The organism is Aliiroseovarius sp. PTFE2010 (assembly GCF_049943335.1).
Classification (GTDB): Bacteria; Pseudomonadota; Alphaproteobacteria; order Rhodobacterales; family Rhodobacteraceae; genus JBNFVY01.
The window spans coordinates 1-222,341 of sequence record NZ_JBNFVY010000004.1 but is presented as its reverse complement, the minus strand read 5'-3'; the positions used below and the strand labels follow the sequence as shown (position 1 = coordinate 222,341).

The 222,341-nt window shown below is 62.3% G+C and carries 213 protein-coding genes, 3 tRNA genes, 1 other RNA gene and 3 pseudogenes (1 of these 220 running past the window's edge); 97 read left to right on the top strand and 123 right to left on the bottom strand.

All coding sequences use genetic code 11. The annotated features are described in order from the left end of the window. The 6 genes from ACP2AV_RS09120 to pyrC all read right to left on the bottom strand — a co-directional run. On the bottom strand, positions 1–329 hold the 5' portion of the coding sequence (locus ACP2AV_RS09120) for an ABC transporter ATP-binding protein (protein ID WP_426372366.1). It extends 418 nt beyond the left edge of the window; the window shows 329 of its 747 coding nt (coding positions 1–329); it begins with the start codon at positions 327–329; the stop codon falls past the left edge of the window. Then, on the bottom strand, positions 326–1,108 hold the full coding sequence (locus ACP2AV_RS09115) for an MlaE family ABC transporter permease (protein ID WP_426372365.1): 783 nt from the start codon (positions 1,106–1,108) through the stop codon (positions 326–328). The genes ACP2AV_RS09120 and ACP2AV_RS09115 overlap by 4 nt, the downstream gene beginning before the upstream one ends. After that, positions 1,105–2,157, bottom strand: a complete 1,053-nt coding sequence (gene alr, locus ACP2AV_RS09110; RefSeq protein WP_426372364.1) for an alanine racemase — start codon at positions 2,155–2,157, stop codon at positions 1,105–1,107. Before alr ends, ACP2AV_RS09115 begins: the two co-directional genes overlap by 4 nt. 62 nt (positions 2,158–2,219) lie before the next feature. Continuing rightward, positions 2,220–3,716: a replicative DNA helicase gene (locus tag ACP2AV_RS09105; protein WP_426372363.1), complete on the bottom strand. Its 1,497-nt coding sequence runs from the start codon at positions 3,714–3,716 to the stop codon at positions 2,220–2,222. Between the two features lie 230 nt (positions 3,717–3,946). Next, positions 3,947–4,642: an orotate phosphoribosyltransferase gene (locus ACP2AV_RS09100; protein WP_426372362.1), complete on the bottom strand. Its 696-nt coding sequence runs from the start codon at positions 4,640–4,642 to the stop codon at positions 3,947–3,949. 79 nt (positions 4,643–4,721) lie between these two features. After that, positions 4,722–5,762 (bottom strand): dihydroorotase, encoded by a 1,041-nt coding sequence (gene pyrC, locus ACP2AV_RS09095; protein ID WP_426372361.1) that lies wholly within the window; start codon positions 5,760–5,762, stop codon positions 4,722–4,724. Positions 5,763–5,944: 182 nt separating this feature from the next. On the opposite strand from pyrC, the gene ACP2AV_RS09090 reads away from it, so the two are divergent. From ACP2AV_RS09090 to ureC, 5 genes are all read left to right on the top strand, one after another. Further along, a complete protein-coding gene (locus tag ACP2AV_RS09090) occupies positions 5,945–6,757 on the top strand; it encodes an urease accessory protein UreD (RefSeq protein ID WP_426372360.1) in 813 nt (270 codons plus the stop codon). A 10-nt stretch (positions 6,758–6,767) separates the two neighbouring features. Next, on the top strand, positions 6,768–7,070 hold the full coding sequence (locus ACP2AV_RS09085) for an urease subunit gamma (RefSeq protein WP_426372359.1): 303 nt from the start codon (positions 6,768–6,770) through the stop codon (positions 7,068–7,070). Between the two features lie 37 nt (positions 7,071–7,107). After that, complete coding sequence (locus tag ACP2AV_RS09080) at positions 7,108–7,416, top strand: urease subunit beta (protein WP_426372358.1); 309 nt, start codon at positions 7,108–7,110, stop codon at positions 7,414–7,416. Next, positions 7,413–7,727 (top strand): antifreeze protein, encoded by a 315-nt coding sequence (locus ACP2AV_RS09075; protein WP_426372357.1) that lies wholly within the window; start codon positions 7,413–7,415, stop codon positions 7,725–7,727. Before ACP2AV_RS09080 ends, ACP2AV_RS09075 begins: the two co-directional genes overlap by 4 nt. A gap of 210 nt (positions 7,728–7,937) precedes the next feature. After that, the gene (gene ureC / locus ACP2AV_RS09070; RefSeq protein WP_426372356.1) at positions 7,938–9,647 is read left to right on the top strand and encodes an urease subunit alpha; all 1,710 of its coding nucleotides are present in this window, start codon (positions 7,938–7,940) and stop codon (positions 9,645–9,647) included. Positions 9,648–9,661: 14 nt separating this feature from the next. Here ureC and ACP2AV_RS09065 read toward each other — a convergent pair whose 3' ends face one another. Next, on the bottom strand, positions 9,662–10,006 hold the full coding sequence (locus tag ACP2AV_RS09065) for a hypothetical protein (RefSeq protein ID WP_426372355.1): 345 nt from the start codon (positions 10,004–10,006) through the stop codon (positions 9,662–9,664). 74 nt (positions 10,007–10,080) lie between these two features. Here ACP2AV_RS09065 and ACP2AV_RS09060 point away from each other — a divergent pair, with 74 nt between their 5' ends. From ACP2AV_RS09060 to ureG, 3 genes are all read left to right on the top strand, one after another. Further along, complete coding sequence (locus tag ACP2AV_RS09060) at positions 10,081–10,623, top strand: urease accessory protein UreE (protein WP_426372354.1); 543 nt, start codon at positions 10,081–10,083, stop codon at positions 10,621–10,623. Beyond that, entirely contained in the window at positions 10,574–11,242 is a 669-nt protein-coding gene (locus tag ACP2AV_RS09055) for an urease accessory protein UreF (RefSeq protein ID WP_426372353.1), read from the top strand. The genes ACP2AV_RS09060 and ACP2AV_RS09055 overlap by 50 nt, the downstream gene beginning before the upstream one ends. A 193-nt stretch (positions 11,243–11,435) precedes the next feature. Beyond that, positions 11,436–12,050 carry an urease accessory protein UreG gene (gene ureG, locus ACP2AV_RS09050; RefSeq protein ID WP_426372352.1) on the top strand — a complete coding sequence of 205 codons (615 nt, stop codon included), beginning with the start codon at positions 11,436–11,438 and terminating at the stop codon, positions 12,048–12,050. Here ureG and ACP2AV_RS09045 read toward each other — a convergent pair. From ACP2AV_RS09045 to ACP2AV_RS09035, 3 genes are all read right to left on the bottom strand, one after another. Next, the gene (locus ACP2AV_RS09045; RefSeq protein ID WP_426372351.1) at positions 12,043–13,059 is read right to left on the bottom strand and encodes a phosphoadenosine phosphosulfate reductase; all 1,017 of its coding nucleotides are present in this window, start codon (positions 13,057–13,059) and stop codon (positions 12,043–12,045) included. The genes ureG and ACP2AV_RS09045 overlap by 8 nt on opposite strands. Before the next feature lie 111 nt (positions 13,060–13,170). Further along, positions 13,171–14,211, bottom strand: a complete 1,041-nt coding sequence (locus tag ACP2AV_RS09040; RefSeq protein WP_426372350.1) for a glycosyltransferase family 2 protein — start codon at positions 14,209–14,211, stop codon at positions 13,171–13,173. Positions 14,212–14,380: 169 nt separating this feature from the next. Further along, entirely contained in the window at positions 14,381–15,604 is a 1,224-nt protein-coding gene (locus ACP2AV_RS09035; protein ID WP_426372484.1) for an acyl-CoA dehydrogenase, read from the bottom strand. A gap of 220 nt (positions 15,605–15,824) precedes the next feature. Between ACP2AV_RS09035 and ACP2AV_RS09030 the strand changes: the two genes are divergently transcribed. From ACP2AV_RS09030 to ACP2AV_RS09000, 7 genes are all read left to right on the top strand, one after another. Beyond that, positions 15,825–16,733, top strand: a complete 909-nt coding sequence (locus ACP2AV_RS09030) for an AAA family ATPase (RefSeq protein WP_426372349.1) — start codon at positions 15,825–15,827, stop codon at positions 16,731–16,733. A gap of 92 nt (positions 16,734–16,825) precedes the next feature. Further along, positions 16,826–18,109 (top strand): vWA domain-containing protein, encoded by a 1,284-nt coding sequence (locus ACP2AV_RS09025; protein ID WP_426372348.1) that lies wholly within the window; start codon positions 16,826–16,828, stop codon positions 18,107–18,109. A gap of 310 nt (positions 18,110–18,419) precedes the next feature. Continuing rightward, positions 18,420–19,397, top strand: coding sequence for an XdhC family protein (locus tag ACP2AV_RS09020; protein ID WP_426372347.1), 978 nt, complete (start codon positions 18,420–18,422; stop codon positions 19,395–19,397). Further along, positions 19,394–20,380 (top strand): molybdopterin-binding protein, encoded by a 987-nt coding sequence (locus tag ACP2AV_RS09015; RefSeq protein WP_426372346.1) that lies wholly within the window; start codon positions 19,394–19,396, stop codon positions 20,378–20,380. Before ACP2AV_RS09020 ends, ACP2AV_RS09015 begins: the two co-directional genes overlap by 4 nt. 387 nt (positions 20,381–20,767) lie before the next feature. Beyond that, positions 20,768–21,250 (top strand): (2Fe-2S)-binding protein, encoded by a 483-nt coding sequence (locus ACP2AV_RS09010; protein WP_426372345.1) that lies wholly within the window; start codon positions 20,768–20,770, stop codon positions 21,248–21,250. A gap of 38 nt (positions 21,251–21,288) precedes the next feature. Next, positions 21,289–23,652, top strand: a complete 2,364-nt coding sequence (locus ACP2AV_RS09005) for a xanthine dehydrogenase family protein molybdopterin-binding subunit (protein WP_426372344.1) — start codon at positions 21,289–21,291, stop codon at positions 23,650–23,652. A gap of 13 nt (positions 23,653–23,665) precedes the next feature. Further along, positions 23,666–24,451 (top strand): FAD binding domain-containing protein, encoded by a 786-nt coding sequence (locus ACP2AV_RS09000; protein WP_426372343.1) that lies wholly within the window; start codon positions 23,666–23,668, stop codon positions 24,449–24,451. A gap of 117 nt (positions 24,452–24,568) precedes the next feature. Here the strand turns inward: ACP2AV_RS09000 and infC are convergent, their stop codons facing one another. After that, positions 24,569–25,126: a translation initiation factor IF-3 gene (infC, locus tag ACP2AV_RS08995; protein WP_426372342.1), complete on the bottom strand. Its 558-nt coding sequence runs from the start codon at positions 25,124–25,126 to the stop codon at positions 24,569–24,571. A gap of 179 nt (positions 25,127–25,305) precedes the next feature. On the opposite strand from infC, the gene ACP2AV_RS08990 reads away from it, so the two are divergent. Further along, a complete protein-coding gene (locus ACP2AV_RS08990; RefSeq protein WP_426372341.1) occupies positions 25,306–26,277 on the top strand; it encodes a hypothetical protein in 972 nt (323 codons plus the stop codon). A gap of 74 nt (positions 26,278–26,351) precedes the next feature. Here the strand turns inward: ACP2AV_RS08990 and ACP2AV_RS08985 are convergent, their stop codons facing one another. The 5 genes from ACP2AV_RS08985 to ACP2AV_RS08965 all read right to left on the bottom strand — a co-directional run bounded on the left by ACP2AV_RS08985 (position 26,352) and on the right by ACP2AV_RS08965 (position 30,425). After that, positions 26,352–27,188: a ferredoxin--NADP reductase gene (locus ACP2AV_RS08985; protein ID WP_426372340.1), complete on the bottom strand. Its 837-nt coding sequence runs from the start codon at positions 27,186–27,188 to the stop codon at positions 26,352–26,354. Positions 27,189–27,301: 113 nt separating this feature from the next. After that, positions 27,302–27,706, bottom strand: a complete 405-nt coding sequence (locus ACP2AV_RS08980) for a DUF934 domain-containing protein (RefSeq protein WP_426372339.1) — start codon at positions 27,704–27,706, stop codon at positions 27,302–27,304. Then, on the bottom strand, positions 27,703–28,467 hold the full coding sequence (locus tag ACP2AV_RS08975) for a phosphoadenylyl-sulfate reductase (RefSeq protein ID WP_426372338.1): 765 nt from the start codon (positions 28,465–28,467) through the stop codon (positions 27,703–27,705). Before ACP2AV_RS08975 ends, ACP2AV_RS08980 begins: the two co-directional genes overlap by 4 nt. After that, entirely contained in the window at positions 28,457–30,127 is a 1,671-nt protein-coding gene (locus ACP2AV_RS08970; protein WP_426372337.1) for a nitrite/sulfite reductase, read from the bottom strand. The genes ACP2AV_RS08975 and ACP2AV_RS08970 overlap by 11 nt, the downstream gene beginning before the upstream one ends. 1 nt (position 30,128) lies before the next feature. After that, on the bottom strand, positions 30,129–30,425 hold the full coding sequence (locus ACP2AV_RS08965; protein WP_426372336.1) for a DUF2849 domain-containing protein: 297 nt from the start codon (positions 30,423–30,425) through the stop codon (positions 30,129–30,131). Between the two features lie 138 nt (positions 30,426–30,563). Between ACP2AV_RS08965 and ACP2AV_RS08960 the strand changes: the two genes are divergently transcribed. After that, the gene (locus ACP2AV_RS08960; protein ID WP_426372335.1) at positions 30,564–31,028 is read left to right on the top strand and encodes an Lrp/AsnC family transcriptional regulator; all 465 of its coding nucleotides are present in this window, start codon (positions 30,564–30,566) and stop codon (positions 31,026–31,028) included. A 54-nt stretch (positions 31,029–31,082) separates the two neighbouring features. Here the strand turns inward: ACP2AV_RS08960 and ACP2AV_RS08955 are convergent, their stop codons facing one another. Continuing rightward, a complete protein-coding gene (locus ACP2AV_RS08955; RefSeq protein WP_426372334.1) occupies positions 31,083–32,261 on the bottom strand; it encodes a cytochrome P450 in 1,179 nt (392 codons plus the stop codon). Positions 32,262–32,352: 91 nt separating this feature from the next. Between ACP2AV_RS08955 and ACP2AV_RS08950 the strand changes: the two genes are divergently transcribed. The 5 genes and pseudogenes from ACP2AV_RS08950 to ACP2AV_RS08930 all read left to right on the top strand — a co-directional run bounded on the left by ACP2AV_RS08950 (position 32,353) and on the right by ACP2AV_RS08930 (position 38,942). Next, positions 32,353–34,110, top strand: coding sequence for a sensor histidine kinase (locus ACP2AV_RS08950; protein WP_426372333.1), 1,758 nt, complete (start codon positions 32,353–32,355; stop codon positions 34,108–34,110). After that, a pseudogene (locus ACP2AV_RS08945) lies at positions 34,107–35,341 on the top strand (sigma-54-dependent transcriptional regulator). The gene ACP2AV_RS08950 and the pseudogene ACP2AV_RS08945 overlap by 4 nt, the downstream one beginning before the upstream one ends. Positions 35,342–35,783: 442 nt before the next feature. Then, the gene (locus ACP2AV_RS08940; RefSeq protein ID WP_426372332.1) at positions 35,784–36,785 is read left to right on the top strand and encodes a DctP family TRAP transporter solute-binding subunit; all 1,002 of its coding nucleotides are present in this window, start codon (positions 35,784–35,786) and stop codon (positions 36,783–36,785) included. Positions 36,786–36,872: 87 nt separating this feature from the next. Beyond that, entirely contained in the window at positions 36,873–37,556 is a 684-nt protein-coding gene (locus ACP2AV_RS08935; protein ID WP_426372331.1) for a TRAP transporter small permease, read from the top strand. 6 nt (positions 37,557–37,562) lie between these two features. Then, on the top strand, positions 37,563–38,942 hold the full coding sequence (locus ACP2AV_RS08930; protein WP_426372330.1) for a TRAP transporter large permease: 1,380 nt from the start codon (positions 37,563–37,565) through the stop codon (positions 38,940–38,942). Between the two features lie 105 nt (positions 38,943–39,047). On the opposite strand, the gene ACP2AV_RS08925 is transcribed toward ACP2AV_RS08930, so the two are convergent. The 7 genes from ACP2AV_RS08925 to ACP2AV_RS08895 form a co-directional block, all read right to left on the bottom strand. Then, on the bottom strand, positions 39,048–39,263 hold the full coding sequence (locus ACP2AV_RS08925) for a YgaP family membrane protein (RefSeq protein WP_426372329.1): 216 nt from the start codon (positions 39,261–39,263) through the stop codon (positions 39,048–39,050). Positions 39,264–39,337: 74 nt separating this feature from the next. After that, positions 39,338–40,207 carry a 3-hydroxyisobutyrate dehydrogenase gene (gene mmsB / locus ACP2AV_RS08920; RefSeq protein WP_426372328.1) on the bottom strand — a complete coding sequence of 290 codons (870 nt, stop codon included), beginning with the start codon at positions 40,205–40,207 and terminating at the stop codon, positions 39,338–39,340. Positions 40,208–40,209: 2 nt separating this feature from the next. Next, positions 40,210–41,250, bottom strand: a complete 1,041-nt coding sequence (locus ACP2AV_RS08915) for an enoyl-CoA hydratase/isomerase family protein (protein ID WP_426372327.1) — start codon at positions 41,248–41,250, stop codon at positions 40,210–40,212. After that, positions 41,247–42,389 carry an acyl-CoA dehydrogenase family protein gene (locus ACP2AV_RS08910; RefSeq protein WP_426372483.1) on the bottom strand — a complete coding sequence of 381 codons (1,143 nt, stop codon included), beginning with the start codon at positions 42,387–42,389 and terminating at the stop codon, positions 41,247–41,249. Before ACP2AV_RS08910 ends, ACP2AV_RS08915 begins: the two co-directional genes overlap by 4 nt. 72 nt (positions 42,390–42,461) lie before the next feature. Then, on the bottom strand, positions 42,462–43,589 hold the full coding sequence (locus ACP2AV_RS08905) for a carboxylate-amine ligase (protein ID WP_426372326.1): 1,128 nt from the start codon (positions 43,587–43,589) through the stop codon (positions 42,462–42,464). A 134-nt stretch (positions 43,590–43,723) separates the two neighbouring features. Next, on the bottom strand, positions 43,724–44,350 hold the full coding sequence (locus tag ACP2AV_RS08900; RefSeq protein WP_426372325.1) for a VPLPA-CTERM sorting domain-containing protein: 627 nt from the start codon (positions 44,348–44,350) through the stop codon (positions 43,724–43,726). Between the two features lie 288 nt (positions 44,351–44,638). Beyond that, on the bottom strand, positions 44,639–46,138 hold the full coding sequence (locus ACP2AV_RS08895; protein WP_426372324.1) for a CoA-acylating methylmalonate-semialdehyde dehydrogenase: 1,500 nt from the start codon (positions 46,136–46,138) through the stop codon (positions 44,639–44,641). Between the two features lie 99 nt (positions 46,139–46,237). Between ACP2AV_RS08895 and ACP2AV_RS08890 the strand changes: the two genes are divergently transcribed. The 3 genes from ACP2AV_RS08890 (at position 46,238) to coaD (ending at position 48,227) form a co-directional block, all read left to right on the top strand. Beyond that, positions 46,238–47,131: a LysR family transcriptional regulator gene (locus tag ACP2AV_RS08890; RefSeq protein ID WP_426372323.1), complete on the top strand. Its 894-nt coding sequence runs from the start codon at positions 46,238–46,240 to the stop codon at positions 47,129–47,131. Positions 47,132–47,202: 71 nt separating this feature from the next. Further along, positions 47,203–47,637, top strand: coding sequence for a CBS domain-containing protein (locus ACP2AV_RS08885; protein WP_426372322.1), 435 nt, complete (start codon positions 47,203–47,205; stop codon positions 47,635–47,637). A 92-nt stretch (positions 47,638–47,729) separates the two neighbouring features. Then, the gene (gene coaD, locus ACP2AV_RS08880; RefSeq protein WP_426372482.1) at positions 47,730–48,227 is read left to right on the top strand and encodes a pantetheine-phosphate adenylyltransferase; all 498 of its coding nucleotides are present in this window, start codon (positions 47,730–47,732) and stop codon (positions 48,225–48,227) included. On the opposite strand, the gene ACP2AV_RS08875 is transcribed toward coaD, so the two are convergent. The 3 genes from ACP2AV_RS08875 to ACP2AV_RS08865 all read right to left on the bottom strand — a co-directional run bounded on the left by ACP2AV_RS08875 (position 48,224) and on the right by ACP2AV_RS08865 (position 50,516). Further along, the gene (locus ACP2AV_RS08875; protein WP_426372321.1) at positions 48,224–49,174 is read right to left on the bottom strand and encodes an alpha/beta fold hydrolase; all 951 of its coding nucleotides are present in this window, start codon (positions 49,172–49,174) and stop codon (positions 48,224–48,226) included. The genes coaD and ACP2AV_RS08875 overlap by 4 nt on opposite strands. Positions 49,175–49,252: 78 nt before the next feature. After that, a complete protein-coding gene (gene gap / locus ACP2AV_RS08870; RefSeq protein WP_426372320.1) occupies positions 49,253–50,254 on the bottom strand; it encodes a type I glyceraldehyde-3-phosphate dehydrogenase in 1,002 nt (333 codons plus the stop codon). A gap of 118 nt (positions 50,255–50,372) precedes the next feature. Further along, on the bottom strand, positions 50,373–50,516 hold the full coding sequence (locus ACP2AV_RS08865) for a glyceraldehyde-3-phosphate dehydrogenase (RefSeq protein ID WP_426372319.1): 144 nt from the start codon (positions 50,514–50,516) through the stop codon (positions 50,373–50,375). Positions 50,517–50,659: 143 nt separating this feature from the next. Between ACP2AV_RS08865 and ACP2AV_RS08860 the strand changes: the two genes are divergently transcribed. Beyond that, complete coding sequence (locus tag ACP2AV_RS08860; protein WP_426372318.1) at positions 50,660–51,052, top strand: BLUF domain-containing protein; 393 nt, start codon at positions 50,660–50,662, stop codon at positions 51,050–51,052. A gap of 36 nt (positions 51,053–51,088) precedes the next feature. Here ACP2AV_RS08860 and gap (ACP2AV_RS08855) read toward each other — a convergent pair whose 3' ends face one another. The 3 genes from gap (ACP2AV_RS08855) to tkt form a co-directional block, all read right to left on the bottom strand. After that, positions 51,089–52,090, bottom strand: a complete 1,002-nt coding sequence (gene gap / locus ACP2AV_RS08855) for a type I glyceraldehyde-3-phosphate dehydrogenase (protein ID WP_426372317.1) — start codon at positions 52,088–52,090, stop codon at positions 51,089–51,091. 171 nt (positions 52,091–52,261) lie between these two features. Further along, a complete protein-coding gene (locus tag ACP2AV_RS08850) occupies positions 52,262–53,350 on the bottom strand; it encodes a hypothetical protein (RefSeq protein ID WP_426372316.1) in 1,089 nt (362 codons plus the stop codon). A gap of 5 nt (positions 53,351–53,355) precedes the next feature. After that, on the bottom strand, positions 53,356–55,374 hold the full coding sequence (gene tkt, locus ACP2AV_RS08845) for a transketolase (protein WP_426372481.1): 2,019 nt from the start codon (positions 55,372–55,374) through the stop codon (positions 53,356–53,358). Between the two features lie 246 nt (positions 55,375–55,620). On the opposite strand from tkt, the gene ACP2AV_RS08840 reads away from it, so the two are divergent. Next, a complete protein-coding gene (locus ACP2AV_RS08840) occupies positions 55,621–56,112 on the top strand; it encodes a hypothetical protein (RefSeq protein WP_426372315.1) in 492 nt (163 codons plus the stop codon). Next, entirely contained in the window at positions 56,105–56,500 is a 396-nt protein-coding gene (locus ACP2AV_RS08835; protein WP_426372314.1) for a cell division protein ZapA, read from the top strand. Before ACP2AV_RS08840 ends, ACP2AV_RS08835 begins: the two co-directional genes overlap by 8 nt. A 111-nt stretch (positions 56,501–56,611) precedes the next feature. Here the strand turns inward: ACP2AV_RS08835 and grxD are convergent, their stop codons facing one another. From grxD to ACP2AV_RS08805, 6 genes are all read right to left on the bottom strand, one after another. After that, positions 56,612–56,974: a Grx4 family monothiol glutaredoxin gene (gene grxD / locus ACP2AV_RS08830; RefSeq protein WP_426372313.1), complete on the bottom strand. Its 363-nt coding sequence runs from the start codon at positions 56,972–56,974 to the stop codon at positions 56,612–56,614. A gap of 35 nt (positions 56,975–57,009) precedes the next feature. Continuing rightward, the gene (locus ACP2AV_RS08825; protein ID WP_426372312.1) at positions 57,010–57,246 is read right to left on the bottom strand and encodes a BolA/IbaG family iron-sulfur metabolism protein; all 237 of its coding nucleotides are present in this window, start codon (positions 57,244–57,246) and stop codon (positions 57,010–57,012) included. Positions 57,247–57,319: 73 nt separating this feature from the next. Continuing rightward, a complete protein-coding gene (locus tag ACP2AV_RS08820; protein WP_426372311.1) occupies positions 57,320–57,826 on the bottom strand; it encodes a hypothetical protein in 507 nt (168 codons plus the stop codon). 1 nt (position 57,827) lies between these two features. Continuing rightward, on the bottom strand, positions 57,828–59,987 hold the full coding sequence (purL, locus tag ACP2AV_RS08815) for a phosphoribosylformylglycinamidine synthase subunit PurL (protein ID WP_426372310.1): 2,160 nt from the start codon (positions 59,985–59,987) through the stop codon (positions 57,828–57,830). A gap of 145 nt (positions 59,988–60,132) precedes the next feature. Next, positions 60,133–60,663 carry a hypothetical protein gene (locus ACP2AV_RS08810; RefSeq protein WP_426372309.1) on the bottom strand — a complete coding sequence of 177 codons (531 nt, stop codon included), beginning with the start codon at positions 60,661–60,663 and terminating at the stop codon, positions 60,133–60,135. A gap of 412 nt (positions 60,664–61,075) precedes the next feature. Further along, positions 61,076–61,981, bottom strand: coding sequence for a LysR family transcriptional regulator (locus ACP2AV_RS08805; RefSeq protein WP_426372308.1), 906 nt, complete (start codon positions 61,979–61,981; stop codon positions 61,076–61,078). Positions 61,982–62,176: 195 nt separating this feature from the next. Here ACP2AV_RS08805 and ACP2AV_RS08800 point away from each other — a divergent pair, with 195 nt between their 5' ends. From ACP2AV_RS08800 to ACP2AV_RS08740, 13 genes are all read left to right on the top strand, one after another. Next, positions 62,177–65,587, top strand: coding sequence for an indolepyruvate ferredoxin oxidoreductase family protein (locus ACP2AV_RS08800; protein WP_426372307.1), 3,411 nt, complete (start codon positions 62,177–62,179; stop codon positions 65,585–65,587). 56 nt (positions 65,588–65,643) lie between these two features. Then, entirely contained in the window at positions 65,644–66,552 is a 909-nt protein-coding gene (locus ACP2AV_RS08795; protein ID WP_426372306.1) for a lysophospholipid acyltransferase family protein, read from the top strand. Next, positions 66,552–67,364 (top strand): glutamate racemase, encoded by an 813-nt coding sequence (gene murI, locus ACP2AV_RS08790; protein ID WP_426372305.1) that lies wholly within the window; start codon positions 66,552–66,554, stop codon positions 67,362–67,364. The genes ACP2AV_RS08795 and murI overlap by 1 nt, the downstream gene beginning before the upstream one ends. A gap of 68 nt (positions 67,365–67,432) precedes the next feature. Then, the gene (gene argC / locus ACP2AV_RS08785; RefSeq protein WP_426372304.1) at positions 67,433–68,461 is read left to right on the top strand and encodes an N-acetyl-gamma-glutamyl-phosphate reductase; all 1,029 of its coding nucleotides are present in this window, start codon (positions 67,433–67,435) and stop codon (positions 68,459–68,461) included. 7 nt (positions 68,462–68,468) lie between these two features. After that, positions 68,469–68,936, top strand: coding sequence for a cytochrome c maturation protein CcmE (ccmE, locus tag ACP2AV_RS08780; RefSeq protein WP_426372303.1), 468 nt, complete (start codon positions 68,469–68,471; stop codon positions 68,934–68,936). A gap of 51 nt (positions 68,937–68,987) precedes the next feature. Beyond that, the gene (locus ACP2AV_RS08775; protein WP_426372302.1) at positions 68,988–69,599 is read left to right on the top strand and encodes a holin-associated N-acetylmuramidase; all 612 of its coding nucleotides are present in this window, start codon (positions 68,988–68,990) and stop codon (positions 69,597–69,599) included. Further along, positions 69,590–70,168: a holin family protein gene (locus ACP2AV_RS08770; protein WP_426372301.1), complete on the top strand. Its 579-nt coding sequence runs from the start codon at positions 69,590–69,592 to the stop codon at positions 70,166–70,168. Before ACP2AV_RS08775 ends, ACP2AV_RS08770 begins: the two co-directional genes overlap by 10 nt. Then, positions 70,161–70,343: a hypothetical protein gene (locus ACP2AV_RS08765; protein ID WP_426372300.1), complete on the top strand. Its 183-nt coding sequence runs from the start codon at positions 70,161–70,163 to the stop codon at positions 70,341–70,343. The genes ACP2AV_RS08770 and ACP2AV_RS08765 overlap by 8 nt, the downstream gene beginning before the upstream one ends. Then, a complete protein-coding gene (locus ACP2AV_RS08760; protein WP_426372299.1) occupies positions 70,340–70,465 on the top strand; it encodes a hypothetical protein in 126 nt (41 codons plus the stop codon). Before ACP2AV_RS08765 ends, ACP2AV_RS08760 begins: the two co-directional genes overlap by 4 nt. Continuing rightward, on the top strand, positions 70,462–70,881 hold the full coding sequence (locus tag ACP2AV_RS08755; protein WP_426372298.1) for a hypothetical protein: 420 nt from the start codon (positions 70,462–70,464) through the stop codon (positions 70,879–70,881). The genes ACP2AV_RS08760 and ACP2AV_RS08755 overlap by 4 nt, the downstream gene beginning before the upstream one ends. A gap of 146 nt (positions 70,882–71,027) precedes the next feature. After that, the gene (locus ACP2AV_RS08750; protein WP_426372297.1) at positions 71,028–72,998 is read left to right on the top strand and encodes a heme lyase CcmF/NrfE family subunit; all 1,971 of its coding nucleotides are present in this window, start codon (positions 71,028–71,030) and stop codon (positions 72,996–72,998) included. A gap of 23 nt (positions 72,999–73,021) precedes the next feature. Next, positions 73,022–73,471 (top strand): cytochrome c-type biogenesis protein, encoded by a 450-nt coding sequence (locus ACP2AV_RS08745; RefSeq protein WP_426372480.1) that lies wholly within the window; start codon positions 73,022–73,024, stop codon positions 73,469–73,471. Positions 73,472–73,536: 65 nt separating this feature from the next. Beyond that, the gene (locus ACP2AV_RS08740; RefSeq protein ID WP_426372296.1) at positions 73,537–74,313 is read left to right on the top strand and encodes an enoyl-CoA hydratase-related protein; all 777 of its coding nucleotides are present in this window, start codon (positions 73,537–73,539) and stop codon (positions 74,311–74,313) included. Positions 74,314–74,774: 461 nt separating this feature from the next. Here the strand turns inward: ACP2AV_RS08740 and gltA are convergent, their stop codons facing one another. Together gltA and gltX are read right to left on the bottom strand one after the other, a co-directional pair. Beyond that, complete coding sequence (gene gltA / locus ACP2AV_RS08735; protein ID WP_426372295.1) at positions 74,775–76,070, bottom strand: citrate synthase; 1,296 nt, start codon at positions 76,068–76,070, stop codon at positions 74,775–74,777. 58 nt (positions 76,071–76,128) lie between these two features. Further along, complete coding sequence (gltX, locus tag ACP2AV_RS08730) at positions 76,129–77,532, bottom strand: glutamate--tRNA ligase (protein ID WP_426372294.1); 1,404 nt, start codon at positions 77,530–77,532, stop codon at positions 76,129–76,131. Between the two features lie 78 nt (positions 77,533–77,610). Here gltX and ACP2AV_RS08725 point away from each other — a divergent pair, with 78 nt between their 5' ends. Next, complete coding sequence (locus tag ACP2AV_RS08725) at positions 77,611–79,719, top strand: ComEC/Rec2 family competence protein (protein WP_426372293.1); 2,109 nt, start codon at positions 77,611–77,613, stop codon at positions 79,717–79,719. A 9-nt stretch (positions 79,720–79,728) separates the two neighbouring features. On the opposite strand, the gene lexA is transcribed toward ACP2AV_RS08725, so the two are convergent. The 4 genes from lexA to trpC form a co-directional block, all read right to left on the bottom strand. Further along, a complete protein-coding gene (gene lexA / locus ACP2AV_RS08720; RefSeq protein WP_426372479.1) occupies positions 79,729–80,424 on the bottom strand; it encodes a transcriptional repressor LexA in 696 nt (231 codons plus the stop codon). Between the two features lie 132 nt (positions 80,425–80,556). Next, positions 80,557–81,726, bottom strand: a complete 1,170-nt coding sequence (locus ACP2AV_RS08715; protein ID WP_426372292.1) for a molybdopterin molybdotransferase MoeA — start codon at positions 81,724–81,726, stop codon at positions 80,557–80,559. Then, positions 81,723–82,199 (bottom strand): cyclic pyranopterin monophosphate synthase MoaC, encoded by a 477-nt coding sequence (moaC, locus tag ACP2AV_RS08710; protein WP_426372291.1) that lies wholly within the window; start codon positions 82,197–82,199, stop codon positions 81,723–81,725. Before moaC ends, ACP2AV_RS08715 begins: the two co-directional genes overlap by 4 nt. Then, entirely contained in the window at positions 82,199–82,999 is an 801-nt protein-coding gene (trpC, locus tag ACP2AV_RS08705) for an indole-3-glycerol phosphate synthase TrpC (protein WP_426372290.1), read from the bottom strand. The genes moaC and trpC overlap by 1 nt, the downstream gene beginning before the upstream one ends. A gap of 192 nt (positions 83,000–83,191) precedes the next feature. Between trpC and ACP2AV_RS08700 the strand changes: the two genes are divergently transcribed. Further along, complete coding sequence (locus ACP2AV_RS08700; RefSeq protein ID WP_426372289.1) at positions 83,192–85,255, top strand: 3-hydroxyacyl-CoA dehydrogenase NAD-binding domain-containing protein; 2,064 nt, start codon at positions 83,192–83,194, stop codon at positions 85,253–85,255. On the opposite strand, the gene ACP2AV_RS08695 is transcribed toward ACP2AV_RS08700, so the two are convergent. Next, a complete protein-coding gene (locus ACP2AV_RS08695; RefSeq protein ID WP_426372288.1) occupies positions 85,256–85,471 on the bottom strand; it encodes a hypothetical protein in 216 nt (71 codons plus the stop codon). It abuts the gene before it with no gap. A 132-nt stretch (positions 85,472–85,603) separates the two neighbouring features. Here ACP2AV_RS08695 and ACP2AV_RS08690 point away from each other — a divergent pair, with 132 nt between their 5' ends. Beyond that, a complete protein-coding gene (locus ACP2AV_RS08690) occupies positions 85,604–85,861 on the top strand; it encodes a DUF2312 domain-containing protein (protein WP_426372287.1) in 258 nt (85 codons plus the stop codon). Between the two features lie 127 nt (positions 85,862–85,988). Beyond that, positions 85,989–86,453, top strand: a complete 465-nt coding sequence (locus tag ACP2AV_RS08685; protein WP_426372286.1) for a DUF302 domain-containing protein — start codon at positions 85,989–85,991, stop codon at positions 86,451–86,453. A gap of 29 nt (positions 86,454–86,482) precedes the next feature. Here ACP2AV_RS08685 and ACP2AV_RS08680 read toward each other — a convergent pair whose 3' ends face one another. Further along, a complete protein-coding gene (locus ACP2AV_RS08680; RefSeq protein WP_426372285.1) occupies positions 86,483–87,361 on the bottom strand; it encodes a hypothetical protein in 879 nt (292 codons plus the stop codon). 130 nt (positions 87,362–87,491) lie between these two features. Between ACP2AV_RS08680 and ACP2AV_RS08675 the strand changes: the two genes are divergently transcribed. The 3 genes from ACP2AV_RS08675 to ACP2AV_RS08665 all read left to right on the top strand — a co-directional run bounded on the left by ACP2AV_RS08675 (position 87,492) and on the right by ACP2AV_RS08665 (position 89,759). After that, positions 87,492–89,156 carry an ABC transporter permease gene (locus tag ACP2AV_RS08675; protein WP_426372478.1) on the top strand — a complete coding sequence of 555 codons (1,665 nt, stop codon included), beginning with the start codon at positions 87,492–87,494 and terminating at the stop codon, positions 89,154–89,156. Further along, positions 89,153–89,674 (top strand): gluconokinase, encoded by a 522-nt coding sequence (locus ACP2AV_RS08670; RefSeq protein ID WP_426372284.1) that lies wholly within the window; start codon positions 89,153–89,155, stop codon positions 89,672–89,674. Before ACP2AV_RS08675 ends, ACP2AV_RS08670 begins: the two co-directional genes overlap by 4 nt. A 9-nt stretch (positions 89,675–89,683) precedes the next feature. Continuing rightward, positions 89,684–89,759, top strand: a tRNA-Thr gene (locus tag ACP2AV_RS08665). Positions 89,760–90,025: 266 nt separating this feature from the next. Here ACP2AV_RS08665 and phoB read toward each other — a convergent pair. From phoB to ACP2AV_RS08635, 6 genes are all read right to left on the bottom strand, one after another. After that, positions 90,026–90,715: a phosphate regulon transcriptional regulator PhoB gene (gene phoB / locus ACP2AV_RS08660; RefSeq protein WP_426372283.1), complete on the bottom strand. Its 690-nt coding sequence runs from the start codon at positions 90,713–90,715 to the stop codon at positions 90,026–90,028. After that, positions 90,712–91,428, bottom strand: coding sequence for a phosphate signaling complex protein PhoU (phoU, locus tag ACP2AV_RS08655; RefSeq protein ID WP_426372282.1), 717 nt, complete (start codon positions 91,426–91,428; stop codon positions 90,712–90,714). The genes phoB and phoU overlap by 4 nt, the downstream gene beginning before the upstream one ends. 4 nt (positions 91,429–91,432) lie before the next feature. Then, positions 91,433–92,230, bottom strand: coding sequence for a phosphate ABC transporter ATP-binding protein PstB (pstB, locus tag ACP2AV_RS08650; protein ID WP_426372477.1), 798 nt, complete (start codon positions 92,228–92,230; stop codon positions 91,433–91,435). Positions 92,231–92,242: 12 nt separating this feature from the next. Then, positions 92,243–93,580 carry a phosphate ABC transporter permease PstA gene (pstA, locus tag ACP2AV_RS08645; RefSeq protein ID WP_426372281.1) on the bottom strand — a complete coding sequence of 446 codons (1,338 nt, stop codon included), beginning with the start codon at positions 93,578–93,580 and terminating at the stop codon, positions 92,243–92,245. Beyond that, on the bottom strand, positions 93,577–95,052 hold the full coding sequence (gene pstC, locus ACP2AV_RS08640) for a phosphate ABC transporter permease subunit PstC (protein WP_426372280.1): 1,476 nt from the start codon (positions 95,050–95,052) through the stop codon (positions 93,577–93,579). Before pstC ends, pstA begins: the two co-directional genes overlap by 4 nt. Positions 95,053–95,147: 95 nt before the next feature. Further along, positions 95,148–96,188, bottom strand: a complete 1,041-nt coding sequence (locus ACP2AV_RS08635; RefSeq protein ID WP_426372279.1) for a substrate-binding domain-containing protein — start codon at positions 96,186–96,188, stop codon at positions 95,148–95,150. A gap of 291 nt (positions 96,189–96,479) precedes the next feature. Here ACP2AV_RS08635 and mnmH point away from each other — a divergent pair, with 291 nt between their 5' ends. Then, entirely contained in the window at positions 96,480–97,529 is a 1,050-nt protein-coding gene (gene mnmH / locus ACP2AV_RS08630; RefSeq protein WP_426372278.1) for a tRNA 2-selenouridine(34) synthase MnmH, read from the top strand. On the opposite strand, the gene selD is transcribed toward mnmH, so the two are convergent. After that, positions 97,526–99,742 (bottom strand): selenide, water dikinase SelD, encoded by a 2,217-nt coding sequence (gene selD, locus ACP2AV_RS08625; protein ID WP_426372277.1) that lies wholly within the window; start codon positions 99,740–99,742, stop codon positions 97,526–97,528. The genes mnmH and selD overlap by 4 nt on opposite strands. Positions 99,743–99,759: 17 nt before the next feature. Further along, positions 99,760–100,467, bottom strand: coding sequence for a pyridoxamine 5'-phosphate oxidase family protein (locus ACP2AV_RS08620; RefSeq protein WP_426372276.1), 708 nt, complete (start codon positions 100,465–100,467; stop codon positions 99,760–99,762). A gap of 9 nt (positions 100,468–100,476) precedes the next feature. On the opposite strand from ACP2AV_RS08620, the gene ACP2AV_RS08615 reads away from it, so the two are divergent. Next, positions 100,477–101,766, top strand: a complete 1,290-nt coding sequence (locus ACP2AV_RS08615; protein ID WP_426372275.1) for a glycerate kinase type-2 family protein — start codon at positions 100,477–100,479, stop codon at positions 101,764–101,766. A gap of 24 nt (positions 101,767–101,790) precedes the next feature. Here the strand turns inward: ACP2AV_RS08615 and ACP2AV_RS08610 are convergent, their stop codons facing one another. Together ACP2AV_RS08610 and tyrS are read right to left on the bottom strand one after the other, a co-directional pair. Next, the gene (locus tag ACP2AV_RS08610) at positions 101,791–102,114 is read right to left on the bottom strand and encodes an ArsR/SmtB family transcription factor (protein ID WP_426372476.1); all 324 of its coding nucleotides are present in this window, start codon (positions 102,112–102,114) and stop codon (positions 101,791–101,793) included. A 289-nt stretch (positions 102,115–102,403) separates the two neighbouring features. Next, complete coding sequence (gene tyrS, locus ACP2AV_RS08605) at positions 102,404–103,657, bottom strand: tyrosine--tRNA ligase (RefSeq protein ID WP_426372274.1); 1,254 nt, start codon at positions 103,655–103,657, stop codon at positions 102,404–102,406. A gap of 67 nt (positions 103,658–103,724) precedes the next feature. On the opposite strand from tyrS, the gene ACP2AV_RS08600 reads away from it, so the two are divergent. Further along, positions 103,725–104,834, top strand: coding sequence for an anhydro-N-acetylmuramic acid kinase (locus ACP2AV_RS08600; protein ID WP_426372273.1), 1,110 nt, complete (start codon positions 103,725–103,727; stop codon positions 104,832–104,834). On the opposite strand, the gene ACP2AV_RS08595 is transcribed toward ACP2AV_RS08600, so the two are convergent. Next, positions 104,831–105,253: a cupin domain-containing protein gene (locus ACP2AV_RS08595; RefSeq protein ID WP_426372475.1), complete on the bottom strand. Its 423-nt coding sequence runs from the start codon at positions 105,251–105,253 to the stop codon at positions 104,831–104,833. The genes ACP2AV_RS08600 and ACP2AV_RS08595 overlap by 4 nt on opposite strands. Positions 105,254–105,593: 340 nt before the next feature. On the opposite strand from ACP2AV_RS08595, the gene ACP2AV_RS08590 reads away from it, so the two are divergent. After that, the gene (locus tag ACP2AV_RS08590) at positions 105,594–106,229 is read left to right on the top strand and encodes a hypothetical protein (protein ID WP_426372272.1); all 636 of its coding nucleotides are present in this window, start codon (positions 105,594–105,596) and stop codon (positions 106,227–106,229) included. A gap of 165 nt (positions 106,230–106,394) precedes the next feature. On the opposite strand, the gene eno is transcribed toward ACP2AV_RS08590, so the two are convergent. The 6 genes from eno to ACP2AV_RS08560 all read right to left on the bottom strand — a co-directional run bounded on the left by eno (position 106,395) and on the right by ACP2AV_RS08560 (position 113,177). After that, positions 106,395–107,669, bottom strand: a complete 1,275-nt coding sequence (gene eno / locus ACP2AV_RS08585) for a phosphopyruvate hydratase (RefSeq protein ID WP_426372271.1) — start codon at positions 107,667–107,669, stop codon at positions 106,395–106,397. Positions 107,670–107,869: 200 nt separating this feature from the next. Beyond that, complete coding sequence (locus ACP2AV_RS08580; RefSeq protein WP_426372270.1) at positions 107,870–108,784, bottom strand: DMT family transporter; 915 nt, start codon at positions 108,782–108,784, stop codon at positions 107,870–107,872. 302 nt (positions 108,785–109,086) lie between these two features. Next, the gene (locus tag ACP2AV_RS08575) at positions 109,087–109,491 is read right to left on the bottom strand and encodes a Fur family transcriptional regulator (protein ID WP_426372269.1); all 405 of its coding nucleotides are present in this window, start codon (positions 109,489–109,491) and stop codon (positions 109,087–109,089) included. Between the two features lie 170 nt (positions 109,492–109,661). After that, the gene (locus ACP2AV_RS08570) at positions 109,662–110,915 is read right to left on the bottom strand and encodes a hypothetical protein (protein WP_426372268.1); all 1,254 of its coding nucleotides are present in this window, start codon (positions 110,913–110,915) and stop codon (positions 109,662–109,664) included. Between the two features lie 61 nt (positions 110,916–110,976). Beyond that, the gene (locus ACP2AV_RS08565) at positions 110,977–111,918 is read right to left on the bottom strand and encodes a zinc transporter ZntB (protein WP_426372267.1); all 942 of its coding nucleotides are present in this window, start codon (positions 111,916–111,918) and stop codon (positions 110,977–110,979) included. Next, the gene (locus ACP2AV_RS08560; protein WP_426372266.1) at positions 111,915–113,177 is read right to left on the bottom strand and encodes a cation:proton antiporter; all 1,263 of its coding nucleotides are present in this window, start codon (positions 113,175–113,177) and stop codon (positions 111,915–111,917) included. The genes ACP2AV_RS08565 and ACP2AV_RS08560 overlap by 4 nt, the downstream gene beginning before the upstream one ends. Before the next feature lie 173 nt (positions 113,178–113,350). Between ACP2AV_RS08560 and ACP2AV_RS08555 the strand changes: the two genes are divergently transcribed. Continuing rightward, complete coding sequence (locus tag ACP2AV_RS08555; protein WP_426372265.1) at positions 113,351–114,259, top strand: DMT family transporter; 909 nt, start codon at positions 113,351–113,353, stop codon at positions 114,257–114,259. Here ACP2AV_RS08555 and ACP2AV_RS08550 read toward each other — a convergent pair. From ACP2AV_RS08550 to ACP2AV_RS08530, 5 genes are all read right to left on the bottom strand, one after another. Then, positions 114,238–115,647 carry a protein adenylyltransferase SelO gene (locus ACP2AV_RS08550; protein WP_426372264.1) on the bottom strand — a complete coding sequence of 470 codons (1,410 nt, stop codon included), beginning with the start codon at positions 115,645–115,647 and terminating at the stop codon, positions 114,238–114,240. The two genes, ACP2AV_RS08555 and ACP2AV_RS08550, sit on opposite strands and share 22 nt — an antisense overlap. A gap of 189 nt (positions 115,648–115,836) precedes the next feature. Further along, positions 115,837–116,772 carry a nucleoside hydrolase gene (locus ACP2AV_RS08545; protein WP_426372263.1) on the bottom strand — a complete coding sequence of 312 codons (936 nt, stop codon included), beginning with the start codon at positions 116,770–116,772 and terminating at the stop codon, positions 115,837–115,839. A 205-nt stretch (positions 116,773–116,977) separates the two neighbouring features. Then, positions 116,978–117,976: a Fe(3+) ABC transporter substrate-binding protein gene (locus ACP2AV_RS08540; RefSeq protein WP_426372262.1), complete on the bottom strand. Its 999-nt coding sequence runs from the start codon at positions 117,974–117,976 to the stop codon at positions 116,978–116,980. A gap of 392 nt (positions 117,977–118,368) precedes the next feature. Next, complete coding sequence (gene mazG / locus ACP2AV_RS08535; RefSeq protein ID WP_426372261.1) at positions 118,369–119,181, bottom strand: nucleoside triphosphate pyrophosphohydrolase; 813 nt, start codon at positions 119,179–119,181, stop codon at positions 118,369–118,371. Positions 119,182–119,242: 61 nt separating this feature from the next. Continuing rightward, a complete protein-coding gene (locus tag ACP2AV_RS08530; RefSeq protein ID WP_426372260.1) occupies positions 119,243–120,412 on the bottom strand; it encodes a pyridoxal phosphate-dependent aminotransferase in 1,170 nt (389 codons plus the stop codon). A 302-nt stretch (positions 120,413–120,714) separates the two neighbouring features. On the opposite strand from ACP2AV_RS08530, the gene cysS reads away from it, so the two are divergent. The 3 genes from cysS to ACP2AV_RS08515 all read left to right on the top strand — a co-directional run bounded on the left by cysS (position 120,715) and on the right by ACP2AV_RS08515 (position 124,873). After that, the gene (cysS, locus tag ACP2AV_RS08525; RefSeq protein WP_426372259.1) at positions 120,715–122,178 is read left to right on the top strand and encodes a cysteine--tRNA ligase; all 1,464 of its coding nucleotides are present in this window, start codon (positions 120,715–120,717) and stop codon (positions 122,176–122,178) included. Positions 122,179–122,314: 136 nt separating this feature from the next. Beyond that, complete coding sequence (gene cimA / locus ACP2AV_RS08520; protein ID WP_426372258.1) at positions 122,315–123,934, top strand: citramalate synthase; 1,620 nt, start codon at positions 122,315–122,317, stop codon at positions 123,932–123,934. 159 nt (positions 123,935–124,093) lie between these two features. Continuing rightward, complete coding sequence (locus tag ACP2AV_RS08515; RefSeq protein ID WP_426372257.1) at positions 124,094–124,873, top strand: squalene/phytoene synthase family protein; 780 nt, start codon at positions 124,094–124,096, stop codon at positions 124,871–124,873. 122 nt (positions 124,874–124,995) lie between these two features. Here the strand turns inward: ACP2AV_RS08515 and ACP2AV_RS08510 are convergent, their stop codons facing one another. The 7 genes from ACP2AV_RS08510 to ssrA form a co-directional block, all read right to left on the bottom strand. After that, the gene (locus tag ACP2AV_RS08510; protein ID WP_426372256.1) at positions 124,996–125,223 is read right to left on the bottom strand and encodes a ribbon-helix-helix domain-containing protein; all 228 of its coding nucleotides are present in this window, start codon (positions 125,221–125,223) and stop codon (positions 124,996–124,998) included. After that, a complete protein-coding gene (locus ACP2AV_RS08505) occupies positions 125,220–125,408 on the bottom strand; it encodes a DUF4169 family protein (protein ID WP_426372255.1) in 189 nt (62 codons plus the stop codon). The genes ACP2AV_RS08510 and ACP2AV_RS08505 overlap by 4 nt, the downstream gene beginning before the upstream one ends. Before the next feature lie 209 nt (positions 125,409–125,617). Continuing rightward, the gene (gene fumC / locus ACP2AV_RS08500) at positions 125,618–127,012 is read right to left on the bottom strand and encodes a class II fumarate hydratase (protein ID WP_426372254.1); all 1,395 of its coding nucleotides are present in this window, start codon (positions 127,010–127,012) and stop codon (positions 125,618–125,620) included. A gap of 159 nt (positions 127,013–127,171) precedes the next feature. Continuing rightward, positions 127,172–127,639 (bottom strand): SspB family protein, encoded by a 468-nt coding sequence (locus ACP2AV_RS08495; RefSeq protein WP_426372253.1) that lies wholly within the window; start codon positions 127,637–127,639, stop codon positions 127,172–127,174. Between the two features lie 70 nt (positions 127,640–127,709). Further along, the gene (chrA, locus tag ACP2AV_RS08490; RefSeq protein ID WP_426372252.1) at positions 127,710–128,963 is read right to left on the bottom strand and encodes a chromate efflux transporter; all 1,254 of its coding nucleotides are present in this window, start codon (positions 128,961–128,963) and stop codon (positions 127,710–127,712) included. Positions 128,964–129,570: 607 nt separating this feature from the next. After that, a complete protein-coding gene (locus ACP2AV_RS08485) occupies positions 129,571–129,993 on the bottom strand; it encodes an ester cyclase (protein WP_426372251.1) in 423 nt (140 codons plus the stop codon). 98 nt (positions 129,994–130,091) lie between these two features. Continuing rightward, positions 130,092–130,445, bottom strand: a transfer-messenger RNA (tmRNA) gene (gene ssrA / locus ACP2AV_RS08480). Positions 130,446–130,714: 269 nt separating this feature from the next. Between ssrA and ACP2AV_RS08475 the strand changes: the two genes are divergently transcribed. Then, on the top strand, positions 130,715–131,848 hold the full coding sequence (locus tag ACP2AV_RS08475; RefSeq protein ID WP_426372250.1) for a GGDEF domain-containing protein: 1,134 nt from the start codon (positions 130,715–130,717) through the stop codon (positions 131,846–131,848). Between the two features lie 53 nt (positions 131,849–131,901). On the opposite strand, the gene ACP2AV_RS08470 is transcribed toward ACP2AV_RS08475, so the two are convergent. Then, positions 131,902–132,942: an ABC transporter substrate-binding protein gene (locus ACP2AV_RS08470; protein ID WP_426372249.1), complete on the bottom strand. Its 1,041-nt coding sequence runs from the start codon at positions 132,940–132,942 to the stop codon at positions 131,902–131,904. 170 nt (positions 132,943–133,112) lie between these two features. Here ACP2AV_RS08470 and ACP2AV_RS08465 point away from each other — a divergent pair, with 170 nt between their 5' ends. After that, a complete protein-coding gene (locus ACP2AV_RS08465) occupies positions 133,113–134,099 on the top strand; it encodes an MDR family oxidoreductase (protein ID WP_426372248.1) in 987 nt (328 codons plus the stop codon). A gap of 238 nt (positions 134,100–134,337) precedes the next feature. Here ACP2AV_RS08465 and ACP2AV_RS08460 read toward each other — a convergent pair whose 3' ends face one another. Continuing rightward, on the bottom strand, positions 134,338–137,988 hold the full coding sequence (locus ACP2AV_RS08460; protein WP_426372247.1) for an efflux RND transporter permease subunit: 3,651 nt from the start codon (positions 137,986–137,988) through the stop codon (positions 134,338–134,340). After that, positions 137,985–139,181, bottom strand: a complete 1,197-nt coding sequence (locus ACP2AV_RS08455) for an efflux RND transporter periplasmic adaptor subunit (RefSeq protein ID WP_426372246.1) — start codon at positions 139,179–139,181, stop codon at positions 137,985–137,987. The genes ACP2AV_RS08460 and ACP2AV_RS08455 overlap by 4 nt, the downstream gene beginning before the upstream one ends. A 305-nt stretch (positions 139,182–139,486) precedes the next feature. Here ACP2AV_RS08455 and ACP2AV_RS08450 point away from each other — a divergent pair, with 305 nt between their 5' ends. The 3 genes from ACP2AV_RS08450 (at position 139,487) to der (ending at position 143,072) form a co-directional block, all read left to right on the top strand. Continuing rightward, positions 139,487–140,140: a hypothetical protein gene (locus ACP2AV_RS08450; protein WP_426372245.1), complete on the top strand. Its 654-nt coding sequence runs from the start codon at positions 139,487–139,489 to the stop codon at positions 140,138–140,140. Positions 140,141–140,177: 37 nt separating this feature from the next. Then, complete coding sequence (locus ACP2AV_RS08445; RefSeq protein WP_426372244.1) at positions 140,178–141,515, top strand: PQQ-binding-like beta-propeller repeat protein; 1,338 nt, start codon at positions 140,178–140,180, stop codon at positions 141,513–141,515. 99 nt (positions 141,516–141,614) lie between these two features. Then, positions 141,615–143,072, top strand: coding sequence for a ribosome biogenesis GTPase Der (der, locus tag ACP2AV_RS08440; protein ID WP_426372243.1), 1,458 nt, complete (start codon positions 141,615–141,617; stop codon positions 143,070–143,072). Between the two features lie 6 nt (positions 143,073–143,078). Here der and xth read toward each other — a convergent pair whose 3' ends face one another. Together xth and ACP2AV_RS08430 are read right to left on the bottom strand one after the other, a co-directional pair. Next, positions 143,079–143,888 carry an exodeoxyribonuclease III gene (gene xth, locus ACP2AV_RS08435; protein WP_426372242.1) on the bottom strand — a complete coding sequence of 270 codons (810 nt, stop codon included), beginning with the start codon at positions 143,886–143,888 and terminating at the stop codon, positions 143,079–143,081. A 114-nt stretch (positions 143,889–144,002) separates the two neighbouring features. Further along, a complete protein-coding gene (locus ACP2AV_RS08430; protein WP_426372474.1) occupies positions 144,003–145,184 on the bottom strand; it encodes an NAD(P)/FAD-dependent oxidoreductase in 1,182 nt (393 codons plus the stop codon). A gap of 133 nt (positions 145,185–145,317) precedes the next feature. Between ACP2AV_RS08430 and ACP2AV_RS08425 the strand changes: the two genes are divergently transcribed. Then, positions 145,318–146,334, top strand: coding sequence for a Hint domain-containing protein (locus tag ACP2AV_RS08425; RefSeq protein ID WP_426372241.1), 1,017 nt, complete (start codon positions 145,318–145,320; stop codon positions 146,332–146,334). Positions 146,335–146,347: 13 nt separating this feature from the next. Here the strand turns inward: ACP2AV_RS08425 and erpA are convergent, their stop codons facing one another. Then, entirely contained in the window at positions 146,348–146,677 is a 330-nt protein-coding gene (erpA, locus tag ACP2AV_RS08420) for an iron-sulfur cluster insertion protein ErpA (RefSeq protein ID WP_426372473.1), read from the bottom strand. A 120-nt stretch (positions 146,678–146,797) separates the two neighbouring features. On the opposite strand from erpA, the gene ACP2AV_RS08415 reads away from it, so the two are divergent. The 9 genes from ACP2AV_RS08415 (at position 146,798) to ACP2AV_RS08375 (ending at position 157,260) form a co-directional block, all read left to right on the top strand. Next, positions 146,798–147,994, top strand: coding sequence for a deoxyguanosinetriphosphate triphosphohydrolase (locus tag ACP2AV_RS08415; protein WP_426372240.1), 1,197 nt, complete (start codon positions 146,798–146,800; stop codon positions 147,992–147,994). Positions 147,995–148,065: 71 nt separating this feature from the next. Next, positions 148,066–149,982, top strand: coding sequence for a cation:proton antiporter (locus ACP2AV_RS08410; protein ID WP_426372472.1), 1,917 nt, complete (start codon positions 148,066–148,068; stop codon positions 149,980–149,982). Between the two features lie 72 nt (positions 149,983–150,054). Beyond that, positions 150,055–151,773: an arginine--tRNA ligase gene (argS, locus tag ACP2AV_RS08405; RefSeq protein ID WP_426372239.1), complete on the top strand. Its 1,719-nt coding sequence runs from the start codon at positions 150,055–150,057 to the stop codon at positions 151,771–151,773. An 84-nt stretch (positions 151,774–151,857) separates the two neighbouring features. Further along, positions 151,858–152,907: an SPOR domain-containing protein gene (locus ACP2AV_RS08400; protein ID WP_426372238.1), complete on the top strand. Its 1,050-nt coding sequence runs from the start codon at positions 151,858–151,860 to the stop codon at positions 152,905–152,907. Further along, positions 152,907–153,911, top strand: coding sequence for a beta-N-acetylhexosaminidase (nagZ, locus tag ACP2AV_RS08395; protein WP_426372471.1), 1,005 nt, complete (start codon positions 152,907–152,909; stop codon positions 153,909–153,911). Before ACP2AV_RS08400 ends, nagZ begins: the two co-directional genes overlap by 1 nt. Positions 153,912–153,917: 6 nt before the next feature. Then, positions 153,918–154,703, top strand: a complete 786-nt coding sequence (locus ACP2AV_RS08390; RefSeq protein ID WP_426372237.1) for a segregation and condensation protein A — start codon at positions 153,918–153,920, stop codon at positions 154,701–154,703. After that, positions 154,700–155,341 (top strand): SMC-Scp complex subunit ScpB, encoded by a 642-nt coding sequence (scpB, locus tag ACP2AV_RS08385; RefSeq protein WP_426372236.1) that lies wholly within the window; start codon positions 154,700–154,702, stop codon positions 155,339–155,341. Before ACP2AV_RS08390 ends, scpB begins: the two co-directional genes overlap by 4 nt. A gap of 86 nt (positions 155,342–155,427) precedes the next feature. Then, entirely contained in the window at positions 155,428–155,628 is a 201-nt protein-coding gene (locus ACP2AV_RS08380; protein WP_426372235.1) for a hypothetical protein, read from the top strand. Positions 155,629–155,799: 171 nt separating this feature from the next. Further along, complete coding sequence (locus tag ACP2AV_RS08375) at positions 155,800–157,260, top strand: GGDEF domain-containing protein (RefSeq protein ID WP_426372234.1); 1,461 nt, start codon at positions 155,800–155,802, stop codon at positions 157,258–157,260. A 7-nt stretch (positions 157,261–157,267) separates the two neighbouring features. Here ACP2AV_RS08375 and ACP2AV_RS08370 read toward each other — a convergent pair whose 3' ends face one another. The 8 genes from ACP2AV_RS08370 to ACP2AV_RS08335 form a co-directional block, all read right to left on the bottom strand. After that, complete coding sequence (locus ACP2AV_RS08370; protein ID WP_426372233.1) at positions 157,268–158,359, bottom strand: 2'-deoxycytidine 5'-triphosphate deaminase; 1,092 nt, start codon at positions 158,357–158,359, stop codon at positions 157,268–157,270. A gap of 74 nt (positions 158,360–158,433) precedes the next feature. Next, positions 158,434–158,510, bottom strand: a tRNA-Pro gene (locus ACP2AV_RS08365). 93 nt (positions 158,511–158,603) lie between these two features. After that, positions 158,604–159,842: a MerR family transcriptional regulator gene (locus ACP2AV_RS08360; protein ID WP_426372232.1), complete on the bottom strand. Its 1,239-nt coding sequence runs from the start codon at positions 159,840–159,842 to the stop codon at positions 158,604–158,606. 12 nt (positions 159,843–159,854) lie between these two features. Further along, positions 159,855–160,157, bottom strand: coding sequence for an integration host factor subunit alpha (gene ihfA, locus ACP2AV_RS08355; protein ID WP_426372231.1), 303 nt, complete (start codon positions 160,155–160,157; stop codon positions 159,855–159,857). A gap of 105 nt (positions 160,158–160,262) precedes the next feature. Further along, positions 160,263–161,237, bottom strand: a complete 975-nt coding sequence (locus ACP2AV_RS08350) for a beta-ketoacyl-ACP synthase III (RefSeq protein ID WP_426372230.1) — start codon at positions 161,235–161,237, stop codon at positions 160,263–160,265. Continuing rightward, positions 161,234–162,361 carry a phosphate acyltransferase PlsX gene (gene plsX, locus ACP2AV_RS08345; RefSeq protein WP_426372229.1) on the bottom strand — a complete coding sequence of 376 codons (1,128 nt, stop codon included), beginning with the start codon at positions 162,359–162,361 and terminating at the stop codon, positions 161,234–161,236. The genes ACP2AV_RS08350 and plsX overlap by 4 nt, the downstream gene beginning before the upstream one ends. A gap of 27 nt (positions 162,362–162,388) precedes the next feature. Continuing rightward, entirely contained in the window at positions 162,389–162,598 is a 210-nt protein-coding gene (gene rpmF / locus ACP2AV_RS08340) for a 50S ribosomal protein L32 (RefSeq protein WP_426372228.1), read from the bottom strand. A 216-nt stretch (positions 162,599–162,814) separates the two neighbouring features. Next, on the bottom strand, positions 162,815–163,381 hold the full coding sequence (locus ACP2AV_RS08335) for a YceD family protein (RefSeq protein ID WP_426372227.1): 567 nt from the start codon (positions 163,379–163,381) through the stop codon (positions 162,815–162,817). Between the two features lie 80 nt (positions 163,382–163,461). Between ACP2AV_RS08335 and ACP2AV_RS08330 the strand changes: the two genes are divergently transcribed. Further along, positions 163,462–163,935 carry an outer membrane protein assembly factor BamE gene (locus ACP2AV_RS08330; protein WP_426372226.1) on the top strand — a complete coding sequence of 158 codons (474 nt, stop codon included), beginning with the start codon at positions 163,462–163,464 and terminating at the stop codon, positions 163,933–163,935. Positions 163,936–163,973: 38 nt separating this feature from the next. Here the strand turns inward: ACP2AV_RS08330 and msrB are convergent, their stop codons facing one another. Continuing rightward, complete coding sequence (msrB, locus tag ACP2AV_RS08325; RefSeq protein ID WP_426372470.1) at positions 163,974–164,372, bottom strand: peptide-methionine (R)-S-oxide reductase MsrB; 399 nt, start codon at positions 164,370–164,372, stop codon at positions 163,974–163,976. Positions 164,373–164,499: 127 nt separating this feature from the next. Here msrB and ACP2AV_RS08320 point away from each other — a divergent pair, with 127 nt between their 5' ends. Beyond that, entirely contained in the window at positions 164,500–165,303 is an 804-nt protein-coding gene (locus ACP2AV_RS08320) for a GNAT family N-acetyltransferase (protein WP_426372225.1), read from the top strand. A gap of 47 nt (positions 165,304–165,350) precedes the next feature. Beyond that, positions 165,351–167,183 carry an ABC-F family ATP-binding cassette domain-containing protein gene (locus ACP2AV_RS08315; RefSeq protein WP_426372224.1) on the top strand — a complete coding sequence of 611 codons (1,833 nt, stop codon included), beginning with the start codon at positions 165,351–165,353 and terminating at the stop codon, positions 167,181–167,183. On the opposite strand, the gene ACP2AV_RS08310 is transcribed toward ACP2AV_RS08315, so the two are convergent. Continuing rightward, positions 167,169–168,017 (bottom strand): TPM domain-containing protein, encoded by an 849-nt coding sequence (locus ACP2AV_RS08310; RefSeq protein WP_426372223.1) that lies wholly within the window; start codon positions 168,015–168,017, stop codon positions 167,169–167,171. The genes ACP2AV_RS08315 and ACP2AV_RS08310 overlap by 15 nt on opposite strands. Positions 168,018–168,511: 494 nt before the next feature. Between ACP2AV_RS08310 and ACP2AV_RS08305 the strand changes: the two genes are divergently transcribed. From ACP2AV_RS08305 to ACP2AV_RS08290, 4 genes are all read left to right on the top strand, one after another. Continuing rightward, entirely contained in the window at positions 168,512–169,201 is a 690-nt protein-coding gene (locus tag ACP2AV_RS08305; RefSeq protein WP_426372222.1) for a D-lyxose/D-mannose family sugar isomerase, read from the top strand. Positions 169,202–169,661: 460 nt separating this feature from the next. Next, the gene (mgrA, locus tag ACP2AV_RS08300) at positions 169,662–170,723 is read left to right on the top strand and encodes an L-glyceraldehyde 3-phosphate reductase (RefSeq protein ID WP_426372221.1); all 1,062 of its coding nucleotides are present in this window, start codon (positions 169,662–169,664) and stop codon (positions 170,721–170,723) included. 210 nt (positions 170,724–170,933) lie between these two features. After that, positions 170,934–171,944, top strand: coding sequence for a glycosyl transferase family protein (locus tag ACP2AV_RS08295; RefSeq protein ID WP_426372220.1), 1,011 nt, complete (start codon positions 170,934–170,936; stop codon positions 171,942–171,944). Positions 171,945–171,948: 4 nt separating this feature from the next. After that, positions 171,949–172,899, top strand: a complete 951-nt coding sequence (locus ACP2AV_RS08290; protein ID WP_426372219.1) for an NAD(P)-dependent oxidoreductase — start codon at positions 171,949–171,951, stop codon at positions 172,897–172,899. 304 nt (positions 172,900–173,203) lie between these two features. Here ACP2AV_RS08290 and ACP2AV_RS08285 read toward each other — a convergent pair whose 3' ends face one another. Then, entirely contained in the window at positions 173,204–174,451 is a 1,248-nt protein-coding gene (locus tag ACP2AV_RS08285) for a choice-of-anchor F family protein (protein ID WP_426372218.1), read from the bottom strand. A 272-nt stretch (positions 174,452–174,723) separates the two neighbouring features. Here ACP2AV_RS08285 and ACP2AV_RS08280 point away from each other — a divergent pair. From ACP2AV_RS08280 to ACP2AV_RS08255, 6 genes are all read left to right on the top strand, one after another. Next, positions 174,724–174,797, top strand: a tRNA-Gly gene (locus ACP2AV_RS08280). A gap of 154 nt (positions 174,798–174,951) precedes the next feature. Beyond that, positions 174,952–176,745, top strand: a complete 1,794-nt coding sequence (locus ACP2AV_RS08275) for an ABC transporter transmembrane domain-containing protein (RefSeq protein WP_426372217.1) — start codon at positions 174,952–174,954, stop codon at positions 176,743–176,745. Positions 176,746–176,808: 63 nt separating this feature from the next. Continuing rightward, positions 176,809–177,240, top strand: a complete 432-nt coding sequence (gene lysM, locus ACP2AV_RS08270) for a peptidoglycan-binding protein LysM (protein WP_426372216.1) — start codon at positions 176,809–176,811, stop codon at positions 177,238–177,240. 172 nt (positions 177,241–177,412) lie between these two features. After that, positions 177,413–179,311, top strand: a complete 1,899-nt coding sequence (locus ACP2AV_RS08265; protein ID WP_426372215.1) for an acyl-CoA synthetase — start codon at positions 177,413–177,415, stop codon at positions 179,309–179,311. A gap of 110 nt (positions 179,312–179,421) precedes the next feature. Continuing rightward, on the top strand, positions 179,422–179,613 hold the full coding sequence (locus ACP2AV_RS08260) for a hypothetical protein (protein WP_426372214.1): 192 nt from the start codon (positions 179,422–179,424) through the stop codon (positions 179,611–179,613). 743 nt (positions 179,614–180,356) lie between these two features. Further along, positions 180,357–183,149, top strand: a complete 2,793-nt coding sequence (locus ACP2AV_RS08255) for a bifunctional aconitate hydratase 2/2-methylisocitrate dehydratase (RefSeq protein ID WP_426372213.1) — start codon at positions 180,357–180,359, stop codon at positions 183,147–183,149. 329 nt (positions 183,150–183,478) lie between these two features. Here ACP2AV_RS08255 and nqrF read toward each other — a convergent pair whose 3' ends face one another. Genes nqrF through ACP2AV_RS08225 form a run of 6 tightly spaced genes read right to left on the bottom strand, consistent with a single transcriptional unit; the run spans position 183,479 to position 189,435 of the window. Beyond that, entirely contained in the window at positions 183,479–184,702 is a 1,224-nt protein-coding gene (gene nqrF, locus ACP2AV_RS08250; protein ID WP_426372212.1) for an NADH:ubiquinone reductase (Na(+)-transporting) subunit F, read from the bottom strand. A 12-nt stretch (positions 184,703–184,714) separates the two neighbouring features. Beyond that, positions 184,715–185,323, bottom strand: coding sequence for an NADH:ubiquinone reductase (Na(+)-transporting) subunit E (gene nqrE / locus ACP2AV_RS08245; protein WP_426372211.1), 609 nt, complete (start codon positions 185,321–185,323; stop codon positions 184,715–184,717). Further along, positions 185,323–185,976 carry an NADH:ubiquinone reductase (Na(+)-transporting) subunit D gene (locus ACP2AV_RS08240; RefSeq protein ID WP_426372210.1) on the bottom strand — a complete coding sequence of 218 codons (654 nt, stop codon included), beginning with the start codon at positions 185,974–185,976 and terminating at the stop codon, positions 185,323–185,325. Before ACP2AV_RS08240 ends, nqrE begins: the two co-directional genes overlap by 1 nt. Next, complete coding sequence (locus ACP2AV_RS08235) at positions 185,976–186,818, bottom strand: Na(+)-translocating NADH-quinone reductase subunit C (RefSeq protein ID WP_426372469.1); 843 nt, start codon at positions 186,816–186,818, stop codon at positions 185,976–185,978. Before ACP2AV_RS08235 ends, ACP2AV_RS08240 begins: the two co-directional genes overlap by 1 nt. A gap of 55 nt (positions 186,819–186,873) precedes the next feature. Then, positions 186,874–188,073, bottom strand: coding sequence for an NADH:ubiquinone reductase (Na(+)-transporting) subunit B (locus ACP2AV_RS08230; RefSeq protein ID WP_426372209.1), 1,200 nt, complete (start codon positions 188,071–188,073; stop codon positions 186,874–186,876). Positions 188,074–188,076: 3 nt separating this feature from the next. Continuing rightward, positions 188,077–189,435 carry a Na(+)-translocating NADH-quinone reductase subunit A gene (locus ACP2AV_RS08225; protein WP_426372208.1) on the bottom strand — a complete coding sequence of 453 codons (1,359 nt, stop codon included), beginning with the start codon at positions 189,433–189,435 and terminating at the stop codon, positions 188,077–188,079. Positions 189,436–189,641: 206 nt separating this feature from the next. On the opposite strand from ACP2AV_RS08225, the gene ACP2AV_RS08220 reads away from it, so the two are divergent. Then, the gene (locus tag ACP2AV_RS08220) at positions 189,642–190,625 is read left to right on the top strand and encodes an FAD:protein FMN transferase (RefSeq protein ID WP_426372207.1); all 984 of its coding nucleotides are present in this window, start codon (positions 189,642–189,644) and stop codon (positions 190,623–190,625) included. 19 nt (positions 190,626–190,644) lie between these two features. Then, on the top strand, positions 190,645–190,881 hold the full coding sequence (gene nqrM / locus ACP2AV_RS08215) for a (Na+)-NQR maturation NqrM (RefSeq protein ID WP_426372206.1): 237 nt from the start codon (positions 190,645–190,647) through the stop codon (positions 190,879–190,881). Between the two features lie 8 nt (positions 190,882–190,889). On the opposite strand, the gene ACP2AV_RS08210 is transcribed toward nqrM, so the two are convergent. After that, positions 190,890–191,075, bottom strand: a complete 186-nt coding sequence (locus ACP2AV_RS08210) for a hypothetical protein (RefSeq protein WP_426372205.1) — start codon at positions 191,073–191,075, stop codon at positions 190,890–190,892. 95 nt (positions 191,076–191,170) lie between these two features. Between ACP2AV_RS08210 and ACP2AV_RS08205 the strand changes: the two genes are divergently transcribed. Further along, complete coding sequence (locus tag ACP2AV_RS08205; RefSeq protein ID WP_426372204.1) at positions 191,171–191,692, top strand: CBS domain-containing protein; 522 nt, start codon at positions 191,171–191,173, stop codon at positions 191,690–191,692. Between the two features lie 255 nt (positions 191,693–191,947). Here the strand turns inward: ACP2AV_RS08205 and ACP2AV_RS08200 are convergent, their stop codons facing one another. The 4 genes from ACP2AV_RS08200 to ACP2AV_RS08185 all read right to left on the bottom strand — a co-directional run bounded on the left by ACP2AV_RS08200 (position 191,948) and on the right by ACP2AV_RS08185 (position 195,389). Continuing rightward, on the bottom strand, positions 191,948–192,883 hold the full coding sequence (locus tag ACP2AV_RS08200; RefSeq protein WP_426372203.1) for a zinc metalloprotease HtpX: 936 nt from the start codon (positions 192,881–192,883) through the stop codon (positions 191,948–191,950). A gap of 225 nt (positions 192,884–193,108) precedes the next feature. Further along, positions 193,109–194,083, bottom strand: a complete 975-nt coding sequence (bioB, locus tag ACP2AV_RS08195) for a biotin synthase BioB (RefSeq protein ID WP_426372202.1) — start codon at positions 194,081–194,083, stop codon at positions 193,109–193,111. Beyond that, positions 194,080–194,637, bottom strand: coding sequence for a biotin transporter BioY (locus tag ACP2AV_RS08190; protein WP_426372201.1), 558 nt, complete (start codon positions 194,635–194,637; stop codon positions 194,080–194,082). Before ACP2AV_RS08190 ends, bioB begins: the two co-directional genes overlap by 4 nt. Before the next feature lie 83 nt (positions 194,638–194,720). Next, positions 194,721–195,389 (bottom strand): GntR family transcriptional regulator, encoded by a 669-nt coding sequence (locus tag ACP2AV_RS08185; RefSeq protein WP_426372200.1) that lies wholly within the window; start codon positions 195,387–195,389, stop codon positions 194,721–194,723. Positions 195,390–195,946: 557 nt separating this feature from the next. On the opposite strand from ACP2AV_RS08185, the gene ACP2AV_RS08180 reads away from it, so the two are divergent. After that, a complete protein-coding gene (locus ACP2AV_RS08180) occupies positions 195,947–196,075 on the top strand; it encodes a hypothetical protein (protein WP_426372487.1) in 129 nt (42 codons plus the stop codon). Positions 196,076–196,151: 76 nt separating this feature from the next. On the opposite strand, the pseudogene ACP2AV_RS08175 reads toward ACP2AV_RS08180, so the two are convergent. Further along, positions 196,152–196,325 (bottom strand): annotated as a pseudogene (locus tag ACP2AV_RS08175) (IS3 family transposase); the annotation flags it as partial. 251 nt (positions 196,326–196,576) lie between these two features. Between ACP2AV_RS08175 and ACP2AV_RS08170 the strand changes: the two are divergent. Both ACP2AV_RS08170 and ACP2AV_RS08165 read left to right on the top strand, forming a co-directional pair. After that, a complete protein-coding gene (locus ACP2AV_RS08170) occupies positions 196,577–197,149 on the top strand; it encodes a hypothetical protein (protein WP_426372199.1) in 573 nt (190 codons plus the stop codon). Further along, positions 197,127–197,456: a hypothetical protein gene (locus ACP2AV_RS08165; protein ID WP_299793814.1), complete on the top strand. Its 330-nt coding sequence runs from the start codon at positions 197,127–197,129 to the stop codon at positions 197,454–197,456. Before ACP2AV_RS08170 ends, ACP2AV_RS08165 begins: the two co-directional genes overlap by 23 nt. A gap of 86 nt (positions 197,457–197,542) precedes the next feature. Here ACP2AV_RS08165 and ACP2AV_RS08160 read toward each other — a convergent pair whose 3' ends face one another. From ACP2AV_RS08160 to ACP2AV_RS08145, 4 genes are all read right to left on the bottom strand, one after another. Next, complete coding sequence (locus ACP2AV_RS08160; RefSeq protein WP_426372198.1) at positions 197,543–198,682, bottom strand: extracellular catalytic domain type 1 short-chain-length polyhydroxyalkanoate depolymerase; 1,140 nt, start codon at positions 198,680–198,682, stop codon at positions 197,543–197,545. Between the two features lie 181 nt (positions 198,683–198,863). After that, positions 198,864–199,901 (bottom strand): fatty acid desaturase, encoded by a 1,038-nt coding sequence (locus ACP2AV_RS08155; protein ID WP_426372197.1) that lies wholly within the window; start codon positions 199,899–199,901, stop codon positions 198,864–198,866. A gap of 32 nt (positions 199,902–199,933) precedes the next feature. Further along, entirely contained in the window at positions 199,934–200,173 is a 240-nt protein-coding gene (locus ACP2AV_RS08150) for a hypothetical protein (protein ID WP_426372196.1), read from the bottom strand. Between the two features lie 115 nt (positions 200,174–200,288). Next, a complete protein-coding gene (locus tag ACP2AV_RS08145; protein ID WP_426372195.1) occupies positions 200,289–200,525 on the bottom strand; it encodes a hypothetical protein in 237 nt (78 codons plus the stop codon). Positions 200,526–200,720: 195 nt separating this feature from the next. Between ACP2AV_RS08145 and ACP2AV_RS08140 the strand changes: the two genes are divergently transcribed. Continuing rightward, entirely contained in the window at positions 200,721–201,452 is a 732-nt protein-coding gene (locus tag ACP2AV_RS08140) for a Crp/Fnr family transcriptional regulator (RefSeq protein WP_426372194.1), read from the top strand. A gap of 59 nt (positions 201,453–201,511) precedes the next feature. On the opposite strand, the gene ACP2AV_RS08135 is transcribed toward ACP2AV_RS08140, so the two are convergent. Further along, positions 201,512–201,706, bottom strand: coding sequence for a hypothetical protein (locus ACP2AV_RS08135; protein ID WP_165198384.1), 195 nt, complete (start codon positions 201,704–201,706; stop codon positions 201,512–201,514). Positions 201,707–202,150: 444 nt separating this feature from the next. Between ACP2AV_RS08135 and ACP2AV_RS08130 the strand changes: the two genes are divergently transcribed. Next, entirely contained in the window at positions 202,151–203,401 is a 1,251-nt protein-coding gene (locus tag ACP2AV_RS08130; protein ID WP_426372193.1) for a sensor histidine kinase, read from the top strand. Between the two features lie 11 nt (positions 203,402–203,412). Here ACP2AV_RS08130 and ACP2AV_RS08125 read toward each other — a convergent pair whose 3' ends face one another. From ACP2AV_RS08125 to ACP2AV_RS08115, 3 genes are all read right to left on the bottom strand, one after another. Continuing rightward, the gene (locus ACP2AV_RS08125) at positions 203,413–204,774 is read right to left on the bottom strand and encodes a DUF2254 domain-containing protein (protein ID WP_426372192.1); all 1,362 of its coding nucleotides are present in this window, start codon (positions 204,772–204,774) and stop codon (positions 203,413–203,415) included. 342 nt (positions 204,775–205,116) lie between these two features. Continuing rightward, entirely contained in the window at positions 205,117–206,061 is a 945-nt protein-coding gene (locus ACP2AV_RS08120) for an extracellular catalytic domain type 1 short-chain-length polyhydroxyalkanoate depolymerase (protein WP_426372191.1), read from the bottom strand. Between the two features lie 524 nt (positions 206,062–206,585). After that, the gene (locus ACP2AV_RS08115) at positions 206,586–207,026 is read right to left on the bottom strand and encodes a hypothetical protein (RefSeq protein WP_426372190.1); all 441 of its coding nucleotides are present in this window, start codon (positions 207,024–207,026) and stop codon (positions 206,586–206,588) included. A gap of 567 nt (positions 207,027–207,593) precedes the next feature. Here ACP2AV_RS08115 and ACP2AV_RS08110 point away from each other — a divergent pair. The 5 genes from ACP2AV_RS08110 (at position 207,594) to ACP2AV_RS08090 (ending at position 211,038) form a co-directional block, all read left to right on the top strand. Beyond that, entirely contained in the window at positions 207,594–207,797 is a 204-nt protein-coding gene (locus ACP2AV_RS08110) for a hypothetical protein (RefSeq protein ID WP_426372189.1), read from the top strand. 366 nt (positions 207,798–208,163) lie between these two features. Beyond that, the gene (locus ACP2AV_RS08105; RefSeq protein WP_426372188.1) at positions 208,164–208,970 is read left to right on the top strand and encodes a transglutaminase-like domain-containing protein; all 807 of its coding nucleotides are present in this window, start codon (positions 208,164–208,166) and stop codon (positions 208,968–208,970) included. Positions 208,971–209,102: 132 nt separating this feature from the next. Next, positions 209,103–209,240 carry a hypothetical protein gene (locus ACP2AV_RS08100; RefSeq protein ID WP_426372187.1) on the top strand — a complete coding sequence of 46 codons (138 nt, stop codon included), beginning with the start codon at positions 209,103–209,105 and terminating at the stop codon, positions 209,238–209,240. Positions 209,241–209,316: 76 nt separating this feature from the next. Then, positions 209,317–209,850: a hypothetical protein gene (locus ACP2AV_RS08095; protein WP_165198390.1), complete on the top strand. Its 534-nt coding sequence runs from the start codon at positions 209,317–209,319 to the stop codon at positions 209,848–209,850. Between the two features lie 261 nt (positions 209,851–210,111). Then, complete coding sequence (locus ACP2AV_RS08090) at positions 210,112–211,038, top strand: transglutaminase family protein (RefSeq protein WP_426372186.1); 927 nt, start codon at positions 210,112–210,114, stop codon at positions 211,036–211,038. 64 nt (positions 211,039–211,102) lie between these two features. Here ACP2AV_RS08090 and ACP2AV_RS08085 read toward each other — a convergent pair whose 3' ends face one another. The 13 genes and pseudogenes from ACP2AV_RS08085 to ACP2AV_RS08025 all read right to left on the bottom strand — a co-directional run. Next, entirely contained in the window at positions 211,103–211,375 is a 273-nt protein-coding gene (locus tag ACP2AV_RS08085; protein ID WP_087206660.1) for a DUF2274 domain-containing protein, read from the bottom strand. Further along, positions 211,372–212,481, bottom strand: coding sequence for a TrbI/VirB10 family protein (locus ACP2AV_RS08080; RefSeq protein WP_426372185.1), 1,110 nt, complete (start codon positions 212,479–212,481; stop codon positions 211,372–211,374). The genes ACP2AV_RS08085 and ACP2AV_RS08080 overlap by 4 nt, the downstream gene beginning before the upstream one ends. A gap of 86 nt (positions 212,482–212,567) precedes the next feature. Further along, complete coding sequence (trbG, locus tag ACP2AV_RS08075; protein WP_426372184.1) at positions 212,568–213,548, bottom strand: P-type conjugative transfer protein TrbG; 981 nt, start codon at positions 213,546–213,548, stop codon at positions 212,568–212,570. Beyond that, positions 213,545–214,228: a conjugal transfer protein TrbF gene (trbF, locus tag ACP2AV_RS08070; RefSeq protein ID WP_426372183.1), complete on the bottom strand. Its 684-nt coding sequence runs from the start codon at positions 214,226–214,228 to the stop codon at positions 213,545–213,547. Before trbF ends, trbG begins: the two co-directional genes overlap by 4 nt. Then, entirely contained in the window at positions 214,228–215,514 is a 1,287-nt protein-coding gene (gene trbL, locus ACP2AV_RS08065; protein WP_426372182.1) for a P-type conjugative transfer protein TrbL, read from the bottom strand. The genes trbF and trbL overlap by 1 nt, the downstream gene beginning before the upstream one ends. 4 nt (positions 215,515–215,518) lie before the next feature. Continuing rightward, the gene (gene trbK-alt, locus ACP2AV_RS08060; protein ID WP_426372181.1) at positions 215,519–215,788 is read right to left on the bottom strand and encodes a putative entry exclusion protein TrbK-alt; all 270 of its coding nucleotides are present in this window, start codon (positions 215,786–215,788) and stop codon (positions 215,519–215,521) included. A 4-nt stretch (positions 215,789–215,792) separates the two neighbouring features. After that, complete coding sequence (gene trbJ / locus ACP2AV_RS08055; protein ID WP_426372180.1) at positions 215,793–216,575, bottom strand: P-type conjugative transfer protein TrbJ; 783 nt, start codon at positions 216,573–216,575, stop codon at positions 215,793–215,795. After that, entirely contained in the window at positions 216,559–219,039 is a 2,481-nt protein-coding gene (trbE, locus tag ACP2AV_RS08050) for a conjugal transfer protein TrbE (protein ID WP_426372179.1), read from the bottom strand. Before trbE ends, trbJ begins: the two co-directional genes overlap by 17 nt. Before the next feature lie 4 nt (positions 219,040–219,043). Then, complete coding sequence (locus ACP2AV_RS08045; protein WP_161860992.1) at positions 219,044–219,313, bottom strand: VirB3 family type IV secretion system protein; 270 nt, start codon at positions 219,311–219,313, stop codon at positions 219,044–219,046. Then, entirely contained in the window at positions 219,313–219,639 is a 327-nt protein-coding gene (locus tag ACP2AV_RS08040) for a TrbC/VirB2 family protein (protein ID WP_076978334.1), read from the bottom strand. Before ACP2AV_RS08040 ends, ACP2AV_RS08045 begins: the two co-directional genes overlap by 1 nt. After that, positions 219,636–220,571 (bottom strand): P-type conjugative transfer ATPase TrbB, encoded by a 936-nt coding sequence (trbB, locus tag ACP2AV_RS08035; protein WP_426372468.1) that lies wholly within the window; start codon positions 220,569–220,571, stop codon positions 219,636–219,638. The genes ACP2AV_RS08040 and trbB overlap by 4 nt, the downstream gene beginning before the upstream one ends. 284 nt (positions 220,572–220,855) lie before the next feature. Beyond that, positions 220,856–222,148, bottom strand: a complete 1,293-nt coding sequence (locus ACP2AV_RS08030; protein WP_426372178.1) for an MBL fold metallo-hydrolase — start codon at positions 222,146–222,148, stop codon at positions 220,856–220,858. Next, positions 222,145–222,341 (bottom strand): annotated as a pseudogene (locus ACP2AV_RS08025) (restriction endonuclease subunit S); the annotation flags it as partial. The pseudogene ACP2AV_RS08025 and the gene ACP2AV_RS08030, both read right to left, overlap by 4 nt.

Below are 222,341 nucleotides of genomic sequence, written 5' to 3'. Positions count from 1 at the left end.
TTTATGGGGCGCTTGAGCGAGCCGCGCAGCAACCGAAAGGCGACGTTTTGCCAGACGGGCATGGAATCGAACAGCGCGCCACCCTGAAACAGCATGCCGAACCGGGCCAGGAAATTGTCACGGTCAACCTGGGTGACATCTTGCCCGCCCACTTCGATCCGCCCCTGATCGGGCGTCACAAGGCCCAGGACGCATTTCAGCAGCACCGACTTGCCGGTGCCCGAGCCGCCGATAATCACCGTGCTGGTGCCCTTGGGCACGTGCAGATCGACCCCGCGCAACACCTGCTTGGCGCCGAACGACTTATGTACGCCCTCGAGCCGGATCATGCGGAAAAGAACAGGTTGGTGAGCAGGAAGTTGGCCGCAAGGATCAGCATGGCGGCGGCTTCGACGCTGGTCTTGGTTGCGCGACCGACGCCTTGCGCCCCGCGGCCCGAGTTCATGCCGTGATAGCAGCCCATCAGCGTGGCGATTCCACCGAACACGCAGCCTTTGACCAGCGATGAGACGATGTCGATATTTTCAAGGAAATTCCATGTGTTGCGGATGTAGGTCGACGGGTTGAACCCCAGCTGGTGCACCGACACGATATAGCCCCCCATGATCCCGATCACATCGCCGATCCCCACCAGAATGGGCACCATGATCAGCCCGGCCAGAACGCGCGGCACGGTCAGGTATTTCATCGGATGGGTCGACAGGGTGACCAGCGCGTCGATCTGCTCGGTCACTTTCATGGTCGCGATTTCCGCGGCAATCGACGACGTCACCCGCGCGGCGATCATCAGGCCCACAAGCACGGGGCCAAGTTCGCGCACGACCCCGATGGCGACAATCTGGGGCACCACTGCTTCGACCGAAAAACGCGACCCGCCCGCATAGATCTGCAAGGCCAGCGCGCCGCCGGTGAAAAACGCGGTCAGCCCCACGACGGGCAGCGAAAAATAACCAATCGTCAAAAGCGATTGTGCGAATTCCCGGATGTAGAAAGGCGGGCGCAGCGCATGGGCAAATGTTTGCCCGGCAAAGATCGAAAACCGCCCGATACTGGCCAACAGGGCCAGCACGACCTGGCCCAGATGGCCCAGGGGCGCCAAGACGTTCATGCGCCCTGACCGGCGTAGTGCCGGGCATAGCGCGGACCCAGCTGGGTCAGGATTTCATAGCCGATGGTTCCGGCGATATCTGCCAGATCGTCCACACCTTGATCCGGCCCCAGCAGGTCCAGATACTGCACCGATTGCGCGCCCAGATGCGTGATGTCGACCGTCAGCAAATCCATCGACACCCGCCCGCGCAAAGGACAACGCGTGTCGCCGTGCCAAAGATCGACCTGGTTCGACAGGTGCCGGGTGATCCCGTCGGCATAGCCTGCGCTGAGCGTCGCGATGCGGGTGGGGGCCTGCGCGGTCCAGCTGTTGCCATAGCCTACGGTTTCGCCGGGTTGCAGATCGCGGATCTGGATGACCGGCAGCGACAGGCGCACGACCGGACGGGCGTCAGCAAAGGGCCGACCGCCGTACAGGCCGATTCCGGGGCGGGTCAGCGCAAAATGATAATCGGGCCCAAGCAGGATACCGCCCGTCGCCGACAGCGAGCGCGGCGCGCCGACCCCGTCGGTCATCTGGCGAAATGTCTTGAGCTGGCGCGCGTTCATCGGGTGGTCCGGCTCGTCCGCGCAGGCCAGGTGCGACATGACCAGTTCCGGGCCGGCGGGCAGGACGATGTCGCGCACCGCGGCCCATTCGGCCGGTTCCATGCCCAGGCGGTTCATGCCGGTGTCCAGTTGTACGCCAAAGGGGGCGCCGGGCAGGGCTTCGAAATGGCGGGTCAGCTGTTCGACCGAATTCAACATCGGCACCAGGCGCAGATTGCCGATCATGTCGCCATCCCCGGCCATGTGCCCGCCGAACACGTAAATCTCGGGGCCTTCGCCGATGGCCTGGCGCAGTTCGGCGCCTTCTTCGGCCTGGGCCACGAAAAAGCGCCGGGCGCCGGCGTCCAGCAGCGCGCGCGCGACCTTGACCGCGCCCAGCCCATAGGCGTCGGCCTTGACCACGGCGCCGGTCTGAACCGAAGCGCCCGAGGCCGCGTCCAGCGCGCGCCAGTTGGCGGTGATTGCGTCAAGGTCGATATGAAGGTCTGCGCGTGCCATGGGGCCGGTTGTGGCGGTCGCGCGCGCGGCGTGCAAGGGAAAACTTGGGCCGCGCGGCGCGATCAGTATCCGTCGTTGCCCTGGACCTGCTGATAGGGTTTGACCAGGTTGCCGAAACGGGTGAACTGGCCTTCGAAGCTCAGCTCGATCGTGCCGATGGGGCCGTGGCGCTGCTTGCCGATGATCACTTCGGCCTTGCCGTACAGGCGTTCCATTTCCTCTTGCCAGGCGACCATCTTGTCCAGTTCGTGATCGCCGGGTTTTTCGCGTTCCTTGTAGTATTCTTCGCGGAACACGAACATGACCACGTCGGCGTCCTGCTCGATCGAGCCTGATTCACGCAAGTCCGACAGTTGCGGGCGCTTGTCGTCGCGGCTTTCCACCTGACGCGACAGCTGCGACAGCGCGATCACGGGGATATCCAGTTCCTTGGCGATCGCCTTGAGCCCCATGGAAATTTCGGCGATTTCGTTGACGCGGTTGTCGTTGCGCCCCGTGCCGCGCACCAGTTGCAGATAGTCGACGATCAGCACATCCAGCCCGTGGCTGCGTTTCAGGCGGCGGGCGCGGGCGGCCAGCTGGCTGATCGGCAGGGCGGGGGTGTCATCGATGAACAGGGGGCAGGATTCCAGTTCCTTGGCGGCTTCGACAAAGCGCCGGAATTCGGCTTCGGTCATGTCGCCGCGGCGGATCTGTTCCGACGGCACTTCGGCCGCTTCGGACAGGATCCGGGCGGCCAGCTGTTCGCTGCTCATTTCCAGCGAATAAAAGCCCACGACACCGCCTTCGATGGTGCCTTCCGTGCCGTCGGGCTTTTTGCCCTTCTTGTAGGCCTTGGCGATGTTGTAGGCGATGTTGGTGGCCAGCGATGTTTTGCCCATCGACGGGCGCCCGGCAAGGATCAGCAGGTCTGACGGATGCAGCCCGCCCAGCTTTTTGTCCATGTCCACAAGGCCGGTCGAAATGCCCGATAACCCGCCATCGCGCTGATAGGCGGCATTGGCCACATTGACCGCATCGGTAACGGCCGACAGAAAGGACACAAAGCCGCTTTGTGTCTGGCCCTGTTCGGCCAGCCCGTAAAGCGCCTGTTCGGCCTGTACGATCTGGTCCACCGGATCGTTTTCGATATCGACCTTCTGCGCCTTGCCGGTGATTTCGTTGCCCAGTTCGATCAACTGGCGGCGCAGGGCGAAATCATAAATCATCTGCGCATAGTCGCGCACGGCGAATGACGAAATGGCGCTGCCGGCCAGGCGCACCAGATAGGCCGGCCCGCCCAGTTCCTTGAACCCGTCGTCTTCTTCGAACACGGCCTTGAGCGTGACGGGCGTGGCCAGCGTGTTCTTGGAGATCTTGAGCGCGCATGCCTCGTAGATGCGCCGATGCACCGGATCGTAGAAATGTTCGGCCTTCACGATCGATGCGATGCGATCATACAGATCGTTGTTCGTCAAAAGCGCGCCCAGCAGTTGCTGTTCGGCTTCGATGGAATGGGGCGCGGCAGGGATGTCCCCCTGATCCGCGCCTGACGGTGCGACTTTTGCGATTTCGTTCATTTTGCTCACCTGCCCCCCGGTGTTTGCCCGACTGGATACGGCAAGCGGGCCCGGGAATACTAGGCTGATAATTCTGTGGGTAACTGCCCGTAAGCCCTGTGGATCAAAAAGCGCGGGGCAGTCATTGCCTGTTCATCTTGTTGCGGGTGCAATCATACAATCCAGATGTTGATTCGAATACTCCGAATCGTGGGGCTTGTCCCCAGCCCATCCCCGCAGCTTATCCACAGCTATTTTTGTGACCCGCTTTGGGCCATCCGGGCCTCTTGCCAGGCACGCGGGGCCTTCAGGAAGCTTTCCACGTCGCTCAGGGTGGCGGCGCTGAAGGCGCCTTGGGCGCGCGCTTCGGCCAGTACATCCCACCACGTGCACAGGTGGTGCAACTGCACCCCGTGATCGCTCAGCGATTTCACCGTTTCGGGGAAGATGTCATAGTAGAAGATCACGGCCGTATGCCCGCAGGTCGCGCCGGTTTCGCGGATCGCGTCCACGAAGGACAGTTTCGATCCGCCGTCGGTGGTCAGATCCTCGACCAGCAGCACGCGCTGGCCTTCGCTCATCGCGCCTTCGATCCGCGCGTTGCGGCCATGGCCCTTGGGCTTTTTGCGCACATAGGTCATCGGCAGCGCCAGCCGTTCGGCCACCATGGCGGCAAAGGGAATGCCCGCGGTTTCCCCGCCCGCGATATTGTCAAAGGCTTCAAAGCCCGCATCGCGCATCACCGTCACGGCCATGAAATCCATCAGCGTCGCGCGGATGCGCGGAAAGCTGATCAGCTTGCGGCAATCGATATAGCTGGGCGACGGCAGGCCGCTGGCCAGCGTATAAGGTTCGTCCGTATTGAAATTGACCGCGCCGATTTCAAGCAGCATCCGCGCTGTGAGACGGGCGATTTCTTCCCTTGCGGGATAGGACGAAGGGATCATCGGCGGGCCTTTCTGATGCAGTTTTCTTGTGTTCCTAAATATCCCGCTCCGGGGCAAGGCCGATTTTCAGGCCTCATTTTCAGGCCTCAACGCGCCAGTGCAGCGCAAAGCCCGGATCGAACACCGTCAAAGGCCCCTCGGGCGTGTCGATCTTGGCGGGGTAGGGCACCGGGCTGCCCTTGGTCAGGGTGATCGTCGTTTCGTTGACCGGCAGGCCATAAAATGCCGGACCGTGGTGCGCGGTGAACCCTTCCAGCTTGTCCAGCGCGCCCTCCTGTTCGAACACTTCGGCCAGGATCGACATGGTGTTGGTCGCGGTGAAACAGCCCGCGCAGCCGCAGGCCGATTCCTTGTCCTTGTCCAGGTGCGGCGCGCTGTCGGTGCCAAGGAAAAACGTCGGATCGCCCGAGGTCGCGGCGGCGCGCAGGGCCAGCCGGTGCGTTTCGCGCTTGGCTAGGGGCAGGCAGTAGTAATGCGGCTTGATCCCGCCGACCAGAAGGTGGTTGCGGTTGATGACCAGATGATGCGTGGTGATCGTGGCGCCCACCGACGGGCCAGCGTCGCGGGCATAATCAACGCCGTCCTTGGTAGTGATATGTTCCATCACCACGCGCAGGCCGGGCGTGGCGCGGCGCAGCGGATCCAGCACGGTGTCGATGAACACCGCCTCGCGGTCGAAGATATCGACATCATCTCTGACCACTTCGCCGTGCACGCAAAGGGGCAGGCCGATCTGGGCCATTTTTTCCAGCACCGGACGCACCTTGTCGAAATCGTTCACGCCCGAGGCGCTGTTTGTGGTGGCCCCGGCGGGGTAAAGCTTGACCGCCTTGATCAGACCGCTGGCATGGGCTTCGGCCACATCCGCGGGATCGGTGTCTTCGGTCAGGTAGAGTGTCATCAGCGGCTCGAACAGCCCCACGCCGGGGGCGGCGGCCAGAATGCGTTCGCGGTAGGCCAGCGCCTGTGCGCCGGTCACGACCGGGGGCACAAGATTGGGCATGATGATCGCGCGGCCAAAATGGCGGACGGTTTCGGGAAGCACGGCTTTCAGCATCGCGCCATCGCGCAAATGCAGGTGCCAGTCATCGGGGCGGCAAATCGTCAGCGTGTCGGTCATGACGCATGGGTTAACATGCCTTTCAGGCGGGGACCACGGGCAAATCGCGCGCCGCGCGGTGTGCCTAATTCTTGGGCAACGCGGTGTGGGCATGCGCGTTTCTTTGGGGCGCCAGAGCGTCGGATATTGCGGCCCGGCGGGGCGGCAGTAGGTTAGAGCGGACGATCGGCGAAAGGACCCCGATGCTCGACCAGACATCGCCAGTGATGCAGCGCACCCGTGGGCGGGCTTTTGTGCGTGTGGGCGCGCGCGGGCTGCGCGATCTGCACCAGTCCGGGTCGGCCAAGGCGATGCTGCCGCGCATCCACGGGCCGGTGCCCGAGGTGGTGTTTCTGAACACCGCAGGCGGGCTGACGGGTGGAGACAGATTGTCCTACGAATTGCAGATTGAGTCGGGCGCGCATGTCGTGGGCACAACCCAGACGGCCGAGCGTGCCTATGCCAGCGCGGGCGGCGCGGCGCAGGTGGGCGTGGCCTTGTCGGTGGCGGCCGGGGCGCGGCTGGACTGGTTGCCGCAAGAAACGATCCTGTTCGAAGGGTCGAACCTGGCGCGCCAGACACGGGTCGATCTGGCTGGGGATGCGTCGGTATTGATGGTCGAAACGATCATCCTGGGCCGCAAGGCGATGGGCGAAACGATCGCCGCGCTGCATCTGGCTGACCGGCGCGAAGTCTGGCGTGACGGCGCCCCGGTGCTGATCGAACCGCTGGCGCTGGGCGCGCGCGCCCTTGCTCGGCGCGCATCCGGGGCCGTTCTGGGCGGGGCGCGGGCCGTGACAACGGTGGCGCTGGTTGCGCCCGGGGCGCAAGACGCTCTTGGCCCGGCCCGGCAGGTGCTGGACGGGTTGGACGGGGTCCAGGCGGCGGCCAGCGCATGGGACGGCAAGCTGGTGATCCGTGCGATGGCGGGCGACGGCTGGCCCTTGCGCCGGGCACTGGCGGCGATATTGACACAGCTGCGCGGCGCTGACCTGCCGCGCGTCTGGCAACTATGAGGAAGCGGGAATGAACCTGACACCTAGGGAAAAGGACAAGCTGCTGGTCAGCCTGGCGGCCATGGTGGCGCGCAACCGGCTGGAGCGGGGCGTCAAGCTGAACCACCCCGAAGCCATCGCGCTGATCACGGATTACGTGGTCGAAGGCGCGCGCGACGGGCGATCCGTGTCCGATCTGATGCAAGCAGGGGCAACCGTGGTGGCGCGCGAACAATGCATGGATGGCATCGCCGAGATGATCCACGAAGTGCAGGTCGAAGCAACATTTCCCGACGGCACCAAGTTGGTGACGGTCCACCATCCGATCCGCTGAGACGCGGGCAACGCAACGATACGAAGGAGCAACGCCGATGAACCCTGGGGAATATCTGGTCGCCGATGGCCAGATCGAATTGAACGCAGGGGCGGAGGTGACGGTCCTTGAGGTGTCCAATACCGGGGATCGTCCGGTGCAGGTGGGCAGCCACTATCATTTCGCCGAAACCAACAGCGCGCTGTCTTTCGACCGCGATGCAGCGCGCGGCCAGCGTCTGGACATCGCTGCGGGCACGGCGGTGCGGTTCGAACCGGGCCAGACCCGCGAGGTGTCTTTGATCCCCCTGTTGGGCAAGCGCACAGTCTATGGTTTCAACCAGGCTGTCATGGGGGCATTGGAATGAAACGTGCCGCTTCGCCTTTCGATCTGTGGACGCTTGGTCTGGACCTGACCTATCTTGCGGTTGAGGCGCAGACGGTTGTGGCGCTGCGGCTATGGGGGATGGCCGGGGTCTGGTCCGTCACGCCGAACGAACACACCCGCATGGTCACCGAAAAGACCCAGGCCTTCACCGAAAGCGCGTGGGGCGCGGCCAAGGTTGCGACAGGCGGGGGGCGCCCCGACCAGGTGGCCAGCGCCGCCATCCGACCGTTGCGCCGCAAGACCCGCGCCAATTCGCGCCGGCTGATCAAGCGGGGGCCGCGCGTCAAATGACCGCCGTGCCCCTGTTCCAACGCTTTGATGCGCCGCGCCCGGCGCTGACCGACACGTGCGCCGGCCCAGATAGTGCGGGCGTGCGCAGCCGGGTTGCGGCCAGTCTGCGCGCACGCTGTCGCCGCCGTTCCCCGATTCCGCTCGCACCGCTGAACGAACACGCGGCCCTGGCCGCACACTGAATGCCGCACACTGAACAAAGGGACTGTCATGCCTGCAAAAATCTCTCGCGCGACATATGCCGATATGTACGGGCCGACCACGGGCGACCGGGTGCGTCTGGCCGATACCGATCTGATCATCGAGGTCGAGCGCGACCTGACCACCTATGGCGAAGAGGTGAAGTTTGGTGGCGGCAAGGTGATCCGCGACGGGATGGGGCAATCTCAGGTGACGCGGGCGGGCGGCGCGGTGGACACGGTGATCACCAATGCGCTGATTGTCGATGTAACCGGCATCTACAAGGCGGACGTGGGCCTGAAGGACGGGCAGATCGTGGGTATCGGCAAGGCCGGCAACCCCGACACCCAGCCCAATGTCGACATCATCGTGGGCCCGGGCACCGAAGTCATCGCGGGCGAAGGGCGTATCCTGACCGCCGGCGGCTTTGACAGCCACATCCATTTCATCTGCCCGCAACAGATCGAAGACGCCCTGCATTCGGGCATCACCACGATGCTGGGCGGGGGCACCGGCCCCGCGCATGGCACGCTGGCCACCACCTGTACGCCGGGGCCGTGGCATATCGGGCGCATGTTGCAGGCGCTGGATGCCTTTCCGATGAACTTCGGCATTGCCGGCAAGGGCAACGCCAGCCAGCCGGACGCGCTGGTCGAAATGGTGCGCGGCGGGGCCTGCGCGCTAAAACTGCACGAAGACTGGGGCACCACCCCCGGCGCCATAGACTGCTGCCTGTCCGTGGCCGACGACATGGACGTGCAGGTGATGATCCACACCGACACGCTGAACGAAAGCGGCTTTGTGGAAAACACCGTCAACGCCATAAAGGGGCGCACGATCCACGCGTTTCATACCGAAGGGGCCGGAGGCGGACACGCGCCCGACATCATCAAGGTGGTGGGCGAAGACCACGTGCTGCCATCTTCGACGAACCCGACGCGGCCCTACACGGTCAACACGCTTGAAGAACACCTGGATATGCTGATGGTCTGTCACCATCTGGATAAATCCATCCCCGAAGATGTGGCCTTTGCCGAAAGCCGCATCCGCAAGGAAACCATCGCGGCCGAAGATATCCTGCACGACATGGGCGCGTTTTCGATCATCGCGTCGGACAGTCAGGCCATGGGCCGGGTGGGCGAGGTGCTGATCCGCACCTGGCAGACGGCGGACAAGATGAAAAAACAACGGGGTCGGCTGGCGGACGAAAATGGCGATAATGATAATGTCCGCGTAAAACGCTATATTGCCAAGTACACGATCAACCCCGCCATCGCGCACGGCATGTCCAGGCACATCGGCAGCATAGAGGTCGGCAAGCGCGCCGATCTGGTGCTGTGGTCGCCGGCATTCTTCGGGGTCAAACCGGAAATGTCGCTGATCGGCGGCACGATTGTCATGGCGCAAATGGGCGATCCGAATGCGTCGATCCCGACACCGCAACCGGTCTATTCGCGCCCGATGTTCGGCGCCTTTGGCCGGTCGGTCGAACGCAGCGCGGTCACGTTTGTCAGCCATGCGGCGAACTCTGACTGTATTGCCCAAACGTTGGGCTTGGCGAAATCGACGCTGGCGGTGGAAAACACGCGCGGCATCGGCAAATCGTCGATGGTGATGAACGATGCGACACCGCAGATCGATGTGAACCCCGAAACTTATGAGGTCCGCGCAGACGGCGAATTACTAACCTGTGCGCCGGCCCGCGAACTGCCGATGGCGCAGCGCTATTTCATGTTCTGATGCAGACCGGCGTGTCAGGCACGGCGCGGTTCGATGCCCTCGCCATCACTATCGATATTCCAGCTGCCGGTGCGCGACAGGTCCAGAAACGCCCCGGTTTTTGGTTCAGTGCGCACTTCGGTCACGAAACGGGTGCGATAGTACAGCGGGTTTTCAAGAATCTCGCCTGGAAGGCGCGTGATGTCGAAAACTTCTTGTTCGGTCCGTTGTACGACCACGTCATGGGCGAAGCCTTCGAATCGTCCGGTTTCGTTTCCTTCGATGAACGCGGCCTTGAGCGCGGCTTCACGCGCGCGCAATTCGGCGATCCGCGCGCGAATACGGGCCAGCTCATCCGCCGGGGATCGATCCATGAACATGTGCACACTCCTTCCAACCAGGTCAGATCCATGTTGAACTGGAATCGTTTAAAAACCTTCAAAGTGGGGCTGAAATGACAGATTTACCTGTGTGCCAGGAAATTGCCCACGGGGCCGGCGGGGCGGGCGATACGCTGACCCTCGATTATGACGCGCGCATGCTGCGCCGCAAGCGTCTGACCACCGATCAAGGCCGTTCTTTCCTTGTGGATTTGCCGCGCACCACCTCGCTGGATGATGGCGATGCGTTGGTGCTGCCTGGTGGCGGGCACATCACCGTACGCGCGGCGCCCGAGCCGCTGCTGGAAATCACTGGCGATCTGCCGCGGCTGGCCTGGCACATCGGCAATCGTCACACGCCGTGCGAAGTGAACGCCGGCGCCTTGCGTATCCGCCATGATCCGGTGCTACGGCGCATGTTGGAACACCTGGGCGCCCAGATCACCGAAATCACTGCACCCTTCCGCCCCGAAGGCGGGGCCTATGGGCACGGGCGGACCATGGGGCATGATCACGGGCCTTTGCACGATCATGGACATCATCACGGCCAGGGTCACGATCACACGCATGTTCACGGACACGCCCACAGCCACGATCCGTCGCATGAGCACGGCTGACCTGCTGACGCTGACCCAATGGCTGTCGCCTGCCTTTCCGTTGGGCGCCTTTGCCTATTCGCATGGGCTGGAACAGGCGGTGGCCGCGGGCGAGGTGCGCGATGCCGACGGGTTACAGGGCTGGCTTCTGGATATCGTGCAATTGGGGGCAGGGCGCAACGATGCGGTGTTATTGTCAATGACCCACCGGGGCGCGGACGCCGCCGAAATGGCCGCGCTGGCGCGCGCCCTTGCCCCCACGCGCGAGCGGTGGGAAGAAACCTCTGCCCAAGGGCGCGCCTTTGCCGATACCGTGACGGCCATGGGTCACAGCGTAGCGCCAGCCGCGCTGCCCGTCGCGGTTGGGCAAGCCGCGCGCAGACTGTCGCTGGATACGGCGCAGGTCACGGCGCTTTACCTGCATGGCTTTGCCGCCAACCTTGTCAGTGCCGGGGTGCGGTTCATCCCGTTGGGCCAGACTGAGGGGCAGGTGACCCTGGGGGGCCTACACGGCGCGATTGACGATCTGGCCGCTTGGGCCGCGACGGCCGGGCGCGACGATCTGGGTGGGGCCACGATCCGTGCGGATCTGGGCGCGGCCTTGCATGAAACGATGGATGTCAGGATATTCCGGTCATGATCGGTGCGCTGGGCAATCGGGGGCCCCGGTTCGGCAGGGTTTCGGGGCGGGCTGTGGGCCGGTTGGCGCCTGCCGGGTCGGACATGCGATCCAGCGCTGACGCGCCATTGTGGCGGATCGATAACTGCTTTTTTGCGCCGGTTTACCCGGTCAACCCCATGATTTTTCTGACAACAACCCTGAGAGAACACCCATGACGTCCCCAAATGGCCCGCTGCGCGTGGGCATCGGCGGCCCGGTCGGCGCCGGCAAGACATCCCTGACCGAACAACTGTGCCGCGCCATGGCGCCGGACTATTCGCTGGCCGTGATCACCAACGATATCTACACCAGCGAAGACGCCGAATACCTGATGCGGGCGCAAGCCCTGCCGATCGAACGGATACGCGGCGTGGAGACCGGCGGGTGCCCGCACACGGCGATCCGCGAAGATGCATCGATCAACCTTGCCGCCGTCAGCGATCTGATCGCCGCGTTTCCCGATCTGGACGTGATCTTTATCGAAAGCGGGGGGGATAACCTGGCCGCGACCTTTTCGCCGGAACTGGCAGACCTGTCGATTTATGTCATCGATACGGCCGCAGGGCAGGATATTCCCCGCAAGAAAGGGCCGGGGGTGACGCGGTCGGATCTGCTGGTGGTCAACAAGGTCGATCTGGCCCCCTATGTCGGCGTGGACCGCGAGCAGCTGGAGCGCGACACCCAAGCGGCGCGCGCAGGGCGCGCTTATGTCATGGCCGGGGTGCGCACCGGGCAGGGCGTGCCCGACATCGTGCGCTTCGTGATCGAGCAGGGCGGGCTCAGCTGACGGGGGTGTCCGTTTCGGCCGGTACAAGCTCCATCGTCACGCCGGATTTCGCCAGGTTGCGCACGGCGGCATCGCCTGCGCGTCGAAAGCGCGGCGCGTTATGGGACCGGATGACATGGCGGGCCAAGAGCACGATGGCGCGGTTTTTTTCCGTTTCGATCAGCCGGTGCAGGTATTGGCGCATGACGGGAAGATAGTCGCGCCGCTTGGGGCGGTACATTTTCCAAAAGCTTTGCGCGCTGAGCGTACCATCGGCCGCGGCCTGCAGGGTCGGGTCGAGTAGATCCATTTGGGCCATCGCCAGGTCCACTCGCTGGCCGACAAAGCGCAGCGGCAGACGGGTGACATGGGGCCGGCGGAACAGGGCAGCATGGCTGGCGTCCAGATCCTGTTCGGGATCATAAAGCACAAACACCTGTTCGGCAGCGTCGACCATATCGGGCGCATAGGCGTAGCGGTCGCCAAGAAACCGGCGCCGATCACTGCGGTAGCGGTCGTCCCAGGGCACATCTCGGGCGTCCAGCGTGGCCTGGGGTTGCAGCAGAACAACGGTCGAACCGGGCGCCGTGACGGAAAAGGCCGCCGCCCCATAGCCGCAATCGCCAGCCCCGAAGAAAACGACGCGGTCGAAATCTTCGAAAAACGCTTCATCCACGAGCCGGTCGAAGTAGCCGATGACATGGTGATCGCGGAACCACGTGCGTTCATCCGCGAGAATGCACAGTTGCGACCAGCCGTATTTATCGGCCAGGGACCAGCCATAGGGCAAACCGTCGCCGTCCGCCTCCATGATGCGGGTGGTGGTTTCGAACGTCACCAAAAGGGTTGAGCCGCGATCGGTAAAAAGGGCCGTGTGCTCGGACCCCAGCTTTTCGCAATAGCCACGTTCTTCGGCCATGTCTTCAAGCGCGGCGTGCCAGCCTTCGCGGGTTAATTCGACAACGTCGTGGCTCACGGTGTCTTGGTTCACGGTGAACTCGGTTCCATCAGGCATAATGACCTCGACCATGGCAGCGCCCCCGTGCGTTTGTGGTGACATAAACGTAGTTCGGCGCCCAGATAGCTGCAACGTAGCGACCGCAGGTTAATCGGAAGAAAACAGATTGTTTCGTAAACGTGGTCAATCCCGGGTTCTGGCGGCGTTCTGTGCCGCCTGAATGATCATTTTAACCACAGAGGCGGGAATTTCGCGTGCTGGCGGGGTCATTGCCAGGCGCCCGAACAGCTGGCGGTAGCGCTCTTGTTGCATCAGGGTATGGAATCGGTCCCGCCGCCAGCGCACGGCGCCTGCGTGCAGATCGGCCAGTTCGTTGTCTGCGGCAAGGCGTGCCCAGATCGGATCGCGCATCGGTGTGATGGCGGCAATTGAATGATCCTCGGCGCTGGACCAGTTTCGTTCGCACCAATAGTCCATGCCCACAGGTTCATCGGCGCGGTTGGCCCGTCCGCGATCCAGCTTGACAATGTAGCTTTCCATCGCGCCCAGCGGATAGTGGTTCAGCTGGGCCAGAGCGTAGTTGTCCTGACCCGGCTGGGAAAATGGCCGGCCCTCATACATGTCGGGGCCAAGTTCGCGGCCCGCCCCGTCAAACCAGCGGGGGGTGGCGCCGGTGGCCATGGCGCGCGGGCGGTGCACGCCCAGCTTGGCGTAACTGCCGTCCAGCTTGAACAAGGTTTTGAACATTGACGCCCGCCATGGCCAGAGAAGCCGCTTGGGCGCAGCGCGGGTAAAGGTTTCGGTCACCGGCTTGTCGGTAAAACTGACCACGCCGGCGTTGCCGAATACGCGCCAGGTCAGGGGGATGGCCGTGGCCTGGGGCAGGGCGTTCAGCAGGGCTGTCAGCGTGTGGTTGCCCACGTGTACGTTCACGAATTCGTCCACGTCCATGACCATGGCCCAATCGGCAGCGTGCAGCGCAGGATGATCCGCCGCCGTTTTGAGCGCATCCCACTGGGGACCACGTTTATGCGGGCCGGGGTTGGGCACGTGGGTGATTTCGCCCATCGCCGCAAGCCGATCCAGCATGGCATCGGTGCCATCTGCGCAGTCATTGGAAAAGATCAGGAAATCGGTAAAGCCGACCGCTTTGTGATGGGCCAGCCATTCCAGCAGAAAGGCCCCTTCGTTGCGGACAGTCAAAATGGCAAGAAAGCGCGTCATGGCACAGTCTTGGCAGGCGGGCTGGCCAAGGTCAACGGCGCCGGCATGGTTTTGGTTTGACTGTCTCGGGCAGACCGCCGGCCGTGGGCGCTATGGCGTTGCAACCGGTCTTTCTGTCGGGGGCTATTGGTTGCCTGCGCCGGTCAGACCAGCGCAGGCGATCGGCAGATCAGAAGAACGCCTGCAACCCGGTTTGCGCCCGCCCCAGGATGAGCGCGTGCACGTCATGCGTGCCCTCATAGGTGTTTACCGTTTCCAGATTCACCATGTGGCGCATCACCTGGAATTCCTGGCTGATGCCGTTGCCGCCGTGCATGTCGCGGGCCATGCGCGCAATGTCCAGCGACTTGCCACAGTTGTTGCGCTTGACGATGGAAATCATCTCGGGCGCGGCCTTGGCCGCGTCCAGCAGTCGCCCGACGCGCAAGGATGCCTGAAGGCCCAGGGTGATTTCGGTCTGCATGTCGGCCAGTTTCTTCTGGAACAGCTGTGTCTGCGCCAACGGACGATTGAATTGCTTGCGATCCAGCCCGTATTGCCGGGCAGCGTGCCAGCAGAATTCGGCCGCCCCCAAGGCGCCCCAGCTAATGCCGTAGCGCGCGCGGTTCAGGCAACCGAACGGGCCCTTCAGCCCTTCGACGAATGGCAGCAGCGCATCCTCGCCCACCTCGACATTCTCAAGCACGATTTCGCCGGTCACACTGGCGCGCAGGCTCAGCTTGCCTTCGATCTTGGGGGCGCTGAGCCCCTTGGTGCCCTTGTCCAGGACGAACCCACGGATCTTGCCGCCATGCGCGTCGGACTTGGCCCAAACCACAAACACGTCGGCAATCGGCGCGTTCGAGATCCACATCTTGGCGCCGTTCAGCACATAGCCGCCGTCCGTCTTGGTCGCGCGTGTCTTCATTGCGCCCGGATCGCTGCCCGCATCGGGTTCGGTCAGGCCAAAACAGCCGATCAATTCGCCCGAGGCCAGGCCGGGCAGGTATTTCTGCCGCTGCTCCTCAGAGCCGTAAGCATAGATCGGGTACATCACCAGCGATGACTGCACCGACATCATCGAACGATACCCACTGTCCACGCGCTCGACCTCGCGGGCGGCAAGGCCATATGTCACGTAGTTTGCGCCAAGCCCGCCGTATTGCTCGGGCACGGTGATGCCCAACAGGCCCGCTTGTCCCATTTCGCGAAAGATGCCTGGTTCGACGGTTTCGTTGGCATAAGCTTCGGTCACGCGCGGCTGCAAGGTCGATTGGGCGAAGTCGCGCACGGCATCACGCAGCATACGCTCGTCCTCGCTCAGCTGGTCATCCAGCAACAGCGCGTCATCCCACTGAAAGCTTTCCAGGTCGGGTTTGCTATGCGGGGCCAACTTGGGCTGTGGTGCGTTCATCATGTCCTTCCGTGAAACATTGTTCCGCAAAAATTGTTCGGCGTCTTCTAGCGCCGCAGGTGGTTGTTCACAATAGCCTGCGGGCCACTCTGGGACTGTGAGCGGACTTGGCGAGGACTGTGCGCAGACTGGGCGCAGACTGGACGCAGCGGGCGCACGACTTTGGGATCACTTGACCGCGCCCGCCCAAGGTGCAGCAATGCACCCCAAGGAGACCTGCATGCAAAACCCTACCTCCATCGATGCTGTCCAGGAAATGCTGGCCGCACAGAACTATGTCTGCGGCCGCGCGCTGGCCACCGTGACCTTTCTGGCGCTGAAACTGGGCCGGCCGCTGTTCCTGGAAGGCGAGGCCGGCACTGGCAAGACCGAAATTGCCAAATCGATCGCCGCCGCCCTGGGCCGCCGCTTGATCCGTCTGCAATGCTATGAAGGTTTGGATGCGGCAAGCGCGGTCTATGAATGGAACTTCGCCGAACAGATGGTGGCGATCCGCACGGCAGAAGCTGCGGGGGGCGCCGACCGCGATGTTCTGAAGACAGAGCTGTTCACCGAAGAATACCTGATCGAGCGCCCTTTGTTGCAGGCCATGCGTCCGCAAGCGGGCGGCGCGCCCGTGTTGTTGATCGATGAATTGGACCGGACGGACGAGCCGTTCGAAGCCTTCCTTCTAGAGGCCCTGTCGGATTTCCAGGTCACGATCCCCGAACTTGGCACCATCCGGGCGCCCGAACCGCCCATCGTGATTCTGACATCGAACCGTACCCGCGAAGTGCACGACGCGCTCAAGCGCCGTTGCCTTTATCACTGGGTCGATTACCCCACCTTCGCGCGCGAAATCGAAATCTTGCACGCCCGCGCGCCCGAAGCGACTGAGACCCTGTCGCGCGAGGTTGTCGCCTTTGTCCAGAAACTGCGCACCGAGGATCTGTTCAAGAACCCTGGCGTCGCGGAAACCATCGACTGGGCGAAATGCCTGTTGGCGCTCGACGTGATTTCCCTGTCACCCGATGTGATCGCGGATACACTGGGCGCGATCCTGAAATACCAGGACGATATCGCAAAAATCCAGGGGGCCGAGGCCACGCGCCTGCTTGAAGAAGTGCGCGCCGAATCCGTGCCGGTATGATGTTTCGTCTTTCGACAAATTTCCCGCGCGCCGCCGCCCTGACAAAGGCCGGTGGCGGGTGCACTATTGATCAGCAGGCGCGCGGCTGAGGCATGGAATTTGCCGATCTCGATATCCCCGAAGACGGCAAGCTGGCACATAATATCGTGCATTTTGCACGGGCGCTGCGCGTGGCCGGGGTGCCGGTGGGGCCGGGCCGCGTGATCGATGCCATCCGCGCCGTCGAGGCCGCAGGGTTCACTGAAAGGCGCGATTTTTTTTACACGCTGCAGGCTTGTTTTGTCAGCCGCCCCGAACAGCGCCGGGTTTATGCGCAGCTCTTTCGGCTCTTTTGGCGCGACCCGCGCTACATGGAGCATATGATGTCGATGATGTTGCCGTCGGTGCGCGGGGTGCAAGAGGAAAAGGCGGCCGAAGCTGCCGAAAAACGCGCCACAGAGGCGCTTGTGGACGGCGCCAAGCCCGAGATGCCCGAGCGCGAAGAGCAAGACGGCGACGAGATCGAAATCGACGCCAGCGCCACCGCATCGGGCGACGAGTTGTTGCGCACGTTGGATTTCGAGCAGATGTCGAATGCCGAAATGGCCGAGGCAAAGCGCGTTCTGGCCAAGTTGGAACTGCCCGTTCCACCGATCAAATCCCGCCGGATGGAGTCGCGCCAGATCGGCCGGATTGCGCAGCGCGCCACGATTCGCAGCTCGATGCGCAAGGGGGGCGAAATCGTGCGGCTGGAAAAACAGGATCGGCGCGTGCGTTGGCCGAACCTGGTGGTTCTGTGCGATATTTCGGGATCGATGGCCACCTATAGCCGGATCATCCTGCATTTCGTGCATGCCGTGGCCAACCAGCAGGGGGCGGGATGGGCCAAGGTCCATGCTTTCACGTTCGGCACGCAACTGACCAACATCACCCGGCACCTGGCCACACGCGATGTCGATGCGGCGCTGAAATCCGTCGGCCACGAGGCGCAGGATTGGGAGGGCGGCACGCGCATCGGCCAGTGCCTGCACCAATTCAACCGCGACTGGTCGCGCCGTGTTCTGGGCCAGGCGGCCGTGGTCTTGTTGGTTACCGACGGGCTGGACCGCGACGACCCGGCCAACCTGGCGCGCGCGGCGGAACGGTTGCACCTGTCCTCGCGCAAGCTGATCTGGTTGAATCCGCTGATGCGCTTTGATGGGTTTGCGCCCAAGGCGCAAGGGATCCGGGCGCTGATGCCCCATGTGGACAGTTTTCGCGCCGGCCACAATATCGCGTCGCTCAGCGCGCTGGCGGCGGCCCTGTCGCGCCCCGATGACCGGGGCGAGCGCGACCGGATGATGGCCATGCTGCGCGCGGATGGTCCCGGATCAAGTGGAACAAATTTCCGCGCTTGACCCAGATCAATGGGCGCGACGCCGACTCACCCCATGATCACAGATGTGGATGGCACATGGCTTTCCGGTCAAACGCGGGCACGACAACTTCCCTGGTGCTCCCGTGCCAGACATTTCCCAGCTCCGGCGCTTGTGCGTTGGCACCGGAGATATCTTGCGCCGCAGGCCTTTTTCTTGGCAGGCGGCGCTTTTTTTGCGCATTTTTGGGCACCGTCGATAACGGCGCTGATCGCGCCATTCCCCTTACGACCATTTCCCGATTTGCATCCCGCGCCCACCCGGATCATTCTGCCCATCAAGGAGGGGCCACATGATCGACGTTCAACATGATCGCATTCCCGAAATCGCGCTGGAATGGCATCGCGCGGGCACGGGCGCGGCCTTGGCCACGGTGATCGAAACCTGGGGCAGCGCGCCGCGCCCGGTGGGCAGCCAGCTGGCCATTTCCGGGGACGGCCAGATCGAAGGCTCGGTGTCGGGCGGGTGTGTGGAAGGCGCGGTGGTGGTCGAAGCGATCGACGCGCTACAGGGCAATGGCGACCGGCTGATGCTGGAATTCGGTGTCAGCGACGACGAGGCGTTCGCCGTGGGATTGGCCTGTGGCGGGCGGATCCGCGTGATGGTTGAACCCATCGGTACCGCTCTGCCCGAAGACATGTTGGCCTCGCTTTGTGACGCCCGCGCCAAGCGCAGCCAGGTGGCCTATGTTCTGAACACCGAAACGGGCGCGCAGGCGCTGGCCACGCCGCCTGAGCACGCGGCGCGTTTTCGGATCGACAAATCGGGGTTCGAAGAAGACGGCGTTACCTTTGTGGGCGTGCACAATCCGCCCCTGCGCATGGTGGTGGTCGGGGCGGTGCATATTGCCCAGCCGTTGATGAAGATGGCGCGGCTGGCGGGCTATGATGCGACCCTGATCGACCCGCGCGAAGCATTCGGCGCGCCGGCGCGCTTTCCAGGCGAAACCATCAGCAATGACTGGCCAGACGAAGCCATGCGTGCCCATGGTCTGGACCCGCGCGTGGCGGTGGTGACGCTGACGCATGATCCGAAAATCGACGATCCGGCGATCATCGAGGCGCTGAAATCTGATGTGTTCTATCTGGGCTCGCTCGGGTCGACCCGCACTCATGCCAAGCGCGTGGCCCGCCTGAAGGAACAGGGCTTTGAAGACGACGACATCGCGCGCATTCATGCGCCCGTGGGATTGGATATTGGCGGGCGCAGTCCGGCGGAAATCGCGATCTCGATCATGGCGGAAATTACACAGAGGCTGCGCAAGGGATGATCTTCGCCGATTGCCCGCTGGACCAGGCCGAAGGCGCGATCCTGGCCCATTCGATCCCGCTGTGGGACACCCGCCTGCGCAAGGGCCTGGTGCTGGGCCCGTCCGAGATCGAGGCGCTGCGCGAGGCCGGGCTGGATACGGTCACTGTCGCGCGCCTTGAGACCCACGACGTAGGCGAGAACGACGCGGCCACGCGCGTGGCGCGGGCCATGGTGCCCGATCCATCCGAAGCCTTCGTGCGCGTCGGGCGGGCCAGCACCGGCCGGGTGAACATCCATGCGATCGGGCCGGGGGTGGCGGCGTTCGACGCGCAGGCAATCGCGCGCGCCAACCTGATTGATCCGATGATCACCGTCGCCACGGTGCCGCAATTCGCGCGCGTGTGGGACCGGGCGCTTTTGGCGACGGTCAAGATCATTTCCTACGGCGTGCCGCGCACATCGCTGCGCGAGGTCGAAGCGATTTTGGCCGACGCCTTTCGTGTGCGCCCGGTGATCATGCGCAGCGCCACGCTGATCGAAACGGTGATCGGGGACGGCGGCCCGACAAAGGGGGAGGCGGCAATTCGGGCACGGCTGGAGCGTATGGGGATGGATCTGTGCGAGGTTGTCCACGTCCCGCACGAGGTCAATCCGCTGGCCGCCGCCATTGCCGAAGCGCAAGGGGACATCGTGCTGGTGCTGACAGCCTCGGCCACGTCAGACCTGCGTGACACTGCGCCCGAAGCGCTGCGCCAGGCGGGCGGGCAGGTGACACGCTTTGGCATGCCGGTCGATCCCGGCAACCTGTTGTTCACGGGCGGGCTTGGCGCGGTTCCTGTGATCGGACTGCCCGGCTGCGCGCGATCGCCGGCGCTGAACGGGGCGGACTGGGTGCTGGAGCGGGTGGTCTGCGGGATCGACGTGACCGACCGCGACATCGCCGCGATGGGCGTGGGGGGATTGCTCAAGGAAATTCCACAGCGCGGCCGCCCGCGCGAATGACCCCTTGCGGCCGCCCGCGCGAATGACCCCGTGCGGCCGCCCGAGCGAATGATCCCGGGCGCACCGCGCAGGCGAATGGCGAACCCCGATACTGCCAGCCCTCCGAATACTGCCAGCCCCCGAATTTTCCTGACACCGCGCGACCGACCTCAAGCGACTGCGCCCGCACGACTGACCTTTCGCGACCGTCCCGTTGCGAAGGGCGCGCTCCGCATTTTGCGGCGATTGCCGCAGGCCATGCGCCTCTGTTTCGTCCAAAATCAGACCAAAGGACTATTTGGGCTGGGCGTGCGCGCTCACTAGGGTGAAGGCGAACCGGGCGCGCATGGGTGATCGTGTCGTCATACGCGTGTCGTCATGCGCTCGGGAATTTCAGGGAGGATACCAATGGCACAAGTGACCATCAACGTGAACGGCCGCCAGGTCAGCGGCGAGGTCGAGGGGCGTACGTTGCTCGTCGATTTTCTGCGTGGCAAGGGTATGACCGGGACCCATGTCGGCTGTGATACCAGCCAATGCGGCGCCTGCACCGTGCATGTGAATGGCGAAGCGGTGAAGAGCTGCTCGATCTTTGCGATCGAGGCAAACGGTCAGGATGTCAGCACGATCGAAGGCCAGGAGGCCGAGGACGGATCGCTCAACACGATCCAGCAGGCGTTTCAGGATCACCACGGGCTTCAGTGCGGTTTCTGCACCCCCGGTATGGTGATGGCGGCGGCCGATCTGCTGAAAAACAACCCCAAGCCGACCGAAGCCGATGTGCGCCACCATCTTGAAGGGAACATCTGCCGCTGCACGGGCTACCACAACATCGTGAAAGCCATCATGGCGGCGTCCGGTCAGGATGTCAGCCAGATCGCAGCGGAATAAGCGCCCCGGCGCACTCAATTTCTCAGGGAGGATACCCAATGCCCAAAGATGGTGGCATCGGCGCCAGTACCAAACGGCGCGAAGACGTAAGGTTCCTGACCGGCAAAGGCCGGTATACGGACGACATCAACCTGACCGGCCAGGCCTATGTGGTCTTTGTGCGCAGCCAGATCGCACATGGCACACTGACGAATGTGGATACATCCGACGCGGCCTCTATGCCCGGGGTGGTGCGCATTTTCACCGGGGCGGATTTCGAAGGCGTGGGCGGCATCCCCTGCGGCTGGCAAGTGACCGACAAGCATGGCGAGCCGATGCAAGAGCCGGTCCACCCGGTGATTGCCCAGGGCAAGGTGCGACATGTCGGTGAAATCGTCGCCGCCGTTGTGGCCGAAACCGAAGTCCAGGCCCGCGACGCGGCCGAAGCGGTGGTTGTCGACATTGACGAGCTGCCCGCCGTGGTCGACATGAAGAAAGCGGTGCAAGAGGGCGCGCCCAAGATCCACGACGATCTGAAGAACAACCTGTGTTTCGACTGGGGCTTTGTCGAAGAAAACAAGGCGGCCGTGGATGAGGCCATCGCCAACGCGGCCCATGTCACTACGCTGGAACTGGTCAACAACCGCCTTATCGCCAATCCGATGGAACCGCGCGTGGCGGTGGGCGATTACGCCCAGCATTCCGATGAAAGCACGCTGTTCACCACGTCGCAGAACCCGCATGTGATCCGTCTTTTGATGGGCGCATTCGTGCTGGGCATCCCCGAACACAAGCTGCGCGTGGTCGCCCCCGATGTGGGCGGAGGCTTTGGCACCAAGATCTTCCACTACGCCGAAGAAGCCTTTTGCACCTTTGCGGCCAAGCAACTCCGTCGCCCGGTCAAATGGACGTCGACCCGCTCGGAAGCCTTCATGTCGGACGCGCATGGCCGCGACCACGTGACCCGGATCGACCTGGCGCTGGATGCGGATAACAACTTTACCGCGCTGCGCTCGGAAACTTACGCCAACATGGGGGCCTATCTGTCCACCTTCGCGCCGTCCGTGCCGACGTGGTTGCATGGCACATTGCTGGCGGGCAACTACAAGACCCCGCTGATCTATACCAACGTCAAGGGGGTGTTCACCACCACGGTGCCGGTCGATGCCTATCGCGGTGCGGGCCGCCCTGAAGCGACGTATCAGGTCGAACGGGTGGTGGATAAAGCCGCGCGCGAACTGGGGGTCGATCCGATCGCCCTGCGGCGCCAGAACTTTATCACCGAATTCCCCTATGCCACCCCGGTGGCGGTGGAATACGACACCGGCGATTACGTCGCGACAATGGACAAGCTAGAGCAAATCGCGGACATCGCTGGCTTTGACAAGCGTCTTGCCGAAAGCAAAAAGCGCGGCAAGCTGCGCGGTCTGGGCATCAACTGCTATATCGAAGCCTGCGGTATTGCGCCGTCAAACCTTGCCGGGCAACTGGGCGCGCGTGCGGGGCTGTATGAATCGGCCACGGTTCGCGTGAACGCGACAGGCGGTCTGGTCGTCATGACCGGCTCGCACAGCCACGGGCAAGGGCACGAGACGTCTTTCCCGCAGGTGATCGCCGAAATGATCGGGATCGACGCCGACCAGGTTGAAATCGTGCATGGCGATACCGCCAATACCCCGATGGGTATGGGCACCTATGGGTCGCGCTCGCTGGCGGTGGGGGGGTCGGCCATGGTTCGGGCGACCGAAAAGATCATCAACAAGGCCAAAAAGATCGCAGCTCACCTGTTGGAAGCTGCCGATGCGGATATCGAATTGAAAGATGGCGCGTTCAGCGTGGCCGGCACTGACAAGTCGGTGGCCTGGGGCGATGTGTGTATGGCCGCCTATGTACCGCACAACTATCCGCTGGAAGACATCGAACCGGGGCTGGAAGAAACGGCCTTTTACGATCCGTCCAACTTCACCTACCCGTCGGGCGCCTACTGCTGCGAGGTTGAATTGGACCCCGACACCGGCAAGGTGACCATCGAAAGCTTTGCCGCCGCCGATGACTTCGGCAACGTGGTGAACCCGATGATCGTATCGGGGCAGGTGCATGGCGGCATCGCGCAAGGCGTGGGTCAGGCCCTGCTGGAAGGCGCGGTCTATGACGAAAATGGCCAGCTTCTGACAGGGTCGTATATGGACTATGCCATGCCGCGCGCCAGCGATGTGCCGTTCTATCGGGTCGATCATTCGTGTCAGACGCCGTGCACGCACAACCCGCTGGGTGTGAAGGGCTGCGGCGAAGCCGGGGCCATCGGATCGCCGCCCGCTGTGGTCAACGCGGTGGTTGACGCCTTGCAACGCGCTGGCAAGGATATCACCCATATCGACATGCCGCTGTCGCCTTCGCGCGTCTGGCAAGCGATGAATTCCTGAGGAGGACCTGAAGATGTATAATTTCGACTTGGAACAACCCTCCTCTGTGGCGGGCGCAGTGGACGCCCTGAAAACCGAGGACGCCCAGGCCCTGGGCGGCGGGCAAACCCTGATCCCGACGCTGAAAGCGCGCCTGGCCAGCCCCAGCAAGCTGGTGTCGCTGAGCGCAATCGCCGACATCAAGGGCATTCGTCAGGATGGCGACACGCTGTCGATCGGCGGCGGCACGCGGCACGTGGATGTGGCCAAAGGGGCGGGGGCCTATCCGGCTCTGGCCGCGCTGGCGGGCAACATCGGCGATCCGGCGGTGCGCAATCGCGGCACGATCGGTGGCAGCCTGGCCAATAACGACCCATCGGCCTGTTACCCGTCGGCGGCGCTGGCCAGCGGCGCGACCATTGTGACCAACGCGCGGGAAATCGCGGCCGATGACTACTTCCAGGGCATGTTTACCACCGCTTTGGACGAAGGCGAGATCATCACCGCCGTCAAGTTTCCCATCCCGCAAAAGGCCAACTATCAAAAGTTTGAACAGCCCGCCTCGCGCTTTGCGCTGGTCGGGGTGTTCGTGGCCAAATACGCGGATGGAGTGCGCGTGGCGGTCACGGGCGCATCGAATGATGGCGTGTTTCGCTGGACCGAAGCCGAAGGTGCCCTGTCATCCGATTTCTCGGCCGATGCGATTTCGGGTCTGTCCGCGCCGGACGCGTCGGACATGATCGCCGACATGCACGGCACGGGCGAATACCGCGCCCATCTGGTCAAGGTGCTGACCGGTCGGGCTGTCGCGGCGGCCTGATGCGGGCGCCACGATAAAATGATGCCGCGGGGTGATACCCCGCGGCGGTTTAAGCGCTTTTGATGCATAAAAAAACGGGGCCCGCGGGGCCCCGTTTCATTTGTCTGTCCGGACCGGTCACTTGTTCGGAAGGGGACCGATCATCATGATCATCTGGCGGCCTTCCATCTTCGGCATGTTTTCGACCTTGCCGATTTCCTTGGTGTCCTCGGCTACGCGTTCCAGCAGCCGGCGGCCCAGATCCTGGTGGGCCATCTCGCGACCGCGAAAGCGCAAGGTCACCTTGACCTTGTCTCCGCCTTCCAAAAACTTGAACACGTTGCGCATCTTGACTTCATAGTCATGCTGATCCGTGTTCGGGCGGAATTTGACTTCCTTGATCTCGATGGTCTTCTGCTTTTTGCGCGCTTCGCTTTCGCGCTTTTGCTGTTCATACTTGAACTTGCCGAAGTCCATGATCTTGCAGACCGGCGGGGTCGCGTTGGGCGAGATTTCCACAAGGTCCAACCCGACCTCGTTCGCCATCTCCAACGCCCGTGCTGGGGTCACCACACCGGCATTTTCGCCATCGGCGCCGATCAGACGTATTTCAGGGGCCCTGATGCGATCATTGACACGAGGGCCGGTATCGCGGGTTGGCGGGGCATTGTGCGGTCTGCGGGCTATGGCGGGCATCCTTCGGTAATTGACTATTTGGCGCTGGAAAATAGGGCCGAACGGGCGGTGATTCAACCGGATAGTGGCGTGATACCGCAGAAAAACATATTCCCCGTAACTGGCTCTTTCATTCCACAGGTCTAAGTGACATGTAAACGCCGGGCCTGAAAGGCCGTTGAATTTACGAGGGAACTCTAATGAACAAGACATGGATCATCGTTTTGCTTCTGGTTGCTGCAGGTTTGGGCGGGGCATATTACGTCACCCAACAGAACCCGGACGCAGTGGCAGACATGACCGAAGCAGCTTCGGATGCGGCAAATTCGGTCGCCGACAGCGCTGAAAACGCCGCAACTGCGGCTGGCGATGCTGCGACTTCGGTGGCCGATGGCGCGGCGCAAGTGGCCACGGACGCCGTCGAGGCCGCACAAGACGCCGCCAATGCCGCGGCCGACACCGCCGCCGAGGCTGCCGATACGGCCGCCCAAGCAGCGTCAGATGCCGCCGACGCGGTTGTCGAAGGTGCAGCGGACGCTGCCGAAGCGGCCGCCGACACCGCCCAAGACGCCGCTGAAACCGCCGCCGAAGCGGCCACGGACGCCGCTGACGCTGCGGTTGACGCAGCCGGTGATGCGGCCGATGCCGCCACCGATATGGCAACCGACGCAGCCGAAGGGGCCGTTGACGCGGCCGAGGACGCTGTCGACGCTGCTGGCGACGCCGCAGACTCGGCGGCGGATGCGGCGTCTTCCGCGGCAGATGCTGCGATGGACACCGCCACGGATGCTGCCGATGCGGCTGGCGATACGGCTTCGGATGCGGTTGACGCGGCCGATGATGCCGTCGATGCCGCAACGCAGAGTGCCGCGGACGTCGCCGACGAGGTCGCCGAGGACGCTGCAGATGTGGGCGCCGAAGCGGCGTCGGAAGCTGCAGATGTCGCCGATGCCTCAGGCGATGCCGCCGCTGAAGCTGCGGCCGAGCTGGACCCGGCGACCCTTCTGACGGTCGAAAATTTCGATCTCGAGAAAGTGCGCCCGCTGGTCGAAGAGTCGTCGCTGGAAAGCAGCGAAAAAGAGACGATCCTGACGGCGCTGGACCGGGTCAAGGATAACCCAGACCTGTTGGGGCCTGTGCTGGACCGTCTTAAACTGCTGATGGGCATGTAAGCCTTCTGGCCATGACAAATGAAAGCGCCGCGTGATCCTGTCACGCGGCGCTTTTTTGTTCCGATCGCAGTTACTTAATCGACGAACGCTTTTTCGACCACGTATTCGCGCGGTTCGGAATTGGCGCCTTCGCGCAACCCGAAATCGTTCAGAATCGCCATGATATCCTTGTTGAAGCCCAGATTGCCGCACACCATGGCGCGATCATGTTCGGGATCGATCGGGTCGATGCCCAGATCCGTGAACACCTTGCCGGATTTCAGGTTGTCGGTCACGCGGCCCATGTGGTGGTACTCTTCGCGCGTGGTGGTCGGGTAATAGCGCAGCTTGCCGCCTTCGATTTCGCTCAGGATTTCGTCGGATTTGATGTGTTCGATCAACTGACGGCCATATTCCAGCTCGCCCACCTCGCGGCAGGTGTGCATCAGAATGACCTCGTCGAATTTTTCGTAAACCTCGGGATCGCGCATGAGCGAGGCAAAGGGCGCAATCCCTGTGCCGGTCGCGAACATCCACAGCCGTTTGCCGGGCAAAAGCGCATCGACCACCAGTGTGCCCACCGGCTTGGGGCGCAGGATGATCTGGTCACCGGGCTGAATATGCTGCAGCCGGCTGGTCAGCGGGCCGTCAGGCACCTTGATCGAATAGAACTCCAGCTCCTGGTCCCAGTTGGGCGAGGCGATGGAATAGGCCCGCAGCAGCGGTTTGACCTTGCCCGTCTTGGGGTCCGGATCGCCCATCAAGCCAATCATCACGAATTCTCCCGACCGAAAGCGCAAGCTTTGCGGACGTTCCACCCGGAAAGAAAACAGACGGTCTGTCCAATGTTTGACCGACAGAACGGTCGCGGCATCGGGCAGGGTGGGGACGGCTTTTACGGGCGCTTCGGTCACGGGTGCTTGCTCATTCATTGCGTGTTTCGGGCATTGCGTGTTTGGGCCATTGCTTGGTTAGGGCAGGGCGTGTTTCGGGCCGCGATGGGCCGCTACTGGGCATCACATGTAAAGAATAGAATGTATGGGGTCTAGCCGCGCATCCGCGACTGATAGTCATGGGCGCTGTGATCGGCCCGGAACAGCCATTGCTCTTGCGGTTGGCGGGCGGCCAGATCGTCGTCGATCTCGACCTCGTCAAAGCCGGCGCGCCGGGCCATGGTATATTGGTCAGCGATCACGTGGCCCCGGGCGCGCAGGCGCCCGGTGAAGCCTGCCAGCCGTAACAGGCGCGCCAGTGTGAAACCACGCCCGTCACTGAACGAGGGAAAAGAAATGGCGACAGCCTGCGCGCTGTTGGCGATTTCGGTCAACCGGTCATGCGGCGTGTCGGGCGCGAGCACCAGTGCCGGCGCATCAGGGGTGTCTTCGTAGGGCACAAAGGTGCCGTTGAAATCATCGGCGGCAAACCCGGTGTCGGTCACGATAACGCTCATGCGGCGTCTCCTTTCGGCAGCGGCCCGCGGACGATTTTTCCGTCGACGAAGTGAATGCCGCATTCTTCTTTTTGCGTTCCGCGCCAACGGCCTGCGCGTTCATCTTCACCCGGCTTGACGGGTGACGTGCACGGCGCACATCCGATCGACGGGTAGCCCTGGGCCACCAGCGGATGCCGCGGCAGGCGGTTGTTGGTCATGTAGTCCTGAACGTCCTGTTTTTCCCAGTGGGCCAGCGGGTTGACCTTGATGCGGATGTCGGCCTCGTTCTCGAAAAAATCCAGCGCCGTGCGCTGGCCGCCCTGAAAGCGTTTGCGCCCGGTGATCCAGCTGTGGAACGGTGTCAGCGCATCTTGCAAGGTTTCGGTCTTGCGCAGATCGCAGCATGCATCCTGATCCCGCTGATGCAAGGTGCCGTCGGGATCGACCGTGGCCAAGCGCGCCGCGTTCGGCGTGATCCGGCGAAGGTCTTTCAGATCCAGCTTTTCGGCCAGAGCCTGCTGATATTGCAGGGTTTCGGGAAACAGCATCTGTGTGTCGATGAACAGCACCGGCGTTTGCGGCGCCATGACCGCCACCATGTGCAGCAGCACCACGGATTCGGCCCCAAATGACGACACCAGCGCAATATCACCAACCTGTTCGTCGGCGAAGGCGCGTTCCAGAACCGAGGTCGCCGAATGGTGACGATACCGCGCGTTCAGCGCCGCCACACGTTCGTCCACGCTCTCGCCGCGGTATTGAACGGCTTCAAGCGGCATTGGCACGCTCCTCTTTTGGCGGGTAGAGAGCTTCTTTGAATGGATCCATCCCGACCCGGCGGTAGGTTTGCAAGAAGGTTTCTTCCGCATCCTCGCGCAGCTTCATGTAGGCCCCGATCAGACGTTCGATGGCCGGCACGATTTCATCATAAGCAAAGCCCGGCCCGGTGCGCGTGCCGATCACGGCGGTTTCGGTGCCATCACCGCCCAGCGTGATCTGGTAGTTTTCCACGCCCGCGCGGTCCAGACCCAGAATGCCGATATGGCCCACGTGGTGATGACCGCAGGCGTTGATGCAACCGGAAATCTTGATCTTCAGCTCGCCGATTTCATGTTCGAGTTTCAGTTCTTCAAACCGCTTGGCGATGCCTTGTGCAACGGGGATGGCGCGCGCCGTTGCCAGGGCGCAGTAGTCCATGCCGGGGCAAGCGATGATGTCGCTGACCAGCCCGATGTTGGCCGTGGCAAGGTCGGCGGCGCGCAGGGCGGCATAGACCGCCGGCAGATCGGACTTGTGCACATGGGGCAGGATCACGTTCTGCTCGTGGCTGATGCGCAGTTCGTCATGGCCGTATTTGCGGGCCAGTTCCGCCATCACGCGCATTTGCGCGGCCGTTGCGTCGCCCGGCGTTTCGCCCGGCTTTTTCAGCGAAATTGTCGCGATTGCGTACCCTTCGGCCTTGTGCACAGCCAGGTTCTGGTCGGCCCAGGCGCGGAACAGCGGATCGGTGCCGTAGGCCGCGTCGAAGGCGTCGGTCGGGCGATTGACCCAGGCGGGCGGGGCGAAGGCTTTGGTGATTTCGGCCAGATAGTCCTGGTCGATGCCGCTGAAGGTCGGCTTGATCGCGGCAAAGCGTTCATCAACAAGCCGGCGGTATTCGTCCAGACCGTTTTCGTGCACGGTGATCTTGACGCGGGCCTTGAACTTGTTGTCGCGCCGACCCAGCAGGTTCCACACCGACACAATGGCTTCGACGTAGGGCAGCAGATCGTCCAAAGGCACGAACTCTGAGATGGTTTTGCCGATCATGGGGGTTCGGCCCAGACCACCGCCGATGATAACTTCGGCGCCGGTCTGACCCGCTTGCTCTTTCAGGATCAGCCCGATGTCATGCGCCCGCGTCACGGCGCGGTCTGCCTGGGATGCGGTGACAGCGATCTTGAACTTGCGGGGCAGGAACTGGAATTCGGGGTGATCGGTCGACCATTGGCGCAGCAGTTCGGCCACCGGGCGGGGGTCCATCACCTCGTCCGGGGTGGCGCCTGCGAAATGGTCCGAGGTGACGTTGCGGATGGTGTTTCCGCTGGTCTGTGTGGCGTGCATTTCCACGTCGGCCAGATCGGACAGAATCTTGGGCACGTCGGCCAGTTTGGGCCAATTGTACTGGATGTTCTGGCGGGTGGTGAAATGGCCGTAACCCTTGTCGTAGGTTTCGGCGATATGGGCCAGCTGATCCATCTGGGTGCTGTTCAACGTGCCGTATGGGATAGCCACGCGCAACATATAAGCGTGAAGCTGCAGGTACAGGCCGTTCATCAGACGCAGGGGGCGGAATTCTTCTTCGGTCAGCGATCCGTCGATGCGGCGGGCGACCTGTTGGGAAAACTGCTCAACGCGCGTGCGGACAAAGGCTTCGTCGAAATCGTTATAGCGGTACATTTCAGACCTCTGCCTGTTTGCCGTGGAAATAGTTGGATGGGCCGGTGGCGCGGAATTCCTCGCGAAAATGCGTAGGTTCAGGGCCGTCTTCGCCCGGGGCGGCGTCCTTGAGTTCGGCGCCAACCACATGAAGATCGGCCATGGCCTGGGCCAGTTTGGCCTCGGCCTGGTCCTGATCGGCGAAAAGAGCGGCCTGGGCGTGGCTGCGGGTCCAGTCGCCATTGGCGTCCAGGTAAATCACGTCGCCCAGCAACAGATCGTTCGCTGTCACGACTTTGGGTGTAAATGCGCGTGCCATGGTGTTTCCCCGGGTGTGCGTTTCAGGGTTCAATATAGAACAATGTTCCGGTAAATCGGACCCGTGCCAGAGAATAAGGAACGTATGTTCTGCAGGGCCGTGGCGCGGGAACAGGGTTTCGGAAATGGGAATGAAACGATGACAAATGTCCAAATAGACGCGATCGACCGGAAAATCCTGCGCGAACTGCAGGCAGACGCCAGTCAGTCATTGGACGAAATTGCGCGCAAGGTCGGCTCGTCCAAGACGCCCGTGTGGAACCGAATCCGCAAAATGCGCGAGGCCGGAGTCGTTGGCGCGCAGACGGTAATGCTCGACGCCGAGGCCCTGGGGCTTGAGGCGTGTTTTTTCGTTCTGATCCGTACCTCTGAACACGAGGCCGACTGGCAGGATAGGTTCCTGCGCGCCTTGCGCGAACGTCCCGAGGTTCTGGAAGCCCATCGCTTGGCGGGCGAGATCGATTATATTCTGAAAGTCCGCGTTCAAAATGCGCGCGCCTATGACGATTTTTACCAGGCGCTGATCTCTGAGGTGAAGATCTTCAACGTCACTGCGCTGTTGTCGATGGAAGAGATCAAGAACACCGTCGCCCTACCAATCTGACGGATTCGCTCTGACGGGGTGGCCTTGATCGGGTCGATCTGTGCGCGCACGGCGCTAAAGCGACAGGCGCAGATCCGTCAGGCCATGGAAATGGTAGGTATCGGCAAAGCGCGGCAGTGACGCGATCTGCAGGTTCGGATGCGCCGTGAACAGCGTGCGCAGCCCCAGTGCCAATTCCATGCGCGCCAACGGCGCGGCAACGCAGAAATGGATGCCCGCGCCAAAGGTTGCATGGTTCCTGGGCGTGCGGTGCGGATCGAAAACGTCGGCATCCGGGCCAAAGGCGTCGTCGTCCCGGTTGGCCGAGGCAAGCAGCAGCCCGATCTGGTCGCCCCGCTGCAACGCAGCGCCATGAAACACCGTGTCTTCATAGACATAGCGCGTGAACAGGTGCATTGGCGGATCGTAACGCAAGGTTTCTTCGGTGGCGCGGACGGGATCGTTCAGCAGCGCCGCGACGCCCGCGTTTTGGACCAGCGTACGTATTGCGTTTCCCATGGCCTGCACCGTCGCTTCGTGGCCTGCGTTCAACAGAAGGATGCAGGTCGCCACCAGCTCGTCCGCGTTCAGTCTTTCGCCCTGAGCCTCGGCGGCGATCAGTTCGCTGATCAGATCATCGCCCGGGGTTGCGCGCCGCGCGTCGACATGGGCGCGCAGATAAGCGGCAAAGTCGCGCGCGGCTGCGTTTGCAGCAAGCTCGTCAGCATGGGTGCGCCCGGCCTGGTACATGCCCACCATATCATGCGACCAGCGCAGCAGACGGGGCGCATCGCGCCCGTCCACGCCCAAAAGGCGCGCGATCACGGTCACGGCCAGCGGGGCCGCCAGATCCGCGATCGCATCTGCGCCGTCCTGCAGGCCATCGACCAATTCGTCGCAAAGGGCCTGAACATGGGGCTGCAACGCCCTGAGCCTGCGCGAGGTGAACGCCCGCCCCACCAGCGCGCGCAGACGGGTATGCATGGGCGGCTCCAATTCAAGCATCGAAAGGGCGTCGACCGCGTAAAAATCGCGCAGGTGGTCCGGGATGGCAGGCGCGTCGATGGGCGCGCGGCCGAACCGGTTGTCGCGCAGCGCCATGTGCACCGCATCGTGGGTACTGGCCATCGGCATGGCGTAGTCGTCCCACCACACCACCGGCCCTGCCGCGCGCAGCCGGGTATAGAACCGATAGGGGTCCTGCACGAAATCAGGATCGGTGGGTGATTGGGAAAAGCGCGGCAGGTCTGTCATGGACGCAGGGTTGCGTGAAGCATCTGGCCAATGCAAGCAGCGCTTTCTAGAATGCAGTGCCAAACGTCGCCGCACATGGACCGCTCTTTGCATGAAACCGCCCATTTTCTCGCGCACCTTTGTCCTGCTGGGCGTGTTGCTGGTGACGCTGGCTGCGGGGCTGGTGGTCTGGACCTTGGCGTGGCGCGCGGCGGTGGACAGGGCGGCCGAAAGGGGGGAAGCTGATCTTGGTTTGGCCGCGGATCGGCTGACCGGACAACTGCGGCGTTACCGCGAATTGGCGGTGTTGTTGGCCGATCATCCGGTGCTGTTGGACCGGCTGAACGGCGCCGCGGGCCCGGACGTCGCGGCATTTCTGGTGCGCATGGCCGACAAGACCGGCTCGGTCGCGCTGCAACTGGTGGATGGGCGCGGGCAGGTTCTGGCCACGGGGGTCAGCGCCCCGACACCACCCGACACCGACGCGCCGCATTTGGCTGTCGATATACCGCAAGGCGCTCTCGCGGCGCTTGAGCGTGCGCTAGGCGGCGCGCTTGGCACGGCGCACTTCATCGATCCATCGGGGGCCCGCAGATTTGCCTTTGCCGCGCCCATCTTTTCGCCTCAGGGGCCGGCCTATGGGGCGATCGTCGTGCATGTGGACGTCGCTGCCATTGAATGGAACTGGCCGTCCGAAGCGTCGGCCGTTTTCTTTACCGACCCGCAGGGCGTAGTGTTCGTGACCAGCCGGTCGGACCTGATCCTGACCCGGCGCGGCGCGGATTTTCCCGGCCACAGCGCGGCCCGCGTTGGCCCGCATGAGGTGTGGCGACTGGATGGCGGGCCCTATCTGCCTGACCGGGCGTTGCACCTGCAACATGACCTGCCGGTCGTGGGGCTGCGGGCCGAATTGTTGCTGAACCTGCGCCCGGCCTGGACACTTGCGGCGTTGCAGGCCGCCTTCGCCAGCGCTCTGGCTTTGATGGTGGGGGCGTTTGTGGTCTTTGCGACCGAACGCCGGCGCACCCTGTCGCGGGCCAATGCCGAACTTGAAGCGCGTGTGACTGCCCGAACAGCCGATTTGCGCGCCACGAACGCCGAACTGACCCGCGAGATCGGCGAACGCAAAGAGGCCGAGGCCCGGTTGAAACGCGCCCAGGCCGATCTGGTTCAGGCGGGGAAACTGACCGCGCTCGGGCAAATGTCGGCCGGCATCAGTCACGAGTTGAACCAGCCGCTGATGGCCATCCGGTCATTCGCCGAAAACGCCGAGCAATTCCTGGATCGCGGCGCCCCCGAAAAAGCGGCCGACAACCTGGGCCGCATATCCGATCTGGCCCGCCGCATGGGGCGCATCATCCAGAACCTGCGCGCCTTTGCCCGCAATGAAAAGGAAACCATAGCGGATGTCGACCTTGTCGGCGTGGTCGACGCGGTGCTTGAAATGGCGCAAGGCACGCTGGCGGCGGCAGAGGTTTCGGTCGATTGGCAACGTCCCGCGGCCCCGGCCATGGTGCGCGGCGGGGACGTGCGCTTGCAGCAAGTGGTCATGAACCTTGTGTCAAACGCGATCGACGCCATGTCCGGCAGCGCGCGCAAACAGCTGGACCTCTGGATTGACCGCCACGGCGGCGCCACCGTTTTGCACGTTGCGGACACAGGGGCGGGAATATCTGACCCGGCCAAGGTGTTCGATCCGTTCTATTCCACCAAAGAGGTCGGCGCATCCGAAGGCATGGGGTTGGGCCTGTCAATTTCCTACGGGCTGGTGCAAAGCTTTGGCGGCGCGATCCGGGGCGGCAACCGGCCCGATGGCGGGGCCGAGTTCACGGTTGCGCTCAACCCGGCGCAGAGTTCGGAGGCCGCATGAGCGACCCGCGTCTTGTCCTGGTGGTCGACGATGATGCCGCAGTGCGCGACGCCCTGGGCCAGAGCCTTGAGCTGGCGGATTTGTCGCCCGTGTTGGCGGGCAGTTTCGTGGCCGCAAAAGACCGTATCACCCACGATTTTCCGGGCGTTGTCGTCAGCGACATCCGGATGCCGGGAAAGGACGGGTTCGCGTTGCTGGACTATGCCCACGGGATCGATCCCGAACTGCCCGTCATCTTGCTGACCGGCGAAGGCGACATTCCCATGGCCGTGCGGGGTATGGGGGCAGGGGCCTTTGATTTCCTTGAAAAACCTTGTGGTGGGCAAGAATTTTTGGGGGTGGTGCGCCGCGCCCTGAAGACCCGCGCGTTGGTGCTTGAGAACCGGGCGTTGCGCCGGCAGGTCGAAACCGGGGATGCCGCGTCACGCCTGCTGCGCGGAACGTCAGATCTGTCGCGCAAGATGCGCCGCGATGCACGGGCGGTGGCGCGCACCATGGCCGACGGAATGATCACCGGCGAACCCGGATCAGGCACCGCGAAAATGGCCGAGGTGGTGCACCTTTTGTCGGCTCAGGCGGGCGGCCCGTTCGTCAAGTTGACCGGCGCGGCCCAGACCCCCAAAGCCTGACCGCAGCGTTTCGCGATACAGCAGGTGGCACGATGTTCATCGACGAGGTCGGCGCGCTGCCGCACGCGGCACAATTCGCGCTGCTGGATCTGCTGGAAGAGGTGCGCGATCTGCGCGTCCTGGCAAGCACCTATGCCGATCTTCAGCGCGAGGCGGCCGAAGGGCGATTCCATCCCGACCTTTACTATCGGCTGGATGCGGCGCGTATTCACATCCCCCCCCTGCGCGAGCGGCGCGACGATATCCCGGTGCTCTTCACCCATTATGTGGCCATCGCATGTGAACAGGCCAACTTGCCGGTGCCCGACATCCCGCCCGATGTCACCAGCCGTCTGATGGCGCAAGACTGGCCGGGCAACGCCCGTGCGCTGATGAACGCGGCCATGCGCTTTGCGATGGGGCTGGGCGAAGATGACGTGTCGGACGAAGGCATGGGGCTGGCCGAGCAACTGGCGCAGGTCGAACGGTCATTGTTGGTCGATGCGCTGCGGCGGCACAAGGGCAACGCGACCGAAGCGGCCAAGGCGCTGAAACTGCCGCGCAAGACGTTTTACGACAAATTGGCCCGTCACGGTGTGCGCCCCGAAGGATACCGCGACTGAAGCCGCGGGGGGAAACCCGCTTCCAACTTGCTCAAGCCAGTGTTCGCTCGTGCAAACGCGATCGCAAAATGGCGCCCCCATTTCCGCGGCGCAGATCACCGATTGTCGCTTTGCCCCGCCCTTCGTTGCCGTCGGGCGCGTCATCGTCGCGAAAGCGCGTGGTCGTCGGGCGGGGATGGGGCATCGACTCGGGGTGGCATGACCTGTGCGGATTTCCGCACATCTGGGGGATATCTCTGTGCGGGCGACCGCTCACGCCGCCGTGAACGGAAATGGGGTTGCGACCACCATGATCTGTCTTGTGTTTGATATAAAACAATAAACTGATACGTCACTGGGTCTGGATAATCCCCGCTTGCACCGTGGCCCAGCGGGCAGATGATTACCCCCGATTGTCCCTGAAACTGGGACAACCAGAGGAACAATGTCTGGGAGGACAACCATGAAATTCCTTGTGACCGCTGCGGCGGCTCTGGCCCTGTCCGTGTCTGCATCGGCGACGATGGCGGCCTGTGATGATGGCGAAATGGTCATCAAGTTCAGCCATGTGACGAACACCGACAAGCACCCCAAGGGGATCGCTGCGAACCTGTTTGCCGAACGTGTGAACGAACAGATGAACGGCATCGCCTGTGTCGAAGTCTACCCCAGTTCGACGCTGTACAATGACGATCAGGTTCTGGAAGCCATGTTGCAGGGCGACGTGCAGATGGCGGCCCCGTCGCTGTCGAAATTCGAAACCTTCACCAAGGTGTTCCGTATCTTTGATTTGCCCTTCATGTTCAAAAACATGGACGCGGTCGAGGAATTCCAGAATTCACAAACCGGCGTGGCGATGAAGGAATCGATGGTGCGCCGCGGCCTTCTGGGCCTGGCGTTCTGGCACAATGGGCTGAAACAGTTTTCGGCCAACAAACCGTTGATCAATCCGTCCGATGCCGCTGGCCTGAAATTCCGCGTGCAGCCGTCTGATGTGCTGGTTGCCCAGATGGAAGCGCTTGACGCTTCGCCCCAGCCGATGGCGTTTTCCGAAGTGTACGGCGCGCTGCAGCAAGGCGTTGTAGACGGGCAGGAAAACACCTGGTCGAACATCTATGGACAGAAGTTCTTTGAAGTGCAGGACGGTGTGAGCGAAACCAACCACGGCCTGCTGGACTACATGGTCGTGACGTCGGTCGATTGGTGGGAAGGTCTGGATGAAGACGTGCGCAACCAACTGGCGAGCATCATGCAAGAGGTCACGACCGAACGCAACGCAGCCATTGCCGAGGTCGACGCGGACAACCGTCAGGCCGTTTTGGATGCTGGCGGCGTGATTCGCGAACTGACGCCCGAACAGCGCCAAGCCTGGGTCGATGTGATGAAACCGGTCTGGGAACAGTTTGAGGGCGACGTGGGGGCGGACAACATCGCCGCCGCACAAGCCATCAACGCCAAGCACTAAGCGTTTGGTCAATACTGGCCCGCGCCGCAGTCTGCGGGGCGGGCGCCGCGCCGCGCGGGCGGCCACATGCGGCAACTGGGGGCAACCATGTCACAACATTCCGCCAACGAAAGCCGCTGGGGGCGCTGGATCGACAGTCTCGAAGAGACGGTGATCGCGCTGATCCTCGGGTTGATGACGCTGGTGACCTTTGTCAACGTGGTGCTGCGCTACGTGTTCAATTCCTCGCTGATCTGGGGTCTTGAGGTGGTGCTGATCCTGTTCGCATGGCTGGTCCTTCTAGGCATATCGTATGGGTTCAAGAAAACCTCGCACCTTGGCGTGGACGCCGTCACCAACTTGCTGCCTCATACCGGTCAGCGCGTTCTGGCGTTGATCTCGGCTGCGGCGTGTCTGGCTTATGCGGCATTGCTGATGAAGGGGGCGTGGGACTATTGGGCGCCGTTCGCAGCGCTGCAACCGACCGACGGGCGCTGGTTCCCGATGGGTATGGCCGAAGGGGTGCGCGACCGTGCCTTTTACGTCACCGACCAGGTGCCGATGCTGGACATTTTTCGCTGGCTTGAGGATGCGATCAACTATGGCGAAAGTTACGACAAGCTTCCCCGTGTCATCCCCTATGCCATCCTGCCGTTCGGCTGCGCGCTGATCCTGTTGCGCGTCGTTCAGGCCAGCTGGCGCATCGTGACCGGGCAACAGTCCAGCCTGATCGTCAGCCACGAGGCCGAAGAAGACGTCGAGCGCATCGCGCACGGCGAATACGAGGAATAATTCCCCATGGACGTCGCACTCTTGTTCGTGATGATCATCGCGCTGCTGCTGATCGGCGTGCCGATCGCCGTGTCGCTGGGCCTGAGTTCGATCATCTTCCTGCTGGTGTTTTCCGACACGTCGCTGGCCTCGGTGGCTCAGTCACTGTACCAGGCGATGGCGGGGCACTATACGCTGCTGGCGATCCCGTTCTTTATCCTTGCGTCGTCCTTCATGTCGACAGGCGGGGTCGCGCAACGGATCATCCGATTTTCCATCGCCTGTGTGGGCCATACGCGCGGCGGGCTGGCGATTGCGGGTGTCTTTGCCTGCATGCTCTTCGCGGCGCTGTCCGGATCGTCGCCCGCGACTGTGGTGGCCATCGGGTCCATCGTGATCGCGGCGATGCAAAAGGCGGGCTATTCCAAAGACTTCGCCGCTGGCGTGATCTGCAACGCCGGGACGCTGGGCATTCTGATTCCGCCGTCGATCGTTATGGTGGTCTATGCATCGGCGACTGATGTGTCGGTCGGGCGGATGTTCCTTGCCGGGGTCATTCCGGGCCTGATGGCCGGTCTGATGTTGATGATCACGATCTACGTGATCGCGCGGGTGCGCGACTTGCCCAAGGGCGAATGGCAGGGCTGGGGCGAAATCTTTGCCAGCTTTCGGGATGCGTTCTGGGGCCTCATGCTGATTGTCATCATCATGGTCGGTATCTACGGCATCCCCGGCGTGACCGGCGCGATCTTTACGCCGACCGAAGCGGCTGCCGTGGCGTCGGTTTATGCCTTTCTTGTGGCGGTTTTCATTTACCGTGACATGGGGCCGCTCAAGGATGGGGGCAGCGTGCTGACCAAGCCTCAGGCGTTGGTGACAGCGTGGTTTCACCGCGACACGCGCCACACCCTGTTTGAAGGGGCCAAACTGACAATCATGCTGATGTTCATCATCGCCAACGCGCTGATCCTCAAGCATGTGCTGACCGACGAACAGATCCCGCAGAAAGTCGCTGAAGCGATGCTGTCGGCGGGTTTCGGCAAGATCATGTTTCTGATTGTGGTCAACATCATCCTGCTGATCGGCGGGCAGTTCATGGAACCGTCGGGCCTGATCGTGATCGTGGCGCCGCTGGTCTTTCCGATTGCAATCGAACTGGGCGTCGATCCGATCCATTTGGGCATTATCATGGTGGTGAACATGGAAATCGGGATGATCACACCGCCGGTGGGCCTGAACCTTTTTGTGACCTCGGGCGTGGCGGGAATGCCGATGATGAGAGTGGTGCGTGCAGCGGCGCCATTCCTGGCGGTGCTCTTCGTATTCCTGATCCTTGTCACCTACATCCCGTGGATCTCAACTGCACTGCCGACTTGGCGTATGGGCCCCGAGATCATCACCAACTAAGCGGAGCGCCGGGCCATCGGCCCGGCGCGCATGATGCGCAAAGGGCGGCCCGTTTGGGGCCGCCCTTTGTCGATTCCGTATTTCCATAAAGGTTGGAAAGCGGGTTTATGATTGGTTTTCTTTCATTTTACAGGTGTTGATGCCGAGCAGCGAATAGGGTGGGCAGGTCCCCAATGCCGCTGTGACCAGCAGCACCAGCCCGACAATCAGCGCCAGCCATTTCCAGACCCCGGCAGCGAGAGAGAAGAATACGATCAACAGCACCACGCCGATAATCGCGCGGATGATACGGTCGGTTCGACCTACGTTTTTGGTAAACATGTGAACCCCCTAGTTCAGATTTGTCATCTACATCATAGTAGACAACACATCATGAACTGGGAATATGATTTACATCAACTCCGCGTGCGCTTTTCGAACCGCGGGAGCATGGCAGAAAAGTCTTTTCCCTTTCCGTCTTCATGGTCGACGAAGGTTTCATACAGTGCGGCCGCAGTTTGGCCCATGGGGGTGTCGGCATCTGCGCTGACGGCGGCTTGCTGGGCCAGACGCAGGTCCTTGAGCATCAGTTCAGCGGCAAAGCCCGGTGTGTAACCGTTGTCGGCGGGGCTTTGGGGGCCGATGCCCGGGGCAGGGCAGTAGGCGTTCATGCTCCAGCTATACCCGGACGAGGTGCTGACCACGTCAAACATGGCCTGACGGTCCAAGCCCAGCTTGTCGGCCAGGGCAAAGGCTTCGCAGGTGGCGATCATGGTCACGCCGAGGATCATGTTGTTGCAGATCTTGGCCGCTTGCCCGTTGCCCGATGGGCCGCAGTGCACGGCTTTTTGGCCCATGATATCAAACAGCGGTTTGGCCGTGGCAAAGGCGTCCGCGTCGCCGCCGACCATAAAGGTCAGCGTGCCCGCTTGGGCCCCGCCGATCCCGCCCGACACGGGCGCGTCCAGGGCACCCAGCCCGGCGGCCTGCGCCTGTTCAGCCACGGCGCGGGCGCTATCCACGTCGACCGTCGAGCAATCCAGCAGCACCGCGCCCTTGGGCAGGGCGGGGATAACCTGATCAGCCACGGCGCGCAGGATGTCGCCGTTGGGCAGCATTGTAATGGCCACGTCGGCCCCATCGCAGGTCGCTTCTGCGCTGTCGGCCATTGTCAGGCCTTCGGGGCGGGCAGAGACATCATAGCCGGTGACATCATGGCCTGCAGCAACCAGGTTGGCGGCCATCGGCGCGCCCATGTTTCCAAGGCCAATAAAGGCGATCTTCATGGTCAGACTCCTTCTAGATTCAGCTCGTCCGCGCCCAAGGGGGCCAGCATGGCGTCAACCTCGGTGCCCGATACGGCGCCGGGGCCGTCATGTGCCCATTTTGGGTTGCGGTCCTTGTCGATGATCTGTGCGCGCACACCTTCCAGGAAATCGCCCTGGGCCAGCGCGCGGTGGGTATAGCGGTATTCCTGTGCCAGCGCAGCGGTGATGTCGTCGATGTCACGTCCCGCGCGCACCATCTGCAAGGTGCAGGCCATCGACAGCGGCGCGTTGCGGCTGATGGCTTTCAGGGCACCCTGGGCCAGATCGCTGTCATCGCCCGCCAAGCTCGCGGCAATGGCGCCGGGCGTGTCATGGGCGAAGTGTTGGTCGATCTGGGGCAGCGCATCGATCAGCGGCTGGGCGTCAGGCGTAGCGGCAAAACGCGCGATGGCCGCTGGATCGCCTGTGCGCTCAAGCTCGGCGATCAGCTCTGGCCACTGCTGTTCGGGCACAAGCGTATCGGCAAACCCGGCGCCAATTGCATCGCCCGGACCCATGCGCGCCGCCGTCAGCCCAAGGTATGCGCCAAGCGCCCCTGGGGCATGGCCCAGCAGGAATGTGCCGCCCACATCCGGGATCAGCCCGATGCCGCATTCTGGCATCGCGATCTGTACGCTATGGCCGACAATCCGGTGGCTGGCATGACAGCCCACCCCGACGCCGCCGCCCATGGTAAAGCCCTGCATCAGCGTTATCACCGGCTTGGGGTAATGGGCGATCTTGGCATTCATGCGGTATTCCTGTCGCCAGAAAGCCCGCGCGAAATCGTAGTCGCCTTCGATGCCGTGATGATAAATGTCGGCAATATCCCCGCCTGCGCAAAAGGCGCGCTCGCCGTCTGCGTCGATGACCACGACGGCCACGGCGTCGTCATCGCGCCAAGCATCCAGGGCCGCTTCGAGGTCCACAGACATCGGCGGCGACAGGGCGTTCAGCGCCTTGGGGCGGGTCAGGGTGATGCGGCCGGCGCGTCCGGCGATGCGCGTGGACAGATCGCTCATCTTGCTGCCAAGAGGTTGCGGGCAGTGATCATGCGCATGATCTCGTTCGTCCCTTCCAAAATCTGGTGCACGCGCAGGTCGCGCACAATCTTTTCAATCCCATAGTCGGCCAGATAGCCGTAACCACCGTGCAATTGCAGACATTGATCGGCCACGCGGCTGCCCGCTTCGGTCACGAATTTCTTGGCCATGGCGCAGAACTTGCCGGCGTCCGGCGCGCCGGTGTCCAGCTTCCATGCGGCCTGACGCAGAAAGGTGCGGGCCGCTTGCAGTTCTATTTCCATGTCGGCAAGCCGGAACTGCAGGGCCTGAAACTGGTCGATGCTTTGGCCAAAGGCCTTGCGTTCGCCCATATAGGCCAGCGTGGCGTTCAACGCGGCTTGCGCGCCGCCGAGCGAGCAGGCCGAAATGTTCAGCCGCCCGCCATCCAGCCCCGCCATCGCGTATTTGAACCCTTCGCCTTCCTGGCCCAGAAGGTTGTCGGCCGGCACCGCGCAATCGTCCATTTGTACTTGCCGGGTCGGCTGGCTTTTCCAGCCCATCTTGTCTTCCAGCCCGCCAAAGGACAGACCCGTGGCCCCATCTTCGACAATCAGCGACGAGATCCCGCGCGGGCCATCATCACCCGTACGCGCCATCACGATATAGGCATCCGAATACCCGCCGCCCGAGATGAATGTCTTGGTGCCGGTCAACCGATAGCCTTGATCGTCCTTGGTGGCGCGTGTCCTGAGCGCGGCGGCATCGCTGCCCGCGCCGGGTTCGGTCAGGCAATAGGACAACACTGTGGACATTTCGATCGCGCCGGGCAAAAAGCGCGCGCGCAGCTCGTCCGATCCGAACTTGTCGATCATGCCGGCGCACATGTTGTGGATCGAAAGAAAGCCCGCGACCGAGGCGCAGGACATCGACAATGCCTCGAATACCAACGTCGCGTCCAGACGGCTCAGCCCTGAGCCGCCCGAGCTTTCGCGCACATAGAGCCCGCCGAACCCCAGTTCGGCCAGCCGGGGCCAGAGGTCTTTGGGGATCGTGCCCTGACGTTCCCAATCGCGCGCATGCGGCGCGATATGCTCGGCGCCAAAGCTCTGCGCCATGTCAAAAATCGCCTGTTGTTCGTCGGACAGTCCGAAATCCATCAGATCCTCCCCTCTCATGAATTGAACGCTTGTTTAATTCTCATTTGTTGCAGGCGGTTTGCAACCCCACAATCAAAGATCGGCGTGAAATTCGTCGATTAGATGGCGCACCACGTCGCGCAGCGCCTCGTCCTGCGATTTGCCCTGTTGCAAAGCGTCGGTCAGAATGGTGCGCTGCTGTTGGGCCGATGTGCCGCGGGTCAAGATGCTTCGCGTCGCCTCGACCTCGGGCAAGCAACCCAGGGCCTCGGCATCTTCGGTGACCAGATCGATGATCTCGTCCAGAAGGACGGGAAAGGGCACGATCTGGCGCTGGCCAAAATCGATCAGACCTTCGGTTGTCCCATAGCGCTGCGCGCGCCAGCGGTTTTCAGACACAAGGAACGGGTCGTAGGTGCGCCAGCTTTGATTGCGGGCGGACAAGCGCCACAGCATTCGGGTCAGGCATTGGATCAGCGCGGCCAGCGACAGGGTGGTTTCCAGCCGGGGTGCGCCATCGCAAATCCTCGTTTCGATCGTGGGAAAACGCGACGAGGGGCGCAAATCCCACCAGATTTTCGACGCGTCCTCAATCAGGCCAAGGTCCGTCAGCAGGGTGACGGCGCGCTCGAACCGGCTCCAGGTCGTGATTTGCGGCGGCAACCCGGTGCGGGGCAGATTGTCGAACACGGTCAACCGATACGAGGCCAGCCCCGTATCAACCCCCTGCCAGAACGGCGACGAAGCCGACAGCGCCAGCAGATGCGGCAGGAAATAGCTGAGTTGGTTCATCAGATCGACGCGCTGGTCCTTGTCGTCGATGCCCACATGCACGTGCATCCCGCAGATCAACATGCGCCGCGCGACACCGGCCAGATCGTTTTCCAGATCGTTGTAGCGGTCTTTGTCGGTGTGGGGCTGATCCTTCCAATCGGCAAAAGGGTGGCAGGCAGCAGCGATAGGGGCCAGACCATGTTTGGCGGCCTGCTGCGCGACCACACTGCGCAGGTGGCGCAGGTCGTCGCGCGCGCCGCCGATCCCCGGATGCACGCGGCTGCCGATTTCGATCTGGCATTGCAGGAATTCGGGGCTGACCTGATCCTGCAGGGCGGTGCGGCAGGCGGCCATCAGGGCCTCGGGGGCGTCGGCCAATTGCAGGGTGTCGCGGTCTACCAGCAGGTATTCTTCTTCGATCCCGATGGTAAATGTCGGTGCCGTCATGGTGATCCCCTCAGTGCCCAAGAGGGCCTGAGAACATGAGAGCCGCAAATCCGGCGCGATGCAATGGGGGCGACGCGGGGCAGGGTACAAAAAAAGCGCCCCGAAGGGCGCCTTTTCAATGCTGTTTCAAGCGATCAGACCGTGCGTTTGCGCTTCAATGCGGCAAGCCCACCCAGACCCAAAAGAAGAAGTGGGGCGCCGGCAGGCAGGGGGACCGAAGACGGCCCGCAGTCGGTCAGACATTCGCCTGCGTTATACTTGGACGAACCGCCGTAGCCACCGATGTGCAGCCGGGACATCATGTCGTCAAAATCAAATTCGGCCAATGTGGTGCCAAGCAACATGAAGCTGGCTGTTTCGCCAACGTCCAGACGGCCAATGCCGGCTGCGTTGGTGAACTGGATGCCGAAGTTAAAGCTGCCGGCAGAGGGTCCACCGCCGTTCAGTCCGCCTGTGCCAAAGCCGGTGATGATGGCTTCGCTTGTGCCCACGACGCTGAGGCTGGTCGGAAAGCTGAGAGCCGTTCCGGAATATGTCAGACCCAATTGCTTGATATGTGCACCGGGCGCACCATCAACCGTGTTGGTCAGTTCGAACATGACACCCGCGGCCGTGTCCGTGGCGTCCAGGACAGCGACGGTCTGTGGACCGAGTGTGGAGCCGGTTATAAAATCGCTGTAATACACCGTCACGGCCTGCGCGCCTGTCGCGCAAAGAGCGAACGCTGCAGCGGCGATCAGCTTTGGAAGTTTAAATTTCATAATTATACCCCATTCAGTGAGTAACCCAGTCCAAGCGCGTTTTCCAAATCCAAGAAATGGGCGCTCATCGGTGTCAACAATAGGTAACTTATAGCACTTTTTAACGGATATGCCGAGGGGGCAATCACAGTTGCAACCTGGGCGTGTGGGCGGTAAGCCGTTGTGATTCCAAGACCTTCCAGTGCCTTGGGTTCGGGGCCCCCGTATTCGCATTTTGCGAATGACAAAGTGCCAAAAAAAGCCGGCACGAATCATCGCGCCGGCCTTTCCCCAGAAACCTGTGGGTGATCAGTCCATGGCCTTGAAGTTGAATTCGCCACCTTCCTTGATGCCCGAGAACCAGCGCGCCGTGACGGTCTTGGTTTTCGTGTAAAAACGGAAGGCATCGGGGCCGTATTGGTTCAAATCGCCAAAGGCCGATTTCTTCCACCCGCCAAAGGTATGATAGGCCAGCGGCACGGGAATAGGGAAGTTGATGCCAACCATGCCCACGTTGACCCTGTGGGCAAAATCACGCGCGGTGTCGCCATCTGCGGTGAAAATCGCCGTGCCGTTGCCATAGGGGTTGTCCATGACCAGGTTCAGCGCGTCTTCGTAGGTGTCGGCGCGCACCTGGCTCAGGACCGGGCCAAAGATTTCCTCTTTGTAGATGTCCATGTCGGGGGTGACGTTGTCGAACAGCGACGGGCCGACGAAAAAGCCGTTCTCGTAGCCTTGCATCGAAAAATCGCGCCCGTCGACCACCAAATTGGCCCCCTGATCGACGCCCGAGGTCACCAGCCCGTCCACGCGCTGTTTGGCGGCAGCGGTGATGACGGGGCCATAGTCCACGTCTTCGCCAGCGGTGTAGGGGCCGACCTTGAGCTTGTCGATGCGCGGCACCAGCCGTTCGATCAGCCCGTCAGCGGTTTCCTTGCCCACCGGCACGGCCACGGAAATGGCCATGCAGCGTTCGCCCGCCGCGCCGAAACCGGCGCCCACCAGCGCATCGGCTGCCTTGTCCAGATCGGCGTCGGGCATGATGATCATGTGGTTCTTGGCACCGCCGAAACACTGGGCGCGCTTGCCGTTGTTGGCCGCGCGGCCATAGATGTACTGGGCAATCGGGGTCGAGCCAACGAAGGCCACGGCCGCGACAGTGTCGTTATCCAGAATCGCATCGACGACATCCTTGTCGCCGTTGACGACCTGCAGCACGCCTTCTGGCAGACCTGCTTCCATGACCAGTTCGGCCAGACGCAATGCGGTCGATGGGCACCGTTCAGACGGTTTCAGGATCATCGCGTTGCCGCAAGCCAGGGCGGGGGCCATTTTCCACAGCGGGATCATGGCGGGGAAGTTGAACGGGGTGATCCCCGCGACCACGCCCAACGGTTGGCGCATCGAATAAAGGTCGATGCCCGGGCCGCCGTCGTCGGTGAATTCGCCCTTGAGCATTGCAGGCGCGCCCATGCAGACTTCGACCACTTCCAATCCGCGCTGCACGTCGCCGCGTGCGTCGGGCAGGGTCTTGCCGTGTTCGCGGCTGACCAGTTCGGCCAGTTCGTCCATGTGTTCGTTGATCAGTTGCCCGAATTTCATAATGACGCGGGCGCGGCGCTGCGGGTTGGTCGCGCCCCATTTTTTCTGCGCTTCGGCCGCGCGGGCAACGGCATCGTTCAGTTCGTCCACGGTGGCCAGCGGCACTTTGGCCTGAACCTCGCCGGTGGCGGGGTTGAAGACGTCGGTGAAACGGCCAGACGTGCCTTTGACATGTTTGCCGTCGATGAAATGGGTAAGTTCGATCATGGAATCCTCCTGCGTCGGTTGCTGGCACCATATACATCTATTATTGCATGTCGAACGGGTGAATAGCCAAAAGGGTATTGCAAAAATGCGGGTGCGGTAGTGGCGGATGCAAATTGGGATGATGTCCGGTTGTTTCTGGCCGTCTCGCGGGCGGAAAGCCTGTCGGGCGCCGGGCGGACTTTGCGGTTGGATCCGGCGACACTGGGGCGGCGGATTGCGCGGCTTGAGCAGGTGTTGGACACCGCCCTGTTCGTGAAATCGCCGCAAGGCTATGCGTTGACTGCCGAGGGTGAGCGATTTCTGACCCATGCGGAACAGGCCGAACGGTCCATCGCCGAGGCCAGCGAGCACCGGAAAGGCGATCAGTTGTCCGGCCAGATTCGGATCGGTGCGCCCGACGGATGCGCAAATTTCGTGCTGCCGCAGGTCTGCGCCGCGATTTCGGCGGAAAACCCCGGGCTCGAGATCCAGATCGTCGCCCTGCCGCGGGTTTTCAACCTGTCCAAACGCGAGGCCGACATGGCCGTTGGCGTCAGCCCGCCGCAAACAGGGCGCATGACCGTGCGCAAGATCACCGACTACCGGCTGCACCTGTGGGCCGCGCGCAGCTATCTGGACCGGGCCCCTCGGATCACGGCATTGCAGGACCTGCGGGATCACAGGATCGTCGGCTACATCCCGGACATGATCTTTGATAAGGAATTGGATTATATCGCGGATTTGGGGGCAGGCCGGTTGGATCTGGCGTCAAATTCGGTGTCGGTCCAATTCCATATGGTCAACCATGGGGCCGGACTGGGTGTGGTGCATGATTTCGCGATTCCGTTTGGACAGGATCTGGTCCGGGTTCTGCCGGACCAGCTTTCGCTGACCCGCGCCTTTTACCTGATCCGACCCGAAGATGATCGCAAGCTGGACCGGATGAACCGGCTGGCCGACGCCGTGCACAGCGGCATCCGGGCCGAGGTTGCGCGGCTGGAAGCGTTGGCCTGAAACCACGCTGCGCTTGACAGGTGCGCCCCGCACGCGCGACGCTTTCCTTATAATAAACAGGGAGGTGCTGGATGCTGGTGCATCAAATTCTCAAGGACAAGCCTGAAGGGGGGGTCGTAACCGTCCGCTCGGATCAGACCGTGAGCGATGTGGTCGATTTGCTTTCGGCGCGCAAATTCGGGGCTGTGATCGTGTCCGATGACACCAAGGTGCCGCTGGGCATCGTGTCGGAACGCGATATCGTGCGCGAGATCGGGCGCAACGGGATCGGGGTTCTGGACAAGACTGTGGCCGACATCATGACGCGCGATCTTGTCGTGTGCTCGCGCGAGGAAAACGCAGTCGATGTCCTGCAGACCATGACCAACGGTCGATTCCGCCATATGCCAGTGATGAATGGCAATGAAATGATCGGGCTGATTTCCATTGGGGATGTGGTCAAGGGCCGGCTGTCGGAACTGGCGATGGAAAAGGATGCGCTCGAGGGCATGATCATGGGTCACTAGGCAACATGAACCATTCTGTCGTCGCGATTCGAAAAACGCCTCTTGCATTCGCCGCGCAATAATGTTGCGTTGCGCCGATGACGGAGGGGAATATGCGCATCGGACTCTACCCTGGGACATTCGATCCCGTAACTTTGGGCCATCTTGATATCATAGAGCGCGGCTGCGCTTTGGTTGATCGCCTGGTCATTGGCGTGGCCATAAACCGCGATAAAGGCCCGCTGTTTTCGCTGGAAGAACGGGTAGAAATGCTCGAAGCGGAATGCGCCGATCTGGCCGGCAGGACCGGCTGCGAAATCATCGTGCATCCATTTGAAAACCTGTTGATAAACTGTGCCCATGACGTGGGCGCTCAGGTCATCGTGCGCGGTCTGCGCGCCGTGGCCGATTTCGAATATGAATATCAGATGGTCGGGATGAACCGTGCGCTGGATGACACGGTCGAAACCGTGTTTCTGATGGCCGAGGCCCGACATCAGGCAATCGCTTCGAAACTGGTCAAGGAAATCGCGCGTCTGGATGGCGAGGTGGCCAAATTCGTGACCCCCGCAGTCAAGGACCGTCTGATGACCAAGCTGGGCAAGGTTTAGCAGCGCGCTGCGACCTCGCGTATGAAGCTTTCGCATCGTTCGGGATAGGTGACGGGCAGCATGTGCCCCGCGCCGTCGATGTATTCAATCTGGAAATCAGGGAATTGTTGCACCAATTCGGTGCCCTGTTCGCGGTGATCCAGAATGCGGTCCTGTGTGCCGAAAAGGATACCGACGGGCATTTTCAACGCACCGTAGCGGTCTTGCTGATCCGCAATGCCAGCCGAGGCAACGTAATCGCGCGAGGCGTGAAAGAATGTCTTGGGCCGCAGAGAAAGCAGGCCGCCGCCCTTGACCGTGTAGGCCTCGGGCACGGGGTCGGGGCCAAAGACCTGATCGATGGTCTGCTGCTGATTACGGATACTGAGCGGGACGGCCAGCGTGTTTGCAATCAGGCGGCGCATCCAGTTGGTGCGGATTTCAAAGCCTTTGAACACCTCGGCGCCGCCATCCTGTTTCGCCCGTGTCAACGGGGCAAGCAGGGCAAGGGCCCGCACACGCCGGGGTGCGCGCAACGCCAGCGCCAGCGAAATCGCCCCGCCCAGCGAATGGCCCACGATCACCGCGTCTTCTATGCCCAGTTTATCCATCAGCTCAATGACGTACCCCGCCTGTGCGTCCAGCGACGCGGGTGCGTTGTCGGGGCGATTGGAATAGCCCATGCCGGGGCGATCCAGAACGATCACGCGATGATCGGCGGCCAGGCGTTCGGACAAGTCCATCGTGAAATGGCGCAACTGCCCGCCAAGCCCGTGGATCATGACAATAACCGCCCCGCTGCCTTGGTCGACGAAGTGCAGCCGTCCGGTTGATATGTCGACGAATTGGCCCAGCGGTGGCACGGCGGCCTCGGCCTGGGCGGAAAACCGCACGGTCTTGCGCGCGTTGACGGCCAGAAAAAGCAACAATGCCAGTACGGCAATCGCCAGGATGTACAGAAAGATCATGTCTTGCCCCCTTGGCGGGGATCATGAAGTGAGCCTTGTCAGGCGGCCCCCAAAAAACCCGCCTGATGCTGCGTCGTTTCAGATCAACTTGCCAATAGCGACCGCCGCGTCGGCCATACGGTTGGAAAAGCCCCATTCGTTATCATACCAGGTCAGGATGCGGCACAATGTGCCCTCCATCACCCTGGTCTGATCCAGCGCGAAGGTCGAGCTGTCGGGATTGTGGTTGAAGTCAATCGACACGTTCGGTGTGTCGGTAAAGCCCAGAATGCCTGAGAGCGGGCCGTTCGCCGCGTCGATGATGGTCTGGTTGATTTCCTCGATCGTGGTGGCGCGGCTGGCTTCGAACGTCAGGTCGATGACCGACACGTTCGGGGTCGGCACCCGGATGGCCATGCCGTCCAGTTTGCCGTCCAGTTCGGGCAGGACCAGACCCACGGCCTTGGCGGCGCCGGTACTGGTGGGGATCATGCTCATCGCGGCGGCGCGGGCGCGATAAAGATCCTTGTGCAATGTGTCCAGCGTCGGCTGATCGCCGGTGTAGCTGTGCACCGTGGTCATAAAGGCCTTGGTGATGCCGATCGCGTCGTTCAGCACCTTTGCCACGGGGGCCAGACAGTTGGTGGTGCATGACGCGTTCGAGACGACCAGTTGATCGCTGGTCAGGCTGTCGTGGTTTACGCCGTATACGATGGTGTTATCCGCGCCCGCCGACGGGGCCGACACCAGCACGCGCGATGCGCCATTTTCCAGGTGAATCGCGGCCTTGTCGCGGGCGGTAAAGATACCGGTGCATTCCAGAACCACGTCAATGTGGTTCCATGGCAGGTCCTTGGGGTCGCGGACGGCTGTCACCTGGATCGGGCCGCGACCGACGTCGATGGTGGTGTCGGTCGTGGTCACTTCGGCCGGGAACCGGCCGTGGACACTGTCAAACCGCAGCAAGTGCGCGTTGGTTTCCACCGGGCCCAGATCATTGATCGCCACCACTTCGATATCCGTGCGACCGCTTTCGATAATGGCGCGCAGCACGTTGCGTCCGATACGCCCGAATCCATTGATTGCAACTGTGACGGCCATTGGCCCCTCCTGATCGATATATGGTTAAGCATAGCACAAAACTGCGGATGTCCAGTTTTGCGTCCGTTATCGCTAACATCGTCATGGGCGGCGAAAGGTCAACCCAAACGCGGGCCGTTCAGCGCCAGAAGGCGAGGAATTTGACCAGTTCGCTCATCTTGCGCGCCAGAAACAAACTGCCTGCGCCATTTTGCAGCGCGAAATCGGCAATCAACAGGATAGCGATGAAAAGGCCCAGGCCGATGGCGATGCGGTTCGTCATGGGGCAGGAATAGCGCCGATGGTCGGGTATGGCAATTGCGCGCACATCCGGTTGTCCGGGCCTGAGTTAAACAATTGTTAACCAGCGCGACCCATACCTGCGGTCTCGATACAAGACGCGTCGTAACCGAGGGGGGAGCATAGGTGTCAAAATCGGAACAAACGGAATTTGTGATTTATCGGAGCGAGGTGATCCACCCGCAGGACCATCTATCGAACCTGGATATTCTGCGTGCCGCAGAAGCGCGAAACGGCATGTTAGAGCTGACCGGCTTTTTAAGCCGCGATCACAGACATTTCGTGCAGTTCCTGGAAGGGCAGACAGAGGACTTGACCAAAGTTATGTCGATGACCGAACGTGACCCGCGCCATCATTCCATGAAAATACTGGCTAGCGGGCGTCAAGACGCGCGGCAATTCGCGGATTGGGACATGGGATTTGCGCCTGTAACTGGCGATAAGCAACAGGCGCTCGGGTGTAGAAACGCGACAGAGATCCGTACGCAGTTGCAGAACGCGGCGCGGGGGGGCGGCTAGGCCGTCCTGCCCCATCGTCGGTCGCTGCAAAAAGGCTTAGTGCAGGAGGCGGCCCATGGCGCCGGCGACGTCGGCCATCCGCGCCGAAAAGCCCCATTCGTTATCGTACCAGGCCAGAACCCGCACGGTGCGCCCGATAACCTTGGTCTGATCGGGGGCGAAAATCGACGAATAGGTGGTGTGATTGAAGTCAATCGACACTTTGGGTTCCGGGTCATAGGACAGGACCGAGCCCATGCGGCCCGCTGCAGCCTCGCGTACGATTTCGTTGACGTCCTCTACGGTCACGTCCTTGCCTGCTTCAAAGGTCAGATCGACTGCCGACACATTGGGGGTGGGCACGCGCATTGCGGTCCCGTCCAGCTTGCCTTTGAGGTCGGGCAGCACTTCGCCGATGGCCTTGGCCGCCCCGGTGCTGGTGGGGATCATTGCCATGGCGGCTGCGCGCGCGCGATAGAGATCGTTGTGACGGCGGTCCAGTGTGGGCTGGTCGCCGGTGTAGCTGTGGATCGTGGTCATGATGCCGCGTTCGATGCCAATCGACTCGTTCAACACCTTGGCCAGCGGGGCCAGACAGTTGGTGGTGCATGAGCCGTTCGAAATCATGCGTTCATCTGCCAGCAGGTCGCGATGGTTTACGCCGTAGACCACTGTGCGATCCACGTTTGAGGCGGGGGCCGAAATCAGGACCTTCTTGGCCCCGCGTTCAAGATGCGCCGCCGATTTGATCCCGTCGTTGAATGCACCGGTACATTCCAGCACGACATCGACGCCGGACCAGTCGAGCTGGTCCATCTCGCGGGTCGACATGACTTCGATCGGGCCACGGCCCAGGTCCAGCGCGTTTCCCTTGACCTGCACATCACCGGGAAAGCGGCCGTGCACACTGTCATAGCGCAGAAGGTGGGCGTTGGTTTCGATCGGGCCGGTCGCATTGATCTTGACCACTTGCACGTCGTTGCGAGCGCTTTCGGCAATATGCGCCAATGTGCACCGTCCTATCCGGCCAAATCCGTTGATCCCTACCGTGACGGTCATGTCATGCGCTCCTGTCATTAAAATCGTTGCCCATTTTCCGATACTTGGGGCTATAGGGGGCAACGCAGGCGCAGAAAAGGATTTAGCGCCAACATGTTAGCGTAAACATTATGTGTTAGCGGTAACGTGTTTCCGGTCTGGAGATAATGCGCCCCCCGGCCATGGATTCCTTTATCCATCAGTCAGGTGACGGGCAAAGGCTGTTTGTGCGGCCGGGCAAGGCCGCGCGCCGTCCGGCGCACCCGAACGCGTCTTTTTCCAACTGGTCGATGTGGAATGGCAATGCCAGTAGTGCAGGGCCTTATTCCTGGTCAAAGGTGCGAATGGGCCGGCGGGGCGATGCACGGCCCAACTCAGCCGCGCGGCCCGTTTCCCCGGCACGGCGCACCACTTTGGATTGGTGCACACCCGGCCCGGCACATGCAAATCGTGGGCGCGCTGCGGCTGCGGGCCGTCCGGCGCGGCAAAAAGCCATGCGCCGGTGAAGGACACCAGCCCAAGCGGCGCGCGCGCTGCGATGTCAAACACCGTGCCTTCACCGACCGGCGCAAGCATTTCGTCCACGTCAAGGCTGAGCACCCCCGCCGCTTCGGGGAAAAACCGCAGCCGCGCAAGGTTGAGCATCGCCGTTTGCAGGTACTTGGCCGGGGCCACGAACCGCCCGCCCGCCGCATCGCCATAGGGGAACGGATCACGCACGACATGCGACACGGCCACGCCGGGAATGCTCTGCAAACCGGCTTGCACGTCGGCCGTGTCATGCAGGGTCGAGCCGTTGTCAAAGGCCAGAATGGCATCCACCCCATGGGCGCTGGCGTGATAGCGTGCCCAATCCACGATCCAGTCCAGCGGCGTGTCTTTGAACTGTGTAACCAGCGCACGCCGCCCGGCGTAGCGCGCCGCCTCGGACGGGTTGACCGATACGTGCAGGGCGGTGTCATCCAGCTCGATCGACACCTGCGCGGCGGCGTTTCCGGGTACGCGAAGTTCCTCGTAACGCAGGAATTTTTGCCGCCGGATGCGCGGGCGCACGCCGTTGACACGCAGACCATCGCGCAGGACCGGCCATAGATTCAGCAGGCGCGGACAGATCAGCACCAGCCCGTCGGCATCGGCAAAGCAATCGTAAATCAACGTGTGATGGTCAAACGCGTCGACATAGCGCTGCGTGCGCTTGGCCGCGGGCAGGGGCATGGACCGCGTCAGCCGCCCGCCTTGGGGAAGGCGAACGGCCGACAGGGTGATCTGGTCCTGGGCCATACGGCTCAGAGCATCGCCTTGACCTTCGCCACGACCGCCTCGGCGGTAATGCCGAATTTTTCGAACAGGGTGCCGGCCGGCGCCGAGGCACCGAAGCTGTCCATGCCGACGAAATCGGCCTTGGCTTCGCGGCCGCGCTCGCCGAGCAGCCAGCGGTCCCAACCGCCGTCGCGCATAGCCGCTTCAATGCCCACGCGCACGGGGCCTGCGGGCAGCACGCGCTTGCGATAGCTTTCCTCTTGCTGGGCGAACAGCTCGAAGCTGGGCATCGACACGACGCGGGTGCCGATGCCGTCTTTGTGCAGCAAGTCGCGCGCTTGCATGGCAAGGGAGACTTCCGATCCGGTGGCCATCAGGATCGCCTGTCGCTTGCCTTCGGCATCGGCCAGAACATAGGCGCCTTGTGCGGTCAGGTTTTTGGTCTTGTGCTCGGTGCGCACCGTCGGCAGACCTTGGCGCGTCAGCACCAGAACGGACGGCGTGGATTTCTGGGTCAGCGCCAGTTCCCAAGCTTCGGCGGTTTCCACCGTGTCGGCGGGGCGGAGGACCAGCGTGTTCGGGGTTGCGCGACAGATTGCCAGATGCTCGACCGGCTGATGCGTCGGGCCGTCTTCGCCCAGCCCGATGCTGTCGTGGGTCATGACATAGGTGACAGGCACCCCCATCAGGGCCGACAGGCGCATCGACGGGCGCGCATAGTCGGTAAAGCAGAAGAACGTCCCGCCATAGGGCCGGATCCCGCCGTGCAGCGCCATGCCGTTCATCGCGGCGGCCATGGCGTGTTCCCGGATGCCGTAATAGATGTAGCGGCCCTTGCGGCTGCCCACATCAAACGTCCCCAGGTCAGCCGTCAGCGTGTTGTTCGAACCGGTCAGGTCGGCCGACCCGCCGAGCGTTTCGCGCATCACCGGATTGACCACTTCCAGCACCATTTCCGACGATTTGCGCGTGGCCACTTTGGGCTGGCTTTCGGTGATCTGCTTTTTCAGCGCCCGGATTACGGCGGGCAGCTTCTTGGGCGCGTCGCCGTCGAACACACGATTGAATTCGCGTTGCCGCTGGTCGGATTGCTCGTCGAAGCGGGCCTGCCAGTCCATACGGGCGGCATTGCCGCGTCGGCCGATGTCTTCCCAGGCGTCCTTGATGTCGCTGGGGATCTCGAAGGGGGCAGCCGTCCAGCCGTAGGCCTTCTTGGTGTCGGCGATCAGGTCGGCGCCGGTCAGCGCGCCGTGGCCTTTCGACGTGTCCTGCGCCGACGAGCCAAGGGCGATATGTGTCTTGCAGGCGATCATCGACGGTTTGGCCGATTTCTTGGCGGCCTGGATGGCGGCGTCGATCTGTTCCGGATCATGGCCGTCGATTTCCTGCACATGCCACCCCGACGCCTTGAAGCGCTGCACCTGATTGGTGCGATCCGCGATGTCGACCGTGCCGTCGATGGTGATGTTGTTATTGTCCCAGAAGACCACCAGCTTGCCCAGCTTTTGCCGCCCGGCCAGCGCGATGGCTTCCTGGCTGACGCCTTCCATCAGGCAGCCGTCCCCGGCGATTACATAAGTGTGGTGGTCGATCAGCTTTTTGCCGAAGCGCGCGCGCAGCGCCTCTTCTGCGATAGCGAATCCGACGGAATTGGCGATGCCTTGACCCAGCGGGCCAGTGGTGGTTTCGATCCCCTTGGCATGCCCGTATTCAGGGTGCCCGGCGGTGATCGCGCCCCACTGGCGGAAGTTCTTGATCTGCTCCAGGGTCATATCTTCGTAGCCGGTCAGGTACAGCAGCGAATAGAGCAACATTGATCCGTGCCCCGCCGACAGGATGAACCGATCGCGGTCGGCCCAGTCGGGGGACTTGGCATCGAACCTCAGGTGCTTTTCGAACAGTACGGTCGCAACATCGGCCATGCCCATCGGCATGCCAGAGTGGCCCGAATTGGCCTCGGCGACGGCGTCGAGAGTCAGGGTGCGGATGGCCGCAGCCTTCATCCAGTGATCGGGGTGTGCTTTGCGCAGGGCGTCGATGTCCACGGGTCGCAGCCTTTCGTTCGAAGGAAACATGTGCGCGCGGTGATATCAGCCCCGGGGCGAAAGGCAAGGTGAAGCGCGGTGTCGGGGCCATGGAATCGGACCAAAGGGCGGCAAATTGCGTGGATTGCCGTCTGGATGTTGGTCCCCCTGCCGCATTAGGCTAGGCTGCGATTCGAGAGCGCGCCGGAAAAATGGCGCAACGCGGTCTGTGCTTTGGGCAGGGCCGCAGGACTTGGGGCGAAGAGAATGAGTGACATCACCGAACTGGAACGCCGGATTACCGCCGCGCTGGACCGTATCGGCACGGGGCTGGACAAGCTGGGCCAGGCCGGTCCGGCGGGTGCAGATGCCGATGAGACTGCGCGGCTGCAAGAAGAGTTGGCCGCCGAGCGCGATGCCAACCAGCAACTGGAAGAACGCGTGCGCGTCATTCGCGAGCGGCAGGAAACCATCGTGGCCGGGCTGGAGGCCGAAGTCGCCAAGCTGCGTGAAGAACTGGCCGGGCACAGCGCCGAACTTGGGCGCATTCGCCGCGTCAACGCGCAGTTGCGCGAAAACAACCAGGCCCTGCGCGAGGCGAACGCCGCTGGGCTGGCCGATGCCCATCTGATCAACAAATCCATGATGGCCGAATTGGATGCGCTGCGCTGCACACGCGATGCAGACCGGGCCGAGCTGGACGCCATTCTGGCCGAGCTTGAGCCACATGTGATCAACGGAGGAAAAAGCCATGCCTGAGGTGATCGTCACCATCGGAGGCCGCGACTTCGAAGTGGCTTGTCAGGACGGCGAGCAACATTTTCTGCGCTCGGCCGCAGCGCTGCTGGACGGCGAGGCCAGCGTGCTGTCCTCGCAGATCGGGCGGCTGCCCGAAAGCCGGATGCTGTTGATGGCTGGTCTGATGTTGGCCGACAAGACGGCCGGGCTGGAAGAGCAGTTGCGCGGGCTGGAAGACAAGGTGGCCGCGCAGGATGCCCTGTTGGAAGAAATGCGCGCCCAGCCAAAGCCCGAACCGGAACGCGTTGAGGTCGCTGTCATTCCCCAGATCGTAACCGACACGATGGCCGAACTGGCCGCGCGCGCCGAAGCGATGGCCGAACAGGTTGAAGATCGCGCAGGCGCCTGACGCAACCACCTGATACAAAATGGAAAAAGCCCGCCATATGGCGGGCTTTTGCGCAGTCAGCGGCCCATATGGGCCGCGAGATTTGGCAGTGCGATTTGGCCGTGCGATCAATCAGGCGTTGGCTTCGCGGATCTTGTCTGCGGCCTCTTTGTCAAAAGTGACGCCTTCTTTCGCAAACAGCTGGTCCAGTTCGCCAGACAGGGTCATTTCGGTGATGATGTCGCAGCCGCCGACGAATTCGCCTTTGACATACAGCTGCGGAATGGTCGGCCAGTCAGAGAAATCCTTGATGCCCTGGCGGATGTCTTCATCGGCCAGCACGTTCACATCGGTGAATTCGACGCCCATGAAATTCAGCACCCCCGCCACGCGCGATGAAAACCCGCATTGCGGCATCATCTTGGTGCCTTTCATGTAAAGCACAACATCGTTGTTGGTGATGGTGTCCTTGATCGTATCGTGTGCGTTGCTCATGTCTTGGTCCTTTCGGCAGGCAAGTGCTGCGGTCTTTATTCGGGGGCGCGGGTGGTCAGGGCCAGCGCGTGCAGCTCGCCCGCGGGGCCGTCCATCTTGCCTTTGAGCGCGCCATAGACGGCGCGTTGCTGTTGCACCCGGTTCATGTCCTTGAAGCTGGGGTCCTCGACCATGGCGGCGAAATGCGCGCCGTCGTCGCCCTGAACCTCAACCCTGGCGTCCGGAAACGCCTCGCGGATCATGCGTTCGATGTCGGCGGCGGTGATGGCCATGGTTCGTCAGCTCCCTTTGTTGGTCTGATGCAAGATGTAAGCGCCCACCGTTGCGGGGGCAAGGGGCTGCGGGTCAGACCAGATCGCGCAGTTCGCGCAGGAACGGCAGTGCGCCGTCAAGCGCGGCGTCCACGGCCGTGCTGGCAAAGCTTTCGGGGGTGAACCCGCCGTCCGGGGCCAGGGCGGCGACCATCGACTGCCGGCGCGCCTCGTAACTGTCGGGCAGGTCCAGTTTGGCGGACGCATCCAGCAGTTCCAGCATTTTCTGAACCTCGCGCATGCGGGCGAAGGCGTCGATCATGGGTTCGGCCAGTTCCGGTTCATCGCGCCAGCTTTGATTGGCGAACAGTTCCTGGGACACACGCTGACCCGCGCCCAGGCAGTCATATCGCGCGCAGCCCGCGAACCCTTCGGACTTGAGCGCGCCGAAAATGCCGCACATGTGGCCATTGAGGTTTGGGCAGGGCAGGCCGGCAGGTTTGTCGAACCCAAAGTCCTCGCCTTCGTCAAACGCCAGTGCCATGCAGCACAGTGCCACGCAGTTCGCGCAGTCGGGTTGGAAGGCGGGCAAGTCGGTCATGTCAGGCAAAGACGTCTGCAAAGGCGCTATCGTTCAGCGCGGTCAATTCGGACAGCGGCGCCGACGCACTGCCGAAGCTGACGGTGTCGCCGCCAAATTTGCCGACCGTCGTGATCGGCACGCCCGCCTGACCCGCGGCCACCACCAGCGCTTCGGCGGCATCGAAGCTGCAGGCGATCAGGTAACGCGCCTGGTCTTCGCCAAACAGGGTTGCGGTGTCTTCGCTGTCCAGCGTCACACCGACGCCGCCCGCCGCAGCCATCTCGAATGCGGCCAAAGCCAGCCCGCCGTCAGACAGATCGGTGCAGGCAGTGATCCAGCCGGCATTGGCGCGGATGAAATTGCCGTTTCGCTTTTCGGCGTCCAGATCGACGGCGGGGGCATCGCCTTCTTCGCGTCCGAACACTTCGGCCAGCAGGGCCGATTGGCCCAGGTGCCCGTCGGTGTCACCGACCAGCAGCGCCACGTTGCCAGCTTCCGCCCGCCCGCCGATGTGGTCATCCTCTGAGGCGATCAGCCCCACCGCGCCGATGGTTGGCGTGGGCAGGATACCCTTGCCATCGGTTTCATTATAGAGCGATACGTTGCCCGACACGATGGGCATGTCCAGTGCTGCCACCGCCGCGCCGATGCCTTTGATGGCGCCGACGAACTGGCCCATGATTTCGGGTTTTTCGGGGTTGCCGAAGTTCAGATTGTCCGTGGTGGCCAGCGGCTGCGCGCCGACGGCGATCAGGTTGCGATAGGCCTCGGCGACGGCCTGCTTGCCGCCTTCCACAGGATTGGCGCGCACGTAGCGTGGCGTCACATCGGACGTAAAGGCGAGCATCTTTTCCGATCCGTGCACCCGCAGAACGCCCGCGCCATAGCCGGGCCCGGCCACGGTGTCGCCCATGACCTGGCTGTCATATTGTTCATAAACCCAACGTTTGGACGCGTAATTGGGCGAACGCAGGAGCGCGCGCAGACCGTCGATCGCGTCGATGCCCGGAACTTCCGTCAAAGGCGCGGGGGCCGGGGTTTCAACCCAGGGGCGGTCATATTCCGGCGCGGTGGACGACAGCTTTGACAGCGGCAGGTCGGCCTTGCATTCGTTGTGATGCATGATCAAAAAGCGATCTTCTGCGATGGTTTCGCCGACAATGGCAAAATCCAGATCCCATTTGTCGAATACCGCCTTGGCTTCGGCCTCAAGTTCGGGCTTGAGCACCATCAGCATCCGCTCCTGGCTTTCGGACAGCATCATTTCGTAGGCGGTCATGGCCTCTTCGCGCGTGGGGACCTTTTCCAGATCCAGCCGGACGCCCAGCCCCCCCTTGTCGCCCATTTCGACCGCCGAACAGGTCAACCCGGCCGCGCCCATATCCTGGATCGATATGACAGCGCCGGTCGCCATCAGTTCCATGCAGGCTTCCATCAGGCGTTTTTCGGTGAACGGGTCGCCGACCTGGACGGTGGGGCGCTTTTCTTCGATCGTGTCGTCAAATTCGGCGCTGGCCATTGTGGCGCCGCCCACGCCGTCGCGGCCTGTTTTGGCCCCCAGATAGACCACCGGCATGCCGACGCCCGAGGCGGCCGAATAGAAAATCTTGTTCGCGTCGGCCAGTCCGGCAGCAAACGCGTTCACAAGGCAATTGCCGTTATAGGCGGGGTGAAAGCGCACTTCGCCGCCCACAGTGGGTACGCCGAAACAATTGCCATACCCGCCCACGCCTTCCACGACGCCGTGAACCAACTGGCGCGTTTTCCAGTGATCCGGCGCGCCAAAGGACAAAGAATTCATCGCCGCGATGGGGCGCGCGCCCATGGTGAACACGTCGCGCAGGATGCCGCCCACCCCGGTGGCCGCGCCTTGATAGGGTTCGATGTAGCTGGGGTGGTTGTGGCTTTCCATCTTGAACACCACCGCTTGGCCGTCGCCGATATCCACGACGCCCGCATTTTCACCGGGCCCGCATATGACCTGTGGGCCCTCGGTCGGCAGGGTGCGCAACCATTTTTTCGAGGATTTGTACGAACAATGTTCGTTCCACATGGCCGAAAAGATGCCCAGTTCAGTGAACGTCGGCTCGCGGCCGATGATGTCCAGAATGCTCTGGTATTCGTCGGCGCTCAGCCCGTGGGCGGAAATGATCTCATCGGTGATCTGTGGCTCGGTCATGTTTTTCCCCGCAGCAGCGTTTCGCCTGTCTCATAGGACAAGCTGTGCGCAGGGAAAAGAGTGCGACAAAGAAAAAGCCCGCCCCCAAGGTTCGGGGGCGGGTTGAAACCGGGTGCGGGCAAGAGTGCGCCCGGCGATGCGTTTCTTACGACTTGTCCAGCATCTCTTTGAATTCCATCGCGGTCAGGTCCAGCGTCATCGGGCCGTCTTCACCCTGGATGCTGGTCGGGCGGATGATCACCTCGCTACCGTCGTCCATGGTGGCCAGGAACATCATGTCACCTTTTTCGGTTTCCCAAACCTGGGTGATGGTGCCCAGCGGCTGGCCGTCGGTCGTTTTGATTTCGTCACCGATATAGGCACTGTTGGAATGCTGTTTTGCACCTTCCATGGCGTTCACGCCCATGGTGTAGCTCTTGTCGCCTTTTTCGGCGTAGGTGCTGTCGCTTTCGAACACCGACACGGTGCGGACGTCAGCGGCGTTCAGGGTTGCGCTCTTGTCGCCTTTATCGGCGTAGTCGGATTTCACGACAACCTGCGTTCCCGAAACTTGTGATTTTCCAGGTTCAAGATCGGTGCCCAGTGTGTCGCCCCGGTCGTCGCCTGCAGCAAAGGCCGAGCCTGCAGCGATAGCAAGGGCAGCGGTTGCGGCGAAAGTTTTCTTGGCAAAGGTCATCGTATTCTCCTCTTTTGGTTTCCGCGGTCATGCGGTTCTGGGGGGTCAATGACGAGCAGGGCGGTTCGTTCCGGAAATTTCGGGATGAAATCGACACGAAATTGTCAGTGGAATGTCAGCAATTTACCGGGAACTTTTGGGGGCAATCCGCGTTTGTGGGCGATGGCGCGCGCGCCGCATACACGCCCCCACGCGCGCCACTGACAAAAGCACATTCGCAAGGCTGCGCCGCCAGCAGGCGCCAAAAAAAAGGCCGAGCATAAGCTCGGCCGTAGTCCAACAGGGAGGTGAAGCCGGGGCATATGCCCACGTCGGCTTCAAGATTCGATGTAGGCACCGGGTCGGCGCAAAACAAGCAATTATTGCCTCAACGCGCCGCAATGCCGCCATGCAGAATATGCATAGCTGGGGTTCAGTCGGCCCCGGGCGATGCGGCTTTGCGTCGGTGGGCGATGATTTCCTCGGTCACGAAATCGCGGAAAGCGCCGATGCGCTGCGATTGGCGCAGTTCTTCGGGATAGGCAAGAAAGACCGGGACTTCGGTGCTCAAGATCTCGGGCAGAACATGGACCAGGTCGGGGAAGTCCTGCGTCAGATAGTCGGGCAGGATGCCGATACCCAAATCGGAACGCACCGCCTGCAACACGCCGTAGTAGTTGTTGACCGTCAGCCTTGATTGGATGTCATAGGTCATCAGCTCTTGGACCAGCCGCGCGCCCGATGAAACTTGTGGTGCGCCCGGGTTCAGGCAGATCAGGCGGCGCGTCGCAATATCTTCGATCCGTTCCAACGGTCCTGTATCGCGCAGGTAGTTGGAGCTGGCATAAAGCCGCATGCGGATGTTCATCAGCCGTTTGCGGATAAGATCGGCCTGGCTGGGTTCTTTCATGCGGATGGCCACGTCCGCCTCGCGCATGGGCAGGTCCAGCACGCGTTCTTCAAGCATCAGGTCGATATTCAGACCCGGGTATTTCGCGTAAAGCGCGGGCAGGCGGGGGGCCAGCCACAGCGTGCCAAAGCCGGTCGTTGTGGTGACACGCAGTTCGCCGAATACCTCTTCTTCGCTGTCGCGGATACGGGCCGACGCGGTTTCCAGGCGCTTGTTCATTGCCGCGGTCGCGTCGAACAGAAGTTCCCCTTGCTCGGTTAGAATCAGGCCCCGGGCATGGCGGTGGAACAGGGTGGTGTTCAGGCTCTCTTCCAATGCCCGGATCTGCCGAGACACGGCCGATTGCGACAAATGCAGCGCTTCGCCCGCGTGGGTCAGAGACCCCGCGTCCGCCACTGCGTGAAATATTCTGAGCTTATCCCAATCCATGTTCTTCCGTTCATTACCCCACGAAGGTTACCAACCACCAATTATTTCTCGTCCGGTGGTTGTCGGCATCTCTGATAAAACATGAGACGATGTAAACCACACTGATCCGAAAATCTTGATGTGAAGGTCAGCTTTTTTGACTTATAATGAGAATGGTGCAGATAAAACAGGATCATCGCGCAGGGGAGGTGTCGAATGAGCCAACAGGATGTCACGCTTCACGACAAATATGACCTGACCAAAGATCAGGTGTTGCTTAACGGCACACAGGCTTTGGTGCGATTGATGTTGATGCAAAAACAGCGCGACCGCGCCGCGGGCCTGCACACGGCGGGGCTGGTCACGGGGTATCGCGGCTCGCCGGTGGGCGCGGTCGACATGCAGATGGAGCGGGCCAAAACCGATCTGGATGCCGCCGACGTGGTGTTTCAGCCTGCGTTGAACGAAGATCTGGCCGCGACTGCGCTGTGGGGCGCGCAACAGGCGGAATTGCGCGGCGAAGGCAAGTTTGATGGCGTCTTTGGCCTTTGGTACGGCAAGGGGCCAGGGGTGGACCGGTCTGGTGACGTGATGCGCCACGCCAACATGGCCGGAACGTCGCCATACGGCGGCGTATTGATGTGCATGGGCGACGATCACACCGGCGAATCCTCGACCACTTTGCACCAATCGGACTGGGCTATGGTCGATGCCTACATGCCGGTGCTGTCACCAGCGGGCGTACAGGAAATCCTGGATTACGGTATCTACGGGTACGCCCTGTCGCGATACGCTGGCGTATGGGCGGGGCTGAAACTGGTGAAGGACACGGTGGAATCCACCGCTGTCGTTGATGCCCGCCCCGACCGGATGAATCTGGTGATGCCAGAGCGTACGCTGCCGGATGGTGGGCTGAACATTCGCCTTGTTGACACGCCGACGCTGCAAGAAGCGCGCATGATCGACCATAAACGCCATGCCGCCGAGGCTTTTGCGCGTGCCAACCGGATCGACAAACGGGTCTGGGGCAAGCCCGGGGCCAAGATCGGCTTTGTGGCGGCGGGCAAGAACTGGCTCGATCTGGTTCATGCCCTGGGGCTGCTGGGGCTCGAAGCGGCCGAGGCCGAACGGCTGGGTCTCACGACCTACAAGGTGGGGCAGACCTGGCCGCTGGACATGGTCAGCTTTCACGAATGGGCCGAAGGGTTGGACCTGATCATTGTAGTCGAGGAAAAGCGCAAGCTGATCGAAGTGCAGGTCAAGGAAGCGATTTTCGATGATCGGCACGGACGGCGCATCTATGGCGGGCACAAGGGCGACAGTTGGGAAAACGGCCAGCAGTTGGAACTGTTCCACACCCGCGGCGCGCTTGATCCGATGTTCATCGCGGAAAAGATTGGCGGCATCCTTGAAGAAGAAGGTTGCGTGACGGATCGAATGAAAAACGGCCTGCAAGCCGTTGTTGATGCAAAGAAATCAGACAATATGCCCGAGGTGGCGACGCGCGTTCCCTATTTCTGTTCGGGCTGTCCGCACAATACCTCGACCAAAGTGCCGGACGGCAGCCGCGCCTATGCCGGGATCGGCTGTCACTACATGGTGCAATGGATGGACCGCGACACGTTGGGTTTCACCCATATGGGCGGCGAAGGGGCCAACTGGATCGGCGAGGCGCCGTTTTCCAAACGCGACCACGTGTTCCAGAACCTGGGCGATGGCACCTATAATCATTCGGGCATCCAAGCCATCCGTGCCGCCTTGGCGGCGGGCACGAATATCACCTACAAGATCCTGTTTAATGACGCGGTCGCCATGACGGGCGGGCAAACGAACGAAGGGGGGCTGACGGCCGATCATATCGCGCACGAGCTGGTGGCGATGGGGGTCGATCCGGTTGCTTTCGTCTATGATGACAAAGAAGATTATGACCTGTCGAAACTGCCCCGCGGCGTGCAGAGTTTCCCGCGCGAAGATCTCAATGAAGTTCAGGAAAAATGGCGTGAACACAAAGGTGTATCGGCCATAGTTTATGCACAGACTTGCGCGGCGGAAAAACGCCGGCGGCGCAAACGCGGCACCTTCCCCGACATTGACAAGCGCGTGTTCATCAACACCGATATCTGCGAGGGCTGCGGCGATTGCGGGGTCCAGTCAAACTGTGTGTCGATCGTGCCAGTCGACACCGAATTTGGCCGAAAACGGGCCATTGATCAGTCCTCATGCAACAAGGATTTTTCCTGTTTGAACGGCTTTTGCCCGTCCTTTGTCACGGTGTCGGGCGCGACGCCGAAAAAAGCGGCCACCGTAGACATCGACGTGGGTAATCTGCCCCAGCCGGATCTGCCGGTGATCGATGGCACCCATAACAGTGTCATCACCGGCGTGGGCGGTACCGGCGTGGTCACCATCGGCGCGATCATGGCCATGGCCGCCCATCTGGAAGGCAAAGGGGCCGGCATGATGGAAATGGCGGGTCTGGCCCAGAAGGGCGGCGCGGTCGCCATACACTGCCGTATTGCCGAGCGACCTGCGGATATCAGCGCGATCCGTGTCGCCTTGGGCGAAGCGGATGCGCTGATCGGCGGTGATCTGGTCGTCAGCGCGGGCTCGGCGACCTTGGGGCTGACGGCGCAGGGGCGCACCGGCGCTGTTGTGAACAGCCACGAAATCATAACCGGGGACTTTACGCGCAACGCTGATTTTACATTGCCCGGCGACGCATTGCGCCTAAGTCTTGAGGCCCGCTTGCGCGAGCGTGTGACCCTGTTCGACGCAACCCGGCTGGCGCGCATGGCCATGGGGGATTCGATATATTCCAACATGATGGTTTTCGGTGCGGCCTGGCAGCAGGGGCTGATCCCATTGGCCCATGATGCCATTACCCGGTCGATCGAACTGAATGGCACCGCAGCCGAGCGCAACAAGCGCGCGTTCGAGTTGGGCCGTTGGGCCGCACTGAACCCCGAACATGCGGCGTCGATTGCGGAACCCAATGTGGTGGACAAGCCCAAAACACTGGACGAAAAGATCGCCCTGCGGGCTGCGCATCTGGTGGAATATCAAGGCCCCGCGCTGGCCGACCGGTATCGCAACCTGGTCCATACGGTACCGGATGGTCCGCTGCGCGCGGCGGTGGCCGAGGCCTATCACAAGCTGCTGTCTTACAAGGATGAATACGAGGTCGCGCGCCTGATGCGTCAGACCCAGGCCAAGGCCCGCGCGGAATTCGATGGCGATCTTGCCTTTACCTACCACTTGGCGCCGCCCGTATTGTCGGGCAAGGGCCACGACGGGCGCCCGAAGAAGCGCACGTTTGGCGCCATACCGGCCCGTATGGTCATGGCGCTGGCGCGCTTCAAGGGGCTCCGCGGCACACCGTTCGACCCGTTTGGCTATAGCGCCGAGCGCCGCATGGAGCGCGCCCTGATCGCCGCATACGAGGCAGATATCGCCCAGCTGCTCGAAGGCTATGCTGATCGCCCCGAGGCGGTCGAACTGGCGCGTTTGCCTTTGTCGATCAAGGGCTTTGGGCCGGTCAAACAAGCAGCCGCCGAGAGGGCCGAAAAAACCCGCGCCGCGCTGTGGGCCGCGTTGAAAAGCCCACCGGCCAGCATGGCTGCAGAATAGGGTTTGCCGTACGTCTCAGATATCCTAAGCCTGCGCGTGTAACAGGCAGAGATCCGATGGCAGAGCGCACATCAAGACGCCAGCGCCGGGACGTGGTGCGCGATATCTCTTATGCGTCGTCGGCCGCCAGTCGCGGCGGGCAGCGGTTCATTCGGGGGCTGGAATCGCTGACGGGCCGAGGTACGCTGGTGCGACGCGCCGATGGATATGACGCCGAAGTCGCCGCCGGCGCGGATTTCTGGCAAGTCATGCCCCGGCGCATGGGCGTATCGCTGGACGTGATTTCGGGATCGCTGGACAACGTGCCTGCCGCTGGACCGCTGATCGTGGTTTCGAACCATCCGTTCGGCATTCTGGACGGGCTGATCATGGCGCATATCCTGTCGATCCGGCGCGGCGGTGACTTTCGCATTCTGGCGAACCAGGTCTTCCGCAAGGCCGAAGACGTCAATCGCGTGATCCTGCCAATCAGTTTCGATGCCACGCGTGAAGCGCAGGCACTGAATATCGCAACCCGGGCCGAGGCGCTGCGGTATCTGGGGGCAGGGGGCGCGATCGGCATTTTTCCGGGCGGCACTGTCAGCACCGCGGCCACGCCTTTCGGGCGTGCGCTGGATCCGCGCTGGCGCAGCTTCACCGCCAAAATGATCGCCCGCAGCGACGCCGCAGTCGTGCCGATCTGGTTTGACGGCAGCAATTCACGCCTGTTCCAGATCGTCAGCCATCTGCACACGACCCTGCGCCTGGGCCTGTTGATCCGCGAATTCAGGGCCCGCATCGACCAGCCGGTGCGCGTGGCGATTGGCCAACCACTGGACCGTGCCGCATTGGCACAGTTCCGCGGTGAGCCGAAAAGGATGATGGATTTCCTGCGCGAAGCCACTTATGCACTGGCGCGACCCTCCTTGTCGCCAACCACTTACGGCAAGGAATTCGACGAGCGGTACAAGCAAGAGGCGCGGTAATGGCGGTTGGGATTTTCGATAGCGGGCTGGGCGGGCTGACCGTTTACGATGCCGTGACCAAACAGTTGCCCGATCTGCATGTCGTCTATTTCGGTGACAACGCGCATGCACCCTATGGCGTGCGCGATGCCGACGATGTCTTCAACCTGACCACGACGGCGATCGAACGGCTGTGGGACGCAGGGTGCGATCTGGTGATCCTGGCCTGTAACACCGCCAGCGCGGCGGCCCTGCGGCGCATACAGGAAAGCTGGCTGCCCAAGGACAAGCGCGTGCTGGGCGTCTTCGTTCCCCTGATCGAGGCGTTGACCGAACGCCAGTGGGGCGACAATTCGCCCCCCCGCGAAGTGGCCGTCAAGCACGTCGCACTGTTCGCCACGCCCGCCACTGTCGCCAGCCGCGCGTTCCAGCGCGAACTGGCCTTTCGCGCCATCGGTGTGGATGTTGAAGCGCAGGCCTGCGGCGGCGTTGTTGATGCGATCGAAGACGGCGACATGATCCTGGCCGATGCGCTGGTGCGCAGCCATGTCGACGCGCTCAAACGCAAAATGCCGCACCCCGAGGCCGCGATTCTGGGCTGCACGCACTATCCCATGCTGGCCGAAAGTTTTCAGGATGCTCTGGGCGAAGACGTTCAGGTCTATAGTCAGGCCGATCTGGTGGCCGCATCGCTGCAGGACTACCTGGCGCGCCATCCCGATATGCTGGGCACGGGCACCGAAAGTGCATTTCTGACCACGGGCGACCCGGCCAAGGTCAGCCGCCAGGCCACGCAGTTCCTGCGACGAAAAGTCGACTTTGTCGCCGCCTGATTGCACAGCCCTTGCGCAGCCCCTATTTTGAAGAGCAGCCCCGGCATGCGGGGCCGAAGGATATGACCATGACCAAGAAAATCGGCATCATCGGTGCCTCTGGCTATACGGGTGCGGAATGTGCCCGGTTGATCGCGACCCATCCCGACATGGAAATCGCCGCGCTTGCCGCCAATTCCAAGGCCGGAATGCGGATGGACCAGGTCTATCCGCATTTGCGCCACATGGATCTTCCCGATCTGGTGCGTTGGGAAGAAATCGACCTTTCCGCGCTGGATCTGGTCTTTTGTGCCCTGCCGCACAAGACCAGCCAAGAGGTAATTGCCCAGCTGCCGACCGATCTGAAGATCGTCGATCTGTCCGCCGATTTCCGCCTGCGCGATCCGGCCGACTACAAGAAATGGTACGGCAATGATCACGCCGCCCCCGCGCTTCAAGCCGAAGCCGTCTATGGCCTGACCGAATTCTACCGCGACCAGATCAAGGACGCGCGGCTGGTCGCGGGGACGGGCTGTAACGCTGCCACAGGTCAGTACATGCTCCGCCCGCTGATTGCCGCCGGGGTGATCGACCTGGACGAGATCATACTCGATCTCAAGGTGGGGGCATCGGGCGCGGGGCGGTCGGCCAAGGAACTGCTGCTGACCGCCGAGATGACGGAAAACGCTACGCCCTATGCCGTCGGCGGCACGCACCGGCATCTTGGCGAATTCGATCAGGAATTCAGCCTGGCCGCAGGTCGGCCGGTCGAAATCCAGTTCACCCCGCACCTGATCCCGGCCAGCCGGGGCATTCTGGCCACCGCCTATGTCCAGGGCGAGGCCGGGGCGATCCACTATGCGCTGGCCCAGCAATACATGAACGAACCTTTCGTTCACGTTCTGCATCTGGGCGAGGTTCCCAGCATGAAGGAGGTGCGTGCGTCGAACATGTGCCACATCGGCGTGGTCGCCGACCGGCGCACGGGGCGCACCATCGTGGTCGGTACGCTCGACAATCTGGCCAAGGGGTCGAGCGGGCAGGCGGTTCAGAATGCCAACCTGATGCTGGGGCTGAACGAAACCACGGGGTTGATGATGGCCCCCGTCTATCCATGAGGCCGCAATGAAAAGCCTGAAGAAACAACGCCGTATCCAGGTCATCGCGCTGGCCACGGCGGCCTTGGTCCTGGCAACCGGGCTGATCGGGTATGCGATGCGCGACGGGATCAACTATTTTCGCGCGCCCAGCGAAGTGGTGGCCGAACCGCCGCGCGCGGATGAGGTGTTCCGCATTGGCGGGCTGGTCGAAGAGGGTTCACTGGTGCGCGGGGAAGGCACGCAGGTGTCCTTCAGCGTTACCGATGGCGGCGCCACGGTGCCAGTGACCTTTGAAGGCGTTTTGCCTGACCTGTTCGAAGAAGGCCAAGGCATGATCGGAACCGGCCAGTTGGTCGGGGGCACGTTCGTGGCCAGTGAAATCCTGGCCAAGCACGACGAAACCTACATGCCCAAGGAAGTGGTGGACGCGCTCAAAGAGCAGGGCGTTTATCAAGAGCCCGAGGCACCGAACGCTCAGGTTCCGTCGAATTAACCGTTTTTGAACACCCTAGGTCTCGGATTTCTCAATTCGGGGCCAGGGCTCATGAAAACGGTAACGCAGATTGCAGACGACATTATCGCCCGTGAGGGCGGCTATGTGAACGACCCATCCGATCCGGGCGGCGCCACCAAGTATGGTGTAACCATCGGGACGCTGCGCAGCTTGGGCATCGACAATGACGGCGACGGCGATGTCGATATAGCCGATGTAAAAGCGCTGACCCGTGTGCAGGCACGGGACATATTCATCCACCACTATTTCGAACGTCCGCGGATCGGCGATCTGCCCGGATCGCTGCAGGCCAGCGTGTTCGACATGTATGTCAATGCGGGCGCCAACGCGGTCAAAATCCTTCAGCGTCTGCTGAACGACATGGGCCAGCACGTCACTGTGGACGGGGTGATTGGCCCGCAAACCATCGCGGCGGCGGAAATCGCCCATGCGATGGCACCTATGCATCTGGCCGATGCCTACGGGATCGCCCGGCGCAATTACTACTACACGCTCGCCGATAACCGTCCCGCCAGCCGTAAATACGCCCGTCGCCTTGATGGCGGCAAGGGCGGCTGGATCAAGCGGGCCGAAGAATTCATTTCGCCGCGCTACTGGTTGAGCGAGGCCGAGCACGCCAAGCGGGTTTCGGCATGGGGATGATGAACGGACTTTTCAGCCTGCTGTTCGGGCGCGGGCGCAACGTGGTGGCCGAAACCGCGCAGGTGTTCCGTGTGAACAGCGAGGCCGCGGACCAGCGTGACATGGAATACCGCAGCCAGGCGCTGCAGCAGTTCGCAGCCGAATTCGCCGTGGCGCGGCAGGGGCGCTTTGACCGCTTTATCGACGCGCTCAACCGGGTGCCGCGCCCTGCGTTGGCGTTCGGTACGCTGGGCCTGTTCGTGGCGGCCATGGTCGATCCGATCTGGTTCGCCGCGCGCATGCAGGGCATCGCGCTGGTGCCCGAGCCGCTGTGGTGGCTGATGGGGGCTATTGTCAGCTTTTATTTCGGGGCGCGCCACCAGCTCAAAAGTCAGGAATTCCGGCATTCGATCGCAGACACGATGTCGCGCGCCGGAGGGGTGACGCGCAACATTGCGGCCCTCGAGACGCTGAACGCGGGACCAAAGGGCGACGCGATGCAGGCCGACCCGGCCGCGACGCCGGCTTCAAACGACAACCCTGCTCTGGCGGATTGGAAAGCGTCCGCCAAGGGGGGGCAGAATGGATAGGGCGCTTGTGACCGCACTGGCCGACTATGGCCCTTGGGTGATGTTGGTTTTCTACCTTCTTTTCAGAGACTTCCAAAAGGATCAGGCCACCCGCACCACGCTGGACAAAAACACGGCGATCCTGACGGAAATGACGACGATGATCCGTGAACGGCTGCCTCGGGGGCAGGGATGAAACGGTTCTGGACCCGCCTGAAGGACTACTTGAGCGGCGCGAATATCAAACGCGCGCAGAAACGCAACGAAGAGGCCGCGCGCGAACTGGACGTGGCGGTCAAAGAGGTTCTGGGACAATGAAACAAGCACTCTCGCTGCTCATTTTGATCACGGCGCTGCTGCAACTGGGCGCGCGGACGTGGGATCATGTCACGATGCTGACCATCGGCTATGGGGCAATTTCGATCATGGCCATTCTGATTTCGGCGACGTTTCTGTGGCTGTGGCAAGTGCGCGCGACGCCCCTGGCGCTTGGGATGTCGTTCAGCTGGGCCGGATCGTCCTTGATCATGGGCGGCTGGTGGGTGGCGCAGTTGACTGGCGGGGCGCAGTTCGGTGTCGAAACCGAGATGATGGTCGTTTTCCTGGCGTTTCTGGCCACCGGCGCGGTGCTGCATTTTTCGGTGATCCAGGCCTCGTTCAATTTGCATGGGATGGCATTTTTGATTCCGGTCGGCGCCGCGGTGCTTGTCGCGGCGGCCAGTCTGGGGCTGTAGGGGCGGCTGACAAGTGATGTTCCAGCGGCGCGGTGGGCCGGATACCCGCCGCGCCTTCACCTTAGTGCGACACGGGCGCACACGGCATTGGCGCTGAGGGCCGCGCAGTGTAGGTTGACCGCAATTCGGGCAACGGGGGAACGGGGATGATCGTCGAGTTAGGGCATTTCGCTTTGGTGCTGGCGCTGGCCGTAGCGCTGGTGCAATCGGTGGTGCCCATGATCGGCGCGCAGCGTGGCAGCCCGGCCATGATGGCGGTTGCGATCCCGGCGGCCTCGTTTCAGTTCGTTCTGATCGCCTTTTCCTTTGCCGCGCTGACCTATGCTTTTGTCACCTCGGATTTTTCATTGGCTCTTGTGACGGCCAATTCCCACACGTCCAAGCCGATGCTCTATAAAGTGTCGGGTGTGTGGGGGAACCACGAAGGTTCGATGCTGCTCTGGGTGCTGATTCTGGCGCTGTTCGGCGCGGCTGCGGCATGGTTTGGCGGCAATTTACCAGACCGTCTGCGGGCACGGGTGTTGTCGGTTCAGGGGGCCATCGGGGTGGCGTTCCTGTTGTTTATCTTGCTCACCTCGAACCCGTTTTTGCGGCTGGTGACACCACCGATGAACGGGCAAGATCTCAACCCGCTGCTGCAAGACCCTGGTTTGGCCTTTCATCCGCCGTTCCTCTATCTGGGCTATGTGGGTCTTTCGATGGCGTTTTCCTTTGCCGTTGCCGCCCTGATCGAAGGGCGCGTCGATGCGGCCTGGGCCCGCTGGGTGCGGCCCTGGACACTGGCCGCCTGGGTCTTTCTGACCGTCGGGATCGCCCTGGGATCATGGTGGGCCTATTACGAGCTGGGCTGGGGCGGGTTCTGGTTCTGGGACCCGGTGGAAAACGCATCCTTCATGCCGTGGCTTTTTGCGGCCGCGCTGCTTCACAGCGCCGTGGTCGTTGAAAAACGCGAAAGCCTGAAGGCCTGGACCGTCTTGCTGGCGATCCTTGCCTTTGGCTTTTCGCTGATCGGCACGTTCATCGTGCGCTCGGGTGTGATCACCAGCGTGCACGCCTTTGCCAATGACCCCGAGCGCGGGGTGTTCATCCTGATCATCCTGGCCGTCTTTACCGGCGGGGCGCTGGTTCTGTACGCGGCGCGGGCCAGCACGATGGAGGCCAAGGGTGTCTTTGCCATGGTCAGCCGTGAAAGCGCACTGGTGCTGAATAATGTGCTGTTGGCCGTGTCTTCGATGGTGGTTTTCGTGGGCACGATTTGGCCGCTGGTGATCGAATTGACCTCGAACGGGGAACGCAAGCTGTCGGTCGGCGCGCCCTTTTTCAATGCTGCCTTCACGCCCTTCATGGTCGCGCTGGCAATCGCCTTGCCGATCGGCGCGATCCTGCCGTGGAAACGCGCCAGGCTGGGGCGCGCGATAGGGCAGTTGAAATACGCGCTGGTACTGGCGCTGGCCATCGGTGCATTGGTCTGGGCCATGCAGAGCGGGCGCAGTGCGCTCGGGCCGGTGGGCGCGGCATTGGGCGCCTGGCTGGTGGCGGGCGCCGCGGTGGATATCTGGATCCGCAAGGGGCGCGGCGGCTGGGGCCGTCTGGCGCGCCTGCCGCGGGGCGATTGGGGCCGTGTTGTCGCCCACGCCGGGCTTGGCATCACGATTTTCGGTATCGCGGCGCTGACCGCCTGGGACGTCGAAGATATCCGCGTGGCCCATCCCGGCGAGACGTTCAACGTTGCAGGCTACGACATCACGCTAGAGTCGGTGAACCGTGTTCAGGGTCCGAATTACAGCGCGCTCAGGGCGGATTTGACGGTTAAGAAAAACGGGCGTTTCATTTCGACCCTGCATCCTGAAAAGCGCAGCTATCCGGTGGCGCGTATGCCGACAACCGAGGCCGGCATCGACAATGGATTTTTGCGCGACATCTATCTTGTGATCGGCGATCCGCAGGCGAATGGCGGCTGGGCGGTGCGCAGCTACATCAAGCCGTTTGCCAACTGGATCTGGGGCGGGGCGATCCTGATGTCGATTGGCGGCGTGCTGTCGCTGACCGATCGGCGGTATCGCGTGGCTGCGGGCGCACGCCGCCGCCGCCTGCCGCAAGGGGTGCCTGCCGAATGAAACGCCGGATCCTGACCCTGGCCATGCGCTTGAGCGTGGTGTTGGCCCTGGGCCTGTTGAGCGGACCGGTCTTTGCCGTGCAACCGGGCGAGGTGTTGGATGACCCCGCGCTTGAGGCGCGCGCGCGGGACATCAGCGCTGGCCTGCGCTGCCCCGTGTGCCGCAATGAAAGTATCGATGAAAGCAATGCCGGCGTGTCCGAAGACCTGCGCCGGCTGGTGCGCGAACGGCTGCTTGCCGGTGACAGCAACGACGAGGTGGTCGAATTCATCGTGGACCGTTACGGCGAATATGTCCTGCTGGAACCCACGCGCGGCGGGATCAATGCTGTGCTGTGGTGGGCCGGGCCGGGTCTGCTGGTGCTGGCCGGACTGGGCGCCGTAGTTTACTTGCGCGGCCGGTCAAAAGCGGCCACACCCGATGCCCTGTCGTCCGAGGAAGAAGCCCGTATTGCCCAAATTTTGGACGAATGACGGCGCGTCTTGCTTTTCTTCTGTCACATGATGGCTAATCTGGCTTTGAAGCGAAGCGAGGACACATGAACTACGAAGTCATTCTATACGACGTGACCGATGGTCTGGCCACGATCACGATGAACCGCCCTGCCACGATGAACGCGCTGACCGCGCAGATGCGGGCCGAGTTGAAACACGCGTTCGAGCGCGCCGCCGAAGAAGCCCGCGCCACGGTCCTGACCGGCGCGGGAAACGCGTTTTGCGCGGGCCAGGACCTGAGTGACCAGGGCAACACCACCGACATGGAGCTGGAGCGCGCGCTGCGCGATGAATACAACCCTCTGGTGATGACGATCACGAACAGCCCGGTGCCGACCATGGCCGTGGTGAATGGCCCTGCTGCGGGGGCCGGGGCGAACCTGGCGCTGGCCTGCGATGTGGTGATCGCGACCGAAAGCGCCTATATCCTGCAAGCCTTTTCGCGCATCGGCCTGGTCCCGGATGCGGGTGGCACATGGACGATGCCGCGCCAGATCGGGCTGGCGCGCGCCATGGGGGCTGCGCTGTTCGCTGACAAGATTTCGGCCAAGCAGGCCATGGACTGGGGCATGATCTGGGAAGCGGTCCCGGACGACGAATTCGAAGCGACATGGAAAGCACGCGCCGCCACATTGGCCGCCGGTCCGACCAAGTCATACCTCGGCATCAAGACCGCAATCCGCGCCAGCTTTGACAACAATATCCAAGAGCAACTGGAACTTGAGAGCAAGATGCAGGGCATGGCTGGTAGAACCCGCGACTTCCGCGAGGGCGTGCTGGCCTTTCTGCAAAAGCGCAAGGCCAAATTCCAGGGGCGCTGAGCACCAAGACACCCGCGCCGCATGTAGCCACCTGTGGTCTTTATCGACGCAGGTCAATCTGTGGCGCGGGGGGCGCAGCCAACACGCAGGCCGCGCCCAAGTCGGCCCCGGCACATGACATCATTACATGGGCGATGGCAGTCTGACGGCCCCTGATCCGAGGGCGGGATGGCCGCCGCCTGAATGCTGGTCGCTGTGGTCTTGAGGGGCGGCTTGACGCCGTCTGCGGCCGCTCGGGCGCGTATTCCATGCACGCACAAGTCGCGCGCAGGCGCTTTGCATGACGGCGCACAGGCGCCACGGCGGCGATCCTGCGGGCAATGATCAGGACAAGGGCCGGCTTTTCCTGGATGGCAAAATCTAGAGGCGGCTCAAACCCGGCAAGGTAACCCAATGGCAAAGGCCGCCCGGTGGGCGGCCTTTTCTGGTCATCTCGCTTGGCGGCCTGTGGCCGCGTGCGCTCAGCGGTTTTCGACGTCGACGTAGTCGCGCTGCGTCGCACCGGTATACAGCTGGCGCGGGCGGCCGATCTTCATCGCCGGGTCTTCGATCATCTCTTTCCACTGCGAAATCCAGCCGACGGTGCGCGACAGCGCGAAGATCGGCGTGAACATCGATGTGGGGAAGCCCATCGCTTCGAGGATGATACCCGAATAGAAATCAACGTTCGGGAACAGCTTTTTCTCGGCGAAGTACGGATCATCCAACGCCTGTTTTTCCAGCTCTTTGGCGACCTGCAGGGCGGGGTTGTTTTCCACACCCAGAAGTTCCAGCACCTCGTCGGCGCTTTCTTTCATCACCTTGGCCCGCGGATCGAAGTTCTTGTAGACGCGGTGGCCAAAGCCCATCAGGCGGAACGGATCGTTCTTGTCCTTGGCGCGGGCGATGAATTCGGGGATGCGATCGACCGAACCGATCTCGCGCAGCATTTCCAGGCAGGCCTGGTTGGCGCCGCCGTGGGCCGGACCCCACAGGCACGCAATACCCGCTGCGATCGAGGCGAACGGGTTGGCCCCCGAGGACGACGCCAGACGGACCGTCGAGGTCGAGGCGTTTTGCTCGTGATCGGCGTGCAGCGTAAAGATGCGGTCCATCGCGCGCGACAGGATCGGGTTTACTTCGTATTCCTCGGCCGGCACGGCAAAGCACATGCGCAGGAAGTTCGACGCATAGTCCAGATCGTTGCGCGGATACACAAAAGGCTGGCCCACGTGGTATTTGAAGGCCCAGGCGGCAATCGTCGGCATCTTGGCGATCAGGCGGATCGAAGCGACCTCGCGCTGCCAGGGGTCCGAAATATCCGTGCTATCGTGGTAAAAGGCCGACATCGCGCCGACCACGCCGACCATGATGGCCATCGGGTGCGCGTCGCGGCGGAACCCGCGGAAGAAATACTGCATCTGTTCGTGCAGCATCGTGTGGTTGGTCACGCGGTTTTCGAAGTCTTCCAGCTGTGTGGCCGAGGGCAGATCGCCGTAGAGCAACAGGTAGCAAACTTCGAGATAGTGTGATTTTCCAGCCAGTTGGTCGATCGGGTAGCCGCGGTGCAGCAAGACGCCTTCTTCACCGTCGATATAGGTGATCGCGCTGTCGCATGCGGCCGTCGACGTGAAGCCGGGATCATAGGTAAACAGGTTGGCTTGGCCGTAAAGTTTGCGGATGTCCACGACATCTGGCCCGGCCGACGGCGAATGCACCGGCAATTCAAACGTCTTGCCATCATATGTCAGGGTCGCTGTCTTAGTGCTGTCTGCCATTATCGTTCCTTCCGTATGGACGCGCGACGGATGTGCGCGGGGTGTTGGGTGGCCGGGGTCAACCGGCGGCATCCTTGAGCCGGGAAATGGTTTCCTCCTGGCCCAGGACAAGCATCATGTCGAAGACACTGGGTGTCACGGACCGGCCCGCAAGGGCAGCGCGCAGGGGTGCTGCCAGTTTGCCGAGCTTGGTGTCGTGGGCCGCAGCGATATCGCCAACGGCCGCTTCCAGCGCGTCGCGGTTCCAGCTAGCATTTTGCAGATGGGGCGTCAATTCAGCCAGTATACCACGGGATACTGAATCGAGCGCTTTGGCGGCCTTTTCATCTGGCCGGATCGGCCGCTCTGCAAAGATGAAATGCGCTTTTTCAAGGAGTTCCGGGAATGTCTTGGCGCGCTCTTTCAGACAGTACATGCCGGCAAGCATCAGGGTCTTCTGCGCCTCTGTCAGGGGTATTTTTCCTGCCGCGTCCAGATATGCCTCAATTTCATGCAGCAGCGCGGCATCGTCTGTCGCCGCGATATGCTGGCCGCAGATATTTTCCAGTTTCTTGAAGTCGAACCGCGCCGGGGATTTGCCGATTGCGTCCAGATCGAACCACGCCTGGGCCTGTTCATCGGTGAAAAATTCATCGTCGCCGTGACTCCAGCCCAAGCGGGCCAGATAATTGCGCATGCCCGCAGCAGGATACCCCATTGCCTGGTATTCTTCGACGCCCGTGGCGCCGTGGCGCTTTGACAGTTTCTTGCCGTCGGGGCCGAAAATCAGCGGGATATGTGCCCAAACCGGTTCGTCCCAGCCCATTGCGCGATAGATTTGAATTTGCCGCGCGGCATTGTTCAGGTGGTCGTCCCCCCGGATCACATGGGTCACGCCCATGTCATGGTCATCGACAACAACGGCCAGCATGTAGGTGGGTGTGCCATCAGACCGTAACACAATCATGTCGTCCAGCTGATCGTTCCGGATCGTCACATCGCCCTGCACCCGGTCGCGGATCACGGTTTCACCCTCGAGCGGTGCCTTGACGCGGATGACATAGGGCGCATCGGGGTGGGTCGATGGGGCCGCGTCGCGCCAGGGCGAGCGGAACAAGGTGCTGCGACCTTCGGCCTTGGCCTGGTCACGGAACGCCTGAATTTCCTCTTGCGTGGCGAAACACTTGTACGCATGGCCGCTGTCCAGCATCGCCCGGGCCACTTCGCCGTGGCGGGCCGCCTGTTCGAACTGGCTATACGGCGCGCCGTCCCAGTCCAGGCCCAGCCAGCCCAGGCCGGCCAGAATCGCATCGCGCGCTTCAGGGGTGGACCGGGTGCGATCCGTGTCCTCGATCCGCAGCAGGAACTTTCCGCCGCGACCCCGTGCAAACAGCCAGTTGAACAGCGCCGTGCGCGCGCCGCCGATGTGCAGATAACCGGTCGGAGACGGCGCGAAACGGGTGACCACGGGGGCGTCGGACATGCGGAAATTTACCTTTTGGCAACCATGCAGGAGATAACGTGCGCCAAGGCATATTCAATCGCGAAAAGGGAAACAAGGGTGCGCCCGGCACAGTGGATCGTCGAACGGCTGGAACAGCAGCGCGGGCATATGTTCCCGTGGTTGCCGGTGTGCATGGCCTGCGGGATCGCAACCTATTTCTCTGCCCCTGTTGAACCGGGCTGGCGGGCCTATGCGGGGGGCGCGCTGACATTGGGCTATGTGGTCGTCGCGATGCGGCGATTCGACCCGCGGTTCACACCTGTGATGATGATGGTCTGCGTGTTCTGGGCCGGGTTCCTGTTGGCGGGGCTGCGGGCCCATACGGTCCAGGCCCCGGTGCTGGAATTTCGGTATTATGGCCCGGTCGAAGGGCGGATCGTTCATGTCGACCGGTCGGTGTCGGACAAGGTGCGGCTGACGCTGGATCGTGTCGTGCTGCGCGATGTCGCGCCGGCGCGCACGCCCGCCCGGGTGCGCGTGTCGTTGCACGGCCAGCAGGGCTATCTGGATCCCGCGCCGGGCCAGAGGGTGGTGCTGACTGCGCATCTTGGCCCGCCCGAAGGCCCGGTCGAGCCGGGGGGCTTTGATTTCCAGCGCATGGCCTGGTTCGACCGGTTGGGCGCGGTGGGGTACACACGTTCGCCCGCGCTGTTGGCGGCCCATCCCGAAGCGCGCGCGGCCCTGGCCATCGCGCGTCTGCGCACCCGGATATCGCAAGGCGTGCAGGCGCAACTGCCCGGTGAAGGCGGTGCGTTCGCGGCGGCGATCCTGACAGGCGACCGGTCGGGAATGTCGCGCGATGCGATGGCGGCGCTGCGCGGATCGAACCTGGCGCATTTGCTGGCTATTTCGGGCCTGCACATGGGGCTGTTGACCGGCATTGTGTTTTCCGCCGGCACCTTTTTGCTTGCTGCTATGAGCCTGCGCGTGACGCTACCGGCCGAACCGCGCAAGATCGCGGCCGGTCTGGCTCTGGCCGCGGGCGCGTTTTACCTGGCGCTTTCGGGCGGCAACGTGGCCACCGAACGGGCCTTTATCATGGCGTCGGTCATGCTGGTTGCGGTCATGTTGGGCCGGCGCGCGCTGACGCTGCGGGCGGTGGCGCTGGCCGCTATGATCGTGTTGGCGCTGCGCCCCGAGGTGCTGACCGAGCCCGGGTTCCAGATGTCTTTTGCGGCCACCACGGCGCTGGTCGCGGTGTTCGCCTGGCTGCGCGATCGTCAGGGGCCGCGGCTGCCCAAATGGGCCCGGCCCGTGGCCACGCTGGTGATATCATCAGCCGTGGCTGGCATTGCGACGGCCCCCGTGGCGGCGGCCCATTTCAACAGGATTGCCGATTATGGCCTGATCGCCAACCTGGTGTCCGTGCCGCTGATGGGCGCGGTCGTCATGCCCGGCGCGGTCATCGCGGCGGTGCTCTGGCCGCTGGGCCTGTCGGTGGTTGGGTTCTGGATCATGAAACCGGCGATCGCCTGGATCATGGGGGTGGCCTATTGGGTATCGGGCCTGCAAGGGGCGATCACCCATGTGCATAGCCCGATGATCTGGGCGTTGCCGCTGATCGCCCTTGGCGGGCTCTGGCTGGCGCTTTGGCGGGGCGGGGCCGCGCGCGGCCTTGGGGTTGTGCCGGTCGTGGCGGGGCTGGCGCTCTGGGTGCTCAGCGAGCGGCCGGTGGCCCTGATTTCGCCCGATGGCGGGCTGGTCGGGGTCATGACGGAACACGGCCGCGCGCTGTCGAAACCCAAGGGCAGCGGGTTCGCTGCGCAAAGCTGGCTGGAAAACGACGGCGACGGGGTCGCCCAGTCTGTGGCGTCGGGGCGGGACGGGTTTGACGGCGCAAAGGGCGATATCCGATGGCAGGTCGGTGACTTGCACCTGGCCCACCTGTCCGGACGCGGGGCGCGCGAGCGGATCGCCGCCGCCTGCGCCGAGGTTGATATCGTCGTCGTGACCAGCGTTTCGAAAAATCAGGTTCCCGCCAACTGCACCGTGATGGATCCGACGACCCTGCGCCAGACCGGTGCGGTCGGTATCTGGTTGCGTGATGGGCGCGGCCAGATCGTCACCGCGCGCGACGTGGCGGGCGCGCGCCTTTGGAACACGAAAGAGGCCCGCGCATCGCGCGCCGGCCCCTTCAAACTGGCCGCCCTGGAGCGCGGCCATTGATGTGCGGGATCAATAGGTCCGGATCAGCCCGACCAGTTTGCCCTGTACCTTGACCTGGTCATCGGGAAAGACGCGCGTTTCATAGGCCGGATTGGCCGCTTCCAGCGCGATCGAATTGCCCTTGCGCCGAAACGTTTTGAGCGTGGTTTCATACCCGTCGACCATCGCCACCACGATATCGCCGTTTTCGGCGGTCGATGTCTCGCGGATCACCACGACGTCGCCGTTGTTGATGCCGGCGTCGATCATGGAATCGCCTTTGACTTCAAGCGCATAGTGATTGGCGCTGCCCGAAACCATGCCGCCGGGAACACTGACGTTCTGGGCCCCGTCGGCAATCGCTTCGATGGGCACGCCGGCCGCAATCCGGCCCATGATCGGCAGATTGACCGCCCCCGAGGCGTCGACCGCGATGCCGGCGCGCGGCTGATCGGGTTTGTCGCCATCAATGACGCGGGGGGTAAAGCCCGACTGCGGTTGCCCGCCCAGGCTTTCAGGTAGTTTGACGATCTCGATCGCACGGGCACGATGGGCCAGACGGCGGATGAAACCGCGTTCCTCAAGCGCCGTGATCAGCCTGTGGATGCCGGATTTTGAGCGCAGGTCCAACGCCTCTTTCATTTCATCAAATGACGGAGGCACCCCGTCGCGCTGCATCCGTTTGTGGATGAATTCCAAAAGGTCCAGCTGTTTCTTGGTCAACATCTGCTCAATCCCCTTTTCCGGGCGGCCCATTTTCAGGTTCGTTCGGTTTATGTTCTATACACGTTCCCTATATGTGTCAACTTTTGGGCAAGGAAACCCGGGGCTTGGCCGCAGGGCGCGCCTTAGGTGGTGTCAAATGCTGATGAATTCCACGATCTCACGCGCCTTGCGCGGCCCGTCGCCGGGTGGGCGGATCAGCAGGGCGCCCGCGTCCGACAGGACAGACAGCAACGCACTGTCTTGGCGCGGGTTCGGCGTGATCCCATCGGGACCGATGGCGGCGCGCATGTAATGTTCCCGCGGGCCATTGGCCGCGATATCGCAGGCCAGCGCGGCCCGGCGGCGCGGTGCTGGCGCGGCGGGCAAGCCCATCAAGGCGCGCAGCGCTGGCAGCAAGAACACATGCCCGCACACCATGGCCGACACCGGGTTGCCGGGCAGGCCGATCATCACCGCATCACCCAGCCGTCCAGCCATCAGCGGTTTGCCCGGGCGCATGGCCACCTTGTAGAAGCTGCGCTGCAGGCCCAGGTCGGCGGCCACATCAACCACGATGTCATGATCGCCCACCGACGCGCCGCCGATCGTCACCACCATGTCGGCGCCGCGCGCCAGGTCCAGCACCAGTTTCAGCGATGCCGGCGTGTCTTTGGCGATCGGCAGCAGGCGCGCGATGCCGCCTTCTGCTTCGACCAAGGCTTTCAGACCGAAACTGTTTGACGCGATGATCTGGTCGGGGCCGGGGGTTTCACCGGGCATGACCAGTTCGTCCCCCGTCGCGATGATCGCGACCACCGGTTTACGCCGCACGGGCACGTCCGGCACGTTCATCGACGCCAGCAATGCCACGTCCGAGGGGCTGAGTCGGCGCGGCGCCTCCAGCGTATCGCCGGTGGCAAAATCATTGCCGGCCGGGCGAATGTTCGGCCCGTTTCCCAGACTGTCCAGAATGGTGATCCGATCGCCCGCGCGCGTCACATCTTCTTGGATGACCACATGGACGGCGCCGGGTGGCACGGGCGCGCCGGTAAAGATGCGCAGCGCTTGATCGCCGCTGATCGTGCCGTCGAACCTGTGCCCGGCTGCGGATTCACCGATCACCGTGAACTGCTGGCCCGGCGCGGGATCGCAGGCAATGGCATAGCCATCCATGGCCGAGGCGGGAAAAGGCGGTTGATCGCGCCGGGCGCGCACCGGTTCGGCCAGCACCCGCCCTGCGGCATTGGCCAGCGGCACGGTGTCTTGCCCCAGCGGCGCGCAAAGATCAAAGATCTGCGCCAACGCCTGTTCAACGCTGATCATTCGGCCTGATAGCGGCCGGATTTGCCGCCGTCCTTCAGGGTGACGCGGATGCCACCGATTTCCATCGTCTTTTCGACCGCCTTTACCATGTCATACACGGTCAGGGCGGCGGTGGACACGGCCGTCAGCGCCTCCATTTCGACGCCGGTCTGGCCGGTGGTCTTGACGGTGGCGCAGATGCGCACACCCGGCAGCGCGGGGTCGGGCGTCAGTTCAACCGCGACCTTGGTGATCGGCAGCGGATGGCACAGCGGGATCAGATCTGCGGTGCGCTTGGCCCCCATGATGCCAGCCAGCCGCGCAACGCCCAGAACGTCACCCTTTTTGGCGCGTCCTTCTGTAATCATTTCAAGCGTTTCGGGGCGCATCTTGATGTGCCCTTCGGCCGTGGCGATGCGGTTGGTCACGGTCTTGTCGGACACATCGACCATATGCGCGTGCCCGTCGCCGTCGAAATGGGTCAGCCCGGCCATCAGGCGGCTACCGGGTTGGCCAGGATCGCGCGGGTGGCGCTTTCAACGTCGTCTTGCCGCATCAGGCTTTCGCCGATCAGAAAGCAGCGCGCCCCCACCTGCGCCATGTCGGACAGATCCTGCGGACCACTCAGCCCGCTTTCGCAGACCAGCGTGCGTTGCGGTTCGGCCAGGGCGGCCAGGCGGCGGGTGGTGTCCAGTGTGGTCTGGAAGGTCTTGAGGTTGCGATTGTTCACCCCCAGCAGGGGGGATTTCAGTGCGCGGGCGCGCTCTAATTCATCCTCGTCATGCACTTCGACCAGCACGTCCATGCCCCAGCCCAAGGCGGCGTCTTCCAGTTCGACCGCTTGGGTGTCTTCGACCGAGGCCATGATGATCAGGATTGCATCGGCGCCCCAGGCGCGCGCCTCGGCGACCTGATAGGGATCATACATGAAATCCTTGCGCAGGACGGGCAGGCTGACTGCCGCGCGCGCCGCAATCAGGTAGTCCGGCGCGCCCTGAAACGACGGCGTGTCGGTCAGCACCGACAGGCAAGTGGCCCCGCCGGCCTGGTAGGCGCGCGCGATGGCGGGTGGGTCGAAGTCGGGCCGGATCAACCCCTTGGACGGGCTGGCTTTCTTGACCTCGGCGATCAGGCCGTAACCGGTCTTGGCGGCAGTTTGCAGGGCGGCGGCAAAGCCGCGCGGGGCATCGGCGGCGCGGGCGGCCTCTTCGATGCGGGCCATGGGGCGCGCGGCCTTGGCGGCGGTGACCTCGTCCAGCTTGTAGGCCTTGATGCGATCCAGAACATTCGTCATGGGCCATGGGATAGCCCGCACGCGGGGCAAAGAAAAGGGGGCTTTGGTCGCGAAACCGGCCCACGGTGGCGCGCTGATGCCACGCCTTTCCATCGGTTTGCGCCCAAGGCGAACAAGGGCTTGCGCTGTCGCGGCGCATTCCCCCAGATAGTCGTGGGACGGGGCCGAACAAGATTGGCCAGGGGACAGATCATGCGTGACAGGTTGCAGCCGACACTAGCGGATGGCGTCGCGACGGTGGCCTTGCCGGGCCGGGCCGATGCGATCACGCCGCTGGACGGCGCGCTGCGGGCCGCGCTGTGGGCGGCGCTGGACCGTTTGCGCGGCGCGGCGGATGTGCGGGTAGTTGTGCTGATGTCCGGGCCGGGCGGCTGGCCGGGCGGCCTGGCGATCGACGGCGATGCGCCGGGCCTGGCGGATTTGTGCGCTCTGATCGAAGAATTCCCCATTCCTGTCATCGCGGCGCTTCAGGGGCAGGTCCTTGGCAGCGGGCTGGACCTGGCGCTGGCATGTCATCATCGCGTTTCACAACGTGGCACCCGGTTTGCCGCACGGCAGATCACGCTGGGCGTGCCGCCGTGGGGCGGGGCCACACAGCGCCTGCCACGGATCGTGGGGGCGGGCGCGGCGTTGGATGTGTTGTTGTCCGGGCAAGCCATCGGCACCGCGCGGGGCGAAAAAATCGGGCTGGTCGACACGGTGTCGCGCACGGATCTGTCCGAGGTCACTGCAGGGGTCGCCCGCGAGCTTGCAGGCTCCGCCCCCACGCGTGCCCGCGATGCCGAAGCGCTGCTTGACGAAGGCCCGGACGCCCTTGCGGCGATTGCCGAGCGGCGGGCAGGCCTGAAGGCCACCCGCCTGCATGCCCCCGGTCTCATCGTGGATTGCGTCGAGGCCGCGATGTTGTTGCCGTTCGAGGGCGGAATGGACTTTGAACGCGCCGCGTTCGACGACGCCGTGGCCGGTGAACAATCCCAGGCGCTGCACCATCTTGCCGCCTGCGAGCCCTTGGCAGCGCGCCCGCCCACCGCCTTGCCCAAGGCCGCCCCCCCGCGCAAGGTCGCCATCATCGGGGCATCGGGCCTGGGGCAGGGGTTGGCCATTGCGTGTCTGAATGCCGGGATCGACGTGGCGCTGATCGAAGCGCAGGAACCGCTGCGCGACAAGGCCCTTGCCCGCATCCGCCGGGTGTTTGCCCAAGCGCATGGGCGCGGCCAGATCACAGCGCAAGACGCGCAAGGATCGCTCGACCGGCTGGCACTGGGGCCGGGGCTGTCGCTGGCCGAGGGCGCTGATTTGGGGATCGAGGCCGTGGCCGAAACGGAACCGGCCAAGGTCAACGTTCTGTCTGCGCTGCAATCGGCCATGGCCGAGGGCGCCACGCTGGTGACAAAGACGGTGTATCTGGACATGCCCGCGATCGCGGCGGCGCTGCCCGACCCATCCCGCCTGGTCGGCATGCGCTTTCACGCGCCTGCCCATCTGATGCGTATGGTTGAAATCAGCATCCTGCCCCAATGTGCCCCCGATGCCGCCGCCCGCGCGATGGCGCTGGTGCGCGCGCTGAACAAGCAGGCCGTCCAGTGCGCCGGCAAGCCGGGCCTGATTTGCGAGCGTCTGAAAGAAGCGCTGCACGGCGCGGCGCATGTCTGCGTGGAAGAGGGCGCAAGCCCGGCGGATGTGGATATCGCCTTGCAGCGGTTCGGGTTTTCGCGCGGTGTGTTTCAAGGGATCGATGCGCTCGGGGTCGATACCGTGCTGGCACAGCGGCAGGCCTATGCGCCCAAGGCGCGTGGCCTGGCCATGGCGCAGGTGCTGGTCGATGGCGGCCAGACCGGGCGCGGCGTGGCCGCCGGCTGGCTGGCCGCCAGCGCGCAAAAGGGCCCGCCGGCCGACAATGCGCAAACGCTGGACATTCTGCAGGCTTATCGCGCCGGGCAGGACATCGAACCGCGCCCGCTGGGGCGGGGGGAAATCCAGCGCCGCTGTCTTGCCGCGATGGTCAACGAAGGGGCGCGCATGATGGAAACCGGCGCCGTGCCGGGGGTGGCCTCGGTCGATGTCGGGGCGGTGTTCGGGCTGGGCTTTCCGGCATGGAAGGGCGGGCCGATGAAAGCGGCGGACCAATGGGGGCTGCTGCAACTGGAAAATGCGCTGCGCAGCCTGCAGGACAATGCGCCCGACCTCTATACGCCCGCGCCGATGATCCGCGAATTGATCAAGAACGGGCAGCGGTTTTCGCACCAGGTGGGCTGATCAGGTCAGGATGACGCCGAAGACAACAAGCATCAACCCAAACGCCGACAAAAAGAACGCGCCCAGATTGATCGCGACAAGCCCCTTCAGCCGCGCGCGGATTTCGTCGTCCGAGGCGTCCGAGCGTCTTATTTTCATGGCGATCGCGATGCAGTAGACGATCCCGATCAGACCCAGCACCGACAGCACGGCGCCCGCTGTTACCAACCATTCCATAGACATTTCCTTTCGCGATCCTGCGCGGGACGCCCTAGCGCGGGCCGCCCCGCCCCGCAAGACCTTGCGCGTCGCCGCCCCCGGCCTTAATCAGGGCGCTAAAGCACGTGAGCGAACCACCCGGAGGCCCGAATGGACGAGACCAGCAGCGACAGCACCTACCGCGTAACCGCCGATGAACTGCGTCAGTTTATCGAACGTTATGAACGCCTTGAGGCGGAAAAGAAAGACATAGCCGACCAGCAAAAAGAGGTCATGGCCGAAGCCAAGGGGCGCGGCTATGACACCAAGGTGATGCGCAAGGTCATCGCGCTGCGCAAACGCGACAGCAACGACATTGCCGAAGAAGAAGCGGTGCTTGAGATGTACAAGGAAGCGCTTGGCATGTAAGTTCGCCAGTGCCCGATCAGCGCCTTGCCGCCTGCGCCAAACTCGGCAGGTGACGCAGCCCGCGCCGCCGCGCTAGGGTATCGGGGCGAACGTATACAGCCCGGCCCGCCGGGGATTGAGAGGGTTCATGTACCGCGCCACCACAGTATCGACCGCCTTCACCGCCATCACCACCGCCTTCGTCCTGGCCGCCTCGGCCGCGCAGGGTGACGGTATGGTCACCTATTCGTCCGTCGACAGTTTCGACGACACGGTTTTCGCCCTGGAAAATGCAATCATTGGCCAGGGGCTGGTGGTCGATCATGTCAGCCATGTCGGCGAGATGCTGGAGCGGACCCGCGAAGACGTCGGCTCGGACGTGGTTCTGTTCGAAGCGGCGGATGTGCTGTCGTTCTGCTCGGCCACCTTGTCACGCAAGGTGATGGAGGCCGATCCCACCAACATCCGCTTCTGCCCCTACGATATTTTCGTCAGCCAGATGTCCGGCAGCGACGAGGTGACGGTCGGCTATCGGACCATGCCCGCAGGTCCCATGCAAGAGGTCGAGACCCTGCTTGACCAGTTGGCGCGCGAGGCCGCTGGCGCCGACTGACGCGCCTGACGCACCTGACGCCCCGTGCCTCAGGGCGTGATGACGTTCACGCCCGGCAACCGGGCAATTTCCAGAAGATCGTCTTCGTAGGTCTCGGTGACCTGATCGACCAGCGCGTGGTCCCAGCCCGGCAGGTCGATTTCTTCTTCCAGCGCGTCGCTGTTGGCGTATTTGTCCAAAAAGGCCGACAAAACACGGCGCAGCTGCAATTCGTTCGCCATCTGGATTTCGCTCAGATAGGCGCGCAGGCGGGCCATGCCTTCGGGTTCCATGATCTGGCGAATACCGTCAAAACTGCCCATCACCGGGGTCATGGGGGGCAGGCCGGCGATCTCGCGCAGCAGTTCGGTCCAGATCAGGGGCAGGTCTTCGTAGGCCCAAATGGTCAGCGGCACGTCGGGATTGGCGGCGCGAATGTTCGATATCGTGTGCAGCCAACGCATATCCTCAGGGCGCGCGCCGTGCAGCATTTCGGTATAGGGGATCGGGTTGCGCGGCAGTTTCATCAGCGACGGAATGAAGGTCGCCGGGTTGCGCAGCGCCATGTAGAATTCGACCTCGTGGCTGGGAAAGCAGTTGCGCAGCCAGGTTATTTTTTCGGGCGCGCGCAGGTACAATTCGCCCTTCATGAACACGTTCGAGATCGCGCAGGTGAACTTGTCATAGCTCAGGATCAGCCGCTCGGGCGTTTCAGTCCCGACCATGGCGTCGATCAGCATGTCTTCGGTTTCCGGGGCGGCGGGCTGGCCGCGCAGCAGCTTCATCGTTTCCACCAACAGCGTGCGATAGGTGTTGGCCGGGGGCAGGGCGATGCCTTCGCGGGTGAACAAGCGTCGCGATTTGCGCAGCGAGGCCAAAAGCTGATCTGCGTCCGTTGCATGAAACCCGATATGCGCTGCGATTTTCATATCGCCGGTGGTCCTGCCCAATGCTCTTTCCGCCCCTTGATGGCTGGGGGTGTCTTTCCCTACACCGGCTTGTCTGGACAGGCAATTAAGTTTGGCCTAAGCGTCGGGAATGGTCGAGCAGAACACGCACATGGGCAAGTCGCCTGTCGCATCGGGCGCGCGGCGCGTGGGCAGCAGTGGTTGGTCGCTCGTGGCGGCGTTGATCGCGTTGCTTGTGCTGTTGCCGATCCTGTCGGTGGCGTGGATTGCGTTGAACCCGACCGAAAACATATGGCCCCACCTGATTGCCACGACCTTGCCGCGCTACCTGGCCTCGACGGCGATGCTGGCGGGGTCGGTGGCGGTTGTATCGGCCTGTGTCGGCACCGGGGCGGCCTGGCTGGTGGTGATGTACAGCTTTCCCCTGTCGCGGATGCTGCAATGGCTGCTGCTTTTGCCCTTGGCGATCCCGGCCTATGTCGGGGCCTATGCGCTGGTCGATTTTCTGGAATACGCCGGGCCGGTGCAGACGGCGCTGCGCGAGGCGTTCGGCTGGCGCAACTCGCGCGATTACTGGTTCCCCGAAATCCGGTCGATGTGGGCGGCCATCGTGGTTCTGTCGGCGGCGCTGACACCTTACGTCTTTCTGCTGGCCCGCGCGGGCTTTCGCGAGCAATCGGGCAACATATACGAGGTGGCGCGCGCCCTTGGCGCCGGTCCTTTCGCACGGTTCTGGCGTGTCGGCCTGCCGATGGCCCGCCCCGCCATCGTGGCTGGCGTGGCAATCGTGATGATGGAGACCGTCAGCGATTTCGGCGCCGTCAGCTATTTCGCGGTGCAGACGCTGACCACGGGCATCTTTTCGACCTGGCTGGAAACCTCGAATGCGGGCGGGGCGGCGCAGATCGCGGGGGTGGTACTGCTGATCGTGCTGCTATTGCTGGGCATGGAAAAGGCCAGCCGGGGGCGGGCGCGGTATCACGGCGGCTCGCGTAGCGCGCGGCCGGTGGTGCCGGTGGCCTTGACCGGTTGGCGCGGCTGGCTGGCCACCTGTTTGTGTTCGATTCCGTTCCTTGTCGGGTTTGTACTGCCCACGGGGGTCATCCTCAGCCATGCGTTGCGCCATCCCGACTACTGGGTCGATGCCGGCTTGGCCCAAGCCTTTGTCAACACCTTGACGGTCGGCGGGATCGCGGCGGTCCTGACGGTGCTGGCCGCGTTGATCATGGTCTATGGGGTGCGCCTGTCAGGGCGGCGGCTGCCGCGTCTTTTGCTCCCCGCGACGACGCTGGGTTACGCTGCACCGGGGGCGGTGCTGGGGGTGGGGCTGTTGATCCCGATGGCGGCGACTGACAATGCGTTTGCCGACGCGGTGCAGGCGCTGACGGGCTATGATCCGGGCCTGCTCATGACCGGGACCAGCTTTGCGATCATCTATGCCTATTGCGTGCGGTTCTTCGCGATCGCGCAGGGCGCGGCGGATTCGGCCATGGGGCGGGTCGCGCCATCGCTGGGCTGGGCGGCGCGGTCGCTGGGCCAAAGCGCCGGGGGAACACTGCGCCGGATCTACATGCCGCTGATCCGCGGATCGGTCGGCACCGCGCTGCTGCTGGTCTTTGTCGATTGCGTCAAGGAACTGCCAGCCACGCTGCTTTTGCGCCCGTTCAACTATAACACGCTGGCCACACGGGTCTATGAAAAGGCATCACTGGAACAGATCGGGCAGGCCGCACCCGCGGCCATGCTGGTCATTGGCGTCGGGCTGGTGGCGGTGGTGCTGATGGCGCGTTCGGAGCACGCCAGCGATCTGACGTGACCATCACCTATGTCATGGGCGTGTCGGGCGTCGGCAAGAGCACTGTAGCCAAGGCCATGGCCCGCCAGTTGGGGGCACGCCTTTTGGAAGGCGACGATTATCACCCCGCAGAAAATATCGCCCGCATGTCCGCGGGCAAACCTCTGACGGATGCGATGCGCGTGCCCTGGCTGGCCACGGTGCGCGCGGCCGCCGAACAGGCAGCGGCGCGGGGCGATGTGGTGGTCGCGTGCTCGGGCCTCAAGGCCGCGTACCGGGCGCTGCTGGCCGGACCCGACGTGGTCATGGTGATGCTGACGGGCGATGCACAGACGATCCGGGCCCGCATGGCGGCGCGCACCGATCACTACATGCCGGGCGCGCTGCTGGACAGCCAACTGGCCACGCTTGAGCTTCCAGAGGCGGGCGAACCGGGCGTGATCTGTGTCGATGCCGATGCGCCGCCAGACAAGGTTCTGCAAAGAGCCATGTCCGCCCGCGCGACCCTCTTGCGCACGCGCGCGCAACCGCGTAAATGACCCCCCAGTGCCCCTATAGCTCAGCTGGTAGAGCAACTGATTTGTAATCAGTAGGTCCGCGGTTCGAGTCCGTGTGGGGGCACCATTTATCACCTACAGATCAATGTATTGAAAGCCGTCTGTTAAGGCGGTCATCGTTGTTCTGGGGCCCCTGCAACATCGCGGCAACATCAAGTGGCTTCGCCGGCGGAATCGCGATTATGAGTTCGGTATGCCGCGCGGGGCGGCGCCATTCGTTGCGCAGGAACTTCCGGGTCTTGTCGTCGGTGATCTGGTTGACCCGCCTGACGCGCGTGGTTTCGGCATGCCGTGACGGCCCAGCCTGCCAGCCCGGCCTGTCAGTCCACTGATCTAGCCAAGCGCATATCCCGCGCCGCGCACGGTGCGGATCGGATCGTCGCCCCCGTGGCGGCTGAGCGCTTTTCGCAGGCGTCCGATATGCACATCGACGGTGCGGGTATCGACGTAGATATCGCGCCCCCAGACCCGGTCGAGCAGTTGCTCGCGGCTCCAGACCCGGCCGGGTTTTTCCATGAACGTGCTCAGCAGGCGAAATTCCGTGGGGCCCAGCTTTAGTTCGTTCTGGCCGCGAAACACCTTGTGGGTTTCGCTGTCCAGCAGGATGTCTTCGAAATTCAACCGCTCGCCCACCGATGCGGGGCGCGAGCGGCGCAACTGGGTTTTGACCCGCGCCAGCAGTTCCAGAACCGAATAGGGCTTGGTGACATAATCGTCCGCCCCGGTTTCCAGCCCGCGCACCTTGTCGACTTCCTCGGTGCGGGCCGAAATCATGATCACCGGCGTCATACGCAGGGCAGGCTTCATCTTGATCTGGCGGCAGACCTCGATCCCGCTGGTGCCCGGCAGCATCCAGTCCAGCAAAACGATGTCGGGCTTTTCTTCGTCCGCCAGCAACAGCGCCTCGGTGCCGTCGGCGGCCTTGATCACGCGAAACCCTTCGCTTTCAAGGTTGTACACCAACACCTCGCGTTGCGCAGGTTCGTCTTCGACCACCAGAACAGACGGTTGCAGATCGCTCATTCGTCTGACTCCGGAAATACCTGGGTGGTGCGGTCGCCCTTGGGGCGATCATCGTCGGGCAAGTCGCCGGTGACCAGATAGATCGTCTGTTCGCAAATGCCCGTTGCGTGGTCGCCGATCCGCTCGATGTTCTTGGCGATGAAGTGCAGGTGCATCCCGGCGGTGATGTTGCGATGGTCTTCCATCATGTGGGTCAGCAGCGAGCGGAACAGCGTGTTGTACATCTGATCGGCTTCGTGGTCGCGTTCGATGATTTCGGCCGCCATGTCCACGTTGCGCTGGATAAAGGCGTCCAGCGCGTCGGCCAGCATCACCTCGACGAAGGTGGCCATGCGGCGCAGCGAACGGACGGTGTCGTTGATTTCGCCGGCCTGGCTGAGCACGGCCGTGCGCTTGGCGATATTCTTGGCATAATCGCCGCAGCGCTCAAGGTGGCTGGAGATTTCCATGACGGCCAGCACCACCCGCAAATCCACCGCGGTGGGCGAGCGCAAGGCGATCAGCCGCGCCGCGTCGGATTTGGCGCTGACATCCATTTCATCGATCACGCGATCGCCTTTGCGGACCTTTTCGGCCAGTTCCGTGTCGTGGGTTTCCAACGCATGGGCGCTGTCGCGCAAGGCGGCTTCGACCAGCCCGCCCATTTTCATGACCTTGGCCTGGATGGCTTCCAGTTCGTTGTCAAACGAAGTGACGATATGTTGTGAGATCATGATGTTACCCAATGCGGCCGGTGATGTAGCTTTCGGTGCGTTCGTCTTCGGGGTTGGTAAAGATCTGGCCGGTGTCGCCGTATTCGACCAGGTTGCCCAGGTGAAAGAACGCGGTTTTCTGGCTGACGCGCGCGGCCTGTTGCATCGAATGGGTGACGATCACCACCGAATAGTCCTGGCGCAGCTCGTCGATCAGCTCTTCGACCTGGGCGGTGGCGATGGGATCGAGCGCGCTGCACGGCTCGTCCATCAGCAGCACCTCGGGTTCGGTCGCCACGGCGCGCGCGATGCACAGGCGTTGTTGCTGGCCGCCCGACAGGCCCGTGCCGGGGGCGTCCAGGCGGTCTTTGACCTCGTCCCAGATGGCGGCGCGGCGCAGGGATTTTTCAACGATTTCATCCAGTTCGCCCTTGGTCCCGGCCAGCCCGTGGATCCGTGGCCCATAGGCGATGTTGTCGTAGATCGACTTGGGGAACGGGTTGGGCTTTTGGAACACCATGCCGACCTTGGCGCGCAGTTGCACCGGATCGACGCGGGGGTCGTAGATATCTTCGCCGTCCAGCAGCATCTGGCCTTCGACCCGCGCGATGGGGATGGTGTCGTTCATCCGGTTCAGGCAGCGCAGAAAGGTCGACTTGCCGCAGCCCGACGGGCCGATAAAGGCCGTGACGGTCTTGTCCTGGATGTCGACATTGACGTCCTTGATCGCATGGGTGTCGCCATAAAACACCTGTACCCCGGACGCCGAGATCTTGGTCCCAAGCGTGTCGCTCACCATGCGTGTGTCTGTGGTATCTTTCATCATGTCGCCTCCTTACCAGCGGCGTTCGAAACGGCGGCGCAAAAGGACCGCCAGGATGTTCATTGTAGCCAGGAAAACCAGCAGCACGACAATGCCGCCCCAGGCGCGTTCATAATAGGCCGGATCGGCGCGTTTGGCCCATTCATAGATCTGGGCGGGCATCGCCGAATTGGGCGCAAGAAACCCGTCGGCCAGCGTTTCGGGTGCGTTCGAGGCAATGAACCCGACCATCCCGATCAGCAGCAGCGGCGCGGTTTCGCCAAGCGCCTGGGCCAGGCCGATGATGGTGCCGGTCAGGATGCCGGGCATGGCCAGCGGCAATACGTGGTGGAACACGGTCTGCATCTTGGATGCGCCGACGCCAAGCGCGGCCTCGCGGATGGACGGGGGCACCGCCTTGAGCGAGGCGCGGGTCGAGATGATGATGGTCGGCAGGGTCATCAGTGTCAGCACAAGGCCCCCGACCAGCGGGGCCGACTGGGGCAGGTGGGCGAACTGGATGAACACGGCCAGGCCCAGGATGCCAAAGACGATAGATGGCACCGCCGCAAGGTTGGAAATGTTCACCTCGATGACGTCGGTAAAGCGGTTTTGTGGCGCGAATTCTTCCAGGTAGATCGACGTGGCGACACCGATCGGCAGCGCCAGAACCAGCACCACCAGCATCATGAAGAACGAGCCGATCATCGACACGCCGATCCCGGCCTGCTCGGGGCGGCTTTCCGATGCGTCGGCGCCAAAGATAAAGCCCCAGTTGAACGTCTTTTTGACGGTTCCGTCTTTGCGCAACTGGTCTACGATGTCGAAATGCTCGGCGTCGATGTTCTTGTCGCGCGCAACGCTTTCGCGCGTCACCCGGCCCTTGAGGTAACCGTCGACCCGCGACGAGGTCAGCAGTTTGAATTCCTGAGTGGTGCCGATCAGCGCGGGGTTGGCCAGCACCGTGTCGCGCAGATCGGCGGCGGCCGAAGCTGACAGGATCTTGCGCAGGTCCTTGGCCTTGGCAAAGGGGTTTTCGATCCCGTGGCCCTCTAGCGTCTTGACCATCGCGGCGTCCAGCAGCGGGTTGTAGCCAAAGGTCGACACCTTTTTCATCACCTCGATGTCGCGGGTGCCGGATTTGTCCAGTTTGGCTTCGGGCAAATCCACCTGCAGTGTGATGAACGTTTGCTGAAAGGCCGGCAGCCCGTTGTACAGGATCGAGCTGACCAGCACGACCAGGAACAACAGCCCGGTCGAAATGGCCGCCACGCCGTACATGCGGAATCGGGTTTCCGATCCGTTGCGCTTGCGGGTGCGTGCGTCCTGCACCAACAGCGACGATGTTGCGGGTTGGGTCGCGTCGGTCATTCGTACTGCTCCCGGTATTTGCGCACGATATAAAGGGCAAGAACGTTCAGCCCCAGCGTCAGCACGAACAGCGTCATGCCAAGGGCAAAGGCCACCAGCGCTTCGGGCGATGCAAAGTCGCTGTCGCCGGTCAGCTGGCTGACGATCTTGGCTGTTACGGTGGTCATCGCTTCGAACGGGTTCAGCGACAGGCGGGCGGCGGCGCCTGCGCCCATCACCACGATCATGGTTTCGCCGATGGCCCGGCTGGCGGCCAGCAGGATGGCGCCGACGATGCCGGGCAGGGCGGCGGGCAGGATCACCTGCTTGATGGTTTCGGACTTGGTCGCGCCCAGCCCGTAGGATCCGTCGCGCATGGTCTGGGGCACGGCGTTGATGATGTCATCGGACAGCGAACTGACGAAGGGGATCAGCATGACCCCCATGACCAGCCCCGCGGTCATCACCGCGCGCTGGCCCTGCATCCAGCCCAGCCCGGTGCTGTCGCCGAACACGGCCAGCAACAGCGGCCCGACGGTCAGCAGGGCGAAAAGGCCGTAGACGATGGTGGGGATGCCGGCCAGCACCTCCAAGAGCGGCTTGGCAATCGAACGCACCCGGCTGCTGGCGTATTCCGACAGGTAGACGGCGGAAAACAGCCCGATAGGCACCGCCACCAGCAGCGCGACAAGCGAGATATAGAGCGTGCCCCACAGCAGCGGCAGCACCCCAAGGCTCGACGCGCCGCCCCGCCCCGAAAAGCTGGGCGCCCATTCAAGCGAGGTAAAGAATTCGGACGCAGGATAGAGACGAAAGAATTCGATCGTGTTGAAGATCAACGATAAAATGATCCCAATCGTGGTCAGGATAGCAATAGAGGCAGCGGCGATCAGGACGGCCTTGATCCCCCGTTCGACCGTGTTGCGGGCGCGAAAATCGGCATGCGCGTCACGCAGCCCCCAAAACGCGCCGGCCAGCGCCAGCGCGATCACGACGACGGACATCATCATCTGGCCGGTCGCGGCCTTGCTGCGATAGGCCTGCGCGGCGGTCAGGACGGTTTGGGTGATGTTCCCGGTCACGACCTGGCCGGCCTCTTTCAGGCGGCGCGTCATATCAGAGAACTCGGCGCGCCCGCTGCTGGCCATTTCTTCGGTGATGAACCCGCCCGCGACGGCATTGTCCAGCCCGCGCGCGGTGCGGCGCACCTCGGCCATGACCAGCCCGCGGCTGGACCCGTCAGCGATTTCGCCATCCGGGATCAGGGTGGTCACGGCACTGTTGATGTAGAGCGGCTGGGCCACCAGCCAGACCAGCATGGCCAGCAAGGCCGGCACCGCCGCTTTCATCGCCGTGTTCGCGCCATAGAAAGACGGCAGCGAATGCAGTTTGCGCAGTGATCCACCGGCGCTCTGAACGGCGCGGGTGCGCCCGATCACATAGCCGGCAGCCGAAATTACGGCCACGATCAGTACAAGCCAAAGAACCGGCATCTTGCCCCCGGAAAAGTCGGTGTCAGTTGGAAACGGGATCTAACAGAAAAATCGGGGCGGCGAAACGCGCCGCCCCTGGTGTTGCCAGCGGCAGCTTACATGCCTTCGCCCATGGTCTGTTCGTCCGAAACCCGCGTCTGGGTGGCTGCCAGGTCGGGGTCCGATACCAGGCCGTATTCGGCCAGCGGGCCATCGGGGCCGGCGATTTCGTCGCTGATGAAGAATTCAGCGTATTCTTTCAGGCCCGGGATCACGCCGATGTGCGCTTTCTTGACGTAGAAGTACAGCGGACGCGACACCGGGTATTCGCCCGACGCGATCGATTCGGTTGTCGGGGCCACGCCTGACATGGTCGCCACTTTCAACTTGTCGGTGTTGTTTTCGTAAAAGGCCAAGCCAAAGACGCCGATGGCGTGGGCGTTCGCGTCGATCGATGCCAGCGTTTCGGTATAATCGCCGTCGATGTCGACCGCCCGCCCGTCAGTGCGCACTTCCAGGCAGGCATCTTCGGCGTCGTCCTGCGACATGCCGCTGTCGATCATGGCTTGCATCGCGCCGGTGGCTTCACAGCCTGCGGCGACGACTTTTTCTTCGAACACTTCGCGCGTGCCGTGCTTGGTGCCGGGGATAAAGGCCAGGATGTCCTGGGCGGGCAGATCTGCGTTGACGTCCGACCAGGTGGTGTGCGGGTTGTCGACCAGCTTGCCGTCAACCAGGACCTTCGGGGCCAGCGCGTTGAAGATGTCCGACGGGGTGAAGGCGTCATAGGCTGGGCCGTCCAGCTGGCTGGCAAACACGATCCCGTCATAGCCGATGCGCACTTCGATGATGTCGCTGACGCCGTTTTCGGCGCAGGCCTTGATTTCCTTTTCGCGGATGGCGCGCGAGGCGTTGGCGATATCGGTGTGCTCTTCGCCGACGCCCTGGCAGAACCGCTTGAGCCCGGCTGACGATCCGCCCGATTCCACGACCGGTGTCGGGAAGTCGAAGTTTTCGCCAAAGGCTTCGGCAACGATCGAAGCATAGGGCAGAACGGTCGACGAACCGGCGACCTGAACCTGGTCACGCGCGCTTGCGGCGGTTGCAGCGACGGCCAGAATGGCCAGAGCCGATGTCGAAAGTTTGGTGAAGGACATCTATGTCTCCTGGATTTTGTAAATTCGCGGGCCGGAGCAGCCGGCCTCGGACGTCTGCTAGAGGCTGTTGATGATGCATATGCTACAGTTGGGTGACAGTTTTATGACGCGCGGCATTTATGGGGCGCGCTGCCCCGTCGCCGCACTGCCCCGTCGCCGCACTGCAGGGCGCGCGGCCTCTCATGTCTGATCACCTGCAACCCGCGACGCGCCCGGTCGTGATCCCCGCAGCCCCGTCGTATATTGGCGGCTGGCCCTCGCCTCGCTGCGCGAAGGACGATAAGAGGCGGTATGGCGCAGGTCTTTGACACGTTGGAACAGGTCTATGGTCACGGATTCGATACCGTGATCGATGTACGCTCGCCCGCCGAATATGCCCACGACCATATCCCCGGCGCGATTTCGCTGCCGGTGCTGTCGAACGAACAGCGCGCGCACGTCGGCACGATTTACAAACAGGTCAGCCCGTTTGATGCCCGCAAGATCGGCGCGGCGCTGGTTGCGCGCAACGCCGCCGCCCATATCTCCGGGCCACTGGCGGACAAACCGGGCGGTTGGCGACCGCTGATCTATTGCTGGCGCGGCGGGCAACGCAGCAATTCCTTTGCCTCGATCCTGCAGCAGATCGGCTGGCGGGCCGACGTGCTCGACGGCGGTTACCAGACCTATCGCCGCCTGGTCGTGGCGGCCATGCATGACACCGCGTTGCCGCACCGGCTGGTCCTTCTGGACGGCAACACCGGCACCGCCAAGACCGCGCTGCTGCAGCGCGTTGCGGCGCACGGGGGGCAGGTGGTCGATCTGGAAGCGCTGGCGGGGCACCGTGGTTCGCTGTTTGGTCGTCGCGCCGGGGGGCAGCCGTCGCAAAAGGCATTCGAAGGGCGCTTGGCCGCGGCCTTTGGCGCGCTCGATCCCGCGCGCGCGGTGCTGGTCGAAGGCGAATCCAGTCGCATCGGCGCGCTGACGATCCCGCCGTCGGTCTGGAAGGCCATGTGCGCCGCCGACCGGACCGAGGTGTCGGCCCCGCTTGCCGCGCGCGCCCGCTACCTCGTGCGGGTCTATGATGACATTCGCCGCGATGCCGACGGGCTGACTGACACGTTGGCGTCCATGGTCCCGCTGGTGGGCCGCGCGCAGGTGGACAGTTGGCTGGCAATGGCCGCGTCCGGCGAATATGAGGCGTTGGCCGCGGCCCTGATGACGGCCCATTACGATCCGCGCTATGCCAAGTCGCGCGCGCGTTACGGCGCGCGCATTACACGCACTCTGCACCTGGAAGATCTGGACCCGGACACGTTGGAGCGCGCCGCGCGCGATCTGGCCCAGCCGTTCACCGCCTAGCGCAGGGCGATCTGGCCGGGGTTTTCGGGGTTTCCGGGGTTCTGGGGATTTCCGGGATTTTCGGTGATCTCACCGATTTCGACGGCGCGAATGCCCGCCGCGTGCAAGTCATGCAAAACCTGCGCAAGCTCTGCACGTGGTAGCGCCGCCAGCAAGCCGCCTGCTGTCTGGGGGTCAATCAGCAACGCGTCGATGGCGCTGTCGCCGAGCGGCGCGATCAGCGCCGCCTGCGCGCGGTTCGCCGGGGCAAGGGTCGATGCGATGCCCGCCCCCGCCAGGTCCAGCGCGCCGGGCAGGGTGGGCACCGCGGTGCGGTCAATCCGCGCGCCGACACCCGATGCAGTGCAGATGTTCGACAGGTGACCGAGCAGGCCAAACCCCGTCACATCCGTCATCGCATGGGCCACCTTGGCCAGTGCGGCGCTGGCGATGGCGCTGGGCTGGCGCATCGATTGCAACGCGGCGCTGGTCCAGCTGCCACGCCCGCGCAGCGCCATGTCGGCGGCCATCACCACGCCGGTGCCCAGCGGCTTGGTCAGCACCAGCGCATCCCCCACGCGCGCCCCGTCCAGCCCGATGGGGGCTTTGGTCAGGCCCGTCACGGTCAGGCCAATCGACAGTTCGGGCCCCGTTGCGGTGTGTCCGCCCAGCACATCCGCCCCCGCTTCTGCGGCCACGACGGCGATACCGGCCATGATTTCGGCCAGCCAGGCGCGCTGTAAATCGGCCGACAGCGGGGGCAGGGTGATCGCCGCCAGCACCGCCTCGGGGGCGGCGCCCATGGCCCAGACATCGCCAAGCGCATGCACGGCGGCGATTTCGGCCATCAGGCGCGGGTCGTCCACAAAGGGGCGCAGTTGATCGACGCTGAGCACTTGCACCGTATCGCCATGCCCAAGCAGGCCCGCATCGTCGGTGCTGGCGCGCACCCGGTCCGCCCGCGCCGGATCATCCAACTGCGCCAGCGCGTCGGCCAGCACCTGCGCGCCAACCTTGGATCCGCATCCCCCGCAGGTGGGCTTGCGATCGCCAAGAACCGCATCGACACCTGCCGCCCGGGTCGCGGGCAGGGCAGGGACCGGCATCGCGGGCAGGTCGGTCAGGCGGGTCATGAACTTGCGGTCGATCCGGTCTTTCCAGCGCCACAGCCATGCGCCCTGGGCGCGCAGCCCTGAGCGATCCACCATGGCCCGTTTGCCGCCCAGAGAAATCAGTTTGAGGTAGTCTTTCTGCGGCTGGTACTGGCGCATCGCGCCGCCGGTCGCAGCGGCGCGCAGATTGTCGAACAGCACCGAGGCCTGACGCACCGCAAAAACCCCGGCCTTGGGGCGCGGCGCATGGGTCATGTGGGCACAATCGCCGACCGCGAAAATAGCCTCGTGGGCGGTGCTTTGCAGGGTGGGGCCGACATCGATGAACCCGTCCGTCAGCGGCAGTCCGGTGCGCGTCAGCCAGTCATAGGGCCGCGTTCCGGCCGCGCCGACCGTGAAATCCGACGGCAGGGTGCGCCCGTCCCAAAGGTGCACGGCGCGCCGTTCGATATGGGTGATCTGGGCCTGTTCAAAAACCTCGACGCCCTGTTTTCGGCACGCCGCAAGCAGCGCGGCGCGGCTGCGTGCGGGCAGGCGCGACAGGGCGGTGGCGTGCTCGATGATGCGCACATGGGCGTTTTTCGCGCCGTTCGCCTGCAGCGCGTGCGCCATGGCCATGGCCAGTTCGACCCCCGCCACGCCCCCGCCGATGACGCTGACCGCGCGTGGCGCCCCATCGGCTGCCTTGCGAAAGGCGCGCCACCGGTCGGCAAAGAATTCCAGCGGTTTTGCGGGGGTGGCAAAGTCGGAAAATCCCGGCAGATCGGGCATGGCCGATGTGATGCCGATATCGACTGACAGCACGTCAAATTCGACCTGCCGCCCAGATTCCAACGTGACCACGCGCGCCACAGGGTCGATCCCGGTGGCGCGGTCCTGAATGATTCGCGCGCCCGCGAACCGGGCCAGCCGATAGAGATCCAGATCCAGCGCCGCGCGCGGGTAGTGACCGGCGACAAAGCCAGGCAACATGCCTGAATAAGCCGCGCTCGCCCCCGGCGAGATGACCGTGACGCGCGCACCGGCCAAGCGCTCCATCCCCCACATGCGCAGGACCAGCGCATGGCTGTGGCCGCCGCCGACCAGCACGATTTCCCGCGTGATGGGGATTGGCAGATGCATGGCTCAGCCCGCCCCAATCATGGCGCCACCCAGCGGCCAGCCCAGCCGTCTGCGCCGGTATAGACCGCGCGCCGGTGCTGGGGGTCAGACAGGATCACCACATCCAGCGCGTCGACGGACTGGCGCAGCACGGCCAGCCGGTCGCGATGGGCGTGCCGGTCAAACGCGCCGGGGGCGCGGATCGGGGTGCCGGGGGCGGGGGTGGTGCCATAATTCAGCCGCGCGGCGCCTTGCATATTGTCCCAGGCTGCGCGCACCGCATCGCCGGTCAGAACCTGTGCGTGCCCGTTGGCCCGGATCTGCATCGTCGCATCCGGGCACCATAGCAGCAGGGCGGCCGCCGGATTGGCCACGATCTGCGCCACCTTGGCGCTGCGCGCATCGGTGTGCAGATCGATTTGCGCCGCGCGCCGGTCGGCGGCCCGGATCACCAGATGTCGCAGCGCCACAGTGCCATCGGGCGCGGTGGTGGCAAAACTGGCCAGCCGTGTTTCCAGACCCGTTTCAGCGCTGGTTTTTGGGCCAGATTCAGCGCCAGTTTCAGGGCCAGATTTCGCGCCAGTGGCGCATACTGCCGGGTCCAGCGCGTCCCAGGCATGGGCAAGCACATCGGGCAGGGTGGTCAAATCGGGTGTATGGCGGGCCATTGCGTGACCATGGCCCAGCCCCGCCCCAAGTGCAACGCTGTGTCGTGCGCTCTGGACGTCGCCGGGATGGCGGGCCATGCTGGCGCCATGACCGATACCCCCGCACCCGACACCCCCGGATCAGATACCCCCCGATCAGAAGACGCCGGACCCGATATCATTTCGTCCACCCGCAGCTCTGCGCGCATGATCTTTGCCGCCGGGGTGGCTGCGGCCGATCCGCGCGCCGGGGTCGCGGCGCAACTGGACGGGCCGTTGGCGGGGCAAACCTTTGCGCGGGTGATCGCGGTGGGAAAAGGCGCGCGCGCCATGGCAGCCGAGGCGATGGCCCATCTGCCGCCCTGCGCCGTTCTCGTGGTCACGAACTACGAAAACGCCGCGCCGCTGGACGGGGCCACGGTGAAGGCCGCCGGGCATCCCGTGCCCGATGACAACGGCGCCGAAGCTGCGCGCGCGGTCGAAGCCGCGTTGCAGGGGCTGGGCCCGGACGACCGGGTTCTGGCGCTGATTTCGGGCGGGGGATCGGCGCTTTTGCCCGCGCCGGCCGATGGTCTCAGCCTTGCGGACAAGGCCGAAGTCAGCCGCCTGCTGCTTGCGTCGGGCGCCGAGATTACCGAAATGAACCTGATCCGCCAGCAGCTTTCGCGCCTGAAAGGGGGCGGGATGCTGCGCGCCGCGGCCCCGGCCCGCGTCACCGCGCTGATCCTGTCGGACGTGGTTGGCGATGATTTGCGGGTGATTGCGTCGGGGCCGACGGTGGCCCCGATCGGAACCCGCGCCCAGGCCATGGCGGCGCTGACGGCGCGCGGGCTGTGGCCCCAGGTGCCACCCGCGGTGCGCGCGTATCTTGCGCGGGCCGATGACGCGCAAAGCACCAGTCCTGCGGCGCAAAATATCCTGATCGGATCAAACGCAATCAGCGTTAAGGCAATGGCGCAAGCGGCTGAGAACGCAAATGTTTCCCAAATGCCGCTTGAGGGGGATGTGGCCGATGCCGCCGCCCGGATCATTGCCGAAGCGACCGGCCCGGGGACATGGCTCTGGGGGGGGGAAACCACCGTGCGCCTGACCGGTGACGGGCTGGGCGGGCGCAATCAGGAACTGGCGCTGCGGCTGGCCCTTGCCGGCCCGCAAGCGAACTGGGGGCCGTTTGTGTTCCTTTCGGGGGGCACCGATGGGCGCGACGGACCAACCGATGCGGCGGGCGCAATCGTGGATCACACCAGTCTGGCCCGGATGCGCCAGGCCGGGGTCGATCCCCAAGCGTTGCTGGCCAACAATGACAGCCATGCGGCGCTGGCGGCCTCGGGCGATCTGTTGATGACCGGGGCAACGGGGACCAACGTGGCCGACCTGCAGGTTCTTATTCGATTGTGAAATCAGTGCCTTGGCGCGGGTTGTTCACCCTTGCGCGGCGTCTTCTTCGACGCGTTCCGGCGTGGACGGACCGGCGCAATACATATCGTACATCAGTTCCAGCACCCGCTTGGGCCGGTTGTCGGCCAGCGAATAATAGATCGTCTTGCCGTCGCGCCGGGGTTGCACCAACCCTTCCAGACGCAGGCGCGCCAATTGCTGGCTGACGGCTGCCTGACGCGCGCCCAGTGTTTCTTCCAGTTCGGTGACAGATTTTTCGCCCGACACCAACTGGCACAGGATCATCAGCCGGCCTTCATGGCTGAGCGCTTTGAGCAGCGATGCGGCATCGCAGGCGTTCTCCATCATCTTGTCCAGGTCGCCGGGGGAAATCCCATTGGCGAAAGGCTGTTCGTCGGCGGCCACTTGGGCATCCTCCTGCGTATCGTCGGGTGTCACATAAATAATATGGAATATTTATGCCGGAAAGGGTGGGCAGGACAAGGGTGTTGACGTTTTTGTGCGGCCCAAAGCGGTCCAAAGCGGCCTAAAGTTGCCCAAAGATAGCCGTAGCGAACCGGTGGTGTAGCGGGCAGGCCCGCCACACGGGGCCTTTTGCGCTGTGGCCGCGAGAGTCGGGGGCCGGCCCGCGCGGGCGTCAGTCGTCCAGCGTGACCAGTGCGTGGCGCTTCTTGCCCGCGCTCAGCTTGATCGGCTGGGCCAGGTCGGCGGCGCCGATCACCAGCCCTGCGTCGGTCAGGGGGGCGTCGTTCATGCGCGCGCCGTTCTCGGCGATCAGGCGCTTGGCCTCTTTGCCGGACTTGGCCAGCCCCGAGCGCACGATCAGTTGCACCACGGAAATCCCGTCGCCCAGATCGGCGGCGGTCAGGGCCAGCGTGGGCAGATCGTCGCCCACGCCGCCTTTTTCGAACACTTCGCGGGCGGTGGCATGGGCGGCCTGGGCGGCGGCGCGCCCGTGCAGCAGGGCCGTCACTTCGTTGGCCAGGATGATCTTGGCCTCGTTGATCTCGGACCCTTCCAGCGCGCCCAGTCTTTCGCATTCATCGATCGGCAGTTCGGTATAGAGTTTCAGGAACCGCCCGGTGTCGGCATCGGTGGTGTTGCGCCAGAATTGCCAGAATTCATAGGGGCTGAGCATATCGGCGTTCAGCCAGATCGCGCCGCCTTGGCTCTTGCCCATTTTCTTGCCGTCCGACGTGGTCAACAGCGGTGTGGTCAGCCCGAAGATATTGGTGTCCAGCACGCGCCGCGTCAGATCGATCCCGTTGACGATATTGCCCCATTGATCCGATCCGCCCATCTGCAACTGGCAGCCGTAGCGCCGGTTGAGTTCAAGAAAATCATAGGCTTGCAGGATCATGTAGTTGAATTCCAGGAAGGACAGCGACTGTTCGCGGTCCAGCCGGGATTTCACGCTTTCAAAGGACAGCATCCGGTTGACGCTGAAATGCCGCCCGATGTCGCGCAGGAAATCCAGATAGTTCAGATCGTCCAGCCATTCGGCGTTGTTGCGCATCAGCGCGCCGTTGCCCTGTTCGCCATACTCCAGGTAGCGGTCAAAGACCTTTTGCATGCCCGCGATATTGGCGTCGATCTGTTCGGGCCCAAGCAGCGGGCGTTCGTCGGCGCGGAACGACGGATCACCGACCTTGGTCGTGCCGCCCCCCATCAGCGTGATCGGCTTGTGCCCGGTTTTCTGGAACCAGCGCAGCAGCATGATGTTCAGCAAATGCCCCACATGCAGTGACGCCGCCGTGGCGTCATAGCCGATATAGGCGGTGACCGTTCCCTTGATCAGCTGGTCGTCCAGCTCTTGCAGATCGGTGCAATCGGCCAGAAAACCGCGCGCGATGATCTCGCGCAGGAAATCTGACTTGGGGTGGTAGGTCATCGTCTTTTGTCCATTCTCAGGCGGGTGTCTGCCCTCTATACTGGGGCGAATAGGCAAGGGAAAGAGCATGTTGGGCAAAGGTTCTGTCTGGGCGCTAGGCGCGATGTCGGGCACGTCACTTGACGGGGTGGATGCGGCGTTGCTGCGCACGGACGGCGAGCGGATCGAAGGCTTTGGTGAAAGCGGCTATCGCGCCTATACGCCGGGCGAACGCGACGTGCTGCGCGGCGCGCTTGGCCAGTGGCAGGCCGCCCCTGCCGTGTGCGAACTGATCGAAACCGCCCACGCCGAATTGCTGTCGCGCTTTCCCGATGCCGAAGTGATCGGCTTTCACGGCCAGACCCTTGCGCACGATCCGGCGCAGCGGCGCACCTTTCAGGCCGGCGACGGCGCCGTGCTGGCCGAGGTGCTGACCCGCCCGGTGATCTGGGATTTCCGCAGCGCCGATATGGATCTGGGCGGGCAGGGCGCGCCGCTGGCCCCGTTCTATCATTTCGCGCTGGCCAAATACCTGGGGGCCGAAGCGCCGGTGGCCTTCTTGAACCTGGGCGGGGTGGGCAACCTGACCTGGGTCGATCCGGCCAAGGCGCGCCCGCAGGACGATGGTGCGGTGATGGCCTTTGACACCGGCCCGGCCAATGCGCCGATTGACGATCTGATGCTGGCGCGACGGGGCCAGCCGCGCGACGACTTCGGCGCACTGGCCGCCCAGGGGCGGGTCGCCGATGGCGTGCTCGAGGCTTTTCTGGACCATCCCTATTTCTTCAAGATGCCGCCCAAGTCTCTGGACAGAAACGACTTTACCGATCTTCAGGCGCGCGTGTCCGATCTGAGCGATGCCGATGCAGCCGCCACGCTGACCGCCTGCGCCGCGGTGGCCGTGGCCAAGGGGCTTGAACATCTGCCCAGCCCGCCCAGCCGGATCATCCTGTGCGGCGGCGGGCGGCACAATGCGACCCTGCGCGACATGATTGCCGCCGGTGTCGACTGCCCCGTTGAAACCGCCGAAGATCACGATCTGGACGGCGACATGATCGAAGCGCAGGCATTTGCCTTTCTGGCGGTGCGCGTGGCGCGCGGCCTGCCCACATCAAGCCCGGCCACCACCGGCGTGCGCGCGTCCGTGTCGGGCGGCCAGATCAGCGTGCCGGGGCAAGCGGTCGGGCAAACCGCTTAATCGGTCGCGATGTCAAAGCCCGGCGGGGCCAACTGAAACCCTTCGAATTGAAAACCGGGGCTGACCGTGCAGCCCACCAGCGTGTAGGCGCCCGTACTTTGTGCGCTTTGCCAATGGTTTACGGGCACGATGATCTGCGGCGTCTGCCCGGCGGCCAGATCGGGGCCCAGCCGGTGCGTGGTGGCCGGGCCTTGCGCACTGGCGGCCATGCGCAGCACCAGCGGCGCCCCGGTATAGAAATGCCAGATCTCGGCGGCGTCCACCCGGTGCCAGTGACTGCGCTCGCCCGCTTTCAGCAGGAAATAGATACATGTCCCCGCCGCCCGCCCGTCGCCGCCCGCCACCCATGTCTGGCGATAGTGCCCGCCCTCGGGATGAGGGGTCAGCGCAAGCTGGGCGATGATGTCGTCAGCGGTCATATCCTGGGTCATGGGCCGACAATGGCGCGGCGGTTTGCCCGTGTCGAGAGGGGCCCGTGTCGAGAGGTCGCGCCCGAAATCCGCCCCTGCCGGGCCGTCACGGACACACCCACGGGCCTGACTTGCCGCGCGTCAGCCTGACCTGTCAGGCCATACCGCCCAGACCGGTGGTTTTTGGAGTGGCCTATGCTGGCGCAGCGTATGTCGGCTTTGAGTCCAGAATAAAGGATGCTGCGCTATTCACCAATGTCCGCAACTTTTGGTACTCAGGGCCCATGTGATGGACAAGCCTAACTATAACCTGAATAAGTGAGCTACCATAGCAAAGCAGGAAACCTGAATGGCCTTTACTCCAACGTGGGAGCTGCTGCGTTCCTTTGGCAGTTCAAGATTTGCGAAACTGAGCGTCTTTGTCCCGGTTTTTGGATACTTTATTATCTTCAACGACGTCTTTATTGCGCTGGTTGGCTCGTCGATGGAATGGGCATGTGTTGCATTTCAGAGCGCGGCCTGTGGCAATGGTGGTTTCGCTAAGCTCGACGATGATTTCATGCTTCGCAAAGTGGTGAATATCTACATTGCGCTTTCTGCTATCGGCCTATCTACCATAATCTTCCAGGGCCTATGTCCACATGAAATAAAGAAATTTTGGCACGTTGAGGACTACGTTTCTGAGAACACAAAGGTGTTCCACCACGAGTTTAACCGTCGAATTCGCACTGTTTTGGACAAAAAATTACCTGACGACACGACGCGCATTCAAAAAACCTTCGACAATTACAAAGATCCTGACCGGCCCAAGGCCAGCGAGATGTATGACAGAGACATTCTTTCATTGTGGTTCTCTTTTCAGAACACTCGTTTCGAAGCCGCGCGCTGGATGTGTCTCGTTCTGTTCGCAGTCGGTGTGACGCTTCTAACCTACCCAACGGTGGCAGTGTTTATTAAAGTTTGCGCAATACTTTTGGCGCGGTAAGTTCGCCCTGCACGATGAAAAGCAGGCATTGGAGCAAGCGGTGTCAACGGCAGCTTCGTCCGCACCTCGGACCTTAGGGCTGTTCGAAAACCTGTCGTTCTGATGCAAAAAAACGCCCGGCGCGGACGCCGGGCGTTTGTGTTTGGTCGCGGCGCCGGGGCGGGCCTATTTCAGGATGCTGCGCCCGGCATATTCCGCCGTGGCGCCCAGAGCTTCTTCGATCCGGATCAGCTGGTTATACTTGGCCAGCCGGTCCGAGCGTGACAGCGAGCCGGTCTTGATCTGCCCGCAGTTCGTGGCCACGGCCAGATCGGCGATGGTGGCGTCTTCGGTTTCGCCCGACCGGTGGCTCATCACGTTGGTGTAGCGCGCGCGGTGGGCCATATCGACGGCTTTCAGCGTTTCGGACAGCGACCCGATCTGGTTCACCTTGACCAGCATCGAATTGGCCACACCCTGCTTGATGCCGTCGGCCAGGCGCTCGGGGTTGGTCACGAACAGATCGTCGCCCACCAGTTGCACCTTGTCGCCCAGCTTGTCGGTCAGCAGTTTCCAGCCGTCCCAATCGTCTTCGGACATGCCGTCTTCGATGGAAATGATCGGATAGTCGGCGCACAGCTTTGCCAGATAGTCGGCGTTTTCTTGCGACGACAGCGACAGCCCTTCGCCCGCCATCTCATACTTGCCGTCCTTGAAATATTCGGTCGAGGCGCAATCGAGCGCCAGATAGATGTCTTCGCCCGGCTTGTAGCCCGCTTTTTCGATGGACTTCAGGATGAAATCCAGCGCCTCGCGGGTGGACGACAGCCCCGGGGCAAAGCCGCCCTCATCGCCGATGCCGGTGTTGTGGCCCGCGGCAGACAGCTCTTTTTTCAGGGTGTGGAACACTTCCGAGCCCATGCGCACGGCCTCGCGGATGTTGTCCGCGCTGACCGGCATGATCATGAATTCCTGAATGTCGATCGGGTTGTCGGCATGTTCGCCGCCGTTGATGATGTTCATCATCGGCACCGGCAGAACCCGCGCCGACGCGCCGCCTACGTAGCGATACAGCGGCAGCATCGAAAAATCGGCCGCCGCCTTGGCCACCGCCAGCGATACGCCCAGAATGGCATTGGCGCCCAGATGGCCCTTGTTGTCGGTGCCGTCCAGTTCGATCATCGTGGCGTCGATGGCTTCTTGTTCGGTCGCATCCATGCCCGCCAGCGCTTCGGCGATTTCGCCGTTCACGGCCACCACGGCTTCGAGCACGCCTTTGCCCATGTAACGGCTCTTGTCGCCGTCGCGCTTTTCCACGGCCTCATGTGCGCCGGTCGATGCGCCCGATGGCACGGCGGCGCGGCCCAGTGTGCCGTCTTCCAGGATCACGTCGACCTCGACGGTCGGATTGCCACGGCTGTCCAGGATCTCGCGGCCGATGATGTCGATGATGGTGCTCATGGGGGTGTCCCTTGTCAGATTCACGTTCGTTGCCCGCCTTCTAGCGTTGCGGGGGGCGCAGGGGAAGGGGCCGTGCGCCGGGAACCGCATTCGGCGCCCCACCGATCACGGCCCTTGCCCCCGTTGGAGGCGGGGCGATCCGGCGCTGGCCCTGCCGGCCTGGTGGTCCGGCGGCAGGGTGGGTCAGGCGGTCTGGTGGCTCAGGCGGTCGGGCGCACCGGGCTGGCCGCAGCGCGGCGCGCGGCCTGACGGGCGGCGCTGGCGGTGCGTGCCTCGCGCCAGAGGGTGTAGATCCCCGACGCGACGACGATTCCCGCCCCCACCAGCGTGATCATGTCGGGCCGTTCGCCGAACACGAAATACCCCGTGATCAGTGCGAAAATCAGCCGCGTGTAGCGGAAGGGCGTGACAACGGCCACATCCCCAATCCGCATCGCCGCCACGATCATGTAATAGCCCAGAACCCCCGCCAACAGCGCCGCGCCCATCAGCAGCCACCCACCGCCCTGCGGCAGGGCGGAAGGTTCGTGAAACGCCAGCAGGGTCAGCCCCACCGGCACGATGGAAAAGAACCCGTAGCTGGACAGCTGCATCGAACTGACCGTTGGTGGGCAGGCGCGGGTCGCCACGTCGCGCACGGCCAGCCCGATCACGCCTTGCACCGCGAACAGCGACGCGGGCTGAAACCCGTCCAGACCGGGGCGCAGGATCAACAGTACGCCCAGAAAACCCACCAGAATCGCCGACCAGCGCCGCCAGCCCACCGGCGCGCCCAGAAACAGCGCCGCCAGCACCGTCACCGCCAGCGGGTTGGCCTGCAGGATCGCCGAGGCCGACGAAATCGGCGTCAGCGCCAGCGCAAAGACAAAGCCCAGCGTGCCCACCATTTCACCCGCGTTGCGCAGCATCACGGGGCGGCTCAGCAATTCGCGCGTCAGCAGCCGGCGCCCTTGGGCCTTGGCGATCACCGCAAAGACCGTCCCCCCGCCGATGCCCAAAAGCGTCAGCAACATCCCGACCGAAATCACCCCGGCCAGCTTTTTGACATACATGTCTTCGATGGCGAAGAACGCCATTGCCGCGACCATCAGCGCCGCGCCTTTCAGGTTGTCCATGGCGCTCTCCTACCTGTTTGGGCCCACATTAGGCCGGGGGTTTCTGGCGCGAAAGGTGCAAACGGGCAGGGTGGCGGGGCCGTTTGCGCACATTGCGCACAGTGGTTTTTTGCGCATTTTGCGCACAGTGGTTACAGTGGTTTTGGCGGCCACAGCAGCTTCGGCGATCAGGGGGGCGGTCACGGCGCCCCCGCCATCCTGCGCGCGCGGCGGGCCTGCCAGCAACATCCGCCCGCCAGCACCATCATCCCAGCGGGCAAGCGGGCGACACTGGCGCATCCGAAAACACCGGTCCGATCCGGTTACTTCTTGGTCCCGAACAGCTCTAACCGGTGCCCGGTCAACCGGTATCCCAGCTTGTCGGCGATCTTGTTTTGCAGCGCTTCGATGTCGGGGTCGACGAATTCGATCACCCGGCCGGTGTCGATGTCGATCAGATGGTCGTGGTGTTCGCGCTCGGCATCTTCGTAGCGCGCGCGCCCATCGCCGAAATCGTGCTTTTCCAGGATGCCTGTTTCTTCGAACAGCTTGACCGTGCGATAGACCGTTGCCAGCGAAATCTTGGGATCCTGCGCGCGCACCCGGTCAAACAGTTCTTCGACATCGGGGTGGTCGCGCGATCCGTCCAGCACGGTGGCGATCATGCGGCGTTGGCCGGTCATCCGCAGCCCCTCGGCCACGGCGCGCTCTAGGATGGTCTGTGTCATGAAGGAAGCGTCCCACCTGGTCTTTTACCAACCGTTCTAAAACGAAATCCGTTTTCCCTGCAATGTCGATCACGATCCACGCACGAAATCAGCAAGCGGTCGGGCGGGAAACCGCGGGTATGGGTTTGGGCCTGCGGATATTTGCCGTGTGAAACCGGGCGGGGCCGGCGTCAGTCTGCCAGCCGCCGCCAGACGTGTGTGTCCACGTTCAGCGCATAGGTGTGCGGATTGTCCTGAAAGCCCGGTTCGATCTTGCCGCCGTGGCAGAAAATCTCGCGCCCGTGCATTTGGGCGCTGTGATTGTTCAGCCAGGGTGGCGCCTGGCCCGTGGTGGGCACGGGGTTGACCGACATGTCGTCAAGATCCAGCCGCAACACCTGGGTACGAGTGGGATCGCGCCGGTCGGTGTACCCAAGCGATCCGACGATCCAGATCGCATTACCGTTCGTTGTGCCGTCCGCTGTGTCGTCCGCCGTGCCTTCCGCCCCGGCATCCAAAGTGGCGGTGTGAGAATCCGTCGGCGGAAAGAACAGCCTGGGGTAAAGATACAGCGCAACCCCGCCCTTGCCATCCAGAACCACCACATCGTTGTAGATGTGGAAATCGGGGTCGTAATGATCTTCGTGCTCGCCCCCGATCAGCACCAACCGGCCATCGGGCAGCTGTGTGACGCTCTGGCCGAAGCGCTGGAACGACCAGACCGGATCATCGCCACAACTGGCGCGATGGTGTTTGCCGATGATGTCGCGCCCCGCCTGCCAGCTCGACCGGCCGGTGCGGATTTGTTCAATGTAAAAGGGCGTCTCGCAGCGTTCGGGGTTGGCGCGCCCGGGGCGCGGGGCGGCGCTCTGGGTGAACATTTCGGGCGTGATCTGTCGCGGCGCAATCCGGGTGGTGCCAAGGGTTTTGGGATCACCAGCGGCCAGGCGATAGTCGTCATCAAAGGCGGCGGGATCCGCGCCGTTTGCGGCCAGCAGGCGGGCCATGTCTTGCCCGCAGCATACCGTTTCGACCCGGATCACGCGCGGCCCGTCCGGCGCAAGTGCCCTGCGCGTCGCAAGCCAGCGCAGCGGCGCGAACAGATAGCTTGTCGGGTGCAGGGGGCGCGCCCTGATCATCGCCCACGGGGACGGCGTGCGCCAGTCGGTTTCAATGATCCGGGCCACGTCGGCCCCATGCGCCAGCATCATGCGCACGGATTTGATCCGGTCGAACATGACGCCTGCGATCAGCGGCGTGTTGTCGTCGATGATGCGGTCGGGATCGGCCCCGGCCGCAAGCAGGGCGCGGGTGGCGCCGGGGTCGTCGCGGGTTTGCAGCAGGGCGATCAGGTCTTGGGTGACTTGTGTGGTGACCCCAGTGGTGGCCCGCGTTTTGGCCTCTGCTGTGGTCTGAGGGCTGCTCTGGGGGGTGATCTGGCGCATGGCCTGCACATGAGCGCGCAAATCGGTCGAAATTTTGACCCGATGGTGGACCTGGTGCGGCCTAGAACCAGCCCAGCTTGCGAAACAGCCACAACAGCAACAGCGCGATGATCGCGCAGGAAACCGACAGCACCAGAAACCCCAACGCGCTGCTCGCCCCCGGCATGCCGCCCAGATTCACCCCGAACAGCCCGGTAATGAACCCCAGCGGCAGGAACACCGATGCGACGATGGACAAGAGCATGCCGTTGCGGCTCATGCGTTCGGCGTTTTCGATGTGGATCTGGTCTTGCATCGCCTTTGCCCGGTCGGTCAGCATGGTCAGCGTTTCCAGCGCGCGTTCGGCCCGGTTGGCGCTTTCGCGCAGGCCGCTGCGTTGGGCGGGCACGACCACATCGGCGCTGGCCAGCCGGCGCAAAGCTTCGCGCTGGGGGGCCAGAAAACGGTGCAGTTTGATCAGCTTGCGCCGCAGCGGACCAAGTTGGTCGGCGCAGGGTTCGCCGTCAAGCAGCGCTTCTTCCAGCGTGTCGCTGGTGTCTTCCATGTCGGCAATGGCGGCTTCGATCCGGTGGGTCAGCCCTTCGGCCACGGTTTCGATCCAGGCTGCCGTGCTGGCCGGTCCGCGCCCCGCATCCAGCGCCTGGCGCACGGCGTCGACCGCGAAAATCCGGCGCTTGCGCACCGACACGATCAGCCCCGTATCGGCCCAGAGCCGCAGCGACACCATGTCTTCGGTATCGGCGCCGGGGTTCAGGTTCACCCCGCGCAAATTCAAGATCAGCCCGGTGCCCAGCGTGTCACAGCGCGGGCGGGTTTCGCCCTGCACCAGCGCCCCGGCGGCTTGCGCGGGCAGGGCGGTATGGGCCCAGTCGCGCAGGCCCGGATCGTCCAGATCACAGTGAATCCACCGATAGGCCGCGCCATCGGCGGCGCGCGGCGCGGTGTCATCGGCGCGCCGGGCAGTGCCATCGGGCCAGATATCGAATGCAGCTATAGGGGTCATCTGGGCAGGTCCGGTTCACGGCCCACGCGTTCGGCCAGGCGGGCCACGGTCAGCCCCTGCGCGATGATCGAAAACACCACGACCACGTAGGTTGCGATCAGGATCAGCGGTTTCCATTCATCGTCGGGCAGCGACAGGGCCAGCGCCACCGATATGCCGCCCTTCAGCCCGCCCCATGTCATGATCGGGATGATGCCGGGGGAAAAATCGCGAAACGGGCGCAGCATCAGAACCGGCACGGCCACCGCCGTCAGCCGGGCCAGCAGCGCCAGTGCAATCGCCATGACCCCGATCACCACGGTGTCCATGGTGAAGGCGACGGCCAGGACCTCGAACCCGATCAGCAGGAACAAGACCGCGTTCAGGATTTCGTCGACCATCTTCCAGAAGGCGTCGACATAGCGGCGCGTCTCTTCGCTCATCCCGTATTTCGCGCCCACGTCGCCAATCAACAGCCCCGCGCAAACCGCCATGATCGGCGCCGACACATGCAGGGCCACCGCCAGCTCATAGCCGCCAAAGGCCAGCCCCAGCGTGATCAGAACCTCAAGCGAATAGTCGTCGATCAGCCGCATCACCCGAAAGGTCAGCCAACCCAGCACGATCCCCAACAGCGCGCCGCCCCCGGCCTCTTGCAAGAACAGCAGGGCCGCGAATTGCGCCACGCCCGCGTCGTCGCCGCCGTGAGGCGCGGCCGACGGATAGGCCAGCGCCACCAGCACCAGGAACACCACATAGCCGACGCCGTCGTTGAACAGGCTTTCGCCCGCGATCTTGGTTTCCAGCGATTTGCGCAGGTTGGCCTTGCGCAGCACGCCCAGCACCGCCACCGGATCGGTGGGCGAAATCAGCGCGCCAAAGACCAGCGCGATCATGATCGGCATCCCCGTCAGCCACGAAAACCCGAACCCGACAACCGTCGTCGACAGCACCACACCCATCGTGGCCATCAAGATCACCAACCGCCACTGCGCGCGCAGATCGCTGATCTTGACATGCATCGCCCCGGCGAACAGCAACAGCCCCAGCATGCCTTCCAGCAGGGTGTCGGAAAAGTCGATCCCGGTGATCAGCGCGCGCGCCGTATCGGCCATGCCCAGCGACGGAATCAGCGCATCCAGCCCCAGCACCGTCAGCGACGCCACCAGCGCCACCACAAGAATGCCGATCGCCGAAGGCAGCCGCAAAAACAGATAGTTGACGGCCCCGAATGCCCCCGCCAGGACAATCAGCAGCGACGTGATCTGAAGTATGTTCATCTGCCCGTGCCTGCGCCTTAGACTGTGCCTCAACCAGCGCCAGCGCCTTCACCAGCGCCGTGTGGTGTGTGGCCGCGTCGCGTGGTTTTGCGGCAGCCTAGCATGGCCGCTGGCGCCGCGATAGCGGCAACGCCCGGCTTGACAGCGCCGCGCGCGCGCCATCTTGTGCGCGAATGGAGCGTAAAACGAACATGGACGCCTTCGGGGCGAGCTCACTGGTGGCCTTTGCGCTGCTGCTGGCCTTTAATCAGGTGGTGGTCAAGGTCGTGAACGACGGGTTGCAGCCGGTGTTCTTTGCCGGCGTGCGATCGGTCGGGGCGGCGGTTCTGGTGGCGTTGTGGATCTGGGCGCGCGGCGGCTCGCTGCGCATTGCACGGCGCTATTGGGGGGCGGCGGCGGCGATGGGCACCTGTTTCGCGGTGGAATTTGTCTGCCTGTTCCTTGCGCTTGATCTGACCACGGTGACCCGGTCGTCGATCATCTTTTACACCATGCCGGTCTGGCTGGCGCTGGCGGCCCATTTCGTGCTGCCGGGCGAACGGATTTCGCCGCAAAAGGCGCTTGGGCTGGCGCTTGCGTTTGGCGGGGCGGTCACCGCCATCGCCTTTCGCAGCGGGGGCGGGCAAGGATCCTTGCTGGGGGACGTTTTCGCGCTGGGCGGGGCCTTGGGTTGGGCCGGGATCGCGCTGGTTGCGCGGGCCACGCGGTTCAACGAAGTGGCACCCCGTGTCCAGCATTTCTATCAATTGGCCCTGTCGGCGCCGCTGCTGTTGCTGGCCGCGCCGCTGTTTGGCCCGTTTATTCGCGATCTGGCCCCGATTCACCTGTGGGGCGTGGCGTTTCAGATCGTGGTTGTTGCGGGGTTCGGGTTCTTGTTCTGGATCTGGATCATTTCGATCTACCCGGCGTCGTCGGTGGCGGCCTTTTCGTTCCTGTCGCCGATCTTCGGCATCTTTCTGGGGGTTGTCCTGCTGGGCGAAACGCTGGCCTGGCCCATCGTCGTGGCCGGGCTGTTGGTGGCGGTCGGGCTGGTGCTGATCAATCTGCCGGCGCGCCGGTCTCAGGTGCCGCAAAAGGTCTGAAGCACCCGCTCTTCGTCGCGCGGCGGCGCGCTGTAGGCGCGGTCGGATTCGGCCAGATCGAAGGGCGTGCTGACCACGCGCAGCAGGTCATGGAACGGGGCCTCGTCGCCCGCCAGCGCGGCGCCGATCACCTGCTCGATGCGGTGGTTGCGCGGGATAACGGCCGGGTTTGCAGAGGCGGCGATATCTTCCCAGCCGGGGCGACGCCGGGTCTTCCAGCGCACGGCCCAATCGTCAAACGCGGTGGGGTCGATGAACTGATCGCGCGCGTTGCCGTGGGCCAAGGCATTGAACGTGTTGGTGAAATCTGCCCCGTTCGCGGCCATACTGTCCAGCAGGCCAGCAATCAGATCGCCGTCGCCGTCGTCTTGATCGGCCAGCCCCAGCTTGGCGCGGAACCGGTCCAGGTAGGCGGCCTGATAGGCCGGGGCGAATGCGTTCACGGCCGCCGTTGCCTCGGCGATGGCGGTGTCCTGCGGCCCCATCAGCGGCACCAGGCAGGACGCGAACTGCGCCAGGTTCCAGGCCGCGATCTTTGGCTGGTTGGCATAGGCATAGCGCCCGCCCCGGTCGATCGAACTGTAGACCGTGTCGGGGTGATAGCTGTCCATCATCGCGCAGGGGCCATAGTCGATCGTTTCGCCCGCCACCGACATGTTGTCCGTGTTCATCACGCCGTGGATGAACCCGACCGACATCCAGCGCGCCACCAGATCGGCCTGCGCGTTTACCACTGCGGTCAGCAGGGCCAGCGGGCCGTCAGCCTGCGGGAAATGCCGCGCGATTACGTGATCGCTCAGCGCGCTCAACGCGTCGATGTCATTGCGGGCGGCGAAATACTGAAAGGTGCCAACCCGGATGTGGCTGGCCGCCACGCGCGCCAGGATCGCGCCCGGGCGCGAGGTTTCGCGCAGCACCGGCGCGCCCGTGGCCACCGCCGCCAGCGCCCGCGTGGTGGGAATTTCCAGCGCGTGCATCGCCTCGCTCATGATGTATTCGCGCAGCACCGGGCCGATCCATGCGCGCCCGTCGCCGCCGCGCGAAAACACGGTCCGCCCCGCGCCTTTCAGCACGATGTCGCGCCGCCCGGCGGGGCCGACCACTTCGCCCAGCAGCACCGCGCGCCCGTCGCCCAGCTGGGGCACCCAGCCGCCGAACTGGTGGCCCGCATAGGCCTGCGCAACGCCCGCAGCGCCCTGGGGCCAGCGGTTGCCCGCCAGCATTGCCAACCCGTCCGGGCCGCGCAGCCAGTTTGCGTCCAGCCCCAGGTCGCGCGCCAGGCTTTCGTTCAGCGCGATCAGGCGCGGGGCGGGCACGGGGGCAGGGGCCTGCGGGGCATAGAACCGCGCCGGCAGATCGGTGTACGAGGTGTCAAATGTGATGCTCATGCCCGTTACCTAGCCCGCGGGGCGGCGCGCTCCAACCCTGTGGGCCGATTTGGTGGTCGTGCGCCAGATTTGGCCACCCGGACATGCCCGCCGGCTTGATCGCCCACCGTGATCCCCCGCCGTGATCCGCCGCTGCGATCCCCACCGCGATCCTGCGCCCAAGCCGCCAGCGAAAATCCCCGCGCGCGCCTAAAGCCGCCCGATCCGTTCGCTCAGCAGGGCAAAGAGCCCCTCGGCGTCGACATCCTTGATGAACAGCGCGTTGGGCGCGCGAGCGGACACGCGCCACCAGTCGGCCACGGTCATGCCTTGGGTGAATTCGCCCTGCGTTTCGATTTCCACGTTGATGTAGCGGCCCGAAAACAACGCCGGCGCCAGCAGATAGGCGATCACCGTGGGGTCATGCAGCGGCGCCCCCTGCGAGCCATATTTGGCCACATCGAAGCGCTCAAAGAAATGGGTCCAGCTGGCGACCACATGTCCCACGCGCGTGCCCATGGCTTCGAACCGCGCCACGCGTTCGTGGGTGACCAGCACCTTGTGGGTGACGTCCAGCGGCATGACCACCAGCGGCACGCCCGCCGCGAAAACCACCGCCGCGGCCTCGGGGTCGACGTAGATGTTGAACTCGGCCGCGGGGGTGACGTTGCCGACCTCGAAATAGGCCCCGCCCATCAGCACGATCTGCTCGATGCGTTCGGCAATGTCCGGCGCGCGCGTCAGGGCGGCGGCGATGTTGGTCAGCGGCCCCAGGGGGCACAGCGTGACCGTTCCGGGCGGGTGGCGCCGCAGCTCATGGATCAGGAAATCGACCGCATGCATGTCCTGCAGTTCCATCACCGGTTCGGGCAATTCGATCCCGTCCAGCCCGGTCTTGCCGTGCACATGTTCGGCCGTGACCAGCGTGCGCTTGAGCGGCGCGTCGCAGCCCGCATAGACCGGGATATCGGTGCGCCCGGCCAATTCGCACACCTTGCGCGCGTTCTTGGCCGTCAGATCCAGCGGCACGTTGCCCGCGACGGCGGTGATCGCCAGCACCTGCAATTCGGGGCTGGCCAGCGCCAGCAAAATGGCCACCGCGTCGTCTTGCCCCGGATCGGTGTCGATGATGATCTTGCGCGCCATGGGGTTTCCTTTTGACTGTCGCAGCGACACTGGCGCGCGGCCGCGCCGATGTCCAGCCGCGCAAACGCAAACGGCCCCGCCGCAGGGGCAGGGCCGGAAGCATGGTTGGGGCCAGCGCCGCAGACAGCGCCACAGGGCCAGCGCCACAGGGCCAGCGCCGACAGCCGCGCCGCAGGGGCAGGGCCGTCACCAATGTTGCGTCACATCAGCCGTCGTAATCGACCTGTTCGGTGATCCGCAGTGCCTTGGCGCGTTCGGCGGCGATGTCCATCAGGTTCACCGCGTCGGGCGTGAAGCTGCCCCAGCCCTGGACCAGTTCCGACGGTTTGGCGCCCGGAGCGATCGGGTATTCATAGTTCGCTTCGGCGTAGATTTCCTGCGCCGCGGGCGAGGTCAGGAATTCCATGAATTTCAGCGCTTCGTCCTTGTTGTCGGTGGCTTTGGTCATCGCCACGCCCGAGATGTTCATATGCGTGCCGCCGCCTTCGAACACCGGAAATTCCAGCCGCACCGCGTCGGCCCAGGCCTGTTGTTCGGCGTCTTCCAGCATCTTGCCCATGTAATAGGTGTTGCCCAGGCTGATGTCGCATTCGCCTGCCCAGATCGCCTTGACCTGCGCGCGGTCGTTGCCTTGCGGTTTGCGCGCCAGGTTGTCCTTGATGCCCTGCAGCCAGGCTTTGGTGGCTTCTTCGCCGTGGTGGTGCAGATGCGCGCCGGTCAGCGCGACCATGTAGGCGTGCGTGCCTGACCGGGTGCAGATGCGCCCTTTCCATTTCGGATCGGCCAGATCTTCGTAGGTGGTCACCTCGCCTTCGGCGACGCGCTCTTTGCTGGCGTAGACGATGCGCGCGCGGGTGGTCAGCCCCCACCAGTGCCCGTCGGGGTCGCGGAAATCGGCCGGCACGTTGTCGCGCATGACCTGGCTGTCGACTGGTTGGGTCACCCCCGCGTCGACCGCTTGTGCCAGGCGCGAAATATCGACCGTCAGGATTACGTCGGCGGGCGTGCGGTCGCCCTCTGCCTGCAACCGTTCGACAAGCCCCTTGTCCAGGTAGGCCACGTTCACCGGGATGCCGGTTTCGGCGGTAAAGGCGTCGGTCAGCGGCGCGATCAGCTCGGGTTGGCGATAGGAATAGACGTTGATATCGGCGACGGCGCTGGTGGCGGCGACGAGCGCCGTCAGGGATGCTGCAAAGCGGAACATGTAATCCTCCTGTTCGATTCTGTCCGCGTTAAACCCGAGTCTTTTTATCGGGTCAATACCTGACTTCAATAGTCGGATAATCGGCCCCATCAAGTTGCCTGCCCGTGCCCGCCTGTGCCCGCCTGTTTGCCCGCCTGTTTGCCTGCCTGTGTTTGCCTGCCTGTGTTTGCCTGAGACTACCCCAGTCGCGCCCCGGCTTGCATATTCCCACCGCGCGTTGCGTGTCGGGCGATGTGCCCGACATATGCCCGACGCATAGCCGACGCATAGCCGACGGGGCGCAGACGGGTTGCCGACGCTTAGCCGACAGCGAAAAAACGCTTGTTTTGCCGGGGATAACCAGCGAATCGCGCTATGAGTCCCGCCGGGAAATCCGCCCCCAGCCGGCCCGTTTACCCTTTCGCAGGATCGCGCCGTTTCGCCGCCTGCCACAGCGCCTCCATCTCGTCCAGACTGGCCTGTTCGGGGCGTTTGCCCTGCGCGGCCAGACCGTCTTCGACGGCGGCGAACCGGGCCGTCACCTTGGCGTTGGTGCGGCGCAGCGCGGCTTCGGGATCGACGCCCAGATGGCGGGCCAGATTGACCATGACGAACAGCATGTCGCCCATTTCATCTTCGATCGCGTCGGGGTCTTTTTGGTCGCGCGCCTCGACCAGTTCCCGGCTTTCTTCGGCCAGCTTGGCCAGCACCGCATCGGGGTCATTCCAGTCGAACCCAACGCGGGCCAGACGCTTTTGCAGTTTCAGCGCGCGCAGCAGGGCCGGCAGGCCCATTGCCACCCCGTCCAGCACGCGTGTTTCGCCGCGCCGTGCGCGCTCTTTCGCCTTTTGCTCTTCCCAGTCGCGGGTTTGCTGCTGGGCGTCTTTTTCGACATGCGTTTCAAAGACATGCGGGTGTCTTTGGATCATCTTTTGTGCGATGGATTCGGCCACTGAATGAAAGTCGAAATGCCCCGCTTCTTCGGCGATGCGGGCATGAAATACCGATTGCAGCAGCAGATCGCCCAGCTCGCCTTTCAGGTCGTCCATATCGCCGCGTTCGATGGCATCGGCGACTTCGTAGGCCTCTTCGATCGTATAGGGCGCGATCGAGGCAAAGGTCTGCTCGACGTCCCACGGGCAGCCGGTGTCGGGATCGCGCAGCCGGGCCATGATCGCCAACAGCTTGTCGATGCCCGGTTTTTCGTCATGGATGGGGTCGCTCATGCGCTGTCCTTTCGCATGGTGTCGCTGTTGTCGGGCGCGGCAAAGCTGGCGCCCGGGGCGGTCATGGCGTGACCTCGCGGATGAAATCGGCGATCTGGTGCAAGGCGTCGACAAAGCGGTCATCGTCGATGGTCATCGCAATGCGCAGATGGCCGGCCGCCGCCGCGCCAAAGCTTTCGCCCGGCATCACGGCAATGTTGCGCGCCTTGAGCAGGGCAAAGGCAAAGTCCCGCCCGCTCAGCCCGGTGTCACGGATATCCAGCAAGAAATACATCGCCCCTTGCGAGGGCACCATGCGCACGTGGCTGTGCCCGGCGAACACGTCTTGGGCCAGTTGCCGGCGGCGCGCAAAGGGCGCGGCGATCTGCGCTTCGAACCTGTCGCCCTTGCCAAGCGCATGCAGGGCGGCCTTTTGGATATAGCCGGGAATGCCGAACGTGGTGTGCAGCGGCAGTTGCATGAGCGCGCTCATGGCCTTGGACGGGCCGATCATCCAGCCCACGCGGCTGCCGGTCATCGCGTGGCTCTTGGAAAATGATCCGATCACAAGCGTGCGCTCGGCCATGTCGGGCAGGGCGCGCGGGCTGAGATGCGCGCCTTCCCAGATCTGGGTGTCATAAACCTCGTCTGAAATCAGCCATATGTCCTGCGCCAGCACGGCCTGGCGGATCGTTTCCAGAGTGGCGCGATCATAGACCGCGCCGGTCGGGTTGTTGGGGCTGTTCACCAGCAGTGAGCGCGCGCCTGCCGCCCCCGCCAGCGCCTGCGCCGTGGGTCGGAACGCATCGCGCGGGCCGGTCTGGATCGGCACCGGCACGCCGCCCGCCGCGCGGATCGTGCCGGGGTAGGTGGCGTAATAGGGATCGATGAACGCGGCCCGGTCACCAGGGTCCAAAACCGCCATATGCGCGGCGAACAAGGCCGCCTGCCCACCGGGAAAAATCAAGACATTTTCGGCCGTTGTGGCCACGCCCGTGCGCGCGGCAACCCGGTCGGCAATGGCGGCACGTAGCTCAGGGATGCCGGGGATCGCCGCGTAACCTGTCGCGCCTTGCTGCGCGGCGTGGGACATGGCGGTCACAATGTCGGGGTCGGTGCGGGTGTCATGCTCGCCGATGGTCAGGTCGGTGACGGCGATGCCTGCGGCCTTCAGTTCCTGGGTTTTGAAATAAATTTCCCACCCGTCGCCTTCTTCGCCGGCGATATGGGTGATGCGATGTGACAGTTGCATGGGGCGTCCTTTCTTTGTGCAAAGGGCCATGCGGGCCGGGGGATGTCAATTCAGCCTATATGTGATGGGCGCCATCACCGAACAGCGTGCGGGGCGCCACCAAAGGGCAGCGCGCACCACCTTGGGCGCGCGGCCCGCTCAAGACGCTTGGCACGCCGCACCTGCGCTGCTATCACCGCGTCATGAGCAACCGCGCCGCCACCATTTGCTGCATTCCCTGCTGACACACGTCGCGGGCCGCTCTCTTTCACAACTGATGCGAAGTTGCTAAAGCCCGCGGGACAAACGCCCGAGGACACCCCATGACCCAGATACGGCTGACCAATTCCAAGACCCGCAAGAAAGAGGATTTCACGCCGATCGATCCCAACGACGTGCGGATGTATGTCTGTGGGCCGACGGTCTATGACCGCGCGCATTTGGGCAATGCGCGCCCGGCGATCGTCTTTGACGTGCTCTTTCGCCTTTTGCGCCACGAATACGGGCCCGATCACGTAACTTACGTGCGGAATTTCACCGACGTAGACGACAAGATCAACGCCAAGGCCGCTGAGACCGGGCGCCCCATCGCCGAAATCACCGCCGAAACCACCCAGTGGTATCTGGACGACATGGCCGCCGTCGGTGTGTTGGAACCCACGCACATGCCGCGTGCCACGAACTACATCGCCGAGATGGTGGCGATGATCGAGACGCTGATGGCGCCCGACGAGAATGGCGTGCGCCATGCCTATGAGGCCGAAGGGCATGTGCTGTTCGACGTGGATTCGTGGAAGGACGGCTATGGCAAGCTGTCGGGCCGTAGCGTGGATGACATGATCGCTGGCGCGCGCGTCGAAGTGGCCCCCTACAAGCGCAACCCGATGGATTTCGTGCTGTGGAAGCCGTCCGGTGACGATCAGCCGGGCTGGGACAGCCCATGGGGCCGGGGGCGGCCCGGCTGGCACATTGAATGTTCGGCCATGTCCAAGGCCCTGCTGGGCGAGGTCTTTGATATCCACGGCGGCGGCAACGATCTGATGTTCCCCCACCACGAAAACGAAATCGCGCAAAGCTGCTGCGCCAACGGCACCGACCGCATGGCCAATATCTGGCTGCACAACGAAATGCTGCAGGTCGAAGGCAAGAAGATGTCCAAGTCGCTGGGCAACTTCTTTACCGTGCGCGATCTGCTGGATGGCCATGATGGCCAGCCCCCCGTTCCGGGCGAGGTGATCCGCCTGGTCATGCTGAGCACGCATTATCGCAAGCCGATGGATTGGACCGAGAAAAAGCGGCAAGAGGCTGAAAAAACGCTGAAAGACTGGATCAATACCCTGCAAAAGCATGGCTATTCCCGCCAGACGGTCGAACGCCTCAAGGAAACGAAAGACTGGGCGCCGGATGCCGAGTTCCTGGGTGTCCTGAGCAACGATCTGAACACGCCGGGCGCTTTGGCACGCATGCATGTCATGGCAAAAGCGCGCACGGCAGCGGGGCTGGTTCCGTTTGCCTATGCGATGGAGTTGTTGGGGCTTGTGACGGACTGGGGCGTCCTTGATCTGTCACCAGTGCAAGATGACCAGATCCCCGATTGGGCGCCCGACGTGATTGACCGGCTGATTGCGCAAAGAAGTGCGGCGCGCGAAAACAAGAACTGGGCCGAGGCTGACAGGCTGCGCGATGTGTTGAGCGACGTTGGCGTCCAGGTGACGGATGTTGCCGGAACCGCAAGCTGGCTGCCCGGCCCCAATTTCGATCCCGCCAAACTTGAGGCCCTGAAATGATGCGCCGCCAATCCATTCTACATCAACCAACGGCCAGCGTCCGGTGCGTGGGCGCGCGCTGCAAGCGTCCTCCCCTTAGAGGAAGGGTCGCGCGCTGGGCAAAGCGCTGCTTCTTTGCGCATGAGGGGCGCTGACCATGACCAAAGAGCGCCTCTATCTCTTCGACACCACCCTGCGCGACGGCCAGCAGACGCAGGGGGTGCAATTTTCGACCCCCGAAAAGCACCAGATCGCAGGCGCGCTCGATGCGCTGGGGATTGACTATATCGAAGGTGGCTGGCCTGGCGCCAACCCCACGGATACTGAATTCTTCGATGCCCCGCCCAAAACGAACGCCACCTTTCTTGCCTTCGGGATGACCAAGCGGGCCGGGCGATCGGCCGCCAATGACGCCACGCTGGCAGGCGTGCTCAACGCGGGCACCGATGCCGTCTGCCTGGTTGGAAAAACGCACGACTTCCATGTCACCAAGGCGCTGGCGATCACGCTGGAAGAAAACCTTGCCAATATCCGCGACAGCTTTGTCCACGTGATCGCAAAGGGCCGCGAGGCGCATTTCGACGCCGAACATTTCTTTGACGGCTACAAGGCCAACCCCGATTATGCCCTGCAGTGCCTGCATGGGGCCTTTGACGCCGGTGCGCGCTGGATCGTGCTGTGCGATACCAACGGCGGTACCCTGCCGGGCGAGGTGTACCGCATCACCCAGAAGGTCATCGAAAGCGGTATTCCCGGCGACCGGCTGGGCATCCATACGCATGACGATACGGGCAACGCGGTCGCCAATTCGCTGGCCGCGATCAACGCGGGTGCGCGTCAGGTGCAGGGCACGCTGAACGGGTTGGGCGAACGCTGCGGCAATGCCAACCTGACCACCCTGATCCCGACCTTTTTGCTGAAAGAACCCTATGCCAGCACGCTCGAGACCGGCGTGACGCCAGAGGCGCTGAAAACGCTGGTCCGCACATCCCGGATGCTGGACGAAATCCTGAACCGAGTGCCCCTGCGCAGCGCGCCCTACGTGGGCGCCAGCGCGTTTGCCCACAAGGCCGGGTTGCACGCCAGCGCCATCACCAAGGACCCCGCCACCTACGAACACATCGATCCGTCCGCCGTGGGCAACGCGCGCATCGTGCCCATGTCGAACCAGGCCGGTCAGTCGAACCTGATCGAGCGGCTGCGCAGCATGGGGCTGACGGTGGCCAAGGGCGATCCGGCGCTGAGCGCGATCCTTGAAAAGGTGAAAATGCGCGAGGCCGAGGGCTATACCTATGACACGGCGCAAGCGTCGTTCGAACTGCTCGCCCGCGAGGCTCTGACCCAGCTGCCCCAGTTCTTTGAGGTCAAGCGCTACCGCGTCACCGTCGAGCGGCGCAAAAACAAGCGCAACCGGATGGTCAGCCTGTCCGAAGCGGTCGTGGTGGTAAAGATCGGCGATAAAAAAATGCTGTCAGTCAGCGACAGCCTGGATGAAAACGGGCATGATGCAGGGCCGGTAAACGCGCTATCCAAGGCGTTGGCCAAGGATCTGGGCCCCTATCAGAGCATGATCGACGACATGAAACTGGTCGACTTCAAGGTGCGCATCACCAACGGCGGCACCGAGGCGCGCACCCGTGTCATCATCGACAGCGAAGACGGGCAGGGCCGGCGTTGGAGCACCGTGGGCGTGTCCGCCAACCTTGTGGATGCCTCATTCGATGCGCTTCTGGATGCTGTAAACTGGAAGCTGATCCGGGACACGGCCGAAAAGTGACCAAGGGATCCGATGCGCGCGATCTATGTGCCGCCCCGCGGTTGCACGACAGAGGTGAGTCATGATCAAGGCAACCCATTTGGCCTCTATTCGCCCGCGCCTGTTCTTGAGTCTGGGCGGTAGGGGCGCCGCTGTTCTCCAGCGCGTCGAGGTCTCTGCATGAGCATCCAGGCCTGCGCCGATCTGGTCGCCAAGGGCGACCCCGACCGTTTCCGCGCCACCATGGCCGCGCCGGTCGCCGCCCGAGAGGTTCTGTTCCCGATCCATGCTTTCACGCTTGAGGTCGCGCGCGCGCCCTGGATCACGCAAGAGACCATGATCGCGGAAATGCGCCTGCAATGGTGGCGCGATGTGCTCGGCGACATTGCCGCTGGCAAGAACCCTCGCGCGCATGAGGTTGCCGCCCCCTTGGCCGAAACCCTGACGCCCTGGGCGGCCGAGACGCTGGACGCCTGTGTCACCGCGCGTCAGTGGGATATCTATCGCGATCCCCATCCTGATGGCGCCGGGCTAACGCGCTATCTGCACCGGTCCTACGCGCTTCCCATGCAGGTCGCGGCCCGTTTGCTCGGCGCCCCGGCAGATGCCACTGATGCGCTGAACCGGTTGGGCTATGCCGGTGCGCTGGCCCGTTATTTCCTGGCGATCCCGGCGCTGGAAGACGCCGGGCGCGTGCCACTGGTTGATGGGCGGGCCGAAGCGATCCAGGGCTTGGCCAGCGATGCGCTGGCGGATGTGGGCGCCAGCAAACCCGCGCTGTCGCATTTACCCCGCCCGGCGCGCGCGCCGCTGATCGACGCCGCCGTGCACCTGCCGATCCTGCGACAAGCACAGCGTAATCCAAGGGCCGTGGCCGAAGGGCGCCTTGGTCAAGGAGCTCTCGCGCGCTCACTGCGCCTGGCGCTTGTTTCGCAGGCGCCCAGTTGGATGTGGATCTGACACTTTTGGGAATCGGATCACCCCCGGCGAAACCCTTGCATCGGGATCGGCAGGTGTTTGCCAAGTGGCCACCGCGCCGTCGCTGCGTGCCTGACCCGCGCCGACCTTGGCAAACTGGCGGCTCAGCCCGGATGATCCGCCTGGTAATGGGCCAGGACGTAGACGCGAATCGCTGACGCGAGCCCCGCTTCGACCCCACGCGCTGCGTCGATTTCAGCGGCCAGTTGGTTGATCGGTTTACCCTGCGCCTCGGCGATTTCGCGAAACGCGCGCCAGAACGCGTCTTCCAGAGACACCGATGTGCGATGCCCGCGCAGCGTCAGAGATCGTTTGACGGGCCGTGCGCTCACACCTCATCCTCGCCCTCGATCTGGTGCTGGTCCAGCATCTTTCGGGCGCGATCGTTTTGCGTCGCCTCGAACACTTTCTGCGCTTTGCTGCGCCCGTGAAGGACCGCGTTTTCATCGCCTTGCACGCGTTTCTTTACGCGATCTGACTGCTTGCGAAACTGGCGGAGGTTGGTGACGTTTGACATGGGACGACTATTCCTGAATTCCGGGCATCAGGCAATATCGCGCGCGGCCCGCAGGCTCAATCCCCGCCTTTATTTCTGAGACTCTTTTCGGCCAACGCACCCGCCGCCCAAACCGCCCTAGCGCCGCAAGGCGCCGGCGTGGGCAGGAGCGCCCGAAAAACGCAAAAGGCCGGGCAGTGGGGCCCGGCCTGAAACGTAATGATCTCAACTTAGTCCTTCGGGCCGATCATCTGCTCGGGGCGCACGACTTTGTCAAACGTTGCCTCGTCCACGAAGCCCAGCTTGATCGCCTCTTCCTTCAGCGTCGTGCCGTTCTTGTGCGCCGTCTTGGCAACGGTTGTGGCATTGTCATAGCCGATGGTGGGGGCCAGCGCGGTCACCAGCATCAGCGATTCGTGCAGCAGTTTTTCAATGCGCGGCTCATTCGCCTTGATGCCTGTCACCATGTTGTCGGTAAAGGCGCTGGCGCTGTCGCCGAGCAACTGCATGGATTGCAGCACATTGTAGGACATCATCGGGTTGTAGACGTTCAGTTCGAAATGGCCCTGCGATCCGGCAAACCCAACCGCGGCGTCATTGCCCATCACGTGGGCACAGACCATGGTCAGCGCTTCGGCTTGCGTCGGATTCACCTTGCCCGGCATGATCGAGCTGCCCGGCTCGTTTTCCGGCAAGACCAGTTCGCCCAGTCCGCAGCGCGGGCCCGAGCCCAGCAGGCGGATATCGTTGGCGATCTTGAAGAGCGATGCAGCCACGGTTTTCAGCGCGCCCGAGAACATGACCATCGCGTCATGGGCGGCCAACGCTTCGAACTTGTTGGGGGCGGTGACGAAGGGCAGGCTGGTGATCTGGGCCATGTTTTCGGCCACCATTTCGGCCCAGCCTTTCTTGGTGTTCAGTCCGGTGCCCACCGCGGTTCCGCCCTGAGCCAGTTCGTAAATCGCGGGCAGGCAATCGTTCACGCGCTTGATGCCCATGCGGACCTGATGTGCATAGCCGCCGAATTCTTGACCCAGCGTCAGGGGCGTCGCGTCCTGCGTGTGGGTGCGCCCGATCTTGATGATATCCTTGAAGGTTTCGGATTTTTCCTCGAGCGCGGTGGCCAGTTTTTCCAGCCCCGGCAGCAGCACATCGCGTGCCTGCATCGCGATGCCCACATGCATGGCGGTCGGGAACGTGTCGTTCGACGATTGGCCCATGTTGCAGTGATCGTTGGGGTGCACGGGCTTTTTCGACCCCATCTCACCGCCCAACATTTCGATGGCGCGGTTCGAAATCACTTCATTCGCGTTCATGTTCGATTGGGTGCCGGAACCGGTCTGCCAGACCACCAGCGGAAAATTGTCATCGAACTTGCCGTCGATTACTTCGTCTGCCGCCGCAATGATCGCATCGGCGATCTCGGTTTCCATGTTCCCCAGGTCCTTGTTGGCCATGGCGCAGGCCTTTTTGACCACCCCCAGGGCACGCACGATCGGCACGGGCTGGCGTTCCCATCCGATCGGGAAATTCTGGATAGACCGCTGGGTCTGCGCGCCCCAGTATTTGTCGGCTGGGACCTCAAGCGGGCCAAAACTGTCGGTTTCTGTGCGGGTGTCGGTCATTTCGGGCTCTCTGCGCTCGTGGATATTCGATGGCGTGATAGAGAAGCCGAACCGCCAATGCAATTGCGTCGCGCGACTGAGCGCCCTTTGAAGCCGCAAAAAAGTGCAAGCGTGATCACAACATACGGTGTACGTGATCACAAAATGGCGGTGGCGACGCTATTTCCGAAACTGGTCCAGACTGACGACTTCGGCGGCCTGTTGCACGTCTGGTGCAGTGGTTTCTGACGCGCTGTCGTCGTCGAATTCGTCCTCGGCGTCGTCTTCGTCGTCTTCCTGGGTTTCGAATCGCAAACCGAATTCGACGGACGGATCCACAAATGTCCGGATGGCATCATAGGGCACATAGAGCGCTTCGGGCGAATCCGCGAAACTCAGCGTGATCGCAAAGCCTTCGTCGGTCACGTCCAGATCCTGAAACCAGTGCTGCAGTACGATGGTCATTTCTTCCGGGTAACGATCCGACAACCAGTCCGCGATCTCAACGTCGGGATGCATCGTGTCAAACGTGATGAAAAAATGGTGTTCGCCCGGAAGACCGTTCTGCTGCACGTCGGTCAGAACTTTTTGGATCAGCGATCGCATCGCGCTATGCATTAGGCTTCCGTAATCGATAGTGCGGGCCATTCGCAGGCTGTCCTTTCGCAACGTTTGGTCCAGAGCATAAGGGATTCGGAGCCGAAGGAAAGGGGCGCAATCACGCGATCGCGCCCAAACCCAACCCGGCCAGTGCCATGAGAGCCAGGGTCACGGTCATAGGCAGGCGCAGCAGCCACAATAAAATGGCCGCCAACGCGGCGAGGCCGGTGGCCGGCAGGCTGAATGTCGTCACGTCTGGCAGGCTTAACCGCAGGGCCCCGATATTCACTGTGTCGACACGGGTAAAAAAGACATGCAGCGAAAACCAGACCGACAGGTTCAAAATGACACCGACCACCGCAGAGGTGATGGCCGATAGCGCCCCCGCCAGCCGTGCCTGCGAGGTCAGAACCTCGACATATGGCGCGCCGACGAAGATCCACAAAAAGCACGGCACAAAGGTGACCCACAGCGTCATCAGCGCCGCCAGAACGGCCATGCCAGGGCCGCCAATCCCGAATCCGGCCTGAAATCCGACGAACTGCGTCACAAGAATCAGCGGCCCGGGCGTGGTTTCGGCCAGGCCCAACCCGTCAATCATCGCCTCTGCGGAAAGCCAGCCGTAGCCGGTCACGACCTCTTGCGCCATGTAGGCCAGCACCGCGTATGCGCCCCCAAAGGTGACGACGGCCAGTTTGGAAAAGAACAAGCCGATTTCGGTCAGCGTCTCGGCCCCCAGTGCCGCGGCCATGGCGATTGGCGCCCACCACAGCACCGCCCATCCCATGGCACGCAAAGCGCTCTGGCGAAGGGACACAGCGGGCACGCGGGCCGGGGCATCCACACCGTGTGGAAGCAACGCCGCCCCCAACAGCGCAGCGACCACGACCACCAGGGGAAACGGGATATTGCCCGCGAAAATCGCCATAAACGCTGCGCCCGCGATAACCCAGTGCCACCGGGTTCGCAATGCCTTGCGGGCCACATTGGCCAGGGCCTGCAACACGATGACGATGATCGCAGCCTTGATCCCGAGAAATGCCCATTGGGCCGCGGGCAGGGCCCCCCAGAGCGCATAGCCCCAAGCCAGCGCCAGCATTACGAGCGCCCCGGGCAGCACGAACAACAACCCCGCCAGCACGCCGCCCGCCATTCCGCGCAGACGCCATCCCGCGTAGGTGCTCAGTTGCATGGCCTCGGGGCCGGGCAAAAGCATGCAGAACGACAACGCCGACAGGAACTGTTGTTCGCTCAGCCAACGCCGTTCATCGACCAGGACACGGTGCATCACGGCAATCTGCGCCGCGGGCCCACCGAACGACAACAGTCCGATCCGCCCGAAGGACCGCCACATCTGATCCCAGCCTGGCATGGTTGTTTTGTCCTTCCATCGAGCAATCGAGGCGTTCGAATTGCCTGTCGCGTGCCCAGCGATAGCGCGTCACAAGGTATCATACCCATACCCGCGACGAACTGGGCCTGATGGTCGCGGTGCGTGCGGAATATGACGCCCGATATGGCCCACAGCCAATCAGTCAAGCGCCAGTGCGCAGGTGTGTCTAGGGGATGTCTGCTGGAAAGGCGTGGGATTTGCCCGGTCGCCGCGTCGCCGCACTGGGTGACGTGCTCAGCGCACGCATCAACCGGGTCGGCAGCGCACGGTGCGGTGACGCCCGTTGAAACATGCAAGCCGGCGCAAGGCCTTGGCCTGTGCGTTAACAATGCGGTGGACAAGCAAAGAGCAGGCGGTCCGGTCGATCGTTGATCGGTCGCAATCAACTGGCCTGTTTTCGCCGGCGCGACTTTATTGCAAAGAGGCGGAAAACCCCCGCATTGAACCCCGCAATGAACAAAACCAAGAAAGGCAATCGGTTCTCAGGGGCTTCACGGGGCGCAATGGGGCCGTCGCCAGCCCCTTGAACCAAATGGTATGTTCTTGCGCGCGCAGGGTTAACTGCGCGCGTTTGTCAGGCCATGTGTCAGCTCAGACGTTCGCCCGCAAGGCACAGTGCCATGGTGTCCTGTGGCAATGCGCCGATCTGTTCAAAGAAGCCGATGAAATCGAAGTGATTGAAGGCTTCAACGATTTTTCCGTCCGGTCCTACGCGCGCCATGACCTGACCGCCGATGGACACCGGTTCCAGCGTCTCTGCGGATTTCGCGTCCAGCTTGACCAGGGCCCAGAACCATTCACCCGACGAGATTGACCGCTCAAGCGAAATGGTCACATCACGTAAATGGGCGCGCACGGCCGGAACCAGTTCTTTGAAATCGTCCGGTCCCACTTCCAGCCCGGTCAGCATGCCTTCCGCATGTCCATCCGGCGAAAAATATTCATCTACGGCATCAACTTCGCCTTTTACCCATACTTTTTCGAACCAAGCTTTCAGTGCCGTGTCCATAGCCGTTTCCAATCGTCAGAATCGCATTTTGCAAATCTCTTTTAACAGCCCATTAGTGAAGGTTTCCTGAACGCCGGGAAAAAATGATGATATGGGAAAATGCAGGCTTCTGTTGCCAGGTGCCTGCGAACCCCGCCTTACGCTGCTAGGCGCAAGGGCTTAGATTTCGATGTTTCGGACTGCTTACGCAGCCAGAGCCATCGGAGCTTTGTTGTCGTTTGCAACTAGCTTTGATGAACCGATAACGGTGGTATCTCACCGGGACAAAGCAACATCTTTACACGTCCGTCGATCCTATTTCGGCCCCGAATGCCCGCAAACGACGGGGATTTGGTGGAGCCGCCGGGTACCGCCCCCGGGTCCGAACCGCTTATTACATGCGCGTTTATGCCCATAGCCGGGTTGCCCCGCCACTGCGCAATATAGGTGCCGCACGGTCGCACATCAAGGGGCAGCTGCGCCTGTCGCCAGAGGCTTTGTGCCAACCGTGCCAAACGGTTGCGCGTATCATTTCCCTCAATTCCTATCGCGCAAGAGCCTTTGGAAAGGTTTTGTTAACCAGTTTAGGTGATCTTAACTTCCGGTTTTCTCACATAGGCGTGGGATCCATTGATTTGCTGTCCAACCGCAGGTGCGGTGCGCGTGTTCGGCGTACGATCGATCCGTGCCCGACAACGGACGTCTGCAGTTGGGCAATGCAGCAATAGATTTGAGGTGCATTTTGACAAAGAACGATCCGAACAAGACGCTTGCTGACCTTCTTGGCATCACCGAGGGCGAGATCTGCGAACGCAAGCAATTGCTTGAATTCACGCGGGAACACGAAGAGGCGCTCGCGGCGCTGTATCCTGCGGTTGAACTGGTGGTCGACGGTGTCATCGAGGATTTTTATGCATACCAATTGAACATTCCCGCGATCAGAGCCTTGATCGGCGATCGTGACACGCTGAACCACCTGAAAGGGGCGATGCACGGCTATGTGCTTGGGCTGTTCGGGGGCGATTACGGGTTGGAATATGCGGCGCAACGGTTGCGGGTTGGCCGGGTGCACGGCCGGATCGGAATTCCTTCGAAATACTACGTTTCGGCGCTGCACAAATTGATATCGATCCTGGGCGAACGGCTGGAACCCTATACAAAATCCCATCGGCCGCCGGTCGCGCTGCGCCGTTTGCTGATGTTCGATCTGCAACTGACGTTTGACACCTATGTGCATGGGTTGATGGCGCAGGTCGAGGCAAAGAATGATGAGTTGGTGATTCACTCACAGAACCTGGAACGTATCGTCGAAGAACGGACGCAGAGAATACTGCGACTGTCGCGCGTGGATGGATTGACCGGGTTGGAAAATCGGGCCGTTCTGGATGAAACGCTGGATCATGAATGCGCGCGCGCGCTGCAGGGCGATGCCTCTGTTGGGCTGGTCTTTATGGATATCGACGGGTTCAAACAGACGAATGATGAATACGGACATGCCGCCGGCGACCAGGTTCTGCGTAAAGTGGCATGGGCGATCAAGAAATGCAGCGTCGAAGTCGGGCAGGGATTTCGCTTTGGCGGGGATGAATTCTGCGTGCTCATGCCGGGCGCCGGCGTGGACCAGATCGAAAAATTCGTGCCCCGTGTGACTGCGAATATCGAGCAGGAACTGGGTGACACCTGTTCGGTCAGTATTGGCTGGGCGATATCGACACCGACCCATTACTTGAATGCGCGAGAGCTGATCCGGAAGGCGGACAGCGCGATGTACGACGTCAAGCGCAGGCGCAAAGTCACTCTGTTTGAATCGTCCGACACGAACGGGCAAGCCGCGCTGCTTGATGTTCCGGCCAACACGCAGGCCACAAGCGCGTAGCACAGGGGCAATTCAGGCAAGGCCCGGGTGATCCCGCGCCCTGCCCGGGGCCGTCAGAAACCGGCTTTGATCTTTTCGAATTCTTCGGCCTGCTTTTCCCGCAATTCTAGCGGCATGGGCAGTTGCGCCAAAACCGGCGCGTCGATACTGCCCAGCCCCGACGCGACGAGAGCTTCTTCCCCGAAATCCGCCATGGCCACGGCATTCGAATGGCCGTATCCCGCATCAAGCAACGGGCCGGACGCGCCCGCATCAAGCAGCGAATTGATGAAGTCGTAGGCCTTGTCTTCGGACCCTTCGCCATCCTTCAGTTTGACGTAGCCGCACAGCCACAAAGACGACCCTTCGGCCGCCTCGCGCTGGAAGCCGATGGGGAACTCTTCTTCGACCATCGTGGGCAGGGTTTCATTCCAGGCCCAGCTGATCAGCACTTCGCCCGATGCCAACAGCTGCGACAGCTCGGCCGGGTCGGTCCAATAGGTGCGCAGGTTCGGGTGCACCTTGCGCAGCCAGTCCGACGCTTCCTTGAACTGGGCGTCGCTGGCGTTGGACCAATTGGTCACGCCGGTGGCCAGATAGGCCAGGGCATAGGCATCGTCCACGTTGTCCGGGATCGTCACCCGCCCGGCATATTCGGGGTTGGTAAAGACCTGCAAACTGTCGACATCGGTGGCCGGGACCTGGTCGGTATTATAGGCGATCGCGGTCGATCCATAATCGGTCGGGATGAAATAGACGGTGTCCGTGCTGGCGATGTCCTGACCGGTCAGGTCCTTGTTCAGGTTGGCATATTCGGTGATGCGGCTGATGTCCCAGGGTTCAAGAATCCCGGCCGCTTCCCATTTTGGCACCGACCCGGCGCAGATATGGCTGACGTCGGCCTTGAAGCCGGACACCAGCTTTTGCAGGGCTTCGTCCTCTTCACCGAAAAAGGTAAAGGCAGGCGGCGCGCCGTGCATTTCGATGTATTTGCCGTGAAAGGCGGGGTCTTCGAAACCCGCGTAGTCGAACACAGTCAATTCGTCGTCGGCGGCGAAAGCGGGGGCCGCAATCACAAGGGCTGCGGTCGCCGTGGTAAGAAACAAGCGCGTCATCTGGATCTCCGTGAGCGTTGGGTGGTCTGACGCTGGACGCTAGTGCGGTGCAGCAGGGCGGGCAAGGGCAGTTCGCATGCGCAAAAGGCCATGGGCACGGTTTTTCCCCGACCAATCGTTTGACAGCGGTGAGCGGTGGTGAAACCCTGCCATAAAAACAGGAGGATCTCATGCGCGCCATCGTTCTGCGGCAAGACGGCGACACCGCCAAACCTGCCATCGAAGACATCAGCGAAAGTGACCTGCCCGAGGCCGAGGTGACGGTCGCGGTCGAATATACGACTGTGAACTACAAGGACGGTCTGTGCATGTCGCCCAAGGGTGGCGGGTTGGTTCGCAAATACCCGCATATTCCTGGCATTGATTTCGCCGGCACGGTCGAAGCGTCCGGCGACGTGCGCTACAAGCCGGGCGACAAGGTGGTTCTGACCGGCTGGCGCGTGGGCGAGGCACACTGGGGCGGCTACGCGGAAAAGGCGCGCGTCAAGGCCGACTGGCTGGTACCGCTGCCCGATGGGCTGACCACGCGGCAGGCGATGGCGGTGGGCACGGCCGGATTCACCGCGATGCTGGCAGTCATGGCGCTGGAGGATCATGGCCTGAAAGACATGCACGGCGAAGTTCTGGTGACAGGGGCAGCGGGCGGCGTCGGATCGGTCGCAACGGCGATCCTGGCGAACCTTGGCTATGATGTGGCCGGCGTGACCGGGCGGCCCGAATTGGAGGGCTACCTTAAATCACTTGGCGCCAAACGGATCGTTGCGCGCGATCAGCTGAATGAAACCGTCAAGCGCCCGCTGGAAAGCGAAACCTGGGCAGGCTGCATTGATGCGGTGGGGGGCGCCATGCTGGCCCGCGTGCTGGGACAAATGAAATACGGCGGCTCGGTTGCGGCGGTGGGTCTTGCAGGGGGCTCGGCCCTGCCTGCCACGGTGATCCCGTTCCTCTTGCGCGGGGTCAACCTGCTGGGGATCGACAGCGTGTTGCGACCGTTCGAATCGCGCCAACGTGCCTGGAAACGCATCGCGCGTGATTTGCCCATGGACAAGCTAGAGGACATGGTTGTCGAGGCAACGCTTGGCGACCTGCCCGCGCTCTGCGCCGATATCATCAAAGGCAAGGTCCGGGGCCGGGTCGTGGCGGATGTGCGCGCCTGAGTCTTGGGGCCGAATTTGCGGCGTATTCTGAGTGATGCTGCGTTTTTTCGCAAAGCGACCGGAAGGTGCACCGGGGCTTTGCAAAGCGAGCATCAACGACATGACCCCGCCTTTTGCGGTGCCAGCAACTGTCTATTTGGCGCCCGTAGCGCCCTGGCCGGGTGTGGGGGCTGTCTCGCGGGGATGTCCGGCGCAAGTGCGGGGCGCCCTTGCGCCGGCGGTCAGAGCGGTGGGCGCGCTACTCGGCGGCGCGCAGTGGTGTGCCGGGCGCGTCGTCGGGCACTTTATCGTCGGGGTCTGTGCTCACCATGTCGTCCCAAATGATCTCGCGCCCCTCGGTCTGACGCAGCTCGCGGGTCAGGCGATAGTCGCGCCGGATCGCCGAGTTGCGCCCTTCGGCCAGCCCCTGGATGCGATGACCCAACCCATAGGACCCCTTGGCGACCCAAACGCGCAAGGCCAGCATCGCCGGGGTAAAGACCAGCGTCAGCACGGTCGCGATCCCAAGGCCGAACACCACCGCGGTGGCCAGCTGTTTCCAAAAGCTGGCGGTGGGTGAATTGATCGAATAGCCACCGTTGATGAAATCCAGCGACAGCCCGTACATCATCGGGGCGAGCCCTGACATCGTGGTCAGGGTTGTCAGGCACACCGGGCGCAGGCGGGTCTCGGCGGTGCGCACGACCGCCTCAAGCCTCGGCATGAAAGCAGAATATTCCTTGTACGTATCGATCAGAACAATGTTGTTGTTCACCACGATCCCCGCCAAGGCGACGATCCCGGTGCCCGTCATGATGACCGAAAACGTCTGGTCCATGACCAGCATCCCGACCAGAACGCCCGCGACGGACATGACCACCGCCATAAGAACCAGGGCCGCGTTGTAAAAGCTGTTGAACTGGGCCAGCAGGATGATGAACATCAGCCCGAGCGCCCCGGCGAAGGCCTGGACAAGGAAGGCCAGACTTTCTGCCTGTTCTTCGAAATCGCCGGTCCATTCCCATGTGATCGACGGGGGCAGGTCTGCGTCGTTCTCCAGCCAGGTGGTCAGGGTCTGGATCCGTTCGTTCGCAGTGACCGCCACCTTGCTCAGACGCTCGTCGCTGTCGGCGATGATCCGGTCTGCCTCAGCCTCGGGAAAAAGGCCGACGCTCTGATCGTCCGCGTCCACCAGTTTGACCAGACCGGGGGTGACCCCGGCTTTGACATCGAAATACCGCGACTGATCCACACGGTTGATCTGGCCCAATTGCGGCACCGGTTTGCGGGTGATGAAATTGGACAGCGGCACTTGCCCACCCGCGGTGCGGACCTTGAGGTTGTCGAGGGTCGAAAGCACCCGGTCTTCTTCGGGCAGGCGCACGCGGATTTCAATTTCGTCATCCGAGCTGTCGACGCGCATTGTGTCCAGCAAGATCCCACGCGTCACCAACTGGACCATGCCACCGACCGTGGCCACGTCGGCGCCATAGCGACCTGCCGCTTCGATATCCACCGAGATCTCCCAGTCGATGCCCGGCAAGGGCAGGGTATCTTCGCTCTGGGTGAGGGCCGGCGTGGCGCGGAATTTGTCATGGACCATGTCGGTCGCCGCCAGCAGTTCGGGCCAGTTGTCGGATTTGAGACGCAGGTGCACCGGCTTGGCACTGCCTGGCCCCATCGACAGGTTCAGGATTTCGGTCTGGATACCGGGCATACCAGCCAACGCCTGTTCGATCCGGTCGATCACAGCGTTGCCGTTCAGGTCTGCATCGTCCTTGCGGTCTTCCCAGGGGATCAATTCCAGCTGCACCTGGCCGATGGAATCGCGCGGGGCCCGGCTGCCGCCGGTGATCTGGTTTAACCCGCCGTCCCCCGCGAAGGCGAACGCGCTGTCCACGCCCGGAACGTCCATGACCACGGCTTCAACCTGGGCCAGCAGCGCGTCTTTTTCAGGTAGCGACAGGTTGCCTCTGGCCTTGACGTAGACGATGGCTTGCTCGGGTTCGGACGCATCGACGAAATTGGTGCCGTTGTTGTTCGCGCCGTAATAGGCAAAGACGCTGACGACGGCGAACACAACTGATCCGACGACCACCAGCGGCATCACCGGATTGGATACGATGGCCTTGGTAAACACGCCAAAGGGGGTGTGGGAATTCCCGACCTGAACCTTGCGCGGTTTACGGTCGATGGCCGCAGCTTGCAGAGTGATCGATGCGAGCGCCGCCGCAACCAGGAACAAAACGGCGCCGGGCAAAATCGCCAGCGCGCCATCAAAGGGCGCGTCTCCGCCAAACAGATAACCGGGGTTCACCAGTTGCAGCGCCGCGACGAACATCAGCACCATCGCGGGGATCACCAGAATCGCGCGCACAACCCACGGCAGTCGCGCTTTCAGGAACGCGGCCTGATGTTCGAACAGGCGGCTGACGCGGCCCGCCACGCCGCCCAACACGGGCAGGTAGATCAGCGCCACCACCAGCGAGGCGGAAAGTACAACGATGATCGTGACCGGCAGCATGCCCATGAATTCGCCCGCAACACCGGGCCAGAACAACATCGGCAAAAAGGCACAGAGCGTCGTCGCGGTCGAAGACACGATGGGCCAGAACATCCGCTTGGCCGCATCGGTAAACGCGTGCATCGGCCCCACGCCTTGTTCGATCCGCCGGTCGGCATATTCGACGACCACGATCGCCCCGTCGACCAACATGCCGACGGCCAGGATCAACGCGAACATGACGATGTTGGAAATCGTAATCCCCATCAGCCCCAACAGGATGAAGCACAAAAGAAACGACGTGGGGATGGCAAACCCGACCAACAGTGCCGAACGGGTGCCGAGCGCTGCCAAAACCATCACCATGACCAGCGCGATGGCGGTCATCACGGCGCCTTCCAGCTGCCGTACCATGCTTTCCACCTGAACCGACCGGTCGTTCGAGACGCCCGCTGTAACCGCCGCCTGCAACTCTGGCGGCCAGGTGGCGCGCTCTTGCGCGACGGCTTCCTTGACCAGCGTGGCCGTGTCGATGACGTTGAAACCCTTGCGTTTGACAACCTGCAGGGCGATGGCCGGCTTGCCATTGTAGCGCGCGGTGCCGGTTCGATCTTCGAACGTCAATCGGATTTCGGCCAGCTCGCCCAGGGTCACAACACGGTCGCCGTTCACCTTGATTGGCAGGTTGTAAATGTCCCTCTGGTCGTCGAAGCTGGACGGGATCTTGACCGCAAAGGCGCCCTGATCGGTTTCGATTTCGCCCGCTGCAATCAGCTGGTTATTGTTCACAACCACGCCGATCAATTCGCCCGCGGTCACGTTGTAGGATTCCAGCCTCAGCGGATCGATGATCACTTCGAGCATTTCATCGCGACTGCCGGCAATCGTGGCTTCCAGGACCGGCTCAAGCGCTTCGATCCGGTCCTGCATCGATTTGGCCAGACGTACCAGCGTGCGTTCAGGTACATCGCCGGTGATGTTCACGATGATGATGGGAAACTGGCTGAAGTTCACCTCGTTGATGGTGTATTGCTGAACACCCGATGGGAATTCAGCTTCGACCTTGTTCATCCGGTCGCGCACATCGGCCAGAACAGCCGCCTTGTCCCATCCGAATTCGAATTCCATCCAGACGGCAGCATAGTTTTCCGCCGCCGTACCGTTGAGCGATTGCAGTCCGTCAATGTCGCCCAGTTCGGCTTCCATCGGCTTGACCAGCAGCTTTTCGCTGTCTTCAGCGGAAATACCGGGGAAGGGGACCGAAACGAAAAGGCCCGGGATTTCGATATCCGGCTCGCCTTCTTTGGGCAGCCCGGTATATGCCAGAATCCCCGCCACGATGGTGAGCGCGATGAACGCGACCACCATGCGGGCATGTTTGCCTGCCCAGTCGATCATGCCGGTCATTGGGTCGTCTCGCGATAGGTGGGAAGGGTTTGGACACCATCAATCACGTATTCCTGCCCGACAGTGATAATCGACACCTCGTCCGGCAGGCCTGCCACCCAGATGCCCTCGCGGGTGTCGCGCAAGACGGACACGGGCACGAATTTTGCCGTGTCATCGGCATTCAGCGTGCGCACGCCCAAGGTGCCGTCATCGTCCAATGTCAGGGCCGACTGCGGCAACAGATGCGCTGTGCGCCCCGCCGCGCGCACAGCGATATCGGCGGTTTGCCCGTCGCGGATGACCATGTCAGGGTTGGGCACTTCGATTTCGACGCGAAAGGTGCGCGTGGCCGGATCGGCGCTGCGCGACAGAAATGTCACCCGCCCCGACACCTGATCGCCGTTGATCAGCTCAGCGCCCGCCAGCGCCCCCACTTCGATGCGGTCCACGTCCGCTTCGGCAACAAAGCCCACAATCTTGATCGGATCCAATTGGATCACTGTGGCGCAAAGTGCGCCCGCCGCCAGAAAACTGCCGATTTCAGCCGTGTCGGTTTCCAATAGGCCGGGAAAGGGCGCGGTCAGCGTCAGGTTGTCGATTTCATTTTCGGCCGCGCGCAAGCTGGCTTGGGCCTGTTCCAATCCCGCCCGCGCATTGATCAGCCGGGTTTGCGAGGCATACCCGTCCTTGGCCAGTTTTTCCGCCTGTTCCAGTTCGGTCTGCGCCGAGGTCAGCGCCGCCTGCGCCTGTGCGCGCGAGGCCTCGCGTGTGCCGGGGTCCAGCTTGCACAGGACTTGTCCCGCTTCGACATAGGCGCCTTTGCGCAGCGGCTCTGACACCACGGACGACGTGGTCTGGGCCCGCACTTCGACTTGCCGCGCCGCTTCCGTGCGCCCACGCAGCACGACGCCGCTGTCAATCGTCCGCGCCTTGGACATCATCGCGACCACGGGCACGACACGCGCGGGTTCGGCTTTGCCCGTTTCGGTAGCATCAGTTTCGGTGGCATCGGTTTCGGGCGCATCGGCGTTTGCTGCGCCATTTGCGCCATCGTCTGCAACCGGGCCGGCCTGTTGTGCATCGCTATCCGTCAATCCGGCCAGACCCGCCGACGGGTTCTGGGCGAATTTCAGCAGGGCATCGCGCTGAAAAATCCCGACGTAGAGGATGAACACCACCAGAACGGCCGTGAAAATTGGAAAAATGCGCATCAGTCCCTCGTGCGTTTTTCGTGGGCCGTTCAATGTCTAAAGCATTGTCCGGAAATAGGGTCCGAAAGATGTGCCGACAAGCAGCGTGCGGTTATTTCTCTGAACGGTTTGGTTCACTTTGGTGTCTTGTGCAATTTCACACAGGCGCGCAATCGTTGCAATCACGTTGAATTGCCGCGTTTTTCTTTGGCCTTGCGCGCGAATGCCCGACAAGAGCGCATCAGGCTCTCTTGTTCCTTGGAAGCAGTTCGCGCTAAGACAGCGCGACGATTGTAAAGAAACCAGATCCAATCCGGGGGCCGGGCGTGAGCGATACCGACAGTTTCATCGATGAGGTGACCGAAGAGGTCCAGCGCGACAAGCTCTATCGCGTGATGCGCAAATACGGCTGGATCGCCATTCTGGCCGTCATTGTGCTGGTCGGCGGGGCCGCGTGGAATGAATGGACCAAGGCGCGCAAGACTGCCGACGCGCAGGCCCTTGGCGACGCGATCCTGACGGCGATCGAAAGCGATGGACCGGTCGAGGCGCGCATCGCAGCGCTGAGCGATCTGCAACCGGATACGGACGCGGCGGCGATTGTTGCTCTGATCACATCGGCGCAGATGGCCGAAGGTGACGCGCGCGCCGACGCCATCGCCAAGCTGAAAGCCATTGGCGCGCGGTCGGATTTGCCGACACGCTATACCCATTTGGCGCAGCTCAAGGCGGTGATGCTGGACCGTGACAGCGCCCCGGCTGACAAGATGGACGCGCTCAGCGCCCTGACGCAGGCTGGCGCACCTTATCGTGTGCTCGCGCATGAACAAATGGCCGTGGCGCAGATCGAAATGGGTGACACGCAGGGGGCGATCGAAACGCTGCAATCCCTGATGCAGGACGCCGAGGCCAGCCAGGGCTTGCAACAGCGCGCGTCCCAGTTGATCGTGGCGCTTGGCGGTGACCCGGTCGCACAATAGAGTATCTACGGGGCCGGTAGCGAGGGAGGCTGAGACCATGGGTCATGCTGCAAAATTCAACGGCTTGCGCGTTGGCGTTGCGACGTTTGGCGCGATGCTGCTGCTGGTGGCTTGTGGCCAGCGCGAAGAAATCCTGGAAGGCGAGCGGTTCGACCTGCGGGACGGGTTCCTGAGCCAGGTAGAACGTAGCGCAGATGATCTGCCGGTTGCGATCCGTCTGCCCGGCCAGGTCGCCAATGCCAGTTGGACACACCGCGCCGGCGACGCCGATCACCACATCACGCACCCCGCGTTGGGGGCTGGAACCACGGTGGTCTGGTCGGCCGAGATCGGGCAGGGCAATGACCGGCGTCATCGGATCACCGCCGATCCGGTGGTCGCGGGGGGGCTTGTCTTTACGCTGGATAGTCGGGCTGCGGTACAGGCCACGGACGCGGCCACGGGCGCGGTGCGTTGGCGCGCCGATCTGACCCCGCCGGGCGAGCGGGCCGACGACGCTTCGGGCGGTGGGTTGGCCGTTGGCGGCGGCGTGCTTTACGTGACCACGGGCTTTGGTGAACTTGTGGCGTTGGATGCGGCCACGGGCAGCGAACGATGGCGCCAGGATTTTGGCGCGGCGGCCACCGGTGCGCCAACTGTTTTCGACGGCAAGATCTATGTGTCCACCAAGGACAATCGCGGTTGGGCCGTGCGCGCAGAAGACGGGCGTATCGACTGGCAATTCGCAGCCACCCCATCACCCAGTTCGCTGGTCGGCGGCGCAGGGCCGGCGGTGGCCGACGGCATGGCGGTCTTTCCGTTTTCCAGCGGCGAACTGGTGTCGGTCTTTGCCAAGGGCGGCACCGAACGCTGGCGCACGCCGGTTGCGGGGCGCCGTCCGGGATTTGCCTACACCCGGGTCAGCGATATCACCGCCGATCCCGTCCTGCTGGGGGACACGGTCTATTCCGGCAACCAGTCGGGCCGGGTCGTGGCGATGTCCGCCGGATCCGGAGAATTGGTCTGGAGCGCCAACGAAGGCGCCTATTCGCCGCTGTGGGTGACGACCGGCGCGATCTTTTTGATCTCGGATCAGGGCGCTCTGGTGCGTCTGGACCGCGCGAGCGGCCAAACGGTCTGGTCCGTCGCTTTCCCCGGTTACGAAAATGACAACCCGCGCCGGATCAAGGATGTCTACGCCTACTACGGCCCGGTTCTGGCCGGGGGCAAGCTGTGGGTCGGTTTTGACAGTGGCAGCCTGCGTGCGTTTTCGCCGGAAACGGGCGCCGAACTGGTCGTGGTCGAAGTGCCTTCGGGCGCGGCGCGCAATCCTGTGGTTGCGGGTGGCACGCTGTATCTGGTCACGCAAAACGGACAGCTTCTGGCGCTGCGCTGAGCTGCGCCAACCGCGATGCGTAAGACTGCCCCTTGCCGGGGGCGGCGCCTTTGGTATATCGCGGGCAACTTAGCGCCCTGACGGCGCACGAGGGATGTGATGACCTTTACGCTTGCCATCGTCGGACGGCCCAATGTGGGCAAGTCGACCCTTTTCAACCGCCTTGTCGGCAAGAAACTGGCGTTGGTCGACGACCAGCCCGGTGTCACGCGCGATCTGCGCGAAGGCGAAGCGCGCCTGGGCGATTTGCGCTTTACCGTGATCGATACGGCCGGGCTGGAAGAAGCGACCGACATGAGCCTGCAAGGCCGGATGCGCCGCTTGACCGAGCGGGCCGTTGAAATGTCCGACGTCTGCCTGTTCATGATCGACGCGCGCGCCGGGGTGCTGCCGACCGACGAAATGTTCGCCGATATTTTGCGCCGCAAGAGTGCCCATGTGATCCTTGCGGCCAACAAGGCCGAAGGGGCCGCCGCCGACGCCGGGATGATCGAGGCCTATTCCCTGGGTCTGGGCGAGCCGGTACGCCTGTCGGCCGAGCACGGCGAGGGCTTGAATGATCTCTATTCCCAACTGGCGCCGCTGGCCGAAGAATTTGCCGACCGCGCCAAGGCCGACACGCCCGAAACCGACGTGGCCGTGGACGAGGATGGCGAGGGGTCGGCGCGCCGCATCACGAAAGACAAGCCGCTTCAGATCGCCGTGGTGGGCCGGCCCAATGCCGGCAAGTCCACGCTGATCAACCAGCTCTTGGGTGAAGAGCGCCTGCTGACCGGCCCCGAAGCCGGCATCACGCGCGATTCGATTTCGCTCAACTTTGACTGGCTCGGCACCCCGGTGCGCATGTTCGACACCGCCGGCATGCGCAAGAAGGCCAAGGTGCAGGAAAAGCTGGAAAAGCTATCCGTGTCGGACGGGCTGCGCGCGGTCAAGTTTGCCGAAGTCGTTGTCGTTCTTCTGGATGTGAACATCCCCTTTGAACAGCAGGATCTGCGCATCGCTGATCTGGCCGAGCGCGAGGGGCGCGCGGTGGTGGTTTGCGCGAACAAATGGGATCTCGAAGAGGACAAGAACGGCAAAATGCGCGAGCTGCGCGAGGAATTTGCCCGCCTGTTGCCGCAGTTGCGCGGCGCGCCCCTTGTGGCCGTGTCGGCCAAGACGGGCAAACATCTGGACAAGCTGCAAGAGGCCGTGCTGCGCGCGCAAGAGGTGTGGAACAGGCGTGTGCCGACTGCGCGTCTGAACCAGTGGCTGGCCGCCATGACCGAAGCGCACCCGCCGCCCGCGCCGGCCGGGCGCAGGATCAAGCTGCGCTACATGACGCAGGTCAAAACTCGTCCGCCCGGATTCGTGGTCATGTGTTCGCATCCCGACAAGTTGCCCGAAAGCTATAAACGTTACCTGATCAATGGGTTACGCGAGGATTTTGATATGCCTGGCACGCCGATCCGGCTGACTTTCCGTGGCCAGGGCGACAAGAACCCCTACAAGAACCGCAAGAAATCGACCCCCTCGCGCCTGCGCAAACACCTGGGCAAGGGGCGCGCCGACGAATAGGCCAGCTCAGGCGTCCAGGTCGATCCAGATCGGCACGTGGTCCGACGGTTTCTCGCGCGCGCGGATGTCGGCGTCGATCTGGCAGTCTTGCAACAGGTCGGCGGCCTGCGGGGTCAGCAGGACATGGTCGATACGGATGCCGTCGTTCCGGTTCCACGCCCCGGCCTGATAGTCCCAGAACGTGTAGGTCTGCGGCGCATCCGTGGTGGCGCGCAGGGCGTCGGTAAAGCCGAGGTGTTCGATCCGGCGGAATGCCTGACGCGAGGGCAGCCGGAATAGTGCATCGTTGCGCCAGGCGTCTGGGCGTTCGGCATCTTCGGCCTGCGGAATGATATTGTAGTCACCCGCCATGAGCGCCGGTTCTTCGGTGTCAAGAAGGGCCTGAGCGCGGGTTTTCAGACGCTCCATCCAGGCCAGTTTATAGGCGTATTTGCCGCCGTCGACCGGGTTGCCATGTTCATCAAGTTCGACGGGGTTGCCGTTGGGCAGGTAGAGACCACAGACGCGCACAGGCGTCTTGTCGCCGATCACAGTGGCCTCGATCCAGCGCGCCTGTTCGTCGCTGTCATCCCCGGGCAGGCCGCGTGTGACATCTTCAAGCGGCAGTTTCGACAGGATCGCGACGCCGTTGAATCCCTTTTGTCCATGGGTTTCCACGATATAGCCCATGTCTTCGAAATGGGCGCGGGGGAAGCCTTCGTTGACCGATTTGATTTCCTGCAATAGGGCAACATCGGGCTCAGCTTCGCTCAGCCAGTCGGTCAACGCGCCAATCCGGGCCTTGATGCCATTGATGTTGAAGCTGGCGATTTTCATGGGGCATCCTCCGTTCCAAATGGTTGTGCCTGTTGGCGGGCCGCAGGGCAAGGGGCGCTGGTGCCTTTGACGGTTCACCCATTCGCCGCCGGGATAACTGCAAGAAAAATGGGGTCAGAGCGCGGCGAGATGGGTGCCAGCCGCCCAACCCGACGACCATGCCCATTGAAAATTGTAGCCGCCCAGCCAACCGGTGACATCGACGCATTCGCCAATGAAATAGAGGCCGGGCAGGTGGCGGCTTTGCATGGTCTTGCTGTCGATGGCGGCGGTGTCGATGCCGCCCAGCGTGACCTCGGCCGTTCGGTATCCTTCGGTCGAGGTGGGGGTGAGCGTCCAGTGGTGCAGGCTGGTTTCCAAGGCTTTGAGTGTCGCGCCCGATTGGTCCGCGATGTTGCCTTTCAGGGCCCATTGCGTGGCCAGCGCCGCGGCCAGTTTGGCGGGTAGTATTTCCGATAGCGCGGTATGCAGCGCACGCTTGCCGCCGGTTTGGCGCATGTCGTCCAGAGTGCGCGCGACCGCTATTCCCGGCGCGAGGTCGATCGATATGGGCTGGCCTTCGCGCCAGTAGCTAGAGATTTGCAACATGGCCGGGCCAGACAGGCCCCGGTGGGTGAAAAGCAGCGCCTCTGCGAAAGCCGGCCCGTTTGCCTGGGCAGTGACGCCAAGTGCGGTTCCGGCAAGCGGGGCGATCCAGTCAAGCTCTTGCGGGGCAAAGGTAAATGGAACAAGGGCCGGGCGTGTTTCGGTGACCGGGTGGGCGAACGTGCCGGCGATCTTGTAGGCAAGGCCCGTGGCGCCCATCTTGGGGATCGATTTGCCCCCCGTGGCGACCACCAGATGGCGGGTCGCGGTGGGGGTTCCCGACAGAGTCACGCAAAAACCGGTGCCATCGTGGGACACGTCGTCCACCGATGTGGACAGGCGCAGTTCAGCCCGTTTGGATTCGGATAGCAGCATCTGGATGATTTGTGTGGCCTTGCCGTCGCAAAACAGCTGGCCCAGGGTCTTTTCGTGCCAAGCGATCCCGTGGCGCGCGACCAGATCGATGAAATCCCACTGGGAATAGCGGGCCAGTGCGGATTTCGCAAAATGCGGGTTGGCCGAAATGAAATTCGCGGTGGAAACATCCAGGTTGGTAAAGTTGCACCGACCACCCCCCGAAATTCGGATTTTGTCGCCAGGCTTTTTCGCGTGATCGACCACCAGCACGCGTGCGCCCTGCGCGCTGGCATGGGCCGCGCACATCAGTCCGGCCGCGCCGGCGCCAAGGATGATCGTATCGTAACGTTCCATGGCGTCTGACACCATGACCGGCGGGTCAGCGCAAGGTGTGATTGCGTTAACCATGTCGTTGGAAACCGCTTGGTGCATACCCGATGTTAACGGTGCACCCTTAGGTTTGGCGTAAGGTCAAGAGGGTAAAAGTATGCCAAGTTTCTCTGCGCGGCAATTGAATGATGTGTCATTTTCCGGGTCGCCGTTCGCGTCGAATTCACTGGCGGATTCCAGCGATATCGGCACGACGTTCACGATCAATTCGGGCGCGCGGCCACAACTGATCCGCATGAGCGATAACGAATCGCTCTTCTCGGATTCCGACTTTACCCAGAGGTTGGACGGGGCGCATAATTTCAACGGTAGATCCTATAGCAACAACGCCAGCATCGAAACCGAGTATTCCTATGTGGTACGTCCGGTCGGCGGCGCCACGGACGGGTCTGAAGATATCCGGATCTATTCGATCGAAATCTCTGGCGGCGTGCAGGGCTTCGTGGCCGATGGCTTCATGGAAGCGGGTGCGAGTTTCGAAATCGTTGCCATCCATGACCAAAGCCCCACGGTTGGCTATTCAACGCTCTATGTCTGTTTTCGCACTGGCACCATGATTGAAACCCAGCAAGGGCCACGCGCTGTTCAAGACCTTGCCCCCGGCGATATGCTATGGACGCTGGATCACGGGTATCAACCCCTGAAGTGGGTGGGGCATGAGCGGGTGCCCGGCACGAAGAAAATGGCGCCGATCCGAATTGAGACCGGGGTTTTGGGCAATGCCAGGCCCCTTTTCGTGTCGCCCCAACACCGCATGTTGAAGGAAACAGCGCAAGGCCAGGTTCTTGTGCCTGCGGTTGCATTGTTGGATGTGCCGGGGGTGGATCAGATCACTCTGCCGCACGTCGACTACGTGCACCTGCTGTTGCCGCGCCACGAAATCCTGATGGCCGAGGGTACATTGGCAGAGAGCTTTAATCCCGGCCCAATGGCATGGGCGGCCTTGCCCAAAGAGGCCCGGACCGCGCTTGGCGAACTGGATGCGGTTCCAACGTCGCAACGCATCTATCCCGATGCACGACCGATCCTGGGGGCCGGACAATGGCGGCGCTTGTCGGCGGGCCAAAAGACAATGGCGCCGGCCGACTCGCAGTCATTGGCCATGAGCGGGTAACCCTAGGGCCGGTTTACATCGAAAATGACGTCCCACAGCCGCAAGACGCCGTTGCATTGGGATTTTCAATCACGAACCGTGCACCGATCAGTTCTTCTGTGAAATCGATCACCGCATTTTCCAAGAACGGCAACGAAACTGGATCGACCAGTACTTTTTGTCCGTCGCCTTCCAGCACAAGATCATCGGTCGCCGCGTTGTCGTCCAGTGAAATGTCATATTGAAACCCCGAACACCCCCCACCCTCGACCGCGACGCGCAGCGCCTTGTGTTCGCCCGTGGCGGCGTTGATCTCGGCCAGGCGCGCGAAAGCACGCGCGGTTACTTTTGGGGGCAGGGTCAGCTGCATAGCCTATCCATTTGTCGCTGCGGTTCATTGTCGATATAGGCAGATATAGGCGCCCTGGGGACGGGCGACAAGAACACGCGCCAAGAACCCGGCCGACAAGAACAAGGCAGAAATATGCTTCAACCCTATGCCAGCCAGCCAGGACAAACCCGTGGCCGCCTGCATCCCGAGGCGATCAGCACGTTCCGTTCGCCCTTTCAGCGCGATCGCGACCGGATCATCCATTCCAGTGCTTTTCGACGTTTGAAACACAAGACCCAGGTTTTCGTCGAGCACGAGGGCGATTACTATCGCACGCGTCTGACCCATTCCATCGAAGTGGCGCAGGTGGCGCGCACCATCGCGGGCGCCCTGGGGTTGAACGAAGGGCTGGCCGAGGCTGTGGCGCTGGCACATGACCTTGGGCACCCGCCCTTCGGGCACACCGGTGAAGACGCGCTGGCCGAACTCATGGCCCCTTATGGCGGGTTTGACCACAACGCCCAGGCCATCCGCATCGTCACCAAGCTGGAAAAGCACTATGCGGATTTCGACGGATTGAACCTCACGTGGGAGAGCCTTGAAGGGATCGCCAAGCACAACGGCCCGTTGATCGGCCCGAATGCGGATGAAGGTGTGGGCACGCTCGAGGCGCGCGCGAAAGGCCCCGGGATGGACGAATTGCCCTATGCGCTGCGCGAATTCAACGACCGCTTCGATCTTGAACTGCACACTTTCGCCAGCGCCGAGGCGCAAGTTGCCGCCATTGCCGATGACGTGGCCTACAACCATCATGATCTGCATGACGGGCTGCGCGCGGGGTTGTTCACGACCGATGATCTGTGCGAGCTGCCTTTGACCGGCCCGGCCTATGGCGAAGTCGACAAGCTTTACCCGGGGCTCGATCCGAACCGGCGCGACCACGAGGCGCTGCGGCGGGTCTTTGGCGTGATGGTGGAAGACGTGATTGCCATCGCGACAAACCGCCTGGACAGTGCGCGCCCCGAAAGCGCGCAGGATATTCGCGATATGGATCGCACCATCATCCGATTTTCCAAGCCTCTTTATCAGAACATCAAGACGATCAAGCAATTCCTGTTTGAACGCATGTATCGCGCCCCGTCCGTGATGAAGGAACGTGCGCGGGTGACAGAAATGATCAAAGCGCTGTTTCCGTTGTTCATGGCTCAGCCCGATTTGCTGCCCGTCGAATGGCGTGAGGATGTCGAAGGCGCGAACAGCGACGAGGCGTTGGCCCGGATCGTTCTGGACTATGTGGCGGGGATGACCGACCGGTTTGCAATCCGCGAACACGAACGTCTGTGCCGGTAGAATTGGCGATCATGCTGGACGAACGCCCCCCTTTGCCCCACATTCCAGAGACATTTTGACGGGGAATGAGTATGGCGATTGAGCAAGGTGTTGGCATGACACCGATTTTGGCCTTTGCGCTGGTGGGTGTCCTGGGCGTTGGGGCGCAGTGGATTGCCTGGCGCCTGCGCCTTCCGGCCATTGTGCTGATGCTGGCTGCGGGGCTGATCGTCGGCCCGACGTTGGGCGTGTTCGACCCCGCGCGCGATATCGGGTCGATCACCAGCCCGTTGATATCCATGGCGGTGGCGGTGATCCTGTTCGAAGGCGGCTTGACGCTGGATTTCCACAAGTTGGGTGACGCGGCCAAGGGTGTGAAACGGCTGGTGTTTATCGGCGCTCCCCTGGGCTGGCTGGCATCGACACTGGCGCTGCATTATGGCGCCGGGCTGGGGTGGGAGACATCGGCGGTCTTTGGCGGCATCATGATCGTGACGGGGCCCACGGTGATCGCGCCGCTATTGCGACAAGCCCGGCTGTCGCGCAGGCCCGCGTCGCTGTTGCAGTGGGAAGCTATCGTCAACGATCCTATCGGCGCGCTGGCGGCCGTTTTGGCCTTTGAAATTGTGCTGGTGCTGAACACGGCGGAAACGGCGGGTTCGGCGGTGGCAAACCTGGTGATCGGGATCGGGGCGGCAGCGATCATCGGATATGCAGCGGGATTTTTCATTGCGCGCGCATTCAAGCGTGGCTGGGTGCCGGAATACATGAAGGTGCCGGTGCTGTTCGTGGCGGTCGTCGCGGTCTTTGCGGTCTCGGACACGCTGCTGCACGAAAGCGGATTGCTGGCCGTGACGGTGATGGGGTTGGTGATTGCCAATTCCGACCTGCCCAGTTTCGAAGAGTTGCGCCGTTTCAAAGAGCACGCCACGATCTTGCTGGTTTCGGGCGTGTTTATCCTGTTGGCGGCCTCATTGGATTTCGCCACGTTGCTGCAACTCAACTGGCGGGCGGGGCTGTTCGTGGCGCTGATCGTCCTGCTGGCCCGCCCGGTGACGGTGTTGGTGTCGCTGATCGGGTCTGGATTGCCATGGCGCGAACAGGTCTTGATTGCGCTGACGGGCCCGCGGGGCGTCGTGCTGGTGGCGGTGGCCGGTCTGTTCGGGGAACGTCTGGCGGCCAACGGGATCGAAGACGGCGCCGTTGTGGGGCCTCTGGCCTTCGTTCTGGTGCTGGTCACGGTCGTTCTGCACGGCTTTACGCTGGCGCCCTTGGCGCGGCTGCTGGGCCTGGCCGGGGCCAACACACCGGGCGTCTTGCTGGTTGGCGGGTCGCGCTTTTCCACCGCGCTGGCCGAAGCGCTCAAGTCTATCGACCTGCCCGTGTTGGTCAGTGATACCAATCACGCGCGTCTGATCCGGCCCCGCGCGGCGGGCCTGCCGACCTTTTATGGTGACATTCTGGGCGAAGCGGCCGAACACAACGTCGAACTTCTGTCCTACGCCACGATCATCGCCGCGACCGAAAATGATCCCTACAACACGTTGGTGGCCACGGACCTTGCGCCTGAATTCGGGCGCGACAACGTCTGGCAGATTGCCGCAGCCAAGGCCGAGAACAAGCGTCATGCGCTGCCCACGCAGTTGGGTGGCCGGCCCTTTGGCGGACAGCAGACTTTTGCCCAGCTGGACGAAAAAATGACCAAGGGCTGGCGCGTGCGGGTCACCAAACTGTCCGAAGAATACAGTTTTGCCGACATGCGTAAAGACCGGCCCGACTCGATCGTGCTGATGCTTTTGCGCCCTGATCTGACTGTGCGCCGCCCCTTTGAGGGCGAATTGGAAGATGCTGCGCCGGGCAGCCGGATCGTCGCGCTTGCCCCGCCGGATACTGTGAACGCCGGTAAACGCCCCGAAACCGCAGGCGCGTCCAGCGGGCAAGACACCTCTAACCCCCGCGGAAAGATCGACCCGGCAATCCAGTCGACCAAAGGGACCGAGCGGACCTGAACCCTGCGCGGTCCATTGACCTTGGCGCGCGGGGTGGTAAACCGCGCCCAACTGTTTTCAATGGGATCCGACATGAACCTTTTTGCCGATATCCGCGTCCTGGTGATCGACACGCTCAACGATATGGTGGCCGCCGGGGAATTGCCGGATGGGCTGACGTTCGACAATGTCGCGGTCGAGCCGCCGCGGGATGCGCTGCACGGCGATATGGCAACCAACGCGGCGATGGTCCTGGCCAAGCCGTCGGGCAAAAAACCCCGCGATATCGCCGATGCCCTGGCCGATCGGTTGCGCGGCGATGCGCGTGTGGCCAGCGCCGATGTGGCCGGTCCCGGCTTTTTGAACCTGCGCCTTGCCGGTGACGTCTGGACCGGGCTGGTGCAGGGCATCTTGTCGACGCCGGACTATGGGCGCAGCACCATGGGGCAGGGCGCGCGCATCAACGTCGAATTCGTGTCAGCCAACCCGACCGGTCCGATGCACGTGGGCCACGCGCGCGGCGCCATTTTCGGGGACGCGCTGGCCGATCTGCTGGATTTCGCAGGCTACGACGTCACGCGTGAATATTACATCAACGACGGCGGTGCGCAGGTCGATGTACTGGCCCGCTCGGCCTTTGCGCGTTACCGCGAGGCCTGTGGTGAAAGCTTTGAGATTGGCGAAGGCATGTACCCCGGCGAATACCTGGTTTCCGTGGGCCGGGCGCTGAAAGACAGGTATGGCGACACGCTGCTCGACAAGGGCGAGCAAGACTGGCTGCCAGAGGTGCGCGAAATCGCCACCGACCTGATGATGGCGATGATCCGCGACGATCTGGCGGCGTTGGGCGTCGAGATGGATCACTATTTCTCGGAAAAATCGCTCTATGATACGGGGCTGATCGAGGCCGCAATTAATGAACTGGATGAAAAGGGCCTGATCTATCGCGGCACGCTTGAACCGCCAAAGGGCAAGTTGCCCGAAGATTGGGAACCGCGCGAACAGACGCTCTTCAAATCGACAGACTACGGCGATGACGTGGATCGCCCGATCAAGAAATCGGACGGGTCCTGGACCTATTTCGCCCCCGATATCGCCTATCACTACGACAAGGTGAAGCGCGGCTACGACCAGCTGATCGACGTGTTCGGCGCCGATCATGGGGGCTACGTCAAGCGGATGAAGGCGGCCGTGGGGGCCCTGTCGGACAACACTGTGCCGCTGGACGTCAAACTGGTGCAGTTGGTCAAGCTCTACAAGAACGGCGAGCCGTTCAAGATGTCGAAACGGGCGGGTACCTTTATCACTTTGCGCGATCTGGTCGAACAGGCTGGCGCCGATGTTGCCCGGTTCCATATGCTGACACGCAAGAACGATGCGCCTTTGGATTTCGATTTTGCCAAGGTGCTGGAGCAGTCCAAGGACAACCCGGTGTTCTACGTTCAATACGCCCATGCGCGGGTGTGCAGCGTTTTGCGCAAGGCGGCCGAGCAGGGCATCGCGCTGACCGACACGCCAAATTTGACAGACGATGCCGAACTGGCCCTGGCACGCAAGTTGGCCGACTGGCCGCGTCAGGTCGAAATCGCCGCCAAAGGACACGAACCGCACCGCATCGCCTTTTACCTCTATGATCTGGCGTCCGACTTCCACGCCCTGTGGAACAAGGGCAACGACAAGCCGGAACTGCGCTTCTTGCAGGACGATCCGGCGGCCTCGGCCGCGAAAATTGCCCTGCCACGTGCCGTTTCGGTTGTTATTTCGTCCGGCCTTGGTATCTTGGGCGTGACCCCGGCAGAAGAGATGCGCTGACCCAATCAAGCGCCCACTGCCGCCAGGGTCACATGAGAGCAGTAATGATCCGGTCGCATCGACGGTCCGGACAATGAGGCATATATGGCGGTATACAACGACAGCGGAACGGGCGCATTCGGGCGAGGCAGCTGGAAAGCGCAAGGCTATACACAGACACCTTCACAGGCCTCTTCACACCACTATGGGCAGCAGGATCATGCGCAATCGGGCATTGATCCGGTTAATCAGGCCGACGCCGATGGCACGCGGTTGGCAGGGGCGCGACAAACTGCGTCGCGGCTGGCCAATATTTCAGGCGCGGTCGTATCGCTGGCGTTGATCGCCGGGCTGGGGGTCTGGGGCTACAAGCTGATGGTGCGTGATGTCAGCGGTATTCCGGTGGTTCAGGCGCTGGAAACACCGATGCGGATCGCACCCGAAGATCCTGGCGGGAATGTTGCCGATCACTTGGGTTTGGCGGTCAACGCCATCGCTGCCGAAGGTCAGGCCGAACAGATTCCCGACCGCCTTGTGTTGGCCCCACCGCCGATCGAATTAACCGAAGAAGATCAGCCGCAGTCCACGTTGCAGCCCGATTTGGCGCGCGTCGCCGACGCGGTGCCCGGTGATGGTCGCGTCGGCGCTGCCGCCGACACGCCCCGCCAGAGCGCAGCCGAAGCAGGCGAAGTCGCCGCGCTGAGCAATGAGACCGATCCTGTGCAGGCGGCGCTGGATGTGTCGGCACAAATTGCGGCCACCCTGGCGGCCGACAATCCGCCCGCCTTTACCTCGCCGGTGCCGCGTGCGCGCCCCGTGCGCGTTGCGTCGGCCAATCGGACCGTTCCGGCCGATGCCGTGCCGCAGACCCAGCCAGCTGACATGGACGCCACGAAAATCCCGCCCGGCACACGTCTGGTGCAATTCGGGGCCTATGACACGCCTGAAATGGCCCGCGTCGAATGGGACAAGCTGGCACTGCGGTTCGAGGCGCTGATGGACGGCAAGGCACGGGTGATCCAAGAGGCCGCGTCCGGCGGCAAGACCTTCTATCGGCTGCGCGCCATGGGATTTGACGATCTGTCCGATGCTCGCCAGTTCTGCGCAGCCTTGGTTGCCGAAAAAGCGGCCTGTATTCCCACACAGGCGCGCTGATCGGCGTCATGGGGCAGGGCGCCTATATCCTTGGGTGTTCGGGGCTGTCCCTCACCCCGGCCGAGCGTGCGTTTTTTGCCCAGTCGAACCCTTGGGGCTTTATTCTGTTCGCCCGCAATATCGACACGCCTGATCAGGTGCGCGCGCTGGTATCAGACCTGCGCGATGTCGTGGGGTGGCGCGCGCCGGTGTTGATCGACCAAGAGGGCGGACGCGTGCAGCGGCTGTCGCATCCCCATTGGCGGCGCTACTTGCCGCCTTTGGAACAGGTCGAGATGTCCGGCGACAATGCTGCGCGGTCGATGTGGATTCGCAGCGCGTTGATTGCCGATGAAATGGCCGATCTGGGTCTGGATGTGGACTGCGCGCCTTGCGCCGATATCGCGGGTGCGGGCACCCATCCGTTCCTCAGAAACCGCTGTTACGGGTCCGATGTCGCCACTGTGGTGTCCATGTCGCAGGCGGTGGTCGACGGCATGGCTGCGCGCGGTGTGCAGCCGGTGCTCAAACACATCCCGGGCCATGGGCGCGCAACGGCGGACAGCCACAGGGAACTGCCGCGCGTTTCGGCCAGCGCAGACGCGTTGCGGGCCACTGATTTTGCTGCATTCAAGGCCTTGAACGATCTGCCGATGGCGATGACCGCCCACGTAGTCTATGAGGCGTTTGATCCCGACCGATGCGCCACCCAATCGCCCACGATGGTCGGCCTTATCCGGCACGAGATTGGGTTTGACGGATTGTTGATGTCCGATGACGTATCGATGCAGGCCCTGTCCGGGACCATCGGCGCGCGCACCACTGGCAGCATCTCGGCGGGGTGTGACATGGTCTTGCATTGCAATGGCGACGTTGGCGAAATGGAGCAGGTGGCCGCGGCGGCCGGCATGATGTCTTCGCCGGCGCAAGCCCGCGCAGATGCCGTGATTGCTGCGCGCCCCACGCCCGCGCCGCTTGACATATCCGCGCTAGAGGCCGAACTTCAGGCCCTTGTGGCCGGGTAATCACGCATGAGCGATGAGTTCGAATTTGAAGATCGGCAAAGCGTCGAAGACCGCCTTGCGGCCGAAGCGCTGATCATCGACGTTGACGGTTTCGAAGGCCCGCTGGATTTGCTTTTGACCTTGTCGCGCAGCCAAAAGGTCGATCTGCGGAAAATATCCGTTCTGCAACTGGCCGAGCAGTATCTGGCCTTTGTCGAACGCGCGCGCCAGTTGCGGATTGAACTGGCCGCCGACTATCTTGTCATGGCCGCGTGGCTGGCGTTCCTCAAGTCGCGCTTGTTGCTGCCGCCCGACCCCCAGGACGAAGGCCCATCGGGCGAAGAGCTGGCCGCGCACCTTGCCTTCCAGCTTGATCGGTTGGAAGCGATGCGCAAGGCCGCCGCGCAGCTGATGGCGCGCGACCAGCTGGGCCGCGATTTCTTTGCTCGTGGTATTCCCGAAAATGTCACGCGCGTGCGCAAGGTTACCTATACCGCGACGTTGCTGGACCTGATGCAGGCCTATGCGCGCATCCGCACCAAGGATGAATTTCGCCCCTTTGTCATGGATCGCGAGGCGATCTTGACCATGGAGCAGGCGCTTGAGCGGATGCGCGGGGTGCTCGGCTTTGCTGGGGACTGGACCGATATTTCCACGTTCCTGCCCGATGGCTGGGGCACGGATCCGAAAAAGCGTCGCTCGGCCACCGCGGCGACCTTTGCCGCGTCGCTGGAACTGGCCAAACGCGGTATGATCGAACTGCGGCAGGGCGATACGTTCGCCCCGATCCAAATTCGAAAGAAACCGGAATGAATGACAACAGCGAACACGAAGAAAGCCTGTTTGAGGCCCCGCCCATGGGCGAGCAGGAACGCATGGTTGAAGCGATCCTGTTCGCCACCGCCGAGCCGGTGACGGTGGCCGAACTGAATGCGCGCATGCCGCACGGGGCTGATGCCAAGGCCGCATTGGAACACCTGCGCAAACGCTACGAGGGACGCGGCGTGCATCTGGTCAGAATCGGCGAAAGCTGGGCCATGCGCACGGCGGGCGATCTGGGATTCCTTATGCAAAAGGAAACGGTTGAAACACGCAAGCTGTCGCGTGCGGCCATCGAAACCTTGGCCATCATCGCCTATCATCAGCCCTGTACCCGCGCCGAGATCGAGGAAATTCGCGGCGTCAGTGTCAGCCGCGGCACGATCGACCAGTTGATTGAAATGGAATGGATCCGTTTTGGTCGACGTCGCATGACACCGGGTCGCCCGGTGACCTACGTCGTCACGCAGTCTTTTCTGGATCACTTCGGGCTGGAATCGGCGCGTGATCTGCCGGGGCTCAAGGAACTGCGTGCAGCGGGCCTTTTGGAAAGCCGGCCTGTTCCCGGCGGCGTTGATCCGGACAGTCCCGAGGACGAAGACCAGACCGACATGTTCGAAGACGAAAGCTGATCTTGGGACAAGCCGTGAAATTGCCGCAAATGCGTGCTACGGTTTCGATACACGCAGAAAAGAGCTGACATATGAACGCCAACCAAATGATTAACATGATTGTCCGCATGGCCCTGCGCCCGCTGATCAACCGTGGGATCAACGCGGGGATTGACCGGATGTCCAAGGGCAAAACCGATGGCACCGCGTCGCCGGAAGCAAAGCAAGCCCAACAGGCCCAAGCCAAGGAAGCCGCCAAACGCGCGCGCCAAGCCGCGCGCGTCACCAAGCGGATGGGGCGCTTTTAAACCGGCATTAAGTTTCCATAACGTCCTATTAACACTTTGTTTACCCAAAATGACCTAAGGTGACTTTGGCGCATCCGGGTAGACCGAAAATTTTGCTCGGCTTGGACATCTTGTGTCCAGTTTTTTGTGTAATTTTTTGTCCTACGGCGCCAGCCGGGATCCGGAGGCTCTATGCCCCACAGCATTCCTTTGTCTCACAAGGAAGAGAGCCTGCTGCGTACCCGCCACGCCGGTCGTATTCACTATGGCGTGTACCGGCGTATCCACGAATTTGGGAACATACTGTCCCTGGGGATCGTGGCGCTCTGTGGGCTGATAATGGCCGGCTACGTACTGGGGCTCGAATTCCTTTACCAGCCGGTACCGGATCTGCCAGGCATGCATCCGTTGACCACGCTTTTGATCGCCGGTCTTGCGCTGGTTCAGTACTGCTATGTTCCGATGCGCCCGATGGCAACGCCATGCAAGATCGTCCTTTGGACGGTCTTGGCGCTGGCGCTGATTCGATTGTTCGAAATTGTTTCAGGTGTAACGCAGGTGGGATTGTCACCGGCATTGGATCAGCTGCTCGGTTTGAATGCGCAAACCGGGCCGAGCGCATCAACCGGGATGAACACGGTCTTGGCGACCTTGTGTATCGCGGGGTCTTACGTGCTGCGGCGGCGTTGGAGCGGCCTTGCATTTTTTATGGCGACGTTGGCCCCGATGTTTCCACTCATGGGACTGGTGGGGCATAGTTTTCAAGCCGATAGTTTCTATGGAGAAATGCCGAGTCCCACCGCGCTCTTGCTACTGCCACTCGGGCTTGGCGTGGTGCTGAATTTCGGGCACAGCGCATCACTGCGACCCGTGTTTGGCGATAGCACAGTGGGGAAATTCCTGCGCATCCAATTGTTGGCGGCCTTTGCGATTCCTTGGGGCGGCGGCATGCTGTATTATATCGGCAGCGCCATATACGGCCCGGGCATGCAGGGCATCGTCATCACCACCATGGTCTGGGGTTTTTTGGCGGTGATTATTTCCACCTCCCGCGCTTACGAAAATTCGGACAAGAACCGCCGTTTGACCGAACGCAAACTTGTCGTCATGTCCAGCCGCGATCCGTTGACACTGTTGTTGAACCGCCAAGGTATGTTCGAACGGTTCGTCGATATGCAGCCGGGTCAGTTCGGCGTGTTTCTGATTGATCTGGACGGGTTCAAGACTGTGAATGACAAATATGGCCATGCGGCCGGCGATGAGGTGCTGAGGCGGGCGGCACGAATGCTGGACGCTTGCGTGCGCAGCACCGATCTGGTGGGGCGGTGGGGCGGCGAGGAATTTCTGGTCGTCGCTGCCGAGATGGATGAAGACCGGGCCATCCGATTGGCCGAGGATCTGCGCCGTTGTCTGGCCCTGACAGATCACGGGTCCATTGGCCCCGTGACGGCCTCTATCGGTGTTACTTTGATGCGCCCCTGGGAAAAGTCATTGGCGCGGGTGGTGGATCGGGCCGATGCCGCACTCTACGAGGCCAAGGATCAAGGCAGGGACCGGATTATCGCGACGTGGAACGCGGTTCGCGACCCCGACCAGAAAATCCCGGCGACCACCCCTGTGGAGGATGTAAAGGCGCCCAAGGCCAGCGCCTGAGCCCGGGTCAGCCCATCCGAAAATGTTTGGACAGTTTCAGGCCTTGTCCCTGGTAGTTTGATGCGATTCCCGCGCCATAGAGCGAATCCGGCGCCGCAGTCATGCGTTCGTAGACAAGACGTCCGACGATCTGGCCATGTTCAAGCACGAACGGTGCTTCGTGGCAGCGCACCTCCAGAACCCCCCGTGATCCTGATCCGCCCGCGGCATCGTGTCCAAAGCCGGGGTCGAAGAACCCGGCGTAATGCACGCGAAATTCGCCGACCATAGCGTAGTAGGGGGCCATTTCGGCAGCATAGGCAGGCGGGATGTGCACAGCTTCCCGGCTGACCAGAATATAGAATGCACCAGGATCGAGGATGATCCGCCCCTCTGTCGTGCGCACCTCTTCCCAATATTCGGCCGGATCGTATTCCCCGATCCGGTCCAGGTCGATCACGCCGGTGTGCGGCTTGGCACGATAGCCTACCAGATCGCCGGTCGCTGGTTTCAGGTCGACAGAAAAACCCAGGCCCTCTGAAATGACGGCCGGTCCACCCGACACCAGCTGCTCACTGGCATGCAGATCACGCAGTTCGTCGTCAGACAAAACGCTCTGCCCGCTGCGAAACCGGATCTGGTTCAGCCGCATGCCCGGGCGCACAAGGACCGAAAAACTGCGTGGGCAGATTTCGGCGTAGAGCGGGCCCGTGTAACCCGAAGTGATCCGGTCGAATTCAAGGCCGCCATCGGTGATCAGCCGGGTCAGCAGGTCCAGCCGACCGGTCGAGCTTTTGGCGTTGGCAACGGCGGTGATGCCCTCGGGCAGATCCAGCGATTCCATCAGTGGAACGACGTAGACGCAGTCTTTTTCCAGCACAGCGCCGGGGGTCAGATCGACTTCGTGCATCGTGAATTGAGACAGCCGGTCGGACACGGTGGCGCCTTCGCCCGTCAAAAAGGACGCGCGCACCCGATAGGCGCGTGTGCCCAGGCGCAGGTCAATCGATGCGGGTTGAATCTGTTCGGGAATGATCGCGGGATCGGCAAATATTTCGCCGCGGCCGATGATGGCCTCAAGGCTTTGGCTGGGCAGCACGCCCTTGGCATTGGCGCTCATCGCGGTCCCCTCATCCTTGCGGGCCGGTCCCGCTTGCAAAAACGCCCACGCCATCGGTGGCGTGGGCGGTTTTTTGGTCGGGCTAGCAGGACTTGAACCTGCGACCTTCCGTCCCCCAGACGGACGCGCTACCAGGCTGCGCTATAGCCCGACGTGACGCTCTTCATACTCATTCTGGCCGGGCAGGCAAGGGCATTCGCGCGAAAATTGTCACACAGGCTGCAATCGGAAAGCTGCGCGCGGATTACATGCGCGCGCGAAGGGCCCGCAGCTTGTCCATCGCGCGTTCCAGCGCGTCTTGCGGGGCGTATTGTGCTGCCCCTGCGTGCAGCGCCGCAGCCACCGGTGACACAGCGCCGCCCAAATCGGCGTCTTCGGCCGGATCATCGGGCACATCGACGCGCGCCACGGCCGGGACAGGCTGGTCGGGTGCATCTTCTGTTGGCGATTGTGCGTCGGGCGTCTCTTCCACAGCATCGTCAGCGCCAGTCGGTTCGGGCGCGGCGACAGCAGGTTCATCGCGGTCGGCATCGTCCATCGCGGGGCTGAACGGGGCTTCTGCACGGGGCGTTTCGGCAGGATCGTCTTCGTCCAAAAGCGGCTCGGGTGCATTGAAGTCGAACCCGCCCTGATCGACATCGCCCGGCGCGGATACGGCATCTTGACCCGCATCAACGGGTGGTACCACCGAGGAACTGTCATCGGCGCTGATCTCTTTGTCCAGGGGGGTGTCGCGTGCCGTGGGGTCGGCAATGTCGCCCAACGCGGTGTCATTATCGCCCAGCGATACAGGGTCCAAACCTGCGTCGATCGTTTTGTTTTCTGCGCCGTCGTCAACGAACGCCGCAGCGTCTAGGGGGCCCGTGCCCGCCGCAGCGTCCTGCGGTGTCGTCTCTGCCTGGGGCTCGGGGGCCAAAAGATCTGCGTCATAAGGTATTTCGGTGGTCGGCGTGTTTGATGGTAGGTCTTCTGGCGTCGACTCGACCGTCGTTTCCACGGTTAGAGGTTCCGCAGGCGTGTCATCGACCGGTTCGGTGTCGACGTCGCTGGCCAGATCATCCGACGCAGCTTGGTGGCGCATCGTGACCACATTGTCTTGAAGCGGTTGCGGTTCGACATCGACTGCCATCGGCGCTTCGGCGACGGTGGCTTCGATGTCAGCGCCCTCAGTAGCCAGATCTTGAGTAGCCGGATCCTGGTCTGTATCGACCGGCTGTGACATGGCCGAAACGTGTTTGATGCCTTCTTCGCGCAACAATTTCTGCACGCCGCGAATGGTCATCCCGTCTTCATGCAACAGCTTCTTGATGCCGCCCAGAAGCAGCATGTCATTGGGCCGGTAGTACCGACGCCCGCCTGCGCGCTTGACGGGTTTGACTTGGGTGAACCGGCTTTCCCAGAACCGCAAGACATGCGTCGGGGTATCCAGCCAGTCGGCGACTTCGCTGATTGTGCGAAACGCCTCGCGGGACTTTTTGTCCATCAAGACCGAACCTTACTTCTTGTTGCCAGCCGCAACACGATCCTTCATCAGGTGCGATGGACGGAAGGTCAGCACCCGGCGCGGATTGATTGGCACTTCTTCGCCGGTCTTGGGGTTGCGACCGACGCGCGCGGCTTTCGAGCGGACAGAAAACGTACCAAAGGACGAAATCTTGACCTGCTCGCCGGCAACAAGTGCGTCCGAAATGTGATCAAGCACCGTTTCAACCAACTGCGCGGAATCGTTGCGGCTCAGGCCGACCTCACGAAAAACAGCTTCGCTCAGGTCCATCCGGGTCAACGTCTTTTCACTCATAGCCGGTCTCTCCCCAAGTTTGATTTCGCACAACCATGAGGGCAGTATATTTCCGAGTCAATATCAATGGCTTGCGGAACGCTCTTTGAGCGACGATTGCGGCGCCTACCAGCGGATCACGACGGATCCCCAAGCCAGCCCACCGCCGATGGCTTCGGTCACGATGATCTGGCCTTCGCGAATCTTGCCCGATTGCTTGCCGACGGACAATGCCAATGGAATCGATGCGGCCGAGGTATTGCCATGGTCCTGAACGGTGACAATGACCTTGTCCATCGGCACGCCCATCTTTTTGGCCGTGCCTTGAATGATCCGGATGTTGGCCTGGTGGGGAACGATCCAATCGACGTCGGTTGTTGCCAGTTTCGCCTTGTCGAGCGCGGTTTCCGCCGTCTGGGACAGTTTCGCGACGGCCTGGCGAAACAGCGGATTGCCCTGCATGCGCACTTTGCCAGCCTCGCCGGTCGTGCTCACCCCGCCATCGACGTAGAGCATATCGCGGTATGAGCCGTCGGAATGCAGATCGACCGACAAGACGCCGCGATCCGTGGTGTCTCCGTCAGATTCGCACCCCTCCAGCACGAGTGCGCCCGCACCATCGCCGAAGAGCACACAGGTGGCCCGGTCTTCAAAGTCCAGGATGCGGCTGAAGGTTTCGGCCCCGATGACCAGAATGCGCCGGGCTTGGCCCGATACGATCAGCGCGTTTGCGTTGGCCAGCGCGAACACGAACCCCGCGCACACCGCCTGCACGTCGAAGGCAAAGCCGCTCTGCATGGCAAGTTCGCTTTGCACCATGGTGGCAACGGATGGAAACGTCAGATCGGGCGTTGACGTCGCGACGATCACCGCATCGATATCAGTCGGGTCAAATCCGGCATCGGCCAGGGCATTTTTTGCAGCAATACCAGCCATCTGCGAGGTGGTCTGGTCATCGGCGGCGAAATGCCGCCGTTCGATTCCAGACCGTGTGCGGATCCATTCATCCGATGTATCCAGAGTTTTTTCGAACTCGGCATTTTCGACGATGCGTTCGGGCAGGTAATGCCCCACGCCACGCACGACTGCTCGCGTTGTCATTCGTCTTGCTCGCTTCCTGACCCATCCCTTTTGGCATCTTGGACCGCTGCGTCGGGGGATGCAACCCGTGCGGCCAGACGTTCGGAAAAACCGGATTCCGCCAGTTGATAGGCCAGTTTGACGGCGGCTGACACGCCCATGGCGTCGGCCGATCCGTGCGACTTGACGACGGTGCCGTTCAGCCCAAGAAAGACGCCGCCATTCACGCGTCTGGGGTCGATCCGCTTGGACAAACGGCGCAGAGAGGTCAGCGCCAGAACCGCGGCCATCCGCGACAAAGGCGTGGCCTTGAACGCTTCTTTCAGGAAATCGCCAATCAACTTGGCGATTCCTTCGCCGGTTTTCAGCGCGATGTTTCCGGTGAACCCGTCGGTGACGATCACGTCCACCCGGTCGCCCGGGATATCGCCGCCTTCGACAAAGCCCAGATAGTCGAAATCGCCGCGTTCAGTGGCGCCGGCGATCAATTCGTCAGCTTCGTGCAATTCAGAGCGGCCCTTGTGCTCTTCGGTGCCAACGTTCAGCAGCCCGACGCGCGGGCGGGGCAGGTCGAGCCCGTTGCGCGCATAGGACGCCCCCATTAGCGCATAGGCCAGAAGATCCTTGGCATCGGCCCTGATGTCCGCGCCCACATCAAGCATGACATTGAAACCGCCGCGATTACGGGACGGCCAGAGGCAGGCAATGGCAGGGCGGTTGACGCCCGGCAGTTTGCGCAACCGGATCATGCTGACAGCCATCAAGGCGCCGGTATTGCCACAAGACACGGCCACCGAAGCGTCGCCATTGCGCACCGATTCGATGGTGGACCACATTGAAGTGTCCTTGCCGCGGCGCATGACCTGGCTGGGTTTGGCGGTCATTTTGACCACGCCCGTCGCGTTGCGGATCTCGACGCGCCCGCGCAGGGGCTTGCGCTTGCGCACCAGCTTTTCCAGCTCGGGTTTGGGGCCGTGCAGGATAAAGGCGATGTCGGGATTCTTGGCGGCCGAACGCGAAATACCGGCGACAACGGCCGCCGGTCCACGATCTCCGCCCATGGCGTCGACCGAAATCACAATCTTTTTCTGCGCGCCGGTTGGCACGTGCCCGCCGTTGGTCTGGTCCGTTTCGGTCAGAGACATGGGGACAACACGCCCAGCATAGCCTGCTTACGCGGCGTCTTCTTCGTCCAGATCAACGTCGTCAGCCATCGCGACGACTTCTTTGTCATCGTAGTGACCGCAGGCGGCGCAGACGTGATGCGGGCGCTTGAGTTCGCCACAGTTCGAGCATTCGGCAGGGTTGCCAGCAACCAGAGCATCATGTGCGCGGCGCATGTTCCGCTTTGAGCGGGTAATGCGATTCTGAGGGACAGCCATGTCTCAACCTCGGTGTTTTGGGGGCAGATGCCCCGGTTTGTGTCTTGACCGCGCCGTGGCGGATCATTCGATTGGGATTGGAAAAACCCCAGGATACCGTTCGCTTGGGCGCGGTCATAGGCGAGGTGCCAAACCGGTTCAACCCTTCATTTGAGCGAGGCCGGGACCATACTCGGATTTCTTCGTCTGACAAGTGTTTTTTGCGGCCCGTCATGCTTAGTCGTCTTCCATCTTGTCGCGAAGCGCCTTGAGCGCGGCAAAAGGTTTGCTGTCTTCGTCCGACAGCGGATCCACGCCGGGTTCGGCAAAACTGGATTGGGCCAGCGCGGCCCCATCGGCGCGCGGATAGAGCGGCAGGGCCAGCGCAAGGGCTTCGGCCATCACCGCGCCCAAATCGATCACGCCAGGCAACGGTTCAATCGTGTCGTCGTCGGGCATTTCCACTTCTTCGCCGCTTTCAACTTCGGGTTCGGCATAACCGGCCATGTAGAACCGGCGCACCGGTTCGTCGATTCGGGTGGTTACCGGCGCCGCCGAGATTACGCATGGCTGGGTGACCGTGGCCCCCAGTTGCGCGGCCAAAGCCCAATCGTGTTTGCCCCGCGGTGTCAGTTCGACCGCAAACCGCAGTTTTTTCAATCCATCCAGTCCCAGATCGTGCGCCAGCGCAGTGCGCGCCGGAGCATTGGGTTCAAGCGTGATCCGCGTGGTTTTTCTGGCGTTCAGGTCCGAAACGGGAACGGGGTGAGACCACGGCAGGGCGTCTGGCGAATGTGTGGGCATGTCTGGCTCCGGCTTGATCAGGGCGGCGTCACCCTGTAAGGCGATACGAAGCTGTAACGCATAAGGCAAGAGGGGGGTTCATGGGTACTGGTTCGCACCGGCGCAAAATCTTTGCTGCCGCAGCCCTTTCGCTGACCCTATCGGCCTGCGCCGCGACCTACCGGAATCACGGTTACGCTCCGGACTCAGACCAATTGACCCAGATCGATGTGGGCGTGTCGACGCGTCAGGACGTGGCCGATGTGATCGGTCGGCCATCGGCGGTGGGCGTCTTGCAGGATGCCGGCTGGTTCTATGTTCAGTCGCAATTCCGCCACTACGCCTACAACGCCCCCGAAGAGATTGACCGCCAGGTCGTCGCCATATCCTTCGACAACGATGTGGTGAGCAACGTGGAACGGTTCGGCCTGGAAGATGGCCAGGTGGTGGTGCTGTCGCGCCGGGTGACCGATGACGGCATCCGCAATGTCAGCTTCCTGAGGCAGCTCATGGGATCGCTGGGCCAGGTCAACACCGACGCGCTCTTCTCGGACCCGGGCAACAGTCCGTTCTGATCACGGTGTAAGGCCGGGATGTGTCAGGCCGGGATGCGTTAGGCCGGGGTATCGGGCACGAAGCGCAGGGCGACCCCGTTGATGCAATAACGCAAACCAGTTGGGGGCGGTCCGTCCGGGAACACGTGCCCCAGGTGGGCGCCGCAATCCTCGCAATGTACTTCGGTGCGCACCATGGCGTGGCTGGTGTCGCGATCCTCGCCCACCGGGGCGCCGTCAGCCGTCTGGTAAAAAGACGGCCAGCCGCAGCCGCTTTCGAACTTTTCGCCTTGGGTGAATAATTCGGCCCCGCAACAAACACATTCGTAGTGGCCGGGCTGCGTCGGAAAGCCTGAGTGGGAAAAGGCCCGCTCGGTCGCCGCCTTGCGGGTCACCTGAAACGCCGCTTCGCCCAGCTGGTCCAGCCATTCGGCGTCGGATTTTTCGATTTTCGGCATAGTTTTCGGCATGGTGCGCGTCCTTTTCCAACCTGTCAAACGCCCGTCACACCTTGTGTGCTAGGGGCGAATGGATCATTATTTAGATGCGCCCTTTGGGCGGACAAGCCAAGGTTGAAACACGATCATGTTTTCACGGCGCAAAGGCCGCTATGCGGTCAGGCTGGCAAACGGGCCCGAAGATCTGAGCGCAGCGCAGCGCCTGCGCTATCTGGCTTTTGTCAGCGGGAGCAAGGCCACGCCACGCCCCCACGCACAAGATCCCCACGCGCAAGATGACACGCAAGATAACGGGCACGACGATGGCCACGATAGCGACGCTTTCGACGCCCTGTGCGATCATGTGCTGGTCGAAGACGCCAGGTCTGGCCAATTGGTATGCACCCTTCGCCTGTTGCCGTTGCGGGGCGGGGCAGAGATCGCGGGCAGCTATTCAGCGCAATATTATGGCCTGGAAGCCTTGTACGACTATCCCGGAGCAATGGTCGAAATGGGTCGCTTCTGCATCCACCCCGAATGGCACGACCCCGATATCCTGCGCATCGCATGGGGCGCAGTGGCCACCTATGTCGAGGCGCGAAAGATCGACCTTCTGTTTGGTTGCTCGTCGTTTCACGGCACCGACACAGGCCAGTACGCCGATGCCTTTGCCATGCTCAAGGCCCGGCATCTGGCCCCCAAACGGTTTTTGCCGCGGGTCAAGGCGCCGCAGGTGTTTCCGTTCGCCGCCCGCCTGCGCCGCAAGCCCGACGCCAAGAAGGCGATGCGCAAAATGCCGCCACTGCTGCGCAGCTACCTGATGTTGGGGGGGTGGGTGTCGGATCATGCGGTCGTGGATCGCGAATTGAACACGTTGCATGTGTTTACGGGGCTGGAAATCCGGACGATCCCGCCCGCGCGCCAGAAGCTGTTGCGTGCGGTCATGACTTAGCTTCTGGCCCGTTGACGGCGCTGGCTTGCTGGCATAGCCCGTGGGCCATGGCACGTGCACCCCTTTTACAGCTTTCCGACATTTCCCTGACCTTTGGTGGCGATCCCGTTTTTGACGGGCTGGACCTGACCGTGCAACCGGGCGATCGCGTCGCGCTGGTCGGGCGCAACGGGTCGGGCAAATCCACGTTGATGAAGGTCATGGCGGGGTTGATCGAACCCGATCGCGGGGTGCGGGTCACGGCGCCGGGCGTGCAGGTCGGCTACATGCAGCAGCACCCCGATCTGAGCGGGTTCGCCACCTTGGGCGACTTTGCGGCAAGCGAACTTGACCCGGCCGAAGCTTACCGCGTCGAAATGGTGGCCGACGGGCTCAAATTCGATCCGGCCACGCCCTGTGCCACGGCATCGGGCGGGGAGCGGCGGCGCGCAGCGCTGGCCAAACTGCTGGCTGAAGCGCCCGAATTGATGCTGCTGGACGAACCGACGAACCACATGGATATCGAAGCGATCGGCTGGCTTGAGGCACAGTTGCGCGACACCCGCGCCGGCTATGTGGTGATCAGCCACGACCGGGCGTTCCTGCGCAACCTGACCAATGCCACGCTGTGGATCGACCGCGGCCAGGTGCGGCGCCGCGAGCAGGGATTCGACGGATTCGAGGACTGGCGCGACAAACTGTGGGAAGACGAAGACATCGCGCGCCACAAGCTGGATCGCAAGATCAAGGCCGAAGCGCGGTGGGCGGTCGAAGGCATCAGCGCGCGTCGCAAGCGCAACATGGGCCGGGTGCGCGCCCTGCACGATCTGCGGTCAGAACGCGCGGCAATGATCCGTCGGCAGGGGGCGGCCGATATGGCCCTGGAAAGCGGCCAGAAGTCGGGCAAGCTGGTGGTTGAGGCAAAAGGCATTTCCAAGGCCTTTGGTGACAAGCAGATTGTGCGCAACTTTTCGGTCAAGATCGCGCGCGGCGACCGCGTGGCGCTGGTCGGACCAAACGGGGTCGGCAAGACGACGCTGATCAACATGCTGATCGGGCGCGAGGCGCCGGATGATGGCACGATCCGGATGGGCACCAAGATCGACATGGCCGTGTTCGATCAGAACCGCGCCGCGCTAAACCCGGATCTGTCGCTGTGGGAAAGCCTGACCGGCGACGAAGACATGCGCGTCAGCGGAAAAGCTGATCAGGTGATGGTGCGCGGCACGCCGCGTCATGTCATGGGCTATCTCAAAGACTTTCTGTTCGACGAGACGCAGGCGCGCAGCCCGGTTCGGGCCTTGTCGGGGGGCGAAAAGGCGCGTCTTCTGTTGGCGCGACTGATGGCGCGGGAAAGCAATCTGTTGGTGCTGGACGAACCGACAAATGACCTGGACCTTGAAACGATGGATTTGCTGCAGGAATTGTTGACCGATTTCGACGGCACGGTCCTGCTGGTCAGTCACGATCGTGACTTCATTGACCGGGTGGCCACCATGACCATCGCGATGGAAGGCGATGGCGATGCTGTGCTCTATGCGGGGGGGTATTCAGATTATATCGCCCAACGCGGCGCGCGCGCGACGCCCACGCCTTCGGGCGTGGCCAAGCCCAGGTCCGATGCGAAACCGGCGCGGGCCAAACCCAAGGGGCAGGGCGCCAAGCCCGCCCTCAGCTTTACCGAAAAGCACCGCCTGGACGCTCTGCCCGAAGAGATCGAAAGACTGGAGGCCGAGATCGCGAAGCTGACCGGGTTTCTGTCGGACCCCGATTTGTTCACCAAAGAGCCTGCAAAGTTCAAAAAGGCCAGCGACGCGCTGGTTGAACGACAAGAGGCCCTGTCAGCCGCCGAGATGGAGTGGCTTGAGCTGGAAGAAAAAGCCGCCTCACCAGCGACCTGAGGCCCCGCCGCCCGAACTCGACCCGCCGCCGAAGGATCCGCCAGATCGGCTGGATGTGTGACGGACGCGATAGCGCTCTGCGCTGCCCCAGTCGCAATTCGTGCAATGGGTGCGTTTGACTGCGTGGCCGTCATTATCGTCGGTGGCGGGAATCGTGGTTTCACGCGTGACATGCAGTTTGCGTTGCCCGCACGTGGGGCAACGGCGGAATCGGGTCACGAAATCGGCCAGGCGTTGCTTTTGGCTGAGTCCAAATATCGCCGCAACAAAGGCGCCAAAGATGGCAAAATGCCCATAGCGGTCCCAAAACGATGGCGTGGCGGGGGTGGTGCCCTTGAAAAAGGGCCATGCAATTTCGCCAATAACAGCCCGGGTGCCATCAAGTAGTCCGGTATCGTAGCGATCCAGCCGAAACTGCGGGAGAAAATCGGTATCGACCAGACTTTGCGCCACGCGGTTAAAACCCGGGCCGTAGCCGCGTCCCAGCTCGATGCGCATTTCGCGGTCTTCGGGCAAGACAAGTACCATGATCCCGTCATTGCGCTGAGCATCCCCAACGCCCCAGTCGTTGAAGATCGCAGTCGCAAAGGGTTCCAGATCGCTCCAACCGAAAGAGGCCTTGGTGTCCAGCGTCACGACAACAAGTTCGATACCCGTGGCGCCGCGAAGCTGCGCGATTTCATCGGTCAGTTCCTGCTCTTGCTCGGCGCTCAGCAGGTCAGCCCAATCATTCAGGTAGCTCGACGCGTATTTCGGCAGATCCTGGGCGTTTGCGCCCGGTCCTAAAGCCAAGAGGCAGACTGTGACGAGCGCGCTGAGAGTGAGTTTTGGCATAAGTTCTCCGGTTTCCCCCCACATGTCTCTGACAATGATCTGTTGTACAAGGCCACCGCAGCATGGCGGGAAAGCGGCCGGTTGTTGGAAAAACTGGGATCATTTGCCCATGCCGCTGCGCCCGATAGCCCCTTATTGGCGAATGCAACGCACCCGCAGTAGCCGCCGCAGCCTTGTGGCCACCGCGATGCGCGCGCGAGACGTGGGTACCTGATGTCATATCGATCCACAGTATCGGCAGGCGTCGACGGATCATTTGCAGGGAACGGTATCGCCCGCCGCCGGGCTGGATCTTACGATTTGCAAATACTTGGAGCGTTCTGCTCAATCGGACAAGACGGGGGCGTATGGTGCGCGGCTTTACGGGCGGGTGCCATGGCGTATAGTGCCCCCGCTGGGGTGGACCGGCGCCGAAGCCTTGGGATGCGTCCCGAACGACGGCGCGCATCGACCGTCCCTTTCCGGCACCAATTTTCGCCCCATCGAGGCACATTATGAAGCGATCCGAAGTCAATGAAATCATTGCAGAAAGCGATGTGTTCATCCGCAGCCACGGGTATATTCTGCCGCCATTTGCCTATTGGTCGCCGGACACGATGAAGGCGCGCGTGGCAGGTGACAGCGCAATGATCCGCGATCACATGTTGGGGTGGGACATTACAGACTATGGGCAGGGTAAATTCCGCGATTTGGGTTTGTTTCTGTTCACAGTGCGCAACGGCTCTGCCACGAACGTACGGCGGGGTATGGGAATGCTCTATGCTGAAAAGATCATGATTTCCGGTGAAAACCAAATCAGTCCCATGCATCGGCACAATTTCAAGACAGAAGACATCATCAACAAGGGTGGCGGGGTCCTGGTTCTGGAATTGTTCAAGGCCGATAGCAAAGGTGAGATCGACGAAACCGCTGCCGTACGGGTGCGTACGGATGGTACTTGGCGCGACTTGCCCGCCGGCGGATTGCTCCGACTTGCCCCTGGCGAAAGCGTCACGCTGGAACCCGACACGTGGCATGCCTTTTGGGGCGAGGGCGGCCGGGTACTGATCGGTGAAGTATCGAATGTGAACGACGATCGAACCGACAACATTTTCCAAGACCAGATTGGGCGTTTTTCATCCATCACCGAAGATCAGCCGCCGCGGCACTTGCTGGTTTCGGACTATGACTCATGGCTCGGATGAGGTGAAAGGAAACAGACAAGTGAACTCAGATTCAGGAATTTTTATGTAATGCATTAAGGATGGCTAACAGGGTATTGTAATAAAGGGATATATTGAAAATTTCAGTGGCAGAATTTTGTCCTGATTTCTTGGGTTTGCGCCGAACATGATGGTACCGCAGATGCCGCTGGGGACGGACTTGAACGGCGAAGCTACCCACGCGCGGGCGCAGACGTCGCGCATGCCTATTTGGACTATTTGGATAAGCCTTTTGATCTGACCCTTGGAAACGGCGAAGATCGGCGCAATACCCCGCCCGGCCAAAGGCGGCTCGTGGGCGCCGGGCCGGTCACAGCCGCGCTGATGGGCATCTTGCCGAACGGGCCTCTTGCAATGTGTTGGTTGGGTAGAAAAAGTGGCCGCGAACTTGAGCCGGCCACGCCATGCGCTAGCGTATAGCCCGTGACCAAAGGAGGATACGATGACGTATATGCCTGCAAGTGACCGTTACGAAAAGATGGTGTACCGCCGCTGCGGCACTTCGGGGCTGAAACTGCCCGCCATCAGTTTGGGGCTATGGCATAACTTTGGTCATGACACGCCGCATCAGCTCAAACGCGACATCTGCCGCACCGCATTTGATCACGGGATCACGCATTTCGATCTGGCGAACAACTACGGCCCGCCGCCGGGAAGCGCAGAAGAGACGTTCGGCGAGATTCTGCGTACCGACTTTGCGGGCTGGCGCGATGAACTGATCATCAGTTCGAAAGCTGGGTATGAAATGTGGGACGGGCCCTACGGCGAATGGGGCAGCCGCAAATACCTGATCGCGTCCTGCGATCAGAGCCTGAAACGGCTGGGGGTGGACTATGTGGACATCTTTTATTCCCACCGCTTCGATCCAGACACACCGCTGGAAGAAACCATGGCTGCACTGGATCAGATCGTGCGCTCGGGCAAGGCGCTATATGCCGGAATTTCCAGTTATAATGCCGCGCGTACCCGCGAGGCGGTGCGCATCCTGAACGATCTGGGCACGCCCTGTCTGATCCATCAGCCCAGCTACAACATGCTGAACCGTTGGGTCGAGCGCGATGGGCTAAAGGACACACTGGCCGAATTGGGCGTGGGCTCGATCGCCTTTACGCCGCTGGCCCAGGGCATGCTGACCGACAAGTATCTGAAGGGCATTCCCGAAGGCAGCCGCGCCTCTCAAGACAAGAGCCTGGATCCAGCCATGATCAGTGAAAGGGCGGTCGACAACCTGAACAAGCTGAACGATCTGGCGAAACAGCGTGGCCAGACACTGGCGCAGATGGCCATCGCTTGGGTGCTGCGTGGTGGCGGCATCACGACGGCCCTGATCGGGGCGTCCAAACCATCGCAGGTGGTGGATTGTGTGGGCGCGGTTACGAACCTCGACTTCACAGACGAGGAATTGGCGCTGATTGACGCGCATGCCGACGAGGAAGAAATCAATCTTTGGGCCCAATCGTCTGAACAGGTCGATGGGGCCGCCCAGCGAAAGCCGAAAAAATGAACCGCAGTTCGATTGCCCGCACCGGTGCAATCGTGATCGTGCCGGCATCCGGGTGCCCCGTGTCAGCCCGGCGGGTCGGGCCGCGTGAATCGCGATAGGGTCAAGGAACAGCGTGCTGGTAACATCGCGGACGCCGGGAAAACGGGCTGACGGCTGGCGGGACGCAAAACGGCGGGTCTTTTGTCCTGCCTGCACCTTGTCGCGCTTTGCGTGCTGCGGCACAAACGCACAAACGTAACAAAGGACGCCCCGATGCCCCTTGCCCCTTATGTTCGGATCCTCGGCCGTGGTCCGTCGCGCGCACGGCACTTGACGCGCGACGAAGCGCGCGAGGCGATGGGGCTGATCCTGTCTGGCGAGGCCGCGCCCGAAGCGGTCGGCGCGCTCTTGATGCTGATGCGCTATCGCGGCGAGGTGCCCGAAGAGATTGCCGGCTTTGCCGACGCGATGCGGGCGGACTTGCCGGTCTGGCGCGGGCCACGCCCAGATCTGGATTGGTCGTGTTATGCGGCGGGGCGCACACGCGGGGTGCCATGGTTCCTGCTGTCCGCCAAACTGGTGGCCCAGGCGGGGCACACGGTTCTGTTGCATGGCTGGAACAGCCACCAGAACCCTATCGCCAGTGTGCGCGGCGGGCTCGATCATGCGGGGATCACACAGGCCGACACATTGCCATTGGCGGGCGAAATCATCGCGCGCGAAAGTATCGCCTATGCGCCGCTGGAGAGCTTTGCGCCGCGCTGCCTCGATCTACTGAAATTGCGCGATGTGCTGGGTCTGCGCTCGGCGGTGAACACGACGATGAAGGTCTTGAACCCCGGTGGCGCCGCCGCAGCGGTACAGGGCGTATTTCATCCCCCATACCGCGAATTGCAGGCCGCCGCCTGCGCGCTGCTGGGCCTGCGCCGCGTGACCATCATCAAGGGCGGCGGGGGCGAATTTGAACGCCACCCCGGAAAAGATGTGGTGATGCATGGGCTACGGGACGGGGCGGATTGGGCGCCCACCGCGCCGCCCGTTCTGGACATCCAGGCCCGCCGTCTGGGCGAAGGCGACTATACGCCCCAGGATCTGGCGCGGTTGTGGCACGGCGATCTGGATGACCCGTTCGCCGAAGGCATTGTTCTGGGCACGGCCGCCTTGGCGTTCGATACGCTGGGGGTGGCCAGCGGACAAGCCGCCTTGGATCATGCCCGGGCGGCTTGGGCGAAAAGGCACTAGGGCGATGAAGTTCTTCCCGATGTTCCTGCGGATGGCCGGGCGCCACGTCATCATCGTGGGCGGCGGTGAACAGGCCGCGCAAAAAGCGCGCCTGATGACCAAGACCGAGGCCCGGTTGACCCTGATGGCCCCCGCGTTGGACGACGAATTGACCGCGCTGGTCCGGCGCGGGCGGGCGCATCACCACGCAGGGCCGATCACGCCGGACGACCTGCGCGGCGCGGCGCTGGTGTTGATCGGGTCTGGCTGTCCGGGCCACGATGGCGCGATCCATGCGCTGGCCCGCGAGGCCGGAGCCTTGGTGAACGTGGTCGACCAGCCGCATTTGTGCGAGGCAACGACCCCGTCGCTGGTCGATCGCGACCCGTTGGTCGTGGCCATTGGCACCGAAGGCGCCGCCCCGGTTCTGGCCCGCCAGATCAAGGCGCGGCTGGAAACCTTGTTAGAGCCGAGTCTGGGCGAACTTGTCGCCCGGGCCGGAACTCTGCGCGATGCGGCGGCGCAGCGTGTCCCGCGTGAAAAACGCCGCGCGCTATGGCGATGGGTGTTCGATGGCTCGCCGCGCGCCATGCTGTCCGCAGGTGACATCCAGGGCGCAGGCGACGCGATCAGCCGGGCCATTACCGCAGGCGGCGCACCGGAGGCATCGGGCGGGGCGCTGTCTGTTCTGCGCGCCGCCGAAAGCGCAGACCTGATGACATTGCGCGCCATGCAACGTCTGCAAGAGGCGGACTGCATCTGGATCGAACCGGGGCTGTCGCTCGCGCTTTTGGAACTGGCGCGCCGGGATGCCGAGCGTTTTGACCTGGGCACAGCGGGCGGTGCAGAGAACGTCTCGGATATCGAGGGGGCCGTCGCAAAGGGCCGGCGGGCGGTGATCTTGATGCGTGATCCGGGGGGCTTGGTGCCCGACCTGGCGGCATGTGCCACGGAAGTCATCCCGCCATCCCGCTGACCTTTTCCACAAGTATGATCGACCACACCATGGCGGGGCGGCGGGTTGAATCGACCGGCCTGCCTGGGCTCAATCGTGCGACCAATCCCGTCCCGGTGGGCGGTTGTGGAATTTTGATGCAAGAGCCGTGTGAGGGGATCGGCGACATGTTTGTCAGTGTGCCGCCACACAGGCGCTCGTCGTCAAATCGCAACGGGCGATATTTCCGGTAGGGTTTGTGGGGTAGGGTAGGAAAGCCCCCCAATGGCAAAACCGCGCAGGGTGGTCCCCCGCGCGGTTTCTTTGGTTCAGGCAGAGCGGCGGTTCAGGCAGAGCGGCGTTGGCGGCGGCGCATCAGCCCAAGCGCGGCAAGCCCGCCCAACAGCAAGGGCGCACCCGCCGGTAGTGGCACTGCAGCGAGCCCATGGGTCGTCGCGCGCAGGGTGAACCCGTCGTAGCTGGACGCAAACGCATCATCGATAGCCACGGCGAAGGTCATGTTCAGGTTTGCCAGATCCTCGATCGCATCGACGACAAGGTCCGTCGCATAGTCCAGTGGGTTTCCGTCCGGGTCGACAAGACTGGTCAGGATGTAGGTCATCATGTCCGCTGAAATCCCGTGGACCGGGTCGAACGCATAGTCATAGTCGAACACCAGCGACGAAATCGGCTCGACACCCAGATCATTGAGCGCAGAGAGCGGATCAGTGCCGCGCAGGAATTCCCAGCCCAGATCGCTGGCCCAAGCCATGACCAGCGGATCGGCCACGCCGGGATTGTAGTCATAGAGTAGCCCGTCAGGCACGTCCCCTTGTGTCAGCCACCCGCCGAAAAGGTCGTCGTAGCTGCCGTACATGCCGCCCGAAACGATCATGTCTTCGCCCAAGGTGACATCGAATCCGGCCCGGTCCGCGGTGTCGAAAAAGCCCGGCAAGCTGAGAGGGTTGGGGTTGAGTGGCGCCCCCCCAAAGAGCCCGAACGGGTACTGACTGAAGGCGGCCACATCGTCGGGGCCGAATTCAACGCCGTCCGCCGTGGTCGCAAATCGCAGACCGTCCGCGGTGCCCGACGCAACAAAGTCGTCGCCGACACCGGTACCCAATTCAAACGTGACCCCATCAAGCGTGCCGCCGGTCACGTTGATCAGGCGGTGATAAACCTGGTAGATCGACTCGCCTTCGCCGTCGGCTTCGACGTCAAACACCAGATCGATGCTGCCGGTGTCGGTCACCTGTTGTTTAACACGCTTTCCGCTCTGGAACGGGCTGGTGCAGATCGCTCCGCTCGACGCCATGATACAGCCGTCGAACACAGAGTAGTCTTCTTGAACGACCTTGATTCCGGGGGCGTCCGCCTCGGGTGCGCCATAGACAATCTGACCGTTCGTTGTTGCCGATGCGTCGGGCAGGGCGCGGTCGTAAATCACGCTCGCGCCGGTTTCGCCTGCGCTCACCGCAGGGCCCACATCAACAGTGTCGGTGTTCCAGCCGGAAATCGTGGCAGCCGACGAAATGGCAGGTGCCACAAGTGCGCTGGTTAGTGTCAACGCAGATACAAAGTTACGGGCTTTCATCAAGTCCCCCCTTCAAATGGATTATTGTTAAGAATTTTTTCTCGCGCGTTCGATCCCGCACAAATGAATAAATTAATATATAAGAATGTCAAAGAAAAAAGGTTAACCTTTGGGCGCAGGCGCCGCGCTGTCGAACAGGCGGGCATCACACCGTGAAAAGGCTGCGTAGCTGCTTTTCGCAAAATACCGGTATGGTCCGCTGTTTGCGCCGGTCTGCCCGCGTGGTGCCACTTGACGGTGCCTAAACCCTGTAATACCTAGGCGGCGGTCTTGCGGGCGTTGTGTAGTGGTAAGACCTCAGCCTTCCAAGCTGATGACGCGGGTTCGATTCCCGCCGCCCGCTCCACCCTTCAGTTTTGCGTGTCTTTCCGTCCAGCGTGGTTGCGACGATGGTCTGCCCTTGGCGTGGACCAAGGGTCGCAAGGCAAGTTTCGATGGAATGTTGCGGCAACAGGGCAGGGCGGATAATGCTTGCCGTCGACGAACGACAAGGAAAGACGATGGCAAACCGTACGATCACCACCGAGGCCGAGCGCGGCAAATCCAAGCAGATCGGTGCGCTTGCCGCTCTTTGGCCGTTCATCAAACCCTATAGCCCGATGGTCGTTGCGGCCGGTGTGGCGCTGGTTTTCACCGCGTGCATTTCGTTGATTTTGCCGATTGCGGTGCGGCGCGTCGTGGATGGGTTCGAAGCCTCGCAGGGGGCGTTGCTGGATGGCTATTTCGGGGCTGCGCTGGCGATTGCGCTGCTCTTGGCGCTCGGAACGGGGCTGCGTTATTATCTTGTGACCCGTTTGGGCGAACGGGTCGTGGCCGATATCCGCAAGGCGGTGTTCGCACGGGTCGTGGGGATGAGCCCGGCCTATTTCGAAAAGATCCTGACCGGCGAGGTGATCAGCCGGATCACGACCGACACGACGCTGATCCTGTCTGTCATCGGGTCGTCCATTTCGGTTGCGCTGCGCAATGTGCTGATCTTTGCGGGCGGGCTGGTCTTGATGCTGTTCACATCGGCCAAACTGACGGGGCTTGTGCTCTTGATTGTTCCGGCTGTCGTGATCCCGATCATCACCTTGGGGCGGCGGTTGCGCAAACTCAGTCGCGAGAACCAGGATTGGATCGCGTCATCGTCCGCAGTGGCGTCTGAATCGCTGCTGAGCGTTCAGACCGTGCAGGCGTTTACTGCCGAGGCGGATACACGCGCGCGCTTTGATGACGTCACCGAGCATAGCTATGACAGCGCCCGCAAGCGCATTCTGACCCGCGCCATCATGACCGTGATCGTCATCGCGCTGATTTTCTCGGGCGTGGTCGGGGTGTTGTGGGTGGGGGCCCGTGATGTCCGTCTTGATGCCATGAGCATCGGTGCCCTGGTTCAATTCGTTATCTATGCCATCATGGTCGCGGGCTCGGTGGCGGCCCTGTCCGAAACATGGGGCGAATTGCAGCGCGCCGCGGGGGCGACTGAACGGCTGGTCGAATTGCTCGGGGCGCAGGACGAAGTGCGCGACCCGGAAAACGGGGCCAGATTGCCCGAACCCGTGCGCGGCGAAATCCGGTTTCAGAACGTCAGTTTCCGCTATCCGGCGCGGCCCGAGCATTTGGCGCTCGATGGCATCAATCTGGACGTGAAGCCGGGGGAAACCGTGGCGCTGGTCGGCCCATCCGGGGCGGGCAAGTCGACCATCATTCAGTTGATCCAACGCTTTTATGACCCTGACGAGGGCGCCGTGCTCATGGATGGTATCGATCTCAAGGATATGGTCCGCGAAGAGTTTCGCCGTCACATCGCGCTGGTCCCGCAAGATGCAGTGGTGTTTGCCGACACCGCGCGCGAAAACATTCGTTTCGGCAAGCCCGGTGCCTCCGACGTCGAGGTTGAAGCCGCAGCCCGCGCCGCGGCCGCCCATGACTTCCTGACTGCACTGCCGCAGGGCTACGACACCTTTGTCGGCGAGCGCGGCGTGATGCTGTCGGGGGGGCAAAAACAGCGCATCGCCCTGGCCCGGGCCATTTTGCGCGATGCGCCCGTTCTGGTGCTGGATGAGGCAACATCGGCACTGGACGCGGAAAGCGAACGCGCGGTGCAGCAGGCGGTGGACGAGTTGTCCAAGGACCGCACGACCTTTGTGGTGGCGCACCGGTTGGCGACCGTGAAAAAGGCCGACCGCATTCTGGTTTTCGACAACGGTCGGATCGTTGCCGAAGGAACCCACGACGCGCTTGTGGCCGGTGGCGGGCTCTATGCGCGGCTGGCGCGCTTGCAGTTTACGTCAGGGACCGAAGCCGCATAAGCGACTTGCAAGGATACCGGTGCGTGGTAACGTTTTACCAGTATAGCAACAGGGAGCTTTTAAATGGGTGTTTGGAGTTTTGTGAAAGGCGCTGGCAAGTCTTTGTTCGGCAAGGACGATCAGCCGAAGAAAGAAGACCTGATGGCTGAGATCGAGGCGCTCGGACTTGAAGCGGACGGGCTGGACATTTCTGTCGAGGGCGACAAGGTCAAGGTGTCGGGCAACGCCGCCAGCCAGGAAGCCAAGGAAAAGATCATTCTTGCGGTCGGAAATGTCGAAGGGATTGCCGAAGTAGAAGATGCAGTCGGTGGCGACGACCCTGTGTTCCACACAGTGGAAAAGGGCGACACGCTCTGGGCCATTGCCAAAAACACCTTGGGCGACGGCAATCGCTATATGGAAATCTTCGATGCCAACAAACCGATGTTGAGCCACCCGGACAAGATTTATCCCGGTCAGGTCCTGCGCATTCCGGTATCGGGCACCGCTGCCTGACCCGCTTCCCAAGACGCTATTTTTCTGGGCGGTCCGTTTTGGATCGCCCTTTTTTGTGATTTGCGACGCTGCGTTGCGTGATCACGTTCCTCTTGCGATGCGCGCCATAAGGCCGCATCCTGAAAGTCAAAAGGGGGCCTTCGTGGTCAATACTGATGTAGGGGAGGACGTCATGCCAGAGAGAAAATTCGCCAGTGTTGCCGATTCAGAGGCACTTGAGCAACAGAGCTGGGAGAGCCGCGATGTTCCGCGCTCGATGTATGAATTCGTAACCCGCACCAAGGAAAATCACGGCGCGACCAATGCATTCACCTTTCAACTGACCAGCGGGCCCAAGGATCCGGCCGAAACCCTGACCTGGAACGAGGTGCATGCCAAGGTGACCCAGGCGGCGAACCTGTTTCGTTCGCTGGGTGTCGGGCGCGATGACGTGGTCGCCTATGTCCTGCCCAATTGCAGCGAAACGCTGATTACCTTGTTGGGCGGCCCGGTGGCGGGCATTGTCAACCCGATCAACCCAATGCTCGAACCCGAACATATCGCCGCGATCCTGCGTGAAACAAAGGCCAAGGTGGTGGTTACGCTCAAGGCGTTCCCCCAGACCGATATCGCGCAAAAGACAGCCGAAGCCGTCAAACATGCGCCAGGGGTGACCACGGTACTCGAAGTTGATCTGAACCGTTACCTGACCCCGCCCAAAAGCTGGATTGTACCGCTGGTGCGCCCCAAGAACACGGGGCTGAAAGTGCATCACGCGATCACCAAGGATTTCAATCGCGAACTGGCCAAGCAGCCCACCACACTGACGTTTGAGGACAGTCTGGATGACCGGGTTGCCGCCTATTTCCACACGGGCGGCACCACCGGGATGCCAAAGGTTGCCCAGCACACGGTCAACGGGATCGTGTACAACGGCTGGGTCGGGGCCACGCTGCTCTTTACGCCAGAAGACAATGTGATCTGCCCGCTGCCTTTGTTCCATGTTTTTGGCTGTCATGTGATTGTGATGGCGGCCGTTGCGTCGGGCGCGCATGTGGTGTTTCCGACGCCAGCGGGCTATCGCGGCGACGGGGTGTTCGACAATTTCTGGAAGCTGGTCGAGCGTTGGAAAATCACCTTTGCCATTACTGTGCCCACGGCTATTTCAGCGCTGATGCAGCGGCCGGTAGACGCGGATGTCAGCACGATCAAAACGGTGTTTTCGGGGTCGGCGGCCTTGCCTGTCGAGCTGTACAAGCGCTTTGAGAAAGCCACCGGCGTGACCATCGTCGAAGGCTATGGTCTGACCGAGGCAACCTGTCTTGTCTCGTGCAACCCGGCCCATGGCAAAAAGAAAATCGGGTCGGTCGGCATTCGCTTTCCTTATACTGACATCAAAATCCTTCACACCGGCAGCGATGGTGCGCCCAAAGAATGCGCCGTCGACGAGGTCGGCGAAATCTGTGTCGCCAATCCGGGCGTCTATGCCGGATCAACCTACACCGAAGAAGACAAGAACCACGATCTGTTCCACTACGACCGCTATTTGCGGACGGGGGATCTGGGCCGGATCGATGCCGACGGCTATTTGTTCATCACCGGGCGCGCAAAGGATCTGATCATTCGCGGCGGCCACAATATCGACCCGGCCGAAATTGAAGAGGCTCTGGCAGGTCACCCCGCGGTTGCCTTTGCAGGGGCGATTGGCCAACCCGACAAGCACGCCGGGGAACTTCCCTGCGCCTATGTTGAACTGATCGACGGCGGCGAGGCCTCGGTCGACGAACTGATGGCATTTGTCACACGGCAGATTCACGAACGCGCGGCGGTGCCTAAGTATCTGGAAGTGCTGGACGAACTGCCAAAGACCGCCGTGGGCAAGGTGTTCAAGCCGGATTTGCGGAAAAGGGCCATCACAAGGGTCTACAACGAAGCTCTGGCCGAAGCGGGGCTGTCGGCGCGCGTCGTGGCCGTGATCGAGGACAAAAAGCGCGGGCTGGTCGCCCAGATCGACAAGGCGCATTCGGCTGAAGGCGAAAAAATTGAGCATATTTTGGGTGAGTTCACCCGCCCCTGGGAATTCACTGCCTGAGAGTCGTTGAGATTTTGCTAAAATTCTTGATGCAACGTTCGCGCGTTTCGCCCCTTGTTAACACTTGCCATGGCATGGTCACCGAAAGGACTTCCTGGGGGGGCCACACCATGGCGCTTACATTGCTCGTTTCGGTTTTCTTCGCCTCGATTGGTGCGATAACCACGCTCTTGGCGAGCGGGTCGTGGGGCCTTGCGACCTTGGCCTATGTCGGCTTTGGGATGGTCGCCTTGTTGTCCGTTTCGGTGCTGCGCTCCGAAGACCCCGACGATGTGGGGCAGATGTCCGCCCCCGCGCACTGACGGTTCATTTGATGGGTTAAACAGGTCTGGGTACAGCGGCGCACGTCTAAGATACGAATTTCATTCCGCAAGGCGCGGTTTGATGTTTTCGCGCTGCGGTCGCCGCGCCGTGGCAAAATCCGCGAACCGAACCAGTGCGTCGGGATCTTGGACTGCACTTTCCCGCCCGCCCTGCCTTGCGCAGCACCCACCAACCAAGTGCGCAGCATTTCTTCCAAATTTTGTTCCGCCAAATTGATCGGACTACGTCGCGAAATCAGGAACCTGTCAGGCGATACCGCGGCGGGGTGGTGAAACCTGAATGGGGCAGGGGTGTGCTCTGGGCCAACCGGGTGACAACCCACAGGGCATTCCGTTCATCCCGCATCGGGGGGCGTTCGGCGTTGCGGCCAGTACCGGCGCGATATCGGTGAATGTGAATTGGCAGACGTTCAAGGTCATGTCCGACATGCGCCCACATAGGCCGACAGGCGCAGGACTAGCGGCCGTTATGCGCGAAAATCGTTTTGGATCTGCGGCAAGAACCCTGAGCCAGAGAAAAACCGGTGATCGCGAACCGTCCGCCACTGTTGGGATCATTGCATTCTGCGGCGCTGAGTTTAGCGAAACCCGTACCCTACGACCGCAAATCACTTGAAGCGCAGAGTGAAGATGTGTACCAATGTATACAATCGCGGGAAGGCCTGCGTTTTGCGCGGTAACTGCGCGTCAAACCCACATCAATCATCTAGCCGGAAGTGCCAATGAGCTTGTATGACTCTTATCTTGAAGAAATCCAAACGCGCAAAACCGAAGGGCTGCACCCCAAGCCGATAGACGATGGAGCGCTGGTGGCCGAGTTGATCGCGCAGATCACGGACAGCGAACACCCGCATCGGAAAGATTCGCTGGATTTCTTCATCTATAACACGCTGCCCGGCACGACGAGCGCAGCCGGGGTCAAGGCCGATTTCCTTAGGCAGATCATCCTCGGCGAAGCTGTGGTTGAAGAAATCACGCCGACATTCGCGTTCGAGTTGCTATCGCATATGAAGGGCGGCCCATCGATCCAGGTGCTTCTGGAACTGGCGCTTGGCGATGATCAGGCGATTGCGCAGTCGGCTGCAGCAGTATTGAAAACGCAAGTGTTCCTCTATGAGGCGGACATGGAGCGTTTGAGCGCCGCGCATCGTGCGGGCAATCCGATTGCGACCGATCTGCTGCAAAGCTACGCAAGGGCCGAATTTTTCACCGCGCTTCCCGAGATCGACGAAGAGATCGCGGTCGTGACCTACATCGCCGCCGAAGGCGATATTTCGACCGACCTTTTGTCACCCGGTAATCAGGCGCATTCGCGTTCAGACAGGGAACTGCACGGCAAATGCATGATTTCGCCGCAAGCGCAGGCCGAAATTCAGGAACTGCAGAAGAAACACCCCGGCAAGCGGGTCATGCTGATCGCCGAAAAAGGCACAATGGGCGTAGGGTCATCGCGCATGTCCGGCGTGAACAACGTGGCCCTGTGGACCGGCAAACAGGCCAGCCCCTATGTGCCGTTTGTGAATATCGCGCCTGTGGTCGCTGGTACGAACGGGATTTCGCCGATCTTTCTGACCACGGTGGGCGTGACGGGCGGCATCGGAATTGATCTGAAGAACTGGGTCAAGAAAACCGACGAAAATGGCACCCCGATCCTGGATGCAGACGGCAATACAATCCTGGAGCAGACCTACTCGGTCGATACCGGAACGGTTCTGACGATCAACACCAAGGACAAAACGCTCTACGACGAGACCGGGACCAAAAAACTGGCTGACGTGTCCTCGGCCTTTACGCCTCAGAAAGTGGAATTCATGAAGGCGGGCGGGTCATATGCGGTCGTGTTTGGCAAAAAATTGCAAACATTCGCGGCCGAAACGCTGGGCATTGAGCCGCCTGCGGTTTTCGCGCCTGCGAAGGAAATCTCGCACGATGGCCAAGGTCTGACGGCGGTTGAAAAGATCTTTAATGCCAATGCAGTAGGCGCCACGCCGGGCAAGACACTGCACGCCGGATCGGACGTGCGGGTCAAGGTCAATATCGTCGGCAGCCAGGACACCACAGGCCTGATGACCAGCCAAGAGTTGGAGGCTATGGCCGCCACGGTGATTTCACCCACGGTTGACGGGGCCTATCAATCGGGCTGTCACACCGCATCGGTCTGGGACAAGAAGGCGCAGGCGAATATTCCCAAGCTGATGAGTTTCATGAACAAATTCGGTCTGATCACCGCGCGTGATCCCAAGGGCGACTACCCTGCGATGACCGACGTGATCCACAAGGTGTTGAACGACCTCACGGTGGATGACTGGGACATCATCATCGGGGGCGACAGCCACACGCGCATGTCCAAAGGCGTTGCCTTTGGTGCGGACAGCGGCACCGTAGCGTTGGCCTTGGCCACGGGCGAGGCAACGATGCCGATCCCTGAATCCGTCAAGGTAACGTTCAAGGGTCAGATGGCCGACTACATGGACTTTCGCGATGTGGTTCATGCCACGCAGGCGCAGATGCTCAAGCAGCATGGCGACAACGTGTTCCAGGGCCGGGTGATCGAAGTGCATATTGGCACGCTGCTGGCCGACCAGGCGTTTACGTTTACCGACTGGACTGCGGAAATGAAGGCCAAGGCGTCGATTTGCATTTCAAACGACGAGACGTTGATTGCATCTTTGGAACTTGCCAAGGACCGCATTCAGGTGATGATCGACAAAGGCATGGACAATGGGGTGGGAACCCTGGCCGGGTTGATTGCCAAGGCCGATAAACGGATCGCCCAGATCAAATCGGGTGAAAAACCGGCCCTGACCCCCGACGCCGATGCGAAATATTTCGCCGAGGTCGTCGTCGATCTGGACCAGATCGCCGAGCCGATGATCGCTGATCCGGACGTCAATAATTCCGATGTGTCCAAGCGCTATACGCACGACACGATCCGGCCCGTTTCCTACTATGGCGGTGAGAAAAAGGTGGATCTGGGCTTTGTCGGGTCCTGCATGGTGCACAAGGGCGACATGAAGATCGTTGCCCAAATGCTCAAGAATCTTGAGGCCGCGAATGGCAAGGTCGAATTCAAGGCGCCGCTGGTGGTGGCTGCCCCGACCTACAACATTATCGACGAGCTGAAGGACGAGGGCGATTGGGAAATCCTGCAACGCTATTCCGGTTTTGAGTTCGACGATCTCTTCCCCAAAAGCCACGCCCGAACCGAGTACGAGAATATTCTCTATCTTGAGCGGCCGGGATGTAACCTGTGTATGGGGAACCAGGAAAAGGCCGAAAAGGGCGATACGGTCCTTGCAACGTCGACCCGCCTGTTCCAGGGCCGCGTCGTCGAAGACAGCACTGAAAAGCGCGGCGAGTCGCTCTTGGCCTCGACCCCGGTGGTTGTTTTGTCGGCCATCCTGGGCCGCACCCCGACGATTGAGGAATATAAGTCGGCCGTAGATGGCATTGACCTGACCAAGTTCGCGCCGCCTCTGCAGGTGCCCAGCACGACCCAATCGGCGCATTTCTGATCCGCGTCACCCAAAGACAAAAATCGAAAAGGCCCGCTTGCAAGCGGGCTTTTTTATTGCGCTAGGGCAAGGTTTGATCAGACGGCGGCTTGGCACGACCATGCGCGCGCCAATCAGCTATACAGTCTGCTTTCGTTGGGAAAATTTGTCACCCTTGGCATCGCGCAGAGGGATTGGGCCATGGTTTGCCTGTCACCACGCCCAGTCAGCACGCAGGGTGAATTAGCCTTGCATGGGCTTTTTCAGCGCAGGCATTGAAGCGAGCACAAGTGCAAAAAACCCCTGCGCGTCAGGGACGGGCAGGGGCTTTGGGCAGTCTGTAGCGGGTGTCAGCCGCCGAAGTCGTCAAGCATGATATCCTCGCGGTCCACACCCAATTCAAGCAGCATGTTGATGACCGACTGGTTCATGATCGGCGGGCCACACATGTAGTATTCGCAATCTTCGGGATTGGGGTGGTCCTTGAGATAATTTTCATACAGCACGTTGTGAATGAACCCGGTGTAGCCGTCCCAATCATCTTCGGGCAGCGCATCGGACAGGGCCACGTGCCATTCAAAGTTGGGGAATTCCGCCGCAAGTTCGTCGAAATCCTCGACAAAGAACATCTCGCGCTTTGACCGCGCCCCGTACCAGAAACTGATTTTCCGGTCCTTGTTCTTGAGCCGTTTCAGCTGGTCGAAAATATGACTGCGCATCGGGGCCATGCCGGCGCCGCCGCCAATGAACACCATTTCCTTTTCCGTCTCACGCGCGAAAAATTCGCCAAAGGGGCCGGAAATGGTAACCTTGTCGCCGGGTTTAAGGTTGAAGATGTAAGACGACATCTTGCCCGGCGGAATGCCCTGGGTGCCTGGCGGCGGAGTGGCGATCCGCACATTCAGCATGATGATGCCTTTTTCGTCCGGGTAGTTCGCCATCGAATAGGCCCGCTCAACCGGTTCGTCGCAGGTCGATTCATATTGCCAGATGTTGAATTTGTCCCAGTCTTCCCGATACTCTTCTTCGATGTCGAAATCGGTGTATTTGACGTGATGGGCCGGGGCTTCGATCTGGATATAGCCGCCCGCGCGGAAATCCACGTCTTCGCCTTCGGGCAGTTCGAGGACCAGCGCCTTGATGAAGGTTGCCACGTTTTCGTTGGACCGAACGGTGCATTCCCATTTTTTGACGCCGAAAACCTCTTCGGGGACTTCGACCTGCATGTCTTGCTTGACAGCCACCTGACAGGACAGACGGTCGCCGCAGGCGGCCTCGCGCTTGGTAATATGGGCTTCCTCGGTGGGCAGGATCGATCCGCCACCTTCGTGAATGCGCACGCGGCACTGCGCGCAAGTTCCGCCCCCGCCACAGGCCGAGGGGACGAAAAGATTTTCGGCGGCCAGCGTTTGCAGCAACTTGCCGCCCGCGGGGACCGAAATCGTCTTTTCACCGTTGATGGTGATGTTCACGTTGCCGGTCGATACCAGGCGTGAGCGCGCCACCATGATAATCGCCACCAACGCGATGACGATCAGTGAAAACAGCAGGACACCTAGTGCAAAGGTCTGCATGCGATCCCCCGTTTACAGTTTGACGCCAGAGAAGGACATGAAGGCCATGGCCATCAGTCCGGCGCTTATGAATGTGATCCCAAGCCCTTGCAGGCCATCGGGAATGTCCGAATATTTCAGCTTTTCGCGCACACCGGCCATGGCGGTGATCGCCAAGGCCCAGCCCAGACCGGACGAGACTCCATAAACCGTGCTTTCCGCAAGGGCGTAGTTGCGTTCCACCATAAAGAGCGATCCGCCCAGGATCGCACAGTTCACCGTAATCAGCGGCAGGAACACACCAAGCGCGTTGTAAAGCGGCGGGAAGTACTTATCGAGCACCATTTCAAGGATTTGCACCATGGCCGCGATCACCCCGATATACGAGATGAGGCCAAGGAACGTCAGATCCACATCCGGAAACCCGGCCCATGCCAGCGCGCCGGGGGCCAGCAGGTAGGTCAGGATCAGGTTGTTGGCCGGGACCGTAATGGTCTGCACCAAGGTGACTGAAATGCCCAGACCGATCGCGGTCGAGATCTTCTTGGACACGGCCAGAAAGGTGCACATGCCCAGAAAGAACGCCAGCGCCATGTTTTCGACGAAGATGGCCTTTACGGCCAGCGACAGCAGCTCTTCCATCAGTGCGCCTCCACCGTTTGAATGCGGTACTCGCGTTCTTCGACCTGCTCGGGTTTCCAGGTCCGAAAGCCCCAGATCAACAGGCCGATGACGAAGAACGCCGATGGCGGCAGCAGCAGCAAACCGTTGGGCACGTACCAGCCGCCGTTGTTGACCGTGGGCAGGATCGTAAAGCCGAACAGGCTGCCCGAGCCGAACAGTTCGCGGATGAAGCCCACCAGCATCAGGATCAGCCCATAGCCCAGACCGTTGCCCACACCGTCCACAAAGCTGGCCAGGGGCGGGTTTTTCATCGCGAAGGCTTCCGCGCGCCCCATGACGATACAGTTGGTGATGATCAGCCCGACGAAGACCGACAGGGTTTTGGAAATCTCGTAGGCATATGCCTTGAGCACCTGATCAACCACGATCACGAGCGAGGCAATGATGATCATCTGCACGATGATCCGGATTGAACTCGGGATCTGGCTGCGCAGGACCGAAATGAACATCGAAGAAAACGCGGTCACCAGTGTTACCGCGATGGCCATCACCATCGCCACTTGCAGCGATGACGTGACGGCCAAGGCCGAACACACGCCCAGCACCTGCAAGGTGATCGGGTTGTTGTCGACCATCGGGTCGATCAGCATGCTGCGGTAGGTCTGTGCCATCAGATCTCTCCTGCGCGGACACGTTCAAGAAAGGGTTCAAAGCCCCGCTCGCTCATCCAGAAACGCACAAGGTTATCCACCCCGCGCGAGGTCAGCGTTGCGCCGGACAGGGCGTCGACGAAATACTCGCGCCCCTGCGGCGGCGGGGTCTTGGCCACCGTGATCGCAAGCTCGCCTTCGCCGTCTTCGGTGCGCAGTTTCTTGTCGCGCCACAGGGCTTTCCAGCGCGGATTATCCACTTCGGCGCCCAGTCCGGGGGTTTCGGCGTGTTCGTAGAACTGCAGCCCGTAGATCGTGTTACCGTCCTCTTCGATCGCGATAAAGCCGTAGAGTGTTGACCACAGGCCATAGCCGTAGACAGGCAGGATCACCTTGTCGAGCGCGCCCTGATCGTCGCGCAGCAGGTAGACGGTCACGTAGTTTGCCTGGCGCCGGATGCTGGCCGGGTCGTCGGTCAGTGGCGCCGACAGGGTCAGGTCATCTGCGGCGGCGCGGTCGTCAAATTCGAAGCGGTCGAATTGATCGGTGAATTCGCCGGTCGCCAGTTCAAGCACCTGCGGCTCGAACGCTTGGAACGCGTCTGCCACATCGATCCCGTCGCGGTAGAGCCCCGCAACCTGAACAATGTTCACTTGCTTGTCGAGCGCGGCATTGCGTTCCTGCAACGGGCGCAGCGATACGGCGGCAGCCGACACCACCATCGACGCGACCAGACACAGCCCAAGCGCGACAGTCACGGTTTTGGCCACGTTGTCCGGCGGGGTGTCGAGGAACCGGCGGATCGGTCCCTTGCGCGCGGCTTCGGCGTCAGACAAAGGCGCGTCACGGACGGGCGGGTTCATTTCGGGGGTGAACTGCGTTTCGCCGTCTTGGTCGATGCGGTTTTCGGTGTCCTCGTCAGGCATTGCGGCGGGCCCTCCTGCGGATATTTGCCTGCACAACGAAATAGTCGATGAGCGGGGCAAAGACGTTGCCGAACAGGATCGCCAACATCATGCCTTCGGGGAAAGCCGGGTTGATCACCCGGATCATCACCACCATGAACCCGATCAGCGCCCCATAGATGTAGCGGCCAAGGTTTGTGTGGGCGCCCGACACGGGTTCGGTCACCATAAAGACCAGCCCGAACGCGTAGCCCCCAATCACCAGATGCCAGTACCACGGCGTGGCGAAGGCGGGGTTGGTGTCCGAGCCGATTGTGTTCAGCAACAACGTAAAGGCGATCATCCCGCCCAGACAGCCGACGATCATGCGATAATTCGCGATCCGCGTGGCCAGCAGAAAGGCCAACCCGATCAGGCAGGCGATCGTGGATGTTTCCCCGAAACTGCCCTGGATGGTGCCGATGAACGCGTCCATCCAGGTAATGCCATAGGCGGGAAGGGCGGCAACGCCTTCGGCCGCCGTGACGGACAGTGCCGTCGCACCGGAAAACCCGTCGACCGGGGTCCATATCGTGTCGCCCGACATGTACGCAGGGTAGGCGAAATAGAGGAAGGCACGGCCCACCAGCGCGGGGTTGAGGAAGTTCTTGCCAGTGCCGCCAAACACCTCTTTGCCGATCACAACACCGAATGAAATGCCCAACGCGACCTGCCACAGCGGTGTGGATGCTGGCAAGATCAGGGTGTAGAGCATTGATGTTACAAGGAAACCTTCGTTCACCTCGTGGCGTCGGATCGTGGCGAACAGAACCTCCCACGCGCCGCCTACTGCCAGCGTCACGATGTAGATCGGCAGGAAATATAGCAGCCCGTGCGCCATGTTGGCCAAGGGGTTGGCCGCGTTGAACCCGATGCCGAGCCCTTCGATGATCGCAGCGCGCCAGCCGGCTGCGCCGTGCTCGGCGATGGCAAGGTTGGTCTGAAGCCCGGTATTGTACAGCCCGAACAGGATGCACGGGATCGTGGCAATCACGACATAGGTCATGATGCGTTTCATATCAATGTAAGACCGGGCGTGCGGCGCGGCGGTCGTCACGGCCTTGGGGGTGAACAGAAAGCTTTCGACCATCTCGTAGATGGGGAAGTAGCGTTCGAATTTGCCACCCTTGACGAAACTGGGTTCGATTCTGTCAAAGAAGCTGCGCAATCCCATGGCTCAGCCCTCTCTTTCGATCTTGGTCAGGCAATCGCGCAAGGCCATGCCGTATTCATATTTGGCCGGGCAGGCGAAACCGACCAGCCCAAGGTCTTCTTCATCCAGTTCCAGCACGCCAAGCGCTTGCGCCTGATCGGTGTCCATGACCAGCAGGGACCGCAGCAACTGAGTCGGCAGGTAATCCTGTGGCATCAGGGTCTCGAACGTGCCGATTGGCACCATGGCACGGCGTCCGCCGTTCAGGTTCGTCGTCAATTTGTGCAACTTGGTGGACAGGGCTGATCCCAGTACCGGCTGAACCGCATATTTCGACGGCATCGGCCTGATCCACCCCATCGGGATCTGCTTGTGATCCTCTTCCATAAGCGTGATCTGGCGCGCGTAACGGCCCAGATAGGCGCTTGGGCCTTCGCCCGCTCGTCCGCTCAAAACCGAACCCGACACCATCCGCATGGGCAAGTGGTCCGGGTTGTCGGTAGTGCAAAGATCGGTCATCGACGCGCCGGCCTGCGTGCGCACGATCCGCGGCGGGGACGCCAGCGGTCCGCTGATGGCAATGACGCGGGTGCTGTCCAGCTTGCCGGTCAACAGCAAACGTCCGATGGCGATCACGTCCTGATACCCGATGGTCCACACCGTTTTGTCGGCCGTGGGAGGCTCAAGAAAGTGAATGTGCGTTCCGGCCAGACCGGCCGGATGTGGCCCGCTGAAGGCCGCGGGTGTCACGCCGGGCAAATCAGAGCCGGGCAAGGTGACGCCCCCTGCATGGCACAGGTAGGTCGCGCCTTCGGACAAAAGCGTCGCCGCTTTCAGGCCTTCGACAAATGCTGCGGCTGCCTCGGCGATGATCGGGGCGGGGTCGGGCGCCAACGGCTCGGTATCCATCGCGGTGACAAAGATCGCCGCAGGGCGCGACGCGGGATCGGGCACTTTGGAATAAGGGCGCGTACGGAACGACGTCCACAGGCCCGCAGCGCACAGGCGGGTCGTCAGCCCTTCGGGCGTGGTCGCATCGCCGGTGGAAGAAAAATCGACAGGCGCAGCGGCGTTTTCGTCTACGGTGATTTCAACACTGATCAGCTTGCGCCGCGCGCCGCGATTGATGGCCTTGATCCGGCCGGAAACAGGGGCGGTGATCACCGCGTCTGGATTGTCCTTGTGGGCTAGAACCGGGGCGCCCGCGGCGACGGTATCGCCTTCTTGAACTGCCAGGCGTGGCTTGAGGCCGATATAGTCGTCCCCAAGAATGCCGACGGTCCGAACGTCAACGTTGTCGACAGGGCGGCTGGGATCAGCGGCGCCAGCGATCGGCAGGTCCAGACCTTTTTTTAATGAGAAGCTATGCACGTGACTCGCCATCCGTGGATTTTTTCACGTTATGCAATGCTGCGGCGGCAAACAAAACCGGGTGCGAGCGATTTTTTCACATATTTTGTGACTGAGACGCGGTTGCGGCCATTGTCGGGGGATTGTATGCAGCGCCTGTGCCTCTTTGGCGGCCCCAATCAACGGAGTTTTGCGCAGTGTCCGGCATTTCGACCCTCTCCCGGCGTTCTTTTCTCATCATGACGACGGCCGCTCTGGCCGCCTGCAAGCCCGATGGCGATGTGTTGCAATTCTCGGGTGCGACGATGGGCACACAGTATAACGTGGTGGCCATTGCGCCGGACAAGTCGCTGAACCAATCCCAAGTGTCGGCGGCGATCACCGATGCTTTGGCCCAGGTCAATCGCGAGATGTCGAACTGGGATGCGACGTCGGAATTGTCGCGTCTCAACGCGGCAGCAGCCGATGACGATGTCGCCCTGTCCCCCCATCTGGCCGAGGTTTTGAATGCGGCCGATGCGGTCCATCTGGCCAGTGAAGGGCGCTTTGACGTGACGGTCGGCCCGCTGATCGAACTGTGGGGGTTTGGCGCAGGCAATTCAGCGCCGCATGTTCCGACGGATGCCCAAATCGCTGACGTCATGGGCCGCACCGGCCAGTCGCAGGTACTGTCGGTTGGCGCAAGCAGCCTGCGCAAGCGCGACGCGGGTGCGGGCATTTATCTGGCCGCCATCGGCAAAGGACATGGCGTCGACCGGGTGGCTGGCGTGCTGCGCGGGTTCGGCCTGAGTGATTTTATGGTCGAGATTGGCGGCGATCTCTATACATCCGGGCGCAATGCCAACGGCACGCCGTGGCAGATCGGGATTGAAAGCCCGGTCGCCGGCGCGCGCGACGTGCACAGTGTCATCGATGTTTCTGGCCAAGGTATGGCGACCTCGGGCGACTATCGGAATTTCTTTGAAGTGGACGGCAAGCGGTTCTCGCATATCATTGATCCGACGACTGGCCGCCCGATTCTGCACAACACTGTTTCGGCCACCGTGCTGTCCGAGAACGCCATGCTGGCCGATGCTTGGGCGACGGCCATGTTGGTCCTTGGCCGCACGCGCGGGCTTGAGATCGCCGAGGCGCAGGGCCTTGCGGTGTCGTTCATCGATCGCAACGGGCCCGCGGGCTTTGTCACTGCTGCCAGTTCACAATTCCTGGCCAAACAGGCCTGATCCGCCGGGGGCGCGCCAAATGCAAACCGTTCTGCTTTCCTTTGTTCTGCTCTGCCTGGTCATCTTTGGGATGGCCGTTGGGGTGATCTTTTCGGGGCGCCGGATCAAGGGAAGTTGCGGCGGGTTGAACGCCATTGGGGACGCAGACCAGTGTCTTGTCTGCAAGAAAGAGATCGATCCAGATAGCCCGCTGCGCGAGCGGTTGGGCTGTCCGCGTGCCCGCAAGATTCTGGAAGCTGCCGAAAACGCCGGCTGACGCTTGCCTCAGTTGGCCGTTTCAATCGGTACGAATCCCAGGACCAGCAGGATCACTCCCGCCAAAATTCCAAATACCCACAATTGCCAACGCGGGCCTTCGGCCTTCCAGACCCGCCGATAGCGGTATCCGGCCAGACAGGCCACGACGAACAGGGCGGTCGCAACGGGCGGGGTCAGAACCAGATCGGTCACAGGTGGCGCATCTCTTTTTTGTTGTCGGCGGGCAGAGTGGTGCTAGGCTTTAGTCAAGTAACCACAGTGCAACAGACACGCAAGGAGGCAACGGCATGCCCGAATCCTATCGCCCCCATCTTCGCAAGGACGATGACAAGGACCGCTCCGCCAGCCAAAGTATGTCGACCAACACATCCCCGTCGACGGCCTTGGTATCGGACGCTTTGGCCAACAAGAATGCCACCATCATAACCATCCGCCCCCAGCAAACCCTGCACGAAGCGGTCGTATCGTTGCGCGATCACCGGATCGGGGCTTTGGTGGTGACCGACGCGAATGGTGGTCTGATGGGCATCTTGTCCGAACGCGATATTGTCCGGAAACTGGCAGAGACGCCGGGGCAAACCCTGCCGCACAAGGTGGAAGATGTGATGACCTCTCGGGTTGAGACCTGCACGGCAGATGAACCGTTGGTGACGGTCATGCGCCGCATGACCGAAGGGCGCTTTCGGCACATGCCGGTGGTGGATGGGCCATCGCTGATCGGGATTCTCACAATTGGCGATGTCGTGCACAACCGTTTGAAACAGCTAGAGCTTGAGGCGCTTCAGATCAAACAGCTGATCGTCGGCTGACACTGCCTTGGCATGGCACCTGCGATCGCATTGGCGTTGCGCCGATGCCGAGTTTTGCGCGCGCAGGGCATTGCGTGCGGGGGCAGCGCCGCGCGAAGGTCATCTTGGGCGATGGCGCCCAGTCCAATGTCCCATTAAGGCCGCAGCCATGTTGTCATCAGTAATGAATGCGCCGGCTTTGATTGGGCCAATAGTGGTTGCCTTGCAAAGGTTTGCGTATTTTTCGGCCATGGATCGCGGCGTGCATCCTGTGGTTCAACGATACACGCCCCAGGGACCAAAGCGCGGCTTGGAAACGCGCGTAGGGCGCGGGGCGGTCAGGGGGGTTGACGGTTTGATTGGCCGCTCGGGACCTGAAAGCGCCCGGAGTCGGCGCACCCGTTCTTGCGTGGGCGGATGTGTGCGCAAGAGCGAAGGTTCGGGGATGCGGCGGCCGGGTAGGAACATTTCTTCCCACATCCGCCCAACGCGGCGTTCAAGCTTGAGAAGCGCCGAAGCAAGGCCATCTGGATCGCCTGTCAGGTCCGCTCCGCCCCGATCGGCATCATATTCCCGCGTCCGCGACAGCGCGCGCTGGAAAAGCGCCATGATCGTGGGGGAAAAGATCAGAACAAGCGGCACCTGCCAGGGCACATAGGCCGCGCCGGCCAGAATGAGAGGCAAATTCAGGATCAGGATGATCTGCCCAATCCAAGACGCCAGGGAAACTGCTCGTGCCATGGCGTCCGCAAGTCCCATGATCCAAAGATCGCGGTTGGCGATATGAGAAATCTCATGCGCTAGCACCCCGGCCAGTTCGCGCTGGTTCATCAACTGCAAAAGGCCGTCGCTGATGCAAACCGCGCTTTCATCCGGGGACCCCAGAGCGAAGGCGTTGGGGATCTGGCTTGGGATGTAATAGAGTTCCGGCACACGCGCCAGCCCGGCGCGGCGCGTCAGTTCGGCCAGTATGGCCACGCCTTCCGGAAATTCGCGCCGACCAAGCCTGCGCGCGTCGTAGGCGTTCAGCAGAAGGCGTTTCGGGATTCCTGGCGACAGCAGCAATCCCATCATGGATCCAATCACGATGGCAATCGCCAGACTTTTGCCGACAATTGCAGACACAATTACCCAGGCGATGATCGCCATGCCCGCGAAAAGCAGGATGGATTGCAGCAGGTTCAAAAATTGGTGGCGCGGGGATACGGTCATGGAGTCTTGGGCTGTGGTGTGGCGCTACAACAATAAAGCGGCCCATCGCATGTAAGGTGTTTTTGCAAATTTGCCAGCCGTGATCATCAAGCCCGGACTTTTTGGCACGCCGGTGGACTGGGCGTGACCGCTCATCACGAAACGGGCAGTGCCCCGTGTTCAAGCACAAGCTCGCACACGGGGCACACTTTTTCTGCAGGATTCGGGCCCACAGACGGGCCGGGCCTATTCGGCGGCGACCTGCGCGCGCGCCTCAGCGGGGGCAACATGCATCCCCAGCCGTGTCAGCAGGTCTTGATCTTTCCACGCCGCCGGATTTCCGGTTGTCAGCAACTGGTCGCCGACAAAGATCGAATTTGCCCCCGCAAGAAAGCACAGCGCCTGCAGCTCGTCGCTCATTTCCGTGCGCCCGGCCGAAAGGCGCACCACCGATGCCGGCATCAGGATTCGCGCCAGCGCCACGATGCGCACCAGCGCGAACGGGTCGACGGCCCGCGCGCGTTCCTGCACGGGCACGCCTTCGATCTCGTTCCACAGGTTCACGGGTACGCTGTCGGGATGGGCAGGTAGCGTCGCCAGCGTTACCAACATTGCGATGCGATCGTCTTCTGTTTCGCCCATCCCCAGGATGCCGCCACAGCAGACTTTGATGCCGCCTTTGCGCACCTGCTCGACGGTGTCCAGCCGGTCTTCCATTGTCCGCGTGCTGGCGATTTGCGCGTAATAGTCGGGTGAGGTGTCGATGTTGTGGTTATAAAAATCCAGGCCCGCCGCTTTCAGTCGGGCGACTTGCGCAGGCGACAGCATGCCCAGCGTCATGCAGGTTTCCAGCCCGAGATCTGACACACCCCGCACAATATCGCAGAGCTGGTCCATGTCGCGATCCTTTGGGCTGCGCCAGGCTGCGCCCATGCAAAAGCGCTGCGCCCCTGACGACTTGGCGCGCTGCGCGGCGGCAAGAACGTCGTCGGTCGCCATCAGTTTCCCGGCCTTCACCCCGGTGTCGTGATGGGCCGATTGCGAGCAATAGCCGCAATCCTCGGGACAGCCGCCGGTCTTGATGCTGAGCAGGCTTGCGGTCTCGATCGCGGTAGGGTCGAAGTGCGCACGGTGCAGCGATTGCGCACGATACAGCAGGTCGGGAAAGGGCAGGGCGTGAATCGACCGTGCCTCGTCCATGGTCCAGTCGGTGCGGATCATTGTGCGCGGCCTTTCAGACGGGCCAGTCCTGTGACAAGACCAGTGGCCAGAACAATCTTGACCAGATCGCCAAGGATAAAGGGGGTCAGACCGGCAGCGATCAGTCCGGAAACCGGGACGAAGGCAGCCAGCCAGAGCAGGCCAAGAGCATAGACAACGCCAAGGCCGGCAAGCATCGCGAATGCCTGTGCGACCCAACCCCGGTTACGGGAAAGCCAGCCGACAACAAGCGTGGACACCAGATAACCGGCAAGGTAGCCACCGGTCGGCCCGGCAAGATAGGCCAGCCCGATGCCACGCGCGGGCGAATTGGAAAAGACCGGTAGACCCATCGCACCGGCTGCAAGATAGGCCGACATTGCTGCAAAGCCCAACCTTGGGCCCAGGGCGGCTGCCACGAAGAAAATCGCCAGCGTGTGCAGTGTCATCGGCACCGGCCAGAAGGGAATTTGCACCTTGGCGCCAAGCGTGATCAGTGCTGCGCCACAGAGCGCGATCCCCAAACCGCGCCAGAGCGCTGCGGGGCGTGTCAGGGACGGGTCGAGAAATGCCATGTGTCTGTCCTCCAAAGATAGGCGTCGAATCTATCCAAAATTAGAAGGACACGCCGGACCGCGACAATCAGGATTATAGATAATTAGCCGGAAATCTCGTAAGTCTCTCTTAAGTCGGCATTTTTGACCGCGGGTTTGCGCTTGCCGATCCAGCCGACATGGCGGGCCAGCGCGGCGCAGGCCAAGTCTGTCTGGCCTTTGCGCAGCGCCTCAAGGATGGCGCGGTGCGCGTGATCGGTGCGTGCCTCCCAATCGCGCCGCCAGGCGGCAAAGAGGAACCGGGCGCTGGCCGCTTGCAGGTCGTCGATGGTCCGCAGCAGCCGCGGCATCTGGCAAGGCGCCAGGATCATGCGGTGGAATTTCCGGTTTGCCGCCTCCCAGTCGCGCACGGTGCTGGCGCTGTCGCCATGGCGCGTAACCTCTTCTGCTTCCACAAGAATAGTGCGTGTGATGTTCGGGGCGGCGTGACGCAGCGCGAGGGATTCAAGACTTGCCCGCATTTCGGCCACCTCACGCAGTTCGGCGACGTCGAACTCGGTCACGCGAAAGCCGCGCCGCGGTTCACTCTCGGCAAGGCCCTGCATCTGAAGCTCGCGAAACGCCTCGCGCACGGGCACGTGACTGGTGCCAAACGCGGCGGCGATGTGGTCCTGGCGCAGGCGTGCGCCGGGTGGAATTTCACCCGAGATGATGCGGTCAGCCAGAATGCGCGCGATGCGCGCGGAATGGGTTTCTTGCGGGGTCTGTTTCATAATTTATAGATAATATGGGAGTTGACGCCTGTAAATGTGTCATCGGGGTAAACCGATGGCACGACGCGGTTTTGCGATTCTGCTCAGGCCGCCCGTTTTTCCGGCCTATCTACAGGGCGATGAAAAAATTACCGTGGGCCCGCGCCCCGGGGTCCAGATAGTCTTTTGGTTGCCGTGGCAGAGCTTGCAGGACTTCGATGACGCCGTTCGAGGAGACAGACATGCACGGCTGGTCGGCCATTGGGTAGGGTCGTGTCGGTTTTGAAAACCCGCGCCGCCGTGCCGCCAATTTCCTTGTCGGCGTTTTCGCTGCGGTGGGATTATAAGTCCTTTCGCACAGCCTAGTGTTCAATCCGTTGCGGCGCGCCGTTTGTCAAATATCTCGGCTTGATGTTAGTCCACATCGCGCGTCCGCGAGCCGCTTAACCGCCGCTGCCGTCCTTTCGGCTGCGCGTGTGTCGGGGCCCATGGTGCGGCGTGTTTGATACCTAGGAGTCCTTTCTGGTACATGGGGCCAGATCCAGCGTCGAATTCGGCGTATCTGGAACAGGATGAGCATGAACGAGACGGATATAAGGCGGCTACAAGTGGCTGGTAAAAATAAACTGGAAATTTCAGCGGCCTCGCGCCTGTCCGTTGCACCCATGATGGATGGAAGCGATTCTGCTGTATTTTCAGTCGATTAACGAGTGGCGTGTGCAGCACATGTTCATGTTGTGATCGCAGAATTTCGCAATGTATCGCGCTGCGTTCGGCCGACCGCTTCAGCTGATCCCGGCTCATCCCGCCGTACTGCCGACGCCACCAATAGTACGTCTGCTGCGTCATGCATACCTGGCGCACTGCCTCCGCGACGCTCAGGACCTGACCCTGCAGCACTTCAACCTGTCGCAGCTTCATAACGATGTCTTCCGGCTTCTCTCGCTTGCTAGCCATCTCCTGGTCCTCCAATCTGCGGGGCAAAGCTACGCCAGTTGGAGGACGACTTCAGTGGGAGCAATCCAGGAGGGCTTTCGTGCTTTTCTGACATGGGCTTCAGGCGGCATCGACGTCATGCGGTTGAACCCGAGGGCTTCACCGCCAAGACCCGCGTGCTCGATTCTGCCAAGACGGGTGGTGTCGAGATCGAGTAAATACGTGGTGTCTGGGCCGAGTTGCAGAACCGGGCGCTGGAGCGGGCAGGGGAGGTGGAGCGCGTCGATCACCGGTGGCTTGAGGCACAGCACGAGGCGGCGCTGGACCGGGAGGATCAACTCTCTGCCGAGGAACTGGATCGCGACCCCGAGCTGAAGCTGGGACCGGCGGCAAACTCCATGGAACGGCGGGCAAAGGCGATGGCCGAGCGACAGGGCCGGGAATATGTAGCGGTCACCGAGCGCGGCGCGCAGGCCGGGCCGGAGGATGTGCGCGAGCGGCTGGCGCGGGTTGTCGGACGATCAGAGGACTGGGACGACACGCCGAAGCCGGAAAGCCGCAACTATGCGCGCGAGCGTCTGAAAGAAAACATGGAGAAAGATGCGGGCCGCGATGGCCAGGCGGCGGTTCACAAGCTGGACGGTCACAGTGATCCCGAGCTTGGCGAGGAGACCGGGCGCGAGGAGCGCAAGCCGTCCGTGAACGAGCGGCTGAAGGACGTGCTGAACAAGCCGCGTGAAAAGCTGGAGATTGAGGACGAGCGCGACCAGGAAAAGGACCGAGGGGTCGAGAACGAGCGCGAAATCGACAGGGAGATCGACCGTGACCCCGGCCTCAGTCACTGATCTGCCGCCCGTCTTTGACGGGATCGAGACGGTGTGCTTCGACGCCTTCGGAACGCTTGTCGAAATCACGGACTGGCGGGGCGCGTTTGTGCTGTTGTTCCGGGCGCAATCGGGAAACAATCAGATTGAACTGAAGAACCAGCTGATGCGCGAGGACCGGGCCGTTTTCGATTGGCCCGATCTTCTCTCCGTCGAAGTCAGCCGTGTTATCATGGAGGGGGTTCACCGGTTGGTGTCTGTCGCAGGTTGCGCAACAGTCATGTCGACGTGGAGGTTTGTCCGGCCCTCTGGGGTGCTGGTCATTTGATCGCGAATGATCCTGGTCTCTCGAACCCAGCGGAGTAAAATTTTCGGTTTGATGACCTGCGGGCTTTGATTTTGTACGCACCGGTTTCAGACGGGTTGCGTAGCACGGCACTTCTTGGTGGTGCGGTGCCGCAGAAAGAACCGGACCATCTGCCGCGAGGCATCGGGGCCTTTGGGGTCGGTATAACTCCCCGCCGCATGACCACCTGACCAGGCGTGTCCGGCCCCATGAACGACCCACTGCTCGGTGCAGGGACGTCCCTTGCCTACACGATGTACCGTGCGGGTAAATTCACGGCCACCGCTTACGCGACCCGTTTTCACCGCCCGATCAAGATGGGCATAAGGCTCCAGCGCCCGGATGGCGATGAAGCGACTGTTGCGTGGGTTGACGACCTTGTCTGAATCACCGTGAAAAATAATGGTTGGCATCTGAACCTCGTGACGTCGGCCGGGGTTGCCGCTCTGCATCGCCATTGGCGCAGAGGCTGAATCATGCGCCGCGCCTACGGCCAGACCGGAATGAATACCAACCGCTGCAAAAATGTCGGGATAGGCCGTTGCAACAATCAGCGCCGCAGCCGCACCCGCCGACAGGCCCGCAACATAGACCTTGGCCGGATCGACATTCTGGACGGCAATGATATGGCGCGCCAAACCTGCGATCAGGGCCGGTTCTCCTGCGCCCCGTGCCTGATCGTCTTGCCTATACCAATTCCAGCATCGATAGTGATGGGCATCGCGTGCCTGAGCCGGATAAAGGACCAAGAAACCGAACTCCTCTGCCAGGGTGTTCATGCCGGTGCCGCGAGCAAAATCCACCGAAGATTGCCCGCACCCGTGCAGCATCACGATCAGTGGAAGTGGCCCCGGTGCCGATTTGGCGACGGCAGGTATGTAGAGCTTGTAGGAGCGGGTGCCAAATGCGCTCTCATACGTCCCACTTGGGAACGCCGCACCATGTGGAACAGTTTTCTTTAACCGGGATGTAGCAGGAGCACTCGATTTGGCGTTGGCGCGGGTTGAGCCCCTTTTGCCTGCGGCTTTCCGCGTGACGGCGGACGGTTTCGTGGCCTTGGCGGCAGGTTTTGCTTTCTTTGTGCCCTTGCGTTTCGCAGGTTTCGTAGGGGCAAGCATTGCGCCCCATACATCGGTCACCGCTGAAACGGTTGCGCGGCGGAGCTTTCTTGTCGCCTTTGCGCGGGTACGCCTGAACGGATCGAACATTTGACCTCAAATCTGATGGGGAATAGAGACGGAAGTCCCTCGTCGAGACCCAAGCCGCGAGAAAAACGGAAGCCTATCTTTTCTGGCCTTGGATAGGCTTGTCGCACCTTGCCAAGGTTTATGCAGTCCTGGTTTCGCAGGCTCTCATAGACCATTTTTTCCAACTATCCTGCGCAAAGTATCACGCGGCAATTGTCCGCGCGTCCGAGAACGACAGCAGCGTGCGACTCTGTTCATCCCAGAGGTGAAGTCGGGCACAGCGGAAGCTGTCCAAAAGCGTAAGACGCTGGGACTGTGCCAGGATATCGTGATCCCGGATCACCTCGCTCAGGCGGTAGAAGGGAATGCGACTGGCAAGGTGATGCACATGATGGACGCCGATATTTGCAGTGATCCAACGCAGAACGACAGGCAGGTCATAGTGTGAACTTCCGTTGAAGGCCGCATCGCGCAAGTCCCAGCTCGCCTCGTGATCCCAGACGGTGTCTTCAAACTGATGCTGGACGTAGAACAGCCACATACCGACACTTGCGGCCAGGAACATGGTCGGCAGGAACACGAACAGCAAGACGTCCCAACCACCCTGCCAAGCGATCGATCCGAGTGTGGCGCCAATGGCGACGTTGGTTGCCAGGGCACTGATCCAGTAGCGCCAGCCTGATCGCATCAGATCAAACGGAAGCCGCTGGCGCAGAAAGAAGATGTAGAACGGAACGACACCGAACAGGAAAACCGGATTGCGGATCAGACGATACGCGGCCCTGCCTATCCACTTCCTTTCCCGATATTCCCGGATTGTCAAAGTGGGTATGTCGCCGACACCTCTGTCGTCGAGATTGCCGGTCGTCGCGTGGTGGATCGAGTGGGTTTTCCGCCAGACGTCATAGGGCGTCAGCGTCAAGACCCCTATGAACCGACCAAGCCAGTCGCTTAGCCGACGGTTCGCAAAGAACGCTCCATGGCCGCAATCGTGCTGGATGATGAAAAGGCGGACGAGGAAGGCGGCATTTCCGAAGGCAATGGCCAACGCCAGCCAGGCGCTGATTGTCAGCGACCACCAGGCCAGCGCCCAAAGCGCCACGAAAGGGACAAGGGTCACGGTCAGCTCAAAAATGCTGCGGGAGAGGATCGGTTCGCGATATCTGATCAGAATCCGTGCCCAATCGGAGGTATGCAATTCGAGTCCTTTCCTTTGGAATGTCAGAAGTGCAGCAGACAATGGCCGTGTTACGCCTGAGCCACCTGGAGACCTTATTTGATGCCTTTGGCCGGTGACTTTGCAGATACCCGTTTGGATTTGGGCGCGACCGCCTTGACCGGCGTATCGGCCTCCCTTTCCAGACGTGCCTTGCGAAGACGCGCTGTCTTGATCTCGCGCTTTTCCGTCTGCGCGTCGATGATTTCCGTCACGGCGCGTGTGGTCCGGTCCATCGGCGTTTCCGTTCGGGGGGCGGGTGTTGTGAAGAGTGTCGTCTTGGTCAGCTTTGCCATCGATCAATCTCCCCGATGTGTTCATCTTTGGGCGAACGCCGCAAACTGGGAAGCCCGGGATAGGCAGATGCTTCACGAATCCGGCATTCCGACGGGGTTCCGGCAATCGAAGAAGTCATGGGCGACGAACCGAGTTCCCGCCGTTGATTATGCCGGTGATCAACTTCGAAACAGCCGCATGAAGTGCGGTCTTCTCATCATCCTCCGGAACGTCTTGATGCGCTTTAGCCGCATCCGTCAGAACACCCATGATCTCGTGCTCCGGCAGCACGCCCCGGTCGTTCAGAGCCAGCAGCAGCGACTCGCAGATTGCGAGAGCGGCCGTGCCCGCGACGTCGTTCGGCTGCGACATGCAACAAATTCCTTTCAAGAGTAACCTCGGTGCCGTTGCGAGTTTACGACAGCATCGGTTCCCTATGACAGCATCGCAGGAACGATGTAAGATGCGCTAACCTCAGGCAGTATCACGCGATTCATTTTCGGCCAAATTGACGCAACTGGGGCGTTCGCCGCCAGATTCTTTGGCGTGGGAAAGGACAATCGTTTTATGAGCATTCAGAGCAGCCCCCTCGTGCGCAAACTCGGTGCCTATGTTGCATTGTCCGATCCCGAGCTTGCAATTCTGGAAACCTTCCACGCGAAACGTCTGAGCATTTCTGACAAGAAAGATATGGTTTACGAGGGACAATCTGACCCGTCTGCCTACATTCTAGCGAAAGGGTGGGCATGCTCCTACAAACTGTTGCGGAGCGGTAGCCGCCAGATTGTCGATTTTCAGATACCGGGTGATTTCATCGGACTGCGCAGCGTTCTGTTCAGGACGTCCGACCACAGCATCGAGCCGATCAGGAAGGTCGAAGCATCGGAAGTAAAGATCAAGGATCTTCTGGGTGCTTTTGAGACGAGCCCGCGCCTTGCCACGGCCGTACTCTGGTCCGCGTCGACCGATGAGGCAATCGTCGTCGAGCGCCTTGTCAGTCTGGGGCGGCGCGACGCTGCCGAACGTGTCGCACATCTGCTGCTGGAACTCGGGGCTCGGCTCAAGCTGGTCGGGCTGGCGACGGGGAACAGCTACGAATGCCCGTTGTCCCAGTATCTTCTGGCCGATGCACTGGGCCTGAGCGCCATTCACATCAACCGTGTTCTGCGGCAATTGCGCGAAGAAGGGCTGCTGACGTTTCGCGATGGCACCGTGACGTTCGACAACCTGGACAAGCTGGTAGAATTCGCCGGTTTCGACAAGGCTTATCTGGATTACGAGGGGCCGATGTTGAAGTAATGCAGCCGGGGCAGAAGTTGACGCCACCCCCGTTGGGTGACGCCAACCGATAGACGATCTTAAGCGTTCAACTGGCTCATCGCCGCATCGCATTCCTTCACGCACTCATCGTTCTTGTTGGCGGATTGGGCCTGTTGCGCAGACTGGTAATGCTTCTGGGCGGACTGCTTCTTCTGACCGTCTTCGGCCTTGTCGATGGCCTCCTTGGTCGATTTCAGCTTCTGTTGCATCTGGTCGGATTGCTTGTTGTCCATTGGAGTGTTCCTTCCGGGTAGGAGCCGTCAAACGGGTGCCCGCCGTCCCGAACATCTGTTGTCGGGGGTGTGCAGGATCGTCAGCTGACGCTCTGTTCGAGGTTCGATCGCCGATCATTCGGGGATCTTCATTCACGCTACCCGGATTCCGACAGCCTGATACTGACGCAGGTTTGCGTCGGTTCCTGCTGAAGGTGTTCCGGCTCCGGAAACTTGCTGGATCAGCGGTTTTCAGCCGCTGGCGCAGGTATCGCTGCACTTGGCTTCCGGTCTTGCAAGACTAATGCCTGTTAGCGCGCCGTCCTCTGACAGCAGATAAAAAACCGTCACTGCACGTCGCGATTCTTTGAAAAGTCATTCCATCCGGCGGCACCTGCGTTTGTTTCTTGACGAGTTCTGTATTCGGGTGCCGCCAATTTCCCTGTTAACTGTTGGAGCGTAGCCATGAACCGGAAGATTGAAGGTGAGACAATCGAGACGGCTCCAGTGAGAAACACTCACTGTCGTCCCGACACGACGCAGTTTCGAACCTCAGAACCGATCTTCCGGAGAGTTCCGACAGATGCCGATGTTTCGGTCGAGAATATGGCCGATCCGAAAGTTGCGATGTTCTTTACAAAAAGGGAGGGCGTCGATGTGAGGCAATCAATGGACCTCAAGCCCAATAAAACGAACGGCGTGGATGCGATCGGCCCGTCAGCGACGAACGACAGGCTTGATTACGAACAGGTTTTTCATTCGTTATCGGCGGCCTGCGCGATCCTTGACCGTGATTTCCGGTTCGTCGAAATGAACGATGATTACGCTGCCGCATTGAAGGCAACCCGAGAACACCTTTTGGGCAAGAGAGTTCTCGACGTGTTTCCCGAAATCGCGGAACATCAGGTATTGCTGACGGGCGCGTTCGACACGGCTCTGACGGGCAAGCAGGCGTCTCTCAAGGAAATTCTCTACGCGATACCGGACAGCGCGGCGGAAGGCGGCATGCGCAGGGTATGGTGGAATGCGTATTTTACGCCGCTGACCGACAGGCACGGCAGGGTGACGCATGTTCTCTTGCGGGTCAGGGACATCACGGAGCAGGTAAAGGCTTGTGAGATGAAGGATGCAATTGCAGGGGAGATGCAGCACCGCATCGGAAACCTCCTGGCGATGGTCACAATCGTCGCGCGGCAGACCGTTCGTGGACATGCATCATTCGATCAATTCCTGCCTGAATTTGAATCGCGCATCCAGTCGCTTGCCAAGACTCATTCTCTGCTGACCGGGGGGAATCGGGACGGCATGACGATGGATCGGTTGATCCACCAACAACTCGATATTTATGCCGACAAGCTGAACAAAACGATCTTTGTCGAGGGGCCGAATTTGCACGTCACAGCAGTTGAAGCACAGTCAATCTCGATGGCGTTGCATGAACTCGCAACCAACGCCGCAAAGTATGGCGCGTTGGCCAAGGAGGGCGGGCGACTGGCAATCAGTTGGGGCAAGGTTGGAGATGGTTTCCAGTTCGAGTGGAAAGAAACCGGCCTGATCGGCGTCACCGAGCCGGTAAAGTCAGGTTTCGGCACGATGATCCTGACCCAGATCCTGCCCAGCCAGCTCAATGGAAAAGCGACGCGGGAATTCAGGAAGGACGGCTGCTCGTATCGGCTTCGCGTCAATGAGAGAGAAGGAGCGCCGATCACGCCCTGATCGCTGCGACGTCATAGTGATCTCGGCGGCCGTGAGGGGACCTGTCCTGTCAAATCGCTGTTCTTGAGGTTGCTAAGTGCTTCCCGATCAAAATCCAGAGAAGCAGCGTGCTCGCTGGCAATGAGCACCTGTTCACTCAGCGCCTTGATGGATTCACGCGCTGAGGGTGAGAGCGAGCGGCTCAACTTGCCCATTGTGTTTACCAGACGCGTGACCACATCGGCGTCGGAAATCCCGTAGCGGGCTATCGCTGAAAAGGCTTTGCATGCCAGTTCCTCAATGAGGATGACTTCAGTCAGGATACGCAACTGTCCGGACTCGTCGTTGAGGGTCGGTGACGGGATATCCCGGCCAGACAATCGACCGAACACCTGTCCAAGGCGGTCAATGCAGTAAAGCGCGGTGGTGGGGTCGTTTATGCCAGGCGACAAGGACCGCTGGGCCAGCTCAACGATACGCCGGATCGAGAACTCGAGGTCTTGGTTGATCGTCCGATTCCGCCCGATGACGATTGCGCCACGCAGGCTGTCGGCAATTTCTTCCGACACCCGATCACGCGGATATGCCGCAATCATGCATTCACCTGCGGTCACAAAACGACCGGGCGGGGTCTCGATCCGCAAGACAAGATTATGCTCTGCAGCAATCCGCATGAGCGCCTCCATACCGACTTTCTGCACGTATCCGCTCGCATCGGCACTGATCCGTTCGGAGCCGTCCTCGAAGTCGTCTGCGAGTCGATCCGCACCAGGCTCGTCTTCGCACTGCAAGGGGCCGTGGACGAGGCGTTCCGGAAAGAGCCTATCGACGGCGGCGCGCCCGTCGGCGGCCAGTTGCGCGAGCAGCGTTTCGATGCGGATCGACGTGGCGATATGATGGATGAAATAGATAAGAACCGCGACACCGACAGCAGCGAGTACCACCGCGAATGCAACGGTCAGGTGCGGAACGAAACTGGAGTCCCCCGGACCACGCACCGCACGCAGAACGACCAGACAATAGAGAAATGTCGCCACAAAAGTTCCGAGCACAACCTGATTGCTGCGGTCCCGCATGAAGTTTTCCAGAACCCGCGGCCCGAATTGCGACGAGGCGAGCTGCAGCGACAGCATGGTGATTGAGAAGATCAGGCTGGCGACAGTGATCATCGAACTCGCGATGACCGACAGGATTGCCCGGGCACCTTCCGGCCCGAAGGTATAGAGCAAGCCGAAATCGCTCACAGTGCCGACACCAAGCCGGGTATCCACCGCGATCAGCAGGAATGATAGTCCGACCGCAACCGCGCACATCATGGCGGGAACGAACCAGAAACTCGAATTCAGGCGTCCCCAGAACGCGTAGACACGTGTGATCGAAAATGACTTCGCCAAATGGCTCTCCTTTTGGTCACGTGCATTTAGCGAAATTGTTCGCCCTGATCCTGTAGACATGCCTACTCAGCGATAAACCGGAGTCGGATCAGCAAAACGCCTCTTCATTTCCCAGGGTCGCGGCGACAGCCTTGCGAAGGCAATTGGCGAGACCAGCATACCGCTGACGTGCGGTGGCATGCAGATCGATCTTGATCGATCTTATCATAAGAATTCCGGACGCAGCGCCGGAAGCCTCACCAGCCAACTGTTGACAACAGGACGCCGCTAAAAGTCCGCCCGCTCGTCCGCAGGGAATGATCCAGCGAGGGGCAGTGCATTGTCTCAACGTTCCCGCCCGAACTATGCTGCGGTTTCCGTTTTCGCACCAGTCTCGGCACCGGACTCCGTCAAACCCCAGAAATCCGCAATGTGACGCGTCGAAGAAATGCCGACTTCCAGCATATACTCACCTTCTTCGCCAAGACCCTCGTCTCCCCCGGCACTGATCGGCGTGCCGTGGCCCATGGCCTCGATAATATACTCCTCGATCACCACGCGCCCGTCTGCGTCGCACCAGACTTTCCGGGGAATACTGTCGACGGTCTCCACATGCGTCGGCGGTCCTTCAACGTTGTGGATCTTCTGCCACTGTCCGACGATATCACCGGCGTTGGAACTGTCGACGGTCGTATCGCTGCCGCCATGCCAGACAGAGATCGTCGGCCAGGGGCCCCTGGACTCCGAGGCTTCACGGACAGACGCGTCAAGTGCGTTGTCCGATGGGCTGCCAAATCCATTCATGCGAATGATCGCTTCCATCATGTTGTTCGCGCTGCGATAGGGCAGCCCTGCAATGATCGCCCCTCCCGCGAACACTTCCGGATAGGTCGCAAGCATCACAGATGTCATGGCACCGCCAGAAGACATCCCCGTGATGAAGACGCGCGACGGGTCTACCGTGTGATCATCAACGACCTGCTTGATCATCTGACGAATAGACAGAGGCTCGCCGTCGCCGCGCTCGCTGTCGCCGGTCTCAAACCAGTTGAAGCTGCCAAGGAGATTATTGGTCAGTCTTTGCCCCGGAAACAGGAGCGCCATCCCACATTCGTCGGCGAGAGTAGACCACCCCGATCCGAGATTATAGCTTTCCGCCGACTGGGTGCTGCCATGGAGCACGACGACAAGCGGGCCGTTCTTCGGGAAGTTTTCCGGAATATAAATGTCCGCGCTCAGCGACCCGGGGTCGGTCCCGAAATTTTGCATGGCGGAGAGACGATCGCTGGAAATTAAAGACGTTGACATAAGAACTCCTGTGCATGACCGATACTGGCCACGTAAGAAAACCCCCGAGCCCAAAGTTTTTCGGGCCGGAGGCGATTTGATTGTCCACGGTTCGAGGCGGACACGAAGAGACCTTTGTCGCCCGCGTTAGGTGAATTCTATCAGAGGCATACGCCAAGTGTCCCGGTGATCATGTTACACCTTGCTGGTTTACCACTCCGCATGCACTGACGTGGGTTAGTCCGCGCACGAATAAAAGAAGGTGTTTTGCCTGACGGCCGCGTGACGCGCCGTTCGGCCATGACAACACAGCGCCAGCCGGTCCTGTCTCGAAGATGGGTCCAGATATGGTCGCCCTGCAGGATGCCGAGAGGATAAGGGGAAAACCACTATGGCGTTGCTTGCTGTCGTTGCCTTCGCGTCGTCGGCGCCACTGGTCCAGAAGTGTTCCTCCATGTCCCAGAGAACGCCCTGTTCATGTGGAGAAAGCGTGCTGGATTTGTGCGCTGCATGTGCCGGTCTTCTCGCGGTCTCGCTTGAGGCGGTCATTCGCCTGACCCCGACCCGACAACCATGACCTTCTGAAACAGGACGAAGAAAATCGCAAGCACTGTCCAGATCGCGCCGCTTATTCCCGGCCTACCGTCGGCCACCGTCGAGGCAGCGCTCTGCAAGACACCTGACGTCTGGGCTTCGGGAAGCAGCTGGCTCAGGTCTCGTGCGACTCTGCCGTGGTCGCTGGCGAGCGCAGGAACGTCCCGAAATCGGGCAAGCAGTACCCCCAATCGCGCTCGCGCGGCTTCGCGTCCCAGCCCGACCAGTCCAGCAGTTTCTTTCCATGGATCGAGGCCGAGCCGCGCCAGTGTGGAAAGGACAGTCACGGCATAGCCGTTTCGATCCTCGCCGACGGGCGCGTAGAGGAACCGGGCAAACTCCGGCGGGTGCGGGTCGAGAACATTGCGATCAGCCATTGTCATTCCATTCATTGGTTGCAGGAACGCAGATCGCCCTTGTTTCCCAAAGGATACGCGCAGGTCGGTCTCGTCGCCCTTACACAGGTCAGTGCGGGCGACTGCCCCAGGGAGGCCGCACTTGGTTCGGTGCTCGGGACTAACTTGTGTCAGTGCCAGTCGGATGCTCCTGAATTACAACAGAAGAAGTCGTTCGACTGGGAAAGCTCGGAATCCAATAGGGCATGAACCGTGGCGAACGAAGATCTGCCAAGATCGTGTAGACTTGAGGGTGACTTTCCTGCACCTTTTCTGCCTGGCCAATTTTCCGGACGAACCTCCGGCTAGGGACTACGAAGTCCTGATTCAGGAGGAACTTCTCCGCGGGCAAGGTTTCGAAAACGGTGCCTGCTGGCCCTGATCGCCGACATGGCTTGTACCGGGCCGTGGTTCGTCGACCACCTGCGAGAACGGTTCGTTGAGCCGATGAGATTGACCCAGCGCTAACACGGCCACCGCGAAACCAATGATTATGCGGCAGAATTCACTCGCGCCGTGATGCTTCTCGGAGATGCGCGCGCGCCCCACGCGAAGGAGCCAGAAATGACCGTCAAGCAACCCGTGTCGCTGAAAAGTAGAGGAGCAAAGGATTCTTCCATGAACCGACCAGCGCGGCGCGGTGGGGTCCAGGTGCGCGAAAGAAGCGGCATCTGGGAAGTGCAGGTCAATGGCAAGCTCCGCTGCGACTACCACCAGAAGGAACATGCTCTTGCCGCTGCGGCCCTGCACAGGCTGTCGCCCCGATGACCGGTAGCTCTCAACTGACAGTCCCGCAGGACTTCGCGATCCAGGTGGCCGAGAACGAAGGCATGCCGACGAGACCGAATTCCAAGGGATCCCCGCCACCGCCCGCGCCAACTCGACGGCTGACCGGAACGCTCACGCTTGGGCCATCGAACACGCGTGGGGCAACCGGCGGACTCTGGTCCGTCAAGGAGAAAGCGGCGATGAGACATCCGCTGGCGAGGCTGATCGCGAGGACGGCAGTTATAGCGGGTCTGATCGCGTCCTTCGCCTTCCCCGTCCGTGCGGAGGATGGCACTGACCCGATGCCTAGGACGCTCATCCTTGCAAGATGATCATGACATGACCAGGCGCGGCCGTGTGTCCGGCATGCGGGTCAGCATCGGGTGCCGTCTGCGATACGGCTTCCCGCAACCGACGCCGCTGATCGCGCTGCTGAACGTGCACTACTCGCGCTTCGACGATCTGGAGCGTGCCGACTATCTCGTGACGTCGCCGAGAGTGCCTATTGAAAGCTACCGGGATGGCTTCGGCAACTGGTGTACGCGTCTCGTGGCTCCGGCGGGCGACTTCTGCCTGTCGACGGATGGCATCTTCCGCGACACGGGCCAGCCCGATCTCTCCATTCCCGACGCGCGGCAGCACGCGGTTCAGGATCTGCCGTTCGAGACCCTCGTGTTTCTGCAGGGAAGCCGGTATTGCGATACCGACCTTCTGTCGGAGGAGGCGTGGCGCCTGTTCGAGATCACGGACCCCGGATGGTCACGCGTGCAGGCGATCTGCGAATTCGTGCACGGACATGTCCGCTTCGACTACATGCAGGCGAAGGCGACGCGCACCGCATCGCAGACCATGGCCGAGCGACAGGGTGTCTGCCGCGACTTCGCCCATCTCGCCATCGCCCTGTGTCGTTGCATGAACATTCCGGCCCGCTACTGCACCGGATATCTGAGCGATATCGGTGAGCCTTTGCCTCATCCGCCTGGAGACTTCGCCGCGTGGATGGAGGTGTTCCTTGCCGGAGAATGGCACATGTTCGATCCACGAAACAACAAGCCGCGGTTTGCGAGAATACTGATCGCGCGGGGCCGCGATGCCGCTGATGTCCCTCTGACCCAGACATTTGGTCAGAACACTTTGACGGAATTCAAGGTCTGGACGGATGAATTGGCCTGACTCACCTTGGCTTCCTCTTCGATGCGCCATCGTAAACGGGGTCGCCAATCCCCACATAGTTAGTACTGGCGGCAAGCATCCCAGTCCGACACGGACGAGGAGCTGGCGTCGGCCAATCAAAGGATCGACGATATGTCCTTCAAGGACCTCACAGCCAGGGCTGCGGCCGCGATGAAGCCAAAGCCTGCGGAGACCGCGAAGGCCCCTGCCAAGGAGACCGAGGCCAAGGCAACTGGCAAGGAAGCCCCCGCGAAGTCCAAGACATCTTGAGACGGACGCAGGTTACGCGCCTCATTCCTGCGAGGGTCGCGGACCATTCACAGCAACAAGGGAAAGAAACGCGCGAATGGAAGATCTGACGAGCAAGACCGTGGCGGTTTTTTCCCGCCCCTTCAGCGTGCCAGGCTTTGACGAGACGCTCCCGGCGGGTGAGTACGATATCGAAACGGAGATCTCTTCCCCCCCTGATCAACGGAATCCCGCAGCCTGGAAAGCCTCCGTCCTGGTGAAACTTCATTCCCAGGCATCGCATCCGGGGCTTGCGAGGACGCTTACCGTTTCCCTTGCCGATCTGGACCAAGCACGCGCCAGGGACAAGCTGACGGGCAGGGAGTTGGCCGACGTGTTCCTAGAAGAAATGCTGGCTGATCCGATGGTACGCCTCGTGATGGAGGCCGACGGGGTCTCTGCAGCACATCTGCGGCATCTCTACTCGGGGCACGGGATGCCCGATCCCATTCTGAATGTGCCGGCGTCGAAGACGACCACCCAAAAGACGCGGGATGATGCGTCGATCCGGGCCGCCGAAAACGAAGGCATGCCTTCAAGACCGGAATTACCGTCGCCCTCGCGCACCCGCCACTTAGCGGGACAGACTTGATGGCGAACAAGACCATGGCCGAAGGTGCCACGCCAGACATCTTGATCGCAAGGGTCTCGGGCGACGTTCCGCAGGAACGCCAATGCCTGAGCTGCGAAACTGGGTTCTGGAGCAAAGGTTTCGGAGAGCGGATTTGTAGACGCTGCAAGGGGTTGAACGCCTGGCGAAACGCCTTGCCTGTCAGCCCCGGCGCATCACGCCGTCGCTGATCCACATCGACGTGCGTGCAGTCTTCCTCGAACCACACTGGACCCCCAAATTTTGGCCTGCCTCGACATCCTTCACACCACAACCTACCGATACCGTCATGCGGTCTCTCTAGGACCGCACAGATTGATGCTGCGTCCCCGCGAAACGCGGGAATTGCGTCTTTTCTCCCACGAGATCTCCATAACCCCGACGGCCACCGTATCCTGGGCGCATGATGTGGCCGGGAACGCGATCGCCACCGCAATCTTTGACGGTCCGACAGACCATCTGGTGATCGAAAGTCGCGCCACCGTGGAACTGACCGCGCTAGCTTGGCCGGTCTTTGCCATCTCCGCTTCTGCCATCGAGTACCCGTTCCTCTATTCAGCCGACGAATGGACGGATCTGGGCGCGCTGACGGCTCCGCAATACGCCGACCCCGACGGCCGATTTGCCCGATGGGTCGAGGGCTTCGTCATGGGGCACCGAACAGACACGCTGTCTCTGCTGAAGGACATCAGCAACGGTGTGGTTTCGCAGATTTCTTATCAGGTACGTGAGACGGAAGGCACCCAGACGCCGATCGAGACGCTCGACCGGAAATGGGGTTCGTGCCGCGATTTCGCGGTCCTGCTCACAGAGGCAGCTCGCTGTCTTGGCCTGGGAGCCCGTATCGTTTCGGGCTATCTGTCCGATCCAGAAGACAGCCTTATCGGCTCCGCAGGTACCGGGTCCACCCATGCCTGGGTCGAAATATACCTGCCCGGCGCAGGGTGGATCGCCTTCGACCCCACCAACCGGAGCGTCGGGTCGCAGAACTTGATACCGGTCGCAGTCGGTCGCGGCATCCACCAGGTCGTACCTGTCTCGGGGAGTTTTTCGGGAGGTTCCAACGCCCTTTTTGACTTTTCAGTTCAGGTCTCCGTTCGCAGCAGAACAAGGCAAAACACTTTGCCGATGGAGGATCGGACCGACTTCCTAGCAACCTGGAGCGGGTAGGGCTCACCGGTGTGCGATCCGTGTGCAATGCGATCTGCCAAGAGACTTGCGATTTCACAGAGACTTAGCCGTGATCGGTATCCAGAGGCTTCGATGGGTCTGCTTTCTTGCGGTTCGCCTTCGATCCCGTTTTGCGCGCTGCAGCGAACCCGCGGTCCGTGGCCATGAAGCGGGCAAGCATTGGGGCGACGAGGCGGGCGGGCTCAAGGTCCTGTCCGGTCTGTTGGCCGAGGACCGCCGCGTAGTCGCAAAGGTCTCGGTGCACATCGGCGGGAAGTTCCACGGTCAGCTTGACCGGCTTGTCGTCATGGATCGGGCCAAGCTTCAGTTTCGTCATCGGACTTCTCCCAAGGGCTCGAGGATCAGGTCGCGGGTGACCATGACGCGGACGGGGAAGCCCGGGCGTATGGTCAGTGTCGGCGGGACGGCAAGCTGCTGGCGGACGATCTCGTCCCCGGTCCGTCCGATCGTGTCCTGCGCGGCCTCGCGGATGGCGCGGGCGACATCGTCTTCGGTTTCTGCGCCACTTTCCAGGCCGAGGTTCAGGATCGTGGCGAGGCCAGCAGCAAAGAAGACGCGACCCCAATGATAGTTGACCCGGTCCTGCAGGCCGGACGCGCCTGTTCCGTCAGTGCCGGGCGCGCGCTCGAGCACAATGGAGCGACCATCCGGAAGGATGAGGCGGGTCCAGACCAGAAGCAGACGGCTTTGCCCGGATGCGATGCGGCTGTCGTATTCTCCCAGAAGCCGAGCGCCTTGCGGGATCAGCAAGTACCGCCCTGAGGGGCTATCAAAGACATTCGACGTCACCTGTGCCGAGATCTGGCCGGGAAGGTCGGAGCGCAGGCCGGTGATCAGGGCGGCCGGGATCACCGTGCCGGCCTGCAGGATGTAGGGGCTGGGCGGCGGCACTATGCGTTGCGCACTGACGGTGTCCGTGTCTCCGGGAAGGGTGAGGAACGCCTCCCGGCCGGAAATCGGATCGCTTGCCGTTGGGCTGCCCAATGTTGAGGGGAAGAGCGCGCCGGTCGCGGGGGAGGTCGGTGTGGCCTGTGTTCCGTTGCGCGGCACGGTTTGCGCCTCGGCGAAAAGGGCGCTCAGTCGGGCGGCGTCGAGTTCCTGGAGACGGCGTTGTTCCTCCGGATCGACTGTGGGGGCCAATGGACCGGAAAGGGGCGGTGCCGGGACCGGCTGGCCGCGATCTTGCGCCCCAAGGATGGCGCGGCCCAACTCACCGGGCAAGGGTGGGCCGAGACGCGGGACATCGGCGTAATCCCGAGGCAGTGAGGACAGCCCTTCAGCCGCCTGAATGCGTTCGGTGGAAAAGAGCTCCGTCTGGTTGCCCTCCTGCCGGTTGTACTGCAGGGCCATGATCAGGATTGCGCCAAGGCCAAGTCCGCCGATGGCGGTGGCAAGGGCAATGGCCCGGCGGGACAGGCGCATGACACGGGGAGGATCGGGCCTGAGACGGAGTTCATGGACGATCTCTTCCTCGGTCCGTGGCGGCTCTTGCATATCAGGGACTTGTGTCATCGCTCCACCTCTGGCTGGGGCGCAGGCGGCGGGCGCTGATCGCCATCCGTACGCACGATCCGCACGACCTGCTGTCGTCTTTCGCCGAGACGCAGTTCTGCAGCCCCGAACAGCCGGTCCACGATCAGGACGTTGCCGAGCACGCGGGTGTTCACGATCTGGCCGCGCCCATCCGCGCCGATCACGAAGAGCGGAGGCATTTCGCCCTGGGCTATGCCGGGCGGGAACACGACATAGACACGCCGTCCATCATCGAAGACGGAGACCGGCCGCCAGGGTGGGGCGTCGCCCTGCAGGCCGTAACGGTAGTGCCGCTCGGCCTCGGGCGGGATCGCGGGACGGCGGATTGTCGGGGTGCGGGGCGTGGATCGCACCTCTGGATAGGCCCACGCGACGCTGGGCATCCAGGTCTCCTCGTCGGCGTGCAACTCGATGTGGTAGCTGCGCCGGTCCGTGCTGACGACGAGATTGGTGGAGATGTCGGGGCGGGTGGGTTTCACGAGGATATGGACGCGCTCGCTGCGGCCTGCGCCGCTCGTGGTGTCGCCGATGATCCAGCGCGCGGTGTCGCCCGCTGCGATCGGGCCGGGACCGGTCAGGCGTTCGCCGGGTTCGAGCGCGATATTCGTGATCTGCCCGGGTGCTGCATAGACCTGGTAGAGCGCGCCCTCGCTCCACGGAAAAACCTGCATGGCGTTGTAATAGCCCTGCTGGCGGGGCTCGACGCGGGCGGCGGCATTGGCGGCGATGATGCGCGCTTCCGGTGTATCTGCTTCCGGATTGCCGCCGCGGGAAGGTGTCCATGGGGGAGGCGTGTGAACCGGGCGGGGCGGCCCCTCGGCCGGGGGCGGTGCAGGTGGCGGAGCGAGGGCTGGGACCTGGTCGTCGTAGGCGATCTCGGGCGGGCGTTGGCCCGTGCAGGCGGTCAGCGCGGTGGCCGCGAGGAGAAGGACGGGAACGGATGGCAATCGGGTCATTGGGCACTCTCCCTCGACCAGTTGATGGCATGGACATAGACGCCGAGCGGGTTTGCCCGCAGGCGCTCCGAATCGCGCGGCGGCTGGATCACGATGCTCAGGATGGCGGTCCAGCGTTCGGTGGCTGCGAGCTGTCCGTTCTCGTAGCGCCGCTCGATCCAGGCGACGCGGAAGCTCGACTCTGATGCACGGATGACGCTGGAGACCTCGACGGAGACCTGTGTGTCACCAACGCTGGCGAAGGGATCGTTCACGCGGGCATAGTCGTTCAGCGCAATCCCGCCGCGATCCGTGGCGAAGTCATAAGCACGAAGCCAGTTCTGGCGCAGCACGATCGGATCGGCCGGGACCTGCCGGACATGCTCGACGAAGCGGGCGAGATGCCAGGCGATCTGCGGATCGGTCGGGCGATACTCGGCCAAGGCTGGCGTGACGGCCTGTGCCGCACCGAGATCGTCGACCTCGACCACGTAGGGGACGACGCTGCTGCGCGTCGATTGCCAGGTGAGCGCCGCGCTGAGCCCGGCGGACAGGGCGAGGCAGCCCATTGCCATGAGGCGCCAGTTTCGGGCCTGAACGCGGGCCGAGCCGATGCGCTCGTCCCAGACCTGGGCGGCCTTCTGGTAGGGGGTGACGGGCTCGGGCGTGGTGCCATAGCGAACACTGGGGCGTCGGAACATCAGGAGGACCTTTCGGAGAGGCTGACGACCGTGCCGCCGCCGCCATGGTCTCCGGAGCGGATGACATGGGCGGCGGTGGAAAGGCCGTGTTGAAGGGATTGCTGGCGCTTCATCCGGCGCGCCCAATCGGGCGGGCCGTCATTGGCCGGGGAGGGCAGGGCACCACCCGCCATCCGTCCCCCGGTGGCGGCATAGGCTGCGCGGGCACCAGACTGCGCGCCGTCCGAGATCGCGCGTCGGAGCGGGCTGAACGCGGCGACGGCACCGGTCTTGCCGACCGCGGCCACGCCACCGACGGACTTGCCCAACGCTGTGCTGCGGGACGCGGCACCAAGTTGGTATGCAGTGGCGGTTCCGCTGCCAACCGCACTGGCACCACGCAGGGCCGCGCCACCGGTGCCAAGGGCCATCCGGGTCCCGGCGACTCCGGCGACTGCAGCCCCGCCCACGGCGATACCGGTGCCGACTGCGGCGCCTGCTCCGAGCTGCGGACCGCCCGAAACGATGCCATTGGCGATGCCCGGTCCGAAGATGCCGAGGGCGAGGAGCGCCAGCGCGCCAAGGACCACCGACATCGCGTCGTTGATCGTGGGTTCGCCCGCGAATCCGGCGGTGAACTCGCTGAAGATGGTGGAGCCAATGCCGACGATCACGGCCAGCACCAGAACCTTTACACCCGAAGAAATGACGAGGCCCAGCACGCGTTCGGCCATGAAGGCGGTCTTGTTGAACAGGCCGAAGGGCACGAGGATGAAGCCTGCCAGCGTGGCCAGCTTGAATTCGATCAGGGTGACGAAGAGCTGGATTGCGAGGATGAAGAACGAGAGCAGCACCACCAGCCAGGCGAAGAACAGGATCCCGATCTGGATGAAGTTCTCGAAGACGGCGACGAACCCGGAGAGGTCGGCGATGGAGGCGAGGATCGGCTGCCCGGCCTCGAGCCCGACCTGCGCGATGCGCCCGGGCTGCAGCAGCTCGCTGGCGGAAATGGTGCCGCCGGTGGCGACCAGGCCAAGCCCCGCGAAGCTGTCAAAGACGATCCGGGCCAGCGTGTTCCAGTTGCCGATGATGTATGCAAAGACCCCGACGAAGAGGGTCTTCTTCACCAGCCGCGCGATGATGTCGTCATCCGCGCCCCAGGCCCAGAAGAGGGCAGCCAGCGTGATGTCGATGACGATCAGCGTGGTGGCGAGGAAGGCGACGTCGCCGCCGAGAAGTCCGAAACCGGAATCGATGTAGGAGGCGAAGACCTCGAGAAACCGGTCGATGACGCTGACGCCGCCCATTGCCTTACTCCGTCCCGGCCGGCTCAGGAGCCAGATCGAAGAAGCGCTGCCGGGCCGCCTCCCAGGCGGCGCGGCATTCGGTGTCGGTGGCGTAGTCTTCGGGCGTCAGGTCACGGCAACGTGCGAGGGTGCCGCGCAAGGCGTCATCCCTGATCACATGCCCGGTGTCGGTGGGCAGGACGGTGCGTGTCAGTTCGACCGCGGCGGCGAGGGCGGCAAGGCCGCCGATACCGAAGGCGACAAGGCGCAGAGTTCGCGGGGTGTCGAGGGCCATGCGCTTACTCCCCGAACAGCCGTACTGAGCCGGGGGAGTAGCCGCCGCCGTAATCGAGGAACCGCGTGAGGTTCTTGCGGCCCTGCGCCTCGGCGGAGGCGATGCGGGCGGCTTCCAGCGCTTCGGCCCGGTTCTGCGCGGCGATGGCGGCCGTCAGATCGGCGATCTGTGTCGATTGCAATGCGAGCAGCTGGTTGCCAGCCTGTGCGACCTGCAGGGCCCCAACGGCTCCTTGGCTCTCGCGGATGAGTGCTTCCATCTGGCTGCGGGCTCCGTCGATATTGCCGACGACCCCGGCCTGCACGCGCAACGCGTCCTCGAAGCCCGCGACGGAGGTCTCCCAACGTTCGCGCGCGCCGGCGATCATCGCATCGAAATCGCCCTGCGCTGCCGCAGCGCCGTAGTCCTGCGCGAAGGCCTGTTCGATGGTGGCTACGTCGAAGGCGAGGCTCTGGGCATCGGCAAGGAGTCGCTGGGTTTCACCGATAGCGTCCTGCAGTTGCGCCAGCGAGGAATGCGGTAGGTTCGCTAGGTTCAGCGCATCGTTCATCAGCATTTGCGCCTGGTTCTGGATCTGGGCGATCTGGTTGTTGATCTGCTCGAGCGCGCGGGCGGCAGAGAGGATGTTTTCGGCATGGTTCCGCGGGTCGTAGACGATCCGGCCGCCAGCACCGAAGAGGAAGGCCTGCGCCGGCGTCGTGAGAACCGGTGTCAGGACAATGGCGCTGGCCATCAATGCGGCGGCGAGTTTGCGGGGCCGGGCTGGGCGTTCAGGATTGCGGGGCATGTTCTGTCTCCTTTTGGTCAGGGTGAGGGGGTGTCGGATCGGCTGGTGCGATGTCGGGCCCGAGCAGGTCGATGGCCCAATCAAGACCGTGATGGCGCAGCCAGGCGGCGGCAAAGCCATCCCGGCCATGGGTGGCGAGCAGTTCGCTTATCGCGGCCTGATCAGCCTTGGATGAGGCGGCGGTGAAGGCCAGCGCCACCTCGCCGAGGCCCAGTGAGAAGAGCCGGTTTCCGCGCCGCGACTGGCAGTAGTAGTCCCGCTTCGGCGTGGCGCGGGCGACGATGTCGATCTGGCGGTCGTTCAGCCCGAAGTTCTGGTAGATCCGGGCGATCTGGGGTTCGAAGGCGCGCTCGTTGGGCAGGAAAATCCGTGTGGGGCAGCTCTCGATGATGGCGGGTGCGATGTGGGACCCGTCGATATCGGCCAGCGACTGGGTGGCGAAGATCACCGAAGCGTTCTTCTTTCGGAGCGTCTTCAGCCATTCGCGCAGCTGCCCGCCGAAATTGGCGTCATCCAGCGCAAGCCAGCCCTCGTCGATCAGGATCATCGTGGGACGTCCGTCGAGCCGCGCCTCGATCCGGTGGAAGAGATAGGCGAGCACGGCCGGTGCCGTTGCTGAGCCGATCAGCCCTTCGGTCTCAAACGCGAGCACGTCCGCGCTGCCCAGGTCTTCGACCTCCGCATCCAGAAGCCGGCCGAAAGGCCCGCCGAGGCAGAAGGGCTTCAGCGCGCGTTTCAACTCGGTCGATTGCAGCAGGACCGAGAGGCCGGTCAGCGTGCGTTCCTCGCACGGGGCCGAGGCGAGCGAGCTCAAAGCCGACCAGAGATGGTCCCGCGCGCTTGGGTCGATCGTCGCGCCTTCCCGTCCGAGGATTCCCGCAAGCCAGTCCTGCGCCCAGGCGCGTTCGGACGCGTCGTCGATCCGCGCGAGTGGTTGCATCTGTACGGCGGGGTCCTCGTCGGACAGCGCATCGCCGAGGTTTTCCCAATCGCCACCCATGGCGAGTGTGGCACAACGGATCGATCCGCCGAAATCGAAGGCGAAGACCTGCGCGCCCGGGTAGCGGCGGAACTGCAACGCCATCAACGCTAGCAGGACTGATTTGCCCGCCCCGGTCGGGCCGACGATCAAGGTATGGCCGACATCGCCCACATGAGTCGAAAACCGGAACGGGGTCGTGCCGTCGGTTTCGGCGTGGAACAGTGGCGGGCCGTCCAGATGGTCGTTCCGGTCCGGCCCTGCCCAGACCGCCGAGATCGGGATCATATGGGCGAGGTTCAGCGTCGAGATGGGTGGCTGACGGACATTGGCGTAGAGATGGCCGGGCAGGGAGCCGAGCCAGGCCTCGAGCGCGTTCAATGTTTCCGGGATGCAGGTGAAATCGCGTCCCTGTACGATCTTCTCTACCGCTTTGAGCTTCGCCTCGGCCGCTCGGGGGTCTTCGTCCCAGACAGTGATCGTGGCGGTCACGTAGGCCGCGCCCGCCACATCGGCACCAAGTTCCTGCAACGCCTCGTCCGCATCGGCCGCTTTGTTGGCCGCATCGCTGTCGAGCAGGGTCGAGGCTTCGTTGGTCATCACCTCCTTTAGGATCGCGGCCACCGACTTGCGCTTGGCGAACCACTGGCGTCGGATACGGGTGAACACCCGGGCGGCATCCGTCTTGTCGAGGCAGATCGCGCGCGTGCACCAGCGATACTCGAAACCCTGAGCGTTCAATTCGTCGAGCAAACCGGGCCAGGTGGCGCTTGGCAGGCCGATGATGGTCAGGGTCTTGAGATGAGCGGCCCCGAGCCGTGGTATCAGCCCACCCACCAACGGATCATCGGCCAGCACCGCGTCCAGATGCATCGGGACCTCCGGGACGCGGACGCGCTGGCGCCGGGTCGAAACGGTCGAATGCAGGTAGGTCAGGGTCTCGGCATCGGAGAGCCAGGCGATTTCCGGCATGAACCCGTCAAGCAGATCGATCAGCCGGTCGGCGCGGCTGACAAAGCTGGAGACAAGATCCTGTGGCTTGGTGCTGCGATCCGGTGCGTTTTCTAGCAACCAGCCCTCGGCGCGGCTCGCGTCGTCAGCGGGCGGCATCCAGACCAGCGTCAGGAAATACGCGCTCTCGAAATGCGCGCCCGCTTCTTCGAACTGCGCGCGGCGTTCGGCATCGACGAGGGCGGAGACAGGATCGGGGAACTCGGAGGCCGGATAGTCCTGTGCCGGGATCCGCTGCGCCTCGATGAAGACGGCCCAGCCAGAACCAAGCCGCCGGAGGGCGCTGTTCAGCCGGGCCGACGTGGCGACCAGTTCGGCGGGCGTGGCTGAATCCAGATCCGGCCCCCGAAACCGCGCTGTGCGTTGCAGGCTGCCATCTTTGTTCAGGATGACGCCGGGTGCGACCAATGCAGCCCAGGGCAGAAAATCGGCCAGAAGGGCGGATTTGGAGCGGTATTCGGCGAGACGCATCATCGGCTCAGACCCCGAACCAGGAGGGGTAACGGAGATGCCGCCGCGCCACCTCGGCGATCTGCGCATCCCGCTTCGCGGCCCAGACCGCGAGGAGATGACCGACGAGCCAGAACACGAGGCCCACGAGCCAGAGCCGCAGGCCCAGCCCGATGGCGGCCGCCAGAGTGCCATTGGCAATGGCGATGGTGCGCGGCGCACCGGCCAGCAGGATCGGATCGATCAGGGCCCGGTGCACCGGCGCGAAGTAGCCGGGAATGTCGGTGGGGTTCTCCATCAGATCAGCGCTCCGCCGCCGAAGGAGAAGAAGGACAGAAAGAAACTCGAGGCGGCAAAGGCGATGGAAAGCCCGAAGACGATCTGCACCAGCCGCCGGAACCCGCCCGAACTGTCGCCGAAGGCCAACGTCAGGCCCGTGACAATGATGATGATCACCGCGACGATCTTGGCGACCGGGCCTTCGATCGATTCGAGGATGGTTTGCAAGGGGGCTTCCCACGGCATGCCGGACCCGGCGGCGAGCGCCGGCTCAGGCAGGGCGAAGACGACGAGGCCGAGCGCGGTTGCGCCAAGGGCTGTGCGAAATGATGGCAGAAGGGTCATGGATGGCTTCCTTGTGTTGGTGGGAAAAGGGGGGTGAGGGCGTAATCGCCCGAGGCGGTCAGGCCGGTGACACGCGCCAACTCGGAGAGGCGACGCTCGGCCCCACGTCCGGACAGAACGGCGATTAGGTCGATAGTTTCTGCGATCAGGGCGCGCGGTACGGTGACAACCGCCTCTTGGATCAGCTGTTCGAGGCGCCGCAGTGCGCCGATGGCGGACCCGGCGTGGATCGTGCCGATCCCGCCCGGATGGCCGGTGCCCCAGGCCTTGAGCAGGTCGAGCGCTTCCGGCCCGCGCACCTCGCCAATGGGGATACGATCGGGCCGCAGCCGCAAGGACGCGCGCACGAGATCGGCCAGGGTCGCAACCCCGTCTTTCGTCCGCAGGGCCACGAGGTTGGGGGTCGGGCATTGCAGTTCGCGCGTGTCTTCGATCAGAACTACGCGGTCTGAGGTCTTGGCGACCTCCGCCAACAGCGCATTGGTCAGGGTCGTCTTGCCTGTCGAGGTCCCCCCCGCGACAAGAATATTGGCCCGTCTGGTGACCCCTTCGCGGAGGTGATCTGCGGCATCCGGGGGAAAAATGCCGCCGGAGACATAGTCCTCAAGAGTGAACACCGCGACGGCGGGCTTGCGAATGGCAAATGTGGGAGCAGAAACCACTGGGGGCAGCAAACCCTCGAAGCGCTCGCCCGTATCTGGCAATTCAGCCGAAACACGCGGGGCCGCAGGATGGACTTCCGCGCCGACATGATGCGCGACAAGCCGGATGATGCGTTCGCCATCGGCAGGGGAGAGAACTGCGCCACTATCAGCCAACCCATTGGCCAACCGGTCGATCCAGAGCCGCCCGTCAGGGTTCAGCATCACCTCGACGACGCCAGCGTCTTCGAGCCACGCGGCGATGCCTGGCCCGAGTGCCGTCCGCAGCATGCGCGAGCTGCGGGAAGACGTCTCGGTATTGAAGGGCGTAACAGTCATGACTGGCCTCGCGATGGTTCACGGGACCGATCAAGAAGACCGTTATTTGGCTACGGGCAACAACTGTGAAGGCGTAGTAGGGGTATCGCGCGTAAAGGCAGGGAAAAGACGAAACGCAGCCAATTCGCAATAATGGTCGACGATTGCTTCACTGCCTGACCGCAACTGAAACCCGTATGGGCCAGCCCAGATACACAGAGTTCAGGACAGCCCTGCCAAATGCAACTTCCCTCATTTCAACGCTCCAGCATCACATGCATCGAGAAACCCGAATGCTGATCCACTTGCACAGGGCGGAACGGCCAGAAATCGCGCAAGACCTCAGCATGCGGGTGGCCGTAGCTGTGGCGCGGATCTGAGCTGAACACGCTTGTTGTGGGCGCAATCAGCGCGGCAAGCCCGTCATGCCAATTTGCACGGGCACCGTGATGCGGGACTTGAAACACGCTCGTTCGTCTTGCCCGGCGCGCATCAAGGTAACCCTCCAAACTGTTCCACTTCGCAGCACTTTTCAGGTTCCCATCGCCGGTTAGCAGGATCGCACCTTTCGTTTCATACTCCTTCCAACAGCCGCAAGCGCCGATAAGTCGGTGATACAAGCATTCGCAATTGCAGAACCTCTGCCCCGTCCAAGGGCCAATCGCGCCGCCGTAAAGCATTAGACTGACATTGTTCATGCCCGCCCCACGACCGAAGGTTGTCTCATAGAGCGTCCGTAGGTCATCAAGAGCGCTTTGCCGTTCGTTTTCGTTGCCGTTCAGCAGCGCACCTCGATGAGCATCCACCTTTGTCGTGAAGCCGAATGGATCATCTGGTTTTGTAGAGGGATCATTATAGGGCAGGAATTCCCAAACCCCATGGACCGCAATGGCCTTGCCAGAACGAAGCATCCGCACGCGATGGTCCAAGTGACCGTATGCCCCCTCCAAATCTCCGTACGAAACGGCGTCGCCGGGCCCAGACGGCTTGTCGGGGTCGTCCCGATCTTCAGGCGGTCCGGGAGCCGCAGTTGGTTCGGTCGTGAAAGGCGGCCCTTCACCGTCGGAGGGCATGACGAACAAGACCTGTTCAAACCCGTCACCCGCTTCTTGAATGAAAAATTGCACTGGATCGACATAGAACAACATCTCGGGGTCTTCTGCCCTCAGCCCTTGTTCAAAGCCGATCAGCAGGCGGTGCCACAAGGGTGCCCACGGCAGCATTACTCTCTTGGCACCGATCTCATTCAGCAGTTCAACCAAACCGTTGATGTGGTCATTGTGGAAATGCGACAGGGTCAGGAGGTCGATCTTCTCACCTTGGCAATCGTGTTTCAGATCGTCGACCGCGTTGGTGACCAGCCGCTTTCCCGAACTGGATCCACAGTCATAAACCCAGCGGTATGGCCCGTCCGGTGCCGGAATAGACTGGCCGGGGATACTGATATTTCGTCGCCGTCTTGGCTGAGGTGGCCAGAACTCGACCGAGCCCGTAGCAAACAGACCCTGACCGACGGGGAAGAATTGATGGACCGCGCGGATTTTGGTCATGCGTCGGCTGTTTCCGCAGCAGGCTCCAACGCCTCGTGCAGGAGGGCGTTGAGGAGTTTGCTGCGGGTGGTGGCGGTGGCGGTGAGGCTGGCCTCCAGCTGATCACACAGCGCCATGAGTTCATCGACCTTGGCCACAATCCGGTGCTGCTCGGCGAGGGGTGGGAGTGCGACCGCAATTCGATCCATGCGGT

What these genes read in the sequence shown, in the direction of transcription:
- nqrF (WP_426372212.1), bottom strand. Translation starts at nt 184,702, where the DNA reads ATGCAGACCTTTGCACTAGGTGTCCTGCTGTTTTCACTGATCGTCATC.
- ACP2AV_RS08305 (WP_426372222.1), top strand. Translation starts at nt 168,512, where the DNA reads ATGAAGCGATCCGAAGTCAATGAAATCATTGCAGAAAGCGATGTGTTC.
- mmsB (WP_426372328.1), bottom strand. Translation starts at nt 40,207, where the DNA reads ATGAAGATCGCCTTTATTGGCCTTGGAAACATGGGCGCGCCGATGGCC.
- ACP2AV_RS09035 (WP_426372484.1), bottom strand. Translation starts at nt 15,604, where the DNA reads ATGAACGCACCACAGCCCAAGTTGGCCCCGCATAGCAAACCCGACCTG.
- ACP2AV_RS08150 (WP_426372196.1), bottom strand. Translation starts at nt 200,173, where the DNA reads ATGGCAAAGCTGACCAAGACGACACTCTTCACAACACCCGCCCCCCGA.
- ACP2AV_RS09010 (WP_426372345.1), top strand. Translation starts at nt 20,768, where the DNA reads ATGGCACAAGTGACCATCAACGTGAACGGCCGCCAGGTCAGCGGCGAG.
- ACP2AV_RS08755 (WP_426372298.1), top strand. Translation starts at nt 70,462, where the DNA reads ATGAAACAAGCACTCTCGCTGCTCATTTTGATCACGGCGCTGCTGCAA.
- ACP2AV_RS08455 (WP_426372246.1), bottom strand. Translation starts at nt 139,181, where the DNA reads ATGCGCATTTTTCCAATTTTCACGGCCGTTCTGGTGGTGTTCATCCTC.
- ACP2AV_RS08985 (WP_426372340.1), bottom strand. Translation starts at nt 27,188, where the DNA reads ATGAATGAGCAAGCACCCGTGACCGAAGCGCCCGTAAAAGCCGTCCCC.
- ACP2AV_RS08225 (WP_426372208.1), bottom strand. Translation starts at nt 189,435, where the DNA reads ATGGCGAGTCACGTGCATAGCTTCTCATTAAAAAAAGGTCTGGACCTG.
- ACP2AV_RS08275 (WP_426372217.1), top strand. Translation starts at nt 174,952, where the DNA reads ATGGCAAACCGTACGATCACCACCGAGGCCGAGCGCGGCAAATCCAAG.
- ACP2AV_RS08045 (WP_161860992.1), bottom strand. Translation starts at nt 219,313, where the DNA reads ATGGAGAACCCCACCGACATTCCCGGCTACTTCGCGCCGGTGCACCGG.
- ACP2AV_RS08190 (WP_426372201.1), bottom strand. Translation starts at nt 194,637, where the DNA reads ATGGCATTTCTCGACCCGTCCCTGACACGCCCCGCAGCGCTCTGGCGC.
- ACP2AV_RS08690 (WP_426372287.1), top strand. Translation starts at nt 85,604, where the DNA reads ATGGACGAGACCAGCAGCGACAGCACCTACCGCGTAACCGCCGATGAA.
- ACP2AV_RS08805 (WP_426372308.1), bottom strand. Translation starts at nt 61,981, where the DNA reads ATGGATTGGGATAAGCTCAGAATATTTCACGCAGTGGCGGACGCGGGG.
- ACP2AV_RS08375 (WP_426372234.1), top strand. Translation starts at nt 155,800, where the DNA reads ATGCCCCACAGCATTCCTTTGTCTCACAAGGAAGAGAGCCTGCTGCGT.
- ACP2AV_RS08205 (WP_426372204.1), top strand. Translation starts at nt 191,171, where the DNA reads ATGCCCGAATCCTATCGCCCCCATCTTCGCAAGGACGATGACAAGGAC.
- ACP2AV_RS08885 (WP_426372322.1), top strand. Translation starts at nt 47,203, where the DNA reads ATGCTGGTGCATCAAATTCTCAAGGACAAGCCTGAAGGGGGGGTCGTA.
- murI (WP_426372305.1), top strand. Translation starts at nt 66,552, where the DNA reads ATGGCGGTTGGGATTTTCGATAGCGGGCTGGGCGGGCTGACCGTTTAC.
- pstC (WP_426372280.1), bottom strand. Translation starts at nt 95,052, where the DNA reads ATGCCGGTTCTTTGGCTTGTACTGATCGTGGCCGTAATTTCGGCTGCC.
- ACP2AV_RS08685 (WP_426372286.1), top strand. Translation starts at nt 85,989, where the DNA reads ATGTACCGCGCCACCACAGTATCGACCGCCTTCACCGCCATCACCACC.
- ACP2AV_RS08550 (WP_426372264.1), bottom strand. Translation starts at nt 115,647, where the DNA reads ATGAGCATCACATTTGACACCTCGTACACCGATCTGCCGGCGCGGTTC.
- ACP2AV_RS08095 (WP_165198390.1), top strand. Translation starts at nt 209,317, where the DNA reads ATGGAAGATCTGACGAGCAAGACCGTGGCGGTTTTTTCCCGCCCCTTC.
- ACP2AV_RS08700 (WP_426372289.1), top strand. Translation starts at nt 83,192, where the DNA reads ATGCGTGACAGGTTGCAGCCGACACTAGCGGATGGCGTCGCGACGGTG.
- ureC (WP_426372356.1), top strand. Translation starts at nt 7,938, where the DNA reads ATGCCTGCAAAAATCTCTCGCGCGACATATGCCGATATGTACGGGCCG.
- ACP2AV_RS08145 (WP_426372195.1), bottom strand. Translation starts at nt 200,525, where the DNA reads ATGTCGCAGCCGAACGACGTCGCGGGCACGGCCGCTCTCGCAATCTGC.
- ACP2AV_RS09075 (WP_426372357.1), top strand. Translation starts at nt 7,413, where the DNA reads ATGAAACGTGCCGCTTCGCCTTTCGATCTGTGGACGCTTGGTCTGGAC.
- argC (WP_426372304.1), top strand. Translation starts at nt 67,433, where the DNA reads ATGACCAAGAAAATCGGCATCATCGGTGCCTCTGGCTATACGGGTGCG.
- ureG (WP_426372352.1), top strand. Translation starts at nt 11,436, where the DNA reads ATGACGTCCCCAAATGGCCCGCTGCGCGTGGGCATCGGCGGCCCGGTC.
- ACP2AV_RS08110 (WP_426372189.1), top strand. Translation starts at nt 207,594, where the DNA reads ATGACCGTCAAGCAACCCGTGTCGCTGAAAAGTAGAGGAGCAAAGGAT.
- ACP2AV_RS08800 (WP_426372307.1), top strand. Translation starts at nt 62,177, where the DNA reads ATGAGCCAACAGGATGTCACGCTTCACGACAAATATGACCTGACCAAA.
- alr (WP_426372364.1), bottom strand. Translation starts at nt 2,157, where the DNA reads ATGGCACGCGCAGACCTTCATATCGACCTTGACGCAATCACCGCCAAC.
- ACP2AV_RS08895 (WP_426372324.1), bottom strand. Translation starts at nt 46,138, where the DNA reads ATGATCGAACTTACCCATTTCATCGACGGCAAACATGTCAAAGGCACG.
- mgrA (WP_426372221.1), top strand. Translation starts at nt 169,662, where the DNA reads ATGACGTATATGCCTGCAAGTGACCGTTACGAAAAGATGGTGTACCGC.
- ACP2AV_RS08230 (WP_426372209.1), bottom strand. Translation starts at nt 188,073, where the DNA reads ATGGGATTGCGCAGCTTCTTTGACAGAATCGAACCCAGTTTCGTCAAG.
- phoU (WP_426372282.1), bottom strand. Translation starts at nt 91,428, where the DNA reads ATGATCTCACAACATATCGTCACTTCGTTTGACAACGAACTGGAAGCC.
- ACP2AV_RS08425 (WP_426372241.1), top strand. Translation starts at nt 145,318, where the DNA reads ATGCCAAGTTTCTCTGCGCGGCAATTGAATGATGTGTCATTTTCCGGG.
- ACP2AV_RS08600 (WP_426372273.1), top strand. Translation starts at nt 103,725, where the DNA reads ATGTTGGGCAAAGGTTCTGTCTGGGCGCTAGGCGCGATGTCGGGCACG.
- ACP2AV_RS08255 (WP_426372213.1), top strand. Translation starts at nt 180,357, where the DNA reads ATGAGCTTGTATGACTCTTATCTTGAAGAAATCCAAACGCGCAAAACC.
- bioB (WP_426372202.1), bottom strand. Translation starts at nt 194,083, where the DNA reads ATGATCCGCACCGACTGGACCATGGACGAGGCACGGTCGATTCACGCC.
- ACP2AV_RS08715 (WP_426372292.1), bottom strand. Translation starts at nt 81,726, where the DNA reads ATGATCAGCGTTGAACAGGCGTTGGCGCAGATCTTTGATCTTTGCGCG.
- ACP2AV_RS08040 (WP_076978334.1), bottom strand. Translation starts at nt 219,639, where the DNA reads ATGACCCTTCTGCCATCATTTCGCACAGCCCTTGGCGCAACCGCGCTC.
- purL (WP_426372310.1), bottom strand. Translation starts at nt 59,987, where the DNA reads ATGACCGAGCCACAGATCACCGATGAGATCATTTCCGCCCACGGGCTG.
- ACP2AV_RS08925 (WP_426372329.1), bottom strand. Translation starts at nt 39,263, where the DNA reads ATGTTTACCAAAAACGTAGGTCGAACCGACCGTATCATCCGCGCGATT.
- rpmF (WP_426372228.1), bottom strand. Translation starts at nt 162,598, where the DNA reads ATGGCTGTCCCTCAGAATCGCATTACCCGCTCAAAGCGGAACATGCGC.
- ACP2AV_RS09105 (WP_426372363.1), bottom strand. Translation starts at nt 3,716, where the DNA reads ATGAACGAAATCGCAAAAGTCGCACCGTCAGGCGCGGATCAGGGGGAC.
- ACP2AV_RS09055 (WP_426372353.1), top strand. Translation starts at nt 10,574, where the DNA reads ATGTTCACGGACACGCCCACAGCCACGATCCGTCGCATGAGCACGGCT.
- ACP2AV_RS08460 (WP_426372247.1), bottom strand. Translation starts at nt 137,988, where the DNA reads ATGACCGGCATGATCGACTGGGCAGGCAAACATGCCCGCATGGTGGTC.
- ACP2AV_RS08970 (WP_426372337.1), bottom strand. Translation starts at nt 30,127, where the DNA reads ATGTACCGCTATAACGATTTCGACGAAGCCTTTGTCCGCACGCGCGTT.
- ACP2AV_RS08200 (WP_426372203.1), bottom strand. Translation starts at nt 192,883, where the DNA reads ATGACCGTATCCCCGCGCCACCAATTTTTGAACCTGCTGCAATCCATC.
- cysS (WP_426372259.1), top strand. Translation starts at nt 120,715, where the DNA reads ATGACCCAGATACGGCTGACCAATTCCAAGACCCGCAAGAAAGAGGAT.
- ACP2AV_RS09060 (WP_426372354.1), top strand. Translation starts at nt 10,081, where the DNA reads ATGACAGATTTACCTGTGTGCCAGGAAATTGCCCACGGGGCCGGCGGG.
- coaD (WP_426372482.1), top strand. Translation starts at nt 47,730, where the DNA reads ATGCGCATCGGACTCTACCCTGGGACATTCGATCCCGTAACTTTGGGC.
- nqrE (WP_426372211.1), bottom strand. Translation starts at nt 185,323, where the DNA reads ATGGAAGAGCTGCTGTCGCTGGCCGTAAAGGCCATCTTCGTCGAAAAC.
- ACP2AV_RS09090 (WP_426372360.1), top strand. Translation starts at nt 5,945, where the DNA reads ATGCTCGACCAGACATCGCCAGTGATGCAGCGCACCCGTGGGCGGGCT.
- lysM (WP_426372216.1), top strand. Translation starts at nt 176,809, where the DNA reads ATGGGTGTTTGGAGTTTTGTGAAAGGCGCTGGCAAGTCTTTGTTCGGC.
- ACP2AV_RS08905 (WP_426372326.1), bottom strand. Translation starts at nt 43,589, where the DNA reads ATGACGGCACCGACATTTACCATCGGGATCGAAGAAGAATACCTGCTG.
- ACP2AV_RS08960 (WP_426372335.1), top strand. Translation starts at nt 30,564, where the DNA reads ATGACAAATGTCCAAATAGACGCGATCGACCGGAAAATCCTGCGCGAA.
- ACP2AV_RS08865 (WP_426372319.1), bottom strand. Translation starts at nt 50,516, where the DNA reads ATGACGAACCGCATCGCCATCGGCCTGGGCCTTTTCATCGCTATCCTG.
- ACP2AV_RS08750 (WP_426372297.1), top strand. Translation starts at nt 71,028, where the DNA reads ATGATCGTCGAGTTAGGGCATTTCGCTTTGGTGCTGGCGCTGGCCGTA.
- ACP2AV_RS08570 (WP_426372268.1), bottom strand. Translation starts at nt 110,915, where the DNA reads ATGCGCCAGATCACCCCCCAGAGCAGCCCTCAGACCACAGCAGAGGCC.
- xth (WP_426372242.1), bottom strand. Translation starts at nt 143,888, where the DNA reads ATGAAAATCGCCAGCTTCAACATCAATGGCATCAAGGCCCGGATTGGC.
- eno (WP_426372271.1), bottom strand. Translation starts at nt 107,669, where the DNA reads ATGAGCACCATCATCGACATCATCGGCCGCGAGATCCTGGACAGCCGT.
- ACP2AV_RS08100 (WP_426372187.1), top strand. Translation starts at nt 209,103, where the DNA reads ATGTCCTTCAAGGACCTCACAGCCAGGGCTGCGGCCGCGATGAAGCCA.
- ACP2AV_RS09015 (WP_426372346.1), top strand. Translation starts at nt 19,394, where the DNA reads ATGATCTTCGCCGATTGCCCGCTGGACCAGGCCGAAGGCGCGATCCTG.
- scpB (WP_426372236.1), top strand. Translation starts at nt 154,700, where the DNA reads ATGAATGACAACAGCGAACACGAAGAAAGCCTGTTTGAGGCCCCGCCC.
- ACP2AV_RS08360 (WP_426372232.1), bottom strand. Translation starts at nt 159,842, where the DNA reads ATGGACAAAAAGTCCCGCGAGGCGTTTCGCACAATCAGCGAAGTCGCC.
- mnmH (WP_426372278.1), top strand. Translation starts at nt 96,480, where the DNA reads ATGGCGCAGGTCTTTGACACGTTGGAACAGGTCTATGGTCACGGATTC.
- gap (WP_426372317.1), bottom strand. Translation starts at nt 52,090, where the DNA reads ATGACCGTCACGGTAGGGATCAACGGATTTGGCCGGATAGGACGGTGC.
- ACP2AV_RS08555 (WP_426372265.1), top strand. Translation starts at nt 113,351, where the DNA reads ATGGAGCGTAAAACGAACATGGACGCCTTCGGGGCGAGCTCACTGGTG.
- ACP2AV_RS09100 (WP_426372362.1), bottom strand. Translation starts at nt 4,642, where the DNA reads ATGATCCCTTCGTCCTATCCCGCAAGGGAAGAAATCGCCCGTCTCACA.
- ACP2AV_RS08235 (WP_426372469.1), bottom strand. Translation starts at nt 186,818, where the DNA reads ATGAACCCGCCCGTCCGTGACGCGCCTTTGTCTGACGCCGAAGCCGCG.
- ACP2AV_RS08835 (WP_426372314.1), top strand. Translation starts at nt 56,105, where the DNA reads ATGCCTGAGGTGATCGTCACCATCGGAGGCCGCGACTTCGAAGTGGCT.
- ACP2AV_RS08965 (WP_426372336.1), bottom strand. Translation starts at nt 30,425, where the DNA reads ATGGCACGCGCATTTACACCCAAAGTCGTGACAGCGAACGATCTGTTG.
- ACP2AV_RS08320 (WP_426372225.1), top strand. Translation starts at nt 164,500, where the DNA reads ATGTTTTCACGGCGCAAAGGCCGCTATGCGGTCAGGCTGGCAAACGGG.
- trbE (WP_426372179.1), bottom strand. Translation starts at nt 219,039, where the DNA reads ATGATGCGTCTCGCCGAATACCGCTCCAAATCCGCCCTTCTGGCCGAT.
- ACP2AV_RS08240 (WP_426372210.1), bottom strand. Translation starts at nt 185,976, where the DNA reads ATGGCACAGACCTACCGCAGCATGCTGATCGACCCGATGGTCGACAAC.
- ACP2AV_RS09000 (WP_426372343.1), top strand. Translation starts at nt 23,666, where the DNA reads ATGTATAATTTCGACTTGGAACAACCCTCCTCTGTGGCGGGCGCAGTG.
- ACP2AV_RS08285 (WP_426372218.1), bottom strand. Translation starts at nt 174,451, where the DNA reads ATGAAAGCCCGTAACTTTGTATCTGCGTTGACACTAACCAGCGCACTT.
- ACP2AV_RS08515 (WP_426372257.1), top strand. Translation starts at nt 124,094, where the DNA reads ATGAGCATCCAGGCCTGCGCCGATCTGGTCGCCAAGGGCGACCCCGAC.
- ACP2AV_RS08080 (WP_426372185.1), bottom strand. Translation starts at nt 212,481, where the DNA reads ATGCGCCTGTCCCGCCGGGCCATTGCCCTTGCCACCGCCATCGGCGGA.
- ACP2AV_RS08160 (WP_426372198.1), bottom strand. Translation starts at nt 198,682, where the DNA reads ATGTTCGATCCGTTCAGGCGTACCCGCGCAAAGGCGACAAGAAAGCTC.
- trbK-alt (WP_426372181.1), bottom strand. Translation starts at nt 215,788, where the DNA reads ATGGCCCTCGACACCCCGCGAACTCTGCGCCTTGTCGCCTTCGGTATC.
- fumC (WP_426372254.1), bottom strand. Translation starts at nt 127,012, where the DNA reads ATGACCGACACCCGCACAGAAACCGACAGTTTTGGCCCGCTTGAGGTC.
- selD (WP_426372277.1), bottom strand. Translation starts at nt 99,742, where the DNA reads ATGCATCTGCCAATCCCCATCACGCGGGAAATCGTGCTGGTCGGCGGC.
- gap (WP_426372320.1), bottom strand. Translation starts at nt 50,254, where the DNA reads ATGGCCGTCACAGTTGCAATCAATGGATTCGGGCGTATCGGACGCAAC.
- ACP2AV_RS08370 (WP_426372233.1), bottom strand. Translation starts at nt 158,359, where the DNA reads ATGAGCGCCAATGCCAAGGGCGTGCTGCCCAGCCAAAGCCTTGAGGCC.
- ACP2AV_RS08310 (WP_426372223.1), bottom strand. Translation starts at nt 168,017, where the DNA reads ATGCCAAAACTCACTCTCAGCGCGCTCGTCACAGTCTGCCTCTTGGCT.
- ACP2AV_RS09045 (WP_426372351.1), bottom strand. Translation starts at nt 13,059, where the DNA reads ATGGTCGAGGTCATTATGCCTGATGGAACCGAGTTCACCGTGAACCAA.
- pstA (WP_426372281.1), bottom strand. Translation starts at nt 93,580, where the DNA reads ATGACCGACGCGACCCAACCCGCAACATCGTCGCTGTTGGTGCAGGAC.
- argS (WP_426372239.1), top strand. Translation starts at nt 150,055, where the DNA reads ATGAACCTTTTTGCCGATATCCGCGTCCTGGTGATCGACACGCTCAAC.
- msrB (WP_426372470.1), bottom strand. Translation starts at nt 164,372, where the DNA reads ATGCCGAAAATCGAAAAATCCGACGCCGAATGGCTGGACCAGCTGGGC.
- ACP2AV_RS09025 (WP_426372348.1), top strand. Translation starts at nt 16,826, where the DNA reads ATGGAATTTGCCGATCTCGATATCCCCGAAGACGGCAAGCTGGCACAT.
- ACP2AV_RS08430 (WP_426372474.1), bottom strand. Translation starts at nt 145,184, where the DNA reads ATGGAACGTTACGATACGATCATCCTTGGCGCCGGCGCGGCCGGACTG.
- ACP2AV_RS08740 (WP_426372296.1), top strand. Translation starts at nt 73,537, where the DNA reads ATGAACTACGAAGTCATTCTATACGACGTGACCGATGGTCTGGCCACG.
- ACP2AV_RS08540 (WP_426372262.1), bottom strand. Translation starts at nt 117,976, where the DNA reads ATGTTCCGCTTTGCAGCATCCCTGACGGCGCTCGTCGCCGCCACCAGC.
- der (WP_426372243.1), top strand. Translation starts at nt 141,615, where the DNA reads ATGACCTTTACGCTTGCCATCGTCGGACGGCCCAATGTGGGCAAGTCG.
- ccmE (WP_426372303.1), top strand. Translation starts at nt 68,469, where the DNA reads ATGAAAAGCCTGAAGAAACAACGCCGTATCCAGGTCATCGCGCTGGCC.
- ACP2AV_RS08415 (WP_426372240.1), top strand. Translation starts at nt 146,798, where the DNA reads ATGCTTCAACCCTATGCCAGCCAGCCAGGACAAACCCGTGGCCGCCTG.
- ACP2AV_RS08950 (WP_426372333.1), top strand. Translation starts at nt 32,353, where the DNA reads ATGAAACCGCCCATTTTCTCGCGCACCTTTGTCCTGCTGGGCGTGTTG.
- ACP2AV_RS08265 (WP_426372215.1), top strand. Translation starts at nt 177,413, where the DNA reads ATGCCAGAGAGAAAATTCGCCAGTGTTGCCGATTCAGAGGCACTTGAG.
- ACP2AV_RS09085 (WP_426372359.1), top strand. Translation starts at nt 6,768, where the DNA reads ATGAACCTGACACCTAGGGAAAAGGACAAGCTGCTGGTCAGCCTGGCG.
- ihfA (WP_426372231.1), bottom strand. Translation starts at nt 160,157, where the DNA reads ATGAGTGAAAAGACGTTGACCCGGATGGACCTGAGCGAAGCTGTTTTT.
- ACP2AV_RS08675 (WP_426372478.1), top strand. Translation starts at nt 87,492, where the DNA reads ATGGGCAAGTCGCCTGTCGCATCGGGCGCGCGGCGCGTGGGCAGCAGT.
- ACP2AV_RS08485 (WP_426372251.1), bottom strand. Translation starts at nt 129,993, where the DNA reads ATGGACACGGCACTGAAAGCTTGGTTCGAAAAAGTATGGGTAAAAGGC.
- ACP2AV_RS09080 (WP_426372358.1), top strand. Translation starts at nt 7,108, where the DNA reads ATGAACCCTGGGGAATATCTGGTCGCCGATGGCCAGATCGAATTGAAC.
- pstB (WP_426372477.1), bottom strand. Translation starts at nt 92,230, where the DNA reads ATGAAAGATACCACAGACACACGCATGGTGAGCGACACGCTTGGGACC.
- mazG (WP_426372261.1), bottom strand. Translation starts at nt 119,181, where the DNA reads ATGAGCGACCCCATCCATGACGAAAAACCGGGCATCGACAAGCTGTTG.
- trbF (WP_426372183.1), bottom strand. Translation starts at nt 214,228, where the DNA reads ATGTTCCGACGCCCCAGTGTTCGCTATGGCACCACGCCCGAGCCCGTC.
- pyrC (WP_426372361.1), bottom strand. Translation starts at nt 5,762, where the DNA reads ATGACCGACACGCTGACGATTTGCCGCCCCGATGACTGGCACCTGCAT.
- trbG (WP_426372184.1), bottom strand. Translation starts at nt 213,548, where the DNA reads ATGACCCGATTGCCATCCGTTCCCGTCCTTCTCCTCGCGGCCACCGCG.
- ACP2AV_RS08445 (WP_426372244.1), top strand. Translation starts at nt 140,178, where the DNA reads ATGGGTCATGCTGCAAAATTCAACGGCTTGCGCGTTGGCGTTGCGACG.
- ACP2AV_RS08770 (WP_426372301.1), top strand. Translation starts at nt 69,590, where the DNA reads ATGGGGATGATGAACGGACTTTTCAGCCTGCTGTTCGGGCGCGGGCGC.
- trpC (WP_426372290.1), bottom strand. Translation starts at nt 82,999, where the DNA reads ATGACGAATGTTCTGGATCGCATCAAGGCCTACAAGCTGGACGAGGTC.
- ACP2AV_RS09030 (WP_426372349.1), top strand. Translation starts at nt 15,825, where the DNA reads ATGCAAAACCCTACCTCCATCGATGCTGTCCAGGAAATGCTGGCCGCA.
- ACP2AV_RS08465 (WP_426372248.1), top strand. Translation starts at nt 133,113, where the DNA reads ATGCGCGCCATCGTTCTGCGGCAAGACGGCGACACCGCCAAACCTGCC.
- ACP2AV_RS08955 (WP_426372334.1), bottom strand. Translation starts at nt 32,261, where the DNA reads ATGACAGACCTGCCGCGCTTTTCCCAATCACCCACCGATCCTGATTTC.
- ACP2AV_RS09020 (WP_426372347.1), top strand. Translation starts at nt 18,420, where the DNA reads ATGATCGACGTTCAACATGATCGCATTCCCGAAATCGCGCTGGAATGG.
- ACP2AV_RS08745 (WP_426372480.1), top strand. Translation starts at nt 73,022, where the DNA reads ATGCGCTTGAGCGTGGTGTTGGCCCTGGGCCTGTTGAGCGGACCGGTC.
- ACP2AV_RS08130 (WP_426372193.1), top strand. Translation starts at nt 202,151, where the DNA reads ATGAACCGGAAGATTGAAGGTGAGACAATCGAGACGGCTCCAGTGAGA.
- ACP2AV_RS08695 (WP_426372288.1), bottom strand. Translation starts at nt 85,471, where the DNA reads ATGGAATGGTTGGTAACAGCGGGCGCCGTGCTGTCGGTGCTGGGTCTG.
- ACP2AV_RS08975 (WP_426372338.1), bottom strand. Translation starts at nt 28,467, where the DNA reads ATGCCGCTTGAAGCCGTTCAATACCGCGGCGAGAGCGTGGACGAACGT.
- ACP2AV_RS08565 (WP_426372267.1), bottom strand. Translation starts at nt 111,918, where the DNA reads ATGACCCCTATAGCTGCATTCGATATCTGGCCCGATGGCACTGCCCGG.
- ACP2AV_RS08820 (WP_426372311.1), bottom strand. Translation starts at nt 57,826, where the DNA reads ATGACCGACTTGCCCGCCTTCCAACCCGACTGCGCGAACTGCGTGGCA.
- ACP2AV_RS08900 (WP_426372325.1), bottom strand. Translation starts at nt 44,350, where the DNA reads ATGAAATTTAAACTTCCAAAGCTGATCGCCGCTGCAGCGTTCGCTCTT.
- ACP2AV_RS08085 (WP_087206660.1), bottom strand. Translation starts at nt 211,375, where the DNA reads ATGACGAAACTGAAGCTTGGCCCGATCCATGACGACAAGCCGGTCAAG.
- ACP2AV_RS08850 (WP_426372316.1), bottom strand. Translation starts at nt 53,350, where the DNA reads ATGGCCCAGGACCAGATCACCCTGTCGGCCGTTCGCCTTCCCCAAGGC.
- grxD (WP_426372313.1), bottom strand. Translation starts at nt 56,974, where the DNA reads ATGAGCAACGCACACGATACGATCAAGGACACCATCACCAACAACGAT.
- ACP2AV_RS08595 (WP_426372475.1), bottom strand. Translation starts at nt 105,253, where the DNA reads ATGACCGCTGACGACATCATCGCCCAGCTTGCGCTGACCCCTCATCCC.
- ACP2AV_RS08825 (WP_426372312.1), bottom strand. Translation starts at nt 57,246, where the DNA reads ATGGCCATCACCGCCGCCGACATCGAACGCATGATCCGCGAGGCGTTT.
- ACP2AV_RS09005 (WP_426372344.1), top strand. Translation starts at nt 21,289, where the DNA reads ATGCCCAAAGATGGTGGCATCGGCGCCAGTACCAAACGGCGCGAAGAC.
- ACP2AV_RS08330 (WP_426372226.1), top strand. Translation starts at nt 163,462, where the DNA reads ATGGGTACTGGTTCGCACCGGCGCAAAATCTTTGCTGCCGCAGCCCTT.
- gltX (WP_426372294.1), bottom strand. Translation starts at nt 77,532, where the DNA reads ATGTCCGACGCCCCCGTGGTCACCCGTTTCGCGCCGTCTCCGACCGGT.
- lexA (WP_426372479.1), bottom strand. Translation starts at nt 80,424, where the DNA reads ATGTTGACCAAGAAACAGCTGGACCTTTTGGAATTCATCCACAAACGG.
- ACP2AV_RS08615 (WP_426372275.1), top strand. Translation starts at nt 100,477, where the DNA reads ATGACCGATACCCCCGCACCCGACACCCCCGGATCAGATACCCCCCGA.
- ACP2AV_RS08505 (WP_426372255.1), bottom strand. Translation starts at nt 125,408, where the DNA reads ATGTCAAACGTCACCAACCTCCGCCAGTTTCGCAAGCAGTCAGATCGC.
- ACP2AV_RS08180 (WP_426372487.1), top strand. Translation starts at nt 195,947, where the DNA reads ATGAACGAGACGGATATAAGGCGGCTACAAGTGGCTGGTAAAAATAAA.
- cimA (WP_426372258.1), top strand. Translation starts at nt 122,315, where the DNA reads ATGACCAAAGAGCGCCTCTATCTCTTCGACACCACCCTGCGCGACGGC.
- ACP2AV_RS08775 (WP_426372302.1), top strand. Translation starts at nt 68,988, where the DNA reads ATGAAAACGGTAACGCAGATTGCAGACGACATTATCGCCCGTGAGGGC.
- ACP2AV_RS08140 (WP_426372194.1), top strand. Translation starts at nt 200,721, where the DNA reads ATGAGCATTCAGAGCAGCCCCCTCGTGCGCAAACTCGGTGCCTATGTT.
- ACP2AV_RS08930 (WP_426372330.1), top strand. Translation starts at nt 37,563, where the DNA reads ATGGACGTCGCACTCTTGTTCGTGATGATCATCGCGCTGCTGCTGATC.
- ACP2AV_RS08635 (WP_426372279.1), bottom strand. Translation starts at nt 96,188, where the DNA reads ATGTCCTTCACCAAACTTTCGACATCGGCTCTGGCCATTCTGGCCGTC.
- ACP2AV_RS08400 (WP_426372238.1), top strand. Translation starts at nt 151,858, where the DNA reads ATGGCGGTATACAACGACAGCGGAACGGGCGCATTCGGGCGAGGCAGC.
- gltA (WP_426372295.1), bottom strand. Translation starts at nt 76,070, where the DNA reads ATGGCAGACAGCACTAAGACAGCGACCCTGACATATGATGGCAAGACG.
- ACP2AV_RS08590 (WP_426372272.1), top strand. Translation starts at nt 105,594, where the DNA reads ATGGCCTTTACTCCAACGTGGGAGCTGCTGCGTTCCTTTGGCAGTTCA.
- ACP2AV_RS08030 (WP_426372178.1), bottom strand. Translation starts at nt 222,148, where the DNA reads ATGACCAAAATCCGCGCGGTCCATCAATTCTTCCCCGTCGGTCAGGGT.
- phoB (WP_426372283.1), bottom strand. Translation starts at nt 90,715, where the DNA reads ATGAGCGATCTGCAACCGTCTGTTCTGGTGGTCGAAGACGAACCTGCG.
- ACP2AV_RS08810 (WP_426372309.1), bottom strand. Translation starts at nt 60,663, where the DNA reads ATGACCTTTGCCAAGAAAACTTTCGCCGCAACCGCTGCCCTTGCTATC.
- chrA (WP_426372252.1), bottom strand. Translation starts at nt 128,963, where the DNA reads ATGCCAGGCTGGGATCAGATGTGGCGGTCCTTCGGGCGGATCGGACTG.
- ACP2AV_RS08620 (WP_426372276.1), bottom strand. Translation starts at nt 100,467, where the DNA reads ATGGCCCGCCATCCCGGCGACGTCCAGAGCGCACGACACAGCGTTGCA.
- ACP2AV_RS09115 (WP_426372365.1), bottom strand. Translation starts at nt 1,108, where the DNA reads ATGAACGTCTTGGCGCCCCTGGGCCATCTGGGCCAGGTCGTGCTGGCC.
- ACP2AV_RS08410 (WP_426372472.1), top strand. Translation starts at nt 148,066, where the DNA reads ATGGCGATTGAGCAAGGTGTTGGCATGACACCGATTTTGGCCTTTGCG.
- ACP2AV_RS08575 (WP_426372269.1), bottom strand. Translation starts at nt 109,491, where the DNA reads ATGACACAGACCATCCTAGAGCGCGCCGTGGCCGAGGGGCTGCGGATG.
- ACP2AV_RS08105 (WP_426372188.1), top strand. Translation starts at nt 208,164, where the DNA reads ATGCGGGTCAGCATCGGGTGCCGTCTGCGATACGGCTTCCCGCAACCG.
- ACP2AV_RS08120 (WP_426372191.1), bottom strand. Translation starts at nt 206,061, where the DNA reads ATGTCAACGTCTTTAATTTCCAGCGATCGTCTCTCCGCCATGCAAAAT.
- ACP2AV_RS09040 (WP_426372350.1), bottom strand. Translation starts at nt 14,211, where the DNA reads ATGACGCGCTTTCTTGCCATTTTGACTGTCCGCAACGAAGGGGCCTTT.
- trbB (WP_426372468.1), bottom strand. Translation starts at nt 220,571, where the DNA reads ATGCTGCGGACGGCACTCGGGCCAGGCATCGCCGCGTGGCTCGAAGAC.
- ACP2AV_RS08495 (WP_426372253.1), bottom strand. Translation starts at nt 127,639, where the DNA reads ATGGCCCGCACTATCGATTACGGAAGCCTAATGCATAGCGCGATGCGA.
- ACP2AV_RS08795 (WP_426372306.1), top strand. Translation starts at nt 65,644, where the DNA reads ATGGCAGAGCGCACATCAAGACGCCAGCGCCGGGACGTGGTGCGCGAT.
- ACP2AV_RS08765 (WP_426372300.1), top strand. Translation starts at nt 70,161, where the DNA reads ATGGATAGGGCGCTTGTGACCGCACTGGCCGACTATGGCCCTTGGGTG.
- ACP2AV_RS08470 (WP_426372249.1), bottom strand. Translation starts at nt 132,942, where the DNA reads ATGACGCGCTTGTTTCTTACCACGGCGACCGCAGCCCTTGTGATTGCG.
- ACP2AV_RS08875 (WP_426372321.1), bottom strand. Translation starts at nt 49,174, where the DNA reads ATGATCTTTCTGTACATCCTGGCGATTGCCGTACTGGCATTGTTGCTT.
- ACP2AV_RS08545 (WP_426372263.1), bottom strand. Translation starts at nt 116,772, where the DNA reads ATGGCGCGCAAGATCATCATCGACACCGATCCGGGGCAAGACGACGCG.
- ACP2AV_RS08990 (WP_426372341.1), top strand. Translation starts at nt 25,306, where the DNA reads ATGAACAAGACATGGATCATCGTTTTGCTTCTGGTTGCTGCAGGTTTG.
- ACP2AV_RS08135 (WP_165198384.1), bottom strand. Translation starts at nt 201,706, where the DNA reads ATGGACAACAAGCAATCCGACCAGATGCAACAGAAGCTGAAATCGACC.
- nqrM (WP_426372206.1), top strand. Translation starts at nt 190,645, where the DNA reads ATGCAAACCGTTCTGCTTTCCTTTGTTCTGCTCTGCCTGGTCATCTTT.
- ACP2AV_RS08260 (WP_426372214.1), top strand. Translation starts at nt 179,422, where the DNA reads ATGGCGCTTACATTGCTCGTTTCGGTTTTCTTCGCCTCGATTGGTGCG.
- plsX (WP_426372229.1), bottom strand. Translation starts at nt 162,361, where the DNA reads ATGTCTCTGACCGAAACGGACCAGACCAACGGCGGGCACGTGCCAACC.
- ACP2AV_RS08380 (WP_426372235.1), top strand. Translation starts at nt 155,428, where the DNA reads ATGATTAACATGATTGTCCGCATGGCCCTGCGCCCGCTGATCAACCGT.
- ACP2AV_RS08910 (WP_426372483.1), bottom strand. Translation starts at nt 42,389, where the DNA reads ATGGATTTCGGACTGTCCGACGAACAACAGGCGATTTTTGACATGGCG.
- ACP2AV_RS08290 (WP_426372219.1), top strand. Translation starts at nt 171,949, where the DNA reads ATGAAGTTCTTCCCGATGTTCCTGCGGATGGCCGGGCGCCACGTCATC.
- ACP2AV_RS08530 (WP_426372260.1), bottom strand. Translation starts at nt 120,412, where the DNA reads ATGCAACTGTCACATCGCATCACCCATATCGCCGGCGAAGAAGGCGAC.
- ACP2AV_RS08220 (WP_426372207.1), top strand. Translation starts at nt 189,642, where the DNA reads ATGACGACGGCCGCTCTGGCCGCCTGCAAGCCCGATGGCGATGTGTTG.
- ACP2AV_RS08315 (WP_426372224.1), top strand. Translation starts at nt 165,351, where the DNA reads ATGGCACGTGCACCCCTTTTACAGCTTTCCGACATTTCCCTGACCTTT.
- ACP2AV_RS08335 (WP_426372227.1), bottom strand. Translation starts at nt 163,381, where the DNA reads ATGCCCACACATTCGCCAGACGCCCTGCCGTGGTCTCACCCCGTTCCC.
- ACP2AV_RS08350 (WP_426372230.1), bottom strand. Translation starts at nt 161,237, where the DNA reads ATGACAACGCGAGCAGTCGTGCGTGGCGTGGGGCATTACCTGCCCGAA.
- ACP2AV_RS08840 (WP_426372315.1), top strand. Translation starts at nt 55,621, where the DNA reads ATGAGTGACATCACCGAACTGGAACGCCGGATTACCGCCGCGCTGGAC.
- ACP2AV_RS08115 (WP_426372190.1), bottom strand. Translation starts at nt 207,026, where the DNA reads ATGAATGGAATGACAATGGCTGATCGCAATGTTCTCGACCCGCACCCG.
- tyrS (WP_426372274.1), bottom strand. Translation starts at nt 103,657, where the DNA reads ATGACCTACCACCCCAAGTCAGATTTCCTGCGCGAGATCATCGCGCGC.
- ACP2AV_RS08915 (WP_426372327.1), bottom strand. Translation starts at nt 41,250, where the DNA reads ATGAGCGATCTGTCCACGCGCATCGCCGGACGCGCCGGCCGCATCACC.
- trbJ (WP_426372180.1), bottom strand. Translation starts at nt 216,575, where the DNA reads ATGCCCCGCAATCCTGAACGCCCAGCCCGGCCCCGCAAACTCGCCGCC.
- ACP2AV_RS08760 (WP_426372299.1), top strand. Translation starts at nt 70,340, where the DNA reads ATGAAACGGTTCTGGACCCGCCTGAAGGACTACTTGAGCGGCGCGAAT.
- moaC (WP_426372291.1), bottom strand. Translation starts at nt 82,199, where the DNA reads ATGGCCGGGCTGACCCATTTCGACGGCGACGGGCACGCGCATATGGTC.
- ACP2AV_RS08935 (WP_426372331.1), top strand. Translation starts at nt 36,873, where the DNA reads ATGTCACAACATTCCGCCAACGAAAGCCGCTGGGGGCGCTGGATCGAC.
- ACP2AV_RS08680 (WP_426372285.1), bottom strand. Translation starts at nt 87,361, where the DNA reads ATGAAAATCGCAGCGCATATCGGGTTTCATGCAACGGACGCAGATCAG.
- infC (WP_426372342.1), bottom strand. Translation starts at nt 25,126, where the DNA reads ATGCCCGCCATAGCCCGCAGACCGCACAATGCCCCGCCAACCCGCGAT.
- ACP2AV_RS08390 (WP_426372237.1), top strand. Translation starts at nt 153,918, where the DNA reads ATGAGCGATGAGTTCGAATTTGAAGATCGGCAAAGCGTCGAAGACCGC.
- ACP2AV_RS08980 (WP_426372339.1), bottom strand. Translation starts at nt 27,706, where the DNA reads ATGAGCGTTATCGTGACCGACACCGGGTTTGCCGCCGATGATTTCAAC.
- ACP2AV_RS08560 (WP_426372266.1), bottom strand. Translation starts at nt 113,177, where the DNA reads ATGAACATACTTCAGATCACGTCGCTGCTGATTGTCCTGGCGGGGGCA.
- ACP2AV_RS08610 (WP_426372476.1), bottom strand. Translation starts at nt 102,114, where the DNA reads ATGATGGAGAACGCCTGCGATGCCGCATCGCTGCTCAAAGCGCTCAGC.
- trbL (WP_426372182.1), bottom strand. Translation starts at nt 215,514, where the DNA reads ATGGGCGGCGTCAGCGTCATCGACCGGTTTCTCGAGGTCTTCGCCTCC.
- ACP2AV_RS08580 (WP_426372270.1), bottom strand. Translation starts at nt 108,784, where the DNA reads ATGGACAACCTGAAAGGCGCGGCGCTGATGGTCGCGGCAATGGCGTTC.
- ACP2AV_RS08185 (WP_426372200.1), bottom strand. Translation starts at nt 195,389, where the DNA reads ATGAAACAGACCCCGCAAGAAACCCATTCCGCGCGCATCGCGCGCATT.
- ACP2AV_RS09065 (WP_426372355.1), bottom strand. Translation starts at nt 10,006, where the DNA reads ATGTTCATGGATCGATCCCCGGCGGATGAGCTGGCCCGTATTCGCGCG.
- ACP2AV_RS08940 (WP_426372332.1), top strand. Translation starts at nt 35,784, where the DNA reads ATGAAATTCCTTGTGACCGCTGCGGCGGCTCTGGCCCTGTCCGTGTCT.